The organism is Microtetraspora glauca, assembly GCF_040656155.1.
Lineage (GTDB): Bacteria > Actinomycetota > Actinomycetes > Streptosporangiales > Streptosporangiaceae > Microtetraspora > Microtetraspora glauca.
The window spans coordinates 56,241-286,926 of record NZ_JBFALK010000008.1 but is presented as its reverse complement, the minus strand read 5'-3'; the positions used below and the strand labels follow the sequence as shown (position 1 = coordinate 286,926).

The window sequence follows — 230,686 nt, the reverse complement described above, 5'->3', positions numbered from 1 at the left end:
CCGGAGCGGCGGGAGGCGCCGCCCGGGGAGTTCCAGCGGATCACGGTCGAGGACGTCAGCTTCACCTATCCGGGATCGGAGACTCCGGCGCTGCGCGGCGTGTCGATCCGGATCGACCGAGGCGAGGTCATCGCGCTCGTCGGCGAGAACGGCTCGGGCAAGACCACCCTGTCGCGGATCCTGGCCGGGCTGTACGTCCCGGACGGCGGCCGGGTCCTGTGGGACGCCACCGACCTGCGCGACGTGGATCCACAGCTGCTGCGCGGCCGGATCGCGGTGATCGCCCAGGACCACAGCCACTGGCCGTTGAACGCCCGGCACAACATCACGATGGGCACCGAGAAGGGCGAGGACGCGGTGCGCCGGGCGGCCGAGGTCGCGGGCGCGGACGAGGTCATCGCGGAGCTGCCACTCGGCTACCGCACCCTCCTCGACAAGCGGTTCAAGGACGGCCACGAGCTGTCGGGCGGTCAGTGGCAGCGGATCGCCGTCGCCCGCGGCTTCTATCGGGACGCGCCGCTGCTGATCTGCGACGAGCCGACGGCCGCGCTCGACGCCCGGGCCGAGCACGCGCTCTTCGAACGGATCAGGGAGCACGCGGACGGGCGCACCGTGGTGCTGATCACGCACCGGATGGCCAGCGTGCGTTACGCCGACCGGATCTACGTCCTCGACCACGGAAAGGTGGCCGAGGACGGCACGCACGCCGAGCTCATGGCGCGCTCCGGCATCTACGCCGAGCTCTACAACCTCCAGGCCGAGGCATACCGCACCACCTGAGTCAGGAGGCGCGCTCGTCCTCGCACGCGTAGAGCGCGTCGGGGATGGCCAGCACGTCCCGGTAGTACTGGATCTTGCGCTGGATCGCCCCCTGCTTCTGCCGCAGGGCGGCGATCTGGTCCTCGACCGCCCGGTCGTGTGCCGCGAGCAGCGCGATCCGGTCACGGATGGTGTGCTCGCCCTCGCGGGTGAGCTCGGCGAAGCGCAGCATCTCGGCGATCGACATGCCGGTGTCCCGCAGGCACCGGATCATGCCCAGCCAGCCGACGTCGCCGTCGCTGAAGCGGCGCTGCCCGGCGGCGTTGCGCTCGATCGGTTCCAGCAGCCCTATTCGCTCGTAGTAGCGGAGCGTGTCCAGGCTGAACCCCGTCTCCTCCGCCACCTGTCCCGGTGTGTACGCAGTCACCCGCCCCATGGTGGCACCTGGAGTCGGCTCCAGGTCAAGCGGTTTGCGCTGGAGTGCGCTCCAGCGTGCACGGTGGGCGACATGAGACTCGCGTTGGGCACGATCCCGTTCGGCACCACTGTGGACGAGGCGACCTCGTTCGCCATCCTCGACCGATTCGTCGAGGGCGGCGGGACGATCGTGGACACCTCGAACAACTATCCCTTCTGGCAGGTCGGCGCGACCGGCGACGAGAGCGAGGTCACCGTCGGCAGGTGGCTCGCCTCGCGCGGCGTCAGGGACCGGGTCGTCATCAGCACCAAGTGCGGGGCCCGGCCGACGGTTCCCGGCGACCTGACCCTCGCCTCGGCCGAGGGCCTGTCCGCCGGGACGATCCGTACGGCGACCGAGGGCAGCCTGCGCCGGCTCGGCGTCGACGCCATCGACGTCTACTGGGCCCACGTCGAGGACCGCTCCGTACCCCTGGACGAGACCGTCGAGGCGTTCGGCCGTCTGGTGGACGAGGGGAAGGTCCGGGAGGTCGGCGCGAGCAACCATCCCGCCTGGCGGGTCGAGCGGGCCCGGCAGGTCGCGTTGGCGGGCGGCCGGGCGCGGTACGCCCACCTGCAGATGCGTCACTCCTACCTGCGCCCACGCCCCGGCGTACGCCTGCCGGAGGGCGGCCACGTCCAGGTCGGGGAGGAGACCCTGGACTACGTGCGCTCGGAGCCGGATCTGACCCTGTGGGTCTACACCTCGCTGCTGGCCGGGGCGTACACGAGTAAGCCGCTGCCCGAGCAGTACGACCATCCGGGCACGACGCGGCGGCTCGCCGCGCTGGACGAGGTCGCGCGTGAGGTCGGCGCGACGCGGAACCAGGTCGTCCTGGCCTGGTTGCGCGCGCAGGGCATCATCCCGATCGTGGGCGCGAGCGCGGTGGCCCAGATCGAGGAGCTGCTGGCGGAGGTCACGCTGGACGACGAGCTGCGAGCCCGGCTGGACGCCCCCGCCTGATCACTCCACGGGCGGCTCGGAGATGTGCTCGGACAGGTAGCGGCGGACCAACCGCTTGCACTCGACGATCAGATCCGGGTCGCCCTCCGGGTGGGCGCGGAAGGCGAGCTTGAGCACGGCGTCGGCCGCCTCCACCGCGACGATGAACGCGCGGCCGAGGCCCTCGTTCCTGGGCGCGCCCAGCAACTCGATGATGAGCGAGCGAAGCCGGTCGGCCACGATGACGTTGTTGTCCAGGGCTCGGTCGAGCATGCGCCGGCTCTCGGGCAGCGCGGGGCCGCCGGGCGTGGTCAGTATCTCGCCGAAGTCGACGACCCCGAAGCCGGGCATCGTCCGCTTCATGTGGACGAACTCGTCGATGACGAGGTCGACGGCCTCGGTCCAGTCCTTGAGGGAGGCGCCGACCACCCGGGCGGCCATCCGGTCGAGGAAGGCGTCGAGGTTGCGCAGGGCGAGCGCGCGGACCAGCCCCTGCTTGTCGGGGAAGAACTGGTAGAAGGTCCCGATGGGCACCTCGGCCCGGCGGGCGACCTCCTTGGTCGTCAGCTGTTCGTAGCCGACCTCGTCGAGCAGCAGGGCGCACTCGTCCAACATCCGCTCGACCCGTTCGAGGCTGCGGCGCTGGGAAGGGCGGCGGCGCAGCGTTCCACCCGCGGCGTTCGTCATTGGCCCATTCTCTACCGGATGACCCGTACGCGCGTTAACATGAGCGTCACTCATATCCGAAAGGGTGGCACATGTTCCTCTGGGGTACGGCTACCGCCTCCTACCAGATCGAGGGCGCGGTCTCCGAGGACGGACGCGGCGTCTCGATCTGGGACACGTTCTCCCACGAGCCCGGGAAGGTCCGGGACGGGCACACCGGCGACGTGGCCTGTGATCACTACCATCGCTGGCCGGAGGACGTCGCGCTGATGGCCGACGCGGGCCTCAACGCGTACCGCTTCTCGGTCGCGTGGCCGCGGATCCAGCCCACCGGACGGGGCGAGGTCAACCAGGCGGGGCTCGACTTCTACGACCGGCTGGTGGACGGCCTGTGCGAGAAGGGCATCACCCCCGCGCTGACGCTGTTCCACTGGGACCTGCCCCAGGCGCTGGAGGACGAGGGCGGCTGGCTGAACCGCGACACATCCGGATATTTCGCGGATTACGCGGCCATAGTGGCGGAGCGACTGTCCGACCGGGTCAAAATGTGGATCACCCTCAACGAGCCCATCGTGCACATGACGTTCGGGTACGCCATGGGCGTCCACGCGCCGGGCCGTACGCTGCTCCTCGACGCCCTGCCCGTCGCCCATCACCAGCTTCTCGGGCACGGCCTCGCCACGGCGGCGCTGCGGGCGAACGGCGCCGAGCAGGTGCTTATCACGAACAACTGCACGCCGGTGTGGCCGGCCTCGGACGACCCGGCCGACCTCGCCGCCGCGGCCGCCTACGACACCATGCACAACCGGCTGTTCAACGACCCCCTCTTCGTCGGCTCCTATCCCGACTTCTCGGCGTTCGGAGTGGAGAATCTGGACTTCATCCACGACGGGGATCTGGCGACGATCGCGCAGCCGCTCGACGGGCTCGGGATCAACTACTACAACCCCACGCGGATCTCCGCGCCGTCCACCGACCTTCTGCCGTTCGACGACGCGGGAATCACCGGCTACCCGACCACGGCGTTCGGCTGGCCCGTCGTGCCCGACGGCCTGCGCGAGCTGCTCGTCTCCCTCAAGGAGCGGTACGGCACCGCGCTCCCGCCGGTCTACATCACAGAGAACGGCTGCTCGTACGACGGGATCGAGGACCAGGAGCGGATCGACTACCTCGACGGTCACATCAAGGCGATCAGGCGGGCCCAGGCCGAGGGCGTGGACGTCCGCGGCTACTTCATCTGGTCGCTGCTCGACAACTTCGAGTGGGCCGAGGGGTACCACCAGCGCTTCGGCCTCGTCCACGTCGACTTCGAGACCCAGAAGCGCACCCCGAAGGCCAGCTACCACTGGCTCAGGCAACTGATCGCGGAGTGATCCCTGCCGGAGGGCCGCACCTGCGGCGCGGCGGGCTCGGGGTGCCCTTGAGGCGACTCGCGCCCTCCGCGCCGGCCCCTGACGCGGAGCTCAGAGCACGGAGACGTGGACGTGGTCGTAGTGGTTCGCGGTGATGCCACCGCGGTCGGACATCATCCGCCAGCCCGCGCCCGTACGCATGTCATAGAAGCGCTGCTGCCAGATGATGTACATGATCCCGTACTTGTCGGCGTTGTCGATGCACCATTGGGCGAGGGCGTCGCCGCGCGCCTTGGCCACGGGATCGGGCATGCGGCCGTTGCTCATCATGAAGTCGCAGGCGCGGCCCTTGCCGTGCTCTCCGGGGTCGCCCACGCGCAGGCAGCCCACCCCGAAGGGCATCGGGAAGGATTGCATGACGATGCCCCGCAGGGTGATCAGCCGCTGGGTTAAACCGCTCGCGGAGCCGGGGGTCTGGAAGCCGAACTTGGCCAGCTTCTCCTCGACCTCGCGCTGCTTGGCCTTCAGCTCCTTGATGTGCCTCTCCAGCTTGGCGATCTTCGCGTCGGCGTCCTTCGCGGCCTTCTTCTGCTCCGCGATCAGCGTCTTGATCGAGTTGAGGTGCTGCGTCTTCTCACTGGAGAGGTAGGACATGATCGAGTACGTGCCGAGGTCGGTCTGCGGCAGCATCAGTTCGGACGCGTCGAACCCTCCGCCCATGTACGAGGTCTGGGCGAACATGGCCACCCGCTGCTCGGCCTTGATCTGAGAGCGCTTCAGCTTCGTCAACCGCGCGGAGGCGTTCTTCGCGAGCTTCATGGTGTCGTCGAGGCTGACGATCTCCCCGCGGTACGCCTTGGCGAGATCGGCGGCGTCCTGGGTGAGTTTCTTGAGTTTGGCCTGCTCGTCCGGTGCCGCCTGCGCTCCGGGTGCGGTGAGCGCGCCAAGGAGCGCGGTGAACATCACCGCCAGGCCGACCCAGCGCCCCGGTTGCACGTGATCCTCCCCTGCAGACGGTCCGAAACTATAGAAGATGATCTTGAAAGCCGCCACCTGAACGGGCGATCCTGTGCATGTTTCCTCTTGTTTGCCGGTATTTGCGAGCAATTGAGCATCTTGCCAGCACAGACAGAACATGATTCGGTCCCAATGGCGGGTCGGTACTTGTCCCGCACCGCTGCGACGCACAGACTGTTAACCAAACAAGCATTCGCTCAAATCAGGCACGCCCGACCGGGAGGCGGACCAGCATGCTTCACCACGACAGGCTCTTCATCGGGGGCGACTGGGTGGCCCCCGCGGGCACCGGGACCATCGACGTCGTGTCGCCGCACACCGAGGAGGTGGTCGGGCGGGTTCCCGACGGCACCGCCGCCGACATGGACCGCGCGGTCGGCGCGGCGCGCGAGGCGTTCGACGCCGGACCGTGGCCCCGGATGAGCATGGCCGAGCGCGCGGCCGTCGTCGCGAGGCTCGCCGAGATCTACGCGGCGCGCCAGAACGAGATCGCCGACGTGATCACCCTGGAGATGGGCTCACCGATCACGTTCTCTCAGCTCGCCCAGGCCCCGCAGCCGCTCGGGATGCTGCAGTACTTCGCCGAGCTGGGCGCGACCTTCGCCGTCGAGGACGAGCGGCCGGGCATGTTCGGCCCCATCACCGTGCGCCGCGAGCCGGTCGGCGTCGTCGCCGCCGTCGTTCCGTGGAACGTCCCGCAGTTCGTCATCATGACCAAGCTCGCCCCCGCGCTCGTCGCCGGCTGCACCATCGTCGTCAAGCCGGCCCCGGAGACGCCGCTCGACGCCTACCTGCTCGCCGAGATGGTCAAGGAGGCCGGGATCCCCGACGGCGTGGTCAACATCGTGGCCGCCGGGCGTGAGGCGGGCGAGCACCTCGTCTCCCACCCCGGCGTCGACAAGGTGGCCTTCACCGGTTCCACCGCCGCGGGCCGTCGGATCGCCTCCATCTGCGGCGAGCAGCTCAAGCGCTGCAGCCTGGAGCTCGGCGGCAAGTCGGCGGCGATCATCCTGGACGACTGCGACCTGCCGTCCGCGATGGGCTTCCTGTCGATCGCCTCGCTCATGAACAACGGCCAGGCGTGCGTCGCGCAGACCCGCATCCTCGCCTCCAGGAACCGGTACGACGAGGTCGTGCAGGCGGTGGCCGACATGGTGGTCGGCCAGCAGGTCGGCGACCCCGCCGACCCGGCCACGGGCATCGGCCCGCTGGTGGCCAGGCGGCAGCAGGAGCGGGTCGAGGGATACATCAGGATCGGCATCGACGAGGGCGCCAAGACGGTCGTCGGCGGCCTCGACCGGCCGTTCGACCGTGGCTGGTACGTCGCCCCCACCGTGTTCGCCGGGGCGACCAACGACATGCGCATCGCCCGCGAGGAGATCTTCGGGCCGGTCCTGGCGGTGATCCCGTACGACGACGAGGCGGACGCGATCCGCATCGCCAACGACAGCGACTACGGGCTGTCCGGCTCGGTCTGGACCGCGGACACCGACCACGGCATGGACGTCGCCCGCCAGGTCCGCACGGGCACCTACGGCGTCAACATGATGAACACCATGGAGCCGTCCACACCGTTCGGCGGATACAAGGCGAGCGGGCTCGGCCGGGAACTCGGCCCCGAGGGCCTGTCGGCCTATCTGGAGTACAAGTCGATCGCCCGCCTCGGCTGAACGGGACACCGGGCCGGGTCACCTGACCGGATCGTCCGGCGGGTCATCCGGCCGGGTCGACTCGGGCTGATTGGCTCGGGCTGATTGGCTCGGGCTGATTGGCTCGGGCTGACCGACTGGGGCTGACTGACTCGGGCGGGATGACATCCCACCGGTCCCGCACGGCCGTCGGCGTGCGAGGCATCACCTCGCCACCGCTCCGGCCGTACGGGACCGAAGGCCGCCCAGCGCGCCCCCGCGACGCTGGGCCACACCATGAGTACACAATGGTGCACACCGATCTCCCCAAACCGGCGGATTGGACCACTCCCGAGGGATTTGATCCGTTCAACTCAGGTAGACGACCGTTATTCGGGTTTGGTTCGCGAAATCCAGCGACCAATTTTCCGGACCAGATCCGGCGTCGCCGCCGCCTCGGCGTGGCCGTACCCGGGGATGATCCACATCTCCTTCGGGTCGCGGGCGTTGCCGTAGAGCTCGTGCGGGTGGTCCAGCGGGAAGAACGGGTCGGCGTCACCATGGACGATCAGGAACGGCGTCGGCGCGATGAGCGCGGCCGCCTCGTACGGCGGCAGCGGCACGGGGTCCCACTCACCCGTCGCGATCCGGGTCCGCTTGATCCACCGCGCGGCGAGCCGCCCCTCCGGACGCTCGATCGCCCAGTGCACCTGGCGCATCGGCTTGGTGCCCCGGTAGTACCACCACGCGGGGCCGCTCACCGCGACGACCGCGTCCACGCCCCGGTGCAGCGCGGCATGCCGTACGGCCACGGCCGCGCCCATCGAGAAACCGATGGTCACTACCCGCCGGTAGCCGATCGACCTGGCGTGCTTCACCGCCGCGTCGAGATCGAGCACCTCAAGGTCGCCCACCGTCGACTTGCCGGTGGAACGCCCGTGCCCGCGGAAGTCGAAGGAGAGCACACCCCCGAAGCCGGCCAGGACGTGCACGATGCGCCGCGTGCACCGCGTTCGCCAGGATCCGGTGAATCCGTGGGCGAGCACGATGCCGAGGTCGAGGGAGCCGTTGGGCGTGTGCGAAGCGTCGATCCGCACGCCGTCCGACGTGCGCAGCATCGCCGCGAAGGCCGGAGCGAAGGTCATGTCCCCCAACCTTAACGGCGCCTCCCGACACGGTTCTCAGGAGGACGTCTCCGCCGTGAACGTCTCCGCCGTGGAGCGCGCCCGCGTGGATCCACGGTTGCGGGCGCGCCCCGGCTCACACCTGTTCGGGGACGACCTCCGCGCGGCGCAGCGCGGCCCGCCGCAGTGGCTCGCGCAGCGCCGTGCCGAGCCGTACGCCGGCGAGGCGGGCGAACAGGGCGGCGGCGAGCATCGTGGCGGCCACCGTCACGACGCCGCCGAGCTGGAGGGCCAGCCGGGGGCCGAAGGAGTCGCTCAGCCAGCCGAGCAGCGGGCCGCCCACCGCGCCGGACGCCGCGGAGACCACGCCGAGGACCGCGATGACGCGGCCGCGCATGTGATCGGGGCTGTCCAGCTGGGCACGCGCCGATACGGCGGTGTCGAGCACGACCGCGCTCGCGGCGACGGGCAGCATGAGAGCGGCGAACGAGACGAAGCCCGGAGCCAGGCCGCTCAGCAGCTGGACCGCGCTGGCCAGCAGAGCGGCGCACAGCAGCAGCCGCAGCGTGAGCCGGGCCCGGCCGGCCGCGACCACGCCGCCGATCACCGTGCCGACGGCGAAGACCGTCGAGAGCACGCCGTACCCCGCGGAGCCGGCGGCCAGGGGGCCCGCGCTCATCGCCGCCATGGTGACCTGATAGTTGCGCCCGAGGCTCCCCAGGACGAGGGCGAGACCGAGGAGCACCAGGAGCCAGGGCGTGCGCAGCACGTAGCGCAGGCCCTCGCCGACGCCGCGTTCCCCGGTGGAGGATGCCCTGGGCAGGACGTGCATCTCGTCGCGGCGCATGGCGAAGATCGCGCCGATCACGGCGAGGAAGCTCGCCGCGTTGATGAGGAACAGGGCGCTCATGCCGGTGATCGGGAGCAGCACGCCGGCCGCGCTCATGCCGAGGATGCGCGCACCCGAGCTGATCACCGAACCGAGCGCCATCGCGTTGGGGAGGTCCTCGGGCGGCACGACCTCCGCGCCGAACCGGCCGAGAGCGGGGCCGCCGATCGCGTTGACCACCCCGGAGGCGAGCATCACGGCATAGAGGGGGACCATCGACCGGGGCTCGCCCATCGCGATCATCGCGAGGGCCAGGGCGAGCCCTCCCTGGGCGATCTGCGCGGCCAGCACGACGGGCCGGGAGGGCAGCCGGTCGGCCAGCGAACCACCCCACATGCCGAGCACGAGCGTGGGCAGCGCCTGGAGCACGAGGCTGAGCCCGACGCTGGTGGCCGAGCCGGTGGCCGAGAGGATCAGCCAGTTGACGCCCAGCACCTGCATCCAGGTCCCGGTCACGGAGACGAGGTCGGCGGCGGCCCAGAACCGATAGTTACGGTGCCGAAGGGAACGCAGCGTCGCCGCGGGTAAAGCCACCGTCGTGTCCTTCTTCGGGGAGATTCAACGGCAGGACGAACACACGGCCGATATCCCAGGATTCCGTTTTGTCCGGAAATATGATGCTAATCACATGCTAAAGTGGTTTTGAGCAGATCATGTGAATCGAAGAGGTCGATCCTCCAGCCACGTGACCGATCCCGCCAGGGTGATCTTCTTCGAGATCTCGTCGCAGATCAGGGGCAGGCCGCCGACCGCCATCCGTGAACCCATCAGCGATGGAACTTTCGGCGACAAACGTGGAGATGTGCCAGATCGTGCGCCCATGGCGCGCGGCGGTGACGGGCATCAACTAAAATCTGAAGGTCGCACTCGCGGCCAGAGCGTCTCGCGACGGGACACGAGCCGGTTCCCGGGACGCGGACGGACAGCCCCAACGAACCAGAGCGAGACTCCACTATGCCATTGAACAGCCGCGACGACCTGCGGAACATCGCGATCATCGCGCATGTCGACCACGGCAAGACCACGCTCGTGGACGCCATGCTCTGGCAGTCCGGGGCGTTCCGCGCCAACCAGGACGTCGACGAGCGCGTCATGGACTCCAACGACCTGGAGCGCGAGAAGGGCATCACCATTCTCGCCAAGAACACCGCGGTCAAGCACGGGGGCATGACGCTCAACATCATCGACACGCCCGGCCACGCCGACTTCGGCGGCGAGGTGGAGCGCGGCCTGTCCATGGTGGACGGTGTCGTCCTGCTGGTCGACGCCTCCGAGGGACCGCTGCCGCAGACCCGTTTCGTGCTGCGCAAGGCACTGTCCGCCAAGATGCCGGTCATCCTGTGCATCAACAAGGTCGACCGGCCCGACGCCCGGATCTCCGAGGTCGTCGACGAGGTCTACGAGCTCTTCATGGACCTCGACGCCACTGAGGAGCAGATCGACTTCCCGATCGTCTACGCGTCCGCCAAGGCGGGCCGGGCCTCGCTGAACCGGCCGCAGGACGGTGGCATGCCCGACGCCGACGACCTCGAGCCGCTGTTCGAGACGATCGCGTCGACGATTCCGGCGCCGGTCTATGACCCGACCGCGCCGCTGCAGGCCCACGTCACCAACCTCGACGCGTCCAGCTACCTCGGCCGGATCGCGCTGTGCCGGGTGCACCAGGGCACGATCAAGAAGGGCCAGCAGGTCGCGTGGTGCCGCACTGACGGCACCGTCCAGCGGGTGAAGATCTCCGAGCTGCTCATGACGGACGCTCTGGAGCGCAAGCCCGCCGAGGAGGCGGGCCCCGGTGACATCATCGCGATCGCCGGCATCCCCGACATCATGATCGGCGAGACGCTGGCCGACCCCGACGACCCGCGCCCGCTGCCGCTGATCACCGTGGACGAGCCGGCGATCTCCATGACCATCGGCACCAACACCAGCCCGCTGGTCGGCAAGGTCAAGGGCTCCAAGGTCACCGCCCGCATGGTCAAGGACCGCCTCGACAAGGAGCTCGTCGGCAACGTCTCGCTGCGGGTGCTCCCGACGGACCGGCCCGACTCCTGGGAGGTCCAGGGCCGCGGCGAGCTCGCCCTGGCCATCCTGGTCGAGCAGATGCGCCGCGAGGGCTACGAGCTGACCGTCGGCAAGCCGCAGGTCGTCACCAAGCAGATCAACGGCAAGGTGCACGAGCCGGTCGAGCGGCTCACGGTCGACTGCCCCGAGGAGTACCTCGGCGCGGTCACCCAGCTCCTCGCCGTCCGCAAGGGCCGCATGGAGCACATGACCAACCACGGCACCGGCTGGATCCGGATGGAGTTCGTGGTCCCGGCCCGCGGCCTGATCGGCTTCCGTACGGAGTTCCTCACCGAGACGCGCGGCACCGGCCTGGTGCACCACGTCTTCGAGGCGTACGAGCCGTGGTTCGGCGAGCTGCGCACCCGCAACAACGGCTCCCTGGTCGCCGACCGCTCCGGCCCTGTCACCGCGTTCGCCATGCTCAACCTGCAGGAGCGCGGCACGCTGTTCGTCTCCCCGACCACCGAAGTGTACGAGGGCATGATCGTCGGCGAGAACTCCCGTTCCGACGACATGGACGTGAACATCACCAAGGAGAAGAAGCTCACGAACATGCGCTCCTCCACGGCGGACGAGACCGAGAAGGTCATCCCGCCGCGCGTCCTGTCGCTGGAGCAGGCGCTGGAGTTCATCCGCGAGGACGAGTGCGTGGAGATCACTCCCCAGACCGTCCGCATCCGCAAGGTCGTCCTGGACGCCGCCACCCGCGGCCGGACCGCCGCGCGGGCCAAGCGCGCCAACTGATCGCGCAGGGCAGCGACCGGGAGATCCGCACGCCGGCCGCCTGAACCGAAACCGGTTCAGGCGGCCGCCTGCGTTCCGGCCCACCGCGCGCCGACGAGCCGGGCACATCGTCTCGACGGGGCCAAGAGGGCGCAATACGACGCCATCCAGGCCGCCGTTTCCCACCCGCGACATGGCCCACGCATGGTTTCCTGCGTAACGGAAGGTAATCGGAACGCAACCCAACGCACAAAGCAGGAGTCACCATGCCCGGCAGGACACATTTCGCACTCGCCGTGATGCTCATGCTCGGAGGGGCCGTCGCCGGATCCTCCGCCGCCGAGGCGACACCCGGCCGCATCGCCCGCCCCCTCGACGCCACGCTCCGCGACGCGAACGGCAAGCGGGTCGGCGTACTGCGGATCGAGGACGAGGGACCGCAGGCGACCCGGATCACCGTGAGCGTCTGGGGCCTGCCCGCCGGCTATCACGGCTTCCATGTCCATACCACCGGCACGTGTGACGCCAAGGCGGTCGATCCGGTGACCGGGAGCCCGTTCACCTCGGCCGGCGGGCATCTCGACCTCGACGCGTCCGGGCACCACGGCGACCACTCCGGAGACCTCCCCGCCCTGCTCGTGGGCCGGAACGGCACCGGCCGCGCCTCGTTCGTCACCGACCGGTTCCGTGTCTCGCAGCTGACCGACTCGGACGGCAGCGCCGTCGTCATTCACGCGCTGCCGGACAACTACGGCAACATCCCCGTCCGCTACACGCACCCGGCGGACGTGACGGGGACGACGGGCGCCGACGCGACCACGTTGAAGGCCGGCGACACCGGCAACCGGATCGCCTGCGGCGTCGTCCACTGATGCCCCAAGCCGCCCCCAAGTGGCGCACAAGCCGCCCGGGGCACCATGCCTGTAGGAGAGCACCACGGGGGTGCGGTGCCTCCACGAGAGGGGGAATCCGTCATGAGACTCGTCAACACGATGCTGTACACCGCGCAGACCGGCGCCTGGTTGATCATCGGAGCGCTGGTGCTGCTGATCGCGCGCTGAATCCGGTACGGCTCGCCCGGGGGGTGCGAGCCGTACACACCGATGTCAGACCGACGTCAGCGTTCCTCGACATCAGCGGCGACGGCGTGCGGTCCCGAAGATGGACCGCGTGATCTCCTTGCCGAGGGCGGACGCGGCCGACCGCGCCAGCGACCGGAACGCGGGCGAGCCGAGCACGCCCTCCAGGGTCGACTTCTCGCCCGGCCGCTCCCTCGCCTCCTCGCGCCTCTCTCTCGGCCGCTCGGCCGTTTCGGCGGGTGCCGTGGGGGCGGGCGCGTGCGGGGTGAGCCGGGCGCTCAGCATCTCGTACGCCGACTCCCTGTCGACCGCCGTGCCGTACTTGGGGAGAAGCGGAGAGGTGGTGACGGCCTGCCGGACAACGGCGGGGTCGGACGGCGCCATCAGGCTCCGCGGCGCGCGCAGGCGGGTCCACGCGACCGGCGTGGGCGCGCCAGTCTCTGACAGCACGGTCACCACCGCCTCGCCGATGCCGAGCTGCGTGAGCAACTCCTCCAGGTCGTACGACGACGAGGGGAACGTGGACACGGTCGCCTTCAGCGCCTTGGCGTCCTGCGGTGTGAAGGCGCGCAGGGCGTGCTGCACGCGCGAGCCGAGCTGGGCCAGTACGTCGGCGGGCACGTCCTTGGGCGTCTGGGTGACGAAGAAGACCCCGACCCCCTTCGAGCGGATCAGCCGCACGGTCTGCGTGATCGACTGAAGGAACGCCTTGGACGCGTCGCCGAACAGCAGGTGGGCCTCGTCGAAGAAGAACACCAGCCGCGGCTTGTCCGGATCGCCGATCTCGGGCAGCCCCTCGAACAGGTCCGCCAGCAGCCACATCAGGAAGGTCGAGAAGAGCTGCGGCCGGTCCTGTACGGCGGGCAGCTCCAGGATGGAGATCACGCCCCTTCCGTCGGGCGTCACCCGGAGCAGGTCATGGGTGTCGAACTCGGGCTCGCCGAAGAACGCGTCCGCGCCCTGCGCCTGGAAGTTGATCAGCGAGCGCAGGATCACCCCGGCGGTCTGCGCCGACAGGCCTCCGATCCCCTTCAGCGCCTCCGGATTGTCCGTGAGGTACTGGATGACCGCGATCAGGTCCTTCAGGTCCAGCAGCGGCAGGCCGTGCTTGTCGGCGAAGTAGAAGATCAGTCCGAGCGAGGACTCCTGGGTCTCGTTGAGCCCGAGGACCTTGGCCAGCAGCGTGGGGCCGAACGACGTCATGGTGGACCGGAGCGGGATGCCCTCCCCGATGCCGCCGAGCGAGAAGAACTCGGTGGGCGACGCCGTGCCCGACCAGGTCTCGCCGACCTCCGCGGCCCGCGCGGTCACCCGGTCGGAGGCCACGCCGGGTGAGGCGAGGCCGGACAGGTCGCCCTTCATGTCGGCGAGGAAGACCGGCACCCCCTGGGCGGAGAGCTGCTCGGCCGTCATCTGGAGCGTCTTGGTCTTCCCCGTCCCGGTGGCGCCCGCGACCAGGCCGTGCCGGTTCATCATGGCGAGCGGGATCCTGATCTTCTGGGAGGGGTCGGCCCGCCCGTCCGTCACCAGCGCGCCCAGTTCCAGCGCCGGCCCCTCGAAGTCGTAGCCCTTCATCGAACCTCCTCGAGCGTGGAGCCCCGGGCTTCCCCCAAAAAGAGGAATCAACGGTCGGAGTACCGCTTCCCCGGCGTGAGATGGCCGAACAATTCGGACACGGTCACGTACGTGAAGCCCTTCTCGTCGAGCACCTTGAGCAGGCGCGGCAGCGCCTCCACGGTGGTCTTGTGGATGTCGTGCATCAGGACGATGTCCCCCGGCTTCGCCTTCGTGCTGCGCTGTACCACCAGCTTGGGCACCCGGTCGCGCCAGTCGAGGGTGTCGATCGCCCAGAGGATCTGCGCGAGTCCGAGCCGCCTCGTCTCCTCGGTCACCCTGCGGTCGGTCGCACCGTACGGCGGGCGCATGCCGTGCATGCGGACGCCGGTCAGATCCTTGACGAGCTTCTCGGTCCTGACGATCTCGCGCCTGAGGCCCGCGTCGCTCATCGCGGTGAGGTCACGGTGGTCCCAGGTGTGGTTGCCGAGCTCGTGCCCTTCGGCGACCATGCGGCGCAGCACCGGCCGGTCGTCCTTGCCGATCATCTCGCCGACCAGGAAGAACGTCGCCCTGGCGTGATGCCGGGCGAGCACGTCGAGGACGGTCGAGGTGTAGTTCCCCGGCCCGTCGTCGAAGGTCAGCGCCACACATCTGGTCCGCGCGCAGCTGATGTCACGGGGTTCCGGCGCCGTCGGGCTCGGCCAGGGGCGCGGTCGCCCGGGCTCCCCCGCCTGTCCGGTGCCGGACGGGTCTACGGTCTCCGGTCCGGGCGTCGCGCCTCCGGTCGTCGGAGCGGCCGTCGGAGGAGCGGTCGGAGGGGGCGCGGGAGCTGTCGTCCGCAGGATCGACGCGACACCGCATCCCGTCACCACGAGCAGTGACAGAAGGGCGAGGCCGACCCGCATATGTTCCCCCCGAGCAGGCGGGGATCAGGGATATCCCCTGGCCTTGTCCCCCCGTATGACCCTGGCCAGGTCCTCCCACCAGGGCGGCACGTTCGCTCGGAGCTCGGCATACCTTCGGGCCACCCTGATGGCGCATCCGGAGGGGTCACTACCCACATGGCGGCGTTTCACGGAAGCCTCCTGCCACCGGTAAACCCCGTCCCGGAAGCTCACGACGAGACCGATCCAGACGGAGAGCGTGGCCCCGTCCCCGATCTCGTACGCGTCGGAAACGCCGAGAGCGGCGAGCTCGGCCCGCAGCTTCGCCAGCGCGTCCGCGGACTCAGCCATCGCTCACGCTCCGTGGCCACGGAACGGCACGGAAAGAGTGGTCTAACAGTCTTTGTCCCGGCACAGCAGAACTCATGGAGTAATCATGGGGCTCCAGCCCGTTACCGCGCAGGAATATTGGCCTGACCGTTGCGCCCGGCGCCGCCCCGAAGACGCCTTTCCATCGCACGTTGGATGACTTCCCAGGGACATGGGGCCGCCAAACACCCACAAGCCTCGATCTTCATCACGCTATGACAAAGTCATTGAACCCGCCGTTACCCGGTCGCAGGCGGGGGCGCGAGGCCGCAGTGCCGCGGAGGTACGAGGACCTCGGGGGTGAGAGGCCGCGGGGGCTGCGGGTACGAGGCCGCGGGGGCTTCGGGTACGAGGGGGGTACGACGGCCGCCGGGGCGCGAGGGCCGTTCGGAGACCTGGGAACGGGGATCTAATCCGCCTGCTCGCGGGGCTCGATGACCACCATCACGAAGCGGAGCGGGGCGGTCCCGTCGTTGGCGTAGCGATGCGGGCGGTCCGCGTTGAACACCACCGCCTCGTCCGTGCCCACGGTGTGGCTCTTGCCGTACACGGTGAGGGTGAGTTCGCCCTCCAGCACGGTGAGCATCTCGCGGGTTCCCGCCGGATGGGGGTCGCCGTCGTGATGCTCGCCGGGGCCGAACCGCCAGTCCCACAGTTCGAGGATGGCGGGGGTGTCCGCGCCGACGAGCAGGCGTGCCTCGCCCCCGGCGGCGTGCCGGAAGGTCACCACGTCGGCGGCGTGGACGACCCGCACGACCGGGGTCTCCGACACCTCGACGATCCGACCGACCGTGACGCCCAGGGCCTCCGCGATCCGGCTGAGCGTGTTGATGCTGGGGTTCGTCCGCCCCTGCTCGATCTGGATCAGCATGCCGCGGCTCACCCCCGACCGTGCCGCCAGCTCGTCGAGGGTCATCCCCCGGTGGGCGCGCTGCCCGCGAACGTTCGTGGCGATGGCCGCGCTGATCGTCTCCAGGTCCGGCATGCGTACAGCCTAGTGAATCTGATTTGCAATCTGTTGCGCTCAACCTGTTGTATGAACAGTGCAATTCAATGGACTGTGAGGTGCGCGGTGACGGCAGTGGCGCTCGCTACGGCGTGTGCGGTGATCTTCGGGACGGCAGACTTCTTCGGAGGCCTGGCCACGCGACGATCCCGCGTCCTGGCCGTCGTCGTGATCTCCCAGATCGGCGGTCTGCTGCTGGTCTGTGCCCTGATGCCGGTCCTGCCCGGCGCGCCGAGCCCCGCGGCGCTGCTGTGGGGGATGGCCGCCGGTGTCGCCGGGGCGGTCGGCGTCGTGCTCTTCTACCGGGGACTCGCCTCCGGGATGATGTCGGTGGTCGCGCCGACCACGGCGACGACCTCGATGGCCGTGCCCGTGCTGTTCGGCCTGGTCCTCGGCGAGCGCCCCTCGCTCACCGCGATGGCCGGGATCGTGCTCGGGCTGCTCGCCGTTCTCCTGGTCAGCCGTGACTCCGCCGCCGCGTCCGGCTCGCGGATCGGCCCGATCGTGAGCGCCCTGGCGTCCGGTGCGGGCTTCGGCGGATTCTTCGTCCTGCTCAAGCTGGCCCCGGCGGGCTCAGGCCTGTGGCCGCTGGCCGGCGCGCGCATCGCGTCGATCTCACTCGTCGTGCTGCTGGCCCTCGTATCGCGCAGGACGCTGCGTCCTCTTCCGGGCGCGCTTCCGGTGACGATCGCGGCCGGAGTGCTCGACATGGCCGCCAACATCCTCTACCTGCTGGCCGCCCGGGGAGGCATGCTCAGCCTGGTGGCGGTCCTGGTGTCGCTCTATCCCGCGAGCACGCTGCTGCTCGCGCGATACGTGCTGGACGAACGGCTCAACCGGGTGCAGATAGCGGGAGTGGGGTTCGCGCTGGGCGCGGTGGCACTGATCGCCCTGCCGCCCGCCTGATCGCCCTGCCGCCCGCCTGACCACCCGGCCGCCGGGCGGCGACGGAACGGGCGCAGGGAAGGCGAGCGTCTCAGGCAGCGCGTCAGGCAGCGTCTCAGGCGACTTGTCTCAAGCGACCCGTCTCAGGCGGCGACGGGCACGCGGACGACGCCCTCCTCGCGGGCGTACTCCGCGAGCATGCCGCGCAACTGGCGGCGGCCACGGTGCAGGCGGGACATCACCGTTCCGATGGGGGTGCCCATCCGGTCGGCGATCTCCTTGTACGCGAAACCCTCGACGTCGGCGAGATAGACCGCGACGCGGAAGTCCTCCGGCAACGCGCGCAAAGCGTTCATCACGGCGCTGTCGGGCAGCTGTTCCAGCGCCTCGGTCTCCGCGGACTTCAAACCGGTGGACATGTGCGACTCCGCAGCCGCGAGCTGCCAGTCCTCGATCTCCTCGGCGGCCGACAGCTTGGGCGAACGCTGCTTCTTGCGGTAGTCGTTGATGAAGTTGTTCGTCAGGATCCGGTGCAACCACGCCTTGAGGTTCGTGCCTTCACGGAACTGGTGGTAGGAGGTGTACGCCTTGGCGACCGTCTCCTGGACCAGGTCTTCCGCGTCGGCCTGGTTGCGGGTGAGGCGCATGGCGGAGGCATAGAGCTGACCGGTCACCGGGACGACGTCGCGTTCGAACCATGCCTGGCGTTGTTCATCGGTCATCGTGATCATGTCCATCCCCCTACGAAACTGCTCCCCCGCTACCCCTCCGGCGTGAACCCATGCGGGCGCACGGGACCGATTACGTCCCTTGACATCGTTGCAGGGGACTCGTAAGCGAAGCGTTAAGGTCTTCCCTGGTCAGAAGGGTCACCGTGGACGTGGATCGGCACGGCGAAGTCACGCGCCGATCGAGTAAGTCTCATTACAATAACACTCAATGCTCGATCCTGTAGAAATTGTGGCAAAGCTCACTAGCTAGAGTTATGGCATGAAACACGTGGAACGGCACGACCCGGCCACCCGGCGCTGGGCGGCGGAGGCCATCCAGGCCGTGGAGGCGGACGCCAACCGCAGCTGCGACACCCATCTGCACGTCTTCCCTCTCCCTCCGCACTGGGGAGTCGACCTCTATCTCAAAGACGAGTCGGTCCACCCGACCGGTTCACTCAAGCACCGGCTCGCCCGGTCCCTCTTCCTGTACGGCCTGGCCAACGGCTGGATCGGGCCCACGACCACGATCATCGAGTCGTCGAGCGGCTCCACCGCGGTCAGCGAGGCGTACTTCGCCCGGTTGCTCGGCCTCCCGTTCATCGCGGTGATCCCGGCGAGCACGTCACCGGAGAAGCGGGAGATCATCGAGTTCCACGGCGGGAAGTGCCACCTCGTGGAGGACCCCGGCACGATCTACGAGGAGTCCCGGCGGCTCGCCCGGGAGACCGGCGGCCACTACATGGACCAGTTCACCTACGCCGAGCGGGCGACGGACTGGCGGGGAAACAACAACATCGCGGAGAGCATCTTCCACCAGATGGCCCTCGAACGGCACCCCGAGCCCTCGTGGATCGTGGTGAGCGCCGGCACCGGCGGCACATCCGCCACCATCGGGCGGTACATCCGATATCGGCGTCACCTGACGCGGCTCTGCGTGGCCGATCCTGAGGGCTCGGCGTTCTACCCGTCCTGGGTCGCGCGCGAGGAGCAGATGGGGGCGGGCTCCAGGATCGAGGGCATCGGCCGACCCCGGGTCGAGCCATCGTTCATGCCGGCGGTCATCGACCGGATGACCCAGGTACCCGACGCCCTGTCGATCGCGGCCATGCGCTGGATCAAGGAGGTCACCCGCCTGGACGTGGGCGGCTCGACCGGGACCAACGTCGCGGCGGCCGTACAGATCATCAAGGAGATGCGGGCGGCGGGCGAGCGGGGCAGCGTGGTCACGCTGATCTGCGACGGCGGCGAGCGCTACCGGGACACCTACGGCGACGACCAGTGGCTCACCCGGCAGGGGCTCGACATCGCCCCCCACCTGGACGATCTCCGCGGCTTCCTCTCCCCGTCGTGACTTCCGCCTCCGGCGGGGGGTCAGGCGAGGCCGGCGTCGTGCGCGAGGAGCGCGATCTGGGTGCGGTTGGTCAGATCGAGTTTGACCAGGATGTGCGTGATGTGGGCCTTCACCGTCCCCACGCTCATGAAGAGCTCGGCGGCGATTTCCGCGTTCGTACGGCCCCGGGCCACGGCGAGGACGACGTCGCGCTCACGCGGGCTCAGAGCGGCGAGCGCGTTCCTGGCCCGTTCGTACGCGCCCGCCTCGGCGGCGGCACGGTCCATCAACCGGCGAGTGATCTTCGGGGACAGGATCGGATCCCCGGCGGCGACCCGGTGGACCGCGTCGACGATCTGGTGGGGCGGCGTGTCCTTGAGCAGGAAGCCGCCGGCGCCGGCGCGCAGCGCCAGGAGCACGTCGTCGTCGGCGTCGAAGGTCGTCAGCACGATGACCTGGGGCGGATTCCGGCGGCGCCGGAGCCGGTGGATGGCCGTGATCCCGTCCACCCGAGGCATCCGGAGGTCCATGAGCACGACGTCGGGCGCGTGCGCGTCGATCGCGGAGGGCACCTCGTCCCCGTCGGCCGCCTCGGCGACCACCGCGATCCCGTGCGCGCCGTCGAGCATCATCGTCAGCCCGGCTCGGACGAGGGGATCGTCGTCCACGATGAGGACGCGCACGGCCGTGGTCACGCCGGCCATGGTAGCCAGGCGTGCAGGCGGAACTCCCCGGCGGCGGTGACCTCGTGGTCGAGCCGCCCTCCGGCGAGCTGGACCCGCTCGGTCAGCCCGACCAGGCCGACGCCGCTGCCCCGTACGACCGGCGGAGCGGCCGGGTCGCCGGGCACCGGGTTGCGGATGTCGATGACCAGCCGTGCGCCGGGCCGCCCGTCCAGCGCCACCCGGATGGGCTCGCCGGGGGCGTGCTTGCGGGCGTTGGTCAGCCCCTCCTGCACGACGCGGTAGGCCGCGCGACCGACCGTGCCGGACAGCGCGGCGGGATCGGCGATCCGGTTGTCCACGCGCACGCTCATCCCCGCGTCCCGGGACTCGTCGACCAGCCGGGGAAGATCGGTCAGCGCCGGCTGCGGCCGTTCTCCGGAGCCGCCTTCCGTGTCCGTGTCCTCGTCACGAAGCAGGCTGATCACCCCGCGCAGTTCGTCGAGCGCCTGGTGCACGCCCGCCCGCACCACACCCGCCGCCCGGGAGAGCTGCTCGGGCGAGGAGTCCGGGCGATACTCCAGCGCCCCCGCGTACGTGGCCAGGAGGGAGAGCCGGTGGGCCAGCACGTCGTGCATCTCACGGGCGATCTGGGCGCGTTCGAGCAGCCGGGCCTCGGCCACGCGCCTCCCCTGCTCCGCCTCCGCGCGGTGGGCCCGCTCGCGCAGCGACACGATCAGCCCGTGCCGCGCCTGCGCCAACGCGCCCCAGCCGACCAGAGCGGCGTACGCGGCGACCACCAGCAGCAGCCACCAGCCGTAGGACAGCCCGCCCGCCGGCCGCCACAGGCCCTGCACGGCGTGTGCCGCGATCCCGGCGGCGGCCACGGCGGCGGCGACGGGGAACCGCCGCCGCCGGGCGACGTACCAGGCCCCGACGGTGGCCGGCGGGGTGGCGACCGGCGACAGCGCGGCCAGCACGGAGAGCGCCACGCCGCCGAGGACCGGCCGGCGCAGCAGCACCGGGACCAGGGCGCAGCCCGCCACCCCGGTCACGATGTCGAGGACCAGCACCGTCGCCACCCCGTGCGCGTCGGAACCGCCCCAGAACGCGAGCGCGACCAATGCTCCGACCGCGGCCGTCACCGCCGCCGTGACAGCGGGCCCGGGGGTGAGCCGGCGCGCGGCCGCCTCCTCCGAGTCCAGGCAGGTAGCGGCTTCCACAGGCTCAGGGTAGATCCGGGTCGGATACCCCGACACCGACCAAAGTCGACTCTCCCCGGCCGGGAACGACGGAGCCCGGCGCCCCTCTGAGAGGGACACCGGGCTCCGTGCGGGACGCGCGGGTGCGGGGCCGTCAGGCCTGCTTGGCGGGGTCCACGCCGAAGATGGTGGCGAGGTCGTCGAGCATGACGTGCGCGCCCTGCATCCCGACCGCCGTCATCCAGGTCTGGTCGTTGACGTCGTGCTTCTCGCCCTTGAGCTTGCCCCACAGCGGGTTGGCCACGAACTTCTTCTGGGTCGAGGCGACCGACGGGTCCTCGTACGAGCTCACGAAGATGTGGTCGGCGTCGAGGTCGGCGATGCGCTCCTCACTGATCGCCACCATGATCGTGTCCGTGACGGTCGGCTGGCCCTCCGGCCGGGGGAAGCCGACGTCCTTGAGCACGACGCCCGAGTAGGAGTTCTCCACATAGAGCCGGACGGTCGGCTCACCGGCGAAACGGGCGATCGAGATGGTCGGCAGCGTTCCGCCGTTCTTCTCCTTGATCTCCCCGCCGATCTTCGCGGCGCGCTCCTGGTAGGCCGTGATCCGCTGCTCGGCGAGGTCCTCCTTGCCCAGGGCCTTGCCCATCAGGCGGAGGTTCTCCTTCCAGATGGCGCCGGTGGTCTCGCTGAACACGGTCGGCGCGATGGCGCTGAGCTTGTCGTACAGGGCCTCGTGGCGGACCTTCGCGGACACGATCAGGTCCGGCTTCAGAGCGGCGATCTTCTCCAGGCTCGGCGCCTCCAGCGTTCCCACCGTCACCGCGTTCGCGGCGTTGGCGGCGACCGGCTTGAGATAGTCGGGCAGTTCCTCACCCATCGACCGGTACATCGTGAACCCGATGACCTCGGTGTCCAGCGTCAGGACGGCGTCCACGAAGCTCTGGTCGAGCGCGACGACCCGCTTGGGCTGCGCCTTCACCTCGGTCGTGCCCATCGCGTGCTCGATCACGCGCGGGAACCCCGCCTGGGACGCCTGCGTCGCGTCTCCGGCGGCTCCGCTCGCGTTCCCGGTCTCGTTCGCGGAAGTGGACGAGCCGCACGCGGTGACCGCCATGGCCAGCACGAGCCCGGCACCCAAGACGCGAAGCGCTTTCATCAAAAATCAGCCTTTCTTAGGTAAGGACTGCCTAAATTAGCTAAGGCTCACCTAAGCCTGACATACTCGTCGAGGTCAAGCGACAGAGAGAGGGATCACGAACTCATGAGTGCCCTGCGTCCGCGGCGCCGGGGGGCGGGCGTGCCGGCGGCGCTCGTCGTCGCGGTGCTCGCCGCGGCCGTGCTCAGCGTCATGATCGGCGCGAAGACCGTGCCGCCCGCCGACGTGTGGCACGCCCTGTGGTTCCCGGGTGGTACGGAGAACGACATCATCGTCCGTTCACTGCGCGTCCCCCGGACCGTCCTCGGCGTACTCGCGGGCGTCGCGCTCGGTGTCGCGGGCGCCCTCATGCAGGGGCACACGCGCAACCCGCTCGCCGACCCCGGCCTGCTCGGCGTCACCCAGGGCGCGGCCTTCGCGATGGTCCTCGCCATCATCGTGTTCGGCGTCTCCGACATCTACGGCTACATCTGGTTCGGCCTCGCGGGCGCGCTGATCGCGAGCGTCGGCGTCTTCGCGATCGGCGCCGTCGGCGGCAGGGGCGGCCCGAGCCCGCTCACCCTGGCGCTCGCCGGAACCGCCGTCAGCGCCTTCCTGTACGCGCTGACCTCCGGGCTCGTTCTCGTGGACGAGCAGGCCATGGACGTCTTCCGCTTCTGGCAGGCGGGGTCGATCGCCGGTCGGGGCGCGGGCGTGGCGTGGCAGATCCTGCCGTTCATCGTGGCCGGGCTGGTGCTCGCGATGGCGAACGCGCCGGGACTCAACGCGCTGTCCCTCGGCGAGGACGTCGCCCGCTCCCTCGGCAGGAACGTCACGGCCACCCGGGCGCTCGGCATCACCGCCGTGACCCTGCTCACCGCCGGGGCCGTGGCGGCGTGCGGCGCGCTCGCGTTCATCGGCCTCATCGTCCCCCACCTGGCCCGCGCGCTGTCCGGACCCGACCACCGCAAGCTGGTGCCGTACTCCGGACTGCTCGGCGCGGCGGCGCTGCTGCTGGCGGACGTGACCGGGCGGATCCTCGCCCGGCCGGGCGAGCTGGAGGCCGGAGTCGTCCTCGCCCTCCTCGGCGCCCCGTTCTTCGTCATGCTCGTACGCCGCAGGAAGCCGGTGCGGCTGTGACCGGCGTACGGCTCCCGCACGCCCGGCCCTACCGGGCGGGACGGGTCTCCTGGGTGATCCGCCCGCGCGGCGTGGTCGCGGGGCTGGTCGGGCTCGTCCTGATCACGGCCCTGGTCGCGCTCAGCCTGCGGATCGGCGACTTCCCCCTGTCGCTCGCCGAGATCGTCGACTCGCTGACCGGGACGGGAGGCAACCACTTCGTGGTGGTGGAGCTGCGCCTCCCGCGCGCGCTGACCGGCGTGCTGGTCGGGGCCGCGCTCGGGCTGTCCGGCGCGATCACCCAGTCGATCGCGCGCAACCCGCTGGCCAGCCCCGACATCCTCGGCGTGACCTCCGGCGCGAGCGTGACCGTGGTCGCGGTGATCGTCGCGAGCGGAACCGTGTACGGCGGGGCCAGCGGACCCCTCGCGAGCGTGGGCGTCCCCGTCGCGGCGCTGGCCGGCGGCCTGGCGGGCGCGGTGATCGTCTACTCGCTCGCCTGGCGGCGTGGCCTGGACGGATACCGCCTGGTCCTGGTCGGCGTCGGCGTCGCCGCCGTTTTCACGAACGTCAAGTACTGGTTGATGACCACCGGCGACGTGAACGACAGCAGCCGGGCGATGGTGTGGATCAGCGGCTCGCTCAGCGGGCGCGGCTGGGAGCACGTCGTTCCCGTGGCGTACGCGCTGGCGGTGCTGGTGCCGCTCTGCCTGGTCGGGACCCGTGTCCTGTCGGCCCTCAGGTTCGGCGACGAGACGGCGACCGGGCTCGGTGTGCGGCTGAACACGGCGCGCGCCCTGCTGCTGCTCGGGGCGGTGCTGCTCGCGGCGGTCGCGGTCGCCGCGGCCGGGCCCATCTCGTTCGTCGCCCTCGCGGCACCGCAGATCGCGCTGCGTCTCGCGGGAGTGGCGCAGCCCCCGCTGGTCGTCTCCGCTGTCACGGGCGCGGTCCTGACGTCGGCCGCCGACCTCGCCGCCCGGACCGTCTTCGCCCCGGCGGAGCTGCCCGTGGGTGTGGTCACGGCCGTGCTCGGCGCCCCTTACCTCATCTATCTGCTCGTCCGCGCACGCCGGGAGGCCCGCTCTTGAACACACGGCTGGAAGCCGTCGACATCCGCCTCGGCTACGGCGACCGGGTGATCGTGGACGGGCTCGACCTCGGCGTCGAGAGCGGGACCGTCACGACGATCATCGGTCCGAACGGATGCGGCAAGTCCACCCTGCTCCGCGCCCTGGGGCGGCTGATCAAGCCGCTGGACGGTCACGTGCTGCTCGACGGGAAGCGGATCGACAGGATGCCGTCGCGCGAGGTCGCCCGGCTCCTCGGCGTCCTCCCTCAGGCGCCCGCGGCGCCCGAGGGTCTGACGGTCGCCGACCTGGTCGCCCGCGGCAGGCACCCGCACCAGACGTGGTATCGCCAGTGGTCGCCCGGCGACGAGAGCGCGGTGGCCGAGGCCCTGGAGTGGACGGGCCTGCTCGATCTCGCCGACCGGCCGCTGGACGAGCTGTCCGGCGGTCAGCGGCAGCGGGCCTGGATCTCGATGGCCCTCGCCCAGGGCACGGGCCTCCTGCTGCTCGACGAGCCGACGACCTTCCTGGACCTGGCGCACCAGATCGAGGTGCTCGAACTCGTCCATCACCTGCACGCGCGGGCGGGCAAGACAGTCGTCATGGTGCTGCACGACCTGAATCTCGCGGCGAGGTACGCCGACCGCCTCGTGGCGATGCGCGACGGCCGGGTGGTCGCCGCCGGACCGCCGGACGAGGTGCTGACCGAGAGTCTGCTCGCCGAGGTCTTCGGCCTGAACGCCAAGATCATCACGGATCCCGTCGCGGGCACTCCCCTGGTGGTGCCGATCGGCAGCACGGCGGGCGGGGACTGAGCTCCAGCGCCTGCCGGACGTCCTCGTCCTCCGGGGCGAGTTCGGCGGCCCTGACGAGGTCGTCCCGCGCCTCCTCCTCACGTCCGATGGAGCGGAGCGCGACCGACCGGTTGAACCGGATCGTCGCGTCGTCGCCGCATTCGAGCGCCCGGGTGAGATCGGCCACGGCCTGCTCCGGCTCGCCCGTCTCGAACGCCAGCATCCCCCGGCTCGCCCAGAGCGCCGCCAGCGCGGGATCGTGGTGCAGCCCCGCGTCGAACGCCTTCCTGGCCTCGGCGTGCCTGCCTTCGGCCGCCTCCGCCTGTCCGAGCGCGCACAGCAGGTACGGATTGCGGGGGTCGAGGGCGAGACCCTGGAGCGCGTCCGCGCGCGCCTTGCCGTACTCGCCGAACTCGACGAAGAGACCGGCCCGGTTGGCGTAGGCGTCGGCGAACTCCGGGTCGAGGTCGAGCGCGTAGTCCAGGTCGGCCAGCGCGCCGGCGTGGTCTCCGGCCTCGAACCGGATCTCCGCCCGGTTGTAGTAGGCCTCGGGGAAGGGCGGCCCGACCCGCATCGCCGTCTCGTAGTCGGCGACCGCCTCTCCGGGACGGCCGAGCCGGTGCAGCAGGTTGCCCCGGGTGATGTAGTAGTCGGGGTATCCCGGATCCGCGGCGATGGCGGCGTCCAGGTCGGCCAGGGCGGCTTCGGGGTCGCCGAGCATCGCGGCGAGCTGCCCTCGGTTGGCGCGCAGGACCAGCCGGTGGATGGGGTGCTCCCCCGGATCGAGATCACGCTCGGTGAGCGCGATGGCCTGTTCCACCAGCCGGAGCGCCTCGTCCGGCCGGCCCGCCCGCGTCTCCACGAGCGCCTTGCCGTTCAGGTCGAAGCTCAGATGGAAGGCACGCTCGCGCCGGTCGGGCAACAACGAGGTAATGGCGACCGCCTCGTTGATCCACGACAGCGCCTCCCCGACGTCGCGTGCCGCCGGGTCGTGGTGCCTCATCAGCAGCATCGCGGTCGCGTAGGCCGCGGTCGCGCGGTTCTTCGGATCGGCGCTCTCCCGCCGCGCCCGGTCGAGGAGCGCCCGCGCGTCATCCTCGCGTTCGGTGGCCGCGAGCGCACCCGCGGTGCGGTGGACGAGCGACCACCAGCCCTCCGGATCGGCCTTCGGGTCGGCGTCGCGCAGCATACGCTGCCCGAGCCGGGCCGCCGCGTGGTGGAAGCCCTCCGTGAAGTACCGTTCCACGGTTCCGGCGCCGCCGTCCACCGCGCTTCCCGCTCCCGCCTCCGCGGGGGCCGTGCCGCACGCCGGGGTGGCGTCCGGGGTCTCGACGGCGACGGGAAGCGCGTGCCGGTTGAGCGCGCCGGCCAGGACGGGATCCCCGGCCTCCGCGCACACGACCACGGTGAGCAGCGCGGGGTCGATCCTGCGGAGCAGGACGGCGAGGAACTCCTGGTCCGTCTCGTCGGCCTCGTCCGCTCTCTCGACGACGAGCGCACCGGGCCCGGCCTCCTTCAGGTGATCGTGGAGGAACTCCACGAGCCCGTTGGACAGCCGGAGCGTGCGGCGTGGCGCGGGGACGAGGATCCGCTCCGCCTTGGGCAGGTGCGCCGCGACCGACTCCCGTACAGCCGGGACCACGTCCCTCAGGCCGGGAGCCGCCGCGCGGATCTCGATGTCGTGGGCTTCGACGATCTCTCGTCGTGCCAGGGGGACGAGAGCGTGGAGCAGAGCGCTCGCGATCGTGTACGGCCCGGCTCTCCCGCGGTCCACCGGCCCGCCCGCCCGACCGTCCACGGCGATCGGGGGCAGGACGAGCGGAGGAATGTCACGTTCCCCGTTCCAGCGTTGCCCCCGGACCCACAGATGACGCACACCGGCTCCCCTCGTCGCCCCCGGAAAGGCGAGACCATGCCGTGCGGCGGCCGGTCTCGCCCGTCGCTCACGCGTGGTGCTTGGCGCTGGCCTGGCCGGAAAGCTGGACCGTGCCGGGCTTGTGAACAACGACCTTCTTCATCAGGGCCTCTCCGATTGCGTCTCGGGAACGACGCCCATGTCAACACGGTCCACGTCAAGTAACAAGACCTTGGCCGGTAATGGTCATTTCCCGATAAATCCGGATAAACGGTGGATCGCCCAGGAACTGGGCCGGCTTCCGGCACGGTCCAACCCAGGCCGTCGCCCCCGACCCGCTTCGGCCGGGACACGGCCTGAGCACGGCCCGAGCACGGCCCGAGCGGCTCCCGGCCAATGACGAACGGCCGGCTCCGCGCGCATGACAAACGGGCGGGTCCAGGTGCGGACCCGCCCGTGAGCGCCTACGACGAGGCGGGTTCACCGCCGGAATGGGAAGCGAAATGTGCTCGGAGTCCCGTGACATGCCTGAACGTGCGAGACCAGGACGCCACGGCCCTGAGCGCTCGGCCGCCGTGGCGAAGTCGGCCGAGCGCTTCCACCGGAGGCCGAGCGCGGAATCAGTCGCCCAGCAGGGCGTCCACGAACACCTCGGGATCGAAGGGGGCCAGGTCGTCGGGGCCCTCGCCCAGGCCGACCAGCTTGACCGGGACGCCCAGCTCGCGCTGGACCGAGATGACGATGCCACCCTTGGCGGTGCCGTCGAGCTTGGTCAGGGCGATGCCGGTGATGTTCACCGCCTCGGCGAACACCTGGGCCTGGCGCATGCCGTTCTGCCCAGTCGTCGCGTCGAGGACGAGCAGCACCTCGTCCACCACGGCCTTCTTCTCGATCACGCGCTTGACCTTGCCGAGCTCGTCCATGAGGCCGGTCTTGGTGTGCAGCCGCCCGGCGGTGTCGATGATGACCGTGTCGGCGCTCTCCTCGATGCCCCTGGCCACCGCGTCGAACGCGACGGACGCCGGGTCGCCGCCCTCAGGGCCGCGTACGACGGCGGCGCCCACGCGGTCACCCCAGGTCTGCAGCTGGTCAGTGGCCGCGGCACGGAACGTGTCGGCCGCGCCCAGGACGACCTTGTTGCCGTCGCCGACCAGCGCGCGGGCGAGCTTGCCCGTCGTGGTCGTCTTGCCGGTGCCGTTCACCCCGACGACCAGGAGCACGGCGGGCCGTCCCGCGTGCGAGCTGGTACGCAGGGTGCGGTCGAGGTCAGGGGAGATCTGCTTGAGCAGCTCCTCCTTGAGCAGGCCGCGGACCTCGTCCGGCGTGCGCGTGCCGAGGACCTTCACCTTGGTCCGCAGCTCCTCGACCATCGCCCGGGTCGGGGCGACGCCGACGTCGGCGGTGATCAGCGTCTCCTCGATCTCGTCCCAGACGTCGTCGTCGAGCCGGTCGCGGGAGAGCAGTTCGAGGAGTCCCCTGCCCAGCACGTTCTGGGAGCGGGACAGGCGGGTGCGCAGCCGTACCATGCGACCGGCCGACGGCGGCGGAACCTCGATCTCCGGCGCCTTGAGCAGCTCCTCCTCCGGAGGAGGCAGGGTGGTGGTCGTGCCACCCTCTCGGTCGACGGGCCCCTCCTGCGGGGGGACCCGCAGATCCGGGATCTGCGGCTCGGGCGGCGCCTCCACCGGGGGGAGGCCTTTGCCTCTGGGCCGGAACAGGAACAGGCCGCCCACCGCCAGCACGGCGATGACGACGACCATCACGATGATGCCGAGGTAGCCTTCCACGCGCTCAAGTTTTCCAGACGCCCCCAAATGCTCAGGCACAAGAGAGGGGCGCGGCGGGGAAGTAACCGACAAGCGAGCGGGGAGCGAGGCACGAGCGACCCCGAGCGAGGAGGGCACGACCCGCCTCAAAGGCGCCCCGAACCCGCCGTGCCGAAGGCGCGGCAATCAAGCACAGAGGGGCGCGGCGGGGAAGTAACCGACAAGCGAGCGGGGAGCGAGGCACGAGCGACCCCGGCCCCGGGGCGCAGCACCGCGACCGCGGACCTGCCCCAGCGGTGATCCCCGCCGCGGGCGGCGGCATGCCGGCACCCGTCGCCGTCGAAGTGTCAGGACGCGGCTTCGCGAAGACGCTGGCTGACGACCTGGGTGACGCCGTCGCCGCGCATGGACACGCCGTACAGCGCGTCGGCGATCTCCATGGTGCGCTTCTGGTGCGTGATGACGATCAGCTGGGAGTTCTGCCGCAGCTCTTCGAACAGGGTCAGCAGCCGCTGCGTGTTGGTGTCGTCCAGGGCCGCCTCGACCTCGTCCATCACATAGAACGGCGACGGACGGGCCTTGAAGATCGCGACGAGGAACGCGACCGCGGTGAGCGACCGCTCTCCACCGGAGAGCAGCGACAGCCGCTTCACCTTCTTGCCGGGCGGCCTGGCCTCGACCTCGACGCCCGTGGTCAGCATGTCGCTGGGGTCCGTGAGCAGCAGGCGGCCCTCACCGCCGGGGAAGACCCGCCCGAAGATCTCGGAGAACTCTCGGGCCACGTCCTCGTACGCCGCGGAGAACACCTGCTCGACCCGGTCGTCGACCTCCTTGACGACGAGGAGGAGATCCCTGCGGGTCTTCTTGAGGTCTTCCAGCTGGGAGGTCAGGAACGCGTGCCGCTCCTCGAGCGCGGCGAACTCCTCCAGGGCGAGCGGGTTGACCTTGCCGAGCTGGGTCATCTGGCGTTCCGCCGTCCTGGCCCGCTTCTCCTGCTCCTCGCGTACGAAGGGGACCGGAGGCTCGCCGGGCACCGGAACCTCCGGGCCGTATTCGGCGACCAGGGCGTCCGGCTCGACGCCGTACTCGTCGAAGGCCCGCTGCTCCAGCTGTTCGAGCCGCAGCCGCTGCTCGGTGCGGGCCATCTCGCTGCCGTGTACCCGGTTGACCAGCTTGTCCAGCTCTCCGCCGAGTTCGCGGACGCGGAGCCGTACCGTCTTGAGCTCCGTCTCGATCTCGCCGCGCGCCCGCTCGGCCTCGTCCCGCTCGGCCGCGGCCTGTTCGAGCGACCCCACCAGCGCCGTGAGCGCGGCCTGGGCGCCGCGGGCGACCGCGGCGGCGGTCTGGGCCTGCCTGCGCCGCCGCTCGCGCTGTGCCGCCGCCCTGGCCCGATCCTCGCGCTCGCGCTGGGCGGCGCGCAGCAGCCCCTCGGCACGACCGGCGATGCCCCTGACCCGTTCCTCGGCGGTGCGGACGGCGAGCCGCGCCTCCATCTCCGTCTGTCTGCTCACGCCGCAGGCGGCGGCCAGCTCGTCTCGCGTGTCGGTGGTCGGTTCGGCCTCCAGCTCCTGGGCGTACTCCGCCTCGGCCAGCCGCTCCTCCATCTCGGCCGCGTCCGCCTGGGCCGCCTCCCTGGCCTCCTCCGCGTCCTGTACGGCCTTCGCCAGCCGGGCGCCCTCATCCTGGGCCGCCTTGACGGCGGCCTCCAGCCGGGCGAACTGTTTGGCCGCGTCGGCGGCCTTCCGGTCGGCGTCCCGCTGCCTGGTCCTGACCCTGTCCAGTACGGCCTGGGCCGCGTTGAGCCCGTTCTGCGCGCTGTTGACGGTGTTCTGCGCGGCACTGACCCCGGTCTGGGCCTCGTTCACCCGCGCCTGGGCGGCCTCCAGCGCGAGCTGGGCCTCCCCTTCGGCGGCAATGGCCTCGTCGAGGACCTGAGCGTTCTCCTCGGCGGCGGCGCGGGCCGCCTCCAGGTCGGCGACCGCCTCGTCAAGCGCGGCCCGCATCTGAAGCGCCGAACCGCCGGTGCCCGAGCCGCCCCGCGCCTCGTACGCGCCGAGCAGGTCGCCGGAACGGGTGACGGCCCGGACGCCCGGGTGGCCCTCCACCACCTTGCGCGCGGCGGCGAGGTCGTCGACGACGAGCACGCCGGACAGGACGCCGTCCACGGCGGCGCGCAGCTCGCCGGGAACGGTGACTAGGTCCGCCGCCCATGCGGCACCGTCGATCGGCACGGGCGGTGTCCCACCGTGCCGCGCCGGCGTCGGGGACGCGATCAGCAGCCCCGCCCTGCCGCCGTCGCCGTCCCGCAGGTGTTCGAGCGCCTCGACGGCGCTGTTGAGGGAGTCGACGGCGACCGCGTCGGCCGCCAGTACGGAGGCGACGGCGGATTCGGCTCCCGGCTGGACGGTCAGCAGAGTCGCGATCGGGCCGAGCACGCCGGGGATCCCCGCGCCGAGCAGCCCGGCCGCGCCGTCGACACCCTGGGCGAGGCTCATCTCCAGTGCTTCACGGCGGGCCTCCAGCGCGGCGACGGCGCGCTGGGACTCCTGGTCGGCGGCGCGAGCCGTACCGACCGCCGACGTGGCGGCCGCGAGCGCGGACCTGGGGGCCGCGACGGCCTCCTTGGCCTCGTCGACCGCTTCCTTGGCCTGGTCCACCACGGCCCTGGCCGACTCGACGGCGGCGCGGGCGAGATCCACGCCCTCCTGGGCGGTGTCGAGCTCGGCGACCAGCGCCGGGTCGGCCGCCGGCTCGTCGAGCTCGTGCGCGTCGCAGTCGGCCTGCGCCCGCTCCGCACGCTGCCGGGCCTCCTCCAGCGCCCGGGCGAGCCTGCCGATCTCGTCACCGGCGGCCCTGGCCCTGCTCCTGGCGGACTCGACCTGGCCGCGCAGCCTGGCGAGGCTCTCCCTCCGGTCCGCGGCGGCCCTGGCGGCCACGGCCAGCCTGCGCTCCTCCTGGCTCAGCGCCTCCTCGGCCTCGGCGCGGATCTCCACCGCGGCGGACAACCGCTCGCGTGCCTCGTCGAGCTCCTCCGAGAGGATGCGCTCCTTCTCGCGGACCTCGGCGGCCTCCCGTTCGAACTCCTCGGGGTCGCGGCCGCGTCGCTCGATCGACGCCGCGTCGGCGGCGTGCCGCTCCCGCTCGACGGCGAGGCTCTCGACTCCGCGCAGCCGCTCCCGGATCGCCGAGAGCCGGTAGAACGTCTCCTGGGCGGCGGTGAGGCGCGGCTGGGCCTCACCCGCCGCCGCCTCCAGCTCGGCCTCCCGCCGCTGGTCCCGCGCGAGGTCGCTCTCGACCTGGGCGCGCCGCGTCTGGACGGCCGCCTCGTCCGCGGCCTCACGTTCCAGGGTCTCGCGGAGGGTGACCACGTCGTCGGCGAGCAGTCGCAGGCGGGCGTCACGCAGGTCGGCCTGGATGACCGCGGCCTTGCGCGCGATCTCCGCCTGGCGACCGAGCGGCTTGAGCTGGCGGCGCAGCTCGGTCGCGAGGTCCTGCACGCGGGTGAGGTTGGCCTGCATCGCGTCGAGCTTCCGCAGCGCCTTCTCCTTGCGCTTGCGGTGCTTGAGGACGCCCGCGGCCTCCTCGATGAACGCCCTGCGGTCCTCGGGGCCGGCGTGCAGCACCTGGTCGAGCTGGCCCTGCCCGACGATCACGTGCATCTCGCGGCCGATGCCGGAGTCGGAGAGGAGCTCCTGGATGTCGAGGAGGCGGCAGGTGTCGCCGTTGATGGCGTATTCGCTCTGGCCCGACCTGAACATCAGGCGGCTGATCGTCACCTCGGTGTAGTCGATCGGCAGCGCGCCGTCGGTGTTGTCGATCGTGAGCGTGACCTCGGCCCGGCCGAGCGGCGGCCGGCTGGAGGTCCCGGCGAAGATGACGTCCTCCATCTTGCCGCCGCGCAGCGACTTCGCGCTGTGCTCGCCCATCACCCAGGCGAGCGCGTCGACGACGTTGGACTTGCCCGAGCCGTTGGGGCCGACCACGCAGGTGATGCCGGGCTCGAAGCGCAGGGTGGTCGCGGAGGCGAAGGACTTGAAGCCGCGCAGGGTCAAGGTCTTCAGGTACAACGACCGGCCCCCTCCCTGCCCAACTTTCCGGGAAGACTACCGGCACCCGCAGACGAGAGGCATCGGATATCACCCGAACGCGACACTAAGTCCCGTCATGGAATACCCGTGGGGACAACTTTATGCGGCGGCGAGATTATCGGACCGACACCGGGAAGACATAACGGCACAAATGCGTTTCAACCGGCCGCGATAAGGATTATGGTACGCAAATGACAAGGGACGCCTTTGGCAGGCGCCCCTGACGGTGTTTCCGCTCCCGGCCTCAGGTGAGGGCCGGCTCGCGATCCTGTAGCCGGACCAGTGCCTCATCCCGAGACTGCGCCGCCAGCGCATCGTTCTGTGCCTGGAGCCGGGTTAGTTCTGCCTCCAGGTCCCGGATGCGCTGCTGGAGACGGCGCATTTCGGAGACCATTCGAGGGTCAGGACCGCCGACGTGGCCGAGTAGAGCCTTCGCCATAGTAAAGGGTCCTCCACGCTGAGTGACCAGACTGGTTCGCGCACTTCATGCCGCGGGAGGGGTGCGCGTGGTTCCTCTCAAGAGTCGCACCGGCATTGGAGGCGGTCAAGTTGAACGCTTCACACAGACGCACCGATGGGCACTCCCGGCATGCAAATATACCGCATTTGCGCCGCCTGAAGGAAGGGCTATCGCTCGACAAAACCCATCAAACCGCCCTTAGCGTCACTCCAACGCTCCGTAACGCCATCCACTCGCCCGGGCGTGTCGCCGCCTCTCAGCAGCCCAAGAAGCGATTCACATGATTCCCGTGGACCTTCGGCCACGATCTCAACCCTGCCGTCGGACAGGTTCGCCGCCCAGCCGGCGAGCCCGAGCTCCAGCGCCCTGGCCCGGGTCCACCAGCGGAACCCCACACCCTGCACCCGTCCGCGCACCCACGCCGTCAACCGGATCATGACTCCCAGTATCCAAGAGCCCGCCCGGCCCCCGGAAATCGCGGCGGTGCGGGTCGCGGTCAGGGACGGGCGTCCCGGGGACGCGGCTGGCACCGGGGGCAGCTGTAGGAGGACCGGTTCATGAACGCCTCACGCCTGATCGGGGTGCCGCAGCGGCGGCAGGGCTCGTCCCGCCTGCCGTACACCGCCAGGGACCGGTCGAAGTAGCCGCTCTCGCCGTTGACGTTCACGTACAGACTGTCGAAGGAGGTCCCGCCCTCCCCGAGCGCCTCGGACATCACGTCGCGGGCGGCGGCGAGGAGTTCGGCGATCTTCTTGGTGGTCAGCGTCTCGGTGGGCCGGGCCCAGTGCAGCCGTGCCCGCCACAGCGCCTCGTCGGCGTAGATGTTGCCGACCCCGCTGATCAGCGACTGGTCGAGCAGCGCCCGCTTGATCCCGGTACGCCGGCGGCGCACCCTGATCGCGAACTCCGTGTCGTCGAAGACGTCCTCGAACGGATCCGGCGCGATGTGCGCGACCGGTTCCGGCACCGGACGGTACGGCCCGGCATGCGACGGCCGTACGGGAACGGTCAGCGGCGCGACGAGGACATGACCGAACGTGCGCTGGTCGACGAAGCGCAGGTCGGGACCGCCGTCGGCGAAGCCGATCCGGACCCGGAGGTGCTTCTCCAACGGAGCGTCCGGATCGACCATCAGGAGTTGGCCGCTCATGCCCAGATGGGCGAGCAACGCCTCTCCCGCCACGTGCTCGGCCGATTCCGGCCCGGAGGGGTGTTCGGCCGTCCGGTCGGCCGCAGGCTCCGCGGCCGCGTGCTCCCCCTCGTCGCCGAGCGGGAGCCAGAGATATTTGCCGCGTCGCTCGGCCGAGCGGATCTCACGGCCCTTCAACTGGTCGGCGAGCTCTCCCGCGTTCCTGCGGACCGCGCGCGGGTGCAGCACGTCGGCCGACGCGATCGTCCGGCCGGACACCCATCGTTCGAGCCCGCGCCTGACGACCTCGACCTCAGGCAGCTCAGGCATCTCGCCCCCTCAGTCCGTCTCGGAGGTCGGCTCAGCCCTGGCCGAGTCCCGCGCCCTCACGGGCCTCTCGGACGGCGCGAATCGCCGTCCACGCCGCTTCGGCGGCCTGCTGCTCCGCCTCTTTCTTGCTCCGGCCCGCGCCCGTGCCGTACTCCGTCCCGCCGACGCGGACGGTCGCCACGAAGGACTTCGCGTGATCGGGGCCGCTCTCCTCGACGTGGTACTCCGGGACGCCGAGCATCTCGGCGGCGGTCAGCTCCTGCAGCGAGGTCTTCCAGTCGAGACCGGCGCCCAACGACGCGGACCGCGTGATCAGCGGGTCGAAGAGCAGGTGCACGACCCGGAACGCCTCGTCCAGGCCCTTGTCCACGTAGACCGTGCCGATCAGCGCCTCAAGGGTGTCGGCGAGGATCGAGGACTTGTCGCGCCCGCCGGTGCCCTCCTCGCCCCGGCCGAGGCGGAGGTACTTTCCGAGATTCAGGCCCCGGGCCACGTCCGCGAGCGCCCGCATGTTGACCACTGCGGCACGCAGCTTGGCGAGCTGGCCCTCGGGAAGGTCCGGGTGCCCCCGGAACAGCGTGTCGGTGACCACCAGCCCGAGCACCGAGTCGCCCAGGAACTCCAGGCGCTCGTTCGTGGGCAGGCCACCGTTCTCGTACGCGTAGGAGCGGTGCGTGAGAGCCCGTTCCAGGATGTCCGTGCTGAGCCGCACGTCGATCACTCGCGCCAGTTCTTCTCTGGCGATCTCCACTGCCACCGGCTTCATCGCTGCGCCCACCGCTCCTCCTCATCACCCATGCACGGCAGCACCGCACAGTGACATGGCCGGTGAGAAGCCCGAAGACGTGGTGGGCGCCGGTTCCCCAGAGACTGGAGCCTCCCGGCGTCCACCACGGCCGCGGGCACGTCTTGCCTGTCGCTCATGCTCCGCCCGCCACCGTACGCGCTGAAAGCAAGGTAACGCCGACCGGGGCGTCTTGACGACCCGGCCGGCGTCCCTATCCGCTTATCGCGCGATCAGGCCGACGGCTCGATGACCTGACGGCGGTTGTAGGTGCCACAGCTCGGGCACGCCACGTGCGGGCGCTTCGGCGAGCGGCACTGGGGGCAGCTCACGAGCGCGACCGCGGCGGCCTTCCACTGGGACCTGCGGGCGCGGGTGTTGCTCCGCGACATCTTCCGCTTGGGGACGGCCACGTCAACCCTCCTGATCGTCTTTGTTGTCCACAACCAAACCCTGCAGCGACGCCCAGCGCACGTCGATGCGCTCGTGCCCGTGGTCCGAGCCGGCTTCCGCCAGCTTGACCCCGCATTCCGCGCAGAGACCGGGGCAGTCCTCACTGCACACCGGGCTCAGCGGCAGTGAGAGCACCACCGCGTCACGGAATATCGGCTCGAGATCGAGCAGTTCGCCGTCGAGGAGCAAGTCGTCCTCTCCGGCGTCCTCCGCCGAGTAGAAGAAAAGCTCCTGGAAACCGACCTCGATCTCCGAGGTCAGCGGATCCAGGCAGCGCGAGCACTCTCCACTGAGAGGAGTCCGCGCCGTGCCCGTCACGAGCACGCCTTCCATCACCGCCTCGAGCCGGATGTCCAGCTCGACGTCGGCGTCCTTGGGGACGCCGATCATTCCGACCGCGAGGTCCGCCGGTGCCGGAAGAACCGGGCTGATCCTGTGCATCGACCCCGGTCGCCGTCCCAGATCGTGAGTGGAAATCACCCAAGGGGCTCGGGGGTCGAGGCTGCGCAGAGTCATCCTGCTCTCGTTAGGCATGACGAATCACCGCCGTCGTGCAAGGCCGAATAGAAAGGATACCAGCCGGTGGTCAGCCTCTGAGCCGCTCGACGAGCAGCCGCTGGACGAGGTCCGGGACCAGGCCGGATACGTCCCCACCATACCGTGCGATCTCCTTCAGCCTGCTCGAGGAGAGGAAGGAGTACTCCGGATTGGTGGACATGAACAGCGTCTCCACTCCGGACATGCGGTAGTTCAGCTGTGCCATCTGGAGCTCGTAGTCGAAGTCGCTGACCGCGCGGAGGCCCTTCACGATCGCCGGGATGTCGTTCTGCCGGCAGTAGTCGACCAGCAGCCCGTGGAACTTCTCCACCCGGACGTTTCCGTACTCCTTGGTCACCGCCTCGAGCATCTCTATCCGCTCGTCGACGGTGAACAACCCGGTCTTCTCCATGTTGATCAACACGGCGACGACGACCTCGTCGTACAACCGCGAGGTCCGGCCGATGATGTCCAGATGTCCGTTGGTCACGGGGTCGAAGGACCCCGGGCATACGACGCGACGCAAGGCGCACCCCCAGGTTTACGGGTTCCCGGCTGCGTGACCGTACCAAACGGCCGCTTCCCCGTATCGGCGGACCCTCTCCTCTTCGAAACCCGGCGGCCAGACCAGGTCCTTTCCCCTGGACTCCCGTTCGACCGCGACCAGCGCGCCGTCGACGAGCCACCCTTCCGAGCGGAGCGTCTCCAGGACCCTGGTGACCGTCTCGTCGGTGACCGTGTAGGGCGGATCGGCGAACACGAAGTCGTACGGCTCCGCGCAGCCCTGGGAAAGGACCCGCTCGACCTTCTCCGGCCTGAGCACGGCTCCGGGCAGCCCCAGCGCGGCGATGTTCTCCCTGATCGTCCGAGCGGCCCTCGCGTCGGACTCGACGAGCAGCGCGTGGGCGGCGCCTCTGCTCAGCGCCTCCAGGCCGACCGCTCCGGAGCCGGCGTAGAGATCGAGGACCCGGGCCCCGTCAAGCGAGCCCAAAAGCGAGCCCACGGTCGAGAACAACCCCTCCCTGGCCCGGTCGCTCGTCGGCCTGGTGCCCCTGCCCGGTGGCACTGCCAGCCTGCGTCCCCCGGCGCTACCTGCGATGACCCGCGTCATTCGTTCATTGTCCCGCTCTCGGCGAGGGGCCGGGAACGCCGGTGCGCCCACCGCGATCGGATCCCGTGCGGTCAAGAGTGGGCAAGGGGTGGCGACGAATGGGTAAGAGCGGTATCGCGGGGTCGCCGCGTTCCGCATGATGAGTTCTGCGGCCTTCGAGATGACCCAGGGGGAGGCCGGCCGGCGTGATCGTGAGCCCTTCCGCACGCCGGCGCCCTCGGCACCTGACCCGAGGGTGGGCCCAGCCGGGGACGGCATTCGGGGGGAGGCCGTCCCAAGGCTGGGCCCTGGGTCATTCTCATGCGCGAGGCTGCCACAGCGGCAGTACCTCGCGGGTTTTGCGGCCTTTCTGAGATCTAGGTCGACCTTTCCGAGATCTTCTCCGCCGTCCTCCGAGATCTTCTCCACCGCCCGGTGCCCGGCCCGCGTGCCCGGGCGGTACGCCCGGGTACGAGCTCAGGGGCCCCGCGCCTAGCCCTGTACGCCTGGGGACGAGCCGAGGACCGCCCGCAACCGGCCCTGTATGCCTGGGACGAGCTCAGGAGCCCGCGAGTGGCCTTGTTACGCCTCGACCCGACCCCACGAGCCGCGCGACCGGCTCTGTAGAGCCGGAGACCAGCCCGGAACCCGCGCCCACCACCCGGAACGTCGGAAAGCCGGCGTGAGGGCACTCAGGACCGCTCAGGCCTTCTCCAGGTATTCAGCGCGCTCGTCCCCGATCAGGGCGTCGAGCTCGGCCCGCAGGGCGGGATGATCCGCCAGTTCGGGATCGGCCGTCAGCACCGTGATCGCCTCTTCCCTGGCGGCCTCGATGACGTCCTCGTCGCGGAGCAGCTGCAACATCTTCAGGGACGACTTGCGGCCCGACTGCGCGGCGCCGAGGACGTCGCCCTCCCGGCGCTGCTCCAGGTCCACCCGGGACAGCTCGAAGCCGTCCAGCGTCGCGGCCACCGCGTCCAGCCGCGTACGCGCCGGGGTGCCCATGGGCGCCTCGCTCACCAGCAGGCACAACCCGGGCAGGCCGCCGCGCCCGACCCTGCCGCGCAACTGGTGGAGCTGCGAGACGCCGAACCGGTCGGCGTCCATGATGATCATGACCGAGGCGTTCCTGACGTCGACGCCCACCTCGATGACCGTCGTCGCGACCAGGACGTCGATCTCCCCCTTGGTGAAGGCGCGCATGATCGCGTCCTTCTCCTCCGGTGGGAGCTTGCCGTGCAGGACTCCCACCCGCATGCCGTGCAACGGGCCCTCGGCGAGCATCTCCGCCACGTCGAGGACCGCCAGCGGCGGCCTGCGCTCCTCCTCGCCCTTGTCGAGATCGCCCTCGTCGCCCTCCTGCTCACCGATGCGGGGGCAGACGATGTACGCCTGGCGGCCCAGCCCGACCTCCTCGCGCACCCGTTCCCAGGTGCGGTCGAGGAAGTGCGGCTTCTCCGCGGCCGGCACCACGTGCGTGGTGATCGGCGCGCGGCCGGACGGCAGCTGGGACAGCGTGGAGATCTCCAGGTCGCCGAACACGGTCATCGCGACCGTCCTCGGGATGGGTGTGGCCGTCATGACCAGCACATGGGGCCTGCCGCCGCCGCCCTTCTCGCGGAGCGCGTCGCGCTGTTCCACACCGAAGCGGTGCTGCTCGTCCACGACGAGCAGGCCGAGGTCGGCGAACTGGACGTGCTCCTGGATCAGGGCGTGGGTACCGACCACGATCCCCGCCGCGCCCGAAGCGGCGTCCAGCAGGGCTCTCCTCCGCGCGGCCGTGCCCATGGAGCCCGTCAGCAGGGCCACGGCCGTGCCGCCGAACATGCCGCCGGTCGCGAGGTCTCCGAGCATGCCTGTGATCGACCTGTGGTGCTGCTGGGCCAGGACCTCCGTCGGGGCGAGCAGCACCGCCTGACCGCCGGAGTCGACCACCTGGAGCATGGCGCGCAGCGCGACCACCGTCTTGCCCGCGCCCACCTCTCCCTGCAGCAGCCGGTGCATGGGGTGCTCGCGGGCCAGGTCCGCCGCGATCTCCTCGCCGACCTGGCGCTGGCCCTCGGTCAACTCGAAGGGCAGCCTCTCCTCGAAACCGTGCAGCAGGCCGTCGGGCCGTCCCGGGCGCGGCCGGGCAGGCCACGCGGACGCCGCCAGCCTGCGCCGGACCAGCACGGACTGGAGCAGGAACGCCTCGTCGAACTTGAGCCGCCTGCGGGCCAGGGTGATGTCGGCGTGGCTCCTCGGCCGGTGGACGTGGCGGAGCGCCACCTCCAGTTCCGGGAGGTCGTGCCTTCGCCTGATGTCGGGCGGGAGCGGGTCGTCGAGCGTCAGCACGTCGAGCACGGTGCGTACGGCGCGGCGGATCGTCCACGTCGCCAGGCCCTGCGCCGAGGGGTAGATGGGCACCGGCGCGGCGGCGAACTCCGCCGCGTCCTCGGTCTCCTCGGTCTCGTATTCGGGATGGGTCAGGGACACCCGGCGCCGGCCGCTCGGCAGGGGGAAAACGTTGACCTTGCCCGAGAACATCGCCTCGGTGCCGGGGGCCAGCCGTTGCTCCGCCACGTATCCGCCCTTGCCGAAGAAGGCCAGGTGCAGCCGCTCCTCACCGTCGGTCACCTCGACGTCCAGCCAGGTGCCCTGCCGGTTCTTCATCGGCCGGCGTTGCAGCGCCGCCACCCTGGCCACGACGGTGACATGCTCGTCGTGCTCCAGGGACGAGATCGGGGTCAGCTCTCCTCGGTCCGCGTACCGCCGCGGGTAGTGCCGGAGCAACTCCCCCACCGTGGCGATGCCGAGCGCGCGCTCCAGCGGGCCGGCGGTCCTGCCGAGCGCCCGCTTGAGCGGCTCGTCGAACCTCGTCATGCGCCCCCCTCACGTGACGGGACCGTACCCCGCCCGGCGACTGAACACGGCACGGCGACCGCACGCTCGCGGCACTCCGCACGGTGACCGGTAGGCGCGCGGTCATGGAGATAAGTTCTACCGCCGGTCACCGACAGAAATCACCTCGCGCGGCGGTCCTGTTCAGCGACTCTGCCAGTCGCTCCGCCGATCCGCCTGCGATCGGCCGCCTGCTCCTACGGTTCATTCGACGCCGATGAGAAGCGGGTAGCCGCCCTGTCCCCCCTCGTAGACGACCACCTCGATGTCCGGGCGGACCCGCGCCAGATGGTCCCGTACGGCTCCCGCCGGAGTCTCGGAGGGATCGGCGCCGGTCACCAGCGTCACCATCTCACTGCTCGACGACATCATGCGGTCGGCCACCTGGACCGCCACATCGGCGACGGCGCCGCCGATGAGGGCCACGTCGCCGTCGACGACGCCGAGCACGTCACCGGGACGGCACAGCCCCGCGCTGGTCACGGCCTCGCGGTCCGCCACCCACACGTGCCCGTGCCGGGTGTGGCCCGCCGCGTCGGTCATGGCCACCACGTCGTCGTCGAAGCGGCGCAGCGGATCGTGCACGGCCAGAGCGGCGAGGCCCTGGACCGACGCCTTCGTCGGCAGCACGCTGACCGTGAGCCCCTCCTCGCGGGCGATCTCGGCGGCGGCCGCGGCCACCGCCTGGGCGCCGGCGTCGTTCGGCAGCACCGCGACCTCGCTTCCGGCCTCCCTGATCGCCGCGAGCACGGCGGCGAGCGGCGGGTTCGCTCCGGGCTCACGCCGTACGACCACGGCCCCGGACCGGCGGAAGAGAGCGGCGAGACCGTCCCCCGCCGCGACGGCGACCACCCCGCGCGCCCGGGCCGGTTCGTGGATGCGGCCGCCGAGGTACGTCACGCGGACGCGGTGCGGGCGACCGGCCGCGAGTCCCGCCTCGATCACGGCGCCGGCGTCGTCCGCGTGGATGTGCACGTTCCACAGACCGTCACCTCCCACGATCACGAGCGAGTCGCCGAGCGCGTCGAGTTCGGTCCTGAGCCGGCCGATCGCCGCCTCCGGCGCGTCCAGGAGGTACATCACCTCGTATCCGGGCGCGGACGCGTGAACGTCCTCCCGCGCCTCGTCGACGGGCACCCGGCCGGGCGGGGCCGGGATCTCGTGCCGCTCGCTGAACGCCTCGGCGACCACCTCGGCCAGGGTCTCCAGGATGATCACGAGCCCGGCGCCGCCCGCGTCGACCACGTGGTTCCTGGCCAGCACGTCGAGCTGGCCCGTGGTCCGCCGCAGCGCGCCGCGCGCCTCCTCCGCGGCGACCCGTGCCACCTCGCCGAGGTCGTCCGAAGCATGCCGTACGGCCTCCGCCACGGCGGCCAGGACGGTGAGCACGGTCCCCTCGACCGGACGGACCACGGCGGCCCTGGCCATCTCGGCGGCCCGCAGCAACGCCCGGCGCAGGTCGGCTCCCCGCCCCTCCGCCATCCCGAGCACCTCGGCCAGGCCGCGTATCGCCTGGCTGACGATCACCCCCGAGTTTCCGCGGGCACCGAGCAACGCGCCGTGGGCGAGCGTCTGCCACGTCCTGTCGCGGCCCGCGTCACCGGGCAGGCCGTCCACCGCCTCGGCCGCGGAGAGGACGGTGAGGTGCAGGTTGGTGCCGGTGTCCCCGTCAGGGACGGGAAAGACGTTGAGCGCGTCTATCTCCGCCCTCGCGCGGCCGAGAGCGTCCGCGCACCGGCGCGACCAGCGGCGTACGGCGGGCGGATCGAGCACCTCAAGCATGAACGCCGCCCCTTCGATGACATGGCCCGCACACGTGGCGCCGTCCCGATGCGCTACCGTTGGTCGCTACGAGATTATCCCCGTTCGCCGGGATCCCGTTTGGCGTGCAACGGCCGACATCGGATATCCTCGTGTGGCCAGCCGGTTGTCCCGGCACGCTCGGATGAGCCGCTCTTGGCGGACCGGGCCGATTCGACTGATCTGAAGGAGCGATGACCGTGGCTTCCGTCTGCGACGTCTGCGCTAAGAAGCCGACTTTCGGCAACAACGTCTCCCACTCGCACCGCCGCACCCGCCGCCGCTGGAACCCGAACATCCAGACCGTGCGCGCGACGGTCAACGGGACGCCGAAGCGGATGAACGTGTGCACTTCCTGCATCAAGGCGGGCAAGGTCACCCGCTGACCCAGCTCTTCCGGAGCCCGTCACCGATCCGGTGACGGGCTTTCGTGTTGTCCGGGCCAGACGTTTCATGTTGTCCGGGCCAGACGTTTCGTGTCGTCCGGGCCGGACCTTTCATGTCGTCGGGACCGGACCCGGCCGGGCCCGCTTGGCGTGGCGGGCCCGGGTCCGGTCATCCGCCGGTCCGCCAGCGCCAGGCGTGGTCCACGGGACCGATGCCCGCGCCCAGGGGGAAGCCGTGCGCGATCGCCCCCGTGACGTACTCCTTGGCCTGCCGTACGGCCTCCGGCAGGTCGTCGCCGAGGGCCAGGCGGGAGGCGATGGCCGAGGCGAGCGTGCATCCGGTTCCGTGCGTGTGGCGGTTGTCGTGGCGCTCGGCGGCGAAGCGATATCGCCGATCGCCGTCGGTCAGCAGGTCCACCGGCTCGCCGGGGAGGTGGCCGCCCTTGATCAGGGCCCAGGTGGGCCCGAGCGCGAGCACGGCCTCCGCCGCGCGTGGCAGGTCGTCCTCATCCTCCACCTTGACCGAGGTGAGCTGCTCGACCTCCCAGAGGTTCGGCGTGACCACCGTCGCCACCGGAAGCAGCAGCTCCTTCATGGTCTCGACGGCCTCGGGGGCGAGAAGCGAGTCCCCGTGCTTGGAGACGCCGACCGGATCGACCACGATGGGCGCCGCAACGCTCGCGAGGGCTCCGGCGACCGTCTCCACCAGCGTCGGAGAGGCCAGCATCCCCGTCTTGACCGCCTGGACCCCGATGTCGCCGAGCACGGAGTCGAGCTGGGCCCGGACCGCCTCCGCCGGCAGCTCCCAGTAGCCCTGGACGCCGAGCGAGTTCTGCGCGGTCACGGCGGCGATGACGCTCATGCCGTGCACTCCGAGGGCCAGCATCGTCTTGAGGTCGGCCTGGATTCCGGCGCCGCCGCCGGAATCGGAACCGGCGACGGTGAGCACGCGTGGAGGAGTGGAGGTCATGGTCCTATCAAACCAGGCGACGTCTCCAGCCCGGCCGGGCGGTGAACCGGCCGGTCCGCCGGAGAGGTCGTCCCCCGGACGGTGAACAGACCAGATCCGCCGGAGAAGCCCCCCGCTCCCGCGGACGCTCATGTCATCGGAAGTGATCCCAGCCGCCGGCGGTGCCGGACCGGCCGGTGACGTGGACCCCCTTGCCCTCGATGACCTGGCCCACCACCAGCCAGGGGGACGGAAGGCGCACATCACCGGGGAAGGCGGCGGCGAAGGCGTGGTCGTCGCCTCCCGTGAGGACCCACTCCAGCGGGTCGGCTCCAAGGTCGCGGGCGGCTTCGGCGAGTGCGGGGGCGACCGGGAGCGTGGCCGGATCCAGCTCGATCCCGGTGCCGCTCGCCTCCGCGATGTGGCCGAGATCCTGCAGGAGACCGTCGCTCACGTCGAGCATCGCGGTGGCGCCGAGCCGGGCCGCGCCGGGACCGCAGGCGTACAACGGCCGCGGCCGGCGGTGGGCGTCCACCAGGTCTCCGCCGTCCGCCCGGCCGGCCTGGAGCAGCGCGAGTCCCGCCGCGGCGTGGCCGAGGCGGCCCGCGACGGCGACGACGTGGCCGGGGCGGGCCCCCGACCTGGTCACCGGCTGTCTTCCGCCGAGGTCGCCGAGCGCGGTGACGCCGAGCACCACCGTGTCGGACCTGGAGATGTCACCTCCCGCCACGCTGGCGCCGACGAGCGCGCACTCGTCGCGAAAGCCGTCGGTCAGAGCGTCCAGCCAGTCCGTCGTGACGTCGGCGGGCAACCCGAGACCGACGAAGATCGCCGTCGGTTCAGCCCCCATGGCGGCGATATCGGAAAGATTCTGAGCTGCGGCTTTACGGCCAATGTCATAGCCACTGGACCAATTACGACGGAAGTGCCTACCCTCGATTAGGAGATCCGTACTCACGACGACCCGGCCGTCCGGAGCGCTCAGGATGGCGGCGTCGTCTCCAGGTCCGAGCAGTACGGCCGCGCCCTGCGGCAATCGCCCAGCGATACGTCCAATTACACCGAATTCGCCAAGATCTCCGACTGTGATGGCACACCCCTAGTGCATTCGAGGTACGGTACGCTCCGGCACTGATCTCTATCCGGAGGGCGTTATGGTGCAGGCCTACATCCTTATCCAGACCGAGGTCGGCAAGGCCGCCAATGTGGCCGGCCAGATAGCCGGGATCAGCGGTGTCACCCAGGCAGAGGATGTCACCGGCCCTTATGACGTCATCGTGCGGGCCGAGGCCCGCAACGTCGACGAGCTGGGCAAGCTGGTCGTCGCCCAGATTCAGGCGGTTGAGGGCATCACGCGTACTCTTACATGTCCGATCGTGCACATCTGACCTGGGAAGAGATGCGAAGACTGATCCCCGCGGCCGGGGCCCTGGCCGTACTGTCCCTCGCGGCATGCTCCGGCGCGGTGCGGGTGGACCCGCCCACGCCCGCCGGAGCCGCCGCGTCGGCGTGCCAGAAGCTCGCGACCGCGCTGCCCTCCCGGCTCGACGGCGCGGAGCGGGTGGAGAGCGAGCCCCGCTCGCCGTACGTGGCGGTGTGGGGGGCGGGTGAGATCGCCCTGCGCTGCGGAGTGGACCGGCCCGCCTCGATGGCCGCGACCGACCAGGTCTCCGACCTCGACGGCGTCGCGTGGTACGCCGACCCCAAACGCTCGACGCTGTTCACGGCGATCAACCGGGAGGCGTACGTCGAGGTGACCGTCTCCGGGAAGCATGTCCCCGGAGAGGTCCTGGTGGATCTGGCGGGCCCGATCAAGTCGTCCGTCCCGGAGTGACGGGACGGCTCAGCGCAGCCCGGCCGGGCGGTTGAGCGCGAGCTGGAGCAACCGGTCGACGAGCTCGGCGTACGACAGTCCGGTCGCGGCCCAGAGCTGCGGCGCGACCGAGAGCGACGTGAAGCCCGGCATCGTGTTGATCTCGTTGAGGACGAGCTCCCCCGAGGACGTGTAGAAGAAGTCCACCCGCGACAGGCCCTCGCAGGAGAGCGCCTCGAACGCCTGGACGGCCATCGCCCGCACCGCCTCGGCGGCCTCCGCCGGGATGTCGGCGGGGGCGTCGAGCGCCATCTGGTCGGGGTAGTACTTCGCCTCGAAGTCGAAGAACTCGCGCTCGCCCCGGACCAGCACCTCGCCGGGGACGCTCGCCTCCGGGGGCGCGTCGCCGAGGGACTCGAGCACGGCGCACTCGATCTCCCTGCCGACGATCGCGGCCTCGACCAGCACCTTGGGGTCGTGCTCGCGGGCCAGCTCGATCGCGGTCTCCAGCGACTCCGGGTCGTACGCCTTCGAGATGCCCTGGGACGAGCCGGCGCGGGCGGGCTTGACGAACACCGGCCAGCCGAGCTCCTCGACCTCCTTGAGCACCCTCCCGCGGTCGGTGCGCCAGTCGCGGTCGCGGACGACGACGAACGGCCCGACCGGGAGCCCCGCCGCCTTGAGCACGAGCTTCATGTACGCCTTGTCCATGCCGACCGCGCTCGCCAGAACGCCGGAGCCGACGTAGCGCACCCCGGCCATCTCCAGGAGTCCCTGGATGGTGCCGTCCTCGCCGAACGGCCCGTGCAGCATCGGGAAGACCACGTCCACCTCGCCGAGGGACCGCGGGATCTGCCCGGGGTCCAGCGCGACGAGCGATCCGGAGTCGGACGGCAGCGCGAGGGCCGTGCCGGACTCGGTCACGACCGGCAGTTCACCTTCCTCGATGGCGTAACTCTGCCCGTCGGACACCAGGACCCAGCGCCCGTCCTGTGCGATGCCGACCGGAATGACCTCGTACCGCGATCGGTCGATCACGCTGAGCACGCTGCCCGCGCCCATCAGCGACACCGCGTGCTCGGAATTGCGACCGCCGAAGACGACGGCGACTCGAATCGGCCGGGAAGGCACCTCGCGCTGCTCGTTCATGATGCTCGAATGTACCGCTTCCGGACGTGGAACCTGCTTGTCAGGCCCGCGTGTGGCTGCCGGCGCGTACGGCGTCGAGTGCCTGGGTCACGTCCACGATGAGATCCTCCGCGTCCTCCAGCCCGATCGAGAACCGTACGGCTCCCGCGTCCACACCGGAGAGCGCCTCGTCAGGATGGGCGGCCGAGGCGAGATGCACGGCCGTGGTGCGGGTCCCGCCGAGGGACCCGGCGAGCCGGGTGAGCCGCAGGGCGTCGGCGAGCGCGGCGCCCGCGTCGTACCCGCCGTGGACGGTCACGGTGACGCAGCCGCCGAACCGGGTGCCCTCCGGGCCGGAGTCGAACAGGTGCCGGGCGAGCTGGTGGCCGGGATGGGCGGGCAGCCCGGGATAGTCCACCCGGCGCACCACCGGATGCTTGGCCAGCGAGGCGGCGAACACCATCGCGGTCGAGCACATCCGGCGCACCCGCAGCGTCATCGTCTCCATGCCCCGGCGCAGCAGGAAGGCGTCGTCCGGGGACAACGACCCCCCGGTGTCGACCCGGATCTCACGGATCAGGTTGATCAGGTCGGGCCGTCCGACGACCACGCCGCCGGCGCAGTCGTCGTGGCCGCCGACGTACCTGGTGGCCGAGTGGACGACCAGATCGGCTCCGTGCTCCAGCGGCCGGCACACGACCGGTGTGGCGAGGGTCGAGTCGACCACCAGCAGCGCTCCGGCGTCCCTGGCGAGCCGGTAGAGGCCCCGGATGTCGGCCACCGCCATCGTCGGGTTGGCCAGCGTCTCGGCATAAATGATCTTCGTGGTGGATCGTATCGCCCGATGGACGCGACGCAGGTCCGAATAGTCCACGAAATCGGTGGCGATCCCGAACCGGGACAGCACGTTCGTGAGCAGGGAGTGGGTGCCGCCGTGGACGGGAGCGGGCGCGAGGACGTGCGTCCCCGCGCGCAGGAAGGTCAGGAACACCGCGGTCGTCGCGGCCATGCCCGAGGGGAACGCCTGGCCGGCGACGTCCTCGGGCGCGGCGGCGCCCTCCATCGCGGCCATGGCCGCGGCGAACGCGGCGACCGTCGGGTTGTCGGCCCGATCCGAGGCGAGACCCGATGACCGGGCGGCCGCCGACTCGGCGTCTCCGGGGGAACCGGGGAGGTTCCAGCCGGAGGTCCGCCACACGGGCTGGCCCGTCGGGGCCTCGCGCGGAAGCGGAGGCGCCGGCAGGTGGACCGCCCGGGAGTTCTCCCCGAGCCTCCTGCGCCCGCGCCTCATGGGCCTACACGCCGTAACGCTCCGGCTTCGGGGTTCGCGACATCAGCAGCATCGCCGCCTCGTCCGGGGCCATCCCGTCGTGCACCACACCGACCACGACTTCGGTGATCGGCATCTCCACGTCGTGTTTCCTTGCCAGCTCGAGAACCGACTCGCACGATTTGACTCCCTCGGCGGTCTGCTTCGTCACGGCGACGACCTCGGCCAGGGTCATCCCGCGTCCCAGATTCTCACCGAAGGTGCGGTTCCGGGACAACGGGGAACTACAGGTCGCCACCAGATCACCCATTCCGGCCAGACCCGCGAACGTGTGCTGATCGGCGCCGAGAGCCGCGCCGAGCCGGGCGATCTCCGCGAGGCCGCGGGTCATGAGCGTCGCCGCCACGTTGTCGCCCAATCCCATGCCGACGGCGACACCGACCGCGAGCGCGATGACGTTCTTCACCGCGCCGCCGAGTTCGACGCCCACGACGTCGGGATTGGTGTAGGTACGGAACCACGGCAGGTGGCAGGCGTCCTGGAGCCGCCGCGCCACCTCCTCGTCCGGGCAGGCCACCACGGCGGCCGCGGGCTGCCGCCGGGCCAGCTCCGGGACGAGGTTCGGGCCGGACACCACCGCCACCCGGTCCAGCGGAACGCCCGCGACCTCGCTGATGACCTCGCTCATCCGCTCGCAGGTACCCCGCTCGACGCCCTTCATGAGACTGACCAGCACGGCGTCCCGCGGGATGTACGGCTTCCAGACGGCCAGGTTGTCGCGGAGCGTCTGGGCCGGCACCGCGAGGACCACGAAGTCGGCGCCCTCCATCGCCTCGGCCGGATCGGTCGTCGCGCGGAGGGTCTCGGGCAGCCGCAGTCCCGGGAGGTACTCGGGGTTCTCGTGCCTGTCGTTGATCGCGTCGACGACCGAGGCGCGTCTCCCCCACAGCGTCGTCTTGGTGCCCGCCTCCGCGAGGATCATCGCGAACGTGGTCCCCCACGAGCCAGTACCGAAAACGACAGCCCTGCTCACCGGTCGCTCACCACTCCTCGTCGTCCGACGGAACGGCCTCGTCTCTCGGCCGGCCGTTCCGCTCGCCGCGCCGGGCCCGCTCACCGCTCACCGGTAGCTCCCTGTTTCCCGCGCGTCGTCCCCTTCACCGTACGCGCTCATCCTGTGTGAGCCGTGTTTTTCGGGTCATACGGGGATTCGGGGGCCTTCTCATCACGGATCTCCGCGAGCTGGCCGGTGATGGCGGCCATGATGTCGGCGGTGGCCTCGCGCAACACGGTGCCCCGCATCGGCTGGCCCTCGAACCGGGACAGGTCGACCGGCGGCCCGGCCAGCACCTTGAACGTCTTGCGCGGGAACAGCCGCGGCTTCTTCTCGCCGTACGGCAGGAGCTCGTGGGCGCCCCAGTGAGCGATCGGGATCACCGGCGCGCCGGTCGTCAGCGCCAGCCGGGCGACGCCCGTCTTGCCCGCCATCGGCCACAGCTCGGGGTCACGGGTGATCGTGCCCTCGGGGTAGAAGATGACGCACCCGCCGTCCCTGAGCCGCTGCTCGGCGATCTTCAGCGACTGGGTGGCCTCGGTGCTGCCCCGGTGCACCGGGATGGCGAGCAGCTTGGCGACGACGTGGCCGAGTACCGGCACCTTGAAGATCCCGGACTTGGCGAGGATCACCGGCCAGCGCCCGTTGTTGTAGAGGTAGTGGGAGAGCAGGACCGGGTCCGACCACGACATGTGGTTGGCCGCGATGATGACACCGCCCATGCGCGGGACGTACTCGCCTCCGCGCCAGGCGCGCCTGATCAGCAGGATCGACAACGGCTTCACGATCAGGACGGCCAGGGACTCCCAGAACCGGGAGGGACGGCCACGGCGCTTCATCTCGACTCCTCGCGTGCCGGCCGGACGGGGAACCGCGAATCGCCGCGCCGGCTCGGCGTGCCCGGCTCGGCGGGTACCCGGGCGCGCGCCATCGCGCTTCGTTGTCCGCTCACTTGCTCCTCCACGTGCAGATCCGCCGCCCCCGGCGGCGTGGTGACCCCAAGTCTCCCGGTTGGCTCCCAGCACTGTCGAGGCGGGATGCTTAACGTTATGCAGCTCACGCGATGGACCCTCGTGGTGCCGGTCAAGACCATCATCAGGGCGAAGACCCGTCTCGCGGGTGCGGCGGGGCCGTACCGCGCCGAGCTGGCGGTCGCCATCGCGTGCGACACGGTGTCCGCGGCGCTGAGCTGCCCGCGGGTCGGCCGCGTGATCGTCGTCACCGCGGACCCGGTGCCCGCGGAGCGGCTGGCCGCCCTGGGCGCCCATGTGGTGACCGACCCCGACAGGGGTCTCAACACCGCGCTCCGCTTCGGAGCCGCCGAGGCGGTACGGCTCGCGCCCGACGGGGCCGTCGGGGCGCTCCAGGCGGATCTGCCCGCGTTGCGCCCGGCGGAGCTGGACCTGGTCCTCGCCGCCGCCGCGGAGTTCGACCAGGCGTTCGTCCCCGACGCGGCGGACGTCGGCACCACCTTCTACGGCGTACGGCCCGGCGTGTCCTTCGAACCTCGTTTCGGCGGCGAGTCGAAGGCCAGGCACCTGTCGGGCGGCGCGAAGGAACTGACCCTGGACGGCGTCGCGTCGGTCCGCAGGGACGTCGACACGGTCGAGGACCTGCGGGACGCGCTCGCCCTGGGCCTTCCCCCCACCACCCTGAGCGTGGTCGCGCGAATCCGGCCCCCGATCGCCCCCGGCCTCGTGGGATGAAGCGGGCGGTCCGCCGTACGGCCCGCCCGGGAAACGGGCGTGGCCACATGATCGGTCAGAGCGATCATGTGGCCACGCGGTCGAGCGGTGCGGTCGTGGGGCGCGCATCTCAGGTCAGGTGCTCGCGGACACGACCTCCTTGGGCGCGTCTCCCTCGGGAGCGTCCTCCTCGCGGGCGTACTTCGGCAGGAGGAAGGCGACGAGGAAGGTCAGCAGCAGCATGCCCGCCACGACCCACAGCGTGATCTTCATGGCGTGCTCGAAGGTCGTGCCGGTGGGAACCGGGCCGAGCAGGTCGAAGAAGATCGTGCCGAGCAGGGCCACACCGAACGCGTTGCCGAGCTGCTGCACGGCCGTGAGCGTGCCGGAGGCCGATCCGGTCTCGTGCTGCTCGACACCGGCCAGCACGATGTCGAAGAACGGTCCCATGAGCAGGCCCATGCCGATGCCGGTGACGATCAGGGCGGGAGCGAGCTGCCACGGCGTGACCCCGATCCCGGCCATGTCGATCGTCAGATAGACACCGAGCGCGCCCAGGGCCATGATGAGCGCTCCACCGTGCAGGACCTTGCGGCCGAACCGCTTGACCGTCTGCATGATGCCCATGCCGAGGATCATGCCGACCGACCAGGGCACCCCGGCGAGACCGGCCTTGATCGGCGAGTAGCCCAGGCCGATCTGCGTGTAGAGGTTGAAGACCAGCATGAATCCGGCCATGCCGGAGAAGAAGACGACCCCGGTCAGCAGGCCGCCGGTGAAGGCGCGCTTGCGGAACAGGCTCGGCACGATCAGCGGGTCGCCTCCTGCGCGGCTCTTGCGCGCCTCGAACCATCCGAAGAGCGCGAAGGTGACGACGGACGCGCCGATCATGATGAACGACCAGACCGGCCAGTCGCTCTCACGTCCCTGGACCAGCGGGAAGACGATCAGGACCGCCGCCAGCGACGCGATGACGACACCGGGCAGGTCCAGCTTCAGCGCGTGCGGCGAGCGCGACTCGGGCAGGAAGCGCAGGGCGCCGAGAATCGCGGCCAGGCCGAACGGCAGGTTGATGATGAAGATCATGCGCCAGCCGGTGCCGAAGAAGTCCGCGTCGACCAGCCAGCCGGCCAGGATCGGGCCGCCGACCGATGCCAGGCCCATGACCGGGCCGAACAACACGAAGGCCGACTGCATCTCCTTGGGCGGGAACATCTCCTTGATCATCCCCAGGCCCTGCGGCAGCATGACGGCTCCGAACAGGCCCTGAACCACGCGGGCCGCGATCAGGGTCTCCGGCGACTGGGCGACGGCGCACAGCAGCGAGCCCACGACGAAGCCGGCCGCTCCGATGACGAACATCCTCTTGCGGCCGAAGATGTCGCCCAGACGGCCGCCGGTGAGCAGGCCGGTCGTCATGGCCAGCGTGTACGCGGCGCCGAGCCACTGCAGGGTGCTCGCGCTGCCGCCGATATCGGTCCGGATGGTCGGACCGGCGATGTTGGTGACCATCGCGTCGAGGAGGTCCATGACCTCCGCGGCGAGGATCACGAAGAGCGCGGCCCAGCGCCACCGGTACGGCGCCGGCTCGTCCGCGGGCGGCGTGGACGTCGCCACCTCGGCATGAGTGGACATCGATCCTCCAATGAGGGGGTTTGAGAACAGTGTTCATCTGAGTGGATCACTGTTCTATCATTGAATGGTGTTCATTAGGAACGTGCGATGTTCTCAAGATATATCGCCTTTGCCTGATGTACAAGATATATCTCGTTGGCGATCGTCGTTCGTTCCGCTGAGCGGCGTTCAATAGCATGTGCGCGGGAGGCCCCGATGACTCAGCCGGACATGCCGACGCCGCCGTGGGAGCGAACGCGGAGGCGAGCCGCTCCATCTCGCGTCCCCCTCACGCGGGGGCGCATCGTCGACGCGGCCTTCGTCGTGCTCGACCGCGAGGGGTTCGACCGGCTGAGCATGCGCCGGGTCGCCGCCGAGCTCGGCGTCGCGGTCTCGGCCCTCTACGCGCACGTGGACAACAAGGACGAACTGTTCGAGCTCATGTACGAGCGGCTCTTCGACGGCTTCGACCTGCCGGAACCCGATCCCGAACGCTGGCAGGAGCAGGTCAAGGGCTTCGCGCGCGAGAGCCGCGCCCGTCTGCTGGCGCACCGCGACATGGCCCGGATCTCCATGGGGCAGATGCCGTTCGGTCCCGAACTGCTGCCGTACGTGGAGAAGATGCTCGCGCTGCTGCGCGTGGGCGGGCTGCCCGACCACGTCGCGGCGATCGCCGGCGACCTGCTCTCGACGTACGTCGACGGCTTCGTCGCCGAGGAGGGCGCCTGGAAGGAGCGATCTCAGGGCGAGGGCGTCAGGTCGTGGGACGAGATGCGCGATGAGATCAAGGAATACTTCGCGTCGCTCCCGCCCGACCGGTTCCCCAACATAGTCGCCATCGCCGACCTCATGGTGGACGAGTCCAACGACTACCGCTTCGAGCTCGGCCTCGACATCATCGTGCGCGGCCTCGCGTCGTACGTCGAGCCGCGTCCCGGCGAGAGCTGACTCAGTGCCACCACCGCCCGGAGGCGGCCGAGTACGCTGATCAGGTGCAGGCCACGGTGAAGACCTTCGACGACGCGACCCGCTCCGGGTCGGTGTTCCTGGACGACGGCGCGGAGCTCGCCTTCGACGCCGACGCCTTCGACGCGGGCCCGCTGCGGCTGCTGCGCACCGGCCAGCGGGTGAACATCGTGGTCGACAGCGGCCGCATCACCTACGTGACCCTCTCCACGTTCCCACTGCCGTAGAGCGGCGCTTGTCGCCTCGCCCCGCTCATGGCCTCGCTCCGCTCGGCGAGGCGCCCTTGAGACGCTCGTGCCCTTCTCGCGCGGGGTCGCTCGTCCTGACTTGGCTCACGCTTCGAGATCATGACTGCGTGCGGGGCGCCGACCTGGGGATGCGCTGCCGGGAACGGCGAAATGTGCGCACCGAACAGGTGGCCCGTGTAGGCCGTCTCCGTGTACGTGCGTGTCCGGACGGCCCGGCATAGCCGCCTGCGCGGTCGGGTTCCACGGATGTCCACGGATGGACCGGCAGGTGTCTGTCCGCCCCTCCCGATCTCGTCATCACCATGCCAGGCACGACCGCGACCTGGACGATCATGAGATGAGGAGGACGAGGTGGGCACGATCAGCGTCTTCGAGAGCGTCTGTGTGGACGGCGTCATGCAGGGGCCCGGCCGGGCGGACGAGGACACCAGGGGCGGATTCCTTCACGGCGGTTGGGGCATCGGGTACACCGACGAGGTGATCGGGAAGTTCGTCGGGTCGGGGATGGGCAGAGCCACAGCAATGCTCTTCGGGCGTCGGACGTACGACGACCTATTGGGTCACTGGACAACGGTGACCGGCCCCAACCCGTTCACCGAGGTGCTGGTGAACTCGCGCAAGTACGTCGCCTCACGCGAGGCGGGCAACGAACTCGCCTACCCCGACTCCACGCTGCTGGTGGGGGAAGCGGCCGACACCGTCGCACGGCTGAAGGACGAGGTCGACGGCGTGATCAGGGTGATCGGCAGCGGTGAGCTGGTGCGCTCACTCCATGCGGCGGGCCTGATCGAGGAGTACGTCCTGCTGATCCACCCGATCGTGCTCGGTTCGGGCACGCGGCTGTTTGGCGAGGGAGAACGCACCGACCTGACGCTCCAGGAGGCGATCATCGCCACGACCGGTGTGGTGATCGCACGCTATCGGGTCAAGTGACGAGGAAGGATCGGGACATGCGGTACATGCTGTTGTTCCATTACGGCGAGGCGAGCGAGGAGTCGATCGCGGCCGAGGCGATGGCCGCAGGGCTGCGAGCCATGGCCAGTTACGCCGCGACGCTGGAGCAGGCCGGGATTCTGGTGAGCGGCCAGGTGTTGCAGCCGTCGGCCAGCTCGACCACACTCACACTGGTCGACGGGGAGCCGCGCATCCAGGACGGGCCGTTCGCCGACACCAAGGAGCAGCTCGGGGGCGTGATCGTCATCGACGTGCCGGATCTGGACGCCGCCCTGGAGTGGGCCCGGCAGGCGCCGCCGCTGGCGTGGGGCACCGTCGAGGTCCGGCCCGGTGCCGTGCACATCGAGGCCGGGACATGGGTTCCATCATCGTGACCGGCGAGACGGCCGCGCACGTCGCCGAGCGCACCGCACGTGCGTCCCACGGTCGGCTGGTCGCCCTGCTGGCCGCTCCGACCGGCGACCTCGAACTCGCCGAAGACACCCTGGCGCAGGCCTTCGAGCAGGCTCTGACCACGTGGCCGCGCGACGGCGTACCGGACAACCCCGAGGCCTGGCTGTTCACGGTCGCACGCAACCGTCAGCGGGATCTGTGGAAGTCCGCCGCCCACCGCCGCAACCAGCCGCTGGAGGCGGCCACCGACATCGCTGCCGACGCCGTCTCGCCGCTGAGCCATCTCGATCCGGACCAGATCCCCGACCCCCGGCTGGCCCTGCTGTTCGTCTGCGCGCACCCGGCCATCGCCGCGGGCGTCCGTACCCCGCTGATGCTCCAGGCCGTGCTCGGGTTCGACTCCACCCAGATCGCGCGTGCCTTCGCCCTACCCGCCGGGGCGATGTCGCAACGCCTGGTGCGGGCCAAGCGCCGGATCCGGGACGCCAAGATCCCCTTCGTCGTTCCCGGGCGGCAGGCCATGCCCCAGCGGCTGCCACCGGTGCTCGAAGCGGTGTACGGATGCTACGCGCTGACCTTTCCGGAGCGGGGCGACGAAGCGTCACTCGCGGGCGAGGCCCGGTACCTGGCCGTCACCACCGCGACGCTGCTCGGCGACGAGCCCGAGGCGTGGGCGCTCGCGGCGCTGCTCACCCTTGCCTCGGCACGCGCCACGACTCCCGGCGATCGCTATCTACCGCTGCAGGACCAGGCCCCGGACGATTGGGACCACCGCCTCATCGCCGAGGGCGAAGCCTATCTCCGGCGCGCCGAACGGCCCGGCCAGGCGCCTGGGCGCTTCCAGCTCGAGGCGGCGATCCAGGCGGTCCACTGCGATCGGGCCCGCAGCGGTGCCACCGACTGGAACGCACTGCGCACCCTCTACACGGCTCTGGTCGCGATCGCGCCGAGTCTGGGCAGCCGGGTCGCCCACGCCGCCGTCGTCGGCCGAACCCAGTCACCGCAGACGGGGCTGTCGCTGCTGGAGGCATTGCCCGTCGAGCGGGAGCGGTTCCAGCCCTATCACGCGGCACGCGGCGATCTACTCGCCCAGCTCGACCGACACCAGGACGCGGTCGCGGCCTACGCCCAAGCGGCCACGCTCAGTGCGGATCCCGCTCTCCGGGCCTTTCTCGAGCGGCGGACCAAGGAAGTATCGCGATGACCGACATTTCCTGCCGATCACGAACCCGGCAGGCGGGTCTGGACTCGACCGGCCTTGAGGCGGCTCGTGCCCCTTTGCGCTTGATTGCCGCGCCTCCGGCACGGCGGGCCCGGAAAAGCAGGACGGCGCCCGGATGATCCGGACGCCGTCCTCGGCCGAGACCGCCGCTACTTCTTGGAAGACTTCTTGCCGCCGGCGTTGACGAGCTCCTTGAAGTCGTTTCCGGGGCGGAACTTGGGCCCCCAGCTCTCCTCAACCTTGATCGGCGCGCCGGTCGAAGGGTTCCGAGCCGTGCGGGCAGGCTTGTGGACCATCTCAAAGGCGCCGAACCCGGTGATAGAGACCTTGTCCCCACTCGCGACGGCATGCTGGATGGCGTCGAGAATCGCATTGACCGCCTCGGTGGCCGTCTTCTTGTCACCGACGCGGTCCGTGATCGCGTCGACGAGTTCCTTCTTGTTCATTGGTTCCTCCCCCTTACGCGCTTGAAATTAGGGGACGCGTGCATGGGACTCAATCACCAGGCGCTGTGTTTCGCCCACTCCGTGTGTCGGATGTGCCGTCCAGATAGGCGATGAAGGCATCAAGCCGGGCGGTTGCATGCTCTATGTCCTGCTTTGCCACGTTACAGATAGCAAGCAGCCTGTGCGTAAGGCGGGTCCGCTCTTCGAGAGACACGTCCAGCGCTCTGACGCGGCGGTGCGCATCGCGCAACCCCCGCGCCAGGCGATCGTCTTCTAGCTGAAACTCGTTCAGACAGTGGTCGGCAGCCATGGCTGCCGTCCATTCTCGTACACCGCGATGTCGTCGGCGTGACGCAGGGTCAGCCCGATGTCGTCCAGGCCCTCCATCAGCCGCCAGCGCGTGTAGTCGTCGATCTCGAACGACCAGGCGTCGGATCCCAGCCTGACCTCGCGCTCGGCCAGGTCGACCGTGATCTCGACGGCCGGGTCCGCCTCGGCCGCCGCCTGCAGCCCCTCGACGACGTCGGCGGGGAGGACGACCGGGAGCAGGCCCATCTTCGTGGAGTTGTTGCGGAAAATGTCGCCGAAACGGGCCGCGATCACGGCGCGGAAGCCGTACTGCTGCAGGGCCCATACGGCGTGCTCGCGCGAGGAGCCGGTGCCGAAGTCAGGACCCGACAGCAGGATCGAGGCGCCCTCGTAGGCCGGGTTGTTCAGGATGAAGGACGGGTCCTCACGCCATGCGGAGAACAACCCGTTCTCGAAGCCGGTACGGCTGACCTGCTTGAGCCAGACGGCCGGGATGATCTGGTCGGTGTCGACGTTGCTGCGGCGCAGGGGGACGGCCCTGCCGGTGTGCGTGGTGAAGGCATCCATCGGTGTTCTTCCTTGAACAGGGCCTAGGCCAGGTCTGCGGGAGCGGTCAGCTTGCCGGTGACGGCGGTCGCGGCGGCGACCTGCGGGGACACCAGGTGGGTGCGGCCCCCCTTGCCCTGACGGCCCTCGAAGTTGCGGTTGGAGGTGGAGGCGCTGCGCTCGCCCGGCTTCAGCGTGTCGGGGTTCATGCCGAGGCACATGGAACAGCCGGCCTCGCGCCACTCGGCCCCGGCGTCCTTGAACACCTGGTCCAGGCCCTCCTCCTCGGCGGCCTTCTTGACCAGCATCGAGCCGGGCACGATCAGCGTGCGGGTGACGACCTTGCGGCCGCGCAGGATGCCGGCGGCGGCGCGCAGGTCCTCCAGCCGGCCGTTGGTGCAGGACCCGACGAAGACGGTGTCCACCTGGATCTCGTTCAGCGGGGTTCCGGCGCTCAGGCCCATGTACTCCAGGGCGCGCTCGGCGGCCGACCGCTCGATCGGGTCGGTGAACTGCTCCGGCGCGGGTACGGCGGAGCCCAGCGGAGCGCCCTGGCCCGGGTTCGTGCCCCAGGTGACGAACGGCGTCAGCGTCGCGGCGTCGATCTCCACGACCCGGTCGAACTCGGCGTCGTCGTCGGTGCGCAGGCTCTTCCAGTACTCGACGGCCTCGTCCCAGGCGGCGCCGGACGGCGCGTGGGGACGGCCCTTGAGGTAGGCGAACGTGGTCTCGTCCGGCGCGATCATGCCGGCGCGGGCGCCCGCCTCGATCGACATGTTGCACACGGTCATCCGGCCCTCCATGGAGAGGTTGCGGATGGCCTCGCCGCGGTACTCCACGATGTACCCCTGGCCGCCGCCGGTGCCGATCTTGGCGATGATGGCGAGGATCAGGTCCTTGGCGGTGACCCCGACCGGCAGGTCGCCCTTGACCTCGATGGCCATGGTCTTGGGCCGGTAGGCGGGCAGCGTCTGGGTGGCCAGCACGTGCTCCACCTCGGAGGTGCCGATGCCGAACGCGATGCCGCCGAAGGCGCCGTGCGTGGACGTGTGCGAGTCACCGCAGACGATCGTCATGCCGGGCTGCGTCAGGCCGAACTGCGGGCCGATGATGTGCACCACGCCCTGACCGGCGTCGCCCATGGGGTGCAGCCGGACACCGAACTCGGCGGCGTTCTTGCGCAGCGTCTCGACCTGGGTGCGCGACACCGGGTCGGAGATGGGGCCAAGTACGGTCGGGACGTTGTGGTCCTCGGTCGCGATGGTGAGGTCGGGCCGCCGGACCGGCCGGCCGGCGAGACGCAGGCCGTCGAACGCCTGCGGGCTGGTCACCTCGTGGACGAGGTGGAGATCGATGTACAGCAGGTCCGGCTCGCCGTCGGCGCGACGCACGACGTGCTGCTCCCAGACTTTCTCGGCCAGTGTGCGACCCATGGTTGTGACGCCTCCTTGCGTTTCGACCTCCCGACGTCTCTCATCATGAGACGGAAATATCGGGATATGGACAACTCTAGCTGGTAATCCGGACCATTGTGTTTGCGTCTCGGATCGCGAGACGGCAGTATCGGGGTATGGACAACTCTAGCGGAGTCGGAGTGCTCGACAAGGCCGTTCTCGTACTCAACGCCCTGGAAGCGGGGCCTGCTTCCCTGGCCCAGCTCGTCCAGGCGACCGGCCTCGCCCGGCCGACGGCCCACCGGTTGGCCGTCGCCCTTGAGCACCACCGCATCGTCTCCCGCGACACCCAGGGTCGCTTCGTTCTGGGCCCCCGGCTGTCGGAGTTGTCCACGGCCGCCGGCGAGGACCGGCTGCTCGCCGTCGCCGGCCCGGTCCTGACCCACCTCCGTGATCTCACCGGGGAGAGCGCGCAGCTCTACCGGCGCCAGGGTGACGAGCGGGTCTGCGTCGCGGCCGCGGAGCGCGCGAGCGGCCTGCGCGACACCGTTCCCGTCGGCTCCGCGCTGCCCATGATCGCCGGATCGGCCGCGCAGATCCTGCTCGCCTGGGAGGAGCCCGACCGGCTCCACCGCGGCCTGCGCGGCGCGAAGTTCACCGCCGCCACGCTCGCGAGCGTACGCAGGAGGGGATGGGCGCACAGCGTCGGCGAACGTGAGCAGGGAGTGGCGAGCGTCTCCGCGCCCATCCGGGGCGCGGGCGGCAAGGTAATCGCGGCGGTGTCCGTCTCCGGGCCGATCGAGCGGCTCACCCGCACGCCGGGCCGCATGCACGCCGCCCCCGTCGTGGCCGCCGCCGAACGGATCACCGAGGCGATGCGGCGCGCTAACTGATTAGAGAGCATGCCCGGTTAGCCCTAGGCTGGCGGGGTGACAGACCGCATTGAGGCAGCCGCCGCTGAACTGCGTCCACTGCTCCAGGAGTTCATCCTCTGGGCTCCCGCCAACGCTCCCGGCAGCGATCCCGACCTGGTGGGCCCGGCCGTTCTGTGGCATCGCCTGGATGCCCGCGACGACGCGGGGTTGTGGAAGGCGGGCGACCTGCGCACCATCCTGCTGGAACGCATCCCGCAGGTCGTCGAGGATCCCGACGAGGCCGCCGACGGCATGGTCCCCGCCCTGCGGTCCTACCTGACGTTCCTGTCCGAGACGGGTCGGCTGGTGAAGGGCTCCGCCTCGCTCGACGCCCTCCTCGCCGAGCTCGACGAGATCGAGGACGACTTCGTCGAGACGATGGAGGACGCCATCGCCGAGCGCGACTGGGACGAGGAGGAGGACGAGTTCGAGGACGACGAGGACGAGAGCCTCGGCGACTTCGAGCCCTTCGCCGACGAGATCGCCGACCTCCCCACGATCCGGTTGCGTCCGGACTCCGAGCTCGCGGCGGCGGCTCGCGCGGTCCCGCTCATCACGCAGGCCCGCGATCTCGCGGGGTGGGTGGGCTCCGGCCGCAAGGTCGGCGAGGAGACCCTTCTCACCGAGGAGGAGGTCAAGGAGGCGGTGCGTACCGTCGGCCTGAGCGACGCGCAGGCCCTCTGGAACCTCTGGAACCTCGCCATCGACCTGGAGTTCATCGCCCCGGACGGGGACGACACGGTCAGCGTCGACGCCGACACCGCCGCCTGGCCGTTCGAGGACGACGAGGACGTCCTCGACGCCTGGATGCTCGGTCTCCACTCGGTCGACTACGGCGACCCCGAGCTGGACGACGACGATCTGACGCTGGCGCTGTCCGGGCTGACCCGGGCGCTCCTGGTCCGGGTCCTGATCAACGGCGGCTCGCGCTCGATCACCGAGCTGCGCGAGGAGCTGGCCGAGGCGGCGACCGAGTACGACGACCTCGGCCCTGACGCGTGGGCCGCCGCCGGCGACCCGCTCGCGCCTGTGATCGCGTGGTTGACCGGCTACGGCATGGTCGCCGTGGAAGGCGACGAGGTGCGCCTCACGCCCCTCGGCACCGAAGGCGTGGTCCACCTCGTGGACGACGCGGACATCGACATCGACGCCCGGCCCGCCATCGACGCGATGACCGCGATCGACCTGCTGTCGCTGAGCGCCGACCTGCCCGAGGAGGAGGCGGACGCCGAGTTCGCCGCGTGGCTCGGCCTGCGCGACCCCGCCCGGGCGGCCACCGAACTGCTCGCCGCCGCCGCGGAGGACGAGGCCGACGCCCTGGTCCGGGTCCAGGCGGCCAGCCTGGTCGGGGCCCTCGGCGAGGTGGCCGTACCCGCCTGGACCGAGGCGCTCGAGGAGCCCTCCCTCCGGCCCTACGCGGCGACGCACCTGACCCAGCTCGACGTCGAGGACGCACCGGAGCCCACTCAGGCGGACACGCACTGGCTCATTCTCGACATGTGGACGATCTCGGCCGGGCTCGGCCGGGCGGAGTTCGTCAGCAGCCTGCACGACATCGGCCCCGCCCAGCAGATCATCGGCCTGCTCGACGTGATCTGGAAGGTTCCTCACCCGCACCTGGAGGAGCTGCTCGAGGCGGTCGGTGACGCCCATCCGGACAAGCAGGTGGGTAAGGCGGCCAAACGGGCGCTCTTCAAGGCCCGATCGCGCCGCTGAGCACGTCCGGCGGACGCGGCACGCTCGTCACCGGAACTCACAGGGGACACGCCCGACCGGGCGTGTCCCCTGTTTCGTTGTTTCGTTGTTCCGTGCGGAAGTGCGCGCTCCCGTCGCCTGGAGCTACCGGCGCATCGAGAAGACGGCGCAGGTCGTGGTGCCGTGCGCGTACAGCTTGTCGTCGTCCGCCCCGACGAGGCGCGCCTCGGCCGTCGCGACCGTCCTGCCCACGTGTACGGCTTTGGCCTCGCATCGCAGGGCGCCGGTGTGCGCGAAGGCCGGACGCACCATGTGCACGTTCAACTGGGTCGTGGTGTATCCCACACCGGCGGGCAACATGGTCATGACCGCACACCCGAGCGCCGAGTCGAGCAGGGTCGCGAAATAGCCCCCGTGCACGGAACCCATCGGGTTGTACTGATGCTCGCCCGTCTCCCCTTCGAAGATCGCGACTCCCGGCTCGACCTTCAGCATCGTGAAGCCCAAGGTGCCGGCGATCGGCGGAGCGGCGATCACACCGTTGAGCATGGCCTGGAGGAATTCGAGCCCGCTCAGCTCCGCGACCTCCCCCGGCAGAGTGGCGGGAGCCCAGCTGTGCGTGCGCGAGCGCAGTGTCGACATCATGAGTATGATTTTGGAACTCAGATGGCGTCCGGCGCAAGTCGCGGACGCCGGTCGAACCCGAGCACGCTCGCCACCGACTCGGCGAAGCTCCGCCCGGGCCCGGCAGCCCCTTCCCGAGGGGTGGAAGCCGTCGGGGCCGGCGCGAGCGTCGGCGGTCGCGCGAGCCGGAGCGACCGTTCCGCTCATGACGTCACCGCTCCGCTCATGACGTCACCGCTCCGCCACCCACCGGCCCTCTCCGGCCGCGGTCGGCGGATCGGACGTCCGACTCGGCCGGGCGACACGAAGATCCACATGCCCGCACTAGATAGTGACGCTCTCCAATCGCTGGATAGTGGCACTCCCCCATCAATGCCCGTACGGCGATCCGCGTGAGGGATTCATCACATGAAAAAACCCCCGGAACCGAAGTTCCGAGGGTGAGAAAAAGTAGTCCCGAGCGGATTCGAACCGCCGTTACCGCCTTGAGAGGGCGGCGTCCTAGGCCACTAGACGACGGGACCTCGCAGTGTGTGTGGTAGTCCCGAGCGGATTCGAACCGCCGCTACCGCCTTGAGAGGGCGGCGTCCTGGGCCACTAGACGACGGGACCGTACACACTGTGATCGGAGCCGGGGGGAACCCGAATCCGTAGCATCTCCCCGAGAGGGATGCAGCTGGGGTACCAGGACTCGAACCTAGACTAACTGAACCAGAATCAGTCGTGCTGCCAATTACACCATACCCCATCGTCTCGCTCGCCCCTTGGGGCTCGCTCGCGACTCCGAAAGAATAGCCCAGCTTGGAGCCCACTACCAAAACGATTGCGGCGTGGCTCCTCAACAAAGGTCAGGCGCCTCCTTGTGCGAGTCTGAGAAGAGCCATCAGCACACAGCAGCAGTGAGGAGCAGCCCCCGATGACCCAGGCGGCGGCCAACCCGTTTCTGAGCCCCAGTTCCCTGCCGTACCGACTGCCTCCGTTCCACGAGATCACGGAGGAGCACTACGCGCCGGCGTTCGAGCAGGGGATGGCCGAGCATCTCGCCGAGATCGCGGTGATCGCGGACAATCCCGAGCCGCCGACCTTCGAGAACACCATCGAGGCTCTGGAGCGTTCCGGCGGGCTGCTCGACCGGGTGTCGACGGTCTTCTTCAACCAGGCCTCCTCCGACACCACACCGGGCGTCCAGGAGATCCAGAAGGACGTCACGCCCAAGCTGTCCAAGCACAGCGACGCGATCCACCTGAACGCCCGGCTGTTCGCCCGCATCCGGGCCGTCCAGGCCGCGGACGAGGCCGAGCAGTGGCTCCTCGACCGCTATCTCACCGACTTCACGCGGGCGGGAGCCGTACTCGGTGAAGAGGACCAGGCACGGCTCAGGGAGCTCAACGAGGAGCTGTCCACGCTGGCGACCACGTTCCAGCAGAACCTGCTCGCCGACACCAACGCGCGGGCGATCACCGTCGACGACGTCGCCGAACTCGACGGCCTGTCGCCGGACGCCGTCCAGGGCCTCCACGAGACGGCCAAGGAGCGTGGCCTGGACGCGGGATACCTCATCACCCTCGTCCTGCCCACCGGCCAGCCCGCGCTCGCCGAGCTCACCCACCGGGCGCTGCGCGAGCGGATCCACAAGGCGTCCACCGGACGCGGAGCCGACAACGCCGAACTGATCACCCGCATCGCGCGGCTGCGCGAGGAGCGGGCCAGGCTGCTCGGGTACGCGAACCACGCCGAGTACGTCCTGGCGGACCAGACGGCCGGGACCACCCAGGCGGTCGCCGAGATGCTCGACCGGCTCGTCCCGCCCGCCGTGGCCAACGCCCGCAAGGAGCAGAGCGACCTCGAGGAGATCGCCGGACACGCGATCCAGCCGTGGGACTGGTCCTTCTACGCCGAGAAGGTATGCAAGGCGCGGTACGACATCGACAGCGCCCAGATGCGCCCCTATTTCGAACTGAACAGCGTCCTGTCGCGCGGCGTGTTCTACGCGGCGCAGCGGTTGTACGGGATCACCTTCCGCGAGCGGGAGGACCTGCAGGGATATCACCCCGATGTCCGCGTCTTCGAGGTGTTCAACGAGGACGGTTCGCCCCTGGGCCTGTTCCTCGGCGACTTCTTCGCCCGTGCTTCCAAGCGCGGCGGAGCGTGGATGAACCACCTGGTCAAGCAGTCGGCCCTCGAAGGCACCCGGCCCGTCGTGGTGAACAACCTCAACATCGTCAAGGGTGAGCCGACCCTGCTGACCTTCGACGAGGTCAACACGATGTTCCACGAGTTCGGGCACGCCCTGCACGGCCTGTTCTCCGACGTCCGCTTCCCCCGGTTCTCCGGTACGGCGGTGCCGAGGGACTTCGTCGAGTACCCCTCGCAGGTCAATGAGATGTGGGCGACCGACCCGGAGATCCTCGCCAACTACGCCAAGCACTACGAGACCGGCGAGCCCATGCCGCGGGAGCTCGTGGACCGGATGCTGGAGTCGCAGAAGTTCAACCAGGGCTTCGCGACGGTCGAGTACCTGGCCGCGACCCTGCTGGACTGGGCCTGGCACACCGCCTACACCGGCGGCGACGCCGAGGCGTTCGAGGCCGAGGCCCTGCGGAACGCGGGCGTGGACCTGCCCGCGGTGCCGCCGCGCTACCGCAGCACCTACTTCGCGCACATCTGGTCGAGCGGCTACAGCGCGGGTTACTACTCCTACATCTGGAGCGAGGTCCTCGACGCGGACACGGTCGAGTGGTTCAAGGAGAACGGCGGCCTGCGCAGGGAGAACGGCGACCGGTTCCGGCAGCGGCTGCTGTCCAAGGGTGGGAGCGTGGACGCGCTGACGGCGTTCCGCGACTTCCGGGGGCGCGATCCGCGGATCGAGCCGCTCCTCACCCGGCGCGGTCTCCTCTGACACCGTCCTGATCACGCGGGGGCTCGCGGACCTGCCACGCCGCGAGCATCCGTCTGCAGGCCTGCCCGCCGATGAGTGCGGACAGGCCGGCAGACGGACCCGCGGGCCACGCGAGGGCCGGTCTGCTCAGGAAAGTTCCGCGATGGTGTCCTTGAGCCAGGTCTTCTCCGCCGCTCCGATCTCGCGGGCCATGACCAGCATGCCGCGACGGAAGCGGTCGGCGACTTCCTCGGCCCTGACCGGCTTTCCCGAGCGGTAGAAGAAGCTCGCGGGCGCCTCCAGGAAGTCCAGCCGCCGCAGCAGCACCCTGACCTGCTCCTCCCGGGGGAGCGCCGACAAGAACGTCAGCAGCGTGAAAAAGCGCGACTGGTCACTGATCTCCAGATCGGACGGCTCGCGTAGGCGACGGAACAGCTCCTCCCGGCCCTTCTCCGTGAGTGAGAGCACCTGCCGCCGGGCCGCGCCCGCCCCCTCCTCCTCACGCCGGTCGACCATGCCCGCCTTCTCCAGCCGGGTGATCGCCGGATAGAGCGCGCCGTCGCTGACGGGACGGACGTGCCCACTCAGCCCGGCGATCCGCTGTTTGAGCTCGTAGCCGTGCATCGGCTCCTCGTTGAGAAAGCCGAGGATCGTCAGCGCCAGCTCCCCGCTTGCCATGGCTGCATCGTATCGCTATACCTCTAATCGATATAGCTCGACACGAGGTATGGGATACACTCATCCGGCTGGCTCTGCCCGTCTATGTGGAGCTGCTGACCGCCGTTGTGGCCGTCGGCCTGATCGACACGTTGTGGGTCTCGGGTCTGGGCGGTCCGGCGGTCGCCGCCGTCACGATCGCCACCAGCACCGAGCACCTGGCCCTGGGCGTGATCCTGGCCCTGACGACGGGCACGACCGTACTGGTCGGCAGGCGAGAGGGCGTGTCACCTCTCACGCCGATGATCCGTACCGCGTGGATCCTGTGGGGGCGCTGTTCAGCATCGTGGTGGCCGTGCCCGGCGTACTGCTCCGCGAACGGCTGGCCCGGCTCTTCACCGGGGACTCCGCGACCGTAACCCTGACCTCGGACTTCTTCCTGGTGTCGCTCTCCGCGATCCCGGTCTTCTTCGCCCAGACCCTGGTGGACGGGATCTTCAAAGGGTTGGGCGACACGGCGACGCCGATGCGGACCGCGTTGCTCTGCAACGCGTTGGTGATCGGGCTCGATCCCCTGCTCATCTACGGCTTCGGCCTGGGTGTGCGCGGAGCCGCGCTGGCTACCGTCCTGGCCAGGCTGGCCGCGCTGGCCGTGGCGGCCACCCTGCTCGTACGGCGGCTGCCGCGCGAACGGCCGGCGCACGCGGGCCGCATGGTGAACCGAGCCGACGGCGTGGAGCTCCTGCGCACGGGCCTGCCGATGTCCGGTGACTTCCTGGCGCGCAGTCTGACCGGCATGGTGCTGACCGGCATGGTGGGCGGTCACGGCGTCGCCGCGCTGGCCGGGTACGGCATCGGCCTGAAGATCATGCTGGCCGGGACGATGGCCTTCTACGCCCTGCGCCAGGCGGCGATGATCCGTACCGCGCGGGGAGGCGGCACCACCGCGGGAGCGTCACTGCGGCTCGGCGTGGCGGCCGGTGTGGCCACCGCGCTCGTGCTCAACGCGGCTGCCGTGCCTGTGGCCGGTCTCTTCACCGGCGATCCCGCGGTGGCTGGGGCGGCCGTGTGGTTCCTGCGGTGCATGACGCTCTACCTGGTGCCGTTCGGCGGGCTCATCGCCGTGGGCGGGACACTCCAGGCGAGCGGAAGGGGCAGCGGACTGCTCGTCGCCACGCTGGCGGGTTTCGCGGTCCAGCTGCCCCTCGCCTCGCTGCTGAGTTCCTCCTCGCTGGGCGTCACCGGCGTGTGGCTGGCGATGGCCGCCGGGGCGACCCTCTCACTGGCCCTCACGATGACGCTGACGGCATGGCCGGCCAAATGGCCGACCGGGTTCAGGAGAGCTTCGCGAGAGCCGCACGCAGCCTTTCGAGGGACCGTTCGCGGCCGAGGACCTCGATCGACTCGAACAGCGGGAGGCCGACCGTGCGACCGGTGATCGCGACCCGGACCGGCGCCTGGGCCTTGCCCAGCTTGAGCCCGTGCGCGGCCCCGACCTCCTCAAGTGCGGTCTTGAGCGACTCGGGGTCCCAGCTGACGTCCTGCAGACGCTCGGCGTACCCGGCGAGGATCTCGGCCGCGCCCGGCTTCATCGCCTTGTCCCACGACGCCTGGTCGTGAACCGGGACGTCCAGGAAGAGGAAGTCCACATTCGCCGTGATCTCGGACAGCACCGCCACGCGGGTCTGCGCGAGCCCGGCGAGCCTGGCGAACGTGCCCCGGTCCCAGCTCGGGTCGAGCCAGGGCTCGCACCGCTCGATGAAGACGTCGAGGGGCAGCGCCCGGATGTACTCGCCGTTGAAGGCGCGCAGCTTCTTCTCGTCGAAGAACGCCGGGGACGGGTTGACGTCCTCAAGCCGGAACAGCGGCATCATCTCCGACCAGGGCATGATCTCCCGGTCGTCGCCGGGCCCCCAGCCGAGCAGCATGAGGTAGTTGACCATCGCCTCGGCGAGATAGCCCTCGTCCCGGTAGGACTCCAGGGCCACCTTGTCGCGCCGCTTGGAGAGCTTCTGCCGCTTCTCGTTGACGATGACCGGGACGTGCGCCCAGATCGGCGGGGTGACCCCCAACGCCTCCCACAGCAACTGCTGCTTGGGGGTGTTCGACAGGTGCTCCTCCGCGCGTACGACGTGGGAGATCCGCATCTCGACGTCGTCGATCACGTTGGCGAGGATGAACAGCGGCGACCCGTCGCCGCGCACGATGACGAAGTCCTCCATGGCGGCGTTCGGGAACTCGACCCGCCCGCGGACCAGGTCGTCCACCACGGTCACGCCCTCGTCGGGGGTGCGGAACCTGACCGCGCCCTCCGTCAGACCGCGGTCCCGGCAGAAGCCGTCGTAGCCCTGGTGCTCGGAGCCCGTCCTGGCCTTCACGTCGTCACGCGTACAGGTGCAGTGGTAGGCCTTGCCGTCCTTGAGCAGCGTCGCCGCCGCCTCGCGGTGCTGGGCCTCGTAGGCGGACTGGAAGTAGGGGCCCTCGAAGAACGGCGAGTCGCCGTGGATGCCGATCCAGGCGAGCGCCGAGATGATGCCCTCGGTCCACTCCGGCCGGTTGCGCGCGGCGTCGGTGTCCTCGATGCGGAGCACGAAGGTGCCCCCGGACTGCTCGGCGAGCGCCCAGTTGTAGAGCGCGGAACGGGCGCCGCCGACATGGAACATGCCGGTCGGCGAGGGCGCGAAGCGGACACGCAGGTCAGTCACGAGAGATCACCCGGTTGGTGAGAGTTCCGATTCCTTCGATGCCGACGCTGACCTCGTCACCGACGGACATGGGCCCGACACCGGCGGGTGTGCCGGTCAGGATGATGTCGCCGGGCAGCAGCGTCATGACCGAGCTCACATACGCGATGAGCGTCGGGATGTCATGCAGCAGGAGCGACGTGCGCGCGCTCTGCTTGAGCTCGCCGTTCACGCTGGTCGTGAGGGCGAGGTCGTCCGGGTCCAGGTCGGTCTCGATCCACGGGCCCAGCGGGCAGAACGTGTCGAAGCCCTTGGCCCTGGTCCACTGGCCGTCCTGCTTCTGCAGGTCGCGGGCGGTGACGTCGTTGGCGCACGTGTAGCCGAAGATCACCTCACGCGCGCGCTCGACCGGCACGTCCCGGCAGAGCCGTCCGATGACCACGGCCAGCTCGCCCTCGTAGTCGACCTGCTGCGACAGCTTGCCGGGGTAGGCGATGGCCTCCCCGGGACCGATCACCGAGGTGCTCGGCTTGAGGAAGATGAGCGGCTCCCCGGGGGCCTCGCCGCCCATCTCGCGTGCGTGGTCGGCGTAGTTCTTACCGATCGCCACGACCTTGCTGGGCAGCATCGGCGCGACGATCCTGACCTCCGCGAGCGGATATCTCTCGCCGGTGAGCTCGACCCCGCCGAAGGGATGACCGTCGATCCTGGCGACGACCTGTTCGCCCTCTTCCACCACACCGAACGCGACACCGTCGCCTTTGGAGAACCTCGCGATACGCACGGTCACAAGGCTAGTGCCCTGACCGGCAAGGTCGGCCCGGCGGGAGCGGTGGCGGGGACGGGGCGCGTCCGCCCCTCTCCGTGCCCGCCGTACAACCGCGGCGGGCGAACCGCCGTGGCGCGTCCGGGGGGCGACCTGGGCGACTCGTAGTGTGGCCATGTCGGAATTCACTCACCAGAGGAGCCCGCAGTGTCGGTCGTGAAGATCAACGTATTGACGGTGAGCGCGGAGATGCGCGATGAGTTGGAGAAGCGCTTCGCCAACCGCGCCGGGATGGTGGAGACGGCCGACGGATTCGAATGGTTCGAACTGCTGCGGCCGGTCGAGGGCACGGACCGCTACATGGTCTACACCCGGTGGCGTAGCGAGGAGGACTTCCAGCGCTGGCAGGAGAGCCGCGCCTTCCAGGCGGGCCATGCCCAGGCGGCCGCGGAGGCCGGCCAGCAGGGCCACGGACACGGGCAGGCCCCGCAGCAGGGCCACGGCCACGGTCAGGGACCGGCCGCCTCCGGCGCCGAGCTGTGGTCCTTCGAAGTCGTGCAGAGCGCCACCCCGAAGCACAGCTGACCTGGTTGTTCGCCGTACGTCAGATGGCGGTCGGGTGACGGGGCTCGTAGAGGCCGATCTCGGCTCCGCCCGGGAGGCGGAAGCCGGTGACCAGGCCGTAGCCCTCGTCCCCGACCTCCCGGGTGAACGTCACCCCCTTCGCGGTCAACTCGCCGACCGTTTCCGCAATCCGGTCGCACATGAGGTAGAGGTCGAACATCGGCCGCTCGTTGGTGGGGTGCACCCCCAGCTCGGCGGGTGGCAACCGGAAGATGAGCCAGCCGCTGCCCGCGTCGACGTTCGCGAGGCCGAGCACATCACGGAGGAAGGCCCGGTCGGCGTCCGGATCACGGCTGTACATGAGCCAGTGCGCGCCTTTGATCATCGATGCCTCCTTTCCGCGAGTCCTTCCCGGGAGAAGGTCAAGCATCCAGCGGATTTGCTGCAATTCGTCCCGCTATGCCGTTCTTGACCGTTGTCGACGGTTTCCGCTGCCGCGCTGAGCGGCGTGCGCCCCGCCCGTTCCTCGAACAGGCGCGGAACTCCGGGCCGAACCCCTGAGCCGGGGACACCGGTCGAGAACGCGCGCCCCGAACGCCGCGATCGTCCGGCCTCCCGCGATCGGGAGAGGGACGTCAAATCCTGCTAACGATGTCACCTGCGGCTTGACCGAATCATTACTATTCGGCCAGCATGATCAATCCCCCTCACCTGTGGTCGGAAGGAACTGGCGTGCGCCCCCGCACTCACGCTCTTGGCCTCATCGCCGCGCTGGCCCTCGCCAGTGGTGGGCCGGCCGTACCCGCAGAGGCCGCTCAGGCGCCCACACGCACGCCGGAATGCCAGGGAGACTGGCTCCCGGCGACACCGACCTCCGACGACGTCATGAACGGTGAACTGTCGTTCCTCGACCGTCCTGCCGTCAAGGTGGGGACCAAGGTCAACTGGTCGCTCGACCCGTACAAGAGCCGGTCCTGGCAGATGGTCTTCCAGTCGTTGCGCTGGATGGGACGCCTGGTGGCCGACTACGAGGCCACCGGCAAGCAGGCGTATCTCAACCGCGCGATCGAGATCGCCAAGGACTGGGTCGAGAAGAACCCCTACGGCGGGCGGACCACCAACAAGTACGCCTGGATGGACCACCCGACCGCGCTGCGCGCCCCGGCGCTGGTCTGCCTGAGCAGGTACGTCCCCGACGCCTGGCTCAAGGACAGCCTGGCCGTGCACGCGAAGGTGCTGGCCGACCCGCGCTTCTACAAGATCGGGCACAACCACGGGCTCGACCAGGACATCGGCCTGCTGCGGATCGGCTGCCGCTACAACCAGAAGGGCTGGAAGGACCTCGCCCTGAGCCGCATGGTGAAGTCGATGAAGCTCGACATCGACTCCGAGGGCTCACTCAGGGAGCAGGCCCCGCGGTACGCCATCTACGTGCACGACCGGCTCAGGGTCGCGACGGACACCATCAAGGACTGCGACCTCAAGGTGCCCGACGACCTCGCCAGGCGATGGGACGGCCTGCCCAAGCACATCACCGCGGCCACGCAGCCCAACGGCTACATGGTGCCGCTCGGGGACGGGCCGCCGAACATCCAGCCGGCGGGGTTCACCCACTCCTCCGAGACGGTGCAGGTCTTCAAGGCCGGTTACGTCTTCGGCCGTACGGCGTGGGGCGACCCGCAGTCGGCGTACTACTCGATCAGGTTCGGGCCGGGGATGAAGTACCACGGCCACGAGGACCACTTGGGCGTGACCTACTACGCGCAGGGCCGCAACCTGCTCACCGAGGCGGGGTTCCACTCCTACGAGAACACCCCGTACCGGCGCTGGACGATGACGCCGGAGGCGCACAATGTCCCGGTGGTCGTGGGGAAGAGGTTCCGCGGCCGCACGCCGTCGTCGCTCGTCCGCCGCTCCGTGGGCAAGGACCGGCAGTCGTTCACCCTCACCGACAAGGCGTACGGCGTGAGCCGTACCAGAGCGGTGCTCGTGAACCATGACCAGGACGTCATGGCGGTGCTCGACACGGCCGGCGGCAAGGTCCGCAACCTGTGGCACATCGACCCGTCCTTGAAGGTCGTCTCGAACGCCGGGGGCAGCGTCGTCGTCGGCGAAGGCTCGTGGCGGGCGACGCTGGTGCAGCTCTCCATGCCCTCGTGCAAGCCGATCGGCGGCCAGAAGGTGGTCCGCGGCCAGACCAACCCCTACCAGGGGTGGATCTCCCCGGCCTACATGCAGAAGGCTCCCGCTCCGGTGGTGGTCTCCCCCGCGGCCTCGTCACTGCTGACGATCATCGTGCCCGGTACGGCCAAGCCCGACGTCACTTGCTCAGGCCGTACCGTGATCGTCCACACCTCCGACGGCCCGGCCACCTTCAAGATCTCCGGCTCCGACCTCGTCTGACCCCGCCGTCTCGCAACGACGGGGTCAGCGAAGGGATCCACGGCGCCCAACCCCGCCCGCGAGGGGCGCGGCGGTCAGGCGCTGTATCCGGCGCGGAGGAGGCCGTACGTGACGGCCTGCTCCAGGGCCTGCCAGGACGCCTCGACGATGTTCTCGGCGACGCCGACGGTGGACCAGTCGGCGGTGGCGTCGCTGGAGGTGATGAGCACCCGGGTGATGGCGTCGGTGCCGTGGGTGCCCTCCAGGATGCGGACCTTGAAGTCGATGAGCTCGACGCCGGCCAGCTCGGGGTAGAGCTTCTCCAGTGCGAGCCGTACCGCCTTGTCGAGGGCGTTGACGGGACCGTTGCCCTCGCCGGTGGCGACGATGCGCTCGCCCTTGGCGTGCAGCTTGACCGTGGCCTCGCTCGCGACCTCGCCGGACGGGCGCCGCTCGACGATGACCCGCCAGGACTCGACGGAGAAGTGGCGCCTGCGCTCACCCGCGACGGTGTCACGCAGAAGCAGCTCGAAGGACGCGTCGGCGGCCTCGAACGTGTGACCGCGGGACTCCAGTTCCTTGACGCGCTCGACGAGCTGGCGGGACTGGTCCGAGGACAGGTCGTACCCGAGCTCCTTGCCCTTGAGCTCGACGGACGCCCGGCCGGCCATGTCGGAGACGAGCATGCGCATGTCGTTGCCGACCTGGGCCGGGTCGATGTGCTGGTAGAGGTTCGGGTCGATCTTGATGGCCGAGGCGTGCAGCCCCGCCTTGTGCGCGAACGCGGACGTGCCGACGTACGGCTGGTGCGAGTTCGGCGTGACGTTGGTGACCTCGGTGATCGCGTGCGCGATGCGGGTCATCTCCCGGAGAGACTGCGCGGGTACGAGGTCGAACCCCTTCTTGAGCTGGAGGTTCGCCACGACCGTGAACAGGTTGGCGTTGCCGGAGCGCTCGCCGTACCCGTTGGCGCAGCCCTGCACGTGGGTGGCGCCGGCCTTGACTGCGGCGAGGGTGTTGGCGACGGCGCAGCCGGTGTCGTCGTGGCAGTGGATGCCGACCCGTGCTCCGGTGGACGCGGCGGCGTGAACCACGTCGGCCAGCTCGTCGGGGAGCATGCCGCCGTTGGTGTCGCACAGCGCGATGACCGACGCCCCGGCTTCGGCAGCGGTCCGGAGGACTTCCAGGGCGTAGGCCGGGTTGGACGCGTAGCCGTCGAAGAAGTGCTCGGCGTCGAGGAAGACGCGCTGGCCCTCCGCACGCAGGTGAGAGACCGTGTCGCGGATCATCGCGAGGTTCTCCTGGAGAGTCGTGCGGAGAGCCAGCTCCACGTGCCTGTCGTGACTCTTGGCGACAAGGGTCACGACGGGCGCGCCGGATTCGCGCAGTGCGGCCACCAGCGGGTCGTCGGCGGCCTTCACTCCGGCTCGGCGGGTCGCGCCGAACGCGGCGAGTTGCGCGTGCTTCAGGTCGAGCTCTGTTTGAGCCCGCCGGAAGAATTCGGTGTCCTTGGGGTTGGCGCCCGGCCAGCCGCCCTCGATGAAGCCGACGCCGAGGCCGTCCAGCTGACGGGCGATGGCCAGCTTGTCGGCGACCGTGAGGTTCAGGCCTTCCTGCTGGGCTCCGTCACGCAGCGTGGTGTCGTACACGTGGAAGCGGTCATCGGCCATTTCTTGCTATCTCCTTCGCGGGGTGTTCCTCGCCGCGCGCGGTCTTCGGCTCTATCGCTGTGCCGGAAAACACAAAAGACCCCTCACGGACGTGAGAGGTCTGCGCGCTGGCGTTGTCCTGATGTCAGCCAGCGCGCCTGCCGATAATGAGCAGACCGTAGAACATGGTGTCTTGAGTCTGCCACACGCCGTGACATGCCCGGTACATCGGTCTCACGATACGAGACGCCAATCTTGTGCCGCGACCCGTAGTCCTGGCTGAACTGGGAAAACAGCCCCGCTGACGAATGCTCGGGCGTCGCGGCGAGTCCAGAATTAAGGTGATGACCATGAAAGCCGCGAACTTCATCGACGCATCCGTCGCCGCGTACACCATCACGCACACCACCCGACCTGACGACGTACTGCTCGGCCTCGCCGAGGAGACGGCGAGGGCGACAGGCGGTGACGCCATCATGCAGATCTCCCCGGAACAGGGGACCCTGCTCACGATGCTCGTCCAGATCAGCGGCGCCCGCCGGGCCATGGAGGTCGGCACGTTCACGGGTTACTCGTCGATCTGCATCGCCCGGGGGCTGCCGGAGGACGGCGAGCTGATCGCCTGCGATCTGAGCGACGAGTGGACCTCGGTCGCCCGCCGCTACTGGGAGAAGGCAGGCGTCTCGGACAGGATCGAGCTGCGTCTCGGTCCGGCGGCCGAGACGCTCCGGGCGATGCCCAGGAAGGAGTTCGTCGACTTCGCGTTCATCGACGCGGACAAGGTGGGATACCCCGTCTACTACGAGGAGATCATGGCACGACTCGTCCCCGGCGGGCTGATCTGCGTGGACAACACGCTCCAGAGTGGCGCGATCATCGATCTCGACGCCGGTGGCTCCGTACCGGCGATGCGCCGGTTCAACGACCTCGTCGCGAGTGACGAGCGGGTGACCACCATTCTCCTCCCGGTCGCCGACGGCCTCACCCTCATCCGCAAGCGCTGACTTGCGGGAACTCCAGATACACGGACACCTTTGCGATTACACCATCCCGGACCTGACGATCGTGCCGAAGAAGCGGCACATGCGGGGCGATAACGAGGTCTACGGGCACAGCACGCTGCTCATCGTGGAAGTGGTGTCCAGGAGCAGCGTCCAGGACGACCATGTCATCAAGCCGCGGACCTGTGCTTCGGCGGGGGTGCCGCTCCATCTGGTGATCGACACCTTCAAGGGCGTCGCCAGGCTGATGAGCGAGCCGGGCGACAAGGGGTACCAGCACCAGCTCGAGGTGACGCTGGGCAAGCCGCTGCCGCTGCCGGAGCCGTGGGACATGGCCGTCGACACCGCCAAGCTGATCGAGGCGTGAGCCGTACGGACCGCTGTCGCGCGTGGGAGCGGTGATCGGCAGGAGCCCGGCGAAGGCGAGGCCGCCGGGCTCCTGCCGTGTCGACTAGCAGATCTTGTGGATCCAGTTGTAGGAGTCGGGACGGCTGCCGAACTGGATGCCCATGAGCTCCTCGCGGATCTTCTGGGTGACCGTGCCGGGGGTGCCGTCACCGATCGTCCACGAGCGGTCCGCGCCCTTGACGGTGCCCACCGGGGTGACCACGGCCGCGGTGCCGCAGGCGAAGACCTCGGTCAGTTCGCCCGACTCGCAGCCGGCCTGCCACTCCTCGATCGAGATCCGGCCCTCCTCGGCCTTCAGGCCCAGGTCGGCGGCGAAGGCGAGGATCGAGTCACGGGTGACACCGGGCAGGAGCGTCCCGGTCAGCGCGGGGGTGAGCAGCCGGTCGCCGAAGACGAAGAAGAGGTTCATCCCGCCCATCTCCTCGACGTAGCGGTGCTCGTTCGCGTCGAGCCAGACGACCTGGTCACAGCCCTGCTCGACGGCCTGGCGCTGGGCGACGAAGGCCGCCGCGTAGTTGCCGCCGCACTTGGCGAAGCCGGTGCCTCCGGGGGCGGCCCGGGTGTACTCCGTGGACAGCCACACCGAGACCGGCTTGACGCCGCCCGAGAAGTACGACGCCGCGGGAGAGGCGATCACCATGTAGCGGTACGTCTTCGAGGGGTAGTTCACGCCGAGTCCGACCTGGGTGGCGATGATGAAGGGCCGCAGGTAGAGGCTGTGCCCCTCAGTCGTCGGCACCCACTCCTTGTCGGTCTGGACGAGCAGTTCCAGCGACTCGACGAACGCCTCCTCGGGCAGCTCGGGCATCGCCATCCGCAGCGCGGACTTGTTGAACCTGGCCGCGTTGGCGTACGGCCGGAACGACACGATCGAGCCGTTCGCCTGGCGGTACGCCTTGAGCCCCTCGAACAGTTCCTGCGCGTAGTGGAACACCGCCGTCGCCGGGTCCAGGACCAGCGGCCCGTACGGCTCCAGCCTCGCGTCGTGCCAGCCGCGGCCTTCGGTGTAGTCGATGGAGATCATGTGATCGGTGAAGATCTGCCCGAAGCCGGGGTTGGCCAGTACCTGCTCACGCTCGGCCGCGGTGCGGGCCTGCTGGTTGAGCTGCACGTCGAAGCTGAGCTGGCTGGTCATTACGGCGATCCTTCTCTCTACGTCGTCACATTCATTGTGCGACCTACGGGGAAACCTAAGGCATGAAAGAGGGTATGAAAAAGCGCATGGCGGCCCGACTCGGGCCGCCATGCGCATGGACGAGGTGAGCGGCCCGGCTCAGCCGGCTACTCGGGCGGCGATGTCGTCGCCGATCTCACGGGTCGTCCTGGCGGTCCAGGCACCCTGGCGCTCGACGAGGTCGTCGGCGACCGCCTGCTCGACCTTCCGCGCGTCCTCGGCGAGGCCGATGTGGTCGAGGAGCATGGCGATGGACAGGATCGTGGCGGTCGGGTCGGCCTTGCCCATGCCCGCGATGTCGGGGGCGCTGCCGTGGACCGGCTCGAACATGGAGGGCGCGGTCCGGTCGGGATTGATGTTGCCGCTGGCGGCCAGGCCGATGCCGCCGGCCACCGCCGCGCCGATGTCGGTGATGATGTCGCCGAAGAGGTTGTCGGTGACGATCACGTCGAACCGCTCGGGCTGGGTGATGAAGAACATCGACGCCGCGTCGATGTGGCAGTAGTCGGTCTCGACCTGCGGGAAGTCGAGGCTGACCCGGGCGACCGTGCGGGCCCAGAGGTCACCGGCGTAGGTGAGCACGTTGGTCTTGTGAACCAGGGTGAGCTTCCTGCGCGGCCGCTGGGCGGCCTTCTCGAAGGCGTAGCGGACGACCCGCTCGACGCCGAAGGCCGTGTTGAGCGACTCCTGGGTGGCGATCTCGTGCGGCGTGCCGCGGCGCAGCGTGCCGCCGGCTCCGGCGTACAGCCCCTCGGTGCCCTCACGGACGACGACCATGTCGATGTCCTCGGGGCGGGACTTGCCCAGCGGGGTCTCCACGCCGGGGAAGAGCTTGACCGGACGCAGGTTCACGTAGTGGTCGAGCTCGAAGCGGAGCCGGAGCAGCAGGTCGCGCTCGAGGATGCCCGGGGGGACGCTGGGGTCGCCGACGGCACCCAGCACGATGGCGTCATAGCCGCGCAACTCGTCCAGCACCGCGTCGGGAAGGACCTCCCCGGTCGCGTGATAGCGCTTCGCGCCCAGGTCGTACTCAGTGGTCTCGACCTTGACGCCGACCGCGTTGAGGACCTTGAGTCCCTCGGTGACGACCTCGATGCCGATCCCGTCACCCGGGATCACCGCCAGACGGATGTTGCTCGAATCCATGCATGTACCTTACCTGTCCGTCTCGTAGATCGAACGCAAGGTCTCACTATCCGGGCGGGGTCACCGCGACGGCGCGCTCGAAGACCAGGTCTCGGGCCGTCGCCAGACCGAACGCGAGCGCGCCGAGCAGCACGGCGTCCGCGCCGAGCGTGGACGCCTCGATCCGGGGCGGGCGCAACGCGACCAGCGCGGGAAGCCGCTCGGTCACGGGGCCGATGAGCAGGTCGGCGGCCTGCGTGCCGATGCCTCCGCCCAGCACGACCAGCTCGGGATCGAGTACGGCGACGATCCCGGCGAGCGCGTGCGCCACGTGGTCGGCCTCGGCGGAGACGACCTTGAGCGCGGTCTCGTCTCCCGCCCTGGCCGCGTCGAAGACGTCCTTCGCGGTGGCGGCGATCATACCCAACCGGGCGGCCGCGGCGATCACGCCGTCCGCCGACGCGACCGACTCGAACATGCCGCGCCCCGGATCGGCCCGCGGGTCGCCCTCGCCGACCGGCATGTAGGAGATCTCGCCGGCCGCTCCGCGTGAGCCGCGATAGAGCTTGCCGTCGATGACCACGCCCATGCCGATGCCCGTGCCGAGGGAGACGTAGACGAAATGGGGGACGCCCTCGCCCAGGCCGTACGCGCCCTCCCCCACCGCGGCGAGGTCCACGTCGTTCTCCAGGATGTACGGAGATCCGGTGACGTCGGCGAGCCGTTCGACCGCGCCGGGCAGCTCCCAGCCGGGCAGGTTGGGGGCCACGCGCAGCGCGCCCGTCTCCTTGTCGTGGATGCCCGGAGTCCCGAAGACCGTCAGCGTGATGTCGCCGGGGGCGAGACCGGCCTCGGTGGTGAGCGCGGCCGCCATCTCGGTGAGCTGGGCCAGCACCTCGTCATAGCTCTCCGCCCGGGACGGCTCGTCCCTGCGCGCGACGATCTCACCCACCAGGTCGGCCAGCGCGAACCGTACGTAGGCCCGGCCGATGTCGACGGCCAGCACCCAGCCGGCCTGCGGGCGGATCTCGTAGAGCAGGGCGGCACGGCCCGCGTTGCCCGTACGCAGCCCGACCGGGCGGACCAGCCGTGCACGCTCCAGATCCGCCAGAGCGACGGAGATCGTGGGTTTGGACAGGCCGGTGGCCTGCGCCAGCTCCGGCCGGGAGACCTTGCCCAGCCGGAAGATCTCCGCGAACACCGCACGCTCGTTCATGACCCGGAGCAGGCTGGTCGTGTTGGCGGTCCCGCCGCCCATGCTCACCACGTTCCCCAGGGTGGCATACACGCTCCGGAAGGCAGGCCAGTTGATCAATGGTGGATCGCCCTGCACCATCCGCTCCTCCATGACGTGATCTCGCCTCAACCCCTGGCCATGAAGCTGATAGTAAATTACCTTTCTTATCAACCCTCGGGGTCGTGAGAAAGGAATCGTGTGCCGATGCGACGAGGAATGCTGGCCGTCTCCGTCGCGGCGCTTCTGTTCGGCGCCGCCTGCGGAAACAGCTCCGACACGGAGGCGAAGCCGTCCGAGACCACGGCGGGCGGGGCAGGTGGGGCCGGCGGCGGCAAGACCGTCGCCCTGTTCCTTCCCGAGTCGAAGACGACGCGGTACGAGGCGTTCGACCGCCCGTTGTTCGAGGCCAAGGTCGCGGAGCTCTGCCCGGACTGCCACGTCCTGTACTCCAACGCCGACCAGGACTCGGCCAAGCAGCAGCAACAGGTCGAGGCCGCCCTCACCCAGGGGGCCGACGTGATCGTGCTCGACGCCGTGGACGCCGCCGCCGTCGCGCCGCTGGTCAACAAGGCCAAGCAGAAGAAGGTCCCGGTGATCGCCTACGACCGGCTGATCTCCGGCATCGACTACGAGTACTACGTCTCGTTCAACAACGTCCGTGTCGGCGAGATGCAGGGCCAGGCGCTGCTGGACGCGCTCAACGCCAAGGGCACGGCGGGCAAGGGACAGATCGTGATGATCCACGGCTCGCCCACCGACCCCAGCTCGGCCGACTACAAGAAGGGCGCGCACAACATCCTCGACGGCAAGGTCACGATCGGCCGGGAGTTCGACACGCCCGACTGGAGCCCGGACAAGGCCCAGCAGGAGATGGAGCAGGCCATCACCGCGATCGGCCGCGACAACATCGTGGGCGTGCTGTCCGCCAACGACGGCATGGCGAGCGGCGCCATCGCCGCCATGAAGCGGGCCGGCTACACGACCATGCCGCCGATCACCGGGCAGGACTCCGAACTGGCGGCCGTGCAACGGATCCTCAGCGGCGAGCAGTACATGACGATCTACCTCGACATCCGGGCCGAGGCGGAGAGATCGGCGGAGCTCGCCGTCGCGCTGGCCAAGGGCGAGAAGCCGGCCGCTCCCGACAAGGCGAACAACGGCACGGCCGACATCCCGGCGTACCTGCTCGACCCCATCCCGGTCACCGTCGACAAGATCGCGGACACGATCATCAAGGACGGCTTCTACAAGGCGGCCGACGTCTGCACGCCCGAACTCACGGACGCGTGTGCCAAGGCGGGCATCAAGTAGATGATCTCGGCGACGGACATATCCAAGCGGTACGGCGCGGTCCAGGCCCTCCAGGGAGTGAGCCTGGACCTCCGCCCCGGCGAGGTCGTGGCCCTGGTCGGCGACAACGGGGCGGGGAAGTCGACCCTGGTCAAGGTCATCGCGGGCGCCGTCAGCCCCGACTCGGGAGGACTCGTCATCGACGACCGGCCCGTGCACGTCGGCACCCCTCACGACGCCCAGCGACTGGGCATCTCGACCGTCTACCAGGACCTCGCCCTGTGCGAGAACCTCGACGTGGTGGCCAACCTCTTCCTCGGGTCAGAACGGCGGCGGTTGTCGATCCTCAGCCATATCCGGATGGAGCGATCCGCGCGCGACCTGCTCACCTCGCTCGACGTGCGCATCCGCGACATCCGGGTGCCGGTGGCGATGCTCTCCGGCGGCCAGCGCCAGTCCGTGGCCATCGCCCGCGCGCTGATCGGCGAGCCCCGGCTCGTCATCCTCGACGAGCCGACCGCCGCCCTGGGCGTCGAGCAGACCGCCCAGGTCCTCGACCTCATCCGGCGGCTGCGCGAGCGTGGCCTGGCGGTGCTGCTCATCTCCCACAACCTCGCCGACGTGCGCGCGGTCAGCGACCGCGTCGTGGTCCTGCGCCTGGGCCGCAACGCCGGCGAGTTCCGTACGGCCGACGCCTCTCAGGAGTCGATCGTGGCCGCGATCACCGGAGCCGCCGCATGACGAACGCCGCCACCACGGTGCGCAAGCCCTACACGCCGAAGGAGGCCGTCGAGCGGTTGCGGCACGGGGACCTCGGCGCGTGGCCGGTCGTCGGCGGGCTGATCGCGATCGCGATCGTCTTCGGGTCGCTCAACGAGCACTTCCTGTCCCCGGAGAACCTCACCAACCTGGCCCTCCAGATGGCGGCGACCGGGACGATCTCGCTCGGCATCATCATGGTGCTGCTGCTCGGCGAGATCGATCTGTCGGCGGGATCCGTCAGCGGCCTGTGCGCCGTGGTCATGGCCATCCTTTCCGAACGGATGCACTGGAACCCGCTCCTGGCGATCCTCACCGCCCTGGTGGCGGGTGCCCTCGTCGGACTGCTGCACGGGCTGATGTTCACCCGGATCCGGATGCCGTCGTTCGTGGTGACGCTGGCGGGCCTGATCGGCTGGCAGGGCCTGCTGCTCTACCTGCTGGGCTCGGGCGGCATCATCAACCTGCCCTTCGACGGATTCGTCGCGAAACTGAGCGACACGTGGTTGCCGTCCTGGCTGGCCTGGACGGTGGCCGCGGCGCTGGTGACCGTCTACGCGGCGTCGGGTCTGATCGGCCGGCGGCTGAGGATCGCCGCCGACCTGCCGGTGACCGCCACGTGGTGGCCGGTCGCCAAGGTCGGGGGCCTCGCGATCGTGCTGGCGGGATCCGTACTCGTGATGTCGGCGGACCGCGGCGTACCGCTCCTGCTGGTGATCTTCGGCGGGCTGGTGGTGGTTCTCGACCTGGTCCTGCGGCACACCGCGTTCGGCCGGTGGATGTACGCCGTGGGAGGCAACGTCGAGGCGGCCCGCCGGGCGGGCATCGGCGTGACGCGGATCCGCGTGCTGGCGTTCGTGTTGTCGTCCGTACTGGCGGCCTTCGGTGGCATCCTGGCGGCCAGTCGCCTTTCCGCCGTCAACCAGGGGTCGGGCGGCAGTGACATCCTGCTCATGGCGATCGCCGCCGCGGTCATCGGCGGCACGTCGCTGTTCGGCGGCCGCGGGCGGACGTACGCGGCGCTGCTCGGCATCCTGGTCATCCAGTCGATCACCAACGGCATGTACCTGCTGAGCGTGGACTCCTCGGTGCGGTACATGGTGACCGCCGCGGTCCTCGCCCTCGCCGTCGCGATCGACTCCCTGGCCCGGCGCGGCAGCACCACGTAAGCACGGACCACATCACATGGGCACGGAGCACACGGCCACGGAGCACATGGGCACGGGCCACACAGCCACGTGGTCCCGCGAGCACGGGGCCACGTGACCTTTCGACGGGTGTCAGCGCTCCGGCGACCCGCCGTTGTCACGGCGGTCGAGCGCGGTCTGCAGTGCGTCGGCCGCCTCGTCGTGGACATCCTCGGCGTTGTTCCAGGGATACATGTCGTACATGATCGATCTCATTCGTGCGTACGGAACGGAATGAAACGGGACGGAATCCGATCGCGGATCCGGAGACAGGGCCGCACCGAGGGCGCGGATCGCGCGCCCATGGGCGAAGAAGGGAACTCATGACCGGCATGACGCCGCACACCGCGGCGGGTCTACCGGTCTGCCCTTGATCAGGCCCCGCCGCGGCAGATGATGAGTACGAACACCTGGCGCGCCATCTGCGTCAGATTACCCCAGAATCTCGTAGGACGACCTAGTATCTCAATATTCGAGACAAGAGCCGTGGTTCTCCGCAGCACGCGAGGCAACGAGTCGCCTCTAATTGCGCCCCGAGCCCGCGCGCGTGGGAGCGAGGCACGAGCGACCCCGAGCGAGGAGGGCACGAGTCGCCTCAAAGGCGCCCCGAGCCCGCCGAGCGGAGCGAGCGCCAATAAACACAGCAGGCCCGCTCCACTGGTGTGGAGCGGGCCTCTTCGACGTGTGATCGTGCGGTCGGATCAGTCCTCGAGGTCGACCGTGCGGCCGCTGTCGGCGCCGATCTCGTTCATGATCTGCTCGACGACGTCGGCCGGGATGGCCGAGTCGACGGTCAGCGCGGTCAGGGCCTTCCCGCCCTTCTCACCACGGGCGACCTGCATGGAGGCGATGTTGACGCCGTGCTCGCCGAGCACCCGGCCCACGATGCCGACGATGCCGGGGCGGTCGGCGTAGGTGAAGAAGGCCAGGTGGTCGGTGGGCTCGATCTCCATGGCGAAGCCGTTGACCTCGACGATCTTCGTGATCTGCCGGGGGCCGGACAGCGTACCGGAGACCGAGACGGTGCGGCCGTCGGCGAGCACGCCGCGCACGGTGATGACGTTGCGCCAGTCGGGGCTCTCGCCGCTGGTGACCAGTTCGACCACGGTGCCGCGGTCCTTCGCGAGCAGCGGGGCGTTGACGTAGGTCACCGTGTCCTCGACGACATCGGCGAAGACGCCCTTGAGCGCGGCCAGTTCGAGCACGCGCACGTCCTGTCCCGCGATCTCGCCGCGCACTTCGACGTCGAGCTTGGTGGCGACCTCGCCGGCGAGCGCGGTGAAGATGCGGCCGAGCTTCTCGGTGAGCGGCAGGCCCGGCTTGACGTCCTCGGCGACGGCGCCGCCCTGGACGTTGACGGCGTCGGGCACGAACTCGCCGGCCAGGGCCAGCTTGACGCTGCGCGCGACCTGGGTGCCGGCCTTCTCCTGCGCCTCGTGCGTGGACGCGCCGAGGTGCGGGGTGACGACGACCTGGTCGAACTCGAACAGCGGGCTGTCCGTGCACGGCTCCTTGGCGAAGACGTCGATGCCGGCGCCCGCGACGCGGCCCTCCTTGAGCGCGGAGTACAGCGCGTTCTCGTCGATGATGCCGCCGCGCGCGACGTTGATCAGCCGGACCGACGGCTTGACCATGTGGAGCTCGCGGTCGCCGATGAGACCGACGGTCTCCTTCGACTTGGGCAGGTGCACGGTGATGAAGTCGGACTGCTGGAGCACCTCCTCCAGCGACGCCAGCTTGACGCCCATCTGGGCGGCGCGGGCCGGCTGGAGGTAGGGGTCGTAGGCGATCAGCTCGACGCCGAACGGCTGCAGGCGCTGGGCGACCAGCTGGCCGATCTTGCCGAGGCCGAGGATGCCGACGACCTTCTCGTCGAGTTCGACACCGGTGTACTTGGAGCGCTTCCACTCGCCGCCCTTGAGGGCGCTGTGGCCCTGGGCGACGTTGCGGGCGCTGGCCAGGATCAGCGCGACCGTGTGCTCGGCGGCGCTGGTGATGTTGGACGTCGGAGCGTTGACGACCATGACACCGGCCTTGGTGGCCGCCTCGACGTCGACGTTGTCCAGGCCGACCCCGGCGCGGGCCACCACGCGCAACTTCGGCGCGTGCGCGATGGCCTCGGCGTCCACCTGGGTGGCGCTGCGGACGATCAGCGCGTCCACGTCGGCGAGCGCGGGCAGCAGCTGGGATCGGTCGGCGCCGTCGGTGTGACGGACCTCGAAGTCCGCGCCGAGCACGGCCAGACCGGCATCGGACAGCTCCTCTGCGACAAGGACGACGGGCTTGTTCACTGGCGATCCTTAGGAAAGTGCGGCTGCACGGACACGCGTGAGTCTATCCGGGCCTTGTGAAAGCTCTCACGAGCGACCGGTATGCGAGACGTACGGGTCCCTGGAGATCATCACGAATCGTGAGATTCACTCACATGTTCGCTAACTGATGGCTTTACCCAAGATGGACCGGTCCCATCCAGAGAGGCTCTATCTTGGTATTGATCGCACACATTCTTCACGATTAGCCTGATAAGCCATGGTTCGCTACCTATCGTTCAGCCTATGAGCATCGGGAACCCTTCTCTCGGCGACGTGCTCGCGCAGCACGGTGGCCCGCAACGCCTGCTCGCGGCTCTCGCCGAATGGGGAATCCTGGTGGCCGTCCGGCCTGACCGTTCCGTCGTGCTCGGCACGACGCAGAGCGGCGAGCGCGTGCTGCTCGGTTACACCGCCCCGGCGACCTACGCCCGTCACCGGGGCAGCCACTCCCTGTCGGCCTGCGACGCCGAGACCATTCTCGACATCCAGCGCGTCACCGGCGTCCGGGAGATCGTGATCGACGCGGCCGGCCCCGCGGCCGCCGCCGTACCGATCGAGGATCTCCAGCGGTATCTCACGTCGGCACGGAGCGGCGCCTCCGCCGCCCTGTCGGCGCCGAGGTCCGCACCGGCGCCCACGGCGTACGCCACGGGAGCGATGGCCACCGTCGCGCGGGCGCAGGTGACGCAGGCGCCCCCCGCACCGGTACGTACTCCCTCCCCGCCCCCCACTCCCTCTCCCGGCCCCCTCTCACCGTCCTGGATTCCGGCGCCGCGGCAGCATCTGTCCGGCGCGATGCAGGTGGTCGATCCCGGGTACCGCAGGACACATCACCCGATCCTGCCCGCATTGCGGGTCGCGATCGCGGAGATCCTGCGCGACCTGCCGCTCGTCCACCACGTGTGGATCTCGGAGGCCCGGACGGTCTCCGGCTCGTCCGGCATCATGCTGCACGTCAAGGTGCACACGTCGGCGGCCGAGGACATCGTGCGGGACATCCATCGCGGGGTCCGCGCCCGGCTGCCGCAACTCGCGGCCAGCGAGGCGCCGGTCCTCATGGCGCGGGTGGCCGACGCCCACACGGAACGCCGGATGATCGAGATCGGAGCGCACGTGGTCTGCGCGGACGTCCGCGGTTAGTGGCCTGTCACGCGACCTTCACCGGGTAGCCGGTCCCGCTTCCGACGGGTCCGGCACGCGCTGTGTCTTGGCGATGAGGTGCGGGCCGGTCGACGTTGGGCGATCGGTCCTCGCCCGGGATCCCGAGGAGGCATGACGGCCGCCGCGCGGGCGGTCGCTGTCAGCGCCATGTCGTCGCGCCCGCAGATCGATGGCGTTGGCTGCCGAGGTCGCACGAGGACCACACAGGTCAGCGAATGAGACTGAACGGGCCCACCAGGCATGTTTCATCCGACCACGGCAAGGGAAAATGCCCACCCTGCGAGGCCATCAAGAGCTTGCGGCCGGTCGTTGAAGGCGGGCAGGTGGCCGCCGACGCCACAGTGGCGGTGAAACGGCGCCGCACTGTTATCGATGTGGGGGTTCATCTTGGCGGCTCTGTCCCTGCCGCTGGCGTTGAAGATCATCGTTGTGGATCCCGGCTGACGGCGGCCGGCCATGGACAGCTTCGGCGACGCCCTGATCGGTGACTGGCACCATGCCGCCTATGCCGCGGTCAAAGGGCTGGCGTTGTTCCTGACCGCCGCGGTGGCCTTCCGGCTCACCGAGCGCCGCACCATGGCGGAGTTCGCCCCGTTCGACTGGGTCGCCGCCGTCGCGGTCGGTGCCCTCGTGGGACGTACCGCCACCGCGTCCGATGCCTCATGGCTGACCGGGACCGCGGCGTTGCTGGCCATCCTCGCCGGCCATGCGGCCATCACCAGGCTGCGGTTTCTCCCGGTCATCCGTCGGCTCGTCGACCCGCCACTGCGGATCCTCATCCGGGACGGGCACGTCAACCAGGGGAACCTGCGCCGTTGCGGGCTCACCGAAGCCGACCTCGACGCCGTGCTACGCCAGCACGGGCACCACAGCACGGCCGGCATCCACCTCGCCATCTTCGAAGCCAAAGGCGCCGTTTCCGTCCTGCCGCACCAACCGGCCGAACCGCCCCCGACCACCGCTACAGGGTGATCCGCGACGACCACGCCGCAGCGACCGCTGAGGCGGCCGGTCCCCGTGAGAAGCTCGACGCCGCCGAAGCGGAGACACCGCGCCGCCCGGGCCGATCGGACGGCGAAGGACGTGGCCACCTCCTTGCCGTGAAGATGGCGGCACCGCGCCCCCGATCCCGACGGACCTCTGCCCGCACCGCCTGAACCTGGCCCGACAACACGGTGCCCGAGTCGGCAGCTACGGGCGGACAACCGGCACCAAAGCATGCGTCCTTGCCCGTGGCTTTCCGCGCCCTCGCCCGAGGCGATGAAAGACTGACGCGAGGCACGCTGGTCGCGTGGCAGGGCGACCTGCGCCAACGGGGGGTGCCATGGCCGACGGTAACGACGTCTTCGACGTGATCGTGATAGGTGCCGGACCGGTCGGGGAGACCGTCGCCGGCCGCGCCGTACGGGGTGGTCTGACGGCGGCCGTCGTCGAGGAGCGCTTGGCGGGCGGTGAGTGCGCCTACTACGCGTGCATCCCGAGCAAGGCGCTCCTGCGGCCCGTGGATCTGGCGGCCGAGGTGAGCCGGATGCCGGGGCTGGAGCTGCGCGGCCCGATCGACGCCGCCGCGGTGCTGGCCCGCCGCGACGAGACCGTGTCCCACCTCGACGACGGCGGCCAGGTGAGCTGGATCGAGAACGTCCCGGCGACGTTCGTCCGGGGCCGGGGACGCCTGGCCGGGCCTCTGCTGGCCGAGGTGACGACACCGGACGGCGGCACCCGGACGCTGCGGGCCCGGCACGCCGTCGTCATCGCGACAGGCAGCGATCCCGCGGTTCCCGACGTGCCCGGGCTGCGGGAGGCGCGCCCGTGGACGAACCGGGAGGCGACCAGCGTCCAGCAGGTGCCGAAGCGACTCGTCGTGATCGGCGCCGGGCCCGTCGCCTGCGAGATGTCCCAGGCGCTGCACGCCCTCGGCGCCCAGGAGACGACCATGCTCGTACGCGGCGACCGCCTGCTCGCCCGGACCGAGCCGTTCGCCGGCGAGTTGCTGGCGAAGTCGTTCCAGCAGTCGGGCATCGACGTGCGCTTCGGCCGCTCGCCCGTACGTGTCGAGCGCCCGATCCCGGGCGGCCCGGTGACCGTCCACATCGACGACGGCACACGGATCGAGGCCGACGAGATCCTCGTCGGCACCGGCCGCCGGGCGGCCGTCGGCGACATCGGCCTGGAGACGGTCGGTCTGCAGGCGCACGGACCGATCGAGGTGGACGCGAGCATGCGGGCGACGAGCGTCCCCGACGGCTGGCTCTACGCCGTCGGCGACGTCAACGGGCGCAACCTGCTCACCCACATGGGTAAGTACCAGGCCCGGGTGTGCGGCGACGTGATCGCCGCCCGCGCCAAGGGCCTCCCCGACGACCTGCCGGCGCTCCGCGACACCGCCGACGACCGGGGCGCCCCTCAGGTCATCTTCACCGACCCGCAGGTCTGCGTGGTCGGGCGCACGGAGTCCCAGGCCCGCGCCGACGGTTTCGCGGTACGCGCCGTGGAGTACGACATGGGCGCGGTCGCCGGCGCGTTCCTCCAGGCCGACGGCTACACCGGCCGGGCGAAGGCGGTCGTCGACGAGGACCGCCGCGTGCTGCTCGGCGTCACCTTCGCCGGCCCCGCGGTGGTCGATCTCCTCCACGGGGCCACCGTCGCGGTGACCGCCGAGGTCCCCCTCGACCGGTTGTGGCACGCCGTTCCGGCGTTCCCGACCGTGAGCGAGATCTGGCTCTATCTCCTGGAGGAGTGCGGCCTGTGACGTTCGCCGTGGTGCGCCCGGTACGCGTTCGCTGTGCATCCGCTGTGAATTCGCCGCGCGTCGCCGGTGTCCGGTGCCGCGGGCGCGTTCTCGCGGTTGACGAGACCGTTTACCGGATGGGCCTCACCTGAGGCGTCATCGTGTCCGGCTCGTGTCTTCCGGCCAGGCGCTTGCTCGGCTTGAATGTCGCCCATGGTCTCCCCGGCGGCGACGCCCTCCCCCCTGACCGTGTCCCGTGGCGTTCGGCTCGGCTATGCCGTCGGGTCGTTCTGCACCGCCAACTTCTCCGCGATCCCCGGCCTGCTGCTGCTGATCTACATGACCGACGTACTGGCGGTCCCCCCGCTGCTCGCGGGCGTCATCGTCTTCCTGCCCAAGGCCTGGGACCTGGTCATCAACACCCTCGTCGGCCAGTGGTCGGACCGTACGGTGTCGCGCTGGGGTCCGCGCCGGCCGTGGATGCTGGCCGGGTCGATCATCCTGCCCCTGTCCTTCGGGCTGATGTTCATCGGGCCGCCGCTGACGGGCACCTCCGCCGCGATCTTCGTTGGGGTGACGTTCCTGGTGGCCGCCACCGGATACGCGCTGTACGAGGTGCCGTACAAGGCGATGCCGGCCGAGATGACCACCGACTACCACGAGCGGACGTCGCTGCTGCAGTGGCGGATGGTATTCGTCGCGATCGCGATCGCGATGAGCGGGATCCTCGCGCCCGCCCTCGCGGGGAAGTCGATCGAGGGGTACCGGCTGATGGGCCTGATCTTCGCGGTCGTCCTGCTGGTCTCCATGTTCGGCTCCTTCTTCGGCACCGCGCGCGCCCCGTTCACCGGGCCGCAGGAGGCCGAGGGGACGCTGCGCGGCCAGCTCGCCGCCGCGCGCACGTCGAAGCCGTTCCTGTGGCTGCTCGCCCTCTGCAGCGCGCAGACTCTCGCCGCGGGCGTGATGCTCGCGGGCGCCCCCTACTTCGCCGCGTACACGCTGGGTGACACCGGCGCCACCAGCACGCTGTTCGCCGCGCTCGTCGGGCCGATGCTGGTCACGATGCCGCTGTGGGTGTGGCTGGCCCGCAGGCTGGACAAGCGCGGCGCCATGATCCTCTCCGGCACGCTGTTCACCGTCGGCGCCCTGCTCGCCGTCGCCACTCCCTGGCTGGGCTCGCTGTACGCGCACCTGTGCGTGGTGGTCGTCGGCGTGGGCTACGCGGGGCTCCAGCTCCTGGGGTTCTCCATGCTCGCCGACGTCATCGCCTACGACGGCGCGGTCAGCGGCAAGCGCCGTGGCGGCGTCTTCACCGGGTTGTGGACGGCGGTCGAGAGCGCGGTGCAGGCGTTCGGCGTGACGATCTACGGCGCGGTGCTCACCGTCGGCGGCTTCCTCTCCTCCGATCCGGCGAACCCGGTCACCCAGCCGGACAGCGCGTACACCGCGGTCATCGTGGGCCTGACGATCGTCCCGGCGCTGATCGCCCTGGCCGGCGTGCTGATGACGCTCAAGTACGACCTGACCGCGGAGCGCATGGCGGGCGCGACCGCCCCCGCGACCACCTGATCCCGGCGACCGACGACCAGGTTCGGCACCGAGATCGTCCGATCCATCCCGTCCGGTGGCCGTGCGTGACGGGTCGATTACTGGCATCCTCTACGGGACCAACGTGACCAGTAACGCCGAGCCATACGGAAACCACGGTGCACAACAAGGATCGTTCAAATCTCGTCCGTCAGGCCGTCTACGCCATCCAGCACCCGGGCAGGGTCCCGCGCCATGTCCGCCGGCTGGCGAGGGACACCTGGCTGCGCCTGCGCAGTCCCGACCACACGAGCTACTACCGGGCCGTGATGCGGTCGGACACCGCGCGCAGTCCGTACTCGGCGGTGGGCAGCAAGTCGCGCGAGCGCTGGATCAAGATGGGGCGGACGCAGTTCGACTACCTGCTCAAGCACGGTCTGCGGCCCGAGCACCGCGTCCTGGAGATCGGCTGCGGCAACCTGCGCGCCGGCCGGTTGCTCATCGACTATCTGGACACGGGCCACTACTTCGGCATCGACATCTCACCCGACATCCTCATCGCGGCGCAGAACACGATCGTCGACTACGGCCTGCGGGAGAAGCTGCCCAATCTCACGCCGGTCAGGGACCTGAAGTTCGCCTTCCTGCCGGACCGGCACTTCGACGTGGTGCACGCGCACAGCGTGTTCTCCCACTCGCCGCTGCACGTGATCGAGGAGTGCTTCACCCACGTGGGCCGCGTCCTGGCGCCCGACGGCTGGTTCGACTTCACCTTCGACCGCACGGAGGGCAAGGAGCACCAGGTGCTCCGCGAGGACTTCTACTACCACACCGAGACGCTGGTCGACCTGGCCGGACGGCACGGGCTCGTGGCGACCTTCATGGAGGACTGGGAGAGGCTTCCTCCCAAGCAGTCCAAGATCCGCGTCACGCTGCCCGGCCGGAACGGCCACGCCTGATCGCGTACGCGCTGAGCCCGTCGGAGCCGGTGGACGCCAGTCGAGACGGGGCGAGGGCACAGCGCGAACACACCGGCCCAGATGTTCACTTGCCCCCCAACCGTGTGCCGTATGTTCCCCGGTGGTTGGCGGGCAAGTAGCGACATGCCAGGACTTATGCCACCCGGCGCGAAAGCCTTACCCGCGTACGGGTGAACAGCCCGGCCACGAGGGCGGCCGCCAGTGGCAGCCCCACAGCCCCAGCCACGAGCGTCAGCCAGGGGATGGCGATCGCGATCTCCGGGGATGGCAGGCGATACCCGTTGAGCGCCGTGTCGGGAGGCAGGTGATGGAACTGGATGACGGCCCGCATGGCGAGAGCGGCACCGGGCGGCAGGCCGGCGAGCAGGCCCACCGGCACGCCGAGACCGGCGATGAGGGCCGCCTGCCCCGCGACCACCGCCCGGCGGGTCCGGGGCGGCGCCCCCGTCGCGGAAAGCGTGTCCAGATCCCTACGCGAGTCCGCGGCAGCGAGAGCCGTCGCGGTGAAGGTCGCACCGAACACGATCACTGCCGTCGCGATCACGAACACCAGCAGTCGCTGCCCGATCTCCACGCGCGGGCCACGCTCCACCGTGACCGCCACCCTCGACGTCACCGCCCGCACGGGAGCGCTCAGTCGTTGCTCCTCCGCCGGGCTGAGCCGCTTGATCCGGGGATCGACGAGGAGATGGGAGAGCTTCACCGCGTACCCGCGCGACGTGAACGCGGACGCCGGAGCCACCCCCGCGACCTCCGTGGGACCGTCGACCTTCACGATCGTCGCGGGCAGGGACATCCGGACCGATCCCGCGTCCGGGCTCATGTTCCTGGAGAACAGGTGGAGCCGGACCTCGTCGTTCCGGACCGCCGCGGGGTTGAACACGATGGCCCGGCCCGCGGCCAGGGCCGCCTCCGCCGCCGGGTCCGTACGACCCAGGACATAGCGCAAAAGGTCCGGGCCGCCCAATGGCAGCTCATCCAACGAGCCCTTCGACACATGGCATTCGTAACACCCCCGGTCCGTCAGCTGCACGGACAACGATTCCCCCTTCTCGTCGACGGGACGGAGGGCCTCGACCAGCGGCACCCCCGGCAACGTCTTCGCCACGATGGGCCGAATCGCGCGCCACGACTCCTCGGTGACATCGGCGCCGTAGACGGCGGTCGTGCCCGGTGCGAACGAGTATCGATAGGTCTGCTCCCACCGGACGACGTCACTGGCCACCACGACGGAGACCATGCTGAACGCGGCGGTGGCGGCCATGACCGCCACGACGGCGGGAGCCGTACGTCCCCGGTTGCGGGCACCGTCGCGGACGGCCAGCCGGAACGGCAGCGGAAGACGCCGTGCCAGCGGACCGATCCGGCTGATCACCCAGGGCGTGACGAGCACGAGGCCGAGCTGGCCGAGCAGCGCCCCGGCGAGGATGGCGTTCTCCCCGTTCCAGACGCCGTACGTAAGGGCGGCGAGGCCCGCCACGACGAGGATCGCCCCCAGCAGGGGCCGCCCGGCACGGTCACGACGCGTGTCGCGCCGGTCGGCCAGGGCCGCGGCCACGTCCCAGCGAGCCGCCTGTACGGCGGGCACGACGGCGGCGGCCAGCCCGCTCAGCGTGCCGAGCGCGACGACCAGGGCGACCTGGCCGAGGGGCACCTCGAACGGCCCCAGCTCTCCATCGGGCCACTGACCGAGAACGGTGACGACGACGCGGGCGACGCCCACACCCAGGACCGCACCGAGTACGGAGGCGCCCGTCCCCAGGACCAGGCCGTCAGAGATCACCATGAGTTTCAGCTGGCGGGCCGAACCGCCCTGGGCAGCGATCAGGGCCAGCTCCCTGCGTCGCCGCCGGAGCCCCACCGCGAAGGCCGGACCGGCGAGCAGGACGACCTCGATCACCATGATCGCCGTGACCAGCGTCACCGTCTGCACGGCGTTCCACCTGACGCCGGGCTCCTCCACCGCGTCGACCAGCCCGTCACCGATCGGCGGCGGATCGTCGAGAACGGCTCTGGACAGCACGCTGAGCCCCTTCTGGTTCATCTGGAGCACCCGGTCCCAGGTGAAAGGCTCCCGTGACTCGACGAGCCAGCCGCGTTCGAGATCAGGATTCCCGCGGACCGGCACCGTCCCAGGAAGGGCGATGATCTGGCGGACGCCATGCCCGACCGAGGCCGGAAGGTCAGCCACGACACCGACGACGCGCTTCGCGACGCCGTTCCTGGTGACGCGCAGCGTGCTCCCCACCGCCGCTCCGATCCGGTCGCTCACCGCCACCTCGTCGTCCGCCTGCGGAAACCTGCCGACGAGCAGGTGGAACATGCCCCGCGTGATGGGATCGCGCGCGTCCACCTCGCGGACCACCGCGCCCCTGTAGCCGTCGCGCTCCTGGTACTCCTCGCTCACCTGGCGGGACGGGATCACGCGGGCACCTGGGCCGAGCACGGCCTCGATCTCGGCTTCCGTCATCGGAGGCCGTTCATCGGGCCCGGCGAGGCCGGGCTCGGTGATGTTGAGCCCGGTGAACCATGAGGATCGCGTGGGGCTCTGCCTGATGGGACCGGCCACCCCGGTGTCGGTCACCAACGCGGCGGCGGAGCCCAGATCCCAGCCGGTCCGCTCACGCGGATCGAGGTCACCGGTCGCCGTGTACGTACTGGCGACGGTGAAGGCGAGCACGGGCAGGCCGATCATGATCATGATGAGCAGGCTGCGGCCTTTCGCCCGCCAGGCGTCGCGGCGGGCGATACGTAACGCGGCGCGAAGCGCGCTCATCGGGCGCTCACCAGGCCCGCCGCCGCGGAGTCGACGATCTCTCCGTCCTTCAGGAACACCACCCGGTCGGCCCAGGCGGCGTACCTGGGCTCGTGGGTGACGACGAGGACGGCCGCGCCGGCGTCCGCCTTCGCGCGCAGAAGCCGCAGGATCTCGTCCCCCACGAGGGTGTCGACCGCCCCGGTCGGCTCGTCGGCGAGGAGCAGCCGCCGCTCCCCCACAAGCGCCCTGGCGATGGCCACCCGCTGGCGCTGGCCGCCGGACATCTCGTCCGGGAAACGGTCCGCCAAATCGCCCGCGCCGACCTCGCCGAGCACGGCACGGGCCTCCTCGCGCGCCCTCGCCGTACGGACTCCGTCCAGTTCGCGGGGAAGCATGACGTTCTCCGCGGCGGTCAGCGACGGGATGAGGTTGAGGTCCTGGAACACGTAGCCCACGTTCCGCCTGCGCAGCGCGGCCAGCCCGGCGGCCGACAACCCTCCGAGCTCGACGCCTTCGACCTGGATGTGTCCCGATGACGGCCGGTCGAGGCCGCCGGCGAGGTTGAGAAGGGTGGATTTGCCCGATCCGGATGGTCCCATCACCGCGACCAGCTCTCCGGCGGCGACGTCGAGGCTCACCCCTTTCAGCGCGTGCACGGCGCCGGCGCCGTCGCCGTGCAGGCGGGTCACCTCGACGAGCCGCGCCACGGGGGCTGCGGCCGTGCCCGGATCGGGATCTGGATCGCGTGTTGTCACATGCCCTCCTTGGGGGATGCGGCGAGGACGGCTTCGCAGTGCGCGAGCCAGCGTTGCTCCGCCTCGGCCTGGAAGATCATGGAATCGAGGACGAGCCGCTGGGCGGCGCCCGCGCCGCGCTTGGCCCGCGTGAGCTCCTGCAGGGTCCGCATGGTCGCGGAACGCTGGGCCTGCACGACCCGCGCCACGTCGACGCCCGGGGCGGTGATGGCCATGGCGAGCTTGATGACCAGCTCGTCACGGGGCCGGTCGGCCTGGGCCACCGGTGTGGCGAACCACCGATCGAGCTCGGCCCGCCCCTTCTCGGTGATGGCGTAGACCATGCGGCCCTGTTCGTCCTGCTCACCGGGGGCGACCAGCCCGTCCCGTTCCATGCGCGACAGCGTCGTGTAGACCTGGCCGATGTTGAGCGGCCAGGTCGCCCCTGTGGACGCTTCGAACTCCGCGCGTAGCTGGTACCCGTACCGAGGGCCCTGGGTGAGCAATGCCAGCAGGCCGTGCCGGATCGTCATGAATACTGAGTATGCATACTCAGTATGCTCTCGGCAACCTCGACTTTCCGGCCACGGACGGGACCGATCCACATCGCCATGACCAGCGAAAATCGGACCAAAGTGACTAGCTTCGCGCTAGGTCAGATACCAAAGAAAACATCCATTTACTGGGCATAGCGCCATCAAGGGCGTCCATAATGCTGACTCCATCCAGCTCGTTACCCCCAACACTGGAGGATTCGTGCGCACAACCGCTCTGACCATCCTTGGTCTCGGAAGCGCGGTGGCGATCGTCATGCCCGCCGTTCCCGCGAACGCAGCGACCACGCAGGCCGCCGCTCAGGCCGCCACGCAGGCCAGGTGCCGCGTCGTCGCGGCGAAGCCGCAGGTCACGCAGAGCAGGCAGATCCGCGCGGTGGCGACGCGGACCGGCTGCGCCGAGCGGGCCCGCGTCCGCGTCCGGATCGTCAGGGTGCTGCCCGGACCGGACCGGATCGTGAAGAGCGGCTCCACCATCGTGCGCAACGGCAGGATCGCCACGAGCCTCAGCTGCGTGCCGGGCACGTTCTTCACCACCGTCGCGGACACCCACGGGCACATCTCAAAATCCACGAAGGTCCGCCTGACCTGCGCGACCACCGACCCGGACGGTTCCGGCGGCACCGGTTCCGGCGGTTCGAGCTCCGGCGGTTCGAGCTCCGGCGGTTCGAGCGTGGGCACCGAGCTCGAGAACGAGGTCGTACGGTTGACCAACGCCGAGCGGGCGAAGGCGGGCTGCGGCGCCCTCACACATGACGCCAAGCTGCGTGCCGCGGCCTTCGGACACTCGGCCGACATGTCCGCCAAGGGATACTTCAGCCACACCTCCCAGGACGGTCGCAGCTTCAGCGACCGCATCAAGGCGACCGGGTTCTCCTTCACCGCCGCGGCGGAGAACATCGCCAAGGGCTATCCGACCGCGGCGGCCGTGGTGAAGGGGTGGATGGACAGCCCCGGACACCGGCAGAACATGCTGAACTGCGCCTACACGCACATCGGCGTCGGCCACGCCGCGGCGGGCGGGCCGTACTGGACCCAGGACTTCGCCAGGGGCTGACAGGTTCGAGTAATCCCAAACAGCGAGGAATGTGCCGGTCGGCTGGACACCCCATGTTTCCCCGGCGGATACTCCTGACATGAGCTCGACGCACCCTCCGGTTCGCGCATCCGACGGGGACCGCGAGCGCGCGCTCAGCGAGCTCCGCGACCGCGCCGCCGAGGGGCGGCTCTCCATGGAGACCTTCGTCGGGCGCGTCGACATGGCGCTGCGCGCGCGCAGCACGGGCGAGCTCGACGATCTCATCTCCGACCTGCCGCATCGCGGGCGCTGGCGCCGGCGCATCACCGAGGCCGTCTCCTCGGTGTCGGACCTCACCACCAGGATCGAGGCCGCCTGGCGCCGTCCCCGGCTGCCCCGGCTGGCCCTCCCCGCCGACAGCCGGATTCGTTACGTCGTCGGCCGCGGCTCCGCCTGCGACCTGGTGTTGTCGGACGTGACGGTCTCCCGCGTGCACGCCGAGCTGCGCCGCGAGGAGGAGTCGTGGCTCCTGGTCGATCTGGGATCGCTCAACGGCACCCGGCTGAACGGCTGGCGGCTGGTCGGATCGGCGCGGGTGCGTCCGGGTGACGAGATCGCCTTCGGCGACTGCGTGTTCCTGGTGACCAGCCCCGCCTGACGCCCGCCCGACGCTCAGCCCGACCCACAGGTCCCGACGAACGTCCGGGACGCGTGCGTCCGCCCGGCAGCCTCCATATACGCATATTTCCGTATTGATGCCAGTGCGATGGTTCCTCATGATCGCGGAAAGCCCACTCATGCTGGAGCGACTGTGCGCTTATCACGACGAACCTCGATCATGCTGGCCTCCGCGGTGCTGATCACCGGGGTCGCGGGCTCGGGAATCCCCGCCCACGCGCTCGACCCCGCCCCCGGCGTCAGCGACCTGATCCACGACATCGACCAGATCCTCAGCGACTCCCGGCTCACGATGGCGCGTGCGGGCGTGGTCGTGCGCAACGCCACCACCGGCGAGGAGCTGTACACCCTCGACTCGGGCAAGCTGTTCGCCCCCGCCTCCAACACCAAGCTGCTCACCTCCGCCGCCGCGATGGAGACGCTGGGCGCGGACTACCGGTTCAGCACGGAGGTGCTCTCCAAGGGAAGGGACCTCTACCTCAGGGGCACCGGCGACCCGACCATGCTCGCCGCCGACTACGACGCGCTCGCCGCCAAGGTGGCCGCGTCCGGCGTCAAGGTCGTCACCGGGCGGCTGGTCGTCGACGACACCTGGTTCGACGACGTACGGCTCGGCACTGACTGGACGTGGGACGACGAGCCGTACTACTACGCGGGCCAGATCTCCGCGCTGACGGCCTCGCCCGACACCGACTACGACGCGGGCTCGGTCGTCGTGTCGGTCGCGCCCGGCGACGGGCCGGGCAAGCCGGCCAAGGTGACGACGACCCCCGACACCGACTACGTGAAGATCGTCAACAAGGCGGTGACCGGAGACGACACCGACGTGCTGGTCGAGCGGCAGCACGGCGGGAACACCGTCGTGATCACCGGGACCGTGGCCGAGCAGTACGACGAGTGGGTGGCGGTGTGGGAGCCGTCCCTCTACGCGGCCTCCCTCTTCCGTAAGGGGCTGGCCGCCCACGGCGTACGCGTCATCGGCTCGACCGTCCGCGAGGCCACCCCCTCCGGGGCGAAGACGCTGGCCACCCGCGAGTCCATGCCGCTCAGCCAGCTGCTGACCCCGTTCATGAAGCTGAGCAACAACATGCACGCCGAGATCCTCACCAAGGCGATGGGCCGAAAGGTCTCCGGCGAGGGCACCTGGTCCGCCGGGCTCGCGGTGACCACGGCCTTCGCCAGGGCGAACGGCGTGGGGACGCTGAGACTCCGTGACGGCTCCGGCCTGTCCAGGGTGGACGGGCTCACGCCGTCGGGCATCACGTCACTGCTCATCGCCGCGAAGGGCAAGCCGTGGTTCCCGGCCTGGTACGACTCGCTGCCCATCGCCGGGCAGGCGGACCGGCTCGTCGGCGGCACCCTGCGCAGCCGCATGCGCGGCACCCCGGCCGCCGGGAACGTGCACGCCAAGACCGGTTCGCTGACCAGTGTCACCGCGCTGTCGGGCTACGTGACGAGCGCGGACGGCGAACCGCTGGTCTTCTCGATCCTGACCAACGGCTACCTCTCCGGAGCCCCCAGGGATCTGGAGGACCGGATCGCGGTCAGGCTCGCCCAGTTCACCCGCTCCGCCCCGGTGGACGCGGCGGCCGGGACGCTCCGTGCCGAGACACCGGCCGAGACGCCGCAGGGTGACGACCTCGAATGCTCCTGGCGCAAACCGGTGGAGTGCTGAACCACTCGGGACGCGTACGGCCTCGCCCGGCCCGATGAGACGCGGACAGTGCCGCTGAGCCGCGCGGGAGGCTGATGGCCGGCCCGGCCGTAGGAGAACGCGAATCGGCGCCGTCCCCGTCGACGGGGGCGGCGCCGATTCGCGATCGGAACTACTGGGACTTGAGCCAGCTCATCATCGGACGGAGCTTGGCACCGGTCTGCTCGATCGGGTGGCCGGCGAGCTCCTCGCGGTACTTGTTGAAGTTGCCCTGGCCCGAGTCGAACTCCTCGACCAGCTCGCGGGCGAAGCGGCCGTCCTGGATCTCGTCCAGGATGCGGCGCATCTCCTTCTTGGTCTCCGCGTTGACGACGCGCGGGCCGCGGCTGTAGCCGCCGTACTCGGCGGTGTCGGACACCGACCAGTACATCTTGGAGATGCCGCCCTCGTACATGAGGTCGACGATCAGCTTCATCTCGTGCAGGCACTCGAAGTACGCGACCTCGGGCTGGTAGCCCGCCTCGATCAGGGTCTCGAAGCCCGCCTTGATCAGCTCGGAGACGCCACCGCAGAGGACGGCCTGCTCGCCGAACAGGTCGGTCTCGGTCTCCTCGGTGAAGGTCGTCTTCAGCGCGCCGGCGCGGGTGCCGCCGATGCCCTTGGCGTACGACAGGACGAGCGGCCAGGCGTTGCCGGTCGCGTCCTTCTCGACGGCGACGAGGCAGGGCACGCCGCGGCCGGCCGAGAACTGGCGGCGGACCAGGTGGCCCGGACCCTTCGGGGCGACCATGGCGACGTCCACACCCTCCGGGGCCTCGATGAGGCCGTACCGGATGTTGAGGCCGTGGCCGAAGAACAGGGCGTCACCCGCGACGAGGTTCGGCGCCACGTGCTCGGTGTAGAGGTGACGCTGGATGTGGTCCGGCGCCAGGATCATGGTGAGATCGGCCTCTTCGACGGCCTCCGACGGCGAGAGCACGCGCAGCCCGTCGGCCTCGGCCTTCTCCCGGCTCTTGGAGCCCTCGGGCAGACCGACGCGCACGTCCACACCGGAGTCGCGCAGGCTCAGCGCGTGGGCGTGGCCCTGGCTGCCGTAGCCGAGCACGGCCACGTGCCGTCCCTGGATGATCGACAGGTCGGCGTCGTCATCGTAGAAGATCTCAGTCACTTGCTTGCCTTTCAGTGATTTATTCGGCTACGCGGTGCGGTCCAGCGCACGAAGCGAGCGATCGGTGATGGAGCGGGCACCGCGGCCGATGGCCACCATGCCGGACTGCACGAGCTCCTTGATGCCGTAGGGCTCCAGAACCCGCACGAACGCCTCCAGCTTGTCCACCGTTCCGGTGACCTCGATGGTCACCGCGTCCGGTACCACGTCGACGCACCGCGCGCGGAACAGGTTGACCAGTTCGAGGACGTGCGACCTGCTGTCCGCGTCCGCCCTCACCTTGATCAGCATCAGCTCGCGCTGCACCGACTGGGCGGTGTCCAGCTCCACGATCTTGAGGACGTTCACCAGCTTGTTGAGCTGCTTGGTGACCTGCTCCAGCGGGAGTTCTTCCACGCTGACCACGATGGTCATCCGGGAGATGTCGTCGTGCTCTGTGGGCCCGACGGCCAGCGAGTCGATGTTGAAGCCTCGCCGGGAGAACAGGCTGGCGACCCTGGCCAGCACACCGGGCTTGTTCTCGACCAGCACCGACAGCGTGTGCCTGCTCATCAGTCCTCGTTCTCCCACTTCGGCGCCATGTCTCGGGCGTACTTGATGTCGTCGTTGCTGGTGCCGGCGGCGACCATCGGCCAGACCATCGCGTCCTGATGGACGACGAAGTCGACCACCACGGGAACATCGTTGATCTCCATGGCCTTGCGGATCGTGGCGTCGACGTCCTCCGGTCGTTCGCAGCGCAGACCAACACAACCGTACGCCTCGGCCAGCTTGACGAAGTCCGGGATCCTCCGGACCGTCTGCAGGTTCGTGTTGGAGTACCGCTGGTTGTAGAACAGCGTCTGCCACTGGCGAACCATGCCGAGATTACCGTTGTTGATGACGGCCACCTTGATCGGCACACCCTCGATGGCGCAGGTGGCCAGCTCCTGGTTGGTCATCTGGAAGCAGCCGTCGCCGTCGATCGCCCACACGGTGGACTCGGGCCGCCCCATCTTGGCGCCCATCGCGGCCGGGACCGCGAACCCCATCGTGCCCGCGCCGCCGGAGTTGATGAACGTCCCCGGGTTCTCGTAGCCGATGAACTGCGCCGCCCACATCTGGTGCTGGCCGACGCCCGCCGTGTAGTACGCGTCGGGGCCGACGATGGCGCTCAGCCGCTCGATGACGTACTGCGGAGCGAGGGAGCCGTCGGCGAACTCCTCGTAACCCAGGGGGTAGGTCCGCCGGTAGCCGTCGAGCAGGGTCCACCACTCGTCGAAGTCGCCCTTGCGACCGTCGGCGTGCTCATGCTCGATCGCCGCGATCAGGTCGCTGATGACCTCGCGGCAGTCACCCACGATCGGCACGTCCGCGTGGCGGTTCTTGGAGATCTCCGCCGGGTCGATGTCGGCGTGGACGACCTTGGCGTGCGGCGCGAAGCTGGACAGATCGCCGGTCACGCGGTCGTCGAAGCGGGTGCCGAGCGCGATGAGCAGGTCGGACCGCTGAAGCGCTCCGACGGCCGACACGCTGCCGTGCATGCCGGGCATGCCCATGTGCTGGCGGTGGCTGTCGGGGAAGGTGCCGCGTGCCATCAGCGTCGTGACGACCGGGATGCCGGTCAGCTCGGCCAGCCGCAGCAGTTCGGGGGCCGCGCCCGCCTTGTGCACGCCGCCGCCGACGTAGAGGACGGGCCGCTTGGACTCCACGATCAGCCGGGCCGCCTCGCGGATCTGCTTCGAGTGCGGACGGGTGACCGGACGGTATCCGGGCAGCTGCAGGACCGGCGGCCACGAGAACGTCATGGTGTCCTGCATCGCGTCCTTGGCGATGTCGACCAGGACCGGGCCGGGCCGCCCCGTCGAGGCGATGTGGAACGCCTCGGCGATCGTCCGGGGAATGTCGGCGGCCTCGGTGACCAGGAAGTTATGCTTCGTGATCGGCATCGTGATGCCGGAGATGTCCGCTTCCTGGAAGGCGTCCGTGCCGATCAGGGGCGTCGCCACCTGCCCGGTGATCGCGACGATCGGCACCGAGTCCATGTACGCGTCCGCGATGGCGGTGACCAGGTTCGTCGCACCCGGACCGCTGGTCGCCATGCAGACCCCCACCTTGCCGGTGGCCTGGGCGTATCCCTCGGCCGCGTGGCCGGCGCCCTGCTCGTGCCGTACAAGCACGTGCCGGACCTTGGTCGAGTCGTAGAGGGGATCATAGGCCGGGAGGATGGCACCGCCCGGGATCCCGAACACCGTGTCGACCCCGACGTGCTCCAGCGCCCTCACGAGGGCCTGGGCACCTGTCATCTGTTCGGTCATCGGCTCGTTCCTTGTGGCTGAGCTGTCTGTCTGCTGGCATAAAAAATGCCCCGTCCGCCGATGCGGATCTGGGGCGCGCGCAGGACCTAGTGCTTCGTCAGGCCGCGCGCCTGCGAAGTACTACGAGGATCCCACTGCGATGCATGGCTACACGATGTCCGATCCACGCGCCCCTCGTCAAATTATCTCGGACACCGGTCTCACTATATGAGATCAACTTCCCCGCTCCGTACCGGCTGCCGCACCCCGGCGAAGCCGCCGACCCTACGCGGTGTTCTGGAGAGTGGTGCGCATCAGGTGGTCGACTCCGCGTGCGGCCATGGGCCGTGCGACGAGGTATCCCTGGCCTCGCGTGCAGCCCATCTCACGCAGCAGTTCGAGCTGCTCTGGGCGTTCGATGCCCTCGGCGACGACGATCAGACCGAGGTCGTGGCCGAGTCGCACGATGGTGCGGGTGAGGAGGGTGAGAGTCTCGTCACGTCCGAGCCCTGAGACGAACGACGGATCGATTTTGATCATGTCCACCGGGAGCTGGCGAAGGAAGGCCAGCGAGGCGTAGCCGGTGCCGAAGTCGTCGATCGCGAGCCGTACTCCGAGAGCGCGCAGCTCCGACAGCTTGGCCACGGTGTCCTCGGCGTCTTCGACGAGCATCTCCTCGATGACCTCGAGCGTGAGCGCGCTGGCGGGCAGCCCGCTCTCGGCCAGCGCCTCGGAGACCGTCTCCACGAACCGCGGTGCGGTGATCTGCCGCGCCGACAGGTTGAGGGAGAGGCCGATGTCCCAGGAGGACTCGCGCCAGCCGGCCACCTCGCGGCAGGCCTCTTTGAGTATCCACTCGCTCAGCGGCACGATCAGCCCGGTGTCCTCGGCGGGGCCGAGGAACTGCTCGGGTGGTACGAACGTGCTGCCGCGCCACCACCGGACGAGCGCCTCGACGGCGGTGACCCGCGAGGTCGCGAGGTCGACGACGGGCTGGTACTCGACGGCGAACTGCTTCTCCTGGAGAGCGCGCTGTAGATCGGCCGCGAGTTCGAGGCGGCGTACGACGTCGGCGTGCATGTGCGCGGCGAAGACCTCGACTCGCCGCCCGCCCAGTTCCTTGGCCCGGGACATCGCGACGTCGGCGTTCCGCAGCAGGTCTCCGGCGGGTACGCCGTCCTCGGCGAAGGCGACGCCGACGCTGGCGGTCAGCGGCATGTCCCGGTCGGCGACGCGGAACGGCTCGGAGGAGACCGCGCGGACGAGCCGCTCGGCCAGGTCGATCGCGGTCTGGGCGTCCGTGCTGCTGGAGGCGCCGCCCCCGACCAGCACGGCGAACTCGTCGCCGCCCCATCGGGCCAGCGTGTCGTCGGCGCGTACGGCGGCGCGCAACCGGCGGGCCGCCTGGCCGAGGAGGTAGTCGCCGCTGGCATGGCCGACGGAGTCGTTGACCCCGGTGAACCCGTCGAGGTCCAGGAAGATCACGGCGGTGCGGCCGCCGTTCGGCCGGGCGAGGACCTCGCGGGCCCGTTCCTCGAAGTACGCCCGGTTGGGCAGCCCGGTGATCCCGTCGTGGAAGGTGAGGTGGGTCACCTGGTTGCGCAGGGCCACCTGGTCGCTGACGTCGCGGACCGTGACCAGGACGAGGTCCTCTTTACGCAGGTGCCGGGTGGCGACCGACTCGGTGGGTCGCCAGGTGCCGTCCGACGCGCGGACCCGGCAGGCGACCCGGCAGGTCTCGTGGCGTTCCATGGCGTCGCCGTCGTTGTCGAGCCGCCGGAGCAGCGCCTGGACGCCGGGCACGTCCTCGGGGTGGAGGTAGTCGGCCAGGGGACGGCCGACGAGGTCGGCGGGACGGTAGCCGAACGTCGTCTGGACGCTGGAGCCGATCTCGCGCATCTCGCCGTCGTGGTCGCACAGCAGCACGACGTCCCCGGTGTTCTCGGCGAGCCGGCGCAGTTGCCGCTCTCCGACGTCCACCAGACGGCGCATCCCCGCCGCCTCGATCAGGAGCAGGAGCAGCCGTCCGATGAGCACGAGGACGATGGCGACGCAGAGGCCGGGAAGGACCTGGTCCCGGCCGCCGGTGTACGCGTGGAACGCCACGGCCACCGTGGCGACGGCGACGAGGAGGAGCGGGATGACGGCCGTCACGACGGCGGGCAGCGGCCGCCGTCGTGGACGCGCCTCCACCCATGGAGCGGCGGCGAGGATCAGGAACGCGGCGGGGGCCACCAGGGTCACGGCCAGCGGCGGCGTGTCGCCGTCCAGCCTGGCGACGGCCGTCGCGAACTCCGCGACCGTGATCGCGCCGAGCACGCCGACCCCCGCCAGGCCGACCGACCGGTCGGCGGACCTGGACGCGATGACGGCGGGGGCCACGGCGCAGGCGGTCAGCAGGCAGACGACGGGCAGCGCCAGCGTGGAGAGGATCGTGGTGGCGCCGTCCACTTCGAGGAAGATCGGCCCGAGGAACCACACCCAGGCCACCGTGAAGATCGACGCGGCGGCGAGGAAGGCGTCCGTGGCCTGTCTGACCACTCCCCTGCTGTACGGAGGGGGTTTGGCCGTGAAGCCACAACCGATCATCAGAAGTAACGAGCTGACGAGGAGCAGCAGGTCGGCGAAGGTCAGCACGTAGGGTGTGCCGTCGGCGACCGGTCGCAGCCCGATGCCGACCAGCCAGGTCACGGAACCCGCCTCCAGCCAGCGCCAGGCCGCGGCCCGCCGCCGCTGTCCCGGCGCGACCCGCGTGGCTGCCAGCACAAGCGAGATCACGGCGAACAGCCCGGTGACGACCCCCGCCACCGCGACCACCACCGAGGATGCGCCTCCGGCGATGATGACGCCCGCGATCGCCGCCGCGCCGAGCCCGGACGCGGCGGCGAGCGGGACCCTGGGGTCACGCCTGCGGATCACGCAGTCCCTCCCGCCATCGACTCGGCTTAGCTCTCCCTGTCACGAGGCCAGTTTGCGCAGGACATTCGATCGGCGCGACGACAACCGCCGAGTCGTCACCGATCCGATAACCAGCTGCGCGATGTGCTCACCGTACGGACCACAGGTCACGGGGCAGCCACTTTCCGGAATCCTTCGCGGGTCAGTAGAGCCCCGTGATGACGTTTTTAAGGGGTTCGCCGGACATGTACCGCGCGATCTGATCATGGATCAGCTTCCGGGTCCGGCGTACGGACGCGGGGGTGCTGCCCGCCACATGCGGGGTGATGAAGACGCCGGGTGCGGTCCACAGCGGGTGGTCCCGCGGGAGTGGTTCGGGGGCGGTGACGTCGAGCGCGGCACGCAGCCGCTCCTTCTGCAGCTCGGCGAGGAGCGCGTCGGTGTCCACGACGGAGCCGCGCGCGGCGTTCACCAGCACCGCGCCGTCCTTCATGCGGGCGAGGAACCGGGCGTCGACCATGCCCGCCGTGTCGGCCGTGGCCGGAACGAGCAGTACGACGACGTCCGCGTCCGGCAGCAGGTCGGGCAGCTCGTCCTGGCCGTGCACGTCGCCTCGCGCGGTCCTGGCGACCCGGACGATCTCCACCTCGAATCCGGACAGGCGGCGTTCCAGCGCCTCGCCGATCGAGCCGTACCCGACGATGAGGACGGTCGAGTCGGCCAGTACCCCGGTGTAGTGACGCGCCCAGGTGCCGCGGGCCTGGGCGGCGGCGAACTCGGGGAAGTCCCGCAGCACCGCGATCATCGCGCCCACGGCCCATTCGGCGGTCCCCGCGTCGTGGACGCCCCGGGCGTTGCACAGGGTCACGTGGTCGGCCAGGTACGGCCGGTACGGGTCCACCCCGGCGGTCACGGTCTGGATCAGGCGGAGCGCGGACATCCTGGCCATCAGGCCGGGAGTGTCCGCCGCCGGCACGAGTGGTGGGACCCAGACCTCCACCTCGTCGATCCCGGCGGGCAACGGTCCGGTGCCGTCATAAACCACGCACTCCAGTCCCGGCAGGCCGGCCAGCCCGTCGGCGATGTCCTCCGTCGCGACCCAGATCTTCACGGGACCAACCTAAAGGAACCCGTCGTTCCGGGCATCACTATGGGTACGGAGGAGGTCGCGATGATGGGCCGTACGGGACTGGCGGTGCTGCTGGCCGCCGCGCTGTTGGGATGCGCTCCGGCGACGGAGACGAGAGACGGGTCAGCAGGCGGGTCAGCAGGCGGGGCGGGAGGTGTGGCGGGAGGCGGGCCCGCCCCTGAGCCTCCGGCGGGGACGCCGCCGGCACGACCGCCGGGCACGCCGCGGACGCTGGTCGAGGGGCTGGCGGTGCCGTGGGCGATCGCCTTCCTGCCCGGAGGGGACGCGCTGATCACCGAGCGGGATTCGGCCCGGCTGCTCAGGGTCACGCCCCAGGGGCGAAGCAGCGAGGTGGGCGTGATCGACGGAGTGTCCGCCCAGGGCGAGGGCGGCCTGCTCGGCGTGGCCGTCTCCCCGGCGTACTCCACCGATCATTTCGTCTTCGTCTATTTCACGGCGGACGGCGACAACCGGGTGGTCCGGTATCGCTACGACGACGGCCTCTCCGACCCCACCCCGATCGTGACCGGCATCCCGAAGGGGGGCATCCACAACGGCGGGCGGCTGGAGTTCGGCCCCGACGGCTACCTGTACGCCTCCACCGGTGAGACAGGCCAGGAAGAGCTCGCCCAGGACAAGGACTCTCTCGGCGGCAAGATCCTGCGCATGACCGCCGATGGCCGGCCCGCGCCCGGAAACCCGTTCGGGACGCTCGTGTGGACCTACGGCCACCGCAACGTCCAGGGCATGGCCTGGGACCCCCGGGGACGCATGTACGCCACCGAGTTCGGCCAGGACACCTGGGACGAGCTCAACCTGATCGAGAAGGGCCACAACTACGGCTGGCCAGTGGTCGAGGGCTTCGGCGGCAAGGGCCGGTTCACCGACCCGCTGCTCACCTGGCGCCCCGCCGAGGCGTCACCGTCCGGCCTCGCGTACGCGGGCGGCTCGTTGTGGGCGGTGGCGCTGCGCGGGCAGCGGCTGTGGCAGATCCCCCTCTCCGAGGACGGCGCCGTCCGCCGGCCGGTCGCCCGCTTCACCAGGGAGTACGGCCGGTTGAGGGCGATCACCACGGCGCCCGGCGGGAGCCTGTGGATGAGCACCAGCAACAGGGACGGTCGCGGCTCTCCGCGTCCCGGTGACGACCGCGTCCTGGTGGTGCCGGTCCGCTGAGACGCGTCTCAGTCATTCGAGGCGCAGATGACCGACGCCTCGGGCTCGTAGGTGGTCGTGAACGTCTGGCGGCTCGCCACCTTGTCGCCCTGGCGCAACGTCCGGGTGACCTCGACCGTGAAGCCCGCCTGGCCGATCACGGGCACGCACCCCGGACCGCTCGCCGTACGGACCGTGGGGTTGACCTGCCGGGTACGCACCGGATCGGTGAACTCGACCTCGAACCGCTTGGTGCTCCAGAGCTCGACGGTCACCGCGGTGTCGCCGGCGGAGGTCCGCACCAGCACCCCGTAGGGCGAGTCGTTCTTCCACTGCAGATCCGGGCCGGGATAGGAGACCGCCGCCTCCATACCCATGGGGTACTGCCGGATGTAGTGGTCGTACGGAGTGTGCTCCACGTCCTCCATGCCGGCGCGCATGGCGGCGTTGAACATCGTGGTCGCGAACTGCGAGATGCCCGCCACGTCGGCTCCGGCCTTTCCGCGGATCAGCGTGGAGGCCGCGCCGCCGACGTATCCCGCGGACGGCTCCCTGCGCCCGATGAACTGGTTGAGCGAGAACGTCTCCCCCGGCGCGACCAGATGGCCGTCGAGCGCACGCGCCACAGTCTTGATGTTGGTGACGCGCGGCAGGCAGCAGGCGAACTCGGTGGTGAATCGGCCCACCTCCTCGGTGATGCCCATCCGCTGTGCCTCGTCATCGGTCACGGCCGGCCGCCCGGCGGTCAGGTGGACCCGGGCCGTACGGCTTCCCGAGGTGATCGCCTTGACGACGTCCTCCGACAGGCGCTCGGTGTCCAGCACGTGACCGGCCTTCGCTCGCACGAGGGTGGGCTTGCCTCCGGCGACCGTGAACGTGGCGTCGCGGGGCAGCTGCCGGGGGTCCATGAGCCGGTCCTCAAGGCCGGCCAGCGCCTCCGCCGCGTCGAAGACGGGCCGCAGGTCGTGCTGCCCGTCCGCGGTGAACGTGAGATTCGCCGCGAGGAGCTCCGGCGAGATCCGCACCGAACCCGTCCTGCTCGTCACGGTGATCGGTCCGGCGACGGCGCGTTTCGCCCAGGTGAGCGCGCGCCGCACCTCCGCCCGGCTCACCAGCGGTTCGTCGGTCCGCGTGGTGACCTCCACCATCGCGTCGGGGCTGAGATACGCCCGCTGGATGTCGGCGGCGACCTTGGCGTGATCGATCGCTCGTCCGGCCCGCGGATAGGTCGGGACCGGCGTCAGCCCACGGAAGTCGACGTCGCCCTCCTGGGCGGGAGTGGCGAAGACCGCCGTCACGTTCCTGGCCACGGCGACCTCCAGCCTCGCCTTGTCGACCGTGACCTTCGGGGGGATCTCGTGGCCGCTCGTCAGGGCCTTCCAGACCGCGGTGGGACCCGGGAACCCCTCCGACACCTGCCGGACCGTCGCCTCCGCGTCGAGGGAGAGACCGGCCTGCTCGGGGTTCACCGAGGCACGCTCCATGCCCTGCTTCACGATCACCGGAGTGCGCGCCAGCCCGGACAGCCTCTTCTGCAGGGTCCGTACGGCCTCCGCCTCCGTCTGGCCCCCGATGTCGACGCCCAGCACCGTGGTGCCGGGCAGGACCCGGCCCGCCATGACCGCGGCGGGGACCAGATAGGCGAGCAACACCAGCACGAGCAGCACCGGCAGGCCGAACCTGAGCAGTCGTCCGCGCGGCTCCGGCTCCGGCTCGATGACAGGTGGCGGTTCCTGGCGGGCCTGGCGATCCGCCACCGGCCAGGGTTCGACCGCCGGAGGCGCGGCGGGCGGCAGCATGTTCGGTCCCTGCCCCTTGGAGGCGGGAGACGCCAGGTGCCCGGCGCCGAGAATGTCGGCGGAGACTCCCGGGGGCAATACCCCCGAAGCGGGCCGTACGGGATGCTTCCTGGGCGAATCAGGCGGAGATCCCGCCGCGAACGAGTCCGTCGGCGGGTCGATGGACGCTTCCGCGTTCCGCACGCCTAAGTCTCCTCCGGCTCAGGGGCATCTCCGCTCAGTTAACCCTAAAGCAACCCCTCCTGGATATGCCGGAAATCAGGCGACACAGCGCTTTTGGCTTCGCATAGCTCAGCGGCTCGGCGCGTCCCTCGTCGGTTACTTCCCCGCCACGTCCCGAGCGGGCCGCGGCGGGGAAACCATGGGGTCAGGAGACGCCGAGCTTCTCCAGGATGAGCTCGCGCGCGCGAGCGGCGTCGGCCTTGCCACGGCTGGCCTTCATGACCCCGCCGACCAGGGCGCCCACCGCGGCGACCTTGCCGGAACGGACCTTGTCCGCCGCGTCGGAGTTGTCCGCGAGGACCTTGTCGATGATCGCCGACAGCTCACCCTCGTCGTTGACGATCTGGAGACCGCGCTTCTCGACGACGTCGTCCGGGGTGCCCTCGCCGGCGAGCACGCCTTCGAGCACCTGCCGGGCCAGCTTGTCGTTCAACGCGCCCGACGCGACCAACTCGGTCACTCGCGCCACGTCGCCGGGCGTGATGGGCAGCTCGGCGAGAGCCGTACCGGCCTCGTTGGCCCTGCGGGCCAGCTCACCCATCCACCACTTGCGGGCGTCGGCGGCGGGAGCCCCGGCGGCGACCGTCGCCTCGACCAGGTCGATCGCGTCGGCGTTGTGCATCGCCTCCATGTCCAGGTCGGACACGCCCCACTCCTGCTTGAGCCGGGCCCGCCGCACGGACGGCAGCTCGGGCAGTGCGGCCTTGAGCGAGGCGACCCAGTCGCGGTCGGGAGCGATCGGCAGCAGGTCGGGCTCCGGGAAGTAGCGGTAGTCCTGCGCCTCCTCCTTGGACCGGCCGGACGTGGTCCGCCCCGTGTCCTCGTGGAAGTGCCGGGTCTCCTGGATGATCCGGCCGCCGTCGGCGAGGATCGCCGCCTGGCGCTCGATCTCGCCCCGGACCGCGCGCTCGACGCTGCGCAGCGAGTTGACGTTCTTGGTCTCGGTCCGGGTGCCCCACTCGGCGGAGCCGCGCGGCATCAGCGAGACGTTGACGTCGCACCGCATGGAGCCCTCCTCCATGCGGACGTCCGACACGCCGAGCGAGCGCATGACCTCCCGCAGCTCCGTCGCGTACGCGCGGGCGACCTCGGGGGCCATCGCGTCGGTCCCGGCGATCGGCTTGGTGACGATCTCCACCAGCGGGATGCCGGCCCGGTTGTAGTCGACGATCGAGTAGTCGGCGCCGTGAATGCGACCGGTGGCACCGCCGACGTGGGTCGACTTGCCGGTGTCCTCCTCCAGGTGGACCCGCTCGATCTCGATCCGCACGGTCCGCCCGTCGACCACGACGTCGAGGTAACCGTCGGTGCACAGCGGCTCGTCGTACTGGCTGATCTGGTAGTTCTTCGGCATGTCCGGATAGAAGTAGTTCTTCCGGGCGAACCTGCACCACTCGGCGATCGAGCAGTTCAGCGCGAGACCGATCCGGATCGTCGACTCGATCGCCTCGGCGTTGGCGACCGGCAGCGAACCGGGCAGCGCCAGGCAGACCGGGCAGACCTGCGTGTTCGGCGCCGCACCGAACTCGGTCGGGCAGCCGCAGAACATCTTCGACGCGGTGCCGAGCTCGACGTGCGTCTCCAGCCCCAGCACCGGCTCGAAGCGCTCCAGCGCCTCGTCGTACGGCATGAGCGTCTCAGTGCTCACAGGTGTCTCACCACTTTTCATATATCCGCGAATGTCAGCACAACGGGATACACACCCGTCAGTTTCACGCCGTCAGCCATAACGGAAACCCAGCCGATCCACAGCCTTCGCCATCGACGTCCACCACTCCCCGAACGCGTGAGGTGACCGGCTCCCGGCCGGCGCGGAAGCGCTTGATCTCACTTTCGGTGACGAGCACGGACTCGTCAGCCGGGCGCTGGTTGGGCCCGCCGGGCTCGACCAGCCTCGGCTCGTGAACCGTCCCCACGCCGGCGGACAAGCCCCGCGGCGTCCCCGCGTACGGCGTCCATCGCGTCGTACAGATCGCCACGGGCCCGCATGGAGACGGAACGGAGAGCGTCGAAGAGGTTGGACGTGCCGCTGGCGTCGGTGCCGATGAGAGCGAGGAACGGCGGCACGTCGAGGGCGAAGTCCGCGAAGGGCTTGAAGCCGTCGATCTCGATGCGGGTGATCACGCCGCCGTTCCTCCTCTCTGAAGTGCGGGCGCCCTGCCCTCTGGAGTGCGGGTCGCCCTCTAGAGTGCGGGCGCCTTGGCCAGGAGCGGGCCGCCCCAGCGGTCCTCCAGCGCCCTCTCCACCGCGGCGCCGACCCGGTAGCAGCGGTCGTCCCCGAGCACCGGGGCCATGATCTGCAGGCCGACCGGCAGGCCGTCCTCGTCGGCGAGGCCGCAGGGCACGGAGATCGCCGCGTTGCCGGCGAGGTTGGTCGGGATCGTGCACAGGTCGGCGAGGTACATCGCCATCGGGTCGTCGGCCCGCTCGCCGATCGGGAACGCCGTGGTCGGCGTCGTCGGCGAGACCAGCACGTCCACTTGGTGGAAGGCCGCGTCGAAGTCCCGCGAGATCAGGGTGCGGACCTTCTGCGCCTGCCCGTAGTAGGCGTCGTAGTAACCCGACGACAGGGCGTAGGTGCCCAGCATGATGCGCCGCTTGACCTCGGGCCCGAACCCGGCCGCCCGGGTCAGCGCCATGACCTCCTCGGCGCTGCGGGTGCCGTCGTCGCCGACGCGCAGGCCGTACCGCATGGCGTCGAAGCGGGCCAGGTTGGACGAGCACTCCGAAGGCGCGATCAGGTAGTACGCCGGGAGCGCGTAGGCGAACGACGGGCAGGAGACCTCGACGACCTTGGCGCCGAGGGACTCGAGCAGGTCGACCGCCTCGCGGAACCGGGCGAGCACGCCCGGCTGGTAGCCCTCGCCGCCGAACTCCTTGACCACGCCGACGCGCAGGCCCGCGATGTCGGCCTGCCTGGCGGCCTCCACGACGGCCGGCACCTCGGCGTGGATGGAGGTCGAGTCCATCACGTCGTGACCGGAGAACGCCTCGTGCAGCAGCGCCGCGTCCAGCACGTTGCGCGCGAAGGGGCCGGGTGTGTCCAGGGACGACGCGAACGCGATCACGCCGTATCGGGACGAGCCGCCGTAGGTCGGCTTCATGCCGACGATGCCGGTGACCGCCGCCGGCTGGCGGATCGAGCCGCCGGTGTCCGTGCCGGTTGACAGGGGCGCCTCGTACGCGGCGACCGCGGCGGAAGCGCCGCCCGACGACCCGCCGGGGATCCGGGAGAGGTCCCAGGGGTTGTGCGTCGGCCCGTACGCGGAGTTCTCCGTGGAGGAGCCCATGGCGAACTCGTCGAGGTTGGTCTTGCCCAGGATCACCAGCCCGGCCTCGCGCAGGCGGCTCGTCACCGTCGCGTCGTACGGCGGGATCCAGCCTTCGAGGATCTTGGAGCCGGCCGTGGTGGGCATGTCCTTGGTGGTGAAGACGTCCTTGTGCGCGACCGGCACACCCGCGAGAGGGCCGAGCCTCTCGCCGCGGGCGATCCGCTCGTCCACCGCGCGCGCCTGCGCGAGCACGGTCTCCGCGTTCACGTGCAGGAACGCGTTGACCTTGGGTTCGACCTCGGCGATGCGGTCCAGATGGGCCTGGGCGACCTCGGCGGCGGAGACCTCGCGCCCGGCGATCAGCTCACCCAGCTCTGCGGCCGTCTTGCGGAGCAGCTCTGTCATGCCTCCTCCCCCAGGATCCGGGGAACGCGGAAGCGGCCGTCCTCCACGGCGGGCGCGCCGGAAAGTGCCTGCTCTGGCGTCAGGCTCCGCCGTACCTCGTCGGGACGGAAGACGTTGGTCAACGGGAGCGCGTGCGAGGACGGTGGGATGTCGTCGGCGGCGACCTCGGCGACGCGGGCCACCGCGCCGACGATCTGGTCGAGTTGGGCGGCGAAGTGGTCGAGCTCCTCGTCGGCCAGCGCCAGCCTGGACAGCCGTGCGAGGTGAGCGACCTCGTCGCGGGTTATGGCGGACATGAGTCGTCGAACCCGTTTCTGGATGGAGAGTGGACACTGCCATCCTAGGGCTCGTCACCAAGCGTGCCCGACGTTATCCACCGCCGGGCGCGAGCCGTCGTCCCCTCGGGACGTCGCCCCCGCCGCCGCCCCGACGGCCCCTTTGCCCGCGGTTGGTCAGCCGCCGGGCGCGAGCCGTACGACGTCCTTGGGGCGGGCGGTGAACGCGGGACTGAGCCGGGCGCGGAGCCACGTCGTCGCCTCGTCGGCGGGCATGGGCTCGGCGAGCCACCAGCCCTGACCGGCGTGGCACCCCATGTCGCGCAGCCGCGAGGCGATGTCACCGGACTCGACGCCCTCCGCGACCGACCTGAGCCCGAGCGAGCGGACCAGGTCGATGATCGAACGCACGATCCGCTCGTCGTCGGCCGACTCCCCGAGCCTCCGCACGAAGGACCCGTCGATCTTGACCTCGGACACGGGCAGGCGCTGGAGCCGGACCAGGGATGAGTAGCCGGTGCCGAAATCGTCGAGGGCGAGCTGCACGCCCAGCCCCGCGAGCGTGCGGATCGTGTCGGCGGTGTACGCCTGATCGGTCATCAGGATGCGTTCCGTGACCTCCAGGCTGATCGCCTCCGCGGGAAGGTCGAGTCTCTCCAGCCCCGCCTCGAGCTGGTCGGGGAGCCCCGAGTCGAGCAGATCCCGCGCGGAAACGTTTACCGAGATCGGGACGTCCACACCGGCGTGCCACCACGCGGCCGCCTGTCCGAGCGCCTGATCGATGACGTGCCTGGTGAGCTCGCGCATGAGATAGGACTGCTCGGCCAGCGGGACGAACTCCCCGGGAGAGATCGGGCCGCGCACCGGATGCCACCAGCGCAGCAGCGCCTCCACCCCCTCGACCCGGCCGTCGTCGAGGCTGACCTTGGGCTGGTAGTGCAGCTCCAGCCCGCCGGTGTCGATCGCCCGCCGGAGGTCGCCGAGCAGGCTCAGCCGTTCCGGCGAGTTGCGGTCCTTGTCGGCGAGGTAGAACTCGACGCCGGTACGGCCCTCCTTGGCGAGGTACATGGCGACGTCGGAGCGCTGGAGCAGCAGCTCGAAGTCCGGCGCGTCGTCGGGGAAGAGCGCGATGCCGATCGAGGCGTCCAGGTCGAAGGTCATGCCTTCGAGGCGTACGGGCTCGGTGAGCGCCACGCGCAGCCGCGAGGCGACCTCCTTGGCCGCGTGGGCGTCCCGGATGGACGGCAACAGCACGGCGAACTCGTCACCGCCGAGCCGGGCGACGACGTCACCCGGGCGGACGCTGTGCGTGAGCCGGTGCGCCACGATCTGCAGCAGACGGTCGCCCACTGGATGACCGAGCGTGTCGTTGACCTCCTTGAAGCGGTCGAGGTCGAGCAGCAGCAGGCCGACCCGCTCCTGCCCGCGGGCCTCGGCCAGCGCCTCCTCGGTCCGCAGGATCAGCATCTTGCGGTTGGGCAGCCCGGTCAGGCCGTCGTGCATGGCCTGGTGGTCGCGGCGCATCGAGAGTGTGGCGGTGAAGTAGACCGCGGCCAGTGGCGCCACGAACAGCGGCACCAGCGCCGGAGAGTGGGCCATGACCACCACGACCAGCGGCGCCAGTCCGAGAAGGGCGCCGTACACGAGGGCCTGCGGCCCGATGGACGCACGGATCACCCGGAGCACGGGCCGCCGCTCGTGCAGAGCGACGGCGGCGGAGACGAGGAAGCCGCGCACCGCGAAGTAGGCGAGGCCGGAAAGGACGATCGCGGGGATGTCCTCGCCCCGCGGAGTCCAGGGCGCAAGGGGAGTCGGATGGACGCCGAACAGGCCCAGCATCACCGCCGCGGCCGTGCACGCGAGGGTCACCTGGGCGATGTTGAACGCCACCCGGTGCCAGGCCCTGCGGTTGACCAGCCCGCTCACTATCACCGCGACCGCCTGGAGCAGCGCCGCCATCGGCAACCCGTGGTGCATGAGGACGGCGAAGGTGAACATCGTGGACGTGGGGGTGCCCCCGACCAGTGCCGACGAGCTCACCATGACGGGCCGCAGCTCTCCGAGCACCACCAGGACGGCCAGCATCCAGAACAGCGGTGTGCGCCCGATCTGGCCCAGCTCGTCCATGCCGAGCCGTACCTGGGCCACGACCAGCGCGGTGCAGCCGACGGCGATGACGCCGGCGAGATAGCTCCACAGCGGCGAACCCGGGCGGGGACCGGTGTCGCGGGTGTCGGCCGGGTAGGCGGACGCCGGCGCCGGCCCACGAATCCCGGACGGGGAGTTCACGGGCGACGACATGCCGACCGGGACGCGGATGCGAGAAGACGGCATCGCGGAAGCCGGCACGCGATTGCGGGAAGCTGCAGTCATCGGTAACAAACCCCCCAAGAGGCCACTATGGGAGGGTACGACCTCTGGGCCACTTCGCGAAACCGATTGGGCACGTTCCGTTACTTCGGATTTCTAGCATTTCGTCGCCTGGCGTCACGTCAGCCAGGAGATGTACCGGCTTACGGGTGAATGTTTCACATCACTTACGAGTAAGGGTGCCCGACTGCCTGGCCCTTTCATGTTGGGAATCCCGCCTAATCACATGAGGGCTTCCGCTGCCGCCCCGTCCCGCGCTTACGATCCGCAGGACTTATGGGAGCGCTCCCACAATCTGGGATGGAGTAGTCATGTCTCGTAAAAGACCCGTGATGGCGGCCGTGCTCGCCGCGGCCGCGACCATCGGGGTGGGGGCCGCCGTCTTCACCTCGTCCGCCGCCCAGGCCGCCGACTCCGCGTTCTACGTGGACCCGCAGACCAGCGCGGCCAAGTGGGTGGCGGCCAATCCCGGCGACAGCCGTACGGCGGTGATCAGGGACCGGATCGCGGCCGTCCCTCAGGGCCGCTGGTTCGCCTCGTACAACCCGTCGACCGTACGCGCCGAGGTGGACGGCTACGTCGGCGCCGCCGCGACGGCCGGGAAGATCCCGATCATGGTCGTGTACGACATGCCCAACCGCGACTGCGGCGGGGCGAGCGCCGGCGGCGCCCCTGACCACACGGCGTACCGCGCGTGGATCGACCAGATCGCGGCCGGACTCGGCGGCCGCCCCGCGACCATCATCCTGGAGCCGGACGCGCTCGCGATCATGTCCAACTGCATGAGCGGCTCGCAGCAGGCCGAGGTCAAGGCGTCCATGGCGTACGCCGGAAAGAAGTTCAAGGCGACGTCCTCCCAGGTCAAGGTGTACTTCGACGGCGGGCACGACGCCTGGCTCTCCGCCTCGGAGCTCGCGTCCCGCCTGAACGGCGCGGAGGTCGGCAGCAGCGCGGACGGCATCGCGCTCAACGTCTCGAACTACCGGTCGAGCCCGGGACTGGTGAGCTACGCCAAGAGCGTCATCGCGGCGACCGGCGTGTCCGGCCTGAAGGCGGTCATCGACACCAGCCGCAACGGCAACGGCCCCAGCGGCAGCGAGTGGTGCGACCCGGGCGGACGGGCCACCGGCACGTGGAGCACGACCAACACCGGTGACTCGGCGGTCGCCGCCTACCTCTGGGTCAAGCCCCCGGGTGAGGCGGACGGGTGCATCGCCTCCGCGGGCCAGTTCGTGCCGCAGCGGGCGTACGACCTCGCCATCGCCGCGCCGCCTCCCACGACGGGCCCGAGCGGCTCGCCCAGCTCCTCGCCCAGCCCGAGTGCATCGCCCAGCTCCTCGCCCAGCCCGAGCGCGAGCCCGAGCACCCCGCCCGGCGGCGCGTCGTGCACGGCGACGTACACGGTGACCAACCAGTGGCAGGGCGGCTTCCAGGGTGAGGTCGCGGTGAAGAACACCGGCCTCGCGGCGATCAGCGGGTGGAAGGTCACCTGGACGTACGCCAACGGCCAGTCGATCAGCCAGCTGTGGAACGGCTCGCCGTCCTACAGCGGCTCGAACGTCACCGTGACGAACCTGAACTGGAACGGCGCTCTCGCCGCGAACGCCGCGACGACCTTCGGCTTCACCGGCAACTGGTCCGGCACCAACGGCGTCCCCTCGGTCACCTGCACCGCGAGCTGACCCGCCGCCTCACCGACCCGTACGGCTCGCGCCCCGGCCGCACCCCCAGGCGCGAGCCGTACGCATCCCGTCCTCTCCCCATCTCACGGACGAACGGTCATCCCTCGCCACGCGCGGCCACGGCCTCGGCGGCATCGGGGCCCTGCTCCAGCAAGACCTGGAAGCCCTGATCATCGAGGATCGGCACGCCGAGCTTCACCGCCTTGTCGTACTTGGAGCCGGGATTCTCGCCCACCACCACGAAACTGGTCTTCTTGGAGACCGATGCGGTGACCTTCCCGCCCCGGCTGGTGATGGCCTCGCCCGCCTCGTCGCGGGTGAACCCGGCGAGCGTGCCCGTCACCACGAACGCCAGGCCCTCGAGCGTCTGTGGCCCCTGGTCGGCCGGAGGCTCGTCGGCCATCCGCACCCCCGCGGCCTTCCACCTGTCGACGATCTCGCGGTGCCAGTCGACCGCGAACCAGTCCTTGATCGCCGCGGCGACTCGGGGGCCGATGCCCTCGACGGCGGCGAGTTCCTCCTCCGAGGCGCTCGCGATGGCCTCCAGCGACCGGAACTCATCCGCGAGGGCACGCGCGGTCGGCGGGCCGATGTGGCGAATGGAGAGCGCGACGAGAACCCGCCAGAGCGGCTGCTCCTTGGCCCGCTCCAGCTCCTCCAGCATCTTTTCGGCGTTCTTGCTGGGCGCACCGGACACCGTGGCGAAGAAGGAGACCTCCTTGGGCTCTCCGGTCTCCGGATCGACCTTGGGCAGCCCCGTGTCGGGATCGCGGACCACCGACTTGATCGGCAGCAGCCGCTCCACGGTGAGATCGAACAGGTCGGCCTCGGTGCGCACCGGGGGTTCCTGCGGAGGGATCGGCTGGGTGAGCGCGGTGGCCGCGACGTATCCCAGCCCCTCGATGTCGAACGCGTTGCGCCCGGCGGCGAAGAAGATCCGCTCACGGAGCTGGGCCGGGCAGGTGCGGGCGTTGGGGCAGCGCAGGTCGGCGTCGCCCTCCCGCTCGTAGGCGAGCTCGGTGCCGCACTCCGGGCAGTGCGTCGGCATGACGAACTCGCGCTCCCCGCCGCCGCGCAGATCCACCACCGGACCGACGATCTCCGGGATGACGTCGCCCGCCTTGCGCAACACCACGGTGTCCCCGATGAGGACTCCCTTGCGGGCCACCTCGGACGCGTTGTGCAGGGTGGCCCGCTCGACCGTGGACCCGGCGACCACCACGGGCTCCATCACGCCGTACGGCGTCACGCGGCCGGTGCGCCCCACGCCCACCTGGATGTCGCGCAGCTTGGTCGTGACCTCCTCCGGCGGGTATTTGAACGCGATCGCCCACCGGGGCGCCTTGCTGGTCGAGCCGAGCTGCCGCTGCACGGTGACGCGGTCGACCTTGACCACCACACCGTCGATCTCGTACTCAGGGTCGTGCCGGTGCTCGTTGTAGTAGCCGATGAACTCGCGGATCTCGTCGAGACTCCGGACCACCCGGTACCGGTCGCTGACCGGCAGACCCAGACCCTGCAGCCGGTCGTACATCTGCGACTGGGTCACCGGCGGCTCGGCGCCCTCCCACTTGCCCACGCCGTGGACGATCATCCGCAGTGGGCGCTGGGCGGTGACGCGCGGGTCCTTCTGCCGCAGCGAGCCGGCGGCCGAGTTGCGCGGGTTGGCGAACGGCGGCCGTCCCACGTCCATGAGCTGCTCGTTGAGCCTCCTGAAGCCCTCGACCGGGAGGAAGACCTCGCCGCGCACCTCGACCAGGTCGGGCACGTCGGCCCCCTTGAGGCGGTGGGGCACGCCCTTGACCGTGCGGACGTTGGGCGTCACGTCCTCACCGGTGCGGCCGTCGCCCCGGGTGGCCGCCCTGACCAGGCGGCCCTTCTCGTACAGGAGCGCCACGGCCAGCCCGTCGATCTTGAGCTCGCACAGGTAGGGCCCCGGGTCGGCCTCGGCCAGCCGCTCGGCCCGTGCCTGCCAGCCGATGAGGTCGGCCTCGTCGAACGCGTTGTCCAGGCTCTCCATCCGCTGGAGGTGATCGACCGCCGCGAACTCCGTCGAGATCGGCGCCCCGACCTTCTGCGTGGGCGAGTCGGGCGTGCGCAGATCGGGATGCTCCTGCTCGAGCTCCCTGAGCTCCCCCATCCACCCGTCGTACTGAGCGTCGCTGACCGTCGGCGAGTCGAGCACGTAGTAACGCCAGTTGGCCTCCTCGGCCAGCTCGGCCAGCTCCGCGTGCCGCTCCCGCGCCGCCGCGGGCGCGCCCTCGACCTCGGCGTCCATGCGAACTCCCCTCATCGCCCGGCCCCTGGGAAGAACGCTACGGGAGGTGGGGAGTGCCCGCGCCTCCCCCGAGGGCGCTCTTCCGGGGGCGTCGTCCCTCATAGAGTGCCACCGGCCACCGACATTTTCGCCGGTCAGCGGGGTTCGCACGGCACGGGGACGCACGGCACGGGGACGCGCCGGACGAGGGGCACGGCGACCCAGGCAGCAGGCCGGGCGAGGGGACGCACGCCCTGAGGGCGAGCCGGGCGAGGGAATGCTCGGCTCATCCGCCCTGACTCCAGACGCCCTCCCAGCCGGAGCACTTGCCGGTGATCCGGGTGGACGTGCCACGACAGACCTTGGCCTCGGCCGAGAGCATGTACCCGGTGTTCACGCTGAACGCGCGCGGCGTCGACTGCGAGCAGTTCTTGAACGTGGCCGTGCGATACCTCCCGTGGTCCGTCAGCCACTTGATCTTCACCCACGAGCAGGTACGGGCGCCGCCCGCGTCGTACAGATCGCCGGACACGCGTAGCCCCGAACTCGTGGACCGGATCTTGCCGGTCGCCCACCCCTTGTAGTCGGTCGAGGCCGTCGGGCCCCAGTGCCAGGTTTCCGCCGCGTACGTGCTCGACGCCGACGCCGACGCCGTGAAGGCCGGAACGACGATGCCCCCGCCCAGAGTGACGGTGGTGGTGAGCCCCAGCAGAACTCGAAGACCGCTGCGCATGACTTTCTCCCGAACGTGCGACGGATGTGCACACCAAGAGATAGGCGAGCGTTCTTGCACGCGACTTGAAATCAGCTATTCGCCCGGATCCTCGCGCAGCACGCGCGCCGCCTTCGCACAGGTGGCGAGCGCCGCGCGCGCGTAGGCCGGGGACGCTCCCGCCAGCCCGCACGCGGGAGTGAGCACGACCTGCCGGGCGAGCCGCGCCGGAGCGAACCCGAGCCGCCGCCACAGCTCGGTCGCGGGCCTGGCCACCACCCCGATGTCCGGCAGCCGGGAGTCGGTCCCGGGGACGACGCCGAGCAGGAACGCCATGCCCGCCTCGATCGCCTCGCCGATGTGGTCCTCGTCCCGGCGGCGCAGCAGCGCGGCGTCAAGGGAGATCCCCTGAGCGCCCGCCGTACGGAGGACCTGGAAGGGGACGTCCGGAGCGCAGCAGTGCACGATCGTGAAGGGACCGGACCCCTTTCCCTCGCTGCTTCCGCCGTCGCCTCCCTGGCCGGCTCCCTTCCCCGGGGCGCGTGCGGGCTCTGCCGCGCGGAGCACCGTCCTGAGGCGCTCGGCCGCCGGCATCGGCTCGACGGCGGGCAGTCGCCCGAATCCGGACGCCGTCCGCACCGTTCCCGCGAGCACACCGGGCAGGCCGGGCTCGTCGAGTTGGAGGATGACCTCCGCCCCGGGCACACGCTTGCGCACCTCGGCCACGTGCGTCGCCACGCCCTCGGCGAGCGACTCCACCAGATCGCGTACGGCTCCCGGGTCGGCGAGCGTCTTGTCGCCGTGCCGCAGCTCGACCGCACCCGCCAGGGTCCACGGGCCGCATACCTGGATCTTCAACGGGCCCGCGTATCCCTGGGCGACCTCCTCCAACGCGTCGAGATCACGTGAGAGATGGTCCCGGGCGCGCTTGAAGTCGCGTCCCGGCCGGTCGGTGAACCGCCATCCGGAGGGCTGGACCTCGACGGGCAGTTCGACCAGCAGCGACGCCGTCCGGCCGATCATGTCCGCGCCGACGCCCCTGCCCGGCAGTTCGGGAAGGTACGGCACCGGCAGTTCACCGAAGACCACGCGGAGCGCCTCGACGTGGTCTTCGCCGGGATGCGACCCGATGCCGGTGGCGGTGGCCTCAGCCCATGGGAATTCGTGCACCCCACTAGCTTAGGGACCATGAGACTGACGAAACTCGGGCACGCGTGCTGGCGGTTGGAGAAGGACGGCACCACCCTGGTCATCGACCCGGGCACCTTCAGCGGCGACTCGCTGCTCGACGGGGCGAACGCCGTGCTCATCACGCACGAGCACTTCGACCACATCGACACCGAGCTGTTGAAGACCACGAGTCCCGACCTGGAGATCTGGGCTCCCCAGGCGGTGATCGACCAGATCGGCGAGATCCCGGCCAAGGTCCAGGCGGTGCGGAACGGCGACACGTTCACCACGGCCGGATTCGGCGTGAAGGTGATCGGCGAATGGCACGCGCTCAATCACCCGGACGTACCTGTCGTCCAGAATGTCGGCTTCCTGGTGGACGAGGAGGTGTTCTACCCCGGCGACGCGCTGACCCCTCCGGGAATCGAGATCCCCACGCTGCTCGTTCCCACCAACGCGCCCTGGATGAAGGCGAGCGAGATGGTCGGCTATCTCCGGGAGGTGCGGCCCGCCCGCGCGTACTCGACGCATGACGGCCTGCTGAACGAGATCGGCCAGACACTGGTCGACAACTGGCTCGGCATGGAGGCCGACAAGCAGAAGGCGGACATACGCCGCATCCCGGTGGGCGACTCGGTAGACGTGCCGTAGCCATGCCGTGGTGACCATGGCCCCGTGATCCGCGCCCATCGGACAGGGTCCATCGATCAGGGCCCATCGGTCACGGGTCATGGCGAAGGGATGGTGACCGGGTCGCGCCCACCGCGTGCGCCCCGGTCACGTCCGCGACGCGGTGACCAGGGAACACGGAACCGGGAACACCCAGGAACACCGAGCCGGTAACACCGAACCGGCGAATCCGGGTGAGCCAGGTAAGCCGGGTGAGCCGGGTGAGCCGGTAAGCCTCAGCGGGAAAGCTCAGGACGCGGCGGCGATCGTGGCGGAACCGATCACGGTGTCGCCGTCGTACAGCACGGCGCCCTGGCCGGCCGCGACGCCCGCCGCCGGGGCGTCGAGCTCGATGTGCAGGTCCTCGCCGGAGAGTTGGGCGCGGCAGCCGTACACCTCGCCGTGGGCGCGCAGTTGCACCGCGCAGGCGATCTGCTCGCGCGGCTCGGCCACCGGCCCGTTCCAGACGGGACGGGTGGCGACGATCGAGGTGACCTGGAGAGAGGCGCGCGGGCCGACGGTCACGGTGTTGGACACCGGCTCGATCGACAACACATAGCGCGGCCGCCCGTCCGCGGCGGGCTGGTCGATGTGCAGGCCCTTGCGCTGGCCGATGGTGTAGCCGTAGGCGCCCGCGTGAGTCCCGACGACCTCGCCGGACAGCGCGTCCACGATGGGCCCCTCGGCGGCGCCGAGGCGGTCGGCGAGGAACGCCCGCGTGTTGCCGTCGGCGATGAAGCAGATGTCGTGGCTGTCCGGCTTGTCGGCCACGGTGAGGCCCCTGCGGGCGGCCTCCTCGCGCACCTGCGCCTTGGTGGAGTCGCCCAGCGGGAAGATCGCGTGTGAGAGCTGCTCGCGGGTGAGCACGCCGAGGACGTACGACTGGTCCTTGGCCGGATCGACCGACCTGCTCAGCACGCCGTCGACCAGCCGGGCGTGGTGACCGGTGGCGACCGCGTCGAACCCGAGGGCGAGGGCCCGGTCGAGCACCGCCTCGAACTTGATCTTCTCGTTGCAGCGTAGGCACGGGTTCGGTGTGCGACCCGCGGCGTACTCGCTGACGAAGTCCTCGACGACGTCGCGCTGGAACCGCTCGGCCATGTCCCAGATGTAGAACGGGATGCCGATCACGTCGGCCGCGCGCCGCGCGTCCCTGGAGTCCTCGATCGTGCAGCATCCTCGCGCGCCGGTCCGATAGGACTGCGGATTGGACGACAGAGCGAGATGGACGCCTGTCACGTCGTGACCGGCCTCGGCGATGCGGGCGGCGGCCACCGCGGAGTCGACGCCGCCGGACATGGCGGCCAGCACACGAAGAGCCATAGACCTCAAGGCTACCCGCCGCAGAAAACCAGCCGGGCGACGCGAGGGGCGCGGCGGTGGTTTGACGAGGAGCGAGCGGGCGAGGAACGAGTCCCGAGCGACGAGGAAAGCCACCGCCTCGAGGGCGCCCCGAGCCCGCCGAGCGGAGCGTGGCGGGTGAGCACGTACACCGCGTTGGCACCCGTGGGGAGGACCTGGAAGGATCGGCGGTCATGCGACTGTTCGGGCGCAAGAGCGAGCCGGTGGATCCGGCGGAGGCCATAGCCGAGTTCTGGACGTGGTGGCGGGATAGCCGCCCCGAGATCGACGCGGGGGTCGAGGCGGGGGACGCCGCCCATCTCGACGGGTTGATCGGCGGCGCGGTGACCGCGCTGCACCCGTCACTGGTCTGGGAGATCGTCTCGGGCGGTACGGCACCGCGTGCTCTGGTGGTCAGCGCGTCGGGGGATCCCGAGTTGCGGTCATTCGTGCACAGATGGGCGCTGGCGGCACCGGTGGACGTCCAGTGGGAGTTCCATCCTTCGCGCCAGGCCGACCCCCGCGCGGCGGAGCTCACGACGGAGGTCGCGGGCCGGCCGTTCGGCATCGATCGGATGGTTCTCGGTCTGCGGGTCCCGCCGGGCACGCCCCGCGTGGACGTTTCCGCCTTCCACCCGATATTTCCGGATGTGGACGATGAGACGCGGATGGAGGCCACCCTCCTCGCCCTCGACCGGCTGCTCGGCGAGGACGAGGTGGCCCGCTGGATCGGCGACATCGTGGCGGCCGAGTTCGAGCCCATCGACGCGATCCCCGCCATCCACCTCCCCGCCGTGGTCGCCGACGTCGCCCAGGGCTTCCGGGACGAGCAGTGGGCGCTGCTCGAAGGTCAGACCGCGAGTGGCGGCCGCCTGACCGCCGCCGCGCTGTATCCCCTGCGTCCGGTCGACCATCCCCTCTTCGACCAGCACATCGGCGTCACGCTGACGTACCGGGACGCGGACGGGGACGGCCTGCCCGCCGGCACCTCGCTGGACGCGTTGCGGGACTTCGAGAAGCGGCTGGCCGGGCTGTTCGGCAGGACCGGCTCGGCCGTTCTCGCGGCGCATCTGAGCGCCGAGGGCACCCGCGTGCTCCACGTGTACGCCGATCCCACGAGCGACGTGGTACAGGAGATCGAGGAGCTCGTCGCCGGTTGGGACGAGGGCCAGGCGTGGATCGACGCGGAGAGTGACCCGTCGTGGAGCGCCGTCGCCCACTTCCTGACCTGACCCGCGGTCATCCCTGGGGGCCGGCCGTGGTCACCCGCCTGGCGGCGTTCGGCGAGTTCGGGCGCCGCTGAGGCGGCTCGCGCCCGCGCCGATCAGGTTGACCCGCGCGTCCGCGCTCGGCCGGGTGCCGCCCGAGTGGCGTCGCCCGGTGAGCCGCGGGTCAGGTGAGCCCGGCCCGGCGGGCCCGCTCGACGACGTTGCCGATCACCTCGGCCAGGCGGTCCACGTCCGCCTGGGTCGAGGTGTGACCGAGCGAGAAGCGCAGCGACCCGCGGGCGCGGGCGCCCTCCTGTCCCATCGCGAGCAGGACGTGGGACGGCTGGGCGACTCCCGCCGAGCAGGCGGAGCCGGTCGAGCACTCCACGCCCTTGGCGTCCAGCAGCATGAGCAGCGCGTCGCCCTCGCATCCGGGGAACGAGAAGTGCGCGTTGCCGGGGAGCCTGCCGACGGGATCGCCGTTGAGGATGACGTCCGGTACGGCCTGCCGTACGCGGTCGATCAGGTCGTCGCGCAGGACGGACAGCCGCTCGGCGGTCGCGTGACGGTGCGTCACCGCGGTCTCCACGGCCGCCGCGAACCCGGCGATAGCGGGCGCGTCGAGCGTTCCTGATCGCACGTCGCGCTCCTGGCCGCCGCCATGCAGCACGGGCTCGGGATCGACGCCGCGGGCCAGCAGCAGGGCGCCGACGCCCATGGGGCCGCCCACCTTGTGGCCGGAGATCGTCATGGCGTCCACTCCGGACTCGGCGAACGAGACCGGGAGCTGGCCGAGCGCCTGCACGGCGTCGGTGTGGAACGGGATGCCGTGGTCGTGCGCGATGGCCGCCAGGACCTGGACCGGCTGGACCGTCCCGACCTCGTTGTTGGCCCACATCACGCTGACCAGCGCGACGTCTTCCGGGTCACGGGCGATCGCCGCGCGCAGCGTTTCGGGGTGGACCCGGCCCTGCTCGTCGACCTCCAGCAGCTCCACCGTCGCGCCGTCCCGGTCGGCCAGCCACCGGGCCGGGTCGAGCGCGGCATGATGCTCGACGGCGCTGATCAGGATGCGGCGTCGCTTCCTCGCCCAGAACAGGCCCTTGATCGCCAGATTGTCCGCCTCGGTGCCCCCGGCCGTGAAGACGACCTCGCTGGGCCGGGCACCCACCGCGTAGGCGATGGTCTCCCTCGACTCCTCCACGACCCTGCGGGTGCGCCGGCCCGCCGCGTGCAACGACGAGGCGTTGCCGACCTGGCCGAGCTGCGCCGTCATGGCCTCCACTGCCTCGGGAAGCATCGGCGTGGTGGCGGCATGGTCAAGATACGCGGTTCCCACGACCCCTCCCGATCTGTCCTCAGCCAACTAAGCCTAACCGCGCCCAAAGGTGGACCAACCCCCGGCTTGGCGACTGAACCGTCCAGACGGTACAGTAACCAGAGTGAGAAGAGACGACTTGCTTGACGCGGCGGAGAGCCTGCTCTGCGACCAGGGGGCCCAGGGCCTGACCCTGGCCGCGGTCGCAGAGCGCGCCGGCGTCAGCAAAGGCGGCCTCCTCTATCACTTCGGCACCAAGGAAGCGCTGATCAAGGGCCTGATCGAGCGGCTGATCGCCGAGTTCGACGCGCTCGTCGAGGCACAGGGCGAAAGCGACTACACCCGGGCTTACCTGAAGGCGACCTTCCAAGCCGTCGAAAGCGGCCGACTGAGACGCTGGGCCGTGGTGACCGGCGCGGCCGGCGACCCCACGCTGCTCGTGCCGCTTCGCGAGGCGATGGCCCGCTGGCACAGTCAGGATCTCGACCGCGAGCCCGACCCGATGACGTCCAGGATCGTACGGCTCGCGTGCGAGGGCGTCTGGGACGTCGCCACGCACGTGCCCGAGTTGCTCGACTATGCCGAGCTGCGCCGCCGCCTGCTCGACCTGCTCTAGACATCACCCCGAACCCGCCCGCCTCGATCCGGGGCGGGTGGCGGTCGCCCCGGCGCTCGAACGCTGACAGGGCGACCTGCTTCTGATTGCCCATCCGGCCTCGCGCCGAAACTTCTGAACCGATTTCAACACCCTTGAAAAGGAGCCCGTGATGACCCGCGCCTTGAGGACGGCCCGCTGGGGGGCGATCCTCACCTTCGTGCTCGGCGGCCTGCTGTGCGGAACGTTCACCGTGCGTATTCCCGCCCTGACCGACAAGCTCGGCATCCCCGAGTCATCGGTCGGCCTCGCGCTGCTCGCGTGGGGGCTCGGTGCGCTGCTGTCCATGCAGTCCATGCGCGGGATCATGGCCAGAGCGGGCAGCAAGGGCGTGCTGCGCGTCGCCGCCCCCCTCTGCGCGGCGACGCTGCTGCTCGTCGGGCTCGCGCCGTCCTTCCCCCTGCTGGTCGGGGCCGCACTGGTGTTCGGGATGGCCTTCGGCGCCGTCGACGTCGCCATGAACGCCCAGGGCTCGACCGTCGAGCGCGCGTACGGCAGGCCGCTGATGAGCGGCATGCACGCGGGCTGGTGCGTGGGTGCGATCTCGGCCGGGCTGATCGGCACGGCGGCCATCGCCGCGGGCCTGTCCCTGACCGCGCACATGGCGATCGTCGCCGTGCTGTCGCTGCCCGCGTCCGTGGTGCTGAGCCGTACGTACCTGGCCGACCGGGTCACGGGAGAGGCGAAGGGGCCGCGCCGCAAGCTGCCCGGAGTGGTCTACCTGCTCGGCGCGATCACGTTCGGCGCGTTCATGGTCGAGGGCGTCGTCGCCGACTGGAACGGCCTGTTCCTCCGCGACACGCTCATGGCGCCCGAGTCCCTGGCCGCGCTCGGCTACCCGATCTTCGAGGCGGGCATGCTGCTCGGCCGGCTCTCCGGCGACCGGCTCAGGACGCGGTTCGGCGCACCTGGCCTGATGGGATTCTCCGGCCTGGCCACGGCCGCCACGTTCGCCGTCGTCGTCGTGGCGCCGTCGGCGATCGTCGCGCTGTCCGCGATGCTCTTCGTCGGGATCGCGGTGGCGACGATCTCCCCGCTGGCGCTGTCGCTGGCCGGGACCGCCACGGACACCCCCGGTCCGGCGATCGCGCAGGCGGGGGCCATGGGATACGCCGGGCTGCTGCTCGGCCCCGTGGTGGTCGGCTTCCTGTCCGGCGCGACCTCCCTGCGCGTGGCGATGGTGACCGCGGTCGTCCTCGGCGTGCTCATCGCCGTCGCGACCCGCTTCCTGTCCAGGGCCCGTACGGCTCACGCCGAGATCACCGTGGAGCCCGAGCGGTTGCCCGTCGCGGCCTGAGTGACGGTCACGGCCTGAGCGGCCTCAGCGGCAGGCCCTGAGTGACAATTGTCCCGGGGAAGGCACGACATCTCCCCCTGCTGATCTCACAGGGGATTTGACAGGCTTTCTCCCGTGAAGAGGCCCCCCGTCGTCACCGTGACCGTGTTCGCCCTCACCGCGATCCCGAGCCTGCTGCAGTTCGTCCTCCCCGCGCTGGAGATCGCGCTGCGGCGTGATCCCGCCCGGGTCACGGACGGCGAATGGTGGCGGATCGGGACCTCGCTCGTGGTCCAGGGCGGTGGGCTGGTCGGCACGGCCTTCAACCTCGGGTCGCTCCTGGTGCTCGGCGCCCTCGCCGAACGCGCTCTGGGGCCCGCCCGGTGGGCGGCCTGCTATCTGGGAGGCGCGGCCGCGGGACAGGCGGCGGGAATGTTGCTCGACCTGGTGGACGCGGGCAACTCGATCGGCGTGTGCGGCCTCGCCGGCGGGCTGACCGTGGCCTTCGTACTCGGGCGGGCCGACCGGCTCGCCGGGGCCGCGGCGGCCTGCTACGCCGTGTTCCTGGCCGGCGGCCTCTTCGGGGGGACGACCGCCGTGATCGTCGCCACGATGCTCCTCGGCGCGGCCGGGGCGCAGCTGGTCGTCCATCGCGACCGGCTGCCGCGCTGGGCGTTCCCCGCGATCGTCCTGGTCCTGGGCGGCGTCCTGTCGGCGCTGTCCGATCTGCACGGCCCGGCCCTTCTCGGCGGCCTGGTCGTGGCAGCGGCTCTCGCGGGCACCACGCGCCCTACCCCGAGTTCCGCCCGCTGACCTCCGTCAGGGGCGGGCACCGTACCGGGCCGGGGCTCGGCCGGGAACACGGGAACCCAGAAACCCAGGAACACGCGAACACGCGAACACGCGAACACGGAAACGGCGCCGCACTACCCGGAAACACGGAAACGGCGCCGCACGATGCGTGCGGCGCCGTTCCTTCGAGCCGTGTTACTTGCGCTTCTCGATCTCTTCGGTGAGCTGCGGGACGACCTGGAACAGGTCACCCACGACACCGAAGTCGGCGATCTCGAAGATCGGGGCCTCGGGGTCCTTGTTGATCACGATGATCGTCTTCGAGGTCTGCATACCGGCCCGGTGCTGGATGGCACCGGAGATGCCGGCCGCGATGTAGAGCTGCGGCGACACGGTCTTGCCGGTCTGGCCGACCTGGAACTGGTGCGGGTACCACTTGGCGTCGGTGGCGGCACGCGAGGCGCCGACCGCCGCGCCGATGGAGTCGGCGAGCTTCTCGATGATGGCGAAGTTCTCGGCGGAGCCGACGCCACGGCCACCGGAGACCACGATCGCGGCCTCGGTGAGCTCCGGACGCGCGCCCTTCTCCTCCTTGACCCGCTCCACGATCTTCGCGGCGCGGGCGGCGTCGGACGGGGCCACTTCGACCTTCTCCTCGGCGCCCGCGCCGGCGGCGGCCACGGGAGCGGTGGAGTTGGGACGCACGGCCACGATCGGGGTGCCCTTGGTCACCCGGCTCCGGACGTTGACGCCACCGCCGAAGATCGACTGGTCGGCGACGAAGCCCTCGCCGAGCCCGACCGCGTCGGTGATCACACCGGAGTCCGTCTTGACGGCGAGCCGTCCGGCGACCTCCTTGCCCTCAGTGGTCGCGGCGACGAGGACGGCGGCGGGCGACTTGTCCCCCACCAGCTTGGCGAGCAGCTCGGCCTTCGGCGCCACCACGTAGTTCACGATCTCGTCGCTGTCGGCGACGTAGACCTTGTCGGCGCCGTATTCCGCCAGCTTGGCCTTGGCGGCCTCCGAGTAGCCGGGGCCCGCCCACACCGCCGACGCCTCGCCCAGCGTGCGGGCCAGCGTCAGCAGTTCGAGGGTGACCTTCTTGACCTCTCCGTCGACGTGCTCGACGAGAACCAGGATCTCACTCATCTCGGGGCCCCTCAGATGAACTTCTTCGACGCGAGGAAGTCGGCGGCCTTCACACCACCGTCGCCCTCGTCCTTGACAACCGTGCCCGCGGCGCGCGGCGGGGCCGCGGCGAACTCCGCCACCTCGCTGTAGGCCGCGGCCAGGCCGACGGCGGAGCCGTCGACGGAGGCGTCCGCGATGCCGAGCGTCTCGACCGGCTTCTTCTTGGCGGCCATGATGCCCTTGAACGACGGGTACCGCGGCTCGTTGATCTTCTCGACCACCGAGACGACGGCGGGGAGCGTGGCCTCGACCTTGTCGAAGCCGTAGTCGGTGATCCGCTCGATCGCGATGGCCGACCCGTTCACCTCGACCTTGCGCGCCAGGGTGAGCTGCGGGGTGCCCAGCCGCTCGGCGAGCATCGCCGCGAGCACGCCGGTGCGGGCGTCGGTGGACTCCGAGCCGAGGATGACCAGGTCGAACCCGATCTTCTTCAGCGCCTGCGCCATGGCGTACGACGTGGACAGGGCGTCCGAGCCGTGCAGCGCGTCATCGCTCAGGTGGACGGCCTTGTCGGCGCCCATGGCGAGCGCCTTGCGGATGGTCTCGGTCGCCTTGGCGGGGCCCATGGTGAGAACGGTGACCTCACCACCGTGAGCCTCCTTGAGCCGCAGCGCCTCCTCGACCGCGTACTCGTCGAGCTCGTTCACGACGCCGTCGACGGCGTCCCGGTCGAGCGTCTTGTCATCGGACCGCAACTTGCGCTCGGTCGCAGTGTCGGGGACCTGCTTCACGCAGACGACGATGTTCATGGCCGGTGGCCGACCTCCCGTTTCCGTACGGCTCTCGCTGGCCGCGCATGGGGTATGCGCATGCCCCGCTCAGACTGCCAGGTACCCATGGGCGTGATGACAGCGGGTGCCTCGGGCCAGAGCGGATTGCCCGGTGCTTCCACATGTTACCCACGGGTAGTTTCGCTGCAAACCCTAAGGATGCGCGCTCCGTCCGGTGTACTTTCGCTCACCGGAGGCCCGCTCATCCACCTTACCGAACTTTGTTCCACGCCCTCTGGCGGGGTACGGCTAGCCTCACACCACACCTTTCGCCGCACCCCTTTGTGCCTGATTGCCGCGCCCCTCGCTCAGCTGGCGAGGGCGATGATCGTCAGGAGGAAGAGGACACCACCCACCGCCAGGAGCAGGGTGAGCGTGCTGAAGACGCTGCTCAGCACCGCCCAGAGGGCGATGACCCCGGCCCCGCCCGCGAGATCGACGAGCACCCTCGTCCGCGACTTCGCCAGGAGTCCGAACCCCGCGTCGATCAGCACGCCGACGCCGTACAGGACGAGGATCAGGAGGGAGACCTCCGGAAAGTACTGGCTGGCGGCGGCGGCCACCAGGCCGGCGAAGACGCCCGTCCCGATCACCCAGCGCCTGCGGATGCGCTCCCGGTGCCGTGCTCGCGCCTCCTCCACCGACCGCTGCCTGTTCACCCGCCGGGGCTTCCACTCCCTTGTGGTCTCGCCCGAGAGCCCCGTCATCGCGGTCGGCACCACGTCCCTGGCGCGCCGTACGGGTGCGGCCAGGAGGGGGGACGGTCCCGCCGGGGCGTCGTCCGCGATCGAGGGCGCGACCGAGTCGAGCCGCGCCACGAGCTCGGCGGCGACCGGCCGGATTCCGGGATCGTCCTGCAGGCACTCCCGCAGCAGCGGGCTGAGCCAGGCGGGCACCCCGGACAGGTCCGGCTCGTGGTGCACCACCCGGTAGGCGACGGCCGCGGGCGGTCCGCTCCCGTACGGCTGCCGCCCCGAGGCGGCGAAGGCGAGCGTCGCGGCCCAGGCGAACACATCCGCCTCCGGCCCCGCCTCCGCGCCTTCGAGGACCTCGGGCGACAGGTAGCCGGGAGTGCCGACCACCGCACCCGACGCGGTCACCGAGGCCACGTCCTGGGCGCAGGCGATGCCGAAGTCGATCACGAAGGGCTCGTGGTCGGCGAGGATCACGTTGGCCGGCTTGAGATCGCGATGGACGACGCCCGCCCGATGGATCGACTCCAGCGCCTCGGCGAGGCCGCGCGCGAGCCGCAGCAGGTCCTCACCGCCGACCGGCCCCTCGGTGACCAGCACCGAGCTCAGCGGGCGGCCCTGGACGTACCGGGTGACGATGTACGGGTGCTGCCCGTTGAGCGAGGCGTCGAGGACCTCGGCGATGTGCGGGCCGCGCACCCGGCGCATGGTCTCGACCTCGCGGGCCAGGCGGGTGAGCGCGAGCGAGTCCGCCGCGACGTGCGGGTGGAGGACCTTGACGGCGACGGTCCTTCCCTCGGTGTCGAGCGCCAGGTGAACCTCGCCGAAGCCGCCCGCCCCGAGCTGCGATAGCAGGCGATACGGCCCGAGCTGTCCACCGTTCGGCGACCCCATCCCGCTCCCTTCGCCCCCCATTCCATGGTGCCCCGCCAGTACCAAAGGACTCTCTAAGGACTGGTTAGGACTAGAAAGGGAGAACTGCCTGACCGATCCTCTTCGTGATGTCTCCGATCAGGCCGCCGATCAGGTTGACGACGGTGTCCTCGCCCTTCGCCTTCAGGCTCCCCACGATGTCGTCGATGGCCACGGACGGCGGCCGCCACGGAGCCCAGGACGGGTCCGCGGAGAGCGCCGTCATCACCGCGAAGAACGCCACTGTGCCGACGACGAGCGCGACGACCATGCCCGCGCCAGGGCTGCGGATCGCGCCCGTGAGCGTGCGGGCGACCGCCTTGCGCGGCGCTCCGCCGCCGGGCAGGACGAACAGCCCCGCCACGAAGGCGCCCGCCGCGTAGGCCGCGGCCGGATCGGTGCCCATTTTTCCGATGTAGACGAGCGCGCCCCACACGCACATGCCGAACATCGCCGCGAGCGGTACCTGGACCAGCGTGGCGAACACCGACTTGATCAGCGCCCACGGCGTGCCCAGCACGGCGAGGATCGGGTCGGCCCCGCTGCTGCCGCGTACCGACCGGCGCTCGGCCAGGTCGCCGAGCAGGTAGTGCCCCACCCGGAGACAGAGCGCGGCCACGATCGCGAACAGGCTCACGGTCACCGGGAGGACGCAGGCCAGTGCGACCAGGATGGTGAGCAGCAGCCCGGCCATGACCGGATGCCTGGTGCGATAGCGCGGTCGTTCCTGCTCCGGCGCGTACGGCCGGGCCTGCGCGGCCGGGCCGGTCGGCGCCGGAGGCGTGATCCGGGGGCCGGGCGGCGCGGTGTGCCCGGGCGGGACGCCCTGCGGCCCGGCTACGTGCCCGGGATGCGCCGGCGGATATCCCGCCACTCTCTGGTCCGGGAACGGCGGCGGGTACGGAGCGGGCTGGTAGGGCGGCGGATGGCCCTGACCCGGCGGATAACCGGGGGGAGACGGCGGAACGGCCCTGGCGGGTGACTGCCTCGACTGGCGCGGCTCCCTGCGGGGACGCTCCGGCTCGACGTAGTTCACCGGAGGAAGCAGATCGGAGTAGCTGTCGTCCTCCCGCACCCCTGACGGTGTGTACGGCACGGCGGGAGTGACGGCGTCGTCCAAGACCCTGGTGCCGTCGACGGGCCCGTGCCCGTTGAGGGCCGACGCGTCGAGGACCCTGGTCCCGCCGTCGCGTGCGACCTCCTGGAGTGCGGTCACGGACGGGTCGAGCGCCCGGGACAGCCGCAGGAGGGAGCCGGCCGTGGGGCGCGACGCGGAGTCGGTGGCCAGCGCCAGGCGCAGCCATCCGTGCAGCCACGGCGGCGCGAGGTCGATCTGCGCCTTGCCTTCCAGGATGTTGTAGCAGACCGACTCGAACGTGCCCGAACCGAACGGCGGCTTGCCGGAGACCGCGAAGAACACGGTCGCGGCCAGCGCGTGCACGTCGGCCGCCTGGGTGATCTCGGTGTCCCTGATGATCTCGGGGGCGAGGTATCCGGGTGTGCCGACGAACATGCCCGTCTGGGTCAGCCGGGTGGCGTTCACCAGGTGCGCGATGCCGAAGTCGATCACCAGCGGTTCGCCGTCGACGAGCATCACGTTGGCCGGTTTGAGGTCACGGTGGATGACGTCGGCGGCGTGGATGGCGACCAGCGCCTCACAGAGGCCGCGCGCCAGCCGGACGACGTCGTCGTCCGGAAGCGGACCGTCCTCAAGCACGGTCTGCTCCAGCGTCCGCCCGGGGGCGTACCTCGTCACGATGTACGGCGTGTCGCTGATCAGGTCGGCGTCGAGCACCTCGGCGACGCGGGCGCTGCGCACCCGGCGCATGGTCTCGACCTCGCGGGTGAGCCGGTCGCGTGCCTTGAGGTCGGACGCCACGTGCTGGTGCAGCACCTTGACCGCGACCTCGCGCCCCTCCTCGTCCAGGCCGAGGTGGACCACCCCCATGCCGCCCTCGCCGAGCTGGCGGAGCAGCCGGTAAGGGCCGATCCTCTCCGGAGCCTCAGTCGCCGACATGTCCGTCCCCCGTCACTGATTCCCTGCTTTGTTACGCAACTGGTTCAGGTCCTGCACCACCGAGGGCACGTTGACGGGACCCATGAAGTGTCCCCCTACGTGTTTACCCATCAGGCCGGTCAGCGCAATCGCCGTCACCACCGTGGCGACGGCTCCGGCCCCCCAGGCCAGCGCCGTCGCCGCACTTCTCGTCGGCACCAGCGACGCGAGCGTGCGCCGCATCTGCCGGCTCGGACCCTCCACTCCCGGCCCCGCGCACACCGTCCACAACGCCACGGCGATGCCCCAGCTCAGCGCGTCGAGCGTGGACATCTTCGCGACGAGCACGGTGAGCAGCAGCGTCACCGGAAGTCCGAGGATCAGCGCGTACGGCACCAGCGCGATCGTGATGCCGACCGACCTGAGCAGCGCGGCCGGCTGGCCGAGCACGCGCAGCACGTCCGCCGCCGCGGCGGCCGGCGGCCTGCGGCCGTTCAGCTGGGGCTGCGCGATGTCGGCGGCGCGCAGCAGGATCGTGGCCGGCAGCGCCACCAGGGTGACGAGCAGGGGCGCGATGACCGCGAGGGCCACCACCAGGACCAGCAGCATCGCGCCCGCCACGCCGTACGCCTTGGAGCGCTGGAGCGGGGTGCCGGGCGCCGAACCGGAGGCGGCCACCGGAGGCGGCGGCACCCGGACGGTCGGCTGGAAGGGCGCCGGATGCGGCTGGTGGACGTGCGGCGTCTGCTCGTAGATCTCCGGCGCCTGCTCGAAGAACGACTGCTGGGGATAGGCGCCCCGGAGCTCCTCCGGCCTGACCCTGCGGGTCGGCACGTCCGTCTCGCCGGTCTTCGGCGCGGCCTGCCAGGGCGTCTGGGGCGTCTGGGGCGTCTGGGACGGCGGAGTCGTGGGCGGCGTGACCGGCGGCACGGGAGTGCGCGGGCCGGTCTGCGGCGCGTACCGCGTGGGCGCCTCGTCGGGGCGGGCCGGGTTCCCGGACGTGACGCCCGCCCGGCGCAGGTCCTCGCCGGTCACCCGCACGGTGGGGAACGGGTCGCCGGGCTGGCCCGGCGACGTGGGGTCTCCGAGCAGCGAGACGAACTCCTCCGCCGGAGGCGTGGCGGGCGTGGGCGTGGGCAGGGACGGCGAGGTGGGAGGCCGCCACGGCGGCACGCCCTGCTGCTGAGGCTGCTGAGGCTGTTGGGACTGCTGCCGCGGCGGAACAGGCTGCCCGGGGACGCCGACGACGGGCACCGGCCGGCCGGTCGTCTCGTCGACGTTCGGGACCGTGGTGATCTCGTCGGGCACGTGTGCCCTGCCGCCACGCGCCATGAGCCGGCTCACCTGCCGGCTCAGCTCGGCGGCGGTCGGGCGTTTGGCCGGTTCGCGTTGGAGCGCCGCGCGCAACACCGGCTGGATCAGCGCGGGAGCGGCGCTGACGTTGGCCTTGCCGGAGGTGATGTTGTAGAAGATCATCTCCAGCGTGCCCTTGCCGAAGGGGGGCAGGCCAGTGGCGGCGTAGAGCAGGGTGCCCGCCCAGGCGTGCACGTCCACCTCGGGACCGGCCTCGTGCCCCTCGATGATCTCGGGCGCGAGATAGCCGGGCGTCCCGATGAACATGCCGGTCTGGGTGAGGCGCGTGGCGTCCACAGCCTGGGCGATGCCGAAGTCGATCAGGACCGGACGCCCGTCGAGCATGAGCACGTTGCCCGGCTTCAGGTCGCGGTGGATCACCCCGGCGGCGTGCACGGCGGCGAGCGCCTCGGCCACGCCGCTCGCGACCTGCAGCAGAGCGTCCACGGAGAGCGGACCGTCCTGCTTGACGATCTCGTCCAGCGGGCGGCCCGGCACGTACCGGGTCACGATGTAGGGCCGGTGGCCCGTGACGTCGGCGTCGAGGACCTCCGCGATGTACGCGCTGCGCACCCGCCGCATCGTCTCGACCTCGCGCGACAGTCTCCTGCGAGCGACGTCGTCCTGAGTGACCTCCGGGCGCAGGACCTTGACGGCCACCTGCCTCCCGTGCGGATCCAGGGCGAGGTGGACCACGCCCATGCCGCCCTCACCGAGCCGCCGCAGCAGCCGGTAGGGGCCCAGTCGGTCGTCCTGATTCATGGCGTAAGCACCATACCGACTAAAGCACCGTCCATGACTGAACCATCGCGCCACATCCTGCTCGTGACAACGCATGGAACAGCCATTCGGTTTCCCATGTGACGGTCACGAGGGCCTCGGGGACCGTCACATGGCGAGGGAGAGCACCTCCGCGCCGGTCGCCGCGACCAGCGCCTTCCCGGAAAGTGCCAGCTTGGAGCGGCGGACGCCGCTTCCGATCACGATGAAGTCCCGCCGGGTCACATTTTCGTCAACGAGCACCGGCCAGGCCGCGGGAAGCCCGATCGGGGTGATGCCGCCGTACTCCATGCCGGTGAGCTCGACGGCCTCGGCCTGCGGGGCGAAGGAGACCTTCCGGACGTCCAGGTGCCTCCTGACGACCCCGTTCACGTCCGCCCGGTCCTCGGCGAGCACCAGCACCGCGGCGTACCGGACCTCGCCGCCCCTCTTGCCCGCCACGATCACGCAGTTGGCCGAGTCCTCCGGGGCCACGCCGTACCGCTCGCAGAACGCGGCGGTGTCCGAGAGCGCGGGATCGATCTCGGCCACCCTCAGGTCCGCGCCGGTCTCCTGGACCGCTTTCGCCACGGGGTCCGCGAGCAGGTCGATCCGGTCGGCGACGGGCACCCAGTCGAGCATCAGGACTCCTTCAACACACGCTCGTGCAGTTGGGTGACCACATTACGGGCCGACTCGAACGCGCCCGCCTGCCACGCGACGAGATGGGTGAGCCAGTCTCCGGCGAAGTAGACCCTGCCGTCGGGCTTCTGCAGCAGCGAGAAGGCGCCCTCGTAGGAGGGCCAGGCCATCCAGGCCCCCTCGATGTACGGCTGGCGCTGCCAGGCGATGGAGACGCTGGAGGCGAGCGCGCTGCGGTACTTCGCCCCGTGGATCTTCATGCCCTGGTCGAGCGCCCGGCGCTGCCGCTCGGCGTGCTTCAGCCGCGCGTAGGCGTCGGCGTCCGATCCCGTGTTGTAGTAGCCGACGACCAGCCCGCTCCGGCCGTGGAACCCGTGCGAGGGATACCAGATGTGGGAGATGTCGAGATCGGTCTCGGTGACGCCGCCGTAGATGTGGTCGTCGCTCTCCCACCAGCGCGACCGGTACTCCAGCCCGATCTTGCCCGCGGACGCCGGCTTGGGCGTGGACAGCGCGTCCACGGTGCGGCGGTCGAGGTTGCCGGGCACCCGCGCGAGAACGTTCGGCGGCAGCGCGGCGATGCAGTAGTCGGCCCGGACGGAGCCGCCCTTGTACGCGACCTCGACGCCGTCCGGCCGGTTGGTGATCTTCTCGGCCGGGGCGGAGGTGCGGATCCGGTCCTTGCCGACCGCGTCCACGAGCCGGGTGACGATCGCGTCCATGCCGCCCACCGGCTGGAACATCGGCATGGCCTGGTCATAGGCGAGCCCGAAGCTCACCGTCCTGCCGATCCGATATCCGAGGACCTCGCTGAGCGAGGGCGGCCCGCCGGTGGATTCGCCCCTGCGTTCGGAGCCCGCGTACGCGTACCGGTCGCCGATGTCGCCGAAGGCCGACAGGAAGTCGAGCAGCAGTTCCTTGTCCTGCCCGGTCAGCCGCCGGTCGAGGGCGCCCTCGTTCGTCGCCTTGGCCAGCAGCTCGCTGAGGTAGCCGTACGTGTCGGCACGGGCCGTACGCGCCCGGATCGGGGCCGCCATGCCGCTCGTGTAGACGTAGGCGCTGGGGTTCTCGTTGACGAACACCTCGATGGGGACGCCCAGGTCGCGGCAGTAGTCGAGGGTGATCATCCACTGGGCGATCCGGCCGGGGCCCGCGTTGAAGTAGATCCCCTCGCCGAACTTCGCCTCCTGGGTCTCTCCCGCGATCTCGGGAAGCCGGTCGCCGTGGCGGAGCGTGCGGTTCCGCCCTCCGACGTGGTCGCGCGCCTCCAGCACCGTGCAGTCGTAGCCCGCCCTGCCCAACTCGTACGCGCAGGCGAGCCCCGCGACGCCCGCGCCGAGGATCACGACCTTCGCCCCGGCGCGGCCGCGTAACGCGAAGTCGGAGGCCCGGGGCGGGGCGTAGTCCGTCGACTGCCGGTCGGGGGCCAGCCCGAGCGCGCCCATGGCGGCGTACATCGCGCCCGCGCCTCCGGCGGCGCCGAGACCGACGAGGAGCCCACGCCGCGTGAGCGTCCCTCGCGTCGTGGCGCCGCTCATCCCGCCGACCCCGTGCCGCTCGTGTCCGTCCTCGTCACCGGGTCCGCCTCAGCCGTAGATCCCGCTGCCGCACGCGACCTGTCCGGCGATCATGGCGAAGATGCCGAAGAGCGCCATGATCTCCCGGTAGTCGTCCGTGCTGAACTCGGTGTGCCGGGGGCCGACCTGCCGGGTGCCGGGAACGATCGCACAGCCCGCCGCGATCGCGGTCGAGTTCCACTCGACGCCCAGCGTGTACGGCGGCGTCACGGCGTAGGGCCGGAAGTCGCCCAGCCGGCCGAGCGCCCGCGCGGCGGCCTCCCGGATGCGGGCCTGGGCGACGCTCGGCGGCAGCAGCTCGGCGGAGAACCGGTCGACGCCCTTCTTGACGGCCACGGTCTCCACGTCGCCAAGCAGCTCGCGGGCCTCCTCGCAGACGGCCTCGTCTCCGGTGATCAGCGCGATGGGAACGCCCATCGAACCGGCGAACCCGGCGACCAGCCGGGTCTCCCCGCAGATCTCGCCGTTGAGGTAGACGTTCTGGATCTCCTTGCCCATCCAGGTGTGGTTGAGCACGCCGTGCTGCACGCCCGCCCGCGCGTGGTACCCGGCGAAGCAGGCGGCGTCGAAGTCCGGGGTGAGCCCCTGCCCCATCCGGTGCGGCTTGCCCGGCCCCCGGATGAGCGTCGCGCGCGGGTCGATCAGGTCGATCCGCAGGTTCTTGGTCGACCCGTGGGCGTCGTTGATCAGCACGGCTTCGGCACCGGCGTCGAAGGCGCCCGCGACGACGGCGTTGGCGTCGCCCGTCATCAACTCGCAGCCGCGCTCGTAGCCCCGGCCGCCCGCGTGCATCTCCTCCGGGTCGGTCAACCCGGTGACGCCCTCCATGTCCACGGACACGTAGATCTTCAACTGACCCCCCAGTTCTCCACCCGGGCGATCTCGTCCGGGGTCATCAGGCCGATGCCTTCCATGTACGTCGCGACCTGCTTCCGCCACGGCTCCGGGATCTCCTCGATCGCCGGGGGATAGCAGTGGTCCAGCCAGCGGGTGGACTCCTCGGTCGCCCGCAGGTGTTCGGCGGCCCGCGCGAACGGCGTGTCCTCGATCCCGGGCACCCGCGCGCAGCCGTACTCGATCATCTCCTGCCCGCCGTACGGGGGCGGCTCCTGCCACTTGCGGGCGACCGCGCTGCTCGCGGTGAGCGAGGTCGCGAGCGGGCGCCGCTCGACGGCGGCCTGGATGAGCTCCTTGTACAGGCACTTGCCGCAGGTGCCGCAGGGGCCGTCGCCCGAGCCGCGCAGGCACCAGCGCACCTGGTCGCGCAGCTCGGACTCGAGCGCGACGCGCATCGTCATGGCCTCGCTGATGCCCCCGACGGGCAGCACGACCGGCAGCCCGGCGGCCGCGAACACGCGGCCCCATCGCCCGTGTGGGGCCCACATGGGGTTGTCGGGCGTGTACCTGTGCACGTACCTGTCGCCGCCCAGCCAGCGGGATCCGAGCTCGTAGCCCATCGCGAGGCCGCCGAGGTCGAGCTCGTCCGCGAGGAGGAGCGCGCCGGCGGCCACCGCGTGGTGCTCGGGATAACCCGGCCGGGGATAGGAGAGCAGGAACTCCAGATCGGACGTCACGATGCTGAGTTCGCGCCCGGTCTGCCCGGCGAGGCGGGCGAGAACGTCGGAGCGGTAGTGCGTCCACCGGTTCGGGACCCGGGGATGGCTGATCCGCTTGAAGTGGACCAGCGGGGCGTCCGGGAGGATCGCGGCCACCGCCACGGAGTCCGCGCCGCCGCTGTAGGAGATCGCGAGCCGCGTCCCGGATCTCGGCTCAGCACCGACCGGCCCCGCCTCGACGCCCCATCCGTCGTGGACGGCCTCGGCGAGTGCCGGGGAGATCGGCCGGTCGAAGGTCACCCGCCGCCCTGTCCACGGCGCCACCACCGTCCAGGCCGCCACCGCGAGCAGGTCCGGATGCACGTACGGCTGAGCGGACGGCCGGGCGCACGACTGGGATGAAGCGGCGGGCGGGAGCCGTACCTGGCAGGAGTTGGTGCGCAGTTCCAGACGCTGACCGTCGGTGCAGGTGCCGGTGGTGGCGTCCTCGGGGTCGAGCATGAAGGTGAGCCGCCAGACGTGGTCGCCCTTCCCCGCCCCGGGGGCTCCCTCGTCGTCCCGTCCCCCGGCGGTCCAGGTGACGCGCACGGCTACTCCGCGTCCACGGTCACGACGGCCCTGGCCTGGAACTCGGTCCTGATCTCGGCTCTGAGCGCGTCGATCGCCTGCCACACGAGCATCTCGTTCTGCAGCAGGCGATCGAGGGCGTCGGCGGTCTCGGTCGCGAGCCGGTGCGCGTCCGTTCCCCGGAGGTCGACCGTGGGCGCCTTGGGCGGGGTGATCACCACCTGCCGCAGCCGATCGACCTCACTGCGCAGGGACACGACCTCCCGGCGCAGCATCTGGACCTCCCACAGGGCGTCCTTGATGTCTTTCCGATGCTCCGCCTTGTTGACGTATCGGGCGTCGATCCGGGAACGCACCGCCCGACGGAGCCGTGAAGGAATCAGCGCGCGTAAGACGAACCGCATGAACCGACACCATAGCGGCAAAGCCATCGGCCTTTGTGATCAATATCTATTTGTGCCCATCGCCTCATGTCGGCATTTGTCGCTATACGCGGATGAGCGCGTACGGCGGGCGGATCAGCGGCCGGTGAACTTGGGACGGCGCTTCGCCGCGAACGCCCCCATGCCTTCCTTGGCGTCCTCCGTGGCGAACAGAGCGGAGAACTGGAGCCGCTCGATCTCCAGGCCGGTGTCGAGATCGACCTCCAGTCCCCGGTCGACCGCCTGCTTGGCCGCGCGGAGCGACACGGCGGGACCTCCGACGAAGGTCGAGGCCAGCTCCAGCGCGGCGGTGTAGACCTCGTCGTCCGGGACCACCCGGTCCGCAAGCCCGATGGCCAGCGCCTCGGCGGCGTCCACGTGCCTGCCGGTGAAGATCAGGTCCTTCGCCCTGGCCGGCCCGATCAGCCGGGGCAGCCGCTGGGTGCCTCCCGCGCCCGGGATGAGGCCCAGAGAGATCTCCGGCTGGCCCAGCTTGGCGCTCTCCCCCACCACGCGGAAATCGGCGCAGAGGGCGAGCTCGCACCCGCCTCCCAGGGCGTACCCGGTGATCGCCGCGACGACGGGCTTGCCGATCTCGGCGACGGCGGTGAAACACTCCTGCAGCGTCCGCGAGTGCGCCGCCATGTCCACGTAGGACATCACGGCCATCTCCTTGATGTCGGCACCGGCGGCGAACACCCGCTCGCCCCCGTAGAGGATCACCGCGGCGATCAGCGGATCGGCGTCCACGATCCGCGCGCACTCGGCGATCTCCTCCTGGACCTGCCGGTTGAGGGCGTTCATCTTGGGCCGGTCGAGCCGGATGGTCGCGATCTGGTCGGTGATCTCAACGCTGACGAACTCGCCCATGACACCGTCGTCCTTCCGTAAGCTGACGCGCTGGCTGGCGCGCTCCGATGGCGTGACCACCTTACGACTGGGCCAGAGGAAGATCGCGCGGTGATCCCGGTGTCCGGCCCGGTACGGCGACCTGGTGGTACACGCGCTCGTATCCCCCGACCATGACGGGGACGTCGAAGTTGCGGGCGACGTGCGCGCGACTGAGCGCCGGATCCAGGTCCCCCGACGCCTCGATCGCCGGGGGCAGCTCGCCCAGCTCCTTCCTGACGAAGCCGGTGACCCCGTCCACCACGATCTCGGCGACGGACCCCCGGTCGAGCGCCACCACCGGCGTGCCGCAGGCCATCGACTCGATCATGGTCATGCCGAACGGCTCCTCCCATTGGAGAGGGAACAGCAGGCAGCGGGCCTTGGACAGCAGCTCACGCTTCAGATCGGCGTCCGCCTCCCCGACGTACTGGACCCCCTGGCCCAGCCGGGGCTTGACGTACGCCTCGAAGTAGGCGTGCTCGATCTCCTCCGACCGCTTGCCGGCCAGGACGATGCGGCGCCCCACCGCGCGTGCGGCCTCGATCGCCAGATGCGCCCCCTTGTCGGGGTTGAAGCGGCCGAGCCAGAGGACCCAGTCCTCCTTCAGGTCGCGGAAGGGGAAGGACGCGACGTTCACCGCGTTGTGCACCCGCCCGGCCCAGTCGAGCCGCGAGCCGCGGGCGCGCTGCGCGGACGAGATCGCGACCAGCGCGACGTTCCCGTCGAGCGCCCGGTAGTAGTCGCCCATCTCGCCGGTGACCGCGCCGTGGCAGGTGACCACCGTCGGCGCGGCCCGGCTGCCCGCGCCGAGCGGCCCCGCCAGCGAGTGGTCGTGGACCACGTCGACCACGAGATCCTCCAGCATCCGTTCCACCCTGGCCGCGTGCAGCACCTCCGGCATCGGGTCCCCGATCCGCTGGGACGGCGGCTGCTCGTAGGTGCGCAGGTCGACGCCACGTCCCGCGCCGATCAGCGTCACCTGGTGGCCCCGCTGTACGAGCCCGACGACCAGGTCGGCGACCATCGACTCGATGCCCCCGTAGCCGCGCGGCGGGACCTCGTACCACGGCGGCGCGATCATGGCGATCCGAAGAGCGCCACGCCCTCGCCACAGTTCGTTCCGCGACTCCATCCCCACCTCCGGTCGTCAGCTGTTGTCCGTGACCATCGCGCTGATCGGGGAACGCGCCTTGTGGAGGACCTCGATGGTCTCCGGCAGGCCGGAGACCCGTGTGCCCCCTTTCTCGTCGACCTCGATGCCGATCCGGGTCCCCGCGAGGCGCAGGCCGGTGAGGCTCAGCGACCCGAACCCCTCGGGCAGCACGGGATCGACCCAGATCTTCTGGTACGGCACCCAGGGGTCGAACCGGAGCAGCGTCCGCATCATGTGGATGGGGGCGGCCGCCGCCCACGCCTGCGGCGAGCACGACGTCGGGTACGGCACCGGCACGGGGAACTCCGTACGGTCGAACCCGCAGAAGAGCTCGGGCAACCGCCCGCCGAACGCCTTCGCCGCGTCCAGCACCGCCATGATGATCCGCTGCGACTCCGTGACGAAGCCGTAGCGCATCAGCCCGCCGGCCACGATCGCGTTGTCATGCGGCCAGACCGACCCGTTGTGGTAGCTCATCGGGTTGTACGCGGCCATGTCGGTGGCCAGCGTCCTGACGCCGAAGCCACTGAACATCGCCTTCGACATCAGGTGCTCGACGACGACGACGGCCCGCTCCGGCGCGATGATGCCGGTCCACAGGCAGTGGCCCATGTTGGAGGCGAGACTGTCGATGGGCACGCCGCTGCAGTCCAGGCCGATCGCGTAGTAGCCCCGGTCCGGCAGCCAGAACCGCTCGTTGAACGCCTCGCGGATGCGCTGGGCGCGCTCCGTGCACCGCCGCTCCGTCTCGGTGTCGCCCGACTCGTGGGCGAAGTGGCCGCGCGCGATGTAGGCCGAGTACACGTACCCCTGCACCTCGGCGAGCGCGATCGGCGGGCGGGCCAGCGTGCCGTCGGCGAAGTTGACCCCGTCGTAGGAGTCCTTCCATCCCTGGTGGACCAGGCCCTGGTCGGTCTTCCTGCAGTACCAGAGGAAGTCGTCCTTCAGGCCGTAGTTCTCGATCCAGGCCAGCGCCGCGTCTGCGGGCGGGAGCAGTTCCTCCACCGCCTCCCGGTGCAGGCCCCACCGGCGCAGCTCGCCGAGGAGCATGACGAACAGCGGGGTCGCGTCGACCGAACCGTAGTACGCGTTGCCGCCGAGAGGCGACGTGGGTGTGGACACGCCGAACCGCAGCTCGTGCAGGATCTTGCCCGGCTCCTCCTCGGTCAGCGGGTCCACCCGCGTGCCCTGCAACCTCGCCAGCCTGCGCAGCGTGCCGAGGGCGAGCGACCGGTCCAGCGTCAGCGCGAACCACGAGGCCAGCAGCGAGTCACGGCCGAACAGGGTCATGAACCAGGGGGCGCCGGCCGCGATCGACGGCGGGTCGTCCGGATAGTCGGCCTCGAACAACCGCAGCGACCCCAGATCCTCCCTCGCGCAGCGCAGCGCCTGGGTGAGGAAGGCGTCCTGCGACGCGACGACCGGGACCTGCCGCTCCCAGTCGGCCCGTCGTACGGCCGGCTCCGCCCGTTCGAGGGTGGAGAACCACGCCTGCGACTCCTCCCCCTCGATGATGGGATTCACGTGCACCGCCGCACGCCACTCCCCCCGGGCCGGTACGACGGCGCGGAAGGTCAGCAGGCCGGGTACGGCGAGGACGCCGGTGGAGACGACGGATACTCCCCTGCCCCGGCTCATGGAGTAGATCCGCAGGCCGTCCGGGCTGCTGGTGACGTCGATGTCGGCGACGTGGCGGATCCGGTCGGTCTTGACCTCGAACAGGTCGGCCACGTCCGAGCCGACGTGGATCTCGACCACGCATCCGGCCGGCTCGTCGGAGAGGTTGCGCAACGTGATGTCCTCGCGCAGCCCGCCGCCGACGTAGCGGTCGCGCAACACCAGCAGGGTGCTCTCGACACGTCCGGGTCGCGGCCGCGTCCTGCTGAGGAACACCGCGTGGTACGGCTCGGCCGGCAACACCTGCAACGGCTCGATCGGCGCCTCGTCCACCCGCAGCTCCCAGCGGGAGAGCAACCGGGTGTCGGCGTGGTAGACCCCTTCGGCGCCACCCGCCACGATGTCGCCGTTCCGGCCGGACACGCAGAACGAGCCGCCCTCGACCAGGGTCACCGTCGCGCCCCCGAGCGCGGTCGGCTGCCCCTCGAACGTCCAACCGCTCATGATCCCCCCAGGACCGGTTTCGCCCGATGCATCCAGTTTGCCCCTTTGTGGGTCCCGATCCCGCGAAGAGCAGCCCGAATGTCGTACGCCCGGTCCCGGAGGGAGGGTCAGCGGAGGGTGCCGTTGGTCATGCCGACAGGTTCCTCGGGCACGGCGATCAGGCCCAGCTCGGCCGGAGACGCCATGAGCGGGTGGTCGGGCACGACCCTGACGGTGTAACCGAAGGCCCCCGTGCGGTCCAGCGGCAGCGTCCCGACGCAGTAGGCCCGGCCGTCGTCGCCCGTCGAGTCCACCGTGAGCGTGGCGTACACCGGATCGATCAGCTCGTCGTGCGCCCCGACCCGTCCGTACGCCGCCTGGACCCGTACGTCGTCCGGGGACAACTCGCCCAGCGCGACCGTCGCGCGCAGCTCCAGTGTGGCCCCGAGCTCGGGGGTGTCACCGATGCCCGACGCCTCGACGTGCTCGACCCGGACGCCCGGCCACGCGCGGGTGACCCGCAGCTTCCAGGCCGCGAACGCCTTGGCGTCCCGGTAGCCGTCCGCGGACAACGTCCGCGCCGAGGCGGCGGCCGGGGCGTACAGGTCGCCGACGTAGTCGCGGAGCATCCGCCCGGCGAGGACCTTGGGACCGAGAGAAGTCAGGGTGTGCTTGACCATCTCCATCCAGCGCCGCGGCAGCCCGTCGGCGGCGCGGTCGTAGAACCGGTCGGCGACCTCACGCTCGATCAGGTCGTAGAGGGCGGCGGCCTCCAGCTCGTCCCGGCGTTCGGGATCGGCGACGCCGTCGGCGGTCGGGATGGCCCAGCCGTTGTTGCCGTCGTACCACTCCTCCCACCAGCCGTCGCGGATGGAGAGATTCAGACCACCGTTGAGCGCCGCCTTCATCCCGGAGGTGCCGCACGCCTCGAGCGGGCGCAGCGGGTTGTTCATCCACACGTCGCACCCGGTGACCATGAGCCGGCCCAGCGCCATGTCGTAGTCGGGCAGGAAGACGATGCGGTGCCGCACGTCCTCCTCGTCGGCGAACTTCACGATCTGCTGGATGAGCTTCTTGCCCCCCTCGTCGGCGGGGTGGGCCTTGCCCGCGATCACGATCTGGACGGGCTTCTCCGGGTCGAGGAGCAGCGCGCGGAGCCGGTCGGGATCGCTGAGCATGAGCGTGAGGCGCTTGTAGGACGGCACGCGGCGGGCGAAGCCCATCGTCAGCGCCTCGGGGTCCAGCGCCTCGTCGGCCCACCCCAGCTCCGCGTCGGACGCGCCGCGCTCGCGCCAGGACTGCTTGATCCGCTGGCGCGCCTCCATGACGAGACCGGCCCGGAGCTTGCCGCGGATCGCCCAGAGCTCCTGGTCGGGGATCTTCTGGATCGCGTCCCAGCCCTGGCCGGTCTCGACCAGCTCGGGCAGCTCCCTGTCGGCGAGTTCCATCATCTCGCGGCCCACCCACGTCGGGGCGTGCACGCCGTTCGTGATGGATCCGATGGGGATCTCGTCGATGTCGAACCCGGGCCACAGCCCGTGGAACATCTCCCGGCTCACCCTGCCGTGCAGCAGGGACACGCCGTTGACGCGCTGCGCGAGCCGCATGCCCATGACCGCCATGTTGAAGACGGGCTTCTCGCCCTCCACGGCGTCGGGCTCGGCGCCCAGCTCCAGAATGCGTTCGACGTTCACGGTCGGCCACGCGTTGGCGCCGCCGAACTGGCGGGCGATCATCTCCACCGGGAACCTGTCGATCCCCGCGGGGACCGGCGTGTGCGTGGTGAAGACGGTGCCCGCGCGTACGGCCTCCAGCGCCTCGTCGAAGGAGAGCCGGGCCTCGGTGAGCTCGCGGATGCGTTCGAGGCCGAGGAAACCCGCGTGCCCCTCGTTGGTGTGGAACACCTCGGGCTCCGGGTGCCCCGTGATCCGGCAGTACGCCCGGAGCGCGCGGACGCCGCCGATGCCGAGCAGCAGTTCCTGCATCAGGCGGTGGTCGCCGCCGCCGCCGTAGAGGCGGTCGGTCACGTCCCTGGCCGCGGCGTCGTTCTCCGCGACGTCGGAGTCGAGCAGGAGCAGCGGCACCCGGCCGACCTGGGCCACCCAGATCTGGGCGTGCAGGGTGCGCGGCCCCGGCAGGCCGATCCTGATCCGGGCGGGAGAGCCGTCCCGGTTCTTGAGGAGGGTGAGCGGCAGGCCACCGGGATCGAGCGACGGATAGTGCTCGAGCTGCCAGCCCTCCGGCGAGAGCGACTGCGAGAAGTAGCCGTGCCGGTAGAGCAGCCCCACCGCGAGGATCGGCACGCCGAGGTCGCTCGCGGCCTTCAGATGGTCGCCCGCCAGGATGCCGAGGCCGCCGGAGTACTGCGGCAGCGCGGCGGCGATGCCGTACTCGGGCGAGAAGTAGCCGACGGCGGCGGGACCTCCCTCGAGCGACTGATACCAGCGGGGCGCGGTCATGTACTCACGGAGATCGTCAGAGGCGTCGGCCAGCCGGCGGAGGAACCGCCGGTCCTGGGCGAGCGCGCGCAGCCGGTCTGCCTCGACCGCGCCGAGCAGCGCGACCGGGTCGTGACCGACCCGCTCCCAGACCTCGGGATCCACCTCGGCGAACAGATCCATCGTCTCCGGGTGCCATGACCAGCGCAGATTGTGGACCAGCTCGCCCAGCGGCGCGAGCTCGGGAGGGAGGACGGTACGGACGGTGAACCTGCGGATTGCTCTCACGGGGCCAGACCCTAGTTACTCAGCGCCACGGCGCGCGACCAAAACACTCGTGTCCAGGGAAAGCACCTCCCGGCGCGGGGGGCGCCACCCTGCATAGCGCTCTCACCATTAAGAAACCACCTCAAACATCACCAAAGCAGACCTTGTCCGGTGATGCCCATCGTGATCGTACGGCTACCGCCCCGCCGGACGGGGTGTCAGAGTGTAAGGAAACAAACACGCCGTGCGATCTTTCATACCCACGGGTAAAAGTGGACCATCGGGGCACCCCCAGTATGTGAAGCCGCCTCTGGCGTCTCCCATTCGTGCTGTACCTAATGACACAGAGCACCTTGAAGAACCAGAGATCAACGCTTGCCTCGGAAATCCGGCGACACCGGGTGTGTCGTCGCTAACGTGAATGACGATGATCGGACGAATCCCAATCCAGGACATCCACCCAGTCGTCGACTGCGGGCGCTGGCCCGCGAAGGCGGCCGCGGGTGAAACATTCGAGATCAGCGCCACCGTGTTCCGCGAGGGACACGACGCCGTGGCCGCCGGGGTCGTCCTCATCGACCCCGACGGAAAGCCCGGTCGGCTGTTGCGCATGCGCGAGCTCGGCCCGGGTACCGACCGGTGGGGCGTGGACGTGCAGCTTCCCGCCGAGGGCATGTGGCAGTTCCGCGTCGAGGCGTGGGGTGACCCGATCGCCACCTGGCTGCACGACGCCGGCATCAAGATCCCGCGCAACATGGACGCCGACCTGATGTGCGAGGAGGGCGCCCGGCTGTTCGACCGCGCGGCGCGCGGCGTTCGGTCCGCGGACTGCCCGAGTGTGGACGACGGCGGAGCGTGCGGGCACCGGGCGGCGTTCCTGGCGGTCGCGGCCCGGCTCCGCGACGACCACCTGGATCCGAGGGCCCGCTTCGCGATCGCCCAGCTGCCGGAGACGGCGGCGCTGATCGCGGCGCACCCGCTGCGGGCCCTGGTCACCAGGTCCGGCAGGAACCGGGTGACGGTGGACAGGCGCAGGGCGCTCTTCGGATCGTGGTACGAGTTCTTTCCCCGGTCCGAGGGAGCGATCGTCGAGGACGGCGCCGCCCCCAAATCCGGAAATTTCAAGACTGCGGGAAACCGGCTCCCCGCCGTCGCCCGAATGGGATTCGACGTCGTCTACCTGCCTCCCATCCACCCGATCGGCCACCAGTACCGCAAGGGACGCAACAACACCCTCACGCCCGAGCCGTACGACCCGGGGTCGCCCTGGGCGATCGGCTCGGAGGAGGGCGGCCACGACGCGATCCATCCCGACCTCGGCACCCTGGAGGACTTCGACGACTTCGTCGCCAGGGCGCGCGAGCTGGGCATGGAGATCGCGCTCGACCTGGCCCTGCAGTGCTCCCCCGACCACCCGTGGGTCAAGGAGCATCCCGAGTGGTTCAACATCAGGGCCGACGGAACCATCGCGTACGCGGAGAACCCGCCGAAGAAGTACCAGGACATCTACCCGCTCAACTTCGACCAGGATCCCGAGGGGCTCTACGCCGAGGTCAAGCGGGTGATCCGGCACTGGATGGATCACGGAGTGCGGATCTTCCGGGTGGACAATCCGCACACAAAGCCGGTGAACTTCTGGGAAAGGATGCTGGCGGACATCGCGAGCACGGATCCCGACGTGCTGTTCCTGGCCGAGGCGTTCACCAGGCCGGCGATGATGCAGACCCTGGCCAAGGTCGGGTTCCACCAGTCGTACACCTACTTCACCTGGCGGAACTCCAAGCCCGAGATCGAGGACTATCTCACCGAGCTGTCCCGGGAGACGGCGCACTTCCTGCGCCCGAACCTGTTCGTCAACACGCCCGACATCCTGCACGAATACCTGCAGCAGGGCGGCGTGCCCGCGTTCAGGATCAGGGCCGTCCTGGCGGCGCTGATGTCACCGAGTTGGGGTGTTTATGCGGGCTACGAACTAGCCGAGAACATACCCGTTCGCCCTGGCAGCGAGGAGTACCTCGATAGCGAGAAATATCAGTACAAGCCGCGCGACTGGGCCGGCGCCGAGCGGGAGGGCCGGAGCCTCGCTCCGTTCATCACGCAGCTCAATTTGTTGCGAAGAGCCCACCCGGCACTCCAGGAGTTGCGTAACCTACGGTTCCATAGCGTCGACCAGCCGGAGCTGATCTGCTTTTCCAAGCGACTGCCCGGCGCCTATGACACGGCCACACGACGGCACGGCCTAGGCGATGTCGTACTGGCCGTCGTCAATCTGGATCCACACAACACGCACGAGGCCACCGTCCAGTTGGACATGCCGGCCCTCGGTCTCGACTGGCAAGCCGAGTTCGTCGTGGACGACGAGCTGTCGGGCGAGTCGTATCGCTGGCGCCAGGCCAACTACGTGCGTCTTGATCCGCATGTCCATCCTGCCCACATCTTCACGCTGCGCAGCGGGTCCCCGCACCGCCCATAAGCGCTGCGAACGCACATCCGGGGAGTCAACAGTTGACTGAGCGAAGCGACCCCATGACACGAGGAGAGCCGGTGGAGCAGCCCGCCGGCTCGGTGCCCGTCCACAACGAGCCGATCCCGAACACCTTCTCTCCCGAGAAGCCCCGGGATCAGTACTGGTATATGCGGGCCGTCTTCTACGAGGTGCTGATCCGCGGGTTCGCGGACTCCAACGGGGACGGCACCGGGGACATCCGCGGCCTGATCGAGAAGCTCGACTACCTCCAGTGGCTCGGGGTCGACTGCCTGTGGCTGCTCCCGCTGTACGAGTCGCCGCTGCGCGACGGCGGGTACGACATCGCCGACTTCATGAAGATCCTTCCCGACTTCGGCGACCTCGGGGACTTCATCCGTCTCGTGGACGAGGCGCACAAGCGCGGCATCCGCGTGATCGCCGACCTGGTCATGAACCACACCAGCGACCAGCACCCGTGGTTCCAGGCGTCCCGGCACGACCCGGAGGGGCCGTTCGGCGACTTCTACGTCTGGCACGACACCGACGAGGAGTACAAGGACGCCCGGATCATCTTCGTCGACACCGAGTCGTCCAACTGGACCTACGACCCGGCCCGCGGGCAGTACTACTGGCACCGGTTCTTCCACCACCAGCCGGACCTCAACTACGAGAACCCGGCCGTGCAGGACGCGATGCTGGAGGTCCTGCGGTTCTGGCTGGACCTCGGCATCGACGGGTTCCGCATGGACGCCATCCCGTACCTCTTCGAGCAGAACGGGACCAACTGCGAGAACCTGCCGCAGACGCACGCGTACCTCAAGCGGGTCCGCGCCGAGGTCGACCGGCTCTACCCCGACCGGGTGCTGCTCGCCGAGGCGAACCAGTGGCCCGCCGACGTGGTCGAGTACTTCGGCGACCCGGTCACCGGCGGCGACGAGTGCCACATGGCGTTCCACTTCCCGCTGATGCCGCGCATCTTCATGGCGGTCAGGCGGGAGTCGCGCTACCCGATCTCCGAGATCCTGGCGCAGACGCCGAAGATCCCGGAGAACTGCCAGTGGGGCATCTTCCTGCGCAACCACGACGAGCTGACGCTCGAGATGGTCACCGACGAAGAGCGCGACTACATGTACTCCGAGTACGCCAAGGACCCGCGGATGCGCGCCAACGTGGGCATCCGCCGCCGCCTCGCGCCCCTGCTCGACAACGACAGGAACCAGATCGAGCTGTTCACGGCGCTGCTGCTCAGCCTGCCCGGCTCGCCCGTCCTCTACTACGGGGACGAGATCGGCATGGGCGACAACATCTGGCTGGGCGACAGGGACGGCGTCCGCACGCCCATGCAGTGGACGCCCGACCGCAACGCCGGCTTCTCCAGCTGCGACCCCGGCCGCCTCTACCTACCGTTGATCATGGACCCGATCTACGGCTACCAGGCGATCAACGTCGAGGCGCAGCAGAAGAGCCCGAGCTCGCTGCTGCACTTCACCAAGCGCATGATCGAGATCCGCAAGCGGCATCCCGTGTTCGGCCTCGGCGAGTTCACCGAGCTGAACTCCTCCAACCCGAGCGTCCTCGCGTTCATCCGGGAGCTGGGCGGCGACCGGGTGCTGTGCGTCAACAACCTGTCCAGGTTCCCGCAGCCGGTCGAGCTCGACCTGCGCCGGTTCGAGGGATCCACGCCGGTGGAGTGCATGGGCGGAGTTCCGTTCCCACCGGTCGGCGAACTCCCGTATCTTCTGACGCTTCCTGGGCATGGGTTCTACTGGTTCACCCTTCCGGTACCCCCCGACGCGGCCGACACGGACGCGGTCGGCACCAAGGAGGCATGACGACTTCGCTTCAGGAGCTCCTCGCCGGCTGGATCACCGGGCAGCGGTGGTTCGCCGGCAAGGGGCGCGTGATCGACGACCTGTCCATCGAACACCGCACCGACATCCAGACCGGCGACCCCGGCCTGCTGCACCTGGTCCTGTCCGTACGGCAGGGCGAGCGCAGGACCCGCTACCAGCTCCTGGTCGGTCTGCGGACGAGCCTGCCCGACCGGTTGAAACACGTGCTGATCGGGTCCTGTGACTGGGAGGGCCGCGAGTGCTCCGCCTACGACGCGGCGCACGACGCGGAGCTCACCCGGATCCTGCTGGAGGGGATGGAATCGTTCCGGCGGGCCGGGCGCCTGGCGTTCCACCGCGCGCCCGGGATCGAGATCGACACGTCCCTGCGCAGCCTGGTGCTGACCGTGGAGCAGTCGAACACCTCACTCGTCTACGGCGACCGGTACATCCTCAAGCTCTTCCGCCAGATCAACGCGGGGCTCAACCCGGAGCTCGAGGTGATCACCGCGCTCGCGGCGGCCGGCTCCACGCACATCGCCCGGCCGTACGGATGGATCGAGACGGATCTGGACGCCCAGCCGACGACGCTGGCGATCATGCAGGAGTTCCTCGCCAACGCGAACGAGGGCTGGGCGCTCGCCCTGACCAGCGTCCGCGACCTGTACGGCTCTCCGCCGGACGTGCCCGCCGAGGAAGTGGGCGGCGACTTCGCCGCCGAGGCGTACCGGCTGGGCGTCGCCACCGCGGAGGTCCACCGGGAGTTGGCGGCGGCCTTCCCGATCGGCGTCGTCGAGCCGCCGGAGGTCAAGCGCATGGCCGAGCGGTTCCGTGACCGCCTGGACCAGGCGGTGGCCGAGGTGCCCCAGCTCGCCGCGCACGCGTCGGTCGCGCACGCGGCCTACGACAGGCTCGCCGACCTCGACCGGGCGGTGGCCGTCCAGCGGGTGCACGGCGACTACCACCTCGGCCAGGTGATGCGGACGCCGGGCGACTGGGTCGTCCTGGACTTCGAGGGCGAGCCGGGCCAGCCGCTCTCCGAGCGGCGCGGGCTGGACACGCCGCTGCGGGACGTGGCGGGGATGCTCCGCTCGTTCGACTACGCGGCGCGACACCTGCTCGCCGGGCATCCGGAGGCCGCGACGCTGACAGGACGGGCGGACGAGTGGTCGGCCCGCAACCGTGCGGCGTTCCTCGGCGGCTATTCCGAGGGCGGCGGCCGGATCAGCGGCGACGACGCCGTGCTGCTGCGCGCGCTGGAGCTGTCGAAGGCCGTCTACGAGGTGGTCTACGAGGCGCGCAACCGCCCGACCTGGCTCCCCATCCCCCTCGCCGCGTTCAGATCTCCACGATGAGCAGGGAGACCTCTCGCCCGGCGAACCCCCAGGACGTGTCGTCCGCGGTGAGCACGGGCCAGTTCCGTTCGGTCGCGCACACGGCGGCGTGCCCGAGCGAGAGCCGGTGCTCCGGCTTGACCACGTCCTCGCCGTACATCCGGACGTGGACGTTGTAGGCCCGGCGGGTGGAGAGCTCGTCGTACAGGACCATGATCCGGTCGAGCATCGTGAGGATGTTGTTCAGCTCGTGGATCTCCTGGACGTCGAGCAAGGCCGTGGCCAGTGACGTCGTGGGCACCAGCAGGGACGTGGACGTGCGATATGCCTGGTCGACGACGTGAACCATGTCCGGGTTGTCGTCGGCCAGCGCGAGCACCGCGGTGTGGTCGAGCACCAGCCCGGACAGCCCGCTAAGCACCTTCGGCCTGCCCGAACCATTCGGCGACCTTGCGCCGGGAACGTTCGAACCTCTCCGGATCCTTCTCCCTGGCCCTTTCGAGCGCGGCGTCGATGACGACTCGGGACATGGCCGCCCGGTCGATCTCCCTGATCGCCGCCGCGGTGAGGAACGCGGACACGGAATCGGCCTTCTTGGCGTCGACCAACTCCTGGATCGCCTCGGCGACCTCGTCGGGCACAGAGATGGACAGCTTCCTCGTCACGCCAGCGACCCTACTTGAGGTGGGACCGGAAATACTACCGCCCAGATCCCGCTCCCCCCTCGCCGACGAGGCGCTCCCCCTCCTCGGCGAGATGCGAAACGACACCCTTACCGCCACGCTTCATATTCAATTGACTACGCACGGTGAGCAGATTAGCCGATTGATCCCCTCGATCATCCGGGTTCCGGGGACTCGGAATACCCGTAACCGCCCGACCTGGCTCCCCATCCCCCTCACCGCGTTCAGATCGGCAGCACGGTGACACGCCCGCTGCGGAGACGGGCCATTTTCGCCGGTGATCGCCGGTCATCGCCGCTGCCCGGATCACGATTGTCGATCACCCGTGGTGAGACGGAAAACACGGATCTTTCATGCGAGGGATGGGTGTTCCCGGCCCTGTAGGGCAGGGTTAGGGAATGGACCTCGATCGGCTGGCCGGCGGCGCTCATCACGACCCACACTCCATCCTCGGCGCGCATCTCGAGCGTGACGGTGTCACGATCAGGGTGCTCCGACCTCTCGCCGAGAAGGTCGAGGCACTCGTGGACGGCACGGCGCACGAGCTGCACCACGTCGCCGCCGGGGTGTTCGAGGTGACCATCCCCGGCGTGGACAAGATCCCCGACTACCGGGTGCGGATCACGTATCCGGGGGCCGAGCCGTACGAGACGGGCGACCCGTACCGGCACTGGCCGACGCTCGGTGAGGTGGACCTGCACCTGATCGGCGAGGGACGGCACGAGCGGCTGTGGGAGGTGCTCGGCGCGCGCGTGCTGCGCCACGAGGACACCGACGGCACCGCCTTCGCGGTCTGGGCGCCGAACGCGCTGGGTGTGCGGGTGATCGGCGACTTCAACCACTGGGACGGCGGCGGGCACCCCATGCGCTCGCTCGGCAGGTCGGGGGTGTGGGAGCTGTTCATCCCGGACATCGGGGCGGGCAGCCGCTACAAGTTCGCGATCCTCGGCATGGACGGCGTGTGGCGCGAGAAGGCCGACCCGATGGCCCGCCGCACCGAGGTCCCACCGGCCACCGCGTCGATCGTCGAACGCTCCGAGTACGCCTGGCGTGATGACGCGTGGATGGCGGAGCGGGCCGGCTGGGACGCGGTGGCCGAGCCGATGAGCGTGTACGAGGTGCATCTCGGTTCGTGGCGCCCCGGGCTCTCCTATCGCGATCTCGCCTCCGAGCTCGTGGCGTACGTCAAGGAGATGGGCTTCACGCACGTGGAGTTCATGCCGGTGGCCGAGCATCCGTTCGGCGGGTCGTGGGGATACCAGGTCACCTCCTACTACGCGCCGACGTCGCGGTTCGGCCCGCCCGACGATTTCCGGCATCTGGTGGACGAGTTGCACCGGGCGGGCATCGGCGTGATCGTCGACTGGGTGCCCGCGCACTTCCCCATGGACGAGTGGGCGCTGGCCCGGTTCGACGGCACCCCGCTGTACGAGCACGCCGACCCGAGCCGCGGCGAGCACCCGGACTGGGGCACCTACGTGTTCGACTTCGGGCGGCACGAGGTACGGAACTTCCTGGTGGCGAACGCGGTCTACTGGCTGAGGGAGTTCCACGTCGACGGGCTGCGGGTGGACGCCGTGGCGTCGATGTTGTACCTCGACTACTCCCGCCGCGAGGGCGAGTGGACGCCGAACGTCTACGGCGGCAGGGAGAACCTGGACGCGATCGAGTTCCTCAAGGAGATGAACACGGTCAGCTACCGAGAGGTCCCCGGCATCGTGACGATCGCCGAGGAGTCGACGGCGTGGCCCGGGGTGTCGCGGCCCGTGCATCTGGGCGGCCTCGGCTTCGGCTTCAAGTGGAACATGGGCTGGATGCACGACACGCTGGCCTACCTCAAGCACGAGCCGATCTTCCGGCAGTACCACCACCACCAGATGACGTTCTCCCTGATGTATGCCTACTCCGAGAACTTCGTGCTGCCGTTGTCGCATGACGAGGTGGTCCACATGAAGGGGTCGCTGCTCGGCAAGATGCCCGGCGACGAGTGGCAGCGGTTCGCGAACCTCCGCGCGCTGTACGCCTTCATGTGGGCGCATCCGGGCAAGCAGCTCCTGTTCATGGGCGGGGAGTTCGGCCAGGGGTCGGAGTGGTCGGAGTCCAGGGGCCTCGACTGGTGGGTGCTCGACTTCGACTTCCACCAGGGAGTGCAGCGGCTCGTCCGCGACCTGAACCGGACATATCGCGACACGCCCGCCTTGTACGCGCTGGACACCGATCCCGGCGGGTTCCGGTGGATCGACGCCGACGACGCCCCGGGGAACGTGTTCTCCTTCCTGCGGTACGACGGAAGCGGCTCGGTGCTGGCCTGCGTCGCCAACTTCTCCGGCGCGCCGCACGAGGACTACCACCTGGGCCTTCCGGTGGCGGGCAGGTGGGAGGAGGTCGTCAACACCGACGCCTACGACTACGCCGGGAGCGGCGTGGGCAACATGGGCGCGGTCGAGGCGGTCGAGGAGCCGCACCACGGCCTCCCGTGCTCGGCGCGGCTGCGCGTGCCCCCTCTGGCCACCATCTGGCTGCGCCGTACCGAGGAGAACGCGGCGAGCGGATCGCGGTCCACCGAAATCAGCGCAAGGCCGATCTAAGCTCCAGAACCGTCACTTATGGTGGCACTATGGACGCGACGAAAGCGATCATCGATACGGTCGACCGGCTGCGGCAGCGCCGCACCGCACCGCTGGTCCTGGAGCTCGACCTGACCGAGGGCCTCACGGAGGGACCGCCGGTCGACCCGCTGAGCGCGATCCTGTCCATGCGCAAGGCGCGGCTGGCCGACGTGCTCTCCGGGCTCAAGCGGGCCCGCCACGATCCCCGGGTGCGCGCGGTCATCGTCAAGATCGGCGCGCATCCGCTCGGCCTTGGCATGGTCCAGGAACTGCGGGCCGCCATCCTCCGCCTCCGCGCCACCGGGAAGCTGACCGTGGCGTTCGGGGAGACCTTCGGCGAGTTCGCCGCCGGGACCGTCCCGTACTACCTGGCCAGCGCCTGCGAGCGGGTCTACCTGCAGCCGTCCGGTGACGTGGGCCTGACGGGCATCTCGCTGGAGCAGCGCTTCGTCCGTGACGCGCTGGCCAAGGCCGGTGTGGAGTACCAGCTCGGCCAGCGGTACGAGTACAAGACCGCGGCCAACATGTTCACCCAGAACCACATGACCGACGCGCACCGCGAGTCCGCCACCCGGATCGCCGAGTCGGTGACCGAGCAGATCGTGAAGGGCATCGCCGAGGCGCGCTCGCTCACTCCGGAACGGGTCCGCGAACTGATCGACCAGGGTCCGTTCGTCGGGCCGGAGGCTCTCGAAGCCGGTCTCATCGATGCCCTGAAATATCGTGACGAGGTGTACGGCGAGACCGTCGGGGACGCCCACCTGCTCTACGTCACCCGGTACGCCAGGAACCCGCTGCCGAAGAAGCTCCCCCACCCCGGCGAGCACGTCGTCGCCCTGGTCCACGGGATCGGCGCGATCCGCCTGGGACGCAGCGGCCGCTCGCCCCTCGGCGGCGGGAGCTCCATGGGGTCCGACACGATCTGCGCCGCGCTGCGCTCGGCGCGCCGCGACGACAAGGTGAAGGCGATCGTGTTCCGGGTGGACAGCCCCGGCGGATCGTACGTCGCCTCCGACGCCATCTGGCGTGAGGTGGTGCTCGCCCGCAAGGCGGGCAAGCCGGTCATCGTCTCCATGGGCGACCTCGCCGCGTCCGGCGGGTACTTCGTGTCGATGGCCGCCGACGTGATCGTGGCCCAGCCCGGCACGCTCACCGGCTCGATCGGCGTGTTCGGCGGCAAGCCGGTCGTCGGCGAGTTGCTCGGCAAGATCGGCGTGGTGACGGAGGCGGTGAGCGAGGGCGCCAACGCCGGGATGTTCTCCCCTATGCGCGAGTTCTCGGGCCCGCAGTGGGACCGGGTGAACGCCTGGCTCGACCGGATCTACGACGACTTCGTGGGCAAGGTGGCGCAGGGACGCGGGCTGGACCGGGACCGGGCCCACGAGCTGGCCAGAGGCCGGGTCTGGACCGGGGCCGACGCCCTGGACGGCCGCCTGGTGGACGAGCTCGGCGGCCTGGAGGACGCCCTGGCCCTGGCCAGGAAGAAGGCCGGCCTCGCCGTGGACGCGCCGGTCAGGACATATCCGCGGATGCATCCCCTTGAGCGGCTGCGCCCGCCGGAGTCGAGCGAGGACAAGTCGGCGACCCAGGCCCGGGTCCGTCTGGAGGCGTGGGGCCCGATGGCCCGCGTCGCCGCCGAACTCGGCCTCCCGGCGTACGGACCGCTCGTCCTCCCCGGCTGGTGGACGATCCGCTGACCCGCCGGGGCCGGTCGGTTTCACCCGTGTCGGTTTCATCCGTGTCGGTGGAGGCCCTGCCGACCCAGATCGGCCCGGTGGTCTCACCCGGCCGATGGACGACCCGCCGATCCAGATCGGCCCGGTGGTCTCACCGGGCCGCCCGGCCTCCCTCGGGTTCAGGCCCAGGGGATGAGCACCTCGACGGGGTCCAGGTCGTCCGGCACGGTGCCGGGGTACCGCCCGGACACCATCGCGCCGACCGTGTAGAGGTTCCAGGCAAGGGCGGGCCGCTTGACCGCGGGCGCGGCGAACATCTCCTCGACGGCGTCCTTCCTGACGATGTCCCAGAGGACGTCGCCGTCCAGCACGTCACGGAGAACCGAGGTCAGCCGCTCGCCGGGGCTGGTCCTCCAGTTCCAGCCGCCCGCGCCCTTCTTCTTCGCCGGCGGCGCGGGTGGCCGCCGCCGGGCGAGCAGGGACTCCCATCGGGAGGGAGTGCGTTCGGTCCTGAACCTCCATTCGGCGCCCTCAAGCGCCATCCGCCGCAGTTGTGGGGCGAACATGCCGATGAGCTCGTGGACGACCTCCTCGGAACGGCGCCACATCGGATCGAGCGCGAGCGCGGCCGCCACCACCCGGTTGTCGAGGAACGGCTGCACGGCGTCTCCCCGCCGTAGGGACCCCGCGCGTGCCGCCGCGTGCCATCTGCCCACCCGGTAGGTGACGTACATGTGGTCGAGGGCCTGCGCGGAGTCGGCCGCGGCCCGCTCCCGCCAGGGCCCGGCGAGTTCACGGGCGTGCGCGTTGGCGTCCTCGGTGAAGAGGTCCTCGTCCTTCAGGAAGAAGGCGTCCACTCTGCGCCGCATCGCTTTGGGCGCGGGATTTCCCTGGTTGTAGAGGAACCCGCCGCGCAGGATCTCACCGCTCTGCCCGGACATGGTGAGCCTGGAACTGTACGGCAGGTACTCGACGATGGTCTCGTAGGCGGAGGTCATGCCCTCGCACACGCGCAGCACCTCGAACGTACGGCGGAGCGGGTGCTCCACGAGCACCGCGTCCCGCTGCTCGGTGCGCTTCGGGGGAATCACCGTGTGCTCGACGCCGAGCTTCGCGGCGATCTGCCGCGCGATCACCACATCCGGGTGGTCGTCCAGACCGTTGGTCGTCACCCGGAACGGAACCTCGGCCGCGTGAAGAAGGGCCGCCATGAGCCGGCTGTCCCTTCCCCCGGTGAGCGCCAGGTTCACCTGCTCGGTGAGCGGCCGGACCGTCTCTGTCAGCGCTTCGGCCAGTTCCTCTATCGCGTCCCGCTTTCTTCGGCGGGACTCCGGTACGGGTCCGGACCGGGGCAACGCGATCGAGGTGATCTTCCGGGTTCCGTCGCGGATCTCCAGCGTCGAGGCGGGCGGCAGCGCCCGCACCCCCTCGAAGGGCGTCTCGTCGGACAGGAAGTAGCCCTGCCGCACCATCGACTGGAGAGCCGGCACATCCCAGCTGACCGGCCGGCCGCCACGGGCCACCAGGTGCACGAGCAGCGCGCGGGTTCCCACGATGTGCAGTTCCGGGGTCTCGGCGTAGAAGATCCCGCACGCCCGCGTCATGTCGGTGACGGCCGTCATCGCCCCCGGCTCGACGCGAAGCGCCGCGAAACATCCCCGCGTCCGGATGGCGGTGTCGCCCATCGATGACGCGTCGAGGAGGTCATGCGCCTCGCTCCAGTCGAGCAACGTTCCGGTGATTCCGAGCGCCCGGGAATCCGTCGCCATGACCGGAGCCGGCCGGGTGCCGCCCTCTCCCTCGTTCCCCCAACCGAGCAACACGGCCCCGGGGAGCCGCCGCTCCACGGCGGCGACGGTGTCCGGCGGCACCGGGAAGACCTGTTCGACCAAACTTTCCGCGTGCCGGACCACCCGATCGAGAAACCCCGGCGGAGCCGTGACCTTACCCACCACAGCGAGCAGAACTCTCACGTGCACCTCACAGAATCACGCGTATGGCTGTCTGAGCTCAGGGCGACATCGCGTGCTCCCGCATCGCGCGACCTCAGCGAAGAAGCGGACCCGCCGCCCAATCCGCCGCTCAATCCGCCGCTCAATCCGTCGCGAAGCCGGGCACGGTCGGCATGGGACCGTTCGCCGCAGCGCCGCGCGAGCGTCCCGGAGCCGGTGAAACGCTTTCCCACGAGCCGTTTCACCGTCCGATAGGCCCGGTTTCGGCCGGGTTTCCGCCACACGATGGCGCCGGCCCTTGCGGCGGCGCGCGATGGGAACCTCACATCTGTACTTGTCCTTCGACCGCCGATGCGTTCAGGCGCAGCGTGACGCCCGCTCCCGGAGGGCGGCGGCGGAGCCGCCGACAGGCTCGATACGGCCGTGGCGACGGAGAGCGTCCGGTCAGCGGCCGGGCAGGGCCAGAGTGATCCCGGCGGTCGCCGGCCGCCGGACGATCCGCCGGCTCGTGTGACGCGTGATCAGGCGGGGGCCACGAACGACTTGAACACGGCACGCATCGTCGGCTGGAAGCTGTTCCAGGACTTCCCGCGCACCTGCCAGTGGAGGTAGCAGAACGACGATCCCGTGGAGACGACCCGTACGACCTCGCGGTAGTCGCCCGCCACCTCGACGGCCTCGGCGGACGGCGTCGCCCTGTAGGCCGTGAACTCCAGCTCCGCCTCGGTGCCGGCGCCGGCGGGTGACTTTCTGACGCGCTTGTACCTGTTCGCGGCGTTCGCTTTCAGGGCCAGTTCCATCTTCGCCAGATAGCCCGCGGGATCGGTGCCGCTGTCGTCGACCCGGACGTTGAGCACCGCGCGTCCCTTCGGGTCCGACCACCACTGCACGCCGTGCTCGTCGTGGTCGTTCTTCCAGGTCTTGGGCGCCCGGATGGTCCAGCCCCGGTCCGAGGAGAAGCCCTGGAGCGTCAGCGTCCTGGTCTGTCCGGGCTTCGACGTGGACGGGCGGCCTGCCGCGGTCCCCGTCCCCTCCTCACGCAGGAGCACCCAGCCGCCCGCCGCCACCGCCGCCGTCACGAGCAGCACGAGCGCCACGACCAGCATCGCCATACGGCTCGGCCGCATTTGGGAGCCGGGCCCGGGTCGGCCGCCCAGTGCGGGCGCTGCGGCCTCATGCGACCTCGGCGCATGAGCGAAAGGGTGGCCGGGGTGGCTGCGGTTGTCGCCATGGTGAGCGGCGTGGCTGGAGTTGTGATGGTTGGGGTTCGGGTGGTTCTGGACGTGACGTACCGGGTCCTGCCATGACCGGTCGTGAGCCGGCGCAGTGGCGCCACCCGGCATGGTGCCCCCTGGCATGGGGCCGCCCGACATGGGGGCTCCCGGCATGGGCGCTCCCGGCACGAGGCCGGGTGCGGTCGCGCTTCCCCTCGCGAAGCCAGGTGCCGTGGTCCCGCCCCTCGCGAAACCTCCCGGCAGGGCGCTGCCCGTCACGAAGCCGGATGCCGTAGCGCCGCCCACGGGCCGCCCTGGCATGGCACCGCCCGGCATGGCACCGCCCGGCATGGCACCGCCCGGCGCGGTCCCGCTCGCCGCCTCGGCCAGCAGCCGGTCCGCCTCGGCCGGACCGACGCGGTGCACGGGATCCTTGACCAGCAACCCGGCGAGCGCGGGACGGAGTGCGGGGGGCACGGGCGCGAGATCCGCCTGCTCATTGCCGACGAGGGCCGCGAGAACCGCCATCCCACTGGTCCTGTGGAAGGGTGCTCTGCCGGTCGCCAACGCGTACAGGGTCGCTCCCAGCGACCAGAGGTCGGAGGCGGGCCCGGCCTGCGCGCCGCTGACCCGCTCCGGAGCGATGAAGCTCGGCGATCCGGTGACCATGCCGGTCCTGGTGAGCGACGTGTCTTCCTCGAACGTGGCGATGCCGAAGTCGGTGAGGACGATCCGGCCGTCCCGCCCGATCAGGATGTTGGCGGGCTTGACATCCCGGTGGATGACACCGGCCGCGTGGGCACAGGTCAGCGCGGAGAGCACCTCCCGCCCGACGGCGGCGACCCGGGCGGCGGGGAGCGGCCCGTCGTCGGTGATGATCTGGTCCAGGGACCGTGACGGGACGAGTTCCATGACGATCCACGGACGGCCGTCGTGCCGGACGGCGTCGTAGATCGCGATGATGCCGCGATGACTGATCCGGGCCGCGGTCCGCGCCTCACGGGTGGCGCGCTCGATCAGCACGGCCCTCTGCTCGTCTCCGACCCCGGGCGGGAGGATCACCTCCTTGACCGCGACCGGCCGGTCGAGCACGGTGTCGTGAGCCTCCCAGACCGTGCCCATTCCCCCCTGACCGAGGGGACGGATCAACTGATAGCGGCCAACGATGACCTGAGGAGAAGCAGTCGTCACCGGGGCACCGTCCATCGAGAAGCATGTCGTCAATCGACGGTCGATCATGCCACAGTGATCAGGACTAAAGCGGCGTTCCTCATCAAACCAGCAGACCAGCGTGACGCGTGCCGCGTATCGGGCCCGATTCAGGAAACCGGGCGGTAGCGCGCGCGGAGCCGTACGAGCGGGGTCTTGGCGGGGTCGATGTAGTCCACCGCCAGCACGGCGGCGATGAACAGCGTGTGGTCACCGGCCGGGACGACCTGGGTCGTCTCGGCCTCCAGGGCGGCCACTCCTCCTTCCACGACCAGCGCCTCGCTGTACGGCCCACGGTGGTGCGGGGCGCCGGCCAGCAGCAGCCGCGCGCTCGGGCGGCCGGGGGTGGCGAAACGGGAGGCGATGGCCTGCTGCCCGTCGGAGAGCAGTGCGACCGCCCAGCGGTCCCGGCGCAGCAGCATCTCGGTGAGGTAGCTTCCGGCGGCGAGGCTGACCAGTACGAGGGGCGGGTCGAGCGACACGGACATCAGCGTGGAGACCGTGGCCCCCACGTCGTCCCTGCCCTCCCGGACCGTGACCACCGACACCCCGGCGGCCAGCTGTCCCATCGCCTCGACGAACTCGCCCACCCGGCTCCCTCGTGATCACGTCGGGTCGTTGCGGTCAGAGCCTATGCCTCCGCGGGTCCGCCCCGGCGACCGCGCCCGATCGCACGACCGCCGGGGTGAGCACGCGGGTCAGACCAGGCCGTTCTGGGAGAGCCAGTCCTTGGCGACCACGGGCGGGTCGTCCTTGTCGACGGAGACCCGCTTCATCAGCGACACGAGCGTGGCGGTGTCGAGCTTCGCGGAGACGGCGTCGAGCGTGGATGTGACCGTGTCGTTCACGCCCGCCTTGTAGACGAGCGGCGCGATGTTGTCGGCGCCGAAGGCGTTCTTGTTGTCCTGGAGCGAGACCAGGTCGTTCAGCAGGATCTTCGGGTCGGTCGTGAAGACGTTGCCCACCTGGACGGTGCCACTCTTGATCGCGTCGGCGGTGGTCTCACCCGTGGGCTTCCACTCCTTGAACTCCAGACCGTAGACGTCCTTGAAGTTCTTCTCCTGGCGCTCCTTGAACTCGGGCGGGCCGCCCACGACGAAGTCCTTGGACACCTTGACCAGATCCTCGATCGTGGTCAGGTTGTGCTTCGCGGCGGTCTCCTTGGTGACCGTCAGCGAGTTGTTGTCCTCGGCCGCCGCGGGCTCGAGGACCTCAAGGTCCGCGGGGAGCGCCGTCTTCAGCCCGGCGAGGATCTCGTCCTTGGTCTTGGCCGTGGTGGTCTTGTCCACGAACGCGAGCAGCGAGCCGATGTACTCGGGCAGCACGGTCAGCCCGCCGCTCTTGATCTGGCCGTACACGATCTCGCGGCTGCCGATGTTGGGCTTCTCCTCGACGGTGACGCCCTTGGCCTGCAACGCCTGGGCGTAGATCGACGCGAGGAGCACACTCTCGGGGAAGTTGAACGAACCCACGACCACCTTCGACGCGGTCGTCTCTCCCGGGGCCGCGGACGCGGAGGTGGAGGACAGCGGGTCGGACCCGCCGCCGCAGGCGGTCAAGGCGAGCGCCGCGGTCACGGCGACCGCCAAAGCGCTGACAAGGCGTTTCATCATATTCCCTTCACAATTGGGGGGTAAAGTATAGATTACCGGAACTGCCGTACACCGGGCGAGACCGCTACCCGCGAGAGCAGTGTGAAACCGGCTTGCGCGGCCAGAGCGAGCACGACGACGAGGAAGGCGCCACCGATCGTGATCGTGTAGTTCTTGGTGGCGAGGCCGTCCATGATGAAGCGGCCGAGGCCGCCGAGGCCGACGTAGGCAGCGACGGTGGCCGTCGCCACCACCTGGATGGCCGCCAGGCGCATTCCCAGGAGGATCAGCGGCAGCGCGACGGGCACGAGCACCTTGAACAGGACCTGCGGCCCGCGCAGGCCCATGCCGTACGCCGCGTCGCGCAGGTCGGGGTCCACGCCGCGCACGCCCTCGTACGTGTTGACCAGGATGGGCGGGACCGCCAGCAGGACCAGAGGTATGAGCACCGGCCAGGTGCTGCCCACACCGATGATCAGCACGACGAGGACGAGGATGCCGAGGGTGGGCAGCGCCCTGGCGGCGTTCGCGCTGACCACGACGACGAGCGAGCCGCGCCCGGTGTGCCCGACCCAGAGCCCGAGCGGGATCGCGACGGCCGCCGCCATCAGCAGCGCCACCACGGAGAACTCCAGGTGCTCGAGCAGGCGTACGGGGATCCCTCCCGGGCCGGACCAGTTCGCCGGATTCGAGAAGAAGTCGATCAGCCAGTTCACGCGCGCCTCCACGGGGTCAGCAGCCGCTGCGCCAGCACGAGCAGGCCGTCCGCGAGCACCGCGAGCAGGACGGTCGCCACGATGCCGACCACGATGGGCGTGGTGAACTGCCGCTGCCAGCCGTCGATGAAGAGGTAGCCGAGCCCGCCCTGTCCGATGAGCGCGCCCACGCTGACCAGGCTGATGCTGGAGACGGTCGCGACCCGGAGGCCGGCCAGCACGACCGGGACCGCCAGGGGCAGCTCCACCCGCACCAGCCGGCGCAGCGGGGTGAAGCCCATGGCGACCGCCGAGTTCCGGACGTGGTCCGGGATCGAGGTGAGGCCGTCCACGACGGCGGGGATCAGGATCGCCAGTGAATAGAACGTGAGCGGCACGATGACCGTCGCCTGCCCGAGGCCGGTGATCGCGAGCATCACGATGAACACCGCGATCGACGGCAGCGAGTAGACGACGTTCATCACGCTGACCGTCGGCTGGTAGAGCCACCGCCATCGGGCGCTCGCCAGGCCCAGCGGCAACGCCAGCAACAACCCGAACAGCACCGGCAGGAACGCCATGACGACGTGCGACTCCAGCAGCGCGAGGATGCTGTCTGGCCGTCCGGTGTCCCAGTTCCGCCAGATCCAGTCCCATCGCACCAGGGGTTCGTCACCCATGCGGGTCCTCCCCGTGCGCGGGATCCTCGTGCGCGGGATCCTCGGGCCCGGCGCCCTGATGTCCTGTGTCCTGATGCCCGCCTTCCTCGTACGGGTCTTCGGGGTCCGGCACGGTGTACCGCGCGGCGTACTGCCCCAGCACCTCGTCCAGCGCCTCCCGGGGAGCGACGCCGATCACCCGCCCGTCCTCGTCGACCGCGACCGCGGTCCCGTTGGCCGCCAGCAGTGCCGCGTCCAGTGCCGCGCGCAGCGAGTCCCGCTCCGGGTTGAAGGTCCCGTACGGCAGGAGCCCGCCGTCCCCTCGCCATCCGAGCGGCCGTCCCGACGCGTCCACCACGAGGTCGGCGGGAGCGGTCACGAGCCTGACGTCCTTGGCGGGGATGAACGAGAGGCGGCGGATGCCGCGATCACGGCCGAGGAACTCGCGGACGAAGTCGTCCGCCGGCTCGCTCAGCAGCGTCGCGGGGCCCGCCATCTGGGCGAGCCGGCCGCCGACGCGCAGCACGGCGACCATGTCACCCAGCTTGATCGCCTCGTCGATGTCATGGGTGACGAACACGATCGTCTTCTGCAGGTCGGACTGGAGGCGCAGCAACTCGTCCTGCAGGCTCGCCCGGACGATCGGGTCGACCGCGCTGAACGGCTCGTCCATGAGCAGAACCGGCGGGTCGGCGGCCAACGCTCGCGCCACGCCCACCCGCTGCTGCTGGCCGCCGGAGAGCTGGAAGGGATAGCGCCCGGCCAGCTCGGAGTCCAGGCCCACCAGTTCGAGCAGCTCCATCGCCCGGGCGCGGGCCCGCTTCCTGTCCCAGCCGAGCAGGTACGGCACGGTCGCGACGTTGTCCACGATCTTGCGGTGCGGGAACAGGCCCGCCTGCTGGATGACGTACCCGATGCCCCGGCGCAGCGTGGGCGGGTCGATCTCGCGCACGTCCTGGCCGTCGAGGAGGATCCGGCCCCCCGTGGCGTCGATCATCCGGTTGATCATTCGCAACGATGTCGTCTTGCCGCATCCGGAGGGGCCGACGAACACCGTGATCGCCCCTGTGGGCGCCTCAAGGCTGAGGTCGTCCACCGCGACCGTTCCGTCGGCGTAGCGCTTGGTGACGCCTTCAAAAGTGATCACAGGAACCTCGTCCTTCGAGAGTTTGCGATCACGTCAACAACCCCGAGGCCCCTACCGTTCCCCTGAGCTCTGCTCAGCCACATGATCCTCCCCAGCCAGCCTACGCGGGCATCTCGCCCGTCATGTTCCATCTCTGGAGGAAATGGAACGGATGAATGATCTCTTAAATTACTCACTAAATATCTATCAAAAACGCTTCGAATAGTGCGGTGGCCGGTGAGGGCTTGGCATGATTGACTACACTCTCCCGACTCGCACCAACCTCAGAGGAACCGGCCGTGACAACACCGCTCACCGGTCAGCGCTCGCGCAGTGAGCTGATCGCCGAGCTCTACGAACGTCACGCCGCCGGGCTGTTCGCGTACTGCCACGACCAGCTCGGTGAGACCAGCTCCGCCGCCGACGCGGTGGTGTCCGTCTTCACCGGTGTGCCGACCGACCCTCCCCCGGCGCGTGCCGCGCTGTACGCGCTCGCCCGGCGTGAGATTTATCGCAGGGACGTCAGCTACGCCCTTCCGGCCGTCGATTCCGTGGCCGACCCGGCCACCGCGCTGATCGAGCGGGTCTTCCGTGACATCCGCCCCCACCAGCGAGAGGTCCTCCTCCTGTCCGCCGTCTGCGGACTGTCGACCGGCGAGCTCTCCTGGGTGTTCGAGGTCGCCACGGACACCGCGGCCCAGCTCACGCTCAGCGCGCGGCGCCGCTTCTCGCAGACTCTCGTGACCGCGACGACGGCCGCCAGGTCGGCGCCGTTCGTGCCGGTCAGCGTCGCGGAGGTCTACGACGCCATCGTCGTCTCGCCGATCGAGGACGTGCTGGCCCGGCTTCCCTGGCGCCGGCCCGCCGCCGCCGTGCGGGGCCGTGTCCTGTCCGCGCTGCCCATCGAGGAGCCCGGCGAAACCGCCCCGCCCGTCGTGGCCGCCGTATCCTCGACGCTGCCGACGAGGAAGCTGTGGCCCACCACGCCCGCGTGGCCGCTGCCGCTCACCGACCCCAACCAGGTCACGAACACGTGCGTGCTCCCGGCCGAGGCTCTCGCGCCGCCGAAGCCGGGCCGCAGGTCCAAGCACGAGGCGACGACCGAGCCGATGCCCCGGCTGCGTCCCTCGCTCCTGGCGGCGTTCACCGACCGCAAGCGACGCGCTTCGCAGGATCCCGCCGAGCTGGAGGCCCCGCAGGCGTCCGCTCCGGCGGAGCTGGACGCCCCACCGGCCAGGGCGGCGCTGCCCGCTCCGCCTCCGTCGGCGCTCCCGGCTCCGGTGGATGTCGCTCCTCCGGCCCCTGAGACAGCCATGCTTCCCCGTACGGCCGAGACGGATCCCCCGACGTCGTGGGGATCCGCGTTCGGCGGGCTCAGCACGCCCGGTCCCGACACGCGGGTGTTCGATCCGGCGGGGTTCGGCACGGCGGGACCCGACACGCAGGTGTTCGATGCGTTCCGCCCCGCCGAGGAGACTTCGGCCGCGTCGGCGGCCTTCCCGGCCCTGACGAGCTCCCCTGCTCCGGCGATCGAGGCGGCGCCCGCCGCCGAGGCCGCCGTCGTGCAGGTTGACGCCGTACCCGCCACACCTGCCGAGGTCGCCACGCCCGCCGAGAGCGATACGACCGCCGGAGCCGGCAAGGCCACCAGGCAGCACAAGGCCAAGGCAAAGAAGAGCACCAGGGCGAAGGCCAAGGCGCGGGAAACGACCACCCTGGCCATGACCGAGTCCGAGTCCAGGGCCGAGTCCAGTGCTGTGGCCACGTCCGGGGCCAAGGGAACGGCGAGGAGCAAGGGCACGGCAAGGGGCAAGGAGAAGGCACGGTCGCGCGGGAACCGGGAGCACCATTACGACTGGGCCTGGGAGATCATCGGCTTCCTGATCTGCCTGGCGATCGCGCTGATCGTCTTCTTCTCGCTCCCCACCTTCGTCACGCCCTGACGATCCCGGCTACGTACGGCCGGCCGGTGCGCCTGCCGTACGTCAGGGAAGGGCGAGCCGGACTGTGGCGGTGGCGTGCGCTCCGAGGCTGACCGTTCCGCATACGTCGATCGTGAACTCCGGCCCCGTCGCCTCGATCACGGTGCCGGACAGGGTCAGCGTGTCACCGGCGTACGCGGGGGCGCCCAGTTTCACCTTGATGCCGTGGACGAGGGCACATGGCCCCGTCCAGTCGGTGACGTACCGCTCGATGAGCCCCATCGTCGTCAGGATGTTGAGGAAGATGTCCTTCGAGCCCTGCGCGCGGGCACGCTCCACGTCGTGATGCACGGGGGTGAAGTCGCGGGTCGCGATCGCGGTCGAGATGATCAGGGTCGGGGTGAGCGGGATGGTGAGCTCTGGGAGCGAGATCCCGGCTCTCGGGGCTTCCGTCAGGCTTCTCTGCATCTTGGCTCCCGGGGAATCCGCATCGGCAGGATCAGTTCATCGTCGACGGACGCCATCCCCGCCGATCGCCTGCCGTAGCGGGTGCGGCTCCTGCTCCTCGGGCGGGTATTTCCTCTCCCCCGGGCGGAACTTCAGCACCCGGAACATCATGTCGGCGACCGGTTCCGTCCCGGAGTACCAGGTCACCAGCCAGGTGATGAAATAGCCCTCGCCGAGCGCGGTCCGCTTCGGACCGGCGAGATCGGACATCCGCGTGGCGGAGGTGAGCTCCTCACCCGGCCTGAGATAGCGCTGGTAGGTGTGCTCGCAGTCGGTCGCGACGACACCCGTGTATCCATGCTCGTCGATCGCCTCCAGCATGTCGTCGAGCGGTATCCGGGGGCGTTCGCCCCGCTCCACCAGGCCCGCCATGGTCCATACCTGGATCATGGCGGGAGGCGCGACCGCGTCGGGCCCGGCGTAGCGGGGGTCGCGGTCCCCCATCGCCTCGGCCCAGTGCCGGATCATCGGCAGATTGACCGGAAGCGGAGCGGACAGGCGCGGTCCCTCCCCGGCCGCGATCACCTGGGCGGCCAGCTCGTGCAACATGCCCGCCACGTTCCCGCGGCTCTCCGGCACCTCCGCACCGCCCGTGCCGCCCGGGTTGTTCATGCTCATCGGGGAGGCTTCGGGAGTTGGAGGCCGAGCATGGCGATCAGCTCGCGCTGGACCTCGTTGACGCCGCCGCCGAAGGTGAGCACGAGCGCGCCCTTGACGCCACGGTCGACCCGCTCGATCAGATCGCGGGTCTCCTCGTCGCCGGGGTCGCCGTACCTGGCGAGGGTCTCGGCGACGATGCGGCCGACGTCCTGCATCCGTTCGGAGGCGTAGATCTTGGTGGCTGAGGCGTCGGGCGCCCCCAGCCATCCCAAATCCATATTGGCGGCGACCTGCCAGTTCAGGAGCTCATTGGTCCGGAAATACGCGTACACCTGGGCGATCGCCCGCCGGACCGCCGGGTTCTCGAAGAGCGGCCTGCCGTCACGGCCCGGCTTCTCCTTGGCCCACCGGACGAACCGGATGTACGTGTGTCCGATGTTGCCCGCCGGTCCGAGCGTCACCCGCTCGTGGTTGAGCTGGTTGACGATCAGATCCCAGCCCTTGTTCTCCTCGCCGACGACCATGTTCACCGGGACGCGGACATCGCTGTAGTACGTCGAGTTCGTGTGGTGCCGCCCGTCCATGGTGATGATGGGCGTCCAGGAGTAGCCGGGGTCGGCGCAGTCCACGACCAACATGGTGATCCCGCGATGCTTCTTCGCGGCCGGGTCCGTACGCGCGGCGAGCCAGATGTACTGCGAGTGGTGCGCCCCCGACGTGAAGATCTTCTGCCCGTTCACCACGTAGTGATCGCCGTCCCGGACAGCGGTGGTCCGCAGGGAGGCGAGGTCCGTGCCCGCCTCCGGCTCGCTGTACCCGACGGCGAAGTGGCACTCTCCCGCGAGGATGCGCGGAAGGAAGAACTCCTTCTGCTCGGCGGTGCCGTACTGCATGAGGGTCGGGCCCACCGTTCCCACCGTGATGATCGGATACGGCACCTCGGCTCGGGCGATCTCGTTCGCGAAGATCTGCTGCTCCAGCGGGCCGTACCCGCCACCGCCGTACTCCTTGGGCCACCCGAGGCCGAGCTTGCCGTCCTGGCCCAGCCGCCTGCAGTGCTCCATGTACGCGGGACCGAACGGATCGTCCGCGATCTTCTCGCGGTCCTCGGCGGTGATGCAGCCCGCGAAGTAGTCGCGCAGCTCGTCGCGGATCCGGCGCTGCTCCCGCGTGAGTTCGATGAACATCAGACCAAGGCTCCGATCAGGTCGAGCTGGGCCTCCGCGCCACCGAGCAGGCGGGCGGCGTGATTGCCCCAGGCGAAGTAACGGTGCAGCGGGTAGGTCACGTCCAGGCCCATGCCGCCGTGCAGGTGCTGGCAGGTGTACAGGGCCCTCACCACGGAGTCCGTCGCGGCGTAAGCGGCGATCGCCAGATCCTCCTCGGCGGGCAGCCCCTCGGCCAATCGCCACACGCCCGACCAGACGGCCACGTCGATCGCCCGCGCCGCGACGTAGACGTCGGCGATCTGCATGGTCACGGCCTGGAACTCGGCCAGCGCCCGATCGAACTGCCTGCGCGTCCTGATGTAGTCGGTGGTGAGCTTGAGCGCACCCGCCAGGACTCCGGAGGCGGTCGCAGTGATCCCCGCGAGGGCGTGCAGGCGCAACGCCTCGTAGGCCAGGCCGTCCGCCGCTCCGACGGCTTCTCCCGGGACGCCGTCCATGATGATCACCGCACCCGGCTCTCCGGTGGTCAGCGGCATCTCCTGGATGGCGACCGCGCCGGGATCGACCAGGAACAACCCGACGTCCGCGCCCTCGACCCGGGCGGCCACCAGGATCCGCGATGCCGCGGCGGCATGGGACACCATGCTCTTGCGCCCGGTGATCCGGCCGTCCCTGGCGATCGTCACGGGCGGCTCCGCGAAGTCCGCGCCGGGTTCGCGCAGCGCGACCGCCAGCACGGCCGCTCCATCGGCGAGTGACGCGAGCGCCGCTCTCTGCTCGGATGTGCCGTACCGGCCGATCGTGAGCGCGGCGACCAGGCTGGACAGTGCCGGTACGGGCGCGACGTGCGCCCCGATCTCCCTGAGGATCACCGCCATCTCGACCGGACCGAGCCCCGCGCCGCCCGCCTCCTCAGGCAGGCACACGCCGAGCAACCCCGCCTGCGCCATGGCCGCCCAGACCCCGGAGTCGTACGGCAGGCCGGACTCCTCGTGCGCCTCGATCCCGGCGTGGGTGGCCGTACGCCCCAGGACGTCAGCGGTCAGGGTGCGTAACTCTGCCTGATTCTCGTCCAGGTTGAAGTCCATCGGGTCTCCAGAAGGTCGTACCGGGCGAACTCGTTCGCGATCCGGATCAGTGGTGGGGTGCGGACGTCTGGATCTCTTCGGCCGTCTCGCCGGCCATCGTGCGGGGGGCTGGACTCTTCGGCCGTCTCGCGGGTCAGCGCGTGGTCAGCGTGTCGGCCGTCTCGCGGGGCATCGTGCGGTCAGCTCACCGGCCACCGCGCCGTCGCCGTCGCCGTCGCCGTCGCGGCAGTGGTCTCCGTCTCATCTCCACGGACATCTCGGCGGTCGTTTCGGAAGCCGCCTCCGAGATCGTCTCCGGGTCATCTCGGGCGGCCACCGGCACGGCATGGTGCCCCGCCACGGCATCGCTCACGTTGGCCTCCTCCAGAGGACGCTCCAACCGCAAAGTAGAACAGGGTCTAATCTCTGTCCAGTGCGTGACCTCTCGTCTCCGTCAGGACATCCGACTGAAACAAGAAAGACATGCAAGGACGTCGTTCTTTGTGACTGGTGAGTAACCATCCAGCGGGGAAAGAAGTCAGATAACGTGTTCTTATGCGCACTCCGCATGCCGCCACAGAGACCGCGACGCCGCACCCAGAAGGGGCTGCCAGCGTGGAGAACCACCCGACCGCCGGGAACGCCGCGAACGCCGCAGCCACCCCGGGTGCCCGCACGCGAAGCCAGCTCCAGCGGCGTAAGCGCATCGTGCAGGCGGCGGCCGCACTCGCCTCGCGCGGAGGCGTCGAGGCCATGCAGATGCGGACCGTGGCCGAACGCGCCGGCGTCGCGCTTGGCACGCTCTACCGCTACTTCCCATCCAAGATGGATCTCGTCGTCGCGGTTGTGAGTGAGGAGATCGATCTCCTGGAGTCCAGCATCCAACGCCGTCCACCGAGCTCCCCGACCGCTTCCGGACGAGCAGTCGATGTCCTGATGCGGGCGGCCCGAGGGCTGATGCGCGAGCCCGAGCTCGCTGACGCGCTGCTCCGATCGCTGATCATGACCGAGGTCGAGACCCCGTTCGGCGACCGGATGGCCCGGCTCCTGCTCCGTGTCGCCGGCAACGGCCTCACCGTCGAACTGGCCACGGAGGACCAGCTCACCCTCGCCGACTCGCTCGCCAGCGTGTGGGTCCACGAGCTGCTTGAGATGCTCCGCGGGCTGCGGACCTACGACCAGATCCAGCACCGGATCGAGATCGTCTCCTCCCGGCTGCTGGTCGACTTCTGAACCCGACCCCCGACCTTCCCTGAACCAGCCCCACCCTTCCACCGAAATATGGAACCGGTTACAGTCCTGAACTGGAATAAGGTTCTGAAACGGAGGAGGTCACCGTGGGCACGCCGGTGATTGTCGAGGCGGTACGCACTCCGATCGGGAAGCGGAACGGCTGGCTCGCGGGACTGAAACCGCAGGCCGTCCTGGGCGCCACGCTCAAGGGGCTGGTCACGAGGTCCGGCATCGACCCCTCGATCGTCGGACAGGTCTTCGCGGGCTGCGTGACGCAGGCGGGCGAACAGGGCGGGCACGTCGGCCGCTACGCCTGGTTGTACGCCGGCCTGCCGTACCAGACGGGCGTGACGACGATCGACGCCCAGTGCGGGTCGTCCCAGCAGGCGGTCCACATTGTGGCCGCGATGATCCACGCGGGCGTCATCGACGTCGGCATCGCCTGCGGTGTCGAGGTGATGAGCCGCCAGCCCCTCATGAGCAACGTCCAGCCCGCGCGGCCGAAACCGGACGACTGGTCGCTGGACATGCCCGACCAGTTCTCCGCCGCCGAGCGGATCGCGCAGCGCCGCGGCATCACCCGCGACCGGCTGGACGCCTTCGGCGCCCGGTCCCAGCATCTGGCGGCCAAGGCGTGGGCCGACAACCGGTTCGAGCGCGAGATCCTGCCGGTGGTCGCCCCCGTGCTCGGGGAAGACGGGCAGCCGACCGGCGAGAGCCGTACCGTCACCAAGGACCAGGGACTCCGCGAGACCACGGTCGACAAACTCGCCGGTCTCCGCCCCGTGCTGGGCGAGAACGGGATGCACACGGCGGGCACGTCCTCGCAGATCTCCGACGGTGCGGCGGCCGTCCTGCTGATGAGCGAGGAGGCCGCCACGCAACACGGCCTGCGCCCCCGCGCGCGGATCCTGGCCCAGGCGCTCGTCGGCAGCGAGCCCTACTACCACCTCGACGGACCGGTGGACGCGACGGCCAAGGTGTTCGCGCAGACCGGGATGTCCGCGAGCGACGTCGATCTGTTCGAGGTGAACGAGGCGTTCGCATCGGTCGTCCTCTCGTGGGCGTCTGTGCACGAACCGGACATGGCCCGCGTGAACGTCAACGGAGGCGCGATCGCGTTGGGCCACCCGGTCGGGGCCACCGGCTCCCGCCTGATCACAACGGCGTTGCACGAACTGGAGCAATCCGACTCCTCGACCGCACTGATCTCGATGTGCGCCGGAGGCGCGCTCGCCACGGCCACGATCATCGAGCGTCTCTGACACCCTGATCGACTCTCGGAATTCGCCGCCGGGCGCGAACAGCCGACACGGCCGACATGGCCGAGTTGACTTGTCCCGCCCGGCAGCCCGAGAGGCATGAACCCAACCCCGGCGCCGACCGCCCGCAGAGACCACAGATCCACAGACCCACGGCCGTCGGCCGTTGGCCGTTGGCCGTTGGCCGTTGGCCCAGAGCCCACGTCCCCACAGCCCAGGCCCACAACCCAGGCCCACAACCCAGGCCCAGGGCCGCACAGACCACAGACCCATGGCCCCACAGCCACAGCCCAGGCCGAAAGCCCAGGGCCCCAAAGGCCAGGGCCCACAGGACCACAGCGACAGCGACAGCGACAGCGACAGCGGGGCATGGCTTCGCGTCCTCCGGCCATACACTTGGAGACATCCGATGTCTAGGAGCCCGGCCTGGGGCTCTGGTGGGGTGCGTGGCGTGGCGGTCACCGACGCGGCGATTGACAGAATCAAAGAGATGATCATCTCGGGCGAGCTCGCCCCAGGTGATCGGCTTCCCAAGGAGGCCGACCTTGCCGAGCGGCTCGGGTTGTCGCGTAACTCGTTGCGCGAGGCCGTGCGGGCGCTCTCTCTCATCAACGTCCTGGACGTACGGCAGGGCGACGGCACCTATGTCACCAGCCTCCAGCCCAATCTGCTCCTCGACGCCATGTCCTTCGTGGTGGACTTTCATCGGGACGACACCGTTCTGCAGTTCCTGGAGGTACGGCGCATCCTGGAACCGGCCGCGACCGCCATGGCGGCGACCACCATGTCCGAAGACGACATCAAGGGCCTCCGCGAGATCCTCGACTCTCTTCCGGAGGATCCCAGCATCGAGCAACTCGTCGCCAACGACCTGGAGTTCCACCAGCACATCGCGGCCGGGGCGGGAAACGCCGTCCTCTGTTCCTTGATCGAGAGTCTGTCCGGCCCGACGACCCGTGCCCGGGTGTGGCGCGGCCTCACCCAGGAGGGCGCGCTCGGCAAGACGCGCGAGCAACACGTCGCCATCTACGAGGCGATCGCGGGCAGGCAGTCGGAACTGGCCAGAGCCTGGGCGACCGTCCACGTGGCCGGTGTGGAGGAGTGGCTCCGCAAGGCTCTTTAACTTGGGTTGGCCCTTGAGCGTCAGCATGGCCGAACCGCCTCGCAAATCCTTCACGCTCAACCCGGCCCAACCGCCCCACAATTCAGGCTTAACACGACCTAACGGCCCTACGTCAGGCTCAACCCGGCCTAACCGCCCCACGAAAGGTCGTCATGTAGTGGCGGGAGCTCAGGACGTCCACCTTCTTGACCACGTCGCCTGTCTTCGGTGCGTGGATCATCATCCCGTCGCCGGCGTACATCCCCACATGAGTCGGTGCGGTGGTGGCGCCGCCGAAGAACATCAGATCTCCCGGGCGTAGTTCGCTGAGAGGCACCCGGCGGCCCTGACGGAACTGGGTGCCCGTGTAGTGGCCGAGGCCGACCCCGGCCTTCGCCCACGCCGCCATCACCAGGCCGGAGCAGTCGAAGCCGATCCGGGCGGCTCCCCTGCCGACCCCCTTGCTCGGCCCCTCGGCCGCTCCGCCGCCCCACGTGTACGGCGTGCCGAGCCAGCTCTCCGCCGCCTTGACCGCGAGCTCACCCCGTGTCTCGACCGGAGTGTCCTTCTCACGGACCGTGGCTTGTTCATCCGGTCCCGGACCACCTGGGACGTCCTGCTGCCCGGTTGCGACCGACCCGTCCATGACCGACCCGTCTCCGACGGGCCCATCCGTGACCTGCCCAGTTGCGACCAATCCGCCTATGTCCCGCCCATCCGCGACCGGCCCAGTTGCGACCGACCCGCCCATGTCCCGCCCATCCGCGACCGGCCCAGTTGCGACCGACCCGCCCATGTCCCGCCCATCCATGACAGGCCCATCCATGACCTGAACATCGGGACTCTGCGTCACCGGTAACCACTCGCCCGGAGTCCGCACGCCTGGGCTCCTCAGCACCGGGAGCCGCACTCCTGGCTCCGGCACCACCTCGTCCACAGCATCGAAACACCGGTCGAGCATGTTCAACAGCTTCGACGTGGACATGTCGGCGGGGTCCGGCGCGAACATCCCTCGGGGCCAGGGCGCATCGCCGGCCTGCCAGATCCAAGGGGTGTCGCCCCCGTCCCGGAGCCAGGGTGTGTCGCTGCCCTCCCGGGGCCAAGGCGTGTCGCCGTACACCCACAGGGGCCACGGATGGGCGCGCAACGCTTCCTGTTGCCGCCCTTGGTTTGCTCGCCGCCGCTCTTCCCAGCTCTCCATCAGCGGCTCCGGCGGCCGCATTGCCCGCTGCCACTGCTGCAGGCTCGCCCGCCATCGCGTCGACAGCGCGGGTCGCCGCCTCTCCTCGCTCACCCGTGATCGTTCTGGCCGGATCCATTGCCGTGCCGGCCGATCTGCTCCTTGTGGGGCCGGGGCGGCCGTCGTAGGTCGCGCTGCCCGGAGCGTCCGCGACTCCCACCTGAGGACCCGGCGCTCCACCCAGCGGATGAGATCGTCATCGCCCGCCGAACCCACGGCAGGCGGGCGCGATCGGCCGACCACGCCGAGTGCGGCCTCATGCGGGGACTGGAGCAACGCCCATCGTCGCGCCTGAGAAGCACCCTGCGGCACGTCGCCCGCGCCGTTCCAGTGATGTGCCCCTTGTGGTCGCCGGGGGCCGTAGCCGTCCGGTGGGCGGCGGCCAGGACCGTCTGACGACCGGATGTCGCCCGGCCACCGCGGCGGCGGCTCGGGCGGTGGACAGGAGTTCGGGGACGCCCCCGACTCGGGAACCGGGATTCCGGGGACGCCCGTCGTGGGGCCGGTGATCGTCACTCCGGCGATGGCCGTGGCACCGAGCTTGATGGCGAGCATGATGGGGATCAACGCGCTCCTCCTGGGTCCGATGAGATCGAGGCCCAGCATCTGAGCCGGTGGCCCGGCGGCAGATGGCCGAAAGCGGTTCTGGGGATAAGTATCAGGCTGTGGACGAACTCGCGATCCGGCTCGCCCTCGGCTCGGCAAGCCCCCTACTGCCGGGGCCGCGCTGCCGAGGCCGACGGTCTTGCCCGCCGGCGAGGCGCGACGAAGGCACCTGGTCAGCCCGGAAGTCGGGTACTCCCGGGCCGGGCGGCGGGGCGGGACAGCGGAGCCGGGGAGCGCTGATCACAGGACGTACCTGGCGGAGCTCTGTCATGATCGCGGCGATGCCACCCGTTACGCCACGCCCGCGGTCACCGCCCTCCTTGACGGACACGGCACCTCGTAATAGAACACGTTCCAGAAAGAGAAACTGCCAAGCGCTTGATTGAGTACGTGCCTCGGCGCAGCACGAGGCTCCCCGCGTCCACACCTGCCGAATCGATCCCGATCTTCCCAGGCCACGTCTCTCCAGTAGGTGACTCCCTGTGCTAATCAATGTCGTCGACCAGGACTACTACGCGCGGCACGGGGTGCCGCACGAGCAGCTCAAATGGCTGCGGGACAACGCCCCGGTGTTCTGGCACGAGGGCGACGCCGAACTCGGCTGGCCGGGTTTCTGGGCGGTGACCAAGCTCGAGGACGTCGTGCACGTCTCCCGGCACTCCGACCTCTTCTCCTCCTCACGCCGCCTGGCGCTCTTCAACGAGCTGCCCGAGGAGGAAAGGGAACTGCAGCGGATGATGATGCTCAACCAGGACCCGCCCGAGCACACCCGTAGGCGCTCCCTGGTCAATCGCGGCTTCACGCCCCGGGTGATCTCCCTGCTCGAAGAGCACATCCGGGACATCTGTCACCGGCTGATCGACGACGCCGAGGGCAAGCCCGACCTGGACTTCGTCACCGACATCTCCGCGCCGCTGCCGCTGTACGTGATCTGCGAGCTTCTCGGCGCACCGGTCGAGGACCGGGACAAGATCTTCGAGTGGTCCAACCGGCTGATCGGGAGCGAGGACCCGGACTACGCGACGACCCCGGAGGAAGGCCAGGCCGCGGCGGCCGAGGTCTACGCCTACGCCGGGACGCTGGCCGCGGCCCGCAGGGAGGATCCGCGCGACGACATCGTCACCAAGCTCATCCAGCCGACGGACGGCGGCGAGGTGCTGACCGAGGACGAGTTCAACCTGTTCGTCCTGCTCCTCATCGTCGCGGGCAACGAGACCACCCGCAACGCGGCGACCGGCGGAATGCTCGCGTTCTTCCAGCATCCGGAGCAGTGGGCCCGCCTCGTGGCGGACCGCGCCCTGGCCCGGACCGCCGCCGACGAGATCGTCCGCTGGGTGTCCCCCGTCAACCTCTTCCGCCGTACGGCCACCACCGACACGGAGATCCGGGGGCAGAAGATCGCCGAAGGGGACAAGGTGGTGATCTTCTACGCCTCGGCGAACCGGGACGCCGACGTCTTCACCGATCCGGACGTCTTCGACATCGGCCGGGACCCCAACCCGCAGATCGGCTTCGGCGGCGGCGGGGCGCACTTCTGCCTCGGCAACCACCTGGCCAAGCTGGAGCTCAGGGTGCTCTTCGAGGTCCTGTCCGAGCGGTTCCCCCGGATCAGCCAAGCCGGCGAGGCGACACGGCTCAGGTCCAACTTCATCAACGGCATCAAGTCATTGCCCATAGCACTGCGCTGACGCCGGGTCAGGCGCTCCGAACGCAGGCCGCATCGGAGCGCCCGACTCTCTGAGGCCGGGGGCGGGAGGCCACACCCCCGAACCGCCGCGCCCCCAAGCGCCGCCCCCAAGCGCCGCGCCCGATCAGTACGGCGGCCTCCACGCGGCGGCCTGCTCCGGCCACGGCTCTCCCGGCGGCGGCCACCAGTCGCTCTCGCGCGTGAAAGGGGCCGGATCACGCTCGATGGCGGGATAGGTCATGCGCTGATGCCCGGACGGCCACCCCCTGGCGGATCGGGACGACGCCGGCGAAGCGCTCTCGGTGGATTCGTCGTCGCGGGCGGTCGCGCCTTCTTCGCGCTCTGCCGCACGCGGATCGCCCACGGACTCCAGCGCCGCTTCGAGCAGCCGGCAACGCCGCTCGGCTTCGATCTGGCGTCTTCGCGCGTACGTCAACCGCTGTTGCAGCGTCTCGATCTCCGCGAGCAGTTGGTCACGTTCCCGCTCCTGCTCCCGCAGGAGCCCGATTTCCGCCTGTGTACGTTCGCGTTCATCCGTCCAGGCGGCGCGCAACTGTCGGCTGTCCCTGATCAACTCCTCGACCTGCTGTTCACGGGCCGCCAGGACCTCCTGCAGGCTTTTCACCTGATTCCGTGTCTCGCGCAGTTCGGTCGTCGCCGTGGCCAGTTGGTCCGTCACGACCTGCACCTGGAACGCCTGCTTGTCGCGCGATTCCAACGCGCGAAGATGCAGATCGTGAAGATGCTCCCGGACTTCTGTCGTGACGGGCCTTCCTCTCGCCTTGGTCAGCTCGCCGAGTAGGCCGTCAAGAAACGGACGGGCGGGAATCCTGCGACCACTCAGATAACGGGACAGCGCCCCCTTGTCCATATAGTTCAGCGCCGCGTACTGCCCTAGGGACATATGCAGCATTCCGAAGATCTCGCGTAGTTGCCCGGCGAATTCCCGGACCTCACGTTCCAGATCGTCCGGCAACGCGCAGAGCTCGCCGGGCCCTGTCCCACCGCGCTTCGCGGGCTCCAATGTTCCGGCCATGAGCAGATCGTCGCCCACATCGCCGAACGACTCCATAAGGAAATGGAATCAGGTGTTGCCAGCCTCGTCGCAACACCCGTTGCGGGTCGGCAACGGGTGTTGCGGGGGACGCGCACCCCCTTCTTCCTCTGGCAGCGTTCTCGCTACACGGCATATGAGCCATCCGGGAGGTGGGGGCATTGGAGTCGATGCTCGGGATTCTCTCTTCGCTGCCCCGCCGGCAGCGCGTGCTGATCATCGCCATTGCGTTCATTCCGATGACGTTGGTCACCTTGTGCTGCGCACCGGCGTTGATCGTGCTGCCATTCTTTCCGGGCGGAGTCGATCGCACGCGGACGCTCATCGCCGCGCTTGTCACATGGTCGCGGACGATACTTCTCGGAAGTCTCGACGGACACCATTCCGCGCGGAACGCTCGGCGGCCGAATTGAAATCCCGCCCGCGATCAGGGCCAGGAGGAGTCCTGGTGGGGGTCGCCGCCTCCGGCGAGGAGGGTGAGGTCGGACTCGACCATCATGGCGACGAGTTCCTCGAACGAGACCGTCGGCTCCCATCCGAGCTGCGTCCTGGCCTTCTTCGGGTCGGCGCAGAGCAGGTCCACCTCCGCCGGGCGGTGCAGGGACTGATCGCACACGACATATCGCTCCCAGTCCAGGCCGGCCGCGCCGAAGGCGGCCTCGACCAGTTCCCGTACCGACTGGGTCCGGCCGGTGCCGATCACGTAGTCCTCCGGCTCCGCGGCCTGGAGCATCAGACGCATGGCTCGGGCGTAGTCACCGGCGAACCCCCAGTCGCGGCGCGCCTCCAGGTTGCCGAGCCGCAGTTCGGTGGCCAGCCCCAGCTTGATCCGGGCGACGCCGAGGCTCACCTTGCGGGTGACGAACTCGGCTCCGCGCCTGGGCGACTCGTGGTTGAACAGGATGCCCGACACGGCGAACATGCCGTACGACTCACGGTAGTTCTGGGTGAGGAAGTGCCCGTACGTCTTGGCCACGCCGTACGGAGAGCGGGGATGGAAGGGCGTGCGCTCGTTCTGCGGGGTCTCCCGGACCTGGCCGAACATCTCCGAGCTCGACGCCTGATAGAAGCGGATCTGGCCGGAACCGGCGCCACGCGCGGCGGTGATCCCGGAGCAGACCCGGATCGCCTCCAACATGCGGAGCACGCCCATGCCGGTGACCTCGGCGGTGAGCTCCGCCTGCTCCCAGGACATCGGGACGAACGAGATCGCGCCCAGGTTGTAGACCTCGTCGGGCTGCACCTTCTCCACCGCGGAGATCAGCGATCCCTGGTCCAGCAGGTCGCCGCGGACGAGCTGGACGTCCTGCAGCAACCGGCGCACCCGGGAGACGCGAGGGTTGGCCTGACCGCGTACCAGCCCCCAGACCTCGTATCCCTCACTCAGCAGATGTTCGGCGAGATACGAGCCGTCCTGGCCGGTGATGCCAGTGATCAGCGCACGCCTGGCCAAGGGATCCTCCTCGCATCGGGGGCACCCGAATTCTCCGAAGTCCGCATGAGATTGCGGGGAAAGCAGCTATGAGAGGCGAATGTACCCCTCTGGGCCGATCTGAGCGCAGCCGCGACACGGACACCACGCTAGAACATGTTCCACCGAACCAGATTCGGGTAAGCTAACTTCCCAGTTGGGGCCATGTGAACACCCCACAAGAGACCAATTTCACCTCGGTATCCCCACTGGTGGGGTGCCCAGGCTAAGGTCATCTTTATGGCAGCCCCAAGGGGGGCACAGCTGGAGAGGGGTGCCCCTTGGCGGAGAGGCTGCGAGTCGCGCTGCTGTCCTATCGCAGCAAGCCCACCTGCGGAGGCCAGGGGGTGTACCTGCGCCACATCAGCCGCGAACTGGTCGCACTCGGGCACCACGTCGAGGTCTTCTCCGGCCAGCCGTACCCCGAACTCGACGACGGGGTCATCCTCAACAAGGTCCCCAGCCTGGACCTCTACGACGACGCCGACCCGTTCCGCACGCCGAGACTCGGCGAGTACCGCGACTGGATCGACGCGCTCGAAGTCGCCACGATGTGGACCGCGGGCTTCCCCGAGCCGCTCACCTTCAGCCTCAGGGCCTACCGCGAACTCAAGAAACGCCAGGGCGACTTCGACGTCGTCCAGGACAACCAGACCCTGGGATACGGCGTGCTGGGCATCCAGAAGCTCTTCCCGGTCGTGGGCACCATCCACCACCCGATCAGCGTGGACCGGCGGATCGAGCTGAAGGCCGCGAAGGGCTGGAAGAAGCTCTCCATGCGTCGCTGGTACGGATTCGTCCGTATGCAGAGCATCGTCGCCCCCCGGCTCAGCCCGATCCTCACCGTCAGCGAGTCGTCCCTCGCGGACATCCACCGCGACTTCAACGTGCCCCAGGCCAACATGCGGCTGATCCCGCTCGGCGTGGACACCCGTTTCTTCCACCCCCGCCCGCGGCTGCCCAAGCGGCCCGGCTCGATCGTGGCCGTCGCCAGCGCCGACTCCCCCATGAAGGGCGTCGCGACCCTGCTGCGCGCGGTCGCCAAGCTCGCCACCGAGCGCGACGTCAACCTGACCGTGGTCAGCAAGCCGACCCCCGGCGGGCCGACGGAGAAGCTGGTCTCCGAACTCTCCCTGCACGACCGGGTCCGGTTCGTCCACGGGATCTCGGACGACGAGCTGGCCGAGCTGATCGCCACCTCCGAGGTGGCGGTCGTGCCCTCGCTGTACGAGGGCTTCTCGCTCCCCGCGGTGGAGCACATGGCCTGCGGAACACCCCTCGTCGCGTCCAGGACGGGCGCCCTGCCCGAGGTCGTCGGGGACGCCGCCGTTCAGGTCTCTCCCGGCGACCCGGAGGAGCTGGCCGCCGTACTGCGCCGCCTGCTCGACTCCCCCGAGGAGCGCGCGGAGGTCGGCCGCAAGGGCTACGACCGCGTGATGGAGCGCTACGCGTGGCCGGTGGTCGCCCAGCGCACCGTCGACGCCTACCGCGAGGCCATCGCCGCCCGTACGGCCACTGCCTCGTGAGATCGCGCCGCGAGCGGGCGTTCTCGTTTCCACGCGCGCCACGAAGCCGTGCCGGAAGCATCCGCATGATCACGAAAGGTAGGCAGGAGTGCTGACCGTCGACTTCGAGCGGCTCCCCGTCGGGCCAGGCGACCGTGTTCTCGACCTCGGCGCCGGCGGCGGCCGGCACGCCTTCGAGGTACTCCGCCGGGGCGCCGACGTGGTGGCCTTCGACATGGACGCGGCCGAGCTGGAAGGCGTCGCCGCGATGTTCGCCGCCATGGACAAGGAGGGCCAGGTACCGCCCGGGGCCTCCGGGGACACCGTGGTCGGCGACGCGCTCCACATGCCGTTCCCCGACGCGTCCTTCGACCGCGTGATCGCGGCCGAGGTGCTCGAACACATCCCCGACGACATGGCCGCCATGCGGGAGATCGTCCGCGTGCTCAAGCCGGGCGGGCGGGCCGCGATCACCGTGCCGAGCTTCCTGCCGGAACGCATCTGCTGGGCGCTGTCCGAGGACTACCACACCGCTCCCGGCGGGCACATCAGGATCTACACGCTGGCGGAACTCCAGGCCAAGCTGAAGGCGTCCGGCCTTGAGGTCGGCTCCCACCACCACGCTCACGGCCTGCACGCGCCGTACTGGTGGATCAAGTGCGCGGTGGGCGTGAACAACGACGACCATCCGCTGGCCAAGGCCTACCACGAGCTCCTCGTGTGGGACATCATGAAGCGCCCCGCCGCCACCCGGATCGCGGAGGCCGTGCTCAACCCGCTGATCGGTAAGAGCGTGGTCGTCTACGTCCGGAAGCCGGCATGAGCGAGCGCAGCGAGAGCGTCGACCGGCCGCGCGCGTCTCGCGACGTGCCGCCGCGCGCACCTTCGGCACGACCCGCCTCCGAGCGGCGAGGCGCGGCGGCATGAGCGTGCCGGCCGTCCCGGGAGCGATCACAGCGGATCAGGTGGTGGCCACCGCGAGGAGCATCGCGGCGGTCCAGGACGGCGAGGGCGGCGTGCCCTGGCCGGAGGGTCACATCGACGCGTGGAACCACGTCGAATGCCTGATGGCCATGACCGTGGCCGGCCTGCGCGATGAGGCCCGCCGGGGTTACGACTGGCTCGCCCGGTACCAGCGCCAGGACGGTTCGTGGCCGATGAAGGTGGCCGGCGGCGAGCCCGTCGAGAAGGGCGGCGAGTCCAACCACGCCGCGTACGTCGCCGTGGGAGTCTGGCACGACCTGCTCGTGACCGGCGACGAGGCGTTCGCCGCCTCCATGTGGCCCATGGTCACCCGGGCGCTGGACTTCGTCGTCGGGCTGCAGACCACCCGCGGCGAGATCGTCTGGGAACGCGACGAGCACGGCGTCCCCGCGGCGTACGCGCTGCTCACCGGCTCCGCTTCGATCTACCAGGGACTGCGCAGCGGTGTCCTGCTCGGTGAACGGCTCGGCGATCCGCAGCCCGACTGGGAACTGGCCGCCGACCGGTTGGGACACGTGCTCGCCGCACACCCCGAGGCGTTCGCCGACAAGAGCCGCTTCTCGATGGACTGGTACTACCCCGTCCTCGGCGGTGCCGTACGCGGGTCCGAGGGCGAGAAGCGCATCGAGGAGGAGTGGGACACCTTCGTCGTCCCCGATCTCGGCGTGCGCTGCGTCTCCGACCAGCCCTGGGTGACCGGCGCGGAGTCCTGCGAGCTGGTGCTGACCCTGGACGCGATGGGCGACAGGGACAGGGCGCTGCGCGTGTTCGCCGACATGCAGCACCTGCGCCACGAGGACGGCTCGTACTGGACGGGCTGGCAGTTCGTGAACGAGAAACACTTCCCGCACGAGCGGTCGGCCTACACGGCGGCGGCGGTGATCCTCGCCGCGGACGCGCTGTCCGGGGCGACGCCCGGAGCCGCGATCTTCCGTGACGCCGGTGACCACGAGGTCCGCATCACCGGCGACTGCGGCTGCGAGCACGCCCGCGCCTAGACCCAGGGAGATCATCCGGCGACGTCTGCCGATCGGGGTTCCGGACCGAACCCCGATGGCACCACGTACCGGCTAGACAGTCGGACGGACCGACGGACCTCGCGGCGAGGGCTAGATGCCCGGGCCGGTTCGTTCGAGGACGCGCAGGGAGCCGTCGGCACGGACCTCGGTGAAGGCCCCGGAGGCGAGGGCGCGGAGATAGACGCGGTACGGCGCCTGCCCTCCGGCCGCCGGGTCGGGATAGATGTCGTGGAAGACCAGCGCCCCGCCCTCGACCACGTGCGGGGCCCATCCCTCGTAGTCCCGGGTCACCGGCTCCTCCGAGTGCCCTCCGTCGATGAAGAGCATGGCCAGCGGCGTGTTCCAGTGCCTGGCGACGGTCTCTGAGGCGCCGACGACGGCGATGACCTCGTCCTCAAGGCCGGCGGTGGCGATCGTGCGGCGGAAGAACGGCAGCGAGTCCATCTTCCCGAAGCACGGGTCCATTAGCGTGGGGTCGTGGTGAGCCCATCCCGGCTGGATCTCCTCCGAGCCGCGGTGGTGGTCCACCGTGAACACGACCGAGCCCGCCACGCGCGCGCCGGCGCCCAGGTAGATCGCCGACTTGCCGCAGTACGTGCCGATCTCGCAGATCGGGCCGCGCGAGCCGTACGCGCAGGCGAGTTCGAAGAGGGCCTGGCCCTCCTCCGGCGGCATGAAGCCCTTGGCCCGCTCGGCGGCGTACCGCAGATCAGCGGGCATCGTGACGGTGGTCACCGGTCGGTCACCTTCAGCATGGTCGTCCTTTTCGTACGGCTGTCGCCTGCAAGGGACGGAGCCTAGCCCACAACAACCCGAACAAGGTTCCACTGTCCCCTTGTCCGGCATGATGGAACATGTTCTACTTTGCAGCGTGAACCAGCGCTCCCAGATTGCGATGTCCGAGGAAGAGATCGCGAAGCTGCTCGACGGCGCACGCAAGCTCCAGCTCGGCACGATCAACCCCGACGGCACCCCGCACATGGTGACCATGTTCTACGGCCTGGTCGACGGGAAGATCGCCTTCTGGACGTACGGCAAGGCCCAGAAGGCCCGCAACATCGAGCGCGATTCCCGGATCACCTGCCTGATCGAGGACGGCGACGAGTACTCCGAACTGCGCGGCATCATGCTGTACGGCGTCGCCAAGCGCGTCGACGACCCCGCGGGCGTCCTCGGCATCGGGATGGAGGTCACCCGGCGCATGACCCGCATGGACGATGTCGAACCGCTCCGGGAGTACGTCGAGCAGACCGGCCGCAAGCGCGTCGGATATGTCGTCGAGCCGACCCGCGTGGTCTCCTGGGACCACAGCAAGCTCGCCGCGGCCCCACGACAGCGCTCCGGGGAATCCCTCTGAGCCCACCGGAGCAGCGGCCCCATCCGAGGAGAGTCCAGTGAAGATCAAGCTCGACGAGCTGGTGTGCGAGGCCAACGCCGTGTGCACCGGCCTGGCCCCCGAGGTCTTCGAGCTCGATGACGACGACCGGCTGCAGGTCGTACTGCCCGAGCCGCCGGCGGAGATGCTCGACCGCGTGCGGCACGCGGTCCGTTCCTGCCCCAAAGCCGCCCTATCGCTCGAAGACGAGTAACCCCCCAGGAGGTCAAATGCGCGGAGCGCTGCTGCACGCGGTCGGTGACGACAAGCTCGACATCCGTGACGACTTCACGCTGGCCCCGGTCGGCCCCACGGACGTCCGCGTGAAGATCAAGGCCACCGGCGTCTGTCATTCCGACCTGTCGGTGCTCTCGGGCGTGCTGCCGATGCCGCTGCCCGTGATCCCCGGGCACGAGGGCGCCGGCGAGGTGGTCGAGGTGGGCGACCACGTGACCTCCGTCCAGCCAGGCGACCACGTGATCATCAACTGGACGCCCGCGTGCGGCGACTGCCCGAACTGCGTCGTCGGCCAGCCGCACCTCTGCATGACGTTCGTGATGAAGAGCTTCGTGGAAGCCCGCTTCCGCTACGGCGGCGACACCCCGGCGTTCGGCATGGCCGGCTGCGGCACCTGGGCCGAGGAGATCGTCGTTCCGTGGCAGGGGGCGATCAAGGTCGATCCGGACGTGCCGTACGAGGCCGCCGCGCTGATCGGCTGCGGCATCACCACCGGCGTCGGAGCGGTGCTCAACACCGCGAAGGTACGTCCCGGCTCCACTGTCGCGGTCGTCGGCTGCGGCGGCGTGGGCCTCTCGGTGATCCAGGGTGCCCGGCTGTCGGGCGCGACCACAATCCTCGCGATCGACCCCCTAGAGTCCAAGCACGAGCTGGCCAAGAAGGTCGGCGCCACGCACGCGATCACCCCCGACCAGCTCATGGACGCGACGGCGAGCCTCACCGGCGGCCAGGGCTTCGACTACGGCTTCGAGGTGGTCGGCAAGTCCGCCGCGATCATGACCGCGTGGCAGGCCACGCGACGCGGCGGCGACGTCGTCGTCGTCGGCGCGGGCGCCATGGACGACACGGTGCCGCTGACCGCGTTCAACCTGCTCTTCGAGGGCAAGAACATCCTCAGCTCGCTCTACGGCGGTTCGGACGTGCGCCGCGACTTCCCGTTCTTCGCCGGCCTCTACAAGGCGGGCAAGCTCGACCTGGAGAGCATGATCAGCTCCAGGATCAAGCTCTCGGACCTCAACGACGCGGTCGCCTCGCTCAAGAACGGCGAGGTCCTCCGCCAGATCGTCGTCATGGACTGAGAACACGCGCGACGGACAGGCCCGCCCGGCGTTCCCGGGCGGGCCTGTCGCCGTTCCGGGCCGTCGGCCAGGGAGGGCCGCTTGGTAGATGCCATCTACCTAGATGCCATCTACCGAGGAGTCGACCATGCGTGGGGCCCGCTTCATCGGACGCCTGCGGGAGCTGGACGTTCTGCGTCTTCGCCGTGTCCACTCCTCAGGCACCGGATCCGCCCTCGCCCTGGGGGGGACGCCGTCAGGTCGGGAAGTCTCGACTCGTCCAGGAATTCTGCGACCAGGCGGGCACACCGTACCTGTTCTTCACCGCGATCAAGGGAATGTCCCCGGTAGAGTCCGTGGCCACTTTCTGCACCGAATTGCAAGAGTCCTCCCTGCCTCCCGATTCCGGCAATGTCGTGCGGGTGAGCAATGGGAGCTGGCCGGACGCCTTCCGGGTCCTGGCATCCACGCTCCCCTCGACGCCCTCGATCATCGTCATGGACAAGATGCCCTGGCTCGCCGAGCAGGACGACCTGTTCGACGGAGCGTTACAGACGGCATGGGACCGGCTGTTGTCCATGAAGCCGGTCCTGCTGCTTCTGCTGGGCAGCGACCTTCACATGATGGAGCGGCTGACCGCCTACGATCGGCCCTTCTACGGACGAGCGGACACCATGGTGCTCGGCCCGCTCAACCCGGCCGAGACCGCCGACGCCGTCGGCTCCTCCACAGGTTGGCGAAGGAGAAGCAGGTGCTCACCGTGGATCAGCCGCTGTCCACCCAGCCGGGAAAACCGGCCTTGTACCGGGTCGCCGACAACAACCTGCGAATGTATCTGGGCATCCTCCGTGCCGCCGCCGATCATTCCCGCCGGGGTCGTCCAGACCTGGCATTCCGCCTGGTTCAACGACGATGGACCAGCTTTCGCGGCCGCGCGGTGGAACCCGTCGTACGCGACGCGTTGACGATCGCCGGGGCGTCCGGAGATCTCCCGTGGCCCGAGGTTGAGGCCGTGGGCGGCTGGTGGAATCGCCGATTCGCTCCCGAAGTCGATCTGGTCGGCGCGGACCGCGCCCCAGTGGCTCGCCACGTCGCGTTCGCGGGCTCCGTCAAATGGCTGGGCACCCCATTCGACGCGCATGACCTGGCGACCCTCCGCCGTGACGCGGCGCAGGTTCCCGGGTTCGACACCGGGGTGAGCGGACTCGCCGTGGTCTCGCTGTCAGGTACGCGGTCCGGCGTGGAAGGCGCCGACCTGGTCTGGGGCGCGGACGACGTCATCGCGGCGTGGCGCTGAGCCGGGACGGCGGAACCCACCCTGCGGCACTGACCCCGGAGCACTGACCCGGAGCATTGACCACCGGAGCATTGACCACCGCGGAACTCGTCCCGGAAGCCGCGCCTCGACGCTTCGAGCGGCCGCGCCGCCAGAACGGGTGAACTACTCCGAGGAAAAGGCGGCGTCGAAGGACGCTTCCGGCGGGGTGATGGCGTTCAGCCGCCGGATGTACGCCAGGGACTCCGGAGCGCCGGCGAGGCGGTCCATGCCGGCGTCCTCCCACTCGATCGAGATCGGGCCGTCGTAGCCGATGGCGTTCAACGCGCGGAAGCACTCCTCCCACGGCACGTCGCCCCGCCCGGTCGAGACGAAGTCCCAGCCGCGCCGCAGGTCCGCCCAGGGCAGGTGGGAGGACAGCCGGCCACGGCGGCCGTCGCCGACGCGGACCTTGGTGTCCTTGCAGTCGACGTGATAGATCCGGTCGGCGAAGTCGAGGATGAACCCGGCCGGGTCGACCTGCTGCCAGACCATGTGCGAGGGGTCCCAGTTCAGCCCGAACGCCTCGCGACGGCCGACGGCCTCCAGCGTGCGCACCGTGGTGTGGTAGTCGTAGGCGATCTCACTGGGGTGCACCTCGTGCGCGAACCGCACGCCCACCTCGTCGAAGACGTCCAGGATCGGGTTCCACCGGTCGGCGAAGTCCTGGTATCCCGCCTCAATCATCGACGGCGGGACCGGCGGGAACATCGCCACGGTGTGCCAGATGGACGATCCGGTGAACCCCACCACCGTTCCGACGCCCAGCTTCGCCGCGGCCCTCGCGGTGTCCTTCATCTCCTCGGCCGCGCGCCGCCGTACCTCCTCGGGGTCTCCGGACCCCCACAGGCGCGCGGGCAGGATGGCCTTGTGCCGCTCGTCGATCGGGTGGTCGCAGACGGCCTGTCCGACGAGGTGGTTCGAGACGGCCCACACGCCGAGGTTGTGCTTCGCGAGGACCTCGCGCTTGCGTTCCACGTACGTGTCGTCGGAAAGGGCCTTGTCCACCTCGAAGTGGTCGCCCCAGCAGGCGATCTCCAGGCCGTCGTAGCCCCATTCTGAGGCGAGCCGGCACACCTCCTCGAAGGGGAGATCGGCCCACTGTCCGGTGAACAACGTGATCGGTCGCGTCATCTGCGCTCCTCCCGGTACGGGATCTCAGGGGATGTCACGGGATGTCATGGGTGTGCTCAGAGCGGCGTCCACCGGGAGGCGTTCGCCGCGCTCTCCTCGACGGCGGCCAGCACGCGCTGCACGCGCAGGCCGTCCTCGAACGAGGGTGAGGGGTCGGTCCCGGCCGCGATCGCCTCCAGGAAGTCCTTCACCTCGTGGGTGAAGGTGTGCTCGTAGCCAAGGCCGTGGCCCGGAGGCCACCACGCGTCCATGTAGGGATGGCCGGGCTCGGTGACGAGGATCCGCCGGAACCCGGCGTCCGCCTGGGCCTCGTCGTGGAACCACAGCTCGTTCATGGCCTCGAAGTCGAACGCCAGGCTGCCCAGCGAGCCGTTGATCTCCAGCCGGAGGGCGTTCTTGCGCCCGGTGGCGAACCGGGTGGCCTCGAACGACCCCAGCGCACCGCCGTCGAACCTGCCGATGAACAGCGCCGCGTCGTCGACGGTGACCTGCCCCCGCCCGTCCGTACGGCTGCCGCCGGCGAGCCCGCTGGCGCCCTCGGCCAGCGGCCTCTCCTTGACGAAGGTCTCGGTGAGGGCGGAGACGCCGGTCAGCAGCTGTCCGGTGACGAACTGGGCGGTGTCCACGATGTGAGCGCCGATGTCGCCCAGCGCGCCCGATCCGGCCTTGTCCTTCTGCAGTCGCCACACCAGCGGGAACTCGGGGTCCACGATCCAGTCCTGGAGGTACTGGGCGCGGACGTGCCGGATCTCCCCGAGGCGTCCTTCGGCGACGTACCTCCTGGCCAGCGCGATGGCGGGCACCCGCCGGTAGTTGAAGGCGACCATGCTGCGCACGCCGCGCGCCGCCGCCTTCGACGCCGCCGCGGTCATGGCCTCCGCCTCCGCCACGGTGTTGGCGAGCGGCTTCTCGCACAGCACGTGCTTGCCCGCCTCCAGCGCGGCGATGGCGATCTCCGCGTGGGAGTCACCGGGCGTGCAGATGTCCACGATCTGCACGTCGTCGCGGGCGACCAGCTCGCGCCAGTCAGTCTCGACCGCGGCCCAGCCGAGCGCGGCCGCGGCGGCGGCCGCGTGGTCCTCCGACCGGCCGGAGAGCACCGCCATCGACGGTGTCACCGGCAGGTCGAAGAACGCGGTCACGTTCCGCCAGGCCTGGGAGTGCACGCGTCCCATGAACGCGTAGCCCACCATGCCCACCCCGATCAGCGGCTTCACGATTCGAACCCCAGCGGGAGGTAGGTCGCGACGTTGTCCTTGGTGATGGTCTCGGACGCGAGGGTGATCGACTGCGGGACCTGGTTCTCGGTGAGGTCGGACATGCCCTTGTCCTGGGCGATGAGCCGGGCCAGTTTGATCGCGGACGACGCCATGGTCGGGCTGTAGGTCACCGTGGCCGCGAGCACGCTGCCACCGGACTGGATCTCACGCATGGCGTTCGCCGATCCTGCGCCGCCGACCATGAAGAACTCGCTGCGGTTCGCCTCCTTGATGGCGGCGAGCACGCCGATGCCCTGGTCGTCGTCGTGGTTCCAGATGGCGTCGATCTTCTTGTGCGCCTGCAGCAGGTTCGCGGTGACCTCGGTGCCGGACTGGACGGTGAACTGGGCGGCCTGCTTGGCGGCCACCTTGAACCCGTACGACTTGAGCGCGTCCTCGAAGCCCTTGCTCCGGTCCTGCGTGAGCGGCAGCGTGGCGATGCCCTGGATCTCGACGATCACGGGATCGCTCACCCCCTTCTCCTTGAGCGTCTTGCCGATGTAATGCCCGGCGGCCACGCCCATGCCGTAGTTGTCGCCGCCGATCCAGGTCCGGTACGACAGCTTGTCGGGGAAGACCCGGTCGAGGTTGACGACCGGGATTCCGGCGTCCATGGCCTGCCTGGCCACCTGGTTGAGCTGCTGGCCGTCGTTGGGCAGCAGCACCAGGACGTCGACCTTCGCCTGGATCAGGGACTCCACGGCCGAGATCTGCTGGTTGATGTCGTTGGTCGGCTCCACCGGCTTGAACACCACGTCGGAGTACTGCTTCGCCGCGGCCTCGGCGTTCTTGGCGATGGCCGCGATCCAGCCGTGGTCGGCGGCGGGCGCCGAGAATCCGATCGTCACCTGGGTGCCGGGCTGGTCGTTGCCTCCGGGCGCGGCGGCGGTCGTCGCCGCCGCGGCCGCCGCGCTGGGCTGCACGGCCGGCTCGTTGCTGGTGCACGCGGAGACGAGCGCTCCGGCGCCGATAACGGCACCGCCGAGGATGAAGCCCCGGCGACCGGTGTTCTGGGTCATGTGATCTCCCGTTTCAGATGGGGGGACTGCGTGAGGAGAAGGATTCGAGGGTGTGGAGGGCCGGGGCCGCGAGTCGTCGCTCTCGGCCCTCGGCGGTGTTCGGATGGGTGGCGTCGTCAGGTGGCGGTGAGTGCGCCGCGCCGCTGCATGAGCACGGCGACGACGATGATCAGGCCTTTCGCGATGAGCTGATCGCTCGTGTTGAGCCCGTTGAGGATGAACAGGTTGGTGATCACCGTGAAGATCAGCAGGCCCAGGATCGACCCGATGATGGTCCCCCGGCCGCCGGTGAGCAGGGTGCCGCCGATGATGACGGCGGCGATGGCGTCCAGTTCGTACAGGTCGCCGTGGGTGGAGGAGCCGGTGGTCGTCCTCGCCATGATGAGGACGGCCGCGATCCCGCAGCACAGGCCGGACAGCCCGTACAGCAGCATGGTGTGGCGCCGGACGTCGATGCCGGCCAGGCGGGCCGCCTCGGGGTTGCCGCCGACGGCGTACGTCCTGCGGCCGAACGTGGTCCGGTTGAGCAGGATCCAGCCGAGCACCACCACCAGGGCGAAGACGTAGACCAGCAGCGGCAGCCCGAGCACCCGGGTGGTGGACAACTCGACGATCGCGCTGTTGGCCTGCTGGACCAGCTGGGTCCGCTGGTTGGACATGCGCTGGGCCAGGCCCCGGGCCGCCACCAGCATGGCGAGGGTGGCGATGAACGGCACCATCCGGCCGTAGGAGATCAGGAAGCCGTTCACCAGCCCGGCCCCGGTGCCGACCAGGACCGCGCACACGATCATGACCGCCGGGCCGTACGACTGGGTGGCCAAGGTGGTCGCCCAGACCGAGGACATCGCCATGACCGCGCCGACGGACAGGTCGATGCCGCCTCCGATGATCACGAAGGTCATGCCGACGGTGATCACGCCGATCGTCGAGGCGAGCGCGAGGATGCTCACCAGGTTGGAGGAGGTGGCGAAGTTCTCCGGCCTGGTCACCAGGCCGACGATCGCCAGGAGGACGAGCGCGGCGACGAGGCCGACGTGCGGCACCTCCCCGATCCTCCCCAGGAAGGGCCTTCTCGCCACGCGTGTCGGGGTCGCCTCAGTCAACGTGGGACTCCTCGTTCGTCGAAACCATGACCAGATCGAGGACGCGGTGCTCGTCGAGGTCCACCGCGGGGGCCTCGTGCACGATCCGGCCCTCACGGATGACAAGCACGCGGTCCGCCAGCCCGAGTACCTCGGGGACCTCGCTGGACACCAGCAGGACGGCCACGCCCTCGTCGGCCAGCCGCCGGATGACGGCGTACAGCTCGGCGCGGGCGCCCACGTCCACGCCGCGGGTCGGCTCGTCGAGCAGCAGCAACCTGCGGCCCTCGACGAGCCAGCGGGCCAGCACCGCCTTCTGCTGGTTGCCGCCGGACAGCGTCTTGACCGGCCGGCGCGGATCGCGCGGCCGGATGTCCAGCGCCTCGATCAGCCGGGCCGCCTCCGCTGCCTCCCTGCGGCGGTCCATCCAGCCGAGGCGCGCGTAGCGGGTCAGGCCGGCCAGCGTGATGTTGCGCGCCACGCTCTGGTCCAGCAGCAGGGCCTGCGCCTTCCGCTCCTCGGGAGCGAGGCCCATGCCGAGCCGTACGGACGTGGTCGTGTGGCCGGGCCGCACGGGGCGGCCGTCGAGCAGGACGCGGCCGGACGCCCGGCGCGCGCCGTAGACGGCCTCGATGATCTCGGACCGGCCCGAGCCGACCAGACCGGCCAGCCCGACGATCTCCCCGGCCCGTACGGAGAAGGAGACGTCGGCGAAGACGCCGGGCACGGTCAGCCCCTCCACCCGCAGGACCTCGGGCCGGTCGCCGCCGGGTTCCGGTCGCGGCGGGAAGACGTACTCGACGTCGCGACCGGTCATCAGCGAGACGACGCGCCCGGTCGGGGTCGTGGCGGGGAGGCCCACCGCGACCGTGCGGCCGTCCTTGAGCACGGTGACCCGGTCGCCGATCTCGCGGATCTCCTCCAGCCGGTGCGAGATGTAGACGACCGCGACTCCCTGGGCGGTGATCTCGCGGATGATCCGGAACAGGTTGGCCACCTCGTCGTGCGCGAGCGCGGCGGAGGGCTCGTCCATGACGATCAGGCGGGCGTCATGGGAGAGCGCGCGGGCCATGCTGACGACCTGCTTGGCCGCCGGAGGCAGCCGGCCCACCTCGGTGCCCGGCGGGATCTCCCCGTGGCCGAGCCGCCGGAGCAGGTCCGCCGCGATCCGGTTGGTCTCTCCGCGCCGGGTGAACCCGAACGAGGTCCGCTCGTGGCCGAGGAGGATGTTCTCGGCCACGGACAGCCCGTCCACCAGGTCGAGTTCCTGGTAGATGGTCGCGATGCCCTGTTTCATGGCCGCGGTCGGGGTGGCCAGCCGTACCGGCTCGCCGTCCAGCAGGACCTCGCCCTCGTCGGGCTGGTGCGCGCCCGCGAGGATCTTGATGAGGGTCGACTTGCCCGCGCCGTTCTGGCCGAGCAGGCAGTGCACCTCGCCGGCTCTGACCTCCAGGTCGACGCCGTCCAGTGCTCGTACGCCGGGGAACCGTTTGACGATTCCCCGCATGGCGAGCAGGGGTGCCGTGTCGGGGGGTGACACCGGCATGATGCCTCCAGTTGCTGCGATGGGCGTTACGCGGCCGAGTAGACGTGGTCACTGATGAGCCGGGTCGCGCCGACGATCCCGGCGGCGTCGCCCAGTTCCGAGAGCACGATGGGCAGGTTGCCCGTCGCCAGCGGCAACGACCTGCGGTAGACGACGCTTCTGATCTCCGCGAGCAGCACGTGGCCCAGGCGGGCCACGCCTCCGGCGATGATGACGAGACCGGGGTTGAAGAAGCTGACCAGGCTCGCCAGGACCTGGCCGACCCTGCGCCCGCCGTCACGGATGATCTGAATCGCCGCGGCGTCTCCCTGCGCCGCCGCGGCCGCCACGTCCTCCGCCGTCAACGCTCCGGCCGCGGCGAGCCTCTCGGCGAGGTACGGCGAGCCGCCCGACCGCGCGACAGCCGTGGCCTGGCGGGCCAGCGCGGCCCCGCCGAAGTAGGCCTCCAGGCACCCCGAGTTGCCGCAGGCGCAGATCGGGCCGTCGTCGTCGACCCTGATGTGGCCGATGTCTCCCGCGCTCCCGGACACTCCGCGGTAGATCTTGCCGTCCACCACGATGCCGCAGCCGACGCCGGTGCCGATCTTGACGAGCAGGAAGTCGCCGACCTGCCTGGCCAGCCCCGCGTGCAGCTCCCCGAGCGCCATGATGTTGACGTCGTTGTCCACCATCGCCGGGCAGCCGAGCTCCTCGCTGACCGCCTCCCTGACCGGGTAGCGGTCCCACCCGGGCATGATCGGCGGGACGACGGGGACTCCCTCGGGAAAGCTCACCGGCCCGGGGACGCCGATGCCGGCGCCGTGGAGCTGGGTGAACAGGCCCTGCTCGCGGAGCTTGCCCAGCAGGGCGATGGCCTGGTCGAGCACCACGGCCGGACCCTCCCGGATGTCACACGGCTCGCTCAGATGTCCGAGGACCTCCAGCTCGCCGTCGGTGACCGCGACGTCGACCGAGGTGGCGCCGATGTCGATCCCGGCGAACCTCGTCTGGCGCGACAGCCGTACCTTGCCGGACCGCCTGCCGCCACGTGACTCGGCGAGGCCGTCCGGCTCTGCCAGGCCCAGCTCGATCAGCCGGTCGAGCTCGACGTTCAGTTTGGACCTGGACAGGTCCACCACGTCACCGAGCTCGGCCCGCGACCGGCCGCCCTCCCGCAGGAGCCGCAGCAGCATCGCCTGGTGCACGTTCTCTGGCCGCATGCGCTTCACAAAGCCTCCGGATCGGAGTGAGATGGCGCGAACTTACCCTTCTTTTGCGGAACTGTGAAGACCTTTTCTACGCTGCTTCCCTAACTTTCGCTGAAATCTGCAAAAGTTAGCCGCCTGAGCTGTCACAACGAAAAACGCACGGCCTCGCGGATCACGTGATCAACGCGAGGCCGTGCGTTCGTCGCGGCCACATCCGGCGGGCGACCCCGCCGTAGCGGCGGATGTCAGAGCATGGCCTGCATGGACGCGCCGGCCTGCTGGCCCAGGGTGGTGGGCTGGAGATACGGCTGCTCGGCCATGATGGCCTCCCAGTTGTCGCGGACACCCTCGACGGAGATCGCGTCGTCCCGCCATCCCGGCCCCTCGGCGACGAACACGCGGGCGACCCGGCCGCCGCCGACCGAGAACACCTCACCGCTGGTCTCGCAGCTCTCGTGCGCCAGGTAGGCGACCACGGGGCTGATCCGCTCCGCGGTGAACTTGGCCTCGAACTCGGCGGGGAGCAGGGTCTCGGTCATCCGCGTCCAGGCGATCGGCGCGATCGCGTTGGCCTTGATGCCCGCGCGGGCGCCCTCGATGCCGAGGGTCTTGGTCAGGCCGACCAGACCCATCTTGGCCGTGGAGTAGTTGGCCTGGCCGAAGTTGCCGAACAGTCCCGCCGGGGACGAGGTGTTGACGATGCGGCCGTAGCCCTGCTCCTTCATGTGCGGGAACGCGGCCCGGCTCACCAGGAACGCTCCGCGCACGTGCACGGCGATGACCGCGTCGAACTCCTCGACGGTCATCTTCCCGAACGACTTGTCGCGCAGGATCCCGGCGTTGTTGACGACGATGTCCACCCGCCCGAAGGCGTCGACGGCGGCCCGTACGACGGCCTCGGCACCCTCCGGAGTGGCGACGCTGTCGGCGTTCGCGATCGCCTCGCCGCCGTTCTTCGTGATCAGCTCGACGACCTCCGCGGCCGGGCCGGTGGAGGCGCCGCTGCCGTCCAGGGCGCCGCCGAGATCGTTGACGACGACCTTGGCACCCCGCTCGGCCAGCAGGAGAGCGTGCGACCGGCCGAGCCCGTGACCCGCACCGGTGACGACCGCGACCTTTCCGTCGAACCTGAGATCGGACATCGCGTCCACCCTTCGAGGAGAACAACATTCTAGTCGTCAAAACAATATCTCCCTGTCCCGTAAGGGACATCAGACGATGTTGCACCGTTGCAGATAGTGATCGAACGAGTAAATTTCTGCTATAGTCCTTGATCCCGTACGGGCATGGGTGAAAGTCACGGCACACCTAACTGGAGGCCCCGCATGCCCTCATCTCCGCCGCTGCGCGTGGTCCAGTGGGCCACCGGCGCAGTCGGGGGGTACGCGCTCCGCGATGTGATCAGCAGGCCGGATCTCGAGCTGGCCGGAGTCCTCGTCTACGACCCGGACAAGGTCGGGCTCGACGCCGGGGAGCTGGTCGGTCTCGGATCCACCGGTGTCGCGTGCACCGACGACGTGGACCGGGTGCTCGCGCTCGACGCCGACTGCGTGCTGCACATGCCGCTCCCCGCCGCCTATTTCGGCGGTGATCCGGCGACCGACGTGGAGGTCGTCTGCGCCCTTCTGGCCTCCGGCAAGAACGTCATCACCACCACCGGGTTCGTCTATCCGCAGGCGTACGGTCCCGGCCTGGTCGACCGGCTGGAGTCGGCGTGCGCGCGGGGTGGGACGTCGCTGCACGGCACCGGCATCAACCCGGGGTTCATGAGCGACCTGCTGCCGCTCGCGCTGTCCGGGCTGTCCTGCCGGCTCGACCACATCTACGTGCGCGAGTCGTCCGACTTCCGGGGGCACCCGTCACGGCAGATCGTCACCGACCTGATCGGGTTCACCCGGGCGCCCAAGGACTACGCCGGAGCGGTGCGGCCGTTCCGCGCCTTCCAGCGTGCGCTGTTCTCCGAGAGCGTCCAACTCGTCGCCCACGCGCTCGGCGTACGGCTCGACGAGGTCGAGGAGACCGACGAGTACGAACTGGCCGTCGACGAGTTCGAGATCGCTGCGGGAGTGGTCCGGCCCGGCACGGTCTGCGCGTCGCGCTGGGTCTTCAGCGGCCTGGTCAGGGGCCGGCCGTTCATGACGGTCGAGTGCGTCTACAAGGCGGACGCCGACCGGGTGCGCCGCTGGGCCGCGCCGGGCTTCGCCGTCCACATCGAGGGCCGTCCCACCATGGCCGTCGCGATCGACGAGGTCGAGCACGGCCTGGCCGGGGCGGCGGCGCACGCCGTCAACGCGATCGCCGCCGTGTGCGCCGCACCGTCCGGCATCCGTACGCTTCTCGACCTGCCGCTCGTCACCGGCCGCGGCACCGCGCGGCTCGCCTGATCCGCTCCCGAGATCCCGGCCGGCGCGGCCGATCAGCGCGGCAGGAAGTGACCGAACCTGCCCTGGTGATAGAGCAGCGGCCGACCGGCTTCCACGACCGTCGTCGCCGTGACCAGGCCGACCACCAGGATATGGTCGCCGACCTCGACGGTGTGGTGCGTACGGCAGATCAGGTGGGCGGACACGTCGTCGAGCAGGGGCACTCCGTCCGGCCCCGCCGTCCAGCGCGTCGGGTGGGCGAACCTGTCCGCGCCCTTCTTCGCGAACCGGGAGGCGACGTTGGCCTGGTCGCTCGCGAGCACGTTCACCGCGAAGTCGCCGGCCCTTCGCAGCCGCGGCCAGGTCGAGGACGACTGGGCCACGTAGAACGACACCAGCGGCGGGCTCAGGCTCACCGAGGAGAACGAGGTCGCCGTCAGCCCGACCGGTTCCCCTTCGGGAAGGGCGGTGACCACCACGACTCCCGCCGCGTGGACGGCGAGCGCCCGGCGGAACTCCTCACTGCCCACACCCTCGCCGGCACCCTCGCTAGTGCCGCCGACGAGCCTGAGCCGTGAGCGGCCGCTGTCCTCGGGGATCTCGTGCGCGACCGTCACGCGGTCACCTCCTGGGCAAGCGTGAGCTGCGGGGCGACCTGGTCCACCCAACCGGCCAGGACGTCGTCCAACTCGGGGATCCGCGACTCCAGCAGCGCGAGGCCCGGGGTGGGGACCCACGCGCCCAGTTCGACCAGGAGCGGCCGCAGGTGGACCTCGACGGCGAGGGAGTGCTTCGGATCGCCCATCACCAGCAGCGGCAACGCGAACTTCCCGGCCAGCGCCCGGTGCGGCAGCCGGTCGAGGAACGCCTTCAGGAGGCCCGTGTAGGAGCCCTTGTAGGTCGGCCCGGCCACCACCAGGAGATCGGCGTCGAGGACCAGCTCCAGGGCGACCTCCAGCGGCGCGGACGGCTGGGGGCCGAACAGGTGCGGCGCGAGCCCCGCGAGGTCCACGACCTCGGGTGGCGCCGTCCGCCCGATCCGTGCCGCGACGGCCTCCGCGGCCCGGACGGCCACGTCCAGCGTCCGTGATCCGGCCCTCGGGTTGCCGACCAGCGTCACGATCGTCATTTTGTACTCCTTACCTGTACAAGCATGCATGTACCGGGACATTTCTCTGTCCCTTCGCACGGCCCTCCCGCGGGAGAGACGACCGCCCTCGGCACCCGACGAGCACGGGGGAAGAGGGAGGGAATGCGCCGCCCGCACCCGCGGGCGGATCGGTTTCTAGGAGGCACGACGACACCGGGCGCTCGCGACGTGACCGAAGTCCACGTGGACGCGCCTGGTCAGGTACGGACCCTGGCTCATGACCGTGACGCTAAACGCGACTCATGGCAAAGTCAATATTTCCTACTAGCTTTCCATGGAATGCCACAGATCCGGCTCGCCCACGACCCGGGTCGCCAGCCCACGGCCCTCCAGCCACACCAGGTGGGCGAGGGTCTCGTTGGTCGCGGACCGCTGCATGAACGCCGGGATCGTCTCCCACGGCCGTGACCAGGTGAGGCGGGTGGCCAGCTCCCAGCACGTGACACCGTCGGCGGCCTTGAGCACGGTCTCGATCTCCGCGAGCCGCTCCTCATGGTGGTCGATCACGTAGTTCACCCGCTCCGCCAGCTCCAGGAAGCGGTATTCGTGGGCGGGAAGCACCTCGTCCACGTCCAGCTTGCCGACACTCCGCAGCGAGTCGAGATAGTCCGCCAGCGGGTTGGGCGCCGACTGCGGGTGGACCGCCACGTTGGGCGTGATCCGGGGAAGCACGTGGTCACCGGAGAACAGCAGCTTGCGGTCGGCCTCGACGAAGCACAGGTGGCCGGGCGAGTGCCCCGGCGTCCAGATCGCCTTGAGGTTCCAGCCGGGCAGGTCGAGCCGTTCCCCGTCCTCGATCAGCCGGTCGGGCACGGCCGTCGACACGTAGTTGCGCATCATCATGGACGCCCCGGCCAGCTCCTGGGCCGTCAGGTCGGGCACGCCCGCCCGCAGGAGCAGCACCCGTCCCCGGTCGGCGAGTTCCTTGATGCCCGGCTCGTCGTAGCGATCGTGCACCAGCCGCGCGTCGGCGGGGTGCAGCCCGATCCACGCGCCCGACGCCTCCCGGAGACGCCCGGCGAGGCCGTAGTGGTCCGGGTGGATGTGCGTGACCAGGACGGCCTTGATGTCGGTGACCGCGTATCCGGCCACCGCGAGCCCGGCGGTGAGCGCGTCGTAGGCCTCGTCGGTGTTCCATCCCGCGTCGATGATCGCGACACCGTCCGGCAGCTCCATCGCGTAGACGAGGACGTACCTCAGCGGGTTGATCGGGATCGGCACGGGGATCGACCAGAGGCCGGGGCGCACGCGCTCGACCTCGGGCAGAGCCCCTCCGTTCCACGCCGCACGCTGCTGCTCGTTCGCCGCCGTCACCATCGGCTTGCTCATCGGCCTGCCCCTTTCGCCTCCAAGATTCTGCCCCGCGCACCGAATCAAGTTCTACTCGGGGCGGGTACGGGGGCCGCCCGGCGGGCGGGGAGCCGTACGAACAGGAGCGATGAGGCGAGAACCACCACGGCCACGGCGGCCCACGTGCCGCCGACGCCGAGTTTCGTGGTCAGCGGGCCGAGGCCGAGCGTGATCAGCATGCCGCCGAACTGGAGCTGGAGCGAGTCCACGGACATCACCGTGGCCCGCCGCGCGGACTCCACCCGGAGGTGGATCAGCTCCTCCCTGACCAGCTCGGTGACGGACATCGCGGCGAAGACCACGAAGTACGCGACGCCCGCCGCGACGATGCCCTCGGTTCCGGACAGCGTGACCGACGCCGCCAGACCGGCGAGAGCCACGGCGGTGACGATCATCGCGGCGACCGCCGTACGCGTGGACGAGCTGAGAAGGCGGGCCACGGAAGGGGCGACGGAGCTGCCGACCGCGTTGGCTCCGAATCCGACCGCGGCCACGATCGCGTAGGCCGTGCTTCCCGTCTCCAGGCGGCCGGTGAGCTCCGCGAGACGCACGGGGGTCAGCGCCTCGATGCCGGCCAGCATCACCCCCGCCGCCGCCCCGACCAGGAGCAACCGGGCCAGACCCCGGTCGCGCACGGCGAGGTGGAAGCCGCCGCGGATCGTCAGCGGCACGTCCTTGAGTATCTCCCTCAGCCGCTCGGCGGCGCGCGACCCGGACGATCCCTCCGAGGGCGTCCGCCGCGGCTCCGGCATGGCCGAGAGGACCACGACGAAGGCCACCGCCGCCGCGACCGCGCCGCACCACACGGGGACGGCGAGCCGCTGCACCGCGTCGCCGGGCAGCACGAGTGGCACGAGACCACCCGCGAGGACCCCGCCGAACAGGGCGGTGGAGCTCGCGGCGGACCCCAGGGCCAACCCCGGCTTGAGATCGGCCTCCGGCCCCTCGGCGGCGTGCAGCGCGTCGACGTACCACGCCTGGGCCGGGCCGCTGGACAGCGCCCGCGCGACGCCCTTGAACAGCGAGGAGAGCAGGAACAGCCAGACGGAGTCGGCCATGGCCATCACGACCAGCCCCGCCATGCTGAAGGCGAAGCCGGCCGCGAGCACCACCCGGCGGCCCACGACGTCGGCCAGCCCGCCGGTGGGGAGCTCCAGCAGCACGATCGTGACGGAGTACGCGGCCGACACCAGGCCGATCTCCCCCAGGTCGAGCCCCCTGGCGGACATCAGCAGCACCATCGGCGCCATCATCAACCCGGGAGGAAGCCACCCGAGGAACTGGATCAGCGCGTACCGTCTCCGCGCGCCCGCCGCGGTCAGCGTGTCACCCCACATAGCCGCGCACCGGATGGGCGCTGACGAACACGGACACCCGCTCGGCGTCGGGCGCGTCCTTGTCGCGCTCCTCGAACTCCCTGAGGAGGGCGGAGACGCGCCCGTAGAGTGCCTCGGCCGAGGCGGGTGTGAGCCGGACGACGTCGTCGGACATGCCGGCGGCCTCGACCCACGCCGCGCCCCAGGATTCGGGGTCCCGGTCGAACGCCTCCACGGTCGCCCGGAGCACCTCCAGCTGCCGCCGGCGCATGAAGGCCACCGCCTCGCGCCCCTCGGGAGTGCCGGACAGCTCCGTGTTGCTCCACGACGTGTAGGCGTGGACCGCCCGCCAGCGGCGCTCCCGCCGGTCGCGTTGCTCGGCGTCCTCCTCGACGAAGCCATACTTCGCGAGTTGCCGCAGGTGGTAGCTGGTCGAGCCCGAGCTCTCGCCGAACTTGGCGGCCAGCTCCGTGGCCGTCGCCGGCCCGTCGAGCCGCAGCGTCCCGAGGAGGCGGACCCGCAGCGGGTGGGCCACGGCCTTGAGCGCCCGGGGATCGGTGACATGGAAGGCCTCGTTCATGTCTCCGGTTCTAACATTGCAAAGAGAGTTTTGCAAAGCTTCCTTTGCCATGTGAAACTTTCATCGGGCCAACCGACACCGGGCCGGTCAGGCGGCGATCAGCACCGGAGATCGTTGACGCCACGGGAAAAGCAAGGGAACCATCGAGGCGCTCACCTTTTTGGGAGCGCTCCCACACCTCCCCCAAGGATCTCCGTGATCAGACGACTCAGCATCCTCGCCGCGGCGGCGCTGGCCGCGACGTGCCTGACCGGCGCCCCGGCCATGGCGGACGGACCCGAGCAGATCGCCAACGGCACGTTCGACACCACCACCGAACCGTGGTGGCACACCGGCAACCTCGCGTTCGACCTCGACGGCGGGCGGCTCTGCGCCGACGTGCCCGGCGGCACCGCCAACCCGTGGGACGCGATCATCGGTCTCAACGACATCCCACTGGTCAAGGACGAGACCTACGCGTTCACCTTCTTCGCGACCGCGACCCCCGGGAAGGTCGCGAAGGCGCTGATCCAGCTCCCCGTCGACCCGTACACCCAGTACCTCTCCGCCAACCCCGAGCTCAGCGTCTCTGGCAACACCTACGCCTACACCTTCACCTCGCCGGTCGACCTGCCGAACGGCCAGGTGGCCTTCCAGATCGGCGGCAGCGCCGAACCGTGGCGGTTCTGCCTGGACGACGTGTCGCTCAAGGGCGGCGCGGAGCCCGACGTCTACACGCCCGACACCGGCCCGCGCGTACGGGTGAACCAGGTCGCCTACCTGCCCAAGGGTCCAAAGAACGCCACCCTCGTCACCGAGGCCGTCGGGGCGCTCCCCTGGCAGCTCAAGGACGCCGACGGCGTCACGGTCTCCGACGGTGTCACCACCCCGCGCGGTGTGGACGCCAGCTCCGGCCAGAACGTCCACTCCATCGACTTCAGCGCGTACAGGAAGGCGGGCGAGGGCTACACGCTCACCGCGGACGGCGAGACCAGCCGTCCCTTCGACATCGGGGGCGGCGCCTACCAGGACCTCAAACTCGACGCGCTGCAGTTCTACTACACGCAGCGCAGCGGCGTCGCGATCGACGACGCGCTGCGCCCCGGGTACGGCAGGCCCGCCGGGCACGCCGGCGTCGCTCCCAACCAGGGCGACACCGCCGTCCCGTGCCAGCCGGGCGTCTGCGACTACACCCTGGACGTCTCCGGCGGCTGGTACGACGCGGGCGACCACGGCAAGTACGTGGTCAACGGCGGCATCTCGGTCGCCCAGCTCATGAGCGAGTTCGAGCGCACCAAGAACGCCCCGTCCGCGACGCCCGTCGGTGGCCTGAACATCCCGGAGAGCGGCGACGCCGTACCCGACATCCTCGACGAGGCGCGCTGGGAGCAGGAGTTCCTGCTGAAGATGCAGCGCCAAGACGGCATGACGCACCACAAGATCCACGACGAGAACTGGACCGGCCTGCCGCTGCTGCCGCACCTCGACCCGCAGAAGCGCGAGCTGCACCCGGTGACCACCGCGGCGACGCTCAACCTCGCCGCTACCGCCGCGCAGGCCGCCCGGGTCTTCGCGCCGTACGACGCCGCGTTCGCGGCGAAGAACCTGGCGGCGGCACGGAAGGCGTGGGCCGCGGCCAAGGCGCACCCGGACGTCCTCGCGTCCACCTCGGACGGCAACGGCGGCGGCACCTACGACGACGCCGACGTCAGCGACGAGTTCTACTGGGCCGCGGCGGAGCTCTACATCACCACCGGCGAGAAGGAGTTCAAGGACTTCGTCCTCGCCTCACCCCACCACACCGCCGACATCTGGAGCGAGCGGGGCTTCGACTGGGGACACGTCGCGCAGCTCGGCCGGCTCGATCTCGCGACCGTACCCAACGACCTGCCCGGCCGCGCCGCCGTACGCGCCTCGGTCGTCGCCGGCGCCGACACGTACCTCGCCACGCTCCGGCAGCACCCGTACGGCGTGCCGTACAACCCGCCGACCTACGACTGGGGATCCAACAACCTGGTCCTGAACAACATGGTCGTCATGGCGGCGGCGTTCGACATCACCGGCACGCTCAAGTACCGGGACGGCGTGCTCCAGGGCATCGACTACATCCTCGGCCGCAACGCGTTGAACCAGTCCTACGTGACCGGCTACGGCGAGGTGGCGTCGAAGAACCAGCACAGCCGGTGGTACGCGCACGCGCTCAACGCCGATCTGCCGAACCCGCCGGTCGGAACACTCTCCGGCGGCCCCAACTCCAGCATCCAGGACCCGGTCGCCCAGGCGAAGCTGCGGGGTTGCAAGCCGCAGTTCTGCTACATCGACGACATCGAGTCGTGGTCGACCAACGAGCTGACGATCAACTGGAACTCGCCGCTGTCGTGGATCTCGGCGTTCGTCGCCGACCAGGGCGACGGCGCGGCACCGGCCCCGCCGACCTGCGAGGTGGCCTACACCGTGCACGGCAGTTGGCCGCAGGGCTTCACCACCCAGGTCACGATCAGGAACACCGGCGCGAAGGCGATCGACGGCTGGTCGCTGACGTGGTCCTTCCTCGGCGCCCAGAAGGTCGCCCACGGCTGGAGCGCCGACTTCACGCAGCAGGGCGCGACCGTCACGGCGGCGGGCGAGTCCTACAACAAGAAGATCCGGCCCGGCCAGTCGGTGACGTTCGGCTTCAACGGCACGAGCGCCCCCGGGGCCAATCCCACCCCTGACCTGTTCACCCTGAACGGCGCCGCCTGCGCCTGAGCCTCCCCCACCGATCCGGCCGCCACCCCCACAAGGAGTGGCGGCCGGATCCTCGTGGGGCTGACCCGATTCCGGAGGCGGACGCGCCTCCGGGGGGACCGGTCGGCACCCGATCAGCTCGGACGGATCAGCTCGGACGGATCAGCTCGACCAGGTGGGGCGCGATTCCCGGGAACTTCCTGTCGGCGGTCAGCAGCGCGTCGGCCCCCAGCTCGCGCGCGGCCGCGATGATGAGAGCGTCCGGCATGCGGATGGTCAGGTCCCCGGCTCTGAGCCGCGCCGCGCCCTCGGCCGTCGCCTCGTCCACCGCGACGACCCGGTCGATGGCGGCCGCCCGGAACCCGTCGAGGGCCTTCTCCGCGTCGGCTCCCCTGCGGAGGGCTCCGACCCGCAACTCACTCCACGTGATCACGGACACGGCGAATACGGCGCCGCGGCCCTCCCAGCGGCGTACGGCGTCGAGGGCGTCGAGATGGAGCGCGTCATCGGGATTGAGCAGACCGGCGATGACATTCGTGTCGAGCACCACGGTCGGCACGCGCTCAGCTCCAGCTCGCGCGGCTCGCCTCGACGTCCACGGCTTCGGTGAAGCCGGGGACCGTTCCGACGACACCGTCGAAACGGCTGCGGTGCCGCCGGATGACGATGCGGCCGTCTTCCTCTTCTATGTCGACCGGATCTCCCGCATGAAGCCCGAGGCTGCGCAGCACGGCGGCCGGCAGGGTCACCTGGTTCTTGCTGGAGATGCGCGCCGGCCCCGCACGCCTGGCACGTGTGCGCTTTCCTTGCTCCATAACCTTTACTGTAGCCACCATATGTAAAGACTAAACGGCATCACGTTTCGTGACCGCGAACCCGCGATCGTAGATTTCGGGACTCACGTCCTCGATGGCGGCGTGGACACTGATCCCCGCGTTGTGCACAAGGACGTCGACGGGAGCGTCCGCGCCCAGCTCGCGGTCGAGCCCGGCGAAGAGCGTGTCCACGTCGCCGGGCACACCGAGCTCGGCCCGCACCGGGAAGGCCCGGCCTCCTCTTCGCGTGATGGCCGCCACCGTCTCCTTCGCCGCGACCTCGTCACGTGCGTAATTGACCGCGACCAGCGCTCCGTCGGCGGCGAGCCGCTCGGCCACCGCCCGGCCGATCCCCCTGCCCGCGCCGGTCACCAGCGCCGTCTTCCCAGCAAGCGAAGCCATGATCCGCCCCTTTATTTAGTGAGCGCTACAGAATGACGGTAGCCTATCTGTAGTGATCGCTATACAATTGACGTATGGGGAGAACGCGGGCCTTCGATCGGGACACCGCCCTGGAACGCGCGCTCGACGAGTTCTGGCGGCACGGCTACGAGGCCACGTCGATCGCCACGCTGACCGCCGCGATGGGGATCAACCCGCCCAGCTTGTACGCCGCCTTCGGCGACAAACGAAAGCTGTTCACCGAAGCCGTCCGGCACTACCAGGAGACACACGGCGCGTTCAGCACCCGCGCGCTCGCCGAGGAGCCCACGGCGAGGGAGGCCGTCGAGCGGCTGCTCCGTGAGGCGGCCGAGGTCTACTCGGACGCCACGCATCCCCCCGGCTGCCTGATCGTCTCGGCGGGAGTGAACACGACGGATCCCCAGGTCATCGCCGAGCTTCGCGGCCACAGGGAACGAGCCAAGCAGGCGATCAGGGACCGGATCGACCATGACATCCGGTCCGGCCGCCTGCCCCGGGACACCGACAGCGGCGGCCTTGCCGCCTACTACGCCGCCATCATCCAGGGCATGTCCACCCAGGCCTGCGACGGCTGCGGCCGTACCGATCTGGTGAGCGTCGCGGCCCTGGCCATGCGCGCCTGGCCGGAGGAACACCCCGATCCGGACGCGACGCGCAGCGGTTCCGACGGCTTAGGGTGTACCGCGTGATCGAGGCAATCAGGGTGGACGAGGCGGTCCGTGAGCTGCGCCCGGACTTCGCCGTCCTGGCCGTCTGCGCGTACGGCCTCGGAAACGGCCCGAGCGACGAGAGGTCGCGCGGCTGGCTTACCGAGGCCGCGGAGGCGGCGCCGCCGCTCGACCACGACAAGATCGAGGCGTGGCGGGCGGCCTACCGCGCGTTCGGCGCCAAGCCGCAGCGCACCCGCCCCTCGGTGGACGCCCTGATCCGGCGCATGCCGCTTCCCGAGATCAACCTCGTGGTCGACGCCTACAACTCCGTGTCCGTACGGCACGGCCTGCCGATCGGCGGCGAGGACCTCGGGCACTACGAGGGCGCGGCGCGCCTGGTCCGGGCCGCGGGCGACGAGCCGTCCGACGAGGTGCTCGGCGACCCCGGCATCGGCGAGGTCGTCTGGCGGGACGACGCCGGCGTGACGTGCCGCAGGTGGAACTGGCGCCAGTGTGTCCGGACGCGGATCACCGAGGAGACCGTGGACGCCCTGTTCCTCCTCGAACGCCTGGAGCCGCTCTCGTTCGACGAGCTGTCGGCCGCCGGAGACGAGCTCTCCGCGCTGCTGGGCACGATCACTCCCGGTGCCCGGATCGAGTCCCGCCTGATCCGGTGAGGCCGATATGACCATCTGGTAAGCACGGGCTCACCCCCCAGATGGGCTACCCGGGCGTGACCTGTTTGGTCAGTCCTGGGAGGATAGGCCGGGACCTGCGGCCGGACGGGCGCACCCCCTGTCCCAGGCGAGTAGCCTTGGACAAGTTCTCTATCATCAACGCCGATCTGCGGAAGAGGGCGATTTCCGCCGTGTCGTCTGAGTCGTCGCGGACAAACCCGCTGGCAAGCTTTGGGCAGAATGAATGGCTTGTCGACGAGTTGTACCAGAAGTACCTGCAGGATCCCGAGTCAGTGGACAAGGCATGGTGGCATTTCTTCGCTGACTACAACGGAACAGGCAAGGCCCCCACGGCCGCCGGCGCCACCGCCGTTGCCGCTCCCCCCTCTCCGCCCTCCCCCGTGACGCAGGCGCCCGCCACACCGGCCGCACCGGTCGCGAAGCCGGAGAAAGCGGAGAAGAAGGCCGCCCCCGCGCCGATCCCGGCCGGAGCGGTCGAGGAGAAGATGCGCGGCGCCGCCGCCCGCACGGCACTCAACATGGAGGCCTCGCTCGCGGTGCCGACCGCGACGAGCGTGCGCGCCGTCCCGGCGAAGCTGCTGATCGACAACCGCATTGTGATCAACAACCACCTCCTGCGCGGGCGTGGCGGCAAGATCTCCTTCACCCACCTGATCGGCTTCGCGGTCGTCCAGGCGCTGAAGGCCATGCCGGAGATGAACCACTCCTACAGCGAGGTGGACGGCAAGCCGGTCCTGGTCAAGCCCGAGCACGTGGGGCTGGGCCTGGCCATCGACGTGCAGAAGGCCGACGGCACCCGTCAGCTGCTCGTGCCGTCGATCAAGGCTGCCGAGACGCTCGACTTCCGCCAGTTCTGGGTCGCGTACGAGGAGATCGTCCGGAAGGCGCGCGCCGGCAAGCTGGGCGTCGACGACTTCCAGGGCACGACGATCTCCCTGACGAACCCCGGCACGATCGGGACCGTCCACTCCGTACCCCGCCTGATGCCCGGCCAGGGCACGATCATCGGCGTCGGCGCGATGGAATACCCCGCCGAGTACCAGGGCGCCTCGGTCGACACGCTCTCCCGCCTCGCGATCAGCAAGGTCATGACGCTCACCTCGACGTATGACCACCGGATCATCCAGGGCGCGCAGTCGGGTGACTTCCTGCGCCGGGTCCACCAGCTCCTGCTGGGCGCCGACGGCTTCTACGACGACATCTTCGAGTCGCTGCAGATCCCGTACGAGCCGGTCCGCTGGGTCCAGGACATCTCCGCCACCCACGACGACGACGTGGCCAAGTCCGCCCGCGTCCTGGAGCTCATCCACGCGTACCGGGTCCGCGGTCACCTCATGGCCGCCACCGACCCGCTGGAGTACCGCCAGCGCAAGCACCCCGACCTCGACATCAAGTCGCACGGCCTGACGCTGTGGGACCTGGAGCGCGAGTTCGCCACCGGCGGCTTCGGCGGCAAGCCGCTGATGAAGCTGCGCGACATCCTGGGTGTGCTGCGCGACACGTACTGCCGCACCGTCGGCATCGAGTACATGCACATCCAGGACCCCGAGGAGCGGGCCTGGATCCAGGCGCGGATCGAGAAGCCGCACGCCAAGCCCGGCCGCGACGAGCAGCTGCACATCCTGCGCAGGCTCAACACCGCCGAGGCGTTCGAGACCTTCCTGCAGACCAAGTACGTCGGCCAGAAGCGGTTCTCGCTCGAGGGCGGCGAGTCGCTGATCCCGCTGCTCGACTCGGTGATCAGCGCGGCCTCGGCCGAGAACCTCGACGAGGTCGTCATCGGCATGGCGCACCGCGGACGCCTCAACGTGCTGGCCAACATCGTGGGCAAGTCCTACGCCCAGGTGTTCGGCGAGTTCGAGGGCAACATCGACCCGCGCAGCGCGCACGGCTCCGGTGACGTGAAGTACCACCTCGGCGCCACCGGCGACTTCGTCGCCCCCGACGGCACCAAGATCACCGCTTCGGTGGTCGCCAACCCGTCGCACCTGGAGGCCGTGGACCCCGTCCTGGAGGGTGTCGTCCGCGCCAAGCAGGACCTCCTGGAGCGCGGCGAGGAGGGCTTCACCGTCCTGCCCGTGCTCGTGCACGGTGACGCGGCGTTCGCCGGCCAGGGCGTCGTCGCCGAGACGCTGCACCTGTCGCAGCTCCGCGGCTACCGCACCGGCGGCACCGTCCACATCGTGGTCAACAACCAGGTCGGTTTCACCACCAGCCCGGCCAGCTCACGGTCCTCGGTGTACGCCACGGACGTCGCCAGGATGATCCAGGCGCCGATCTTCCACGTCAACGGGGACGACCCCGAGGCCGTGGTCCGGGTCGGCCGGCTCGCCTACGAGTACCGCCAGGCGTTCCGCAAGGACGTCGTCATCGACATGGTCTGCTACCGGCGTCGCGGGCACAACGAGACGGACAACCCCTCGTTCACCCAGCCGCTGATGTACGACCTGATCGACGCCAAGCGGTCCACCCGCAAGCTCTACACCGAGTCCCTGATCGGCCGCGGCGACATCACCGTCGAAGAGGCCGAGCAGGCGCTGCGGGACTACCAGGACCAGCTGGAGCGGGCGTTCACCGAGACCCGCGAGGCGGCCAAGAAGCCGCTTGAGCCGGGGGCGGTCGTCAAGCCTCCGGCCGACGAGGTGATCCCCTGGTCGCACGAGGACACCGAGACCGCGATCTCCGAGGAGACGGTCAAGCGGGTCATCGAGACCCAGCTCAACCTGCCCGAGGGCTTCACGGTGCACCCGCGCCTGGCGCCGATCCTCCAGCGCCGCGGCACCATGGTCACTGACGACGCGATCGACTGGGCGACCGGTGAGGCTCTGGCCATCGGCGGTCTGCTCATCGACGGCCACCCCGTCCGTCTCGTCGGGCAGGACTCCCGCCGGGGCACGTTCGGCCAGCGGCACGCCGTCCTGGTCGACCGGGTCACCGGCGAGGACCACACCCCGCTGAAGACGTTCAACCACGGGACGACGAAGTTCTACGTCTACGACTCGCTGCTGAGCGAGTTCGCGGCGATGGGCTTCGAGTACGGCTACAGCGTGGTGCGCCCCGACGCCCTGGTCGCCTGGGAGGCGCAGTTCGGCGACTTCGCCAACGGCGCCCAGTCGATCATCGACGAGTTCATCTCGTCGGGCGAGCAGAAGTGGGGCCAGCGGTCGTCGGTCGTGCTGCTGCTGCCGCACGGTTACGAGGGCCAGGGCCCGGACCACTCTTCGGCCCGGATCGAGCGCTACCTGCAGCTGTGCGCGATGGACAACATGACCGTCGCCCAGCCGACAACCTCGGCGAACTACTTCCACCTGCTTCGCTGGCAGGTCCTGTCGAACCGGCGCAGGCCGCTGATCGTGTTCACGCCCAAGTCGCTGCTCCGCCACAAGGGCGCCGCGTCGGCGACGTCGGAGTTCACCTCCGGCGCGTTCCGGCCGGTCATCGGCGACACGACCGTGGACCCGTCCGCGGTCACCCGGGTGGTCCTGTGCTCCGGCAAGGTCTACTACGACCTGGTCAACGCACGGGAGAAGTCCGGCAGGAAGGACGTCGCGATCGTCCGCGTCGAGCGGCTCTTCCCGTTCCCGGAGAACCCGCTCAAGGCGGAGCTCGCGCGCTACTCCGGTGACGCCGAGCTGATCTGGGCACAGGACGAGCCGGTCAACATGGGCCCGTGGCCGTACCTCACGCTGAAGCTGACCGAGCGACCCGAGCTGCTCGACGGCCGGCGTCTGCGCCGCGTCTCCCGGGCGGCGAACTCGTCGCCGGCGACCGGATCGCACTCCACGCACGACGCCGAGCTGGAGTCGATCGCCAAGGAGATCTTCGGCTAGCACGACCGGGCCCCCGGCCCGCGGCACACCCAGAGAAGTCCCCCTCGGCCCGTCCGCGGGGGACTTCCCCCTTTGCGGGGACGATCGAGGAGCGAGGACATGTACTTCACCGACAGGGGCATCGAGGAGCTCGCCCACCGGCGCGGCGACGAGGAGGTCAGCGTCGGCTGGCTGGCCGAGCGGCTGCGCGAGTTCGTCGACCTCAACCCGGAGTTCGAGATCCCGGTGGAGCGCCTGGCCACCTGGCTCGCCCGCCTCGACGACGAGGACGAGTAGGGGCACCCGATAACGAGCGGCCCGGCCTGCGAGAGACCGGGCGCGGGCCGCGCGAGAGGGATCAGAAACGCGATACATCTTGACTTTCGACAAACACGACATATCGTGTCTTGTGGAGGGTTCGCCGCTGATCGCGCGGGGGCCGACGAAATTCACGTCGAAAGGTCGAGCCATGTCCCACTGGACGATCGAGAAGCCCGGACAACTGACGTTCGGGCCCGTGTCGCACTTAAGCGTGCGCATCGTGGCGGGACGGCTCGCCGTGCTTGCCAGCGACGGCCCGCCCACCCTCGACGTCAGCGACGCCGGCACACCACCGCTCGTGGTCACCCACGACGAGGACGGCCGGCTCACCGTGGCGTACAAGGACCTCACCTGGGAGGGCATCCTCGGCTGGCTGCGGCCGGGCAATCGGATCACCACCGCCACGCTCACCGTCCCGAAGGACTGCCCCGTGCAGGTCGGCGTGATCTCGGCGTCCGCCGTGGTCGCCGGCTTCGAGGCTCGGACCAACGTCAAGAGCGTCTCCGGCGAGATCGTCCTGGACGGCGTGAGCGGCGACGTGAGCGCCGAGACGGTGTCCGGCTCGGTGGAGAGCCGCGGCCTCGCCGGCGACCTGTCGTTCACCAGCGTCTCGGGCGAGCTGACGGTCGCCGGAGGCGCCCCGCACCGGCTGCGGGCCAACACGGTGTCCGGCCGGATCACCGCCGACCTGGATCTCGCGCCCACCGGCCACGTCACGCTGAACAGCGTGTCCGGCGCCATCGTCGTACGGCTCCCGCAGACGGTCGACAGCGACGTGACGCTCCGTTCCACCTCCGGCAGCCTCCACGCGGCCTTCCCCGGGCTGGAGAGCAACAAGCGGCCGGCGGCGAGGTCGCTGACCGGACGAATCGGCGGCGGCATGGCCTCCGTCACGGCGACCACGGTCTCCGGTGACGTCACATTGCTCAGCAAGGAATCCGCGAACCAGCGAAACGGAGAGTGGGCATGAGTCCGGTCTTCGGGCACGGCCGACTGCGGCTGTACCTGCTCAAACTGCTCGAAGAGAGCCCGAGACACGGCTACGAGGTGATCCGGCTGCTCCAGGACCGGTTCCTCGGGGTCTACTCGCCGTCACCGGGCACGATCTACCCGCGTCTCGCGCGGCTGGAGGAGGAGGGCCTCGTCACCCACGAGGTCGTGGACGGCAAGAAGGTCTTCACGCTCACCGACAAGGGCCGGGCCGAGTTGGTCGACCGCATGGACGAGCTCGCCGAGCTGGAGCAGGAGATCACCGCCTCGGTCCAGGACATCGCGCGCGAGGTCAAGGAGGACGTCCGGCAGACCGTCCGGTCCCTCCGGCAGGAACTCACCCAGATGGCCAAGGACATCAACCAGACCGGCAGGCGGGAGAATCGCGACGCCTGGCGCGACCAGAAGGACGAGTGGAAGCGGCAGCGCCAGCAGCACAAGGAGGAGTGGCGCCAGCAGAAGGACGAGTGGAAGCGCCACAAGCAGCAGTGGCGCGAGGAGACCGAACGCTGGCAGCGCGAGTGGAACCGCATCTGGGGGGAGACGTGGCCGCGGTCCGGCCCGCCTCCCGGCCACGCCCACGCGGACGCCGAGTTCGGGTGGATGCTGGCTGATTTCGTCGCGCGGGTCCAGCATGAGGCCGCCCAAGGCGGGGTCACCGAGTCCGCGCTGGGCGAATGCCGGTCCATCCTCGACCAGGCGGCCGAGCGTATCCGCGACACCCTCCGGCCCTGAGCGCCGCGATGTACGGCTGGCGTAACCCGTTCCTGCCCGCGCACCCCCCGGCGGGCCCGCTCAGCACTCCCACGAACGCCGCCTCGTCCTGTTCCGCGCAGGCGGCGGCACAGCGGCGGACCATTCCTGAGAACGGCCGCCGACACGGAACGGACCGTGTCATGCGGCACTCTCAGGAACGGCTTCCCACGCCGGACGAATCAGACGGTGAAAACGATCTTGCCGAAGATGCCGCCGTCATGCATGGCGGCGAACCCCTCGTCGGCCCGCGTGAGCGGCAGCACACGGTCGATGATCGGACGGACGCCGGTCTGCTCCAGGAAGACCGCCAGCCTGGCGAGCTGATCCCTGGTCCCCATGGTGGACCCCACGATGGATCGCTGCAGGAAGAAGACCTGGGCGAGTTGGGTGGGGGCGACCATGCCACTGGTGGCACCGCAGGTCACGATGCGACCACCGGGTCGCAGCGAGCTCAGCGAGTGGTCCCAGGTCGCCGCGCCGACGCTCTCCATCACCACGTCGACCCGCTCGGGCAGCCGCGCCCCGCTCTCGAAGACCTGATCCGCGCCGAGTTCGAGGGCACGAGCCCGCTTCTCCTCCGACCGGCTGGTGGCCCACACCCGGAAACCGCCGGCCCGGCCGAGCGCGATGAGCGCGGTCGACACGCCGCCGCCCGCGCCCTGGACCAGCACGGTCGAGCCCGGCTGCACCCCGGCCTTGTCGAACAGCATGCGGTAGGCCGTCAACCACGCGGTGGGCAGGCAGGCGGCCTCTTCGAAGGAGATCGCCGCGGGCTTGGGCACGAGGTTCCCCTTGGGGACGGCCACCTTCTCGGCGAAGGTGCCGTCGTGAACCTCGGAAAGCAGCGAGCGTCGGGGATCGAGCGTCTCGTCTCCGTTCACCGGAGTGCCGATCACCGAATGGACGATGACCTCGTTGCCGTTCTCGTCCAGGCCGGAGGCGTCGCAGCCGAGAACGATGGGCAGGCGGTCCTGGCGGATGCCCACACCCTTGAGCGTCCATAGATCGTGGTGATTGAGCGCGGTGGCCTTGACGGTGACCGTGGTCCAGCCGTCGGGAACCGTGGGGTCAGGGCGCTCACCGAGCGTCAGCCCCTTGAGAGGGTTGTCGGGATCGGTCTGCGTGGCGGTTACGGCGAACATGCCCGAACATTACTCCGCACCTCATTCACGATCACGTACGGCTCTCGCTGAGCGCCGTGGGGACGAACGCGTACGCATCAGGAATCCGGCGGACTCAGTTCAGCGGATGCCGCCACCGCAGGCCGGGGAACTTCGCGAAATCGCCGTCACAGGTGACGAACTCGCACCCATGCTCGATCGCCAGCGCGGCGAGGTAGGCGTCAGGCAAGAGCTTCCCCGTCGCCTGCGCCTCCTTGCAGAGCCGAACGAAGATCTCCCAGTGCCTTGCCCCAGGGTTCACCACGACGGCGTGCGGCTGATTGCGTATCTGATCGGCGAAGCCGAGCGCCTCCTCTGTCGTACTGGGGATGGGCAGCCTGCGATTGGTCACGATGCGCATGAAGCCGTTGACCACCATGTCCGTGACGGCGTACGGCTCGTCCCCGTGGATGATGTCCTCGACATACGCATGGAACCCCGCGTGCCGCTCAGCGTCCCTGCGATGGGCGTTGACCAGCACGTTCACGTCCAGCAATCGCACGCCGCTCCACCTCCACGAAATGGTCGAAGTCGTCCTCCAGCAGGAACTCCGTGGTCGCCGCGGGACTCCAGTCGACGAGCCCGGCATCCCGGGGATCACCTGCGGTGATCAGCTCCGTGCGCGCGCGCTCCTGCGCGCGATCGGAGCGACTGAGTAACTGTTTCAACGCGTCCTCCATCACTGAGTTGAGGGTTCTGCCGTTTCTGGCGGCGAACGCCTTCGCCTCGTTGAGAAGTGCCTCGTCGATCCGCACCGTGGTTCTCCGCATGGCTCCAGCGTCCCCTGCCCGACATTTAGATGTCAACACTGAAAGTAATCGGGCCGTCACAAGAATCTCAAGTGATTTCGAAAACCTGACCGAAATGTGCGGAATGTGAGCTGGCAACACAGGGAATGCGTACATGAGCACGGCTCGCGTGACTGACGCTCAGGCGGAAACGGCGGCGATCCGCATGCGACAGCCGGACGGGTTCGGGCCGCGATCCGCATGCGATCGGGGGCTCCAGGCGGTGCGCAGAAGGCGCCGGGCATGGGAGATTCACCGGACAGACTCAAGGGCACAGCGAGCGATGTCGGGGTGCCGAACCCGGGCACAGCGAGCGATGCCGGGGTGCCGAACCCAGGCACAGCGAGCAATGTCGGGGTGCTGGACCAGGCACGGTGAGGGCTGCGGGGGTTCCCAGAGATGCTTAAGGGGCCCGGCGGACGGCACCGGGCCCCTTTCACGTACGGCGCCTCGCTCAGAAGGCGAAGATGGCACCTGTCATCGCACGAAGCTGGCAGGCGTTGCCGTACGTGCGCTCGAACCGGACGTAGACGTCGTTCCACATTCCGGACGCCGTCACCGTGATCGGCTCGAAGAGCATGGGGCAGGCGACGGTCGGGTCCGGCTGGAGCTTCGCGGGGTCACCGCCGACCTTCTCCAGCATCGGACACGCCTTCGTCGGCGCCGGGTGCGTGCCCTGGGGCGGGGGGGAACAGCTGAGCAACGCGTAGCGCTGCGGCTGCGTCCCCGCGGGCCCCTTGGCCACGGTCATCATCAGCGCCTTGGCGCGCGCCTTCATTGGGTGGATCCTGACCGGCGCGTCGAGCATGACGTCAGGCTCCCACGGCGGCGGGACGGTGGCGGCGACGGCGACGCTCGCCGGGCCGGTCGCGATAGCCGTAAAGGCTAGAAGTGCGAGAAGTTGCCTCATATCAATCCCCCGAATCGGCTGACGACAGCCTGTCCGGGGGAGCCCCTCCGATCAAGCGTCCACTCCGCCGCGTCGGGCAAATCTGACGTCCCGGAGATCCCAACGGTTCCACGGGTTTCATAACGAGCCGGTCACGAAGCTTCGCGTATTTCCTGTTGATCTGGAAAAATCACCCCTTACCACCCATGAAGGAAGGCAGACGGTGCATCGGCGACTCTCACTCGGCTTCGTCGGCGGCCTTGCCGCGACGAGCGCGGTCGCCATGGTCTCCTTTCCGGCGCCCGCGGCGCCCGCCTCCGCCGTGACCACGGCCGCCCTGCCGACGATGCTGAAGGGCGACGTCAGCTCGTACGCCCTGGCTGCGACGCAGGTCGACATGCGCAAGGTCGCGTCGTACTGGAGCCCGGACCGGCTCAAGCGGGCGAGCAGCTACGAGCCGAAGACCAAGCCGTCCCCCTCGGCCACGGCCACGACGTCGGCCGCGGAGGCCGGGCGCGCGGCGGCCACCATCCCCGCGGCCTCCTCCCCCGCGACGGGCGCACCGGCCTCGGACGCGCCACCGATGGTGGGGAAGGTCTTCTTCAAGGTCGACGACAAGGAGTACTGGTGCTCCGCCTCCGCGGTGCACTCCGGATACAAGAACCTCGTCGCGACCGCCGGGCACTGCGCCTACTCCCTCGCCAGGGACAAGCCCGTCGAGAACTGGATCTTCATTCCGTCGTACGCCAACGGCGACACGAGCGCCGGCATCTTCGTCGGGCACACGCTGTACATGCACCAGGACTTCCAGGGGCAGGGCGACTTCGATCGGGACTACGCGTTCGTCACCGTGTACCGCGGCTTCACCTGGCAGCCCTACACCGACGCGGGCAAGGTGAAGTACCGCTCGGCCGACGCAGGGCTCCTCGAGGACAGGGTCGGCGCCTTCCACTTCGCGTGGAACAAGGGCACCGGCCGGAGGGTCCAGGTCTTCGGCTATCCCGCGGGCGCCCACCCCGACGGAAGCCGGCCGTACACCGGCCAGGACGTCAAGACGTGCTCGAACACGACCGAGAAGAAGATGGCGAGCGCGCCCACCTGGCAGCTCGAGCACGGGGTACGGCTGGCCGGGTGCCAGTTCACCTCTGGAGCCAGCGGCGGCCCCTGGGTCATCGGCTACGACAGCGTCAAGCGCACCGGCTGGATCAACGGAGTGACCAGCCTGACCTGGAACCTGAACGGGGACGGGCGGGTGGACGCGGTGTCCACGCCCTACTTCAACACGGTCACGCAGCGCGTCTACCTGCAGGCCACGCGCCAGTCCACCTCCTGAGCTCCGCCGGTTCCCAAGCCTGTCGGCTCCTGAGCTCCGCTGGTTCCCAAGCCTGTCGACTCCTGAGCTCCGCCGGCTCCTGAGCTCCGCCGACTCCTGGGCTCCGTGCGAGCTCCGCGCGGGTTCCGGGCGGCTCGCGTCCGGGATTCCCCGACCTTTCCCCGACCTTTCCCTGAGCCTTTTCCCGGCGACACCGCCGGGAGCGCTCTTCAGACGGCCGCACCCTCATTCCAGTGCCGTACGAACGGCATGATGTGCGTCACACAAACTCCGTTCACATTCCGTTCGGGAGGGCCGCAGGTACGGGCGACGACCCCACCAGCCTGCGGCTTCTCCATCTAAGATCCTTTAAATAAAACAAGAAGACATTAATTCCCGAAAGCCGGCCGACCGCCTGCCGAAGGGCTCCATAAAAGCGCCCTTCTCCTTTTCTCCGACGCGCGGATATGTTCCTCACGACCTTTTCTGACGCATGAGGCGCGAGAGTCGCCTCACGACAGTGCGAGGAGAAACCCCCATGAAGCGCATCCTTTCCCTGAGCGGGGCGGCCGTCGCCGCCACCGCGCTCCTCACCAGCGGGCTGGCCGGCACGGCGCAGGCGGGCACCACCGTCCACCACGACAAGCTCGTCAAGCCGACCGAGGCCCAGTCCGTCGCCCTCTACTGGCTGGGCGACTCGGGCGCCAACCTGAAGCGTTCGACCCAGTTCTCCGGCCCGTCCGGCAACCTCGACTCCGCCTCGGTCAAGAAGGTGGTGTCGACCGGCGGCGCCGCCGCGAGCACCGCGGCGGGCTCGATCTCAGCGACCTCGTCGTCCACCACGTCCACCTCGAAGAACATCAACCTGCCGAAGACCATCGGCAAGGTGTTCTTCCTCGACGGCGACGGCAAGCCGCGGTGGTGCTCGGCCACCTCGATCGTGTCCACGTACAAGAACCTCGTCGCGACCGCTGGGCACTGCGTCTACAACACGGCCGCGAACACCGAGACCATGGACAAGTGGGTCTTCATCCCGGGTTACTACCAGGGCAAGGCCCCCTGGGGCCTGTATGTCGGGAAGACCGCGTACACGCATTACGACTTCTCCGTGTACGAGGACTACGACCGCGACTACGCGTTCGTCACGGTCTACAACGGCGTCGAGTTGGACAGCACGGCCACGAAGACCGCCGGCGTCGCCAACACCGGTTACTCGCTGGGCTCGACCGTCGGCGCGCAGGGCTTCGCGTGGAACCAGAAGACCGGCACCGCGCACTTCGCCTTCGGCTACCCGGCGTCGGCCCACCCTGACGGCAACAAGCCGTACACCGGGGTCACCGCCAAGTGGGCCTACGGCAAGACCAGCGGCAAGACGCCCGTCAGCAGCGCCCTCAAGATCGATGAGCAGATCACGCTGAAGGCGGCCTTCACCTGGGGCGCCGACGGCGGGCCGTGGCTGATCAAGTACAGCAACACCAAGCGGACCGGCTACATCGACGGCGTCACCAGCCTGGTGGTCGACTCCGACGACAACGACCGCTACGACACCCTGAGCTCGGCGTACTTCGACGGCGAGACCAAGAGCGTCTACTCGGAGGCCGCGGCGAGCTGGTCGGGCAACGTCTTCTAAGACCCTCGCGCCTCACACCTCGGGGCCCGGTTTCCCGCCGGGCTCCGCCTTCCCTTCTCTCGAAGGCCCAGCTCTCTCGAAGGCCCAGCCGGACGGCTGGGCCTTCGTCGCATTTCGGGATGGATTAGACGTGATCATGGGCAAATCGGTGCCATGGGACTTATGTGAGTTACATCACATCAGCTATCCCGGCGATCTTCGCGGTCGGGTACGACACCACCGGCCGTCGCTGCCCGGTCACCTGCGCATACATCACGAAATGATCTCGAAGATGACACCAACTGTGGAAAATCACGAAATAGTCACGGCGTCTCGACGCGAGAAAGCAGCGCCGACAAGGCCCTAGACCGCAAGATCTCGCATGTAGTGTTTTGACCATCCCTTTACTGACAGATGGGACGTTCGCGTCTATCGACAGCGCAAGGAGCTCCATGAACACCCGAGTCAAGCGCCTGGTCCTCCCTCTCGGGGGTCTCGCTGCCGCCGGTCTGATCGGCAGCACGCTCGTGGCACCCGCGCAGGCCGCTGGTGACACGGCTACCGACCCGCTGGCCGCAAGCGGAATCGCCGCCAAGAACGTCGTCGCCTTCTGGCTGAACCAGAAGGCGGCCAACCTGGTCAACGCGTCGCCGTACGAGACGCAGATCGTGGCGAAGCACATCTCCAAGGGCGGGCCTTCCCCCGACAGCAAGCCGGGCACGGTCGCGCCGACCGGCAACGGCGGCTCCGGCAGGTCCAAGAACGTGAACCTGCCCAAGACGACCGGCAAGGTCTTCTTCACCGGCTCCGACGGCAGGCCCCACTGGTGCACCGCCACGTCGCTCCAGGCGAAGTACCGCAACCTGGTCGCCACGGCCGGCCACTGCGTGTACGACACGGAGTCGAACAAGGCCACCCTCGACCGCTGGGTGTTCATCCCCGGCTACTACCAGGGCAAGGCGCCGTGGGGCATCTACGTCGGCAAGCAGGCGTTCACGCACTACGACTTCGACGTGTACGAGGACGGTGACCGCGATTACGCGTTCGTCACCGTCTACAACGGCATCAAGGCCGGCTCGGGCACCAGCTGGTTCGACGCCGCGGAGTGGAACTGGCAGGAGGTCAACAAGGCCACCTACGACAAGTACAGCCAGTACATCCGCAAGTCGAAGGGCGGCAAGTACTACGTCGTCAAGTTCACCGACGTCGGCCGCCTCGGCGAGAACGTCGGCGGGCAGGGCCTGGCCTACAACCAGAAGCTCGGCAAGTACGTCTACGTCTTCGGCTACCCGAGCGGCTCGCACCCGGACGGCAACTACGCCTTCTCCGGCAAGACCCTCAAGTGGAGCTACGGCAAGACCTTCGCCGCCAAGGCCCCCTCGGTGAAGGCCGAGGAACTGGTCGGCGTGAAGTCCTCCTTCACCGGCGAGGGCTCCTCCGGTTCGTCCTGGCTGCTCAACTACAGCAACGCCCGCCGCATCGGTTACCTGAACGGCGTCACCAGCGGCGTCGCGGACACCGACGGCAACAACCGGATCGACACCAGCGTCTCACCGTACTTCGACGGCGAGCTGTACGGCATCTACAAGGCCGCGGCGAACGTCTGGTCCGGCAGCATCGCGTAACACCTGAACAAGGGAAGGGCCCGGCTCGATGAGCTGGGCCCTTTCGCGTGCGCACGGCGTCCGCGCGAGGAGGAAGGGGCGGCGCGTGCGGCGCGCCTTGCCGTAAATGACGCTATATGCCATGAAAGGTGCAGCGAGCCAGAAAAGGGTGGATACCGGCGACCTGGGAGGAAAGCCCCCTGCAAGCGGCCTGAAAGCAGGAGCGCCTACTTTCACCGGGCACCCTCTCCAGACTCAAGGAGTTCTTCCATGAGGTCCCGAATCACCCTCCTCGCCCTCCCCTGCGTCGCCGGCCTCCTCGGAGCGGCGCTGGCCGCCCCGGCCCCCGCGTCCGCAGCCCCCGACACCGCCTCCGACCCCCTCGCCGGCAGCGGCATCGCCGCCTGGAACGTGGCCGCGTTCTGGTACGCGCAGCACAAGGCCAACCTGATCGGCGCCACGCCGTACGACGTGGAGACCCAGGTGGTCGCCAAGCACGTCTCCAAGGGCGGCCCCGCCGCCGACGGCAAGCCGGGCACCGTCGCACCGACCGGCAACGGCGGATCCGGCACGTCGAAGAACGTGAACCTGCCCAAGACCACGGGCAAGGTGTTCTTCCTCGGCGCTGACGGCAAGCCGCACTGGTGCTCCGCCACGTCGCTCCAGGCGAAGTACCGCAACCTGGTCGCCACGGCCGGCCACTGCGTCTACGACACCGAATCCAACAAGGCCACGCTGAAGTACTGGATCTTCGTGCCCGGCTACTACCAGGGCAAGACGCCGTGGGGCATCTACGTCGGCAAGCAGGCGTTCACGCACTACGACTTCGACGTGTACGAGGATTTCGACCGCGACTACGCCTTCGTCACCGTCTACAACGGCCTCAAGGGCACCCAGAACGGCGACGCGATCTACGGCGATTGGAAGAAGGTCTCCAAGGCGGAGTACCTGAAGTACCGCGACTACGGCACCTACACCCCCGCGATCAACCAGTTCACGAAGTTCCTGCCGCACGGCGCCGGGACGGCGGACGACGAGTACTTCATCTGGAAGTTCGTCGACGCCGGGCGTCTCGGTGACAACGTCGGCGGCCAGGGCCTCGCGTACAACCAGAAGAAGGGGAAGAAGGTCTACGTCTTCGGCTACCCGAGCGGGTCGCACCCGGACGGCAACCACGCCTACACCGGCAAGACCCTCAAGTGGAGCTACGGGGCGACCTTCGGGGCGACGGCGTCCGACCTCAAGGCCGAGGAGCTGATCGGCGTCAAGTCCTCCTTCACCGGCGAGGGCGCGTCCGGCTCCGCCTGGCTGTACCAGTACAGCAACATCCGCCGACTGGGCTACCTCAACGGCCTCACGATGGCGGTGTCGGACACGGACGGCAACAACCGGATCGACACCAGCCTGTCGGCGTACTTCGACGGCGAGCTCTACGACATCTACAAGCACGCCGCCAACCTCTGGTCCGGCAGCATCGCGTAACACCTGAACGAGAGAAGGGCCCGGCTCGATGAGCCGGGCCCTTTTCTCATCATTTTTAAAGATCTCGCGGTAAACCTCACCCGATCGATAAACGTCAGTGCCCGATTTAGGGGGACTTTGTCGCATATGGGACTGAGGGGAGCCTGGCAAACCTGAACGTCCGCTCCATGACACCGCCAGGTCAGGATGATCAACAGAATCCGCAGGTCGGCGGGTTGACGGTGGGTCACGAGGCTCGCCTGGAACGGCAACGAGGGGGCCGCCCCTGAACACATCCTGTGTGATTTATGTCACATCTGCGGACATGACTGAGGGTGTGAAAAAAGAAGACATGGCGCGACAAGAAGGGGCGCACGATCATCTAGCTGCGACGATGCCGTCCCTCGGACCGGGCCGCGGAAATCGTCGCACAGCAAGATCATCTAGTCGGTCCGTGTTGCCGCGAAATAGGCCACTTATTCCGTTCTTAGGGTGACCCGGCCGACTGTATGGTGCGTCTCATCCCTTTACTGACGCATGGGACGCAAGATGCGTTCCACGACAGCCCAAGGAGTTTCCCTTGAAGCGCACTCTCGCCTTCGGTGGCCTCGTCGCCACCGCCGGCCTCCTGGCCGCCGGCCTCTCCGCCCCGGCCCAGGCCTCCGGTGACGTCGCCAGCAAGCCGCTGGCCGCCACCGGCATCAACGCCAAGAACATCGCCGCGCTGTGGTTCGCGGAGAACGCCGCCAACCTGATCAACGCGACGCCGTACAACGTCGAGACCAAGGTCGTCGCCAAGCACGTCTCCAAGGGCGGGCCGGCGGCGGACAGCAAGCCGGGTGTCGTGCCGGCGATCGGTGACGAGAAGAAGGTCGTCGCCAAGTCGAAGAACGTCAACCTGCCCAAGACCACGGGCAAGGTGTTCTTCGCCGACGACTTCGTGTGGGAGAAGAACGAGCGGGGCCACCGGTTCCCCAAGGCCGTGAACCCGCACTGGTGCACCGCCACCTCGATCCAGTCGACCTACAAGAACCTGGTCGCCACCGCGGGTAGCTGCGTCTACAACACGGACGACAACAAGGCCACCCTGGACAACTGGGTCTTCATCCCCGGCTACTACCAGGGCAAGATGCCGTGGGGCATCTACGTCGGCAAGCAGGCGTTCACGCACTACGACTACGACGTCTACGAGGACGCCGACCGCAACTACGCGTTCGTGACGGTCTACAACGGCCTGAAGATGCCGCACGACGGCTTCTCCGGCATCTGGGACCTGATCAAGGCCGGCAAGTGGGACGAGCTCAAGTCCTACGCCTGGTTCCAGGAGGTCGACAAGGCCACCTTCCTGGCGTACCACGACGAGGACGCCCTCCCCCACTACGCCAAGGACGGCAAGTACTACGTCTGGAAGTTCCAGGACGCGGGCGCCCTGGGTGCCAACGTCGGTGGGCAGGGTCTGGCCTACAACCAGAAGGTCGGCAAGCCGGTCTTCGTGTTCGGCTACCCGAGCGGCAAGCACCTCGACGGCAACCAGGCCTACTCCGGCAAGACCCTCAAGTGGAGCTACGGCAAGACCTTCGCGGTCCAGGCCCCGGCCATCAAGGGCGAGGAGCTCGTCGGCACCAAGTCGTCGTTCACCGGTGAGGGCTCCATCGGTTCCTCCTGGCTGGTGAACTACAACAACGGCCGCCGTCTGGGCTACCTGAACGGTGTGACCATCGGCGTCTCCGACACCGACGGCAACAACCGTTACGACACCAGCTTCTCGCCGTACTTCGACGGTGAGCTGTACGGCGTCTACTCCGCGGCCAAGAACCTCTGGTCCGGCTCGATCGCCTAGTCTCCGCTCGCGGAAACGACACGATCTCCCGAGGCAGGGGTCCAAACCCTGACTCGCTGAGGAAGGGGTCCAAACCCTGACTCACCATGCTTCATCGAAGGGCCCGGCTCTCCAGCCGGGCCCTTTCGCTTTTCTATGACCTTTTGGTGTGGCTCTCGAATGCCGGCCGACGGTCTGACCGACCCGGGGAAACGGTGTCAACCACAAGCGAGGTCCCGACCGGCCTATCTCGACCCCGCTCGCTTTTCTTCAAAATTTCCTGTCGCGCCGGTAAACCGATATCGGCAGTGGAACGACGCTGCCGGATAACCGCCCCATCGGCCTGTTGGTATCGCCGGGACAATGGCGCCGATCATGATGTGATCTACCTCACAGAATAGGCTGGCAAGCGGCTGTCCATATGGCTCACACAGCCAGGAGGAAGGGCCATTCAAGGCAGCTAGCTGCGGAAATTCGATGTCCCGCGAGTTGACCGTGGGACGACAGCCGGACTTTCGCCGTGTAAGCCCTCAAGAAAGGTCGCTCGAAGGCCGAGAACGGCCCCTTATCTCTTTCTTAAAGACGATCATCTGCGCTATATTTCACGCATCCCTTTACTGACGCATGGGACGCAAGAGGCGTCCCACGACAGACCAAGGAGTTCCCCCATGAAGCGCACTCTGGCTTTTGGCGGCCTCGTCGCCACTGCCGGCCTGCTGGCCGCTGGCCTCTCCGTGCCGGCTCAGGCCGCCGGTGACGTCGCCAGCGACGGCCTGGCCACCAACGGCATCGCCGCCTACGCGGTCGCCGGCTACTGGAAGGCCAACAAGGCCGCCAACCTGATCGGCGCCACGCCGTACAACGTCGAGACCAAGGTCGTCGCCAAGCACGTCTCCAAGGGCGGTCCGGCTCCGGACAGCAAGCCCGGTGTCGTGCCGGCGATCGGTGACGAGAAGAAGGCCGTCGCCAAGTCGAAGAACGTCAACCTGCCCAAGACCACGGGCAAGGTGTTCTTCAAGGGCGCCGACGGCAAGAACCACTGGTGCTCCGCCACCTCGGTCCAGGCCGCGTACCGGAACCTCGTGGCCACGGCCGGACACTGTGTCTACGACACCGAGTCCAACGCCACCACCATGGAGAACTGGGTCTTCATCCCCGGTTACTACGAGGGCAAGACCCCGTGGGGCATCTACGTCGGCAAGCAGGCCTTCACGCACTACGACTTCGACGTCTACGAGGACGGCGACCGCAACTTCGCCTTCGTCACGGTGTACAACGGCCTCCAGTTCAACCACGACGGCGTCGTCCGCCCCTTCACCAAGGGCGGCAACCCGGGTGAGTGGAAGGAAGTCTCCAAGGCCACCTGGGAGCAGTTCCCGAAGAGGTTCCGTGACGAGTCGGACCTCTGCCACCAGGAGGGCGGCAGGTACTGGGTGTGGGCGTTCGTCGACGCCGGTCGCCTGGGCGACAACGTCGGTGGGCAGGGTCTGGCCTACAACCAGAAGGTCGGCAAGCCGGTCTTCGTGTTCGGCTACCCGAGCGGCGCCCACCTCGACGGCAACTACGCCTACTCCGGCAAGACCCTCAAGTGGACCTACGGCAAGACCTTCGCGGTCCAGGCCCCGGCCATCAAGGGCGAGGAGCTCATCGGCACCAAGTCGTCGTTCACCGGTGAGGGCGCCCTCGGCTCCTCCTGGCTGGTGAACTACAACAACGGCCGCCGTCTGGGCTACCTGAACGGTGTGACCATCGGCGTCTCCGACACCGACGGCAACAACCGCTTCGACACCAGCTTCTCGCCGTACTTCGACGGCGAGCTGTACGGCGTCTACTCCGCGGCCAAGAACCTCTGGTCCGGCTCGATCGCGGTTCCGTTCGAGTCGCCCGCTCTGCCGCACCCGACCGCGTCATCGTCCTCGGCGAGCTAGTTCGTCAGTTAGTTCAGAAAGGCCCGGCTGCCAGCCGGGCCTTTTTGGCGTTTCAGAGCTTGGGCGGTTTCAGAGCTTGCCGTTCCATGACGGACCGTTCCATGACGCGGCGCGTGGAACGACTCCGCGGCAATTTCACTCGGCCCGCGGTAGGCGCGCTCACTCGCTGAACGCCGCATCGCGACACATTACAGCAGCGCGACGTAATCGGTCCGTCACCGAAACGGTGATGCTCGACGACCGGAAGAGGCCGCTTAGACGTGAGTCGCGCCGATACGGTGCCGTGTATTTCATGTGATCCGCATCACAATAACAAAGGGTCTCGATCCGGCTGGCACCCGCGCGGCCACATCATGGAAATCCACCGACAGGGCGGGGAGCAGCAAAAACGAGCCCGGATCCGACCTGACAGATTCCCTTTCTCGGAGTCATTTGTATAACAGGAAGGTCTCGCGGCCGCGCGCGTCGCGAGACCGTCGATCAAGGTGCTTTTCGGGACAAGATCGCGCTGTATGTTTTGGCCATCCCTTTACTGACGTCTGGGACGCGAACGCGTCTCACGACAGCCCAAGGAGAACCCCAATGAAGCGCACTCTCGCCTTCGGTGGCCTCGTCGCCACCGCCGGCCTCCTGGCCGCCGGCCTCTCCGCCCCGGCCCAGGCCGCCGGCGACGTCGCCAGCAAGCCGCTCGCCACGACCAAGATCGCCGCCAAGAACATCCTGGCCTTCTGGTACGCGGAGAACATGGCCGCGCTGAAGGGCGCCACGCCGTACAACGTCGAGACCAAGGTCGTCGCCAAGCACGTCTCCAAGGGCGGCCCGGCTCCCGACAGCAAGCCCGGCGTCGTACCCGCGATCGGCGACGAGGCGAAGTCGACCGGCAAGTCGAAGAACGTGAACCTGCCCAAGACCACGGGCAAGGTGTTCTTCATCGGTGCGGACAAGAAGGCCCACTGGTGCACCGCGACCTCGATCCAGTCCGCGTACAAGAACCTGGTCGCGACCGCGGGTAGCTGCGTCTACGACACCGAGTCCAACGCCGCCACGCTGGACTACTGGGTCTTCATCCCGGGTTACTACCAGGGCAAGACCCCGTGGGGCATCTACGTCGGCAAGCAGGCCTTCACCCACTACGACTTCGACGTCTACGAGGACGCCGACCGTAACTACGCCTTCGTGACCGTCTACAACGGCATCAAGGCGCTGAACGGCAACCCGGAGATCGGCAAGAAGGAAGTCAGCAAGGCGGAGTACGACCAGGCCAACAAGTGGCTCCGGCTCCCCGTCGAGGACGGTAAGTACTACGTCCGCGCGTTCGTCGACGCCGGTGCCCTTGGCGCCAACGTCGGTGGCCAGGGTCTGACCTACAACCAGAAGGTCGGCAGCAAGCCGGTCTACGTGTTCGGCTACCCGAGCGGCCAGCACCCCGACGGCAACCAGGCCTACTCCGGCCACACGCTCAAGTGGACCTACGGCAAGACCTTCGCGGTCCAGGCCCCGGCCATCAAGGGCGAGGAGCTCGTCGGCACCAAGTCCTCCTTCACCGGTGAGGGCTCGCTCGGCTCCTCCTGGCTGGCGGGCTACAGCAGCAACCGTCGCATCGGCTACCTGAACGGTGTGACCATCGGCGTCTCCGACACCGACGGCAACAACCGTTACGACACCAGCTTCTCGCCGTACTTCGACGGTGAGCTGTTCGGCGTCTACTCCGCGGCCAAGAACCTCTGGTCCGGCTCGATCGTCTAGTCTCCGCTCGCGGAAACGACACGATCTCCCGAGGCAGGGGTCCAAACCTTGGCTCGCTGAGGAAGGGGTCCAAACCCTGACTCACCATGCTTCATCGAAGGGCCCGGCTCTCCAGCCGGGCCCTTTTCGTTTCGCCAGGGCACCCCTGTTCGATTCCGGGGACGAGCGAGGCGGCGAACAGGGCCCGTGGCGCTCACGAACGGGAACCACGGCTGTACCCGCCCCTGCCCCGCCCCTCCGCTCCCCCTCCCTTCGGGGACCCGTCCTGCTCCCCTTCCGGAGACGAGAAGCGGATATAGAGCTATATTTCCGGCACTCCATGGCCGAATCGAGCCCGCGGAGGGCCGATCACCGACGTCCTCGCCGCAGGATCCCGCAGCCTTCCGCCCATTTGGGACAGGCCTAAATGGGCGGCCAGCAGCCGTAATGCCGCCCTGCGATCACATCCGGCGGCTGTGTATGCTCCCGATCGACTGAAGGCCCCGGCGCACCGCGCCGGGGCCTTCGTGCGTTCGAAGGCGCGTTAGACGCGACAGGACCCATATCGGTGCCATGTCTGAAATGTGTTTTACATCACACAGCTGTTTTTCAGGGTCTTTCGGATGTAACAACTTCGCCGCGGCGATCTCCCGCTCGATCGCGCGGTTGATCTGCGGAGATGCGGACCACGCCACCACGTCGCGCCGACTCGAACACAAGGTCACGGAAACATCTCCGCGGCGCTCTCGACGGCCCCCGGCCATCCGACGGCTTCCCCCTCGCAAGATCGCGCCTGTATGTTTCCGGTCATCCCTTTACTGACGCATGGGACGCAAGAGCGCCCCACGACAGCCCAAGGAGTTCCCTCATGAAGCGCACTCTCGCCTTCGGTGGCCTCGTCGCCACCGCCGGCCTGCTCGCCGCTGGTCTGGCCGCCCCGGCCCAGGCCGCCGGCGACGTCGCCAGCGACACCCTGGCCGGCAGCCCCATCGCCGCCCAGAACATCGCGGCGTTCTGGTTCGGGGAGAAGGCCGCCAACCTGATCCAGGCCACCCCGTACGCGGTCGAGACCCAGGTCTCGGCCAAGCACGTCTCGACTGGCGGACCGTCGGCTGACAGCAAGCCCGGCGTCGTCCCGGCCATTGGCGACGAGAAGAAGTCGACCGCCAAGTCGAAGAACGTGAACCTGCCCAAGACCACCGGCAAGGTCTTCTTCACCGACGCCAAGGGCGCCCCGCGCTGGTGCTCGGCCACCTCGGTGCAGGCTTCCTACCGGAACCTGGTCGCCACGGCCGGTCACTGCGTGTACGACACCGAGTCGAACAAGGCCACGCTCGACAACTGGGTCTTCGTCCCCGGCTACTACCAGGGCAAGACCCCGTGGGGCGTGTACGTGGGTAAGCAGGCGTTCACCCACTACGACTACGACGTCTACGAGGACGGCGACCGCGACTACGCCTTCGTCACCGTCTACAACGGTGTCAAGTTCCCGGCCGGTGGCTTCGACGACTTCGAGAGCCTCGCCAAGCAGCAGAAGTGGGTCGAGCTCAGCAAGCTCGTCGAGCAGTACGTCGGCGTTCAGAAGATCAGCGAGGCCAACTACAAGCTGTGGAAGGCCGCCGCCCCGAAGGCCGAGAACAGGCTGTACGGGACGATCCCCGCATCCGAGGGCAAGCCCGCGGAGTACTGGGCGATCAAGTTCGTCGACGCCGGTCGCCTGGGTGACAACGTCGGCGGCCAGGGCCTGGCCTACAACCAGAAGCTCGGCAGCAAGCCGGTCTTCGTGTTCGGCTACCCGAGCGGGTCGCACCCGGACGGCAACTACGCCTTCTCCGGCAAGACCCTCAAGTGGAGCTACGGCAAGCCTTTCGCGGCGACCGCGCCCTCCATCAAGGGCGAGGAGCTGCAGGGTGTCAAGTCCTCCTTCACCGGTGAGGGCTCGCTCGGCTCCGCGTGGCTGATCGGCTACAACAACAGCCGTCGCCTGGGCTACCTGAACGGTGTCACCATCGCGGTGGCCGACCGTGACGGCAACAAGCGCATCGACACCAGCCTCTCCCCGTACTTCGACGGTGAGACCTACGGCGTCTACAGCGCGGCCAAGAACCTCTGGTCCGGCTCGATCGCCTAGTTCCCGGCCTGCGGGAACGAGATGGTCACGAGGAGGGGGTCCACACCCTGACTCGGCCGCTCAACTCACACAGGGTCCGGCTCTCCAGTCGGGCCCTGTGCCAGTTCTGGAGATGACGCGGCGGATGGACGGGCGCGCCGTCCATCCCCTTGTATGATCCAGGACAACCGAAGGCCCCGGGGCGACGCCCCGGGGCCTTCGCCATGCGTGCCGCCTTAGACGTAGCCGACCCGGATC

198 protein-coding genes, 3 tRNA genes and 1 pseudogene (1 of these 202 running past the window's edge) are annotated in these 230,686 nt (G+C 69.7%); 82 read left to right on the top strand and 120 right to left on the bottom strand.

Annotated features, from left to right (window positions below; translation table 11 throughout):
• Positions 1–780, top strand: partial view of an ABC transporter ATP-binding protein gene (locus tag AB0I59_RS17325; protein WP_358133777.1) — the 3' end only. The gene continues 1,215 nt to the left of window position 1, outside the view; the window shows 780 of its 1,995 coding nt (coding positions 1,216–1,995); its start codon lies off the left edge, out of view; the stop codon is at positions 778–780.
• 1 nt (position 781) lies between these two features.
• Here the strand turns inward: AB0I59_RS17325 and AB0I59_RS17320 are convergent, their stop codons facing one another.
• Entirely contained in the window at positions 782–1,186 is a 405-nt protein-coding gene (locus tag AB0I59_RS17320) for a MerR family transcriptional regulator (RefSeq protein WP_358133774.1), read from the bottom strand.
• 81 nt (positions 1,187–1,267) lie between these two features.
• On the opposite strand from AB0I59_RS17320, the gene AB0I59_RS17315 reads away from it, so the two are divergent.
• Complete coding sequence (locus AB0I59_RS17315) at positions 1,268–2,179, top strand: aldo/keto reductase (protein ID WP_358133771.1); 912 nt, start codon at positions 1,268–1,270, stop codon at positions 2,177–2,179.
• On the opposite strand, the gene AB0I59_RS17310 is transcribed toward AB0I59_RS17315, so the two are convergent.
• Complete coding sequence (locus AB0I59_RS17310) at positions 2,180–2,845, bottom strand: TetR/AcrR family transcriptional regulator (RefSeq protein ID WP_061255007.1); 666 nt, start codon at positions 2,843–2,845, stop codon at positions 2,180–2,182. It lies immediately after the preceding gene.
• A 71-nt stretch (positions 2,846–2,916) separates the two neighbouring features.
• On the opposite strand from AB0I59_RS17310, the gene AB0I59_RS17305 reads away from it, so the two are divergent.
• Positions 2,917–4,197, top strand: a complete 1,281-nt coding sequence (locus AB0I59_RS17305) for a GH1 family beta-glucosidase (RefSeq protein ID WP_061255008.1) — start codon at positions 2,917–2,919, stop codon at positions 4,195–4,197.
• Positions 4,198–4,287: 90 nt separating this feature from the next.
• On the opposite strand, the gene AB0I59_RS17300 is transcribed toward AB0I59_RS17305, so the two are convergent.
• Positions 4,288–5,172 (bottom strand): coiled-coil domain-containing protein, encoded by an 885-nt coding sequence (locus AB0I59_RS17300; protein WP_063818730.1) that lies wholly within the window; start codon positions 5,170–5,172, stop codon positions 4,288–4,290.
• 254 nt (positions 5,173–5,426) lie between these two features.
• Between AB0I59_RS17300 and AB0I59_RS17295 the strand changes: the two genes are divergently transcribed.
• Positions 5,427–6,863 (top strand): aldehyde dehydrogenase, encoded by a 1,437-nt coding sequence (locus AB0I59_RS17295; protein WP_358133767.1) that lies wholly within the window; start codon positions 5,427–5,429, stop codon positions 6,861–6,863.
• Between the two features lie 347 nt (positions 6,864–7,210).
• Here the strand turns inward: AB0I59_RS17295 and AB0I59_RS17290 are convergent, their stop codons facing one another.
• Positions 7,211–7,966 (bottom strand): alpha/beta hydrolase, encoded by a 756-nt coding sequence (locus AB0I59_RS17290; protein ID WP_358133764.1) that lies wholly within the window; start codon positions 7,964–7,966, stop codon positions 7,211–7,213.
• 115 nt (positions 7,967–8,081) lie between these two features.
• On the bottom strand, positions 8,082–9,368 hold the full coding sequence (locus AB0I59_RS17285) for an MFS transporter (RefSeq protein ID WP_358133761.1): 1,287 nt from the start codon (positions 9,366–9,368) through the stop codon (positions 8,082–8,084).
• A gap of 420 nt (positions 9,369–9,788) precedes the next feature.
• Between AB0I59_RS17285 and typA the strand changes: the two genes are divergently transcribed.
• Both typA and AB0I59_RS17275 read left to right on the top strand, forming a co-directional pair.
• On the top strand, positions 9,789–11,642 hold the full coding sequence (typA, locus tag AB0I59_RS17280) for a translational GTPase TypA (protein ID WP_061255010.1): 1,854 nt from the start codon (positions 9,789–9,791) through the stop codon (positions 11,640–11,642).
• Positions 11,643–11,887: 245 nt separating this feature from the next.
• Positions 11,888–12,493, top strand: a complete 606-nt coding sequence (locus AB0I59_RS17275; protein ID WP_358133758.1) for a superoxide dismutase family protein — start codon at positions 11,888–11,890, stop codon at positions 12,491–12,493.
• Positions 12,494–12,754: 261 nt separating this feature from the next.
• On the opposite strand, the gene AB0I59_RS17270 is transcribed toward AB0I59_RS17275, so the two are convergent.
• From AB0I59_RS17270 to AB0I59_RS17255, 4 genes are all read right to left on the bottom strand, one after another.
• Positions 12,755–14,275: a helicase HerA-like domain-containing protein gene (locus tag AB0I59_RS17270; RefSeq protein ID WP_061255012.1), complete on the bottom strand. Its 1,521-nt coding sequence runs from the start codon at positions 14,273–14,275 to the stop codon at positions 12,755–12,757.
• Positions 14,276–14,322: 47 nt separating this feature from the next.
• Positions 14,323–14,904 (bottom strand): polysaccharide deacetylase family protein, encoded by a 582-nt coding sequence (locus AB0I59_RS17265; RefSeq protein ID WP_358133754.1) that lies wholly within the window; start codon positions 14,902–14,904, stop codon positions 14,323–14,325.
• 282 nt (positions 14,905–15,186) lie between these two features.
• Positions 15,187–15,492 carry a hypothetical protein gene (locus AB0I59_RS17260; RefSeq protein WP_061255014.1) on the bottom strand — a complete coding sequence of 102 codons (306 nt, stop codon included), beginning with the start codon at positions 15,490–15,492 and terminating at the stop codon, positions 15,187–15,189.
• 427 nt (positions 15,493–15,919) lie between these two features.
• Positions 15,920–16,495 (bottom strand): helix-turn-helix domain-containing protein, encoded by a 576-nt coding sequence (locus AB0I59_RS17255; RefSeq protein WP_061255015.1) that lies wholly within the window; start codon positions 16,493–16,495, stop codon positions 15,920–15,922.
• 87 nt (positions 16,496–16,582) lie between these two features.
• Between AB0I59_RS17255 and AB0I59_RS17250 the strand changes: the two genes are divergently transcribed.
• Complete coding sequence (locus AB0I59_RS17250; RefSeq protein WP_061255016.1) at positions 16,583–17,422, top strand: EamA family transporter; 840 nt, start codon at positions 16,583–16,585, stop codon at positions 17,420–17,422.
• A gap of 122 nt (positions 17,423–17,544) precedes the next feature.
• Here the strand turns inward: AB0I59_RS17250 and AB0I59_RS17245 are convergent, their stop codons facing one another.
• On the bottom strand, positions 17,545–18,132 hold the full coding sequence (locus AB0I59_RS17245; RefSeq protein WP_061255234.1) for a sigma-70 family RNA polymerase sigma factor: 588 nt from the start codon (positions 18,130–18,132) through the stop codon (positions 17,545–17,547).
• Between the two features lie 259 nt (positions 18,133–18,391).
• Here AB0I59_RS17245 and AB0I59_RS17240 point away from each other — a divergent pair, with 259 nt between their 5' ends.
• Positions 18,392–19,465: a PLP-dependent cysteine synthase family protein gene (locus tag AB0I59_RS17240; RefSeq protein ID WP_061255017.1), complete on the top strand. Its 1,074-nt coding sequence runs from the start codon at positions 18,392–18,394 to the stop codon at positions 19,463–19,465.
• A 20-nt stretch (positions 19,466–19,485) separates the two neighbouring features.
• On the opposite strand, the gene AB0I59_RS17235 is transcribed toward AB0I59_RS17240, so the two are convergent.
• The 3 genes from AB0I59_RS17235 to AB0I59_RS17225 all read right to left on the bottom strand — a co-directional run bounded on the left by AB0I59_RS17235 (position 19,486) and on the right by AB0I59_RS17225 (position 22,470).
• On the bottom strand, positions 19,486–20,148 hold the full coding sequence (locus AB0I59_RS17235) for a response regulator (RefSeq protein WP_061255018.1): 663 nt from the start codon (positions 20,146–20,148) through the stop codon (positions 19,486–19,488).
• Entirely contained in the window at positions 20,136–21,329 is a 1,194-nt protein-coding gene (locus AB0I59_RS17230) for a sensor histidine kinase (protein WP_358133748.1), read from the bottom strand. Before AB0I59_RS17230 ends, AB0I59_RS17235 begins: the two co-directional genes overlap by 13 nt.
• A gap of 133 nt (positions 21,330–21,462) precedes the next feature.
• Positions 21,463–22,470: an ABC transporter substrate-binding protein gene (locus AB0I59_RS17225; RefSeq protein WP_358133745.1), complete on the bottom strand. Its 1,008-nt coding sequence runs from the start codon at positions 22,468–22,470 to the stop codon at positions 21,463–21,465.
• 105 nt (positions 22,471–22,575) lie between these two features.
• On the opposite strand from AB0I59_RS17225, the gene AB0I59_RS17220 reads away from it, so the two are divergent.
• Genes AB0I59_RS17220 through AB0I59_RS17210 form a run of 3 tightly spaced genes read left to right on the top strand, consistent with a single transcriptional unit; the run spans position 22,576 to position 25,450 of the window.
• Positions 22,576–23,589, top strand: coding sequence for a FecCD family ABC transporter permease (locus tag AB0I59_RS17220; RefSeq protein WP_061255020.1), 1,014 nt, complete (start codon positions 22,576–22,578; stop codon positions 23,587–23,589).
• The gene (locus AB0I59_RS17215; protein WP_358133742.1) at positions 23,586–24,656 is read left to right on the top strand and encodes a FecCD family ABC transporter permease; all 1,071 of its coding nucleotides are present in this window, start codon (positions 23,586–23,588) and stop codon (positions 24,654–24,656) included. The genes AB0I59_RS17220 and AB0I59_RS17215 overlap by 4 nt, the downstream gene beginning before the upstream one ends.
• A complete protein-coding gene (locus AB0I59_RS17210; protein ID WP_061255022.1) occupies positions 24,653–25,450 on the top strand; it encodes an ABC transporter ATP-binding protein in 798 nt (265 codons plus the stop codon). Before AB0I59_RS17215 ends, AB0I59_RS17210 begins: the two co-directional genes overlap by 4 nt.
• Here AB0I59_RS17210 and AB0I59_RS17205 read toward each other — a convergent pair.
• The 13 genes from AB0I59_RS17205 to AB0I59_RS17145 form a co-directional block, all read right to left on the bottom strand.
• Positions 25,386–27,305 carry a tetratricopeptide repeat protein gene (locus AB0I59_RS17205; RefSeq protein WP_358133739.1) on the bottom strand — a complete coding sequence of 640 codons (1,920 nt, stop codon included), beginning with the start codon at positions 27,303–27,305 and terminating at the stop codon, positions 25,386–25,388. The genes AB0I59_RS17210 and AB0I59_RS17205 overlap by 65 nt on opposite strands.
• A gap of 599 nt (positions 27,306–27,904) precedes the next feature.
• Entirely contained in the window at positions 27,905–29,071 is a 1,167-nt protein-coding gene (ftsY, locus tag AB0I59_RS17200) for a signal recognition particle-docking protein FtsY (protein ID WP_435830986.1), read from the bottom strand.
• A 326-nt stretch (positions 29,072–29,397) separates the two neighbouring features.
• Positions 29,398–33,117, bottom strand: coding sequence for a chromosome segregation protein SMC (smc, locus tag AB0I59_RS17195; RefSeq protein WP_358133736.1), 3,720 nt, complete (start codon positions 33,115–33,117; stop codon positions 29,398–29,400).
• A 265-nt stretch (positions 33,118–33,382) separates the two neighbouring features.
• Positions 33,383–33,577 carry a hypothetical protein gene (locus AB0I59_RS17190; protein ID WP_061255024.1) on the bottom strand — a complete coding sequence of 65 codons (195 nt, stop codon included), beginning with the start codon at positions 33,575–33,577 and terminating at the stop codon, positions 33,383–33,385.
• Positions 33,578–33,765: 188 nt separating this feature from the next.
• Positions 33,766–34,035, bottom strand: coding sequence for an acylphosphatase (locus AB0I59_RS17185; protein ID WP_358133734.1), 270 nt, complete (start codon positions 34,033–34,035; stop codon positions 33,766–33,768).
• Between the two features lie 59 nt (positions 34,036–34,094).
• On the bottom strand, positions 34,095–35,057 hold the full coding sequence (gene mutM, locus AB0I59_RS17180; RefSeq protein ID WP_358133731.1) for a bifunctional DNA-formamidopyrimidine glycosylase/DNA-(apurinic or apyrimidinic site) lyase: 963 nt from the start codon (positions 35,055–35,057) through the stop codon (positions 34,095–34,097).
• 31 nt (positions 35,058–35,088) lie between these two features.
• Complete coding sequence (gene rnc / locus AB0I59_RS17175) at positions 35,089–35,823, bottom strand: ribonuclease III (protein ID WP_358133856.1); 735 nt, start codon at positions 35,821–35,823, stop codon at positions 35,089–35,091.
• 251 nt (positions 35,824–36,074) lie between these two features.
• Positions 36,075–36,254 carry a 50S ribosomal protein L32 gene (gene rpmF, locus AB0I59_RS17170; RefSeq protein ID WP_061255026.1) on the bottom strand — a complete coding sequence of 60 codons (180 nt, stop codon included), beginning with the start codon at positions 36,252–36,254 and terminating at the stop codon, positions 36,075–36,077.
• 1 nt (position 36,255) lies between these two features.
• Complete coding sequence (locus AB0I59_RS17165; RefSeq protein ID WP_082776775.1) at positions 36,256–36,810, bottom strand: YceD family protein; 555 nt, start codon at positions 36,808–36,810, stop codon at positions 36,256–36,258.
• Positions 36,811–36,880: 70 nt separating this feature from the next.
• On the bottom strand, positions 36,881–37,357 hold the full coding sequence (gene coaD, locus AB0I59_RS17160; RefSeq protein ID WP_061255028.1) for a pantetheine-phosphate adenylyltransferase: 477 nt from the start codon (positions 37,355–37,357) through the stop codon (positions 36,881–36,883).
• A gap of 15 nt (positions 37,358–37,372) precedes the next feature.
• Positions 37,373–37,942 (bottom strand): 16S rRNA (guanine(966)-N(2))-methyltransferase RsmD, encoded by a 570-nt coding sequence (rsmD, locus tag AB0I59_RS17155; protein ID WP_061255029.1) that lies wholly within the window; start codon positions 37,940–37,942, stop codon positions 37,373–37,375.
• A gap of 681 nt (positions 37,943–38,623) precedes the next feature.
• Positions 38,624–40,783: an ATP-dependent DNA helicase RecG gene (recG, locus tag AB0I59_RS17150; protein ID WP_358133726.1), complete on the bottom strand. Its 2,160-nt coding sequence runs from the start codon at positions 40,781–40,783 to the stop codon at positions 38,624–38,626.
• Positions 40,784–41,005: 222 nt separating this feature from the next.
• Positions 41,006–42,583, bottom strand: a complete 1,578-nt coding sequence (locus tag AB0I59_RS17145) for a DAK2 domain-containing protein (RefSeq protein WP_061255031.1) — start codon at positions 42,581–42,583, stop codon at positions 41,006–41,008.
• Positions 42,584–42,801: 218 nt separating this feature from the next.
• Here AB0I59_RS17145 and rpmB point away from each other — a divergent pair, with 218 nt between their 5' ends.
• Positions 42,802–42,987, top strand: coding sequence for a 50S ribosomal protein L28 (rpmB, locus tag AB0I59_RS17140; protein WP_061255238.1), 186 nt, complete (start codon positions 42,802–42,804; stop codon positions 42,985–42,987).
• 169 nt (positions 42,988–43,156) lie between these two features.
• Here the strand turns inward: rpmB and thiD are convergent, their stop codons facing one another.
• On the bottom strand, positions 43,157–43,957 hold the full coding sequence (gene thiD / locus AB0I59_RS17135) for a bifunctional hydroxymethylpyrimidine kinase/phosphomethylpyrimidine kinase (protein WP_061255032.1): 801 nt from the start codon (positions 43,955–43,957) through the stop codon (positions 43,157–43,159).
• Between the two features lie 133 nt (positions 43,958–44,090).
• Positions 44,091–45,026 carry a thiamine-phosphate kinase gene (locus AB0I59_RS17130; protein WP_358133853.1) on the bottom strand — a complete coding sequence of 312 codons (936 nt, stop codon included), beginning with the start codon at positions 45,024–45,026 and terminating at the stop codon, positions 44,091–44,093.
• Positions 45,027–45,090: 64 nt separating this feature from the next.
• Here AB0I59_RS17130 and AB0I59_RS17125 point away from each other — a divergent pair, with 64 nt between their 5' ends.
• Entirely contained in the window at positions 45,091–45,324 is a 234-nt protein-coding gene (locus AB0I59_RS17125) for an Lrp/AsnC family transcriptional regulator (RefSeq protein WP_061255034.1), read from the top strand.
• An 11-nt stretch (positions 45,325–45,335) separates the two neighbouring features.
• The gene (locus AB0I59_RS17120; RefSeq protein WP_061255035.1) at positions 45,336–45,770 is read left to right on the top strand and encodes a DUF3515 domain-containing protein; all 435 of its coding nucleotides are present in this window, start codon (positions 45,336–45,338) and stop codon (positions 45,768–45,770) included.
• A 9-nt stretch (positions 45,771–45,779) separates the two neighbouring features.
• Here the strand turns inward: AB0I59_RS17120 and AB0I59_RS17115 are convergent, their stop codons facing one another.
• From AB0I59_RS17115 to AB0I59_RS17100, 4 genes are all read right to left on the bottom strand, one after another.
• Positions 45,780–46,898 carry a D-alanine--D-alanine ligase family protein gene (locus AB0I59_RS17115; RefSeq protein WP_061255036.1) on the bottom strand — a complete coding sequence of 373 codons (1,119 nt, stop codon included), beginning with the start codon at positions 46,896–46,898 and terminating at the stop codon, positions 45,780–45,782.
• A gap of 40 nt (positions 46,899–46,938) precedes the next feature.
• Positions 46,939–48,168: a trans-sulfuration enzyme family protein gene (locus AB0I59_RS17110; RefSeq protein WP_358133720.1), complete on the bottom strand. Its 1,230-nt coding sequence runs from the start codon at positions 48,166–48,168 to the stop codon at positions 46,939–46,941.
• A gap of 4 nt (positions 48,169–48,172) precedes the next feature.
• Positions 48,173–49,180 carry an NAD(P)H-dependent glycerol-3-phosphate dehydrogenase gene (locus AB0I59_RS17105; RefSeq protein ID WP_061255038.1) on the bottom strand — a complete coding sequence of 336 codons (1,008 nt, stop codon included), beginning with the start codon at positions 49,178–49,180 and terminating at the stop codon, positions 48,173–48,175.
• 137 nt (positions 49,181–49,317) lie between these two features.
• On the bottom strand, positions 49,318–50,040 hold the full coding sequence (locus tag AB0I59_RS17100; protein WP_061255039.1) for a lysophospholipid acyltransferase family protein: 723 nt from the start codon (positions 50,038–50,040) through the stop codon (positions 49,318–49,320).
• 210 nt (positions 50,041–50,250) lie between these two features.
• On the opposite strand from AB0I59_RS17100, the gene cofC reads away from it, so the two are divergent.
• Positions 50,251–50,907: a 2-phospho-L-lactate guanylyltransferase gene (gene cofC / locus AB0I59_RS17095; RefSeq protein WP_358133716.1), complete on the top strand. Its 657-nt coding sequence runs from the start codon at positions 50,251–50,253 to the stop codon at positions 50,905–50,907.
• A 114-nt stretch (positions 50,908–51,021) separates the two neighbouring features.
• Here cofC and AB0I59_RS17090 read toward each other — a convergent pair whose 3' ends face one another.
• The gene (locus AB0I59_RS17090; protein ID WP_061255041.1) at positions 51,022–52,521 is read right to left on the bottom strand and encodes an MFS transporter; all 1,500 of its coding nucleotides are present in this window, start codon (positions 52,519–52,521) and stop codon (positions 51,022–51,024) included.
• A gap of 195 nt (positions 52,522–52,716) precedes the next feature.
• On the opposite strand from AB0I59_RS17090, the gene AB0I59_RS17085 reads away from it, so the two are divergent.
• The 5 genes from AB0I59_RS17085 to AB0I59_RS17065 all read left to right on the top strand — a co-directional run bounded on the left by AB0I59_RS17085 (position 52,717) and on the right by AB0I59_RS17065 (position 56,265).
• A complete protein-coding gene (locus AB0I59_RS17085; RefSeq protein ID WP_358133714.1) occupies positions 52,717–53,448 on the top strand; it encodes a TetR/AcrR family transcriptional regulator in 732 nt (243 codons plus the stop codon).
• A gap of 44 nt (positions 53,449–53,492) precedes the next feature.
• Positions 53,493–53,693, top strand: a complete 201-nt coding sequence (locus AB0I59_RS17080) for a hypothetical protein (RefSeq protein ID WP_358133711.1) — start codon at positions 53,493–53,495, stop codon at positions 53,691–53,693.
• 372 nt (positions 53,694–54,065) lie between these two features.
• Positions 54,066–54,647 (top strand): dihydrofolate reductase family protein, encoded by a 582-nt coding sequence (locus AB0I59_RS17075; protein WP_061255044.1) that lies wholly within the window; start codon positions 54,066–54,068, stop codon positions 54,645–54,647.
• 17 nt (positions 54,648–54,664) lie between these two features.
• The gene (locus AB0I59_RS17070) at positions 54,665–55,042 is read left to right on the top strand and encodes a YciI family protein (protein ID WP_358133708.1); all 378 of its coding nucleotides are present in this window, start codon (positions 54,665–54,667) and stop codon (positions 55,040–55,042) included.
• Complete coding sequence (locus AB0I59_RS17065) at positions 55,024–56,265, top strand: RNA polymerase sigma factor (protein ID WP_358133705.1); 1,242 nt, start codon at positions 55,024–55,026, stop codon at positions 56,263–56,265. Before AB0I59_RS17070 ends, AB0I59_RS17065 begins: the two co-directional genes overlap by 19 nt.
• 167 nt (positions 56,266–56,432) lie before the next feature.
• Here the strand turns inward: AB0I59_RS17065 and AB0I59_RS17060 are convergent, their stop codons facing one another.
• The 4 genes from AB0I59_RS17060 to leuC are packed head-to-tail and all read right to left on the bottom strand — an operon-like array spanning position 56,433 to position 59,017.
• A complete protein-coding gene (locus AB0I59_RS17060) occupies positions 56,433–56,729 on the bottom strand; it encodes an HU family DNA-binding protein (RefSeq protein WP_061255047.1) in 297 nt (98 codons plus the stop codon).
• Between the two features lie 49 nt (positions 56,730–56,778).
• Positions 56,779–57,039 (bottom strand): SCO5555 family protein, encoded by a 261-nt coding sequence (locus AB0I59_RS42230; RefSeq protein WP_494410550.1) that lies wholly within the window; start codon positions 57,037–57,039, stop codon positions 56,779–56,781.
• The gene (leuD, locus tag AB0I59_RS17055) at positions 57,018–57,605 is read right to left on the bottom strand and encodes a 3-isopropylmalate dehydratase small subunit (RefSeq protein WP_358133702.1); all 588 of its coding nucleotides are present in this window, start codon (positions 57,603–57,605) and stop codon (positions 57,018–57,020) included. Before leuD ends, AB0I59_RS42230 begins: the two co-directional genes overlap by 22 nt.
• A 23-nt stretch (positions 57,606–57,628) precedes the next feature.
• On the bottom strand, positions 57,629–59,017 hold the full coding sequence (gene leuC, locus AB0I59_RS17050; protein WP_061255049.1) for a 3-isopropylmalate dehydratase large subunit: 1,389 nt from the start codon (positions 59,015–59,017) through the stop codon (positions 57,629–57,631).
• Between the two features lie 137 nt (positions 59,018–59,154).
• Between leuC and AB0I59_RS17045 the strand changes: the two genes are divergently transcribed.
• Both AB0I59_RS17045 and AB0I59_RS17040 read left to right on the top strand, forming a co-directional pair.
• Positions 59,155–59,871 (top strand): IclR family transcriptional regulator, encoded by a 717-nt coding sequence (locus AB0I59_RS17045; RefSeq protein ID WP_061255050.1) that lies wholly within the window; start codon positions 59,155–59,157, stop codon positions 59,869–59,871.
• 36 nt (positions 59,872–59,907) lie between these two features.
• Positions 59,908–61,608, top strand: coding sequence for a hypothetical protein (locus AB0I59_RS17040; protein WP_061255051.1), 1,701 nt, complete (start codon positions 59,908–59,910; stop codon positions 61,606–61,608).
• Positions 61,609–61,731: 123 nt separating this feature from the next.
• Here the strand turns inward: AB0I59_RS17040 and AB0I59_RS17035 are convergent, their stop codons facing one another.
• From AB0I59_RS17035 to AB0I59_RS17020, 4 genes are all read right to left on the bottom strand, one after another.
• Positions 61,732–62,232 carry a PaaI family thioesterase gene (locus tag AB0I59_RS17035; protein WP_228641498.1) on the bottom strand — a complete coding sequence of 167 codons (501 nt, stop codon included), beginning with the start codon at positions 62,230–62,232 and terminating at the stop codon, positions 61,732–61,734.
• A 430-nt stretch (positions 62,233–62,662) separates the two neighbouring features.
• Positions 62,663–62,735, bottom strand: a tRNA-Glu gene (locus AB0I59_RS17030).
• 12 nt (positions 62,736–62,747) lie between these two features.
• Positions 62,748–62,823 (bottom strand) — tRNA-Glu (locus tag AB0I59_RS17025).
• A 64-nt stretch (positions 62,824–62,887) separates the two neighbouring features.
• Positions 62,888–62,959: transfer RNA gene (locus AB0I59_RS17020), tRNA-Gln, on the bottom strand.
• A gap of 168 nt (positions 62,960–63,127) precedes the next feature.
• Between AB0I59_RS17020 and AB0I59_RS17015 the strand changes: the two genes are divergently transcribed.
• Positions 63,128–65,110, top strand: coding sequence for a M3 family metallopeptidase (locus AB0I59_RS17015; RefSeq protein WP_061255052.1), 1,983 nt, complete (start codon positions 63,128–63,130; stop codon positions 65,108–65,110).
• A 126-nt stretch (positions 65,111–65,236) separates the two neighbouring features.
• Here the strand turns inward: AB0I59_RS17015 and AB0I59_RS17010 are convergent, their stop codons facing one another.
• On the bottom strand, positions 65,237–65,767 hold the full coding sequence (locus tag AB0I59_RS17010; protein WP_358133696.1) for a PadR family transcriptional regulator: 531 nt from the start codon (positions 65,765–65,767) through the stop codon (positions 65,237–65,239).
• A gap of 86 nt (positions 65,768–65,853) precedes the next feature.
• Between AB0I59_RS17010 and AB0I59_RS17005 the strand changes: the two genes are divergently transcribed.
• Together AB0I59_RS17005 and AB0I59_RS17000 are read left to right on the top strand one after the other, a co-directional pair.
• Positions 65,854–66,165, top strand: coding sequence for an MATE family efflux transporter (locus AB0I59_RS17005; protein ID WP_358133693.1), 312 nt, complete (start codon positions 65,854–65,856; stop codon positions 66,163–66,165).
• Entirely contained in the window at positions 66,063–67,184 is a 1,122-nt protein-coding gene (locus AB0I59_RS17000) for an MATE family efflux transporter (protein WP_358133690.1), read from the top strand. The genes AB0I59_RS17005 and AB0I59_RS17000 overlap by 103 nt, the downstream gene beginning before the upstream one ends.
• On the opposite strand, the gene gltX is transcribed toward AB0I59_RS17000, so the two are convergent.
• Complete coding sequence (gene gltX, locus AB0I59_RS16995) at positions 67,081–68,451, bottom strand: glutamate--tRNA ligase (RefSeq protein WP_082776776.1); 1,371 nt, start codon at positions 68,449–68,451, stop codon at positions 67,081–67,083. The genes AB0I59_RS17000 and gltX overlap by 104 nt on opposite strands.
• A complete protein-coding gene (locus tag AB0I59_RS16990; protein WP_061255241.1) occupies positions 68,444–69,214 on the bottom strand; it encodes a fumarylacetoacetate hydrolase family protein in 771 nt (256 codons plus the stop codon). The genes gltX and AB0I59_RS16990 overlap by 8 nt, the downstream gene beginning before the upstream one ends.
• Before the next feature lie 189 nt (positions 69,215–69,403).
• Between AB0I59_RS16990 and AB0I59_RS16985 the strand changes: the two genes are divergently transcribed.
• Positions 69,404–69,781, top strand: a complete 378-nt coding sequence (locus AB0I59_RS16985; RefSeq protein WP_061255055.1) for an antibiotic biosynthesis monooxygenase family protein — start codon at positions 69,404–69,406, stop codon at positions 69,779–69,781.
• A 19-nt stretch (positions 69,782–69,800) separates the two neighbouring features.
• Here the strand turns inward: AB0I59_RS16985 and AB0I59_RS16980 are convergent, their stop codons facing one another.
• Positions 69,801–70,145, bottom strand: a complete 345-nt coding sequence (locus AB0I59_RS16980) for a VOC family protein (RefSeq protein ID WP_061255056.1) — start codon at positions 70,143–70,145, stop codon at positions 69,801–69,803.
• Positions 70,146–70,492: 347 nt separating this feature from the next.
• Here AB0I59_RS16980 and AB0I59_RS16975 point away from each other — a divergent pair, with 347 nt between their 5' ends.
• Positions 70,493–72,163 carry a heparinase II/III domain-containing protein gene (locus AB0I59_RS16975; RefSeq protein WP_358133687.1) on the top strand — a complete coding sequence of 557 codons (1,671 nt, stop codon included), beginning with the start codon at positions 70,493–70,495 and terminating at the stop codon, positions 72,161–72,163.
• 74 nt (positions 72,164–72,237) lie between these two features.
• Here AB0I59_RS16975 and cimA read toward each other — a convergent pair whose 3' ends face one another.
• Complete coding sequence (cimA, locus tag AB0I59_RS16970; protein ID WP_061255057.1) at positions 72,238–73,812, bottom strand: citramalate synthase; 1,575 nt, start codon at positions 73,810–73,812, stop codon at positions 72,238–72,240.
• A gap of 329 nt (positions 73,813–74,141) precedes the next feature.
• Between cimA and AB0I59_RS16965 the strand changes: the two genes are divergently transcribed.
• Both AB0I59_RS16965 and AB0I59_RS16960 read left to right on the top strand, forming a co-directional pair.
• The gene (locus tag AB0I59_RS16965; RefSeq protein WP_435830995.1) at positions 74,142–74,795 is read left to right on the top strand and encodes an O-methyltransferase; all 654 of its coding nucleotides are present in this window, start codon (positions 74,142–74,144) and stop codon (positions 74,793–74,795) included.
• A 1-nt stretch (position 74,796) separates the two neighbouring features.
• Positions 74,797–75,159, top strand: coding sequence for a Uma2 family endonuclease (locus AB0I59_RS16960; protein WP_358133681.1), 363 nt, complete (start codon positions 74,797–74,799; stop codon positions 75,157–75,159).
• An 84-nt stretch (positions 75,160–75,243) separates the two neighbouring features.
• On the opposite strand, the gene AB0I59_RS16955 is transcribed toward AB0I59_RS16960, so the two are convergent.
• The 3 genes from AB0I59_RS16955 to AB0I59_RS16945 all read right to left on the bottom strand — a co-directional run bounded on the left by AB0I59_RS16955 (position 75,244) and on the right by AB0I59_RS16945 (position 78,505).
• The gene (locus AB0I59_RS16955) at positions 75,244–76,335 is read right to left on the bottom strand and encodes a branched-chain amino acid aminotransferase (protein ID WP_061255059.1); all 1,092 of its coding nucleotides are present in this window, start codon (positions 76,333–76,335) and stop codon (positions 75,244–75,246) included.
• A 138-nt stretch (positions 76,336–76,473) separates the two neighbouring features.
• Positions 76,474–77,520, bottom strand: coding sequence for a 3-isopropylmalate dehydrogenase (locus tag AB0I59_RS16950; protein ID WP_061255060.1), 1,047 nt, complete (start codon positions 77,518–77,520; stop codon positions 76,474–76,476).
• Positions 77,521–77,566: 46 nt separating this feature from the next.
• Positions 77,567–78,505, bottom strand: coding sequence for an ROK family protein (locus AB0I59_RS16945; protein ID WP_374462271.1), 939 nt, complete (start codon positions 78,503–78,505; stop codon positions 77,567–77,569).
• A gap of 435 nt (positions 78,506–78,940) precedes the next feature.
• Between AB0I59_RS16945 and AB0I59_RS16940 the strand changes: the two genes are divergently transcribed.
• Genes AB0I59_RS16940 through AB0I59_RS16930 form a run of 3 tightly spaced genes read left to right on the top strand, consistent with a single transcriptional unit; the run spans position 78,941 to position 81,954 of the window.
• Positions 78,941–80,047, top strand: a complete 1,107-nt coding sequence (locus AB0I59_RS16940; protein ID WP_061255062.1) for a sugar ABC transporter substrate-binding protein — start codon at positions 78,941–78,943, stop codon at positions 80,045–80,047.
• Positions 80,048–80,767, top strand: a complete 720-nt coding sequence (locus tag AB0I59_RS16935; protein ID WP_061255063.1) for an ATP-binding cassette domain-containing protein — start codon at positions 80,048–80,050, stop codon at positions 80,765–80,767.
• Positions 80,764–81,954: a sugar ABC transporter permease gene (locus AB0I59_RS16930; protein WP_358133675.1), complete on the top strand. Its 1,191-nt coding sequence runs from the start codon at positions 80,764–80,766 to the stop codon at positions 81,952–81,954. The genes AB0I59_RS16935 and AB0I59_RS16930 overlap by 4 nt, the downstream gene beginning before the upstream one ends.
• A 719-nt stretch (positions 81,955–82,673) precedes the next feature.
• Here the strand turns inward: AB0I59_RS16930 and serA are convergent.
• Positions 82,674–84,263: a phosphoglycerate dehydrogenase gene (gene serA, locus AB0I59_RS16925; RefSeq protein WP_228641467.1), complete on the bottom strand. Its 1,590-nt coding sequence runs from the start codon at positions 84,261–84,263 to the stop codon at positions 82,674–82,676.
• A gap of 264 nt (positions 84,264–84,527) precedes the next feature.
• Between serA and AB0I59_RS16920 the strand changes: the two genes are divergently transcribed.
• Positions 84,528–85,424 carry a hypothetical protein gene (locus AB0I59_RS16920; RefSeq protein WP_061255066.1) on the top strand — a complete coding sequence of 299 codons (897 nt, stop codon included), beginning with the start codon at positions 84,528–84,530 and terminating at the stop codon, positions 85,422–85,424.
• Between the two features lie 266 nt (positions 85,425–85,690).
• On the opposite strand, the gene AB0I59_RS16915 is transcribed toward AB0I59_RS16920, so the two are convergent.
• On the bottom strand, positions 85,691–85,870 hold the full coding sequence (locus tag AB0I59_RS16915; RefSeq protein WP_358133672.1) for a hypothetical protein: 180 nt from the start codon (positions 85,868–85,870) through the stop codon (positions 85,691–85,693).
• Between the two features lie 31 nt (positions 85,871–85,901).
• On the opposite strand from AB0I59_RS16915, the gene AB0I59_RS16910 reads away from it, so the two are divergent.
• From AB0I59_RS16910 to AB0I59_RS16895, 4 genes are all read left to right on the top strand, one after another.
• A complete protein-coding gene (locus AB0I59_RS16910; protein ID WP_061255067.1) occupies positions 85,902–86,417 on the top strand; it encodes a DUF421 domain-containing protein in 516 nt (171 codons plus the stop codon).
• 352 nt (positions 86,418–86,769) lie between these two features.
• The gene (locus AB0I59_RS16905) at positions 86,770–88,194 is read left to right on the top strand and encodes a dihydrolipoyl dehydrogenase family protein (RefSeq protein ID WP_358133669.1); all 1,425 of its coding nucleotides are present in this window, start codon (positions 86,770–86,772) and stop codon (positions 88,192–88,194) included.
• 192 nt (positions 88,195–88,386) lie between these two features.
• Complete coding sequence (locus AB0I59_RS16900) at positions 88,387–89,742, top strand: MFS transporter (RefSeq protein WP_358133667.1); 1,356 nt, start codon at positions 88,387–88,389, stop codon at positions 89,740–89,742.
• A gap of 137 nt (positions 89,743–89,879) precedes the next feature.
• Positions 89,880–90,659: a class I SAM-dependent DNA methyltransferase gene (locus tag AB0I59_RS16895; protein WP_358133664.1), complete on the top strand. Its 780-nt coding sequence runs from the start codon at positions 89,880–89,882 to the stop codon at positions 90,657–90,659.
• 154 nt (positions 90,660–90,813) lie between these two features.
• Here the strand turns inward: AB0I59_RS16895 and AB0I59_RS16890 are convergent, their stop codons facing one another.
• From AB0I59_RS16890 to AB0I59_RS16880, 3 genes are read right to left on the bottom strand one after another with little or no spacing between them, the layout of a single operon-like run.
• Positions 90,814–93,456 (bottom strand): FtsX-like permease family protein, encoded by a 2,643-nt coding sequence (locus AB0I59_RS16890; protein ID WP_358133661.1) that lies wholly within the window; start codon positions 93,454–93,456, stop codon positions 90,814–90,816.
• The gene (locus tag AB0I59_RS16885) at positions 93,453–94,193 is read right to left on the bottom strand and encodes an ABC transporter ATP-binding protein (protein ID WP_061255072.1); all 741 of its coding nucleotides are present in this window, start codon (positions 94,191–94,193) and stop codon (positions 93,453–93,455) included. The genes AB0I59_RS16890 and AB0I59_RS16885 overlap by 4 nt, the downstream gene beginning before the upstream one ends.
• The gene (locus tag AB0I59_RS16880; protein WP_061255073.1) at positions 94,190–94,705 is read right to left on the bottom strand and encodes a PadR family transcriptional regulator; all 516 of its coding nucleotides are present in this window, start codon (positions 94,703–94,705) and stop codon (positions 94,190–94,192) included. The genes AB0I59_RS16885 and AB0I59_RS16880 overlap by 4 nt, the downstream gene beginning before the upstream one ends.
• 223 nt (positions 94,706–94,928) lie before the next feature.
• Here AB0I59_RS16880 and AB0I59_RS16875 point away from each other — a divergent pair, with 223 nt between their 5' ends.
• From AB0I59_RS16875 to dacB, 3 genes are all read left to right on the top strand, one after another.
• A complete protein-coding gene (locus tag AB0I59_RS16875; protein ID WP_358133658.1) occupies positions 94,929–95,783 on the top strand; it encodes a CAP domain-containing protein in 855 nt (284 codons plus the stop codon).
• Positions 95,784–95,862: 79 nt separating this feature from the next.
• Positions 95,863–96,402 carry an FHA domain-containing protein gene (locus AB0I59_RS16870; RefSeq protein ID WP_061255075.1) on the top strand — a complete coding sequence of 180 codons (540 nt, stop codon included), beginning with the start codon at positions 95,863–95,865 and terminating at the stop codon, positions 96,400–96,402.
• A gap of 180 nt (positions 96,403–96,582) precedes the next feature.
• Positions 96,583–98,097 carry a D-alanyl-D-alanine carboxypeptidase/D-alanyl-D-alanine endopeptidase gene (gene dacB, locus AB0I59_RS16865; protein WP_358133655.1) on the top strand — a complete coding sequence of 505 codons (1,515 nt, stop codon included), beginning with the start codon at positions 96,583–96,585 and terminating at the stop codon, positions 98,095–98,097.
• A gap of 151 nt (positions 98,098–98,248) precedes the next feature.
• On the opposite strand, the gene ilvC is transcribed toward dacB, so the two are convergent.
• From ilvC to AB0I59_RS16840, 5 genes and pseudogenes are all read right to left on the bottom strand, one after another.
• Complete coding sequence (ilvC, locus tag AB0I59_RS16860) at positions 98,249–99,235, bottom strand: ketol-acid reductoisomerase (protein ID WP_061255244.1); 987 nt, start codon at positions 99,233–99,235, stop codon at positions 98,249–98,251.
• Between the two features lie 36 nt (positions 99,236–99,271).
• Complete coding sequence (gene ilvN / locus AB0I59_RS16855; protein WP_061255077.1) at positions 99,272–99,796, bottom strand: acetolactate synthase small subunit; 525 nt, start codon at positions 99,794–99,796, stop codon at positions 99,272–99,274.
• Positions 99,796–101,562, bottom strand: a pseudogene (locus AB0I59_RS16850) (acetolactate synthase large subunit); the annotation flags it as partial. The pseudogene AB0I59_RS16850 and the gene ilvN, both read right to left, overlap by 1 nt.
• Before the next feature lie 243 nt (positions 101,563–101,805).
• Entirely contained in the window at positions 101,806–104,436 is a 2,631-nt protein-coding gene (locus AB0I59_RS16845; RefSeq protein WP_435830993.1) for a putative bifunctional diguanylate cyclase/phosphodiesterase, read from the bottom strand.
• Positions 104,437–104,620: 184 nt separating this feature from the next.
• The gene (locus AB0I59_RS16840) at positions 104,621–105,529 is read right to left on the bottom strand and encodes a 2-hydroxyacid dehydrogenase (RefSeq protein WP_061255079.1); all 909 of its coding nucleotides are present in this window, start codon (positions 105,527–105,529) and stop codon (positions 104,621–104,623) included.
• A 60-nt stretch (positions 105,530–105,589) separates the two neighbouring features.
• Here AB0I59_RS16840 and AB0I59_RS16835 point away from each other — a divergent pair, with 60 nt between their 5' ends.
• Positions 105,590–106,720, top strand: coding sequence for a PQQ-dependent sugar dehydrogenase (locus AB0I59_RS16835; RefSeq protein WP_358133649.1), 1,131 nt, complete (start codon positions 105,590–105,592; stop codon positions 106,718–106,720).
• Positions 106,721–106,728: 8 nt separating this feature from the next.
• On the opposite strand, the gene AB0I59_RS16830 is transcribed toward AB0I59_RS16835, so the two are convergent.
• The 6 genes from AB0I59_RS16830 to AB0I59_RS16805 form a co-directional block, all read right to left on the bottom strand.
• Complete coding sequence (locus tag AB0I59_RS16830; RefSeq protein ID WP_358133646.1) at positions 106,729–108,681, bottom strand: VanW family protein; 1,953 nt, start codon at positions 108,679–108,681, stop codon at positions 106,729–106,731.
• Between the two features lie 184 nt (positions 108,682–108,865).
• On the bottom strand, positions 108,866–110,389 hold the full coding sequence (gene gatB, locus AB0I59_RS16825; protein ID WP_358133643.1) for an Asp-tRNA(Asn)/Glu-tRNA(Gln) amidotransferase subunit GatB: 1,524 nt from the start codon (positions 110,387–110,389) through the stop codon (positions 108,866–108,868).
• 185 nt (positions 110,390–110,574) lie between these two features.
• Complete coding sequence (locus tag AB0I59_RS16820) at positions 110,575–110,844, bottom strand: hypothetical protein (protein WP_061255082.1); 270 nt, start codon at positions 110,842–110,844, stop codon at positions 110,575–110,577.
• A 59-nt stretch (positions 110,845–110,903) separates the two neighbouring features.
• Positions 110,904–112,397 (bottom strand): Asp-tRNA(Asn)/Glu-tRNA(Gln) amidotransferase subunit GatA, encoded by a 1,494-nt coding sequence (gene gatA, locus AB0I59_RS16815; RefSeq protein WP_061255083.1) that lies wholly within the window; start codon positions 112,395–112,397, stop codon positions 110,904–110,906.
• Positions 112,394–112,693 (bottom strand): Asp-tRNA(Asn)/Glu-tRNA(Gln) amidotransferase subunit GatC, encoded by a 300-nt coding sequence (gatC, locus tag AB0I59_RS16810; RefSeq protein ID WP_358133640.1) that lies wholly within the window; start codon positions 112,691–112,693, stop codon positions 112,394–112,396. Before gatC ends, gatA begins: the two co-directional genes overlap by 4 nt.
• 156 nt (positions 112,694–112,849) lie before the next feature.
• Positions 112,850–114,973 (bottom strand): putative bifunctional diguanylate cyclase/phosphodiesterase, encoded by a 2,124-nt coding sequence (locus tag AB0I59_RS16805; protein ID WP_358133850.1) that lies wholly within the window; start codon positions 114,971–114,973, stop codon positions 112,850–112,852.
• 380 nt (positions 114,974–115,353) lie between these two features.
• Here AB0I59_RS16805 and AB0I59_RS16800 point away from each other — a divergent pair, with 380 nt between their 5' ends.
• Positions 115,354–116,724: a glycoside hydrolase family 6 protein gene (locus AB0I59_RS16800; RefSeq protein ID WP_358133637.1), complete on the top strand. Its 1,371-nt coding sequence runs from the start codon at positions 115,354–115,356 to the stop codon at positions 116,722–116,724.
• 97 nt (positions 116,725–116,821) lie between these two features.
• Here the strand turns inward: AB0I59_RS16800 and ligA are convergent, their stop codons facing one another.
• The 3 genes from ligA to AB0I59_RS16785 all read right to left on the bottom strand — a co-directional run bounded on the left by ligA (position 116,822) and on the right by AB0I59_RS16785 (position 120,863).
• Entirely contained in the window at positions 116,822–119,002 is a 2,181-nt protein-coding gene (ligA, locus tag AB0I59_RS16795; protein WP_061255086.1) for an NAD-dependent DNA ligase LigA, read from the bottom strand.
• Positions 119,003–119,267: 265 nt separating this feature from the next.
• The gene (locus AB0I59_RS16790; protein WP_061255087.1) at positions 119,268–119,714 is read right to left on the bottom strand and encodes a hypothetical protein; all 447 of its coding nucleotides are present in this window, start codon (positions 119,712–119,714) and stop codon (positions 119,268–119,270) included.
• A gap of 75 nt (positions 119,715–119,789) precedes the next feature.
• Positions 119,790–120,863, bottom strand: a complete 1,074-nt coding sequence (locus AB0I59_RS16785) for a methionine synthase (protein WP_061255088.1) — start codon at positions 120,861–120,863, stop codon at positions 119,790–119,792.
• Between the two features lie 18 nt (positions 120,864–120,881).
• Between AB0I59_RS16785 and AB0I59_RS16780 the strand changes: the two genes are divergently transcribed.
• The gene (locus AB0I59_RS16780) at positions 120,882–121,514 is read left to right on the top strand and encodes an MBL fold metallo-hydrolase (RefSeq protein WP_061255089.1); all 633 of its coding nucleotides are present in this window, start codon (positions 120,882–120,884) and stop codon (positions 121,512–121,514) included.
• 267 nt (positions 121,515–121,781) lie between these two features.
• Here AB0I59_RS16780 and mnmA read toward each other — a convergent pair whose 3' ends face one another.
• On the bottom strand, positions 121,782–122,855 hold the full coding sequence (gene mnmA, locus AB0I59_RS16775) for a tRNA 2-thiouridine(34) synthase MnmA (protein ID WP_061255090.1): 1,074 nt from the start codon (positions 122,853–122,855) through the stop codon (positions 121,782–121,784).
• A 212-nt stretch (positions 122,856–123,067) separates the two neighbouring features.
• On the opposite strand from mnmA, the gene AB0I59_RS16770 reads away from it, so the two are divergent.
• Positions 123,068–124,105, top strand: a complete 1,038-nt coding sequence (locus AB0I59_RS16770) for a DUF695 domain-containing protein (protein ID WP_358133632.1) — start codon at positions 123,068–123,070, stop codon at positions 124,103–124,105.
• A 160-nt stretch (positions 124,106–124,265) separates the two neighbouring features.
• Here the strand turns inward: AB0I59_RS16770 and AB0I59_RS16765 are convergent, their stop codons facing one another.
• The gene (locus AB0I59_RS16765; protein WP_082776779.1) at positions 124,266–125,420 is read right to left on the bottom strand and encodes a cysteine desulfurase family protein; all 1,155 of its coding nucleotides are present in this window, start codon (positions 125,418–125,420) and stop codon (positions 124,266–124,268) included.
• Positions 125,421–125,523: 103 nt separating this feature from the next.
• Here AB0I59_RS16765 and AB0I59_RS16760 point away from each other — a divergent pair, with 103 nt between their 5' ends.
• The 3 genes from AB0I59_RS16760 to AB0I59_RS16750 all read left to right on the top strand — a co-directional run bounded on the left by AB0I59_RS16760 (position 125,524) and on the right by AB0I59_RS16750 (position 128,143).
• The gene (locus tag AB0I59_RS16760) at positions 125,524–126,015 is read left to right on the top strand and encodes a TetR/AcrR family transcriptional regulator (RefSeq protein ID WP_061255092.1); all 492 of its coding nucleotides are present in this window, start codon (positions 125,524–125,526) and stop codon (positions 126,013–126,015) included.
• Positions 126,016–126,166: 151 nt separating this feature from the next.
• Positions 126,167–127,351 carry an MFS transporter gene (locus AB0I59_RS16755; RefSeq protein WP_061255093.1) on the top strand — a complete coding sequence of 395 codons (1,185 nt, stop codon included), beginning with the start codon at positions 126,167–126,169 and terminating at the stop codon, positions 127,349–127,351.
• 114 nt (positions 127,352–127,465) lie between these two features.
• On the top strand, positions 127,466–128,143 hold the full coding sequence (locus AB0I59_RS16750) for a rhomboid family intramembrane serine protease (RefSeq protein ID WP_358133627.1): 678 nt from the start codon (positions 127,466–127,468) through the stop codon (positions 128,141–128,143).
• A 174-nt stretch (positions 128,144–128,317) separates the two neighbouring features.
• On the opposite strand, the gene AB0I59_RS16745 is transcribed toward AB0I59_RS16750, so the two are convergent.
• From AB0I59_RS16745 to glgP, 14 genes are all read right to left on the bottom strand, one after another.
• A complete protein-coding gene (locus AB0I59_RS16745) occupies positions 128,318–129,271 on the bottom strand; it encodes an electron transfer flavoprotein subunit alpha/FixB family protein (protein WP_061255095.1) in 954 nt (317 codons plus the stop codon).
• Positions 129,272–129,282: 11 nt separating this feature from the next.
• A complete protein-coding gene (locus AB0I59_RS16740) occupies positions 129,283–130,062 on the bottom strand; it encodes an electron transfer flavoprotein subunit beta/FixA family protein (RefSeq protein WP_061255096.1) in 780 nt (259 codons plus the stop codon).
• Between the two features lie 329 nt (positions 130,063–130,391).
• The gene (locus tag AB0I59_RS16735) at positions 130,392–131,669 is read right to left on the bottom strand and encodes a serine/threonine-protein kinase (protein ID WP_358133623.1); all 1,278 of its coding nucleotides are present in this window, start codon (positions 131,667–131,669) and stop codon (positions 130,392–130,394) included.
• 70 nt (positions 131,670–131,739) lie between these two features.
• On the bottom strand, positions 131,740–133,704 hold the full coding sequence (locus AB0I59_RS16730) for a serine/threonine-protein kinase (RefSeq protein ID WP_358133620.1): 1,965 nt from the start codon (positions 133,702–133,704) through the stop codon (positions 131,740–131,742).
• 12 nt (positions 133,705–133,716) lie between these two features.
• Positions 133,717–135,798, bottom strand: coding sequence for a serine/threonine-protein kinase (locus tag AB0I59_RS16725; RefSeq protein ID WP_358133617.1), 2,082 nt, complete (start codon positions 135,796–135,798; stop codon positions 133,717–133,719).
• Between the two features lie 126 nt (positions 135,799–135,924).
• Positions 135,925–136,437 carry a YbaK/EbsC family protein gene (locus tag AB0I59_RS16720; protein ID WP_061255100.1) on the bottom strand — a complete coding sequence of 171 codons (513 nt, stop codon included), beginning with the start codon at positions 136,435–136,437 and terminating at the stop codon, positions 135,925–135,927.
• Positions 136,437–137,975, bottom strand: coding sequence for a flavin monoamine oxidase family protein (locus AB0I59_RS16715; RefSeq protein WP_358133613.1), 1,539 nt, complete (start codon positions 137,973–137,975; stop codon positions 136,437–136,439). Before AB0I59_RS16715 ends, AB0I59_RS16720 begins: the two co-directional genes overlap by 1 nt.
• 48 nt (positions 137,976–138,023) lie before the next feature.
• Complete coding sequence (locus AB0I59_RS16710) at positions 138,024–138,866, bottom strand: M55 family metallopeptidase (protein ID WP_061255102.1); 843 nt, start codon at positions 138,864–138,866, stop codon at positions 138,024–138,026.
• Positions 138,863–140,158 carry a DUF6395 domain-containing protein gene (locus AB0I59_RS16705; protein WP_358133610.1) on the bottom strand — a complete coding sequence of 432 codons (1,296 nt, stop codon included), beginning with the start codon at positions 140,156–140,158 and terminating at the stop codon, positions 138,863–138,865. The genes AB0I59_RS16710 and AB0I59_RS16705 overlap by 4 nt, the downstream gene beginning before the upstream one ends.
• Before the next feature lie 2 nt (positions 140,159–140,160).
• Positions 140,161–140,493: a hypothetical protein gene (locus tag AB0I59_RS16700; protein WP_358133608.1), complete on the bottom strand. Its 333-nt coding sequence runs from the start codon at positions 140,491–140,493 to the stop codon at positions 140,161–140,163.
• A gap of 162 nt (positions 140,494–140,655) precedes the next feature.
• Positions 140,656–141,429: an enoyl-CoA hydratase/isomerase family protein gene (locus AB0I59_RS16695; RefSeq protein ID WP_061255250.1), complete on the bottom strand. Its 774-nt coding sequence runs from the start codon at positions 141,427–141,429 to the stop codon at positions 140,656–140,658.
• A 61-nt stretch (positions 141,430–141,490) separates the two neighbouring features.
• The gene (locus tag AB0I59_RS16690) at positions 141,491–142,582 is read right to left on the bottom strand and encodes a glycosyltransferase family 4 protein (protein WP_061255104.1); all 1,092 of its coding nucleotides are present in this window, start codon (positions 142,580–142,582) and stop codon (positions 141,491–141,493) included.
• Between the two features lie 15 nt (positions 142,583–142,597).
• Entirely contained in the window at positions 142,598–144,724 is a 2,127-nt protein-coding gene (locus AB0I59_RS16685) for an amylo-alpha-1,6-glucosidase (protein WP_061255105.1), read from the bottom strand.
• Positions 144,725–144,831: 107 nt separating this feature from the next.
• Positions 144,832–147,429 carry an alpha-glucan family phosphorylase gene (gene glgP, locus AB0I59_RS16680; protein ID WP_358133603.1) on the bottom strand — a complete coding sequence of 866 codons (2,598 nt, stop codon included), beginning with the start codon at positions 147,427–147,429 and terminating at the stop codon, positions 144,832–144,834.
• Positions 147,430–147,835: 406 nt separating this feature from the next.
• Here glgP and AB0I59_RS16675 point away from each other — a divergent pair, with 406 nt between their 5' ends.
• The 3 genes from AB0I59_RS16675 (at position 147,836) to AB0I59_RS16665 (ending at position 153,062) form a co-directional block, all read left to right on the top strand.
• A complete protein-coding gene (locus tag AB0I59_RS16675; RefSeq protein WP_061255251.1) occupies positions 147,836–149,881 on the top strand; it encodes an alpha-1,4-glucan--maltose-1-phosphate maltosyltransferase in 2,046 nt (681 codons plus the stop codon).
• 71 nt (positions 149,882–149,952) lie between these two features.
• A complete protein-coding gene (treS, locus tag AB0I59_RS16670) occupies positions 149,953–151,707 on the top strand; it encodes a maltose alpha-D-glucosyltransferase (protein WP_435830981.1) in 1,755 nt (584 codons plus the stop codon).
• Positions 151,704–153,062, top strand: coding sequence for a maltokinase N-terminal cap-like domain-containing protein (locus tag AB0I59_RS16665; protein ID WP_358133600.1), 1,359 nt, complete (start codon positions 151,704–151,706; stop codon positions 153,060–153,062). Before treS ends, AB0I59_RS16665 begins: the two co-directional genes overlap by 4 nt.
• On the opposite strand, the gene AB0I59_RS16660 is transcribed toward AB0I59_RS16665, so the two are convergent.
• The gene (locus AB0I59_RS16660) at positions 153,046–153,462 is read right to left on the bottom strand and encodes a PIN domain-containing protein (RefSeq protein WP_358133597.1); all 417 of its coding nucleotides are present in this window, start codon (positions 153,460–153,462) and stop codon (positions 153,046–153,048) included. The genes AB0I59_RS16665 and AB0I59_RS16660 overlap by 17 nt on opposite strands.
• The gene (locus AB0I59_RS16655) at positions 153,455–153,706 is read right to left on the bottom strand and encodes a ribbon-helix-helix protein, CopG family (RefSeq protein ID WP_358133594.1); all 252 of its coding nucleotides are present in this window, start codon (positions 153,704–153,706) and stop codon (positions 153,455–153,457) included. Before AB0I59_RS16655 ends, AB0I59_RS16660 begins: the two co-directional genes overlap by 8 nt.
• Before the next feature lie 416 nt (positions 153,707–154,122).
• Here AB0I59_RS16655 and glgB point away from each other — a divergent pair, with 416 nt between their 5' ends.
• Positions 154,123–156,312 (top strand): 1,4-alpha-glucan branching protein GlgB, encoded by a 2,190-nt coding sequence (gene glgB / locus AB0I59_RS16650; protein ID WP_061255111.1) that lies wholly within the window; start codon positions 154,123–154,125, stop codon positions 156,310–156,312.
• A 29-nt stretch (positions 156,313–156,341) separates the two neighbouring features.
• The gene (sppA, locus tag AB0I59_RS16645) at positions 156,342–158,030 is read left to right on the top strand and encodes a signal peptide peptidase SppA (RefSeq protein WP_061255112.1); all 1,689 of its coding nucleotides are present in this window, start codon (positions 156,342–156,344) and stop codon (positions 158,028–158,030) included.
• Between the two features lie 158 nt (positions 158,031–158,188).
• Here the strand turns inward: sppA and AB0I59_RS16640 are convergent, their stop codons facing one another.
• The 7 genes from AB0I59_RS16640 to AB0I59_RS16610 form a co-directional block, all read right to left on the bottom strand.
• Positions 158,189–159,982, bottom strand: a complete 1,794-nt coding sequence (locus tag AB0I59_RS16640; protein ID WP_061255113.1) for an asparagine synthase-related protein — start codon at positions 159,980–159,982, stop codon at positions 158,189–158,191.
• Between the two features lie 500 nt (positions 159,983–160,482).
• A complete protein-coding gene (locus AB0I59_RS16635; RefSeq protein ID WP_358133844.1) occupies positions 160,483–162,381 on the bottom strand; it encodes a serine/threonine-protein kinase in 1,899 nt (632 codons plus the stop codon).
• 113 nt (positions 162,382–162,494) lie between these two features.
• Entirely contained in the window at positions 162,495–162,974 is a 480-nt protein-coding gene (locus AB0I59_RS16630) for a flavin reductase family protein (RefSeq protein ID WP_358133591.1), read from the bottom strand.
• Between the two features lie 108 nt (positions 162,975–163,082).
• Positions 163,083–163,997: an ABC transporter substrate-binding protein gene (locus AB0I59_RS16625; RefSeq protein ID WP_358133589.1), complete on the bottom strand. Its 915-nt coding sequence runs from the start codon at positions 163,995–163,997 to the stop codon at positions 163,083–163,085.
• Positions 163,998–164,029: 32 nt separating this feature from the next.
• Positions 164,030–164,692, bottom strand: coding sequence for an ABC transporter permease (locus AB0I59_RS16620; RefSeq protein WP_061255254.1), 663 nt, complete (start codon positions 164,690–164,692; stop codon positions 164,030–164,032).
• Positions 164,689–165,351 carry an ABC transporter permease gene (locus tag AB0I59_RS16615; protein WP_061255115.1) on the bottom strand — a complete coding sequence of 221 codons (663 nt, stop codon included), beginning with the start codon at positions 165,349–165,351 and terminating at the stop codon, positions 164,689–164,691. The genes AB0I59_RS16620 and AB0I59_RS16615 overlap by 4 nt, the downstream gene beginning before the upstream one ends.
• Complete coding sequence (locus tag AB0I59_RS16610; RefSeq protein WP_082776783.1) at positions 165,344–166,477, bottom strand: ABC transporter ATP-binding protein; 1,134 nt, start codon at positions 166,475–166,477, stop codon at positions 165,344–165,346. The genes AB0I59_RS16615 and AB0I59_RS16610 overlap by 8 nt, the downstream gene beginning before the upstream one ends.
• A 278-nt stretch (positions 166,478–166,755) precedes the next feature.
• Here AB0I59_RS16610 and AB0I59_RS16605 point away from each other — a divergent pair, with 278 nt between their 5' ends.
• Complete coding sequence (locus AB0I59_RS16605; RefSeq protein WP_358133586.1) at positions 166,756–168,399, top strand: hypothetical protein; 1,644 nt, start codon at positions 166,756–166,758, stop codon at positions 168,397–168,399.
• A gap of 42 nt (positions 168,400–168,441) precedes the next feature.
• On the opposite strand, the gene AB0I59_RS16600 is transcribed toward AB0I59_RS16605, so the two are convergent.
• The 4 genes from AB0I59_RS16600 to AB0I59_RS16585 are packed head-to-tail and all read right to left on the bottom strand — an operon-like array spanning position 168,442 to position 171,742.
• Positions 168,442–168,846: a MaoC/PaaZ C-terminal domain-containing protein gene (locus AB0I59_RS16600; RefSeq protein WP_061255117.1), complete on the bottom strand. Its 405-nt coding sequence runs from the start codon at positions 168,844–168,846 to the stop codon at positions 168,442–168,444.
• Between the two features lie 36 nt (positions 168,847–168,882).
• The gene (locus tag AB0I59_RS16595) at positions 168,883–169,503 is read right to left on the bottom strand and encodes an FAS1-like dehydratase domain-containing protein (protein ID WP_358133584.1); all 621 of its coding nucleotides are present in this window, start codon (positions 169,501–169,503) and stop codon (positions 168,883–168,885) included.
• The gene (locus tag AB0I59_RS16590; protein ID WP_358133582.1) at positions 169,500–170,672 is read right to left on the bottom strand and encodes an acyl-CoA dehydrogenase family protein; all 1,173 of its coding nucleotides are present in this window, start codon (positions 170,670–170,672) and stop codon (positions 169,500–169,502) included. The genes AB0I59_RS16595 and AB0I59_RS16590 overlap by 4 nt, the downstream gene beginning before the upstream one ends.
• The gene (locus AB0I59_RS16585; protein ID WP_358133580.1) at positions 170,672–171,742 is read right to left on the bottom strand and encodes an acyl-CoA dehydrogenase family protein; all 1,071 of its coding nucleotides are present in this window, start codon (positions 171,740–171,742) and stop codon (positions 170,672–170,674) included. Before AB0I59_RS16585 ends, AB0I59_RS16590 begins: the two co-directional genes overlap by 1 nt.
• A gap of 594 nt (positions 171,743–172,336) precedes the next feature.
• Between AB0I59_RS16585 and AB0I59_RS16580 the strand changes: the two genes are divergently transcribed.
• The 3 genes from AB0I59_RS16580 to AB0I59_RS16570 all read left to right on the top strand — a co-directional run bounded on the left by AB0I59_RS16580 (position 172,337) and on the right by AB0I59_RS16570 (position 175,339).
• Positions 172,337–172,954 (top strand): TetR family transcriptional regulator, encoded by a 618-nt coding sequence (locus tag AB0I59_RS16580; RefSeq protein WP_061255121.1) that lies wholly within the window; start codon positions 172,337–172,339, stop codon positions 172,952–172,954.
• Between the two features lie 104 nt (positions 172,955–173,058).
• Positions 173,059–174,219 carry a steroid 3-ketoacyl-CoA thiolase gene (locus AB0I59_RS16575; RefSeq protein WP_358133578.1) on the top strand — a complete coding sequence of 387 codons (1,161 nt, stop codon included), beginning with the start codon at positions 173,059–173,061 and terminating at the stop codon, positions 174,217–174,219.
• A 406-nt stretch (positions 174,220–174,625) separates the two neighbouring features.
• Entirely contained in the window at positions 174,626–175,339 is a 714-nt protein-coding gene (locus AB0I59_RS16570) for a FadR/GntR family transcriptional regulator (RefSeq protein ID WP_358133576.1), read from the top strand.
• 118 nt (positions 175,340–175,457) lie between these two features.
• Here AB0I59_RS16570 and AB0I59_RS16565 read toward each other — a convergent pair whose 3' ends face one another.
• A complete protein-coding gene (locus tag AB0I59_RS16565; RefSeq protein ID WP_358133574.1) occupies positions 175,458–175,964 on the bottom strand; it encodes a C40 family peptidase in 507 nt (168 codons plus the stop codon).
• Positions 175,965–177,646: 1,682 nt separating this feature from the next.
• On the opposite strand from AB0I59_RS16565, the gene AB0I59_RS16560 reads away from it, so the two are divergent.
• Positions 177,647–178,852, top strand: coding sequence for a cytochrome P450 (locus AB0I59_RS16560; RefSeq protein ID WP_358133572.1), 1,206 nt, complete (start codon positions 177,647–177,649; stop codon positions 178,850–178,852).
• A gap of 123 nt (positions 178,853–178,975) precedes the next feature.
• On the opposite strand, the gene AB0I59_RS16555 is transcribed toward AB0I59_RS16560, so the two are convergent.
• A complete protein-coding gene (locus AB0I59_RS16555; RefSeq protein ID WP_358133569.1) occupies positions 178,976–179,923 on the bottom strand; it encodes a hypothetical protein in 948 nt (315 codons plus the stop codon).
• Positions 179,924–180,066: 143 nt separating this feature from the next.
• On the opposite strand from AB0I59_RS16555, the gene AB0I59_RS16550 reads away from it, so the two are divergent.
• Positions 180,067–180,318 carry a hypothetical protein gene (locus AB0I59_RS16550; RefSeq protein ID WP_228647354.1) on the top strand — a complete coding sequence of 84 codons (252 nt, stop codon included), beginning with the start codon at positions 180,067–180,069 and terminating at the stop codon, positions 180,316–180,318.
• Positions 180,319–180,332: 14 nt separating this feature from the next.
• On the opposite strand, the gene AB0I59_RS16545 is transcribed toward AB0I59_RS16550, so the two are convergent.
• Positions 180,333–181,358: a GDP-mannose 4,6-dehydratase gene (locus AB0I59_RS16545; RefSeq protein WP_061255129.1), complete on the bottom strand. Its 1,026-nt coding sequence runs from the start codon at positions 181,356–181,358 to the stop codon at positions 180,333–180,335.
• Positions 181,359–181,657: 299 nt separating this feature from the next.
• Here AB0I59_RS16545 and AB0I59_RS16540 point away from each other — a divergent pair, with 299 nt between their 5' ends.
• The 3 genes from AB0I59_RS16540 (at position 181,658) to AB0I59_RS16530 (ending at position 184,863) form a co-directional block, all read left to right on the top strand.
• On the top strand, positions 181,658–182,902 hold the full coding sequence (locus AB0I59_RS16540) for a glycosyltransferase family 4 protein (RefSeq protein ID WP_061255130.1): 1,245 nt from the start codon (positions 181,658–181,660) through the stop codon (positions 182,900–182,902).
• Positions 182,903–182,990: 88 nt separating this feature from the next.
• Positions 182,991–183,704, top strand: a complete 714-nt coding sequence (locus tag AB0I59_RS16535) for a class I SAM-dependent methyltransferase (RefSeq protein ID WP_061255131.1) — start codon at positions 182,991–182,993, stop codon at positions 183,702–183,704.
• Positions 183,705–183,804: 100 nt separating this feature from the next.
• The gene (locus tag AB0I59_RS16530) at positions 183,805–184,863 is read left to right on the top strand and encodes a prenyltransferase (protein ID WP_358133565.1); all 1,059 of its coding nucleotides are present in this window, start codon (positions 183,805–183,807) and stop codon (positions 184,861–184,863) included.
• Between the two features lie 111 nt (positions 184,864–184,974).
• Here the strand turns inward: AB0I59_RS16530 and AB0I59_RS16525 are convergent, their stop codons facing one another.
• Positions 184,975–185,604, bottom strand: coding sequence for a class I SAM-dependent methyltransferase (locus AB0I59_RS16525; protein ID WP_061255255.1), 630 nt, complete (start codon positions 185,602–185,604; stop codon positions 184,975–184,977).
• Between the two features lie 151 nt (positions 185,605–185,755).
• On the opposite strand from AB0I59_RS16525, the gene AB0I59_RS16520 reads away from it, so the two are divergent.
• From AB0I59_RS16520 to AB0I59_RS16500, 5 genes are all read left to right on the top strand, one after another.
• Positions 185,756–186,241 carry a pyridoxamine 5'-phosphate oxidase family protein gene (locus tag AB0I59_RS16520; RefSeq protein WP_228647362.1) on the top strand — a complete coding sequence of 162 codons (486 nt, stop codon included), beginning with the start codon at positions 185,756–185,758 and terminating at the stop codon, positions 186,239–186,241.
• A 37-nt stretch (positions 186,242–186,278) separates the two neighbouring features.
• A complete protein-coding gene (locus AB0I59_RS16515) occupies positions 186,279–186,473 on the top strand; it encodes a ferredoxin (protein WP_358133562.1) in 195 nt (64 codons plus the stop codon).
• A 16-nt stretch (positions 186,474–186,489) separates the two neighbouring features.
• The gene (locus AB0I59_RS16510; RefSeq protein ID WP_061255135.1) at positions 186,490–187,575 is read left to right on the top strand and encodes an alcohol dehydrogenase catalytic domain-containing protein; all 1,086 of its coding nucleotides are present in this window, start codon (positions 186,490–186,492) and stop codon (positions 187,573–187,575) included.
• Positions 187,576–187,910: 335 nt separating this feature from the next.
• Entirely contained in the window at positions 187,911–188,519 is a 609-nt protein-coding gene (locus tag AB0I59_RS16505) for an ATP-binding protein (RefSeq protein ID WP_358133559.1), read from the top strand.
• Entirely contained in the window at positions 188,492–188,851 is a 360-nt protein-coding gene (locus AB0I59_RS16500) for a hypothetical protein (RefSeq protein WP_358133556.1), read from the top strand. Before AB0I59_RS16505 ends, AB0I59_RS16500 begins: the two co-directional genes overlap by 28 nt.
• A gap of 144 nt (positions 188,852–188,995) precedes the next feature.
• Here the strand turns inward: AB0I59_RS16500 and AB0I59_RS16495 are convergent, their stop codons facing one another.
• From AB0I59_RS16495 to AB0I59_RS16465, 7 genes are all read right to left on the bottom strand, one after another.
• Entirely contained in the window at positions 188,996–190,003 is a 1,008-nt protein-coding gene (locus AB0I59_RS16495; RefSeq protein WP_061255136.1) for a sugar phosphate isomerase/epimerase family protein, read from the bottom strand.
• 56 nt (positions 190,004–190,059) lie between these two features.
• Complete coding sequence (locus AB0I59_RS16490) at positions 190,060–191,220, bottom strand: Gfo/Idh/MocA family protein (protein ID WP_358133553.1); 1,161 nt, start codon at positions 191,218–191,220, stop codon at positions 190,060–190,062.
• Positions 191,217–192,281, bottom strand: coding sequence for a substrate-binding domain-containing protein (locus AB0I59_RS16485; protein WP_358133550.1), 1,065 nt, complete (start codon positions 192,279–192,281; stop codon positions 191,217–191,219). Before AB0I59_RS16485 ends, AB0I59_RS16490 begins: the two co-directional genes overlap by 4 nt.
• Before the next feature lie 116 nt (positions 192,282–192,397).
• Positions 192,398–193,384 (bottom strand): ABC transporter permease, encoded by a 987-nt coding sequence (locus AB0I59_RS16480; protein WP_061255138.1) that lies wholly within the window; start codon positions 193,382–193,384, stop codon positions 192,398–192,400.
• Positions 193,377–194,909, bottom strand: coding sequence for a sugar ABC transporter ATP-binding protein (locus AB0I59_RS16475; protein WP_061255139.1), 1,533 nt, complete (start codon positions 194,907–194,909; stop codon positions 193,377–193,379). Before AB0I59_RS16475 ends, AB0I59_RS16480 begins: the two co-directional genes overlap by 8 nt.
• 26 nt (positions 194,910–194,935) lie before the next feature.
• Entirely contained in the window at positions 194,936–196,108 is a 1,173-nt protein-coding gene (locus AB0I59_RS16470) for an ROK family transcriptional regulator (RefSeq protein ID WP_358133840.1), read from the bottom strand.
• Between the two features lie 233 nt (positions 196,109–196,341).
• Entirely contained in the window at positions 196,342–197,238 is an 897-nt protein-coding gene (locus AB0I59_RS16465; RefSeq protein ID WP_061255258.1) for an SDR family oxidoreductase, read from the bottom strand.
• A 183-nt stretch (positions 197,239–197,421) separates the two neighbouring features.
• Between AB0I59_RS16465 and AB0I59_RS16460 the strand changes: the two genes are divergently transcribed.
• Positions 197,422–198,480 carry an NAD(P)H-dependent amine dehydrogenase family protein gene (locus AB0I59_RS16460; RefSeq protein WP_061255140.1) on the top strand — a complete coding sequence of 353 codons (1,059 nt, stop codon included), beginning with the start codon at positions 197,422–197,424 and terminating at the stop codon, positions 198,478–198,480.
• Positions 198,481–198,512: 32 nt separating this feature from the next.
• Here AB0I59_RS16460 and AB0I59_RS16455 read toward each other — a convergent pair whose 3' ends face one another.
• The 5 genes from AB0I59_RS16455 to AB0I59_RS16435 all read right to left on the bottom strand — a co-directional run bounded on the left by AB0I59_RS16455 (position 198,513) and on the right by AB0I59_RS16435 (position 202,855).
• The gene (locus AB0I59_RS16455; protein WP_358133837.1) at positions 198,513–198,989 is read right to left on the bottom strand and encodes a flavin reductase family protein; all 477 of its coding nucleotides are present in this window, start codon (positions 198,987–198,989) and stop codon (positions 198,513–198,515) included.
• Positions 198,990–199,072: 83 nt separating this feature from the next.
• The gene (locus tag AB0I59_RS16450; RefSeq protein ID WP_061255141.1) at positions 199,073–199,588 is read right to left on the bottom strand and encodes an NADPH-dependent FMN reductase; all 516 of its coding nucleotides are present in this window, start codon (positions 199,586–199,588) and stop codon (positions 199,073–199,075) included.
• A gap of 285 nt (positions 199,589–199,873) precedes the next feature.
• On the bottom strand, positions 199,874–200,938 hold the full coding sequence (locus AB0I59_RS16445) for an MBL fold metallo-hydrolase (RefSeq protein ID WP_358133544.1): 1,065 nt from the start codon (positions 200,936–200,938) through the stop codon (positions 199,874–199,876).
• Positions 200,939–200,982: 44 nt separating this feature from the next.
• A complete protein-coding gene (locus AB0I59_RS16440; protein ID WP_061255142.1) occupies positions 200,983–202,296 on the bottom strand; it encodes an MFS transporter in 1,314 nt (437 codons plus the stop codon).
• Positions 202,286–202,855, bottom strand: coding sequence for a helix-turn-helix domain-containing protein (locus AB0I59_RS16435; protein WP_061255143.1), 570 nt, complete (start codon positions 202,853–202,855; stop codon positions 202,286–202,288). The genes AB0I59_RS16440 and AB0I59_RS16435 overlap by 11 nt, the downstream gene beginning before the upstream one ends.
• A gap of 195 nt (positions 202,856–203,050) precedes the next feature.
• Between AB0I59_RS16435 and AB0I59_RS16430 the strand changes: the two genes are divergently transcribed.
• Complete coding sequence (locus tag AB0I59_RS16430) at positions 203,051–205,582, top strand: glycoside hydrolase family 9 protein (protein ID WP_358133540.1); 2,532 nt, start codon at positions 203,051–203,053, stop codon at positions 205,580–205,582.
• Between the two features lie 127 nt (positions 205,583–205,709).
• Here AB0I59_RS16430 and AB0I59_RS16425 read toward each other — a convergent pair whose 3' ends face one another.
• The 3 genes from AB0I59_RS16425 to AB0I59_RS16415 are packed head-to-tail and all read right to left on the bottom strand — an operon-like array spanning position 205,710 to position 206,778.
• Positions 205,710–206,120 carry a type II toxin-antitoxin system VapC family toxin gene (locus tag AB0I59_RS16425; protein ID WP_358133537.1) on the bottom strand — a complete coding sequence of 137 codons (411 nt, stop codon included), beginning with the start codon at positions 206,118–206,120 and terminating at the stop codon, positions 205,710–205,712.
• 4 nt (positions 206,121–206,124) lie between these two features.
• Positions 206,125–206,376 carry an AbrB/MazE/SpoVT family DNA-binding domain-containing protein gene (locus AB0I59_RS16420; protein WP_061255145.1) on the bottom strand — a complete coding sequence of 84 codons (252 nt, stop codon included), beginning with the start codon at positions 206,374–206,376 and terminating at the stop codon, positions 206,125–206,127.
• 30 nt (positions 206,377–206,406) lie between these two features.
• On the bottom strand, positions 206,407–206,778 hold the full coding sequence (locus tag AB0I59_RS16415) for an SDR family NAD(P)-dependent oxidoreductase (RefSeq protein WP_358133533.1): 372 nt from the start codon (positions 206,776–206,778) through the stop codon (positions 206,407–206,409).
• A gap of 74 nt (positions 206,779–206,852) precedes the next feature.
• On the opposite strand from AB0I59_RS16415, the gene AB0I59_RS16410 reads away from it, so the two are divergent.
• The 6 genes from AB0I59_RS16410 to AB0I59_RS16385 all read left to right on the top strand — a co-directional run bounded on the left by AB0I59_RS16410 (position 206,853) and on the right by AB0I59_RS16385 (position 214,002).
• Positions 206,853–207,488: a TetR/AcrR family transcriptional regulator gene (locus AB0I59_RS16410; RefSeq protein ID WP_358133530.1), complete on the top strand. Its 636-nt coding sequence runs from the start codon at positions 206,853–206,855 to the stop codon at positions 207,486–207,488.
• Positions 207,485–208,126 (top strand): B3/B4 domain-containing protein, encoded by a 642-nt coding sequence (locus AB0I59_RS16405; protein WP_358133528.1) that lies wholly within the window; start codon positions 207,485–207,487, stop codon positions 208,124–208,126. The genes AB0I59_RS16410 and AB0I59_RS16405 overlap by 4 nt, the downstream gene beginning before the upstream one ends.
• Before the next feature lie 191 nt (positions 208,127–208,317).
• Positions 208,318–211,977, top strand: a complete 3,660-nt coding sequence (locus AB0I59_RS16400) for a multifunctional oxoglutarate decarboxylase/oxoglutarate dehydrogenase thiamine pyrophosphate-binding subunit/dihydrolipoyllysine-residue succinyltransferase subunit (RefSeq protein WP_061255263.1) — start codon at positions 208,318–208,320, stop codon at positions 211,975–211,977.
• A 99-nt stretch (positions 211,978–212,076) separates the two neighbouring features.
• Positions 212,077–212,253, top strand: coding sequence for a DUF6104 family protein (locus AB0I59_RS16395; RefSeq protein ID WP_228648583.1), 177 nt, complete (start codon positions 212,077–212,079; stop codon positions 212,251–212,253).
• Between the two features lie 172 nt (positions 212,254–212,425).
• Positions 212,426–213,247, top strand: a complete 822-nt coding sequence (locus AB0I59_RS16390; protein ID WP_061255148.1) for a DUF4097 family beta strand repeat-containing protein — start codon at positions 212,426–212,428, stop codon at positions 213,245–213,247.
• Positions 213,244–214,002 carry a helix-turn-helix transcriptional regulator gene (locus tag AB0I59_RS16385; protein ID WP_061255149.1) on the top strand — a complete coding sequence of 253 codons (759 nt, stop codon included), beginning with the start codon at positions 213,244–213,246 and terminating at the stop codon, positions 214,000–214,002. Before AB0I59_RS16390 ends, AB0I59_RS16385 begins: the two co-directional genes overlap by 4 nt.
• Before the next feature lie 200 nt (positions 214,003–214,202).
• Here the strand turns inward: AB0I59_RS16385 and AB0I59_RS16380 are convergent, their stop codons facing one another.
• From AB0I59_RS16380 to AB0I59_RS16365, 4 genes are all read right to left on the bottom strand, one after another.
• Positions 214,203–215,165 (bottom strand): zinc-binding dehydrogenase, encoded by a 963-nt coding sequence (locus AB0I59_RS16380; RefSeq protein WP_061255150.1) that lies wholly within the window; start codon positions 215,163–215,165, stop codon positions 214,203–214,205.
• A gap of 94 nt (positions 215,166–215,259) precedes the next feature.
• Complete coding sequence (locus tag AB0I59_RS16375; protein WP_061255151.1) at positions 215,260–215,685, bottom strand: type II toxin-antitoxin system VapC family toxin; 426 nt, start codon at positions 215,683–215,685, stop codon at positions 215,260–215,262.
• Positions 215,633–215,938, bottom strand: a complete 306-nt coding sequence (locus AB0I59_RS16370) for a hypothetical protein (protein ID WP_358133520.1) — start codon at positions 215,936–215,938, stop codon at positions 215,633–215,635. Before AB0I59_RS16370 ends, AB0I59_RS16375 begins: the two co-directional genes overlap by 53 nt.
• A gap of 487 nt (positions 215,939–216,425) precedes the next feature.
• Positions 216,426–216,881, bottom strand: a complete 456-nt coding sequence (locus AB0I59_RS16365) for an SSI family serine proteinase inhibitor (RefSeq protein WP_082776789.1) — start codon at positions 216,879–216,881, stop codon at positions 216,426–216,428.
• A gap of 202 nt (positions 216,882–217,083) precedes the next feature.
• Between AB0I59_RS16365 and AB0I59_RS16360 the strand changes: the two genes are divergently transcribed.
• The 8 genes from AB0I59_RS16360 (at position 217,084) to AB0I59_RS16325 (ending at position 230,449) form a co-directional block, all read left to right on the top strand.
• Positions 217,084–218,193 carry a trypsin-like serine peptidase gene (locus AB0I59_RS16360; protein ID WP_358133517.1) on the top strand — a complete coding sequence of 370 codons (1,110 nt, stop codon included), beginning with the start codon at positions 217,084–217,086 and terminating at the stop codon, positions 218,191–218,193.
• 517 nt (positions 218,194–218,710) lie between these two features.
• On the top strand, positions 218,711–219,802 hold the full coding sequence (locus AB0I59_RS16355; RefSeq protein ID WP_061255154.1) for a trypsin-like serine peptidase: 1,092 nt from the start codon (positions 218,711–218,713) through the stop codon (positions 219,800–219,802).
• A gap of 431 nt (positions 219,803–220,233) precedes the next feature.
• A complete protein-coding gene (locus tag AB0I59_RS16350) occupies positions 220,234–221,406 on the top strand; it encodes a trypsin-like serine peptidase (RefSeq protein ID WP_061255155.1) in 1,173 nt (390 codons plus the stop codon).
• A 249-nt stretch (positions 221,407–221,655) separates the two neighbouring features.
• Positions 221,656–222,867: a trypsin-like serine peptidase gene (locus AB0I59_RS16345; RefSeq protein ID WP_358133512.1), complete on the top strand. Its 1,212-nt coding sequence runs from the start codon at positions 221,656–221,658 to the stop codon at positions 222,865–222,867.
• Between the two features lie 559 nt (positions 222,868–223,426).
• Positions 223,427–224,686, top strand: a complete 1,260-nt coding sequence (locus AB0I59_RS16340) for a trypsin-like serine peptidase (RefSeq protein WP_358133509.1) — start codon at positions 223,427–223,429, stop codon at positions 224,684–224,686.
• A 647-nt stretch (positions 224,687–225,333) separates the two neighbouring features.
• Positions 225,334–226,593, top strand: a complete 1,260-nt coding sequence (locus AB0I59_RS16335) for a trypsin-like serine peptidase (RefSeq protein ID WP_358133506.1) — start codon at positions 225,334–225,336, stop codon at positions 226,591–226,593.
• Between the two features lie 582 nt (positions 226,594–227,175).
• The gene (locus AB0I59_RS16330; protein ID WP_061255159.1) at positions 227,176–228,339 is read left to right on the top strand and encodes a hypothetical protein; all 1,164 of its coding nucleotides are present in this window, start codon (positions 227,176–227,178) and stop codon (positions 228,337–228,339) included.
• An 847-nt stretch (positions 228,340–229,186) separates the two neighbouring features.
• Positions 229,187–230,449 carry a trypsin-like serine peptidase gene (locus tag AB0I59_RS16325; RefSeq protein WP_061255160.1) on the top strand — a complete coding sequence of 421 codons (1,263 nt, stop codon included), beginning with the start codon at positions 229,187–229,189 and terminating at the stop codon, positions 230,447–230,449.
• Positions 230,450–230,686 lie beyond the last annotated feature (237 nt).

Bases quoted from the DNA above. Each gene is read 5' to 3' on its own strand.
- rsmD (WP_061255029.1), bottom strand. From the start codon at position 37,942: ATGACGCGGGTCATCGCAGGTAGCGCCGGGGGACGCAGGCTGGCAGTG.
- AB0I59_RS16355 (WP_061255154.1), top strand. From the start codon at position 218,711: ATGAAGCGCATCCTTTCCCTGAGCGGGGCGGCCGTCGCCGCCACCGCG.
- AB0I59_RS16485 (WP_358133550.1), bottom strand. From the start codon at position 192,281: ATGACCCAGAACACCGGTCGCCGGGGCTTCATCCTCGGCGGTGCCGTT.
- gatA (WP_061255083.1), bottom strand. From the start codon at position 112,397: ATGACAGAGCTGCTCCGCAAGACGGCCGCAGAGCTGGGTGAGCTGATC.
- AB0I59_RS17125 (WP_061255034.1), top strand. From the start codon at position 45,091: ATGGTGCAGGCCTACATCCTTATCCAGACCGAGGTCGGCAAGGCCGCC.
- AB0I59_RS16445 (WP_358133544.1), bottom strand. From the start codon at position 200,938: ATGAGCAAGCCGATGGTGACGGCGGCGAACGAGCAGCAGCGTGCGGCG.
- AB0I59_RS16745 (WP_061255095.1), bottom strand. From the start codon at position 129,271: ATGAGTGAGATCCTGGTTCTCGTCGAGCACGTCGACGGAGAGGTCAAG.
- AB0I59_RS16555 (WP_358133569.1), bottom strand. From the start codon at position 179,923: ATGGAGTCGTTCGGCGATGTGGGCGACGATCTGCTCATGGCCGGAACA.
- AB0I59_RS17070 (WP_358133708.1), top strand. From the start codon at position 54,665: ATGCGGTACATGCTGTTGTTCCATTACGGCGAGGCGAGCGAGGAGTCG.
- AB0I59_RS16465 (WP_061255258.1), bottom strand. From the start codon at position 197,238: ATGTCCGATCTCAGGTTCGACGGAAAGGTCGCGGTCGTCACCGGTGCG.
- AB0I59_RS16510 (WP_061255135.1), top strand. From the start codon at position 186,490: ATGCGCGGAGCGCTGCTGCACGCGGTCGGTGACGACAAGCTCGACATC.
- AB0I59_RS17100 (WP_061255039.1), bottom strand. From the start codon at position 50,040: ATGAAGCGCCGTGGCCGTCCCTCCCGGTTCTGGGAGTCCCTGGCCGTC.
- AB0I59_RS16415 (WP_358133533.1), bottom strand. From the start codon at position 206,778: ATGGCTTCGCTTGCTGGGAAGACGGCGCTGGTGACCGGCGCGGGCAGG.
- AB0I59_RS16870 (WP_061255075.1), top strand. From the start codon at position 95,863: ATGAGCTCGACGCACCCTCCGGTTCGCGCATCCGACGGGGACCGCGAG.
- AB0I59_RS16715 (WP_358133613.1), bottom strand. From the start codon at position 137,975: ATGAGCGGCGCCACGACGCGAGGGACGCTCACGCGGCGTGGGCTCCTC.
- AB0I59_RS16770 (WP_358133632.1), top strand. From the start codon at position 123,068: ATGCGACTGTTCGGGCGCAAGAGCGAGCCGGTGGATCCGGCGGAGGCC.
- AB0I59_RS17165 (WP_082776775.1), bottom strand. From the start codon at position 36,810: ATGACTCTGCGCAGCCTCGACCCCCGAGCCCCTTGGGTGATTTCCACT.
- AB0I59_RS16410 (WP_358133530.1), top strand. From the start codon at position 206,853: ATGGGGAGAACGCGGGCCTTCGATCGGGACACCGCCCTGGAACGCGCG.
- glgB (WP_061255111.1), top strand. From the start codon at position 154,123: ATGGACCTCGATCGGCTGGCCGGCGGCGCTCATCACGACCCACACTCC.
- AB0I59_RS42230 (WP_494410550.1), bottom strand. From the start codon at position 57,039: ATGGCTGCCGACCACTGTCTGAACGAGTTTCAGCTAGAAGACGATCGC.
- AB0I59_RS16565 (WP_358133574.1), bottom strand. From the start codon at position 175,964: ATGGACGGGTCGGTCGCAACCGGGCAGCAGGACGTCCCAGGTGGTCCG.
- AB0I59_RS16380 (WP_061255150.1), bottom strand. From the start codon at position 215,165: ATGTTCGCCGTAACCGCCACGCAGACCGATCCCGACAACCCTCTCAAG.
- AB0I59_RS16880 (WP_061255073.1), bottom strand. From the start codon at position 94,705: ATGACGATCCGGCACGGCCTGCTGGCATTGCTCACCCAGGGCCCTCGG.
- AB0I59_RS17145 (WP_061255031.1), bottom strand. From the start codon at position 42,583: ATGCTTGAGGTGCTCGATCCGCCCGCCGTACGCCGCTGGTCGCGCCGG.
- AB0I59_RS16920 (WP_061255066.1), top strand. From the start codon at position 84,528: ATGAGCATCGGGAACCCTTCTCTCGGCGACGTGCTCGCGCAGCACGGT.
- AB0I59_RS16900 (WP_358133667.1), top strand. From the start codon at position 88,387: ATGGTCTCCCCGGCGGCGACGCCCTCCCCCCTGACCGTGTCCCGTGGC.
- AB0I59_RS16935 (WP_061255063.1), top strand. From the start codon at position 80,048: ATGATCTCGGCGACGGACATATCCAAGCGGTACGGCGCGGTCCAGGCC.
- AB0I59_RS16600 (WP_061255117.1), bottom strand. From the start codon at position 168,846: ATGCAGAGAAGCCTGACGGAAGCCCCGAGAGCCGGGATCTCGCTCCCA.
- AB0I59_RS16675 (WP_061255251.1), top strand. From the start codon at position 147,836: ATGATCGGACGAATCCCAATCCAGGACATCCACCCAGTCGTCGACTGC.
- AB0I59_RS16365 (WP_082776789.1), bottom strand. From the start codon at position 216,881: ATGAGGCAACTTCTCGCACTTCTAGCCTTTACGGCTATCGCGACCGGC.
- AB0I59_RS16740 (WP_061255096.1), bottom strand. From the start codon at position 130,062: ATGAACATCGTCGTCTGCGTGAAGCAGGTCCCCGACACTGCGACCGAG.
- AB0I59_RS16780 (WP_061255089.1), top strand. From the start codon at position 120,882: ATGAGACTGACGAAACTCGGGCACGCGTGCTGGCGGTTGGAGAAGGAC.
- rnc (WP_358133856.1), bottom strand. From the start codon at position 35,823: ATGAAGCCGGTGGCAGTGGAGATCGCCAGAGAAGAACTGGCGCGAGTG.
- mnmA (WP_061255090.1), bottom strand. From the start codon at position 122,855: ATGGCTCTTCGTGTGCTGGCCGCCATGTCCGGCGGCGTCGACTCCGCG.
- AB0I59_RS17220 (WP_061255020.1), top strand. From the start codon at position 22,576: ATGAGTGCCCTGCGTCCGCGGCGCCGGGGGGCGGGCGTGCCGGCGGCG.
- typA (WP_061255010.1), top strand. From the start codon at position 9,789: ATGCCATTGAACAGCCGCGACGACCTGCGGAACATCGCGATCATCGCG.
- AB0I59_RS17115 (WP_061255036.1), bottom strand. From the start codon at position 46,898: ATGAACGAGCAGCGCGAGGTGCCTTCCCGGCCGATTCGAGTCGCCGTC.
- AB0I59_RS17035 (WP_228641498.1), bottom strand. From the start codon at position 62,232: ATGATGTCGACACTGCGCTCGCGCACGCACAGCTGGGCTCCCGCCACT.
- AB0I59_RS17255 (WP_061255015.1), bottom strand. From the start codon at position 16,495: ATGCCGGACCTGGAGACGATCAGCGCGGCCATCGCCACGAACGTTCGC.
- AB0I59_RS16635 (WP_358133844.1), bottom strand. From the start codon at position 162,381: ATGGACGGTGCCCCGGTGACGACTGCTTCTCCTCAGGTCATCGTTGGC.
- AB0I59_RS16800 (WP_358133637.1), top strand. From the start codon at position 115,354: ATGTCTCGTAAAAGACCCGTGATGGCGGCCGTGCTCGCCGCGGCCGCG.
- gatB (WP_358133643.1), bottom strand. From the start codon at position 110,389: ATGAAAAGTGGTGAGACACCTGTGAGCACTGAGACGCTCATGCCGTAC.
- AB0I59_RS16790 (WP_061255087.1), bottom strand. From the start codon at position 119,714: ATGCGCAGCGGTCTTCGAGTTCTGCTGGGGCTCACCACCACCGTCACT.
- AB0I59_RS17010 (WP_358133696.1), bottom strand. From the start codon at position 65,767: ATGGCAAGCGGGGAGCTGGCGCTGACGATCCTCGGCTTTCTCAACGAG.
- AB0I59_RS16590 (WP_358133582.1), bottom strand. From the start codon at position 170,672: ATGTTCATCGAACTCACGCGGGAGCAGCGCCGGATCCGCGACGAGCTG.
- AB0I59_RS16730 (WP_358133620.1), bottom strand. From the start codon at position 133,704: ATGTCGGCGACTGAGGCTCCGGAGAGGATCGGCCCTTACCGGCTGCTC.
- AB0I59_RS16915 (WP_358133672.1), bottom strand. From the start codon at position 85,870: ATGATCTTCAACGCCAGCGGCAGGGACAGAGCCGCCAAGATGAACCCC.
- AB0I59_RS17065 (WP_358133705.1), top strand. From the start codon at position 55,024: ATGGGTTCCATCATCGTGACCGGCGAGACGGCCGCGCACGTCGCCGAG.
- AB0I59_RS16335 (WP_358133506.1), top strand. From the start codon at position 225,334: ATGAAGCGCACTCTGGCTTTTGGCGGCCTCGTCGCCACTGCCGGCCTG.
- AB0I59_RS17240 (WP_061255017.1), top strand. From the start codon at position 18,392: ATGAAACACGTGGAACGGCACGACCCGGCCACCCGGCGCTGGGCGGCG.
- AB0I59_RS16910 (WP_061255067.1), top strand. From the start codon at position 85,902: ATGGACAGCTTCGGCGACGCCCTGATCGGTGACTGGCACCATGCCGCC.
- AB0I59_RS17085 (WP_358133714.1), top strand. From the start codon at position 52,717: ATGACTCAGCCGGACATGCCGACGCCGCCGTGGGAGCGAACGCGGAGG.
- gatC (WP_358133640.1), bottom strand. From the start codon at position 112,693: ATGTCCGCCATAACCCGCGACGAGGTCGCTCACCTCGCACGGCTGTCC.
- cofC (WP_358133716.1), top strand. From the start codon at position 50,251: ATGCAGCTCACGCGATGGACCCTCGTGGTGCCGGTCAAGACCATCATC.
- AB0I59_RS16615 (WP_061255115.1), bottom strand. From the start codon at position 165,351: ATGGGTGACGAACCCCTGGTGCGATGGGACTGGATCTGGCGGAACTGG.
- AB0I59_RS16460 (WP_061255140.1), top strand. From the start codon at position 197,422: ATGCCCTCATCTCCGCCGCTGCGCGTGGTCCAGTGGGCCACCGGCGCA.
- AB0I59_RS17235 (WP_061255018.1), bottom strand. From the start codon at position 20,148: ATGGCCGGCGTGACCACGGCCGTGCGCGTCCTCATCGTGGACGACGAT.
- AB0I59_RS16470 (WP_358133840.1), bottom strand. From the start codon at position 196,108: ATGCGGCCAGAGAACGTGCACCAGGCGATGCTGCTGCGGCTCCTGCGG.
- AB0I59_RS16330 (WP_061255159.1), top strand. From the start codon at position 227,176: ATGAAGCGCACTCTCGCCTTCGGTGGCCTCGTCGCCACCGCCGGCCTC.
- AB0I59_RS16690 (WP_061255104.1), bottom strand. From the start codon at position 142,582: ATGGAGTCGCGGAACGAACTGTGGCGAGGGCGTGGCGCTCTTCGGATC.
- AB0I59_RS16450 (WP_061255141.1), bottom strand. From the start codon at position 199,588: ATGACGATCGTGACGCTGGTCGGCAACCCGAGGGCCGGATCACGGACG.
- AB0I59_RS17015 (WP_061255052.1), top strand. From the start codon at position 63,128: ATGACCCAGGCGGCGGCCAACCCGTTTCTGAGCCCCAGTTCCCTGCCG.
- AB0I59_RS16835 (WP_358133649.1), top strand. From the start codon at position 105,590: ATGATGGGCCGTACGGGACTGGCGGTGCTGCTGGCCGCCGCGCTGTTG.
- AB0I59_RS17245 (WP_061255234.1), bottom strand. From the start codon at position 18,132: ATGATCACGATGACCGATGAACAACGCCAGGCATGGTTCGAACGCGAC.
- AB0I59_RS16965 (WP_435830995.1), top strand. From the start codon at position 74,142: ATGAAAGCCGCGAACTTCATCGACGCATCCGTCGCCGCGTACACCATC.
- AB0I59_RS16495 (WP_061255136.1), bottom strand. From the start codon at position 190,003: ATGACGCGACCGATCACGTTGTTCACCGGACAGTGGGCCGATCTCCCC.
- AB0I59_RS17060 (WP_061255047.1), bottom strand. From the start codon at position 56,729: ATGAACAAGAAGGAACTCGTCGACGCGATCACGGACCGCGTCGGTGAC.
- AB0I59_RS16390 (WP_061255148.1), top strand. From the start codon at position 212,426: ATGTCCCACTGGACGATCGAGAAGCCCGGACAACTGACGTTCGGGCCC.
- AB0I59_RS16345 (WP_358133512.1), top strand. From the start codon at position 221,656: ATGAGGTCCCGAATCACCCTCCTCGCCCTCCCCTGCGTCGCCGGCCTC.
- AB0I59_RS16595 (WP_358133584.1), bottom strand. From the start codon at position 169,503: ATGAGCATGAACAACCCGGGCGGCACGGGCGGTGCGGAGGTGCCGGAG.
- AB0I59_RS17185 (WP_358133734.1), bottom strand. From the start codon at position 34,035: ATGATCCGGTTGACGGCGTGGGTGCGCGGACGGGTGCAGGGTGTGGGG.
- AB0I59_RS16940 (WP_061255062.1), top strand. From the start codon at position 78,941: ATGCGACGAGGAATGCTGGCCGTCTCCGTCGCGGCGCTTCTGTTCGGC.
- AB0I59_RS16435 (WP_061255143.1), bottom strand. From the start codon at position 202,855: ATGAACGAGGCCTTCCATGTCACCGATCCCCGGGCGCTCAAGGCCGTG.
- AB0I59_RS16525 (WP_061255255.1), bottom strand. From the start codon at position 185,604: ATGCCCGCTGATCTGCGGTACGCCGCCGAGCGGGCCAAGGGCTTCATG.
- thiD (WP_061255032.1), bottom strand. From the start codon at position 43,957: ATGACCTCCACTCCTCCACGCGTGCTCACCGTCGCCGGTTCCGATTCC.
- AB0I59_RS16890 (WP_358133661.1), bottom strand. From the start codon at position 93,456: ATGAGCGCGCTTCGCGCCGCGTTACGTATCGCCCGCCGCGACGCCTGG.
- AB0I59_RS16950 (WP_061255060.1), bottom strand. From the start codon at position 77,520: ATGGATTCGAGCAACATCCGTCTGGCGGTGATCCCGGGTGACGGGATC.
- AB0I59_RS16805 (WP_358133850.1), bottom strand. From the start codon at position 114,973: ATGTCGTCGCCCGTGAACTCCCCGTCCGGGATTCGTGGGCCGGCGCCG.
- AB0I59_RS16625 (WP_358133589.1), bottom strand. From the start codon at position 163,997: ATGATGAAACGCCTTGTCAGCGCTTTGGCGGTCGCCGTGACCGCGGCG.
- AB0I59_RS16720 (WP_061255100.1), bottom strand. From the start codon at position 136,437: ATGCTCGACTGGGTGCCCGTCGCCGACCGGATCGACCTGCTCGCGGAC.
- AB0I59_RS16395 (WP_228648583.1), top strand. From the start codon at position 212,077: ATGTACTTCACCGACAGGGGCATCGAGGAGCTCGCCCACCGGCGCGGC.
- AB0I59_RS16955 (WP_061255059.1), bottom strand. From the start codon at position 76,335: ATGACCAGCCAGCTCAGCTTCGACGTGCAGCTCAACCAGCAGGCCCGC.
- AB0I59_RS16440 (WP_061255142.1), bottom strand. From the start codon at position 202,296: ATGTGGGGTGACACGCTGACCGCGGCGGGCGCGCGGAGACGGTACGCG.
- AB0I59_RS16325 (WP_061255160.1), top strand. From the start codon at position 229,187: ATGAAGCGCACTCTCGCCTTCGGTGGCCTCGTCGCCACCGCCGGCCTG.
- AB0I59_RS16350 (WP_061255155.1), top strand. From the start codon at position 220,234: ATGAACACCCGAGTCAAGCGCCTGGTCCTCCCTCTCGGGGGTCTCGCT.
- leuC (WP_061255049.1), bottom strand. From the start codon at position 59,017: ATGGGTCGCACACTGGCCGAGAAAGTCTGGGAGCAGCACGTCGTGCGT.
- AB0I59_RS16755 (WP_061255093.1), top strand. From the start codon at position 126,167: ATGACCCGCGCCTTGAGGACGGCCCGCTGGGGGGCGATCCTCACCTTC.
- AB0I59_RS16725 (WP_358133617.1), bottom strand. From the start codon at position 135,798: ATGAATCAGGACGACCGACTGGGCCCCTACCGGCTGCTGCGGCGGCTC.
- AB0I59_RS17295 (WP_358133767.1), top strand. From the start codon at position 5,427: ATGCTTCACCACGACAGGCTCTTCATCGGGGGCGACTGGGTGGCCCCC.
- AB0I59_RS16475 (WP_061255139.1), bottom strand. From the start codon at position 194,909: ATGCCGGTGTCACCCCCCGACACGGCACCCCTGCTCGCCATGCGGGGA.
- AB0I59_RS17225 (WP_358133745.1), bottom strand. From the start codon at position 22,470: ATGAAAGCGCTTCGCGTCTTGGGTGCCGGGCTCGTGCTGGCCATGGCG.
- AB0I59_RS16905 (WP_358133669.1), top strand. From the start codon at position 86,770: ATGGCCGACGGTAACGACGTCTTCGACGTGATCGTGATAGGTGCCGGA.
- leuD (WP_358133702.1), bottom strand. From the start codon at position 57,605: ATGGATGCCTTCACCACGCACACCGGCAGGGCCGTCCCCCTGCGCCGC.
- AB0I59_RS16585 (WP_358133580.1), bottom strand. From the start codon at position 171,742: ATGGACTTCAACCTGGACGAGAATCAGGCAGAGTTACGCACCCTGACC.
- AB0I59_RS17270 (WP_061255012.1), bottom strand. From the start codon at position 14,275: ATGAAGGGCTACGACTTCGAGGGGCCGGCGCTGGAACTGGGCGCGCTG.
- AB0I59_RS16420 (WP_061255145.1), bottom strand. From the start codon at position 206,376: ATGGAGCAAGGAAAGCGCACACGTGCCAGGCGTGCGGGGCCGGCGCGC.
- mutM (WP_358133731.1), bottom strand. From the start codon at position 35,057: ATGCCTGAGCTGCCTGAGGTCGAGGTCGTCAGGCGCGGGCTCGAACGA.
- AB0I59_RS16685 (WP_061255105.1), bottom strand. From the start codon at position 144,724: ATGAGCGGTTGGACGTTCGAGGGGCAGCCGACCGCGCTCGGGGGCGCG.
- AB0I59_RS17190 (WP_061255024.1), bottom strand. From the start codon at position 33,577: ATGGCGAAGGCTCTACTCGGCCACGTCGGCGGTCCTGACCCTCGAATG.
- AB0I59_RS17275 (WP_358133758.1), top strand. From the start codon at position 11,888: ATGCCCGGCAGGACACATTTCGCACTCGCCGTGATGCTCATGCTCGGA.
- ligA (WP_061255086.1), bottom strand. From the start codon at position 119,002: ATGGACGCCGAGGTCGAGGGCGCGCCCGCGGCGGCGCGGGAGCGGCAC.
- AB0I59_RS16665 (WP_358133600.1), top strand. From the start codon at position 151,704: ATGACGACTTCGCTTCAGGAGCTCCTCGCCGGCTGGATCACCGGGCAG.
- AB0I59_RS17045 (WP_061255050.1), top strand. From the start codon at position 59,155: ATGGACAACTCTAGCGGAGTCGGAGTGCTCGACAAGGCCGTTCTCGTA.
- AB0I59_RS17305 (WP_061255008.1), top strand. From the start codon at position 2,917: ATGTTCCTCTGGGGTACGGCTACCGCCTCCTACCAGATCGAGGGCGCG.
- AB0I59_RS16530 (WP_358133565.1), top strand. From the start codon at position 183,805: ATGAGCGTGCCGGCCGTCCCGGGAGCGATCACAGCGGATCAGGTGGTG.
- AB0I59_RS16930 (WP_358133675.1), top strand. From the start codon at position 80,764: ATGACGAACGCCGCCACCACGGTGCGCAAGCCCTACACGCCGAAGGAG.
- AB0I59_RS17290 (WP_358133764.1), bottom strand. From the start codon at position 7,966: ATGACCTTCGCTCCGGCCTTCGCGGCGATGCTGCGCACGTCGGACGGC.
- AB0I59_RS16385 (WP_061255149.1), top strand. From the start codon at position 213,244: ATGAGTCCGGTCTTCGGGCACGGCCGACTGCGGCTGTACCTGCTCAAA.
- AB0I59_RS17260 (WP_061255014.1), bottom strand. From the start codon at position 15,492: ATGGCTGAGTCCGCGGACGCGCTGGCGAAGCTGCGGGCCGAGCTCGCC.
- dacB (WP_358133655.1), top strand. From the start codon at position 96,583: ATGCTGGCCTCCGCGGTGCTGATCACCGGGGTCGCGGGCTCGGGAATC.
- cimA (WP_061255057.1), bottom strand. From the start codon at position 73,812: ATGGCCGATGACCGCTTCCACGTGTACGACACCACGCTGCGTGACGGA.
- AB0I59_RS16695 (WP_061255250.1), bottom strand. From the start codon at position 141,429: ATGGGCGAGTTCGTCAGCGTTGAGATCACCGACCAGATCGCGACCATC.
- AB0I59_RS17090 (WP_061255041.1), bottom strand. From the start codon at position 52,521: ATGTCCACTCATGCCGAGGTGGCGACGTCCACGCCGCCCGCGGACGAG.
- ilvN (WP_061255077.1), bottom strand. From the start codon at position 99,796: ATGAGCAGGCACACGCTGTCGGTGCTGGTCGAGAACAAGCCCGGTGTG.
- AB0I59_RS17110 (WP_358133720.1), bottom strand. From the start codon at position 48,168: ATGAGGCGCGGGCGCAGGAGGCTCGGGGAGAACTCCCGGGCGGTCCAC.
- AB0I59_RS16980 (WP_061255056.1), bottom strand. From the start codon at position 70,145: ATGATCAAAGGCGCGCACTGGCTCATGTACAGCCGTGATCCGGACGCC.
- sppA (WP_061255112.1), top strand. From the start codon at position 156,342: ATGGACGCGACGAAAGCGATCATCGATACGGTCGACCGGCTGCGGCAG.
- AB0I59_RS16570 (WP_358133576.1), top strand. From the start codon at position 174,626: ATGTCTAGGAGCCCGGCCTGGGGCTCTGGTGGGGTGCGTGGCGTGGCG.
- recG (WP_358133726.1), bottom strand. From the start codon at position 40,783: ATGACGAGGTTCGACGAGCCGCTCAAGCGGGCGCTCGGCAGGACCGCC.
- AB0I59_RS17315 (WP_358133771.1), top strand. From the start codon at position 1,268: ATGAGACTCGCGTTGGGCACGATCCCGTTCGGCACCACTGTGGACGAG.
- AB0I59_RS16735 (WP_358133623.1), bottom strand. From the start codon at position 131,669: ATGGGGTCGCCGAACGGTGGACAGCTCGGGCCGTATCGCCTGCTATCG.
- AB0I59_RS17120 (WP_061255035.1), top strand. From the start codon at position 45,336: ATGCGAAGACTGATCCCCGCGGCCGGGGCCCTGGCCGTACTGTCCCTC.
- AB0I59_RS17310 (WP_061255007.1), bottom strand. From the start codon at position 2,845: ATGACGAACGCCGCGGGTGGAACGCTGCGCCGCCGCCCTTCCCAGCGC.